Source organism: Croceimicrobium hydrocarbonivorans (genome assembly GCF_014524565.1).
GTDB lineage: Bacteria > Bacteroidota > Bacteroidia > Flavobacteriales > Schleiferiaceae > Croceimicrobium > Croceimicrobium hydrocarbonivorans.
The window spans coordinates 115,343-346,028 of record NZ_CP060139.1 but is presented as its reverse complement, the minus strand read 5'-3'; the positions used below and the strand labels follow the sequence as shown (position 1 = coordinate 346,028).

Below are 230,686 nucleotides of genomic sequence, written 5' to 3'. Positions count from 1 at the left end.
AAATCTTGTTGAAGGAGATTCACCATCGGGTGAAGAACAACCTACAGGTGATTAGCAGTCTCTTGGATTTACAGTCTTCGGCGATTTCCGATCCCAAGGCTTTAATTGCGGTTGAGGATGGACAATCGCGGGTAAAGGCCATGGCCTTAATTCACCAAAAGCTCTATCAGAATGAAGATTTGAGCCTGATTGATATCAAGGACTTTATCCTCAAGCTCATTGAGCAGAATGGAGCTATGCAGGAAAAGCAAGCCCAATGTGAATATGATTTACCGGAAGGGCAATTGATGATGGATATTGACACGGCGGTTCCTTTGGGATTGATCTTGAATGAATTGGTGACCAATGCTTATAAATACGGTCAGGATAATGAGGGAGAGCTTCATCTAATTATTCGTTTAATTCCTCGGGATGATCATTATTATTTAGAATTTTGTGATGGAGGAAATGGCCTACCCGAAGGTATGGACTGGGAGAAGAGTCGTAGCTTGGGCTTACGCTTGATAAAGCGTTTAAGTAGGCAATTGTATGGCAGGGTAGCGTACGAATACCGGGATGGGGCCTGTTTCAAAATTGAGTTTAAGAATACCGATCAAAGGAGAGAAATTGCCTGATGAGCACTTTGAAGATTCAAATTGTGGAAGATGAGATCGTGATTGCAGACAGCATTTACGATACCTTGGAAGAATTGGGATATCAACCTCTGGAGCCGGTAATTAACTATACTGAGGCCCTGGCCCAAGCTCGTGATGAATCGCCGGATTTGGCTTTGTTAGATGTGCAATTAGCAGGTAAAAAGGACGGTATTGATCTGGCTCAGGTCTATCGCGAGGAATTTGATTTCCCCTTTATCTTTCTAACTTCCAATGCAGAGTCGGAAACATTGCGCAGGGCCAAGCCTTTAAAACCAGCGGCCTACCTAATCAAACCCTTTGGTAAGAAAGATCTATTTGCGGCGATTGAAATGGCCTTAGATGCTCCCCAGGAGGAGGGGCAAAATGAGGAGCAGCAATCTTCCGATCCGGATGTATTCTTTGTGAAGGATAAGAACTTCTATCAGAAACTCCGCTATTCGGATTTACTTTATATCAAGAGTGATCATGTTTATCTGGAGCTCTATTTGGTGAATGGATTACGTCATGTAATACGCAAGAGCCTGAGCGAGTTTGAATCGACCTTACCGTCCCAATTTCAGCGGGTACACCGCTCTTATATCGTGAACATCGATTTTATGCAAGGCATTAATTCCCATTGTATTAAGGTAGAGGGCGATGAAATTCCGATTGGACAGTCTTATCGGGATGAGCTCTTTAAAAAGTTCGCTATCGACTAAGGTTCACAAGCTTCTGAACAGAAATCTATGGGTTCAGAACAGCTGAGTACTATTTCGTAACAATTATTTCTAAAGTGTTGAAATCGAGGCTAATTTGCTTCTCGATAATTCCCTTTATCACTACCAATTGAACAGAAATGGGAATAAGCACTATTCTCAGCATGGGAATCAAAACTAATCCAATTCCGGCGAGCATGTTGGTATTTTTTGAATTTGACAGTCATCGTATCCAAACTCTGGAGGCCCAGCGCTTATTTGAGTGGTTGGATGACAATGGAAATCGAAATGCCCAGCTTTATGTTTTGGAGGCGCATGCCGACAATACAGGCCCAACGGAATACAATGATGCCCTGAAGTTAAAAAGGGCAGAAACGGTAAAGGATTTTTTGATGCGCCAGGGGATTAGTGGAAGGAAGATTGTTATTCGCCCCGAAAGCGAGATTCAAGAGCAAACCAAACCTGATTTTCTTTATCGTAGAGTCCGGATTATTCTGCAGTAGAGGATACCGGAGGGGGAAAAAGTCGTCTCGGCTAAGCCGAGACGGCTTTTCGTTTTTTAGGAGCTTTAATCCTTACGCTCAAAGATGAGCAGCATCTGGCCACAATCGGCATCAATGCTAAATTCTAGTTTATTGGAGCCTAATTGGTGGATTTTCAGGAATTCCTCCCGATCTAATTTTTCACCCTCCATATTAAAGTCAAATAATCGTAGTCCTACTGAATCTACTTCATATTTACCTTCCAATAGCATGTCTTGCACATTGAGGCTGGCAGATCCGTCTTCCCTAAAGGTGTAGTTCAAGTTTGGATAATCAGTATCAACTGATTCACAATTAGAATCCACAGGGGTGAATTCGGAATAGGCCCATGTACCAACTATACTATCTTTACTTTCTTCTTTGCAGGCATTTGTGATGCTCATTACTAAGCCTAGGAGCATTAAGGGGAGGTTTTTTATCATATTTAATTTATTGTTTTTTCTAAGGAGCTTTAAGAACTAGGGTTTTTATAATTCAGATTCTGTTAGATATTTTCAAGATTAAGGAAGGTATTAGTACAGCCTAGTGCTTAAGTCCGATTACATCTGCTCTAACTCTTGAGCGCCAAAGATCACCATATTTACTGTCCAAGAGTTTGAATATCTGTTTATTATAATCGATCACACAATCTAAAGCCGGTGGGGTACAGCCAAAATCATAATATTCGATATTAAATGATTTCTCAAAATTCTGATCCGCTTCAGAATTTGCGCGAGGTGCAATTGATCCAATTAGCAATAAGCGCGCTTTTCCTTCTTGCCAATCTTGATGGGCTTTTAAGGAGTCGTAGCTACAATTTGGGTTTAGAATGATGTTAAGACTGTCGTGGGCCTGGGTGATTTGAACTGTTTTTTCGGTAATTGGATAGCCGAATGCTAAAAATTGAAAAGTATAGCTCTTAGCCATTATTAAACTGTCTATGGAATAATAGCCTAGGCTGTCACTTTGAGTGAAGATTTGATTCTCACTATCCTGAATCCAAACGGATTCCATTGTGGGCTTGTTTCCCAGTTTTGAAAGAATTCTACCGGAAAGCTTGCCTACCTGTCCGAAACAACTGCTTAGCAAGGCCGTAAAAAGGAATAGGCTGAAATGATATTTCATATTATTCAAGTCTAAAAAAATCCAATAGCACCGCTTTCCTCATTTCCGAAAAAAGAAAAGCTAAGTTTTCATGCTTCGTTGATCCCATTGGGCTGGAACCATAAATAATAAAGTGTTTGCTATCACTTAGACTCCCTTCGGAAGATTGAATTGAAAGCCAATCTACATTGTTCGCTTGGTACCAATTAAAGATAAGGGTATCCTTTTGGAGCGAACTAGTTATCGTATCCCTAAGGATCCATTGATCAACTTCGGCGTTTTCATTAACTAGCCTAAGGCCTAGATCAAAACTAAAGAACAGGCTGTCATTGTGGTAGATGCGCCCCTGGTCCAGCATAATTTTGTTTACCGGCTTATACACAATTTGATAGGGAGGGCTTAATTTAATTCCAGCACCAATAAAGAGGGTGTCAGACTGCACCATATCCCTTTTCAAATTCATAGGGAGGGGTTCCTGGCAGCTACTAAGTCCGTGGATAATGATTAATAGGATAAGGAGCTTTTTCATTTTGATGCTTATAAACAGATTCAATTCAGATTTGAGTTTTAGAATTAGAATGCCCTTGAGATAGCTTAGACATTTTAGAGGTTAATTAAAATGTCTTTCCCGGCTCAGCATTAAGAATCGCATAAATCATTTAAGGTCGCTCTAAAATACAGCATTGAGGAAGAGTAGTCAAAGTTTGAACCAGATTCACGATTTGATTTTGAGAAGCTTAAGAATAAGGCTAAAAATTAGGCTTAGAGTTTAGGCTGTAAAAACACATCTTCCTTCCAAAAATAGCCCTGTCACCTAAGGTCGCTAGATCGAGTAAGGACTCTGTATCAGTAAGCCGTTTAAAAGATCTAAGAGTCAATTTTAATTAATCTTAAAAAAGAAAGGAATTTTATTTAGGGACATACCGTTTTCAGACCTAAGCTGTAGGCGTCTATAACTGATTAAAAAGTACCATTAATGTAATCGTAATTTCCACTTTGAATTCCTTAAAAAGCCATTTTTGAAAAATGGGGGTTTCCCCTCATTGTATAAAGATGTGAGTTTTTAAAGCTTTGAGATATCGCGTTTTAATCTATTCTAAATCGCGAAACTCGATGGAAGATAGATCAAACAATAAAAGCTCTCTAAATGTTACGGAAATCAGCATTCCCAAAGGGGGAGGAGCGATTCAAAGTATAGGTGATACCTTCCAACCCAATAGGTTCACCGGGACTGGTAGCTTTTCAATTCCAATACCCTTAGCAAAGTCTCGCGGATTTGAACCTGAACTATCCATTAACTACAATTCGGGCTCTGGAAATGGCATTTTTGGTTTGGGTTTTTCTATATCGATTCCCAAAATTAGTATTCGTACTTCATTGGGTATTCCCAAATACGATGGCCATGATAATTATCTGTTCAATGGTCAGGAATTAGTTAAAAGTGATAAGGCAGTTTATCAAGATTCCAATGGCTTTAATGTATGTGAATACTTCCTTCGAGTAGAAGGCCCCTTTTCACTCATCAAACATCATGTTAAGCCGGATAATAGTAGCTCTTATTGGGAAGTAATCAACAGCTCAAACCAAAGTTCCTTGTTTGGAACTTCTCAAGACTGTTGCATCTACAATCCTGACCAGCCCTATCAAATATTCGAATGGCTAATCAGTCAGTCGACCGATGCCAAAGGCAATAAAATACTTTACAGTTACAAAGCCGATAACTTAGATCAAGTACCTCAAGAGATTTGGACGCAAGGACATGTATACAACAACAAATACATTCAAAGCATCCGTTATGGCAATTATCTCGATCCTTCATCACGGAAGGAAAAATTTGCCTTTAATCTTATCTTCAATTACGGAGAGTACGACATTTCTGAGCTTAACAAAAGCAATAAGAATCCTTTTCTACCAAGTAGCAGCTGGAATTATAGGCCAGATTCCTTTTCGTCTTTTTCCAGCGGTTTTGAAATCCGGACCACAAGATTGTGCCAACAAGTACTGGTATTTCATTGCATTGAGGCAGAACTTGGTGATCCGTGCCTGGTAAAGAGCCTTGACTTTGAATATGATGTCATCCAACAATATCAGGGAGTGGCATGCATCGGGCCTTCCATGCTAAAAAAGGTAGTACTTAAAGGGTATAGAAGAGAGGGGCAAAAAGCAGCAGATCATTACGACATACAAGCCATGCCTTCATTGACATTCGGCTTTTCTGAATTTACGGCTCCCGAAGCTCCCAAGTTTAGTGAACTCGAGGCAGATCCCAATTCTATTCCTGGATACATTAATGCACATGATTTTTTGCCGGTTGACTTAGATCGGGAAGGCATTTCAGGCTTGTTGTACAGTAAGGATACATTGATGTACTTATCGCCAGAGGGTGAAGGAAGATACAGTGCACCTCAGGTAGAATCAAGCTTTCCGATAGATAATGCCATCGGAAGTACCGTCAGTTTCCAGGATCTGAACGGTGATGGTTCATTGGAACTGGTTACAGAAAAGGGGAATATAAAGGGCTATTATTCCAGAAACCAAAAGGGTGTTTGGAGCAATTTCCAGCCCTTTGATGCCATGCCCAGCGAAATAGACCTTCCTCTGCTAGAGTCTGTAGGCCTAAGCAATAATGGCAAGACCGATCTCTTGTCGGTGGAAGATAGCGATCTAGTCCTTTTAGAATCAATTGGATTAGAAGGTTTTGAGGCCGCAATAAGAATTCCATTACAGGATGGTTTTCCTTCATCCAAAGGGAACTACCAACATGAGCTAGTAAGTTATAGCAATCTATTTGGCGATGGATCAGCGCATCGTATCCGCATTGCCAACGGTGCGGTAGAGTGCTGGCCGAATTTAGGCTATGGAAATTTTGCCCCTAAAATCACTTTGGGCAATGCCCCTCAATTTGGAAATCAGTTTGATAAGAATCGATTGTTCTTATCAGATATTGATGGCTCTGGAACCACCGATTTAATTTATGCCCATTCGGAATATGTGGAGGTGTTTTTTAATCAAAATGGGAACTCCTTTAGCCAGGGAATCAAAATCACCTTACCGGAAGCATTTACTGATATCGATCAAATCCGCTTTGCCGATATTTTGGGTAATGGTACCAATTGTTTGGTATTCACGAAAATAGATTCGAAGCCGAGGCATTACTATTACAATTTTATTGGTCAAATAGAGATAGATGGGAAAAAGCAAGCTAGCTTAAAACCTTATCTACTCAATACTGTGGAGAATGGTCTTGGGGCAAGAACAGAAATTCAATACACAGCTTCCACCCAATTTTATTTGGAAGATAAAAAAGCCGGAACCCCCTGGATCACAAAGCTTCCATTCCCTGTACAAGTGGTTGAAAAAATCATTGTTAAGGATCAGGTTACCGGAGCTCGATTTACCAGCCGCTTTAAATACCATGATGGTTTTTACGACCCTATCGAGCGCCAATTTAAAGGCTTTGCTTATGTAGAATCTTGGGACTCGGAGGACAATAATGAATTACAAGAGGCCATTCAAACCACTCATGCGAAAGCCATAAGTAAGGAGAATTTTGTTCCGCCAGTATACACTAGAAATTGGTATTACACCGGAGCTTCATTTCAAAATGAATCGGTTTACTCTTACTATCAAAAACAGTTTTATCAGGGTGATAAGGATGCTTATAATTTCCCGGGTCCTGTTTTCGATCCAGAAATCCATCAGCAAAGTGCAGAAACAGTTCGGCAGGCCTATATTGCTTTAAGTGGCCAATCCTTACGGACGGAGGTTTATGGGGAAGATCATGATCAAAATCCCAGCCTTTCCCAAAAGCCTTTTACTGTTAGTCAATCAAACCAATACCTAAGCCTTTACCAGGCATTGGGCGACCATCCTTATGCCGTTTTTTTAGTATCGCCTCATGAAAGCATCAGCTATCATTATGAGCGAAATCCAGAAGATCCGCGCGTACAACAGGAGTTTGCTTTAGAGCTAGACCAATACGGCAATGTGCTTAAAAGTTGCAGCCTTGCTTTAGCCCGAAGAAATCAAAGTGATTCGATAGTATATCCGGAGCAACAAGAGCTTAAAGCAAGCATCACTTTCAGAAGTTATATAAAGCCGGCTTCCGGGTATTTGTATTGTCATCAGCAATGCGAATCCCAGGACTTTCAACTTAATGGTTTATCCCTAAATGGAGCGAGCTACTTCAGCTTCGAAAAGATCAAGGCCCAAACCGCTGCCATTAATCCATCCAATGGAAAGAACATTATTAGCTATAGTGGCCATGCGAGTGGAGGTGTACTGGCACGGCAATTAAGTTGGGAAAAGACCTTCTATTGGGATATGCAACTTAAAGCCCCTCTTAATCTGGGTGAAATTTCACCGCTTGGCTTAGTGCACCATAAAGAGCAAGCGGTGTTCGATAAAGACTTTACGGTAAATGTCTTTGGTGGGCGCTTAATTAGTGAGAAGGAATATTCAGACAAGTCTACCGAAAGTAATCTCCTATATACGCATGGAGGCTATTTCTACGATGACACTACAGAATATTGGTGGAATAAGGGTCTGGTGCAACATTACTTCGACCAAGAGGCCTATTACCTACCCAGGTCTGCAGAAAACACTTTTGCCATCGACAGCTTGGGAGGAAGTCAGCCTCAAGACCAATCGCTTTGCCTTAAAACAACGCTTGAATACGACGCTTACTGTCTGGCTCAGGTAAAAACAATGCAATGGCTAGATGATAGCCACTCAAATACCACCGAAGCCCAAATCGATTACCAGGTCCTTCAACCTTGGCAATTGACCGACATTAATGACAATAAACATCAAGTCTTGTTTGACCCCTTGGGCCAAGTGATTGTGACCTCCATTTTGGGTAAGGAAAATGCTAAGGACACCGGTGGGATGAGTCTTTATGCCAGTGGGGGAACAGGTCCGGAATACCAACTTAATAAGGATGTATCCTTTGCCAAAGTGGTAGATGAAAAGACCTGTAAAGACTACTTACAAGGCGCTACTTCCTATTTCTATTATAATCTCCAAACCTGGGAAAGCCATCAGCAACCGGTTTGTGCCGTTGAATTGCTTGCTTTTAACTATTGGAATTCGCCCAATAAGAACAACAGCCCTTATTGCCAAACTACGGTTGAATATATGGGGGGACTCGGAAAAGTGGTCGAAAGTAAAGTACGGACTAGCGAGGGGATGGCCTTCATTAGAGAAGCAGACGGGACCTTAAAGAGGAATGCCTCAGGAACTCCGATTGAAGTCCTTAGCCAGGACCGTTGGGTTACTACCAGTCGTAGCGTTTTGAACAATAAGGCTAAGGTGTATGAGCAATATTTGCCTTATTTCATTAACTCTCCTTTATACCAGACGGAAACTCAAGTTCCAGGTCCACCACCCACAGTTAGTATTTATGATGCCTTAGGGCGCGTAGTTAGAATCAACCGTCCAAAGGGCTTTTTCTCCAAGGTAGAATTCACTGCTTGGGAAGTATGGCATTTTGATGAAGATGATACTGTTTTAGATTCTCAATACTATCAAAACAATTATAGCAAAGTTGGTGCTGCGGAAAAGGCAGCCCTGGACCAAGCCGCTCAATTTTACAATACCCCAACCAAGCAGGTACAAGACAATTTAGGTCACAAAATATTTGAGATTGAGAACAATCTTGGAAATGTAGCTGAAGATGCCTTTGAAAGCATAGTGAAAGGCAGTTCTGTAAGCTCCCAAGATCTTTGGCAAGCTTTGAAAAGCGCAGCTTATCTGAAAACAGATACCGAGCATCCTACATTAACTTTCCTTACAGAGAAATTCCAGGCCTATCAGCCGGGCTTCAAATTGCAACTACCAACAAAGTATGATAAACTGCTGGAAGCCACCACCGATCTGCTCAAGCAAAATGCTTTATTCTCCTATTATGTTCCAGATATACAAGGACGTGTTCTTCAAAGTATAGATCCGCGCTTGTATTATGCCAATATCAGTCAGGCTAAGTCTTATTACAACTTTAACTATCAATATGCTATGGGAGCCAAGGAGCCCAGCTCTATTGATAGCATTGATGCCGGAACGAAGAATAATGTAAGCAACTTATTTAACCATCAATTATGGTCTTGGAGTCCGCGCTCCTATTGTCAGTTGATCAGCTATGATCAATTGCAACGAAAAACAAGCCTTCATGTAAAGAAGATCCAAAGCCCCGGACTTGTAAGCAATTATGCATCCTTTAATCTGGTTGAAGTATTTAGTTATGGAGACAGTTTGAACAATGCTTCAGATTATAATCTCAAGGGGCAATTAGTAGAGCTGAAAGATCTATCAGGCATCATCAACTACCAGGGCTACACCATGTTTGCTAAGGAGCTTAGTAACTCTCGGCAAATGGCCACGGAGTACAAAACAGCCCTAGATTGGAATAATCCTGTCACTTTAAATCCGGATAAATATACCAGTAGTTTCGAATATAATGCTTTGGGTATGACCCTTAGTGAAACCAAAGCGGATAAGTCAAAAATCAGTTCAAACTACAGTCTTCGGGGACTACTCAAATCCATCAATACCTCCTTTAGCGACCAAACATCTCAATCCATAATCGATAACATTAGCTACGATGCAAAAGGGCAACGCAGCTTGGTGGAGTATGGAAACGGGGTGCAGTCTAGCTATCAATATGAAGTGACAACACTTCGCTTAAGCCAGCTTAAAAGCACTTATATAGGCGATAAGGCTTCGAAAGTATTACAGGATCTAGACTACACTTATGACCCCGTTGGTAACGTAAGCCAGATTGTAGATAATAGCATTGCGGCCGTATTTCATGCCAATCAAAAGGTAAATCCGATTTTAAACTACAGTTATGATGCCTTGTACCGGCTCCTTAAGGCCACAGGGCGGCAGCATATCGGAATTAATGCCAATACGTACAAGAATAATGCTTCTGAGGGGAGCTTCATGGAAAGTATCTATGGCCCTCCGCCCTCCATTAATGACAGTACTAAGTTGGAAAACTATTCCGCCACTTATCAATATGATGATTCCGGGAATCTCATTGCAAAGAAACGTACTGCCAATTCTGGCAATGTTAATCGATTGCTTCCGGTTGAAGAGAACTCCAACCGCCTAAGTGGATATACCTACGATGAATCGGGGAATATGCGGGACATTATCATTAATGGAACGGTTCAATTGTCCTTTAACTGTTGTGAAAACTTGGTAAAAGCGGCCACCATCACCCGTCCGGGTGAATTGGATGATGCCGACTATTACGTTTATGACAGCCGTGAAATGCGCAGCCGTAAAGTAAATGAGCAATGGCAGCATCAAGGTAGCATTTCACAAATTGAGCAAAAGCTTTACCTCGATAACTATGAAGTGAAACAAAACTTCAGCAATAGTATCTCCGCTAACAATCTAAACTTCGAACGCCACAGCTTAAGAGTAATGGATGGTCAACAATGCCTTGCCATCATTTATACGATAACAACAGACAAGAAGGATCCAGGTAAAGAAGGCAGCAGGCAGTTTCGTTTTCAATTGGGTAATCATTTGGGCAGTGTGGCGCTGGAGCTGGATGAACAAGCTCAATTAATTAGCTACGAAGAGTATTTCCCTTATGGAGGAACGGCCCTAATTACCGGCGAAAGCAGCGCTGAAGTTCAGTTGAAAGAATACCGGTATGCCGGAAAAGAAAGAGATCTCAGCACGGGCCTTTACTATTATGGTGCCCGGTATTATGCACCATGGCTGGGACGTTGGATAAAGGCCGATCCCGCAGGAACAGTAGACGGGATGAATGTCTTCGCATTTGTAAAGTCTAATCCTATAAAGTTTCACGACCCAGATGGTAGAATGATCAAGTACGGGTTTGAAGCGGTGGGGATGACAGCTAAATACATTGGGAATTCTCTGATCCGAACATCAGGGCATCAAAGTAGATCACTAATTAGGAAGACGGGCGTACGGCATTATTTTACCGTGATTGGTTCAGGGGGAGCAGATAAAGAAGAGTTACCAGAAGTAATTAAAGCTGACAATCACTTCTTTAAACCTGAAGTAGACGCCCCGGTAATTCATACTCAATTTAAGTGGGAAACAACATCAACCAAGCATGATCCCATAGTTATACGCCAACCTTATGAGATCAAAAAGGGATGGGAAAAACAAATCTATGAGTATACGAGGGACTTTGATGTCACCAAGCTACCACTGTACGAGTCGGATAGAACCCTGGCAAGTATATCGGAAATTACTGGGACCCCTTTCCAAGGGGTGATCTTCACTTTTCCTCGCTCAGAATCAGCAATGAAAGAGGAGGATATGGCACTCATCCGCGAGGTTATGCTTTCCATAAAAGGCATGGAAGATCCGGTGCCCCTCTTTCTTTCAACTACAGATTTCCACCCCACTATACCAACAGGCGTGATTGCCAGAATAGCCGCGGAAGAAGGTTTAGGTTCTGAGATTCTAATTCCCTATCCGGAAGATAAAAGTACCCGAAGAACTTATAGTAACTCAGGAAAAGAATACCTGGATATTAGACGAGAAGTGATTAGAACACTCAGGATTGAAGCTGGCTTTAAGCTCGAAGAGTCTATGTAAGGCTAAGGGAATATTGAACAATAGCATTTAAAAAAATAGGTCCGACCATGAATAACTCTATTAGTCCTCAGAAATTAAATCGCATTCTAAAAGATAATCCGGGATTCGATATTTCCTCTTTCAACTTTTTAAACAAAGAGGAGCTGGCCAAACTGATCATTAAAGACTCTAATAAAGAGGCTACTATAGATGAACTCATGGCCTATCAGCGAATGATCCGCATTTGCCCAGATGAGAATGATGCCTTGATCTTATTGGATAATGGACTCGATTCCTGCATTAAGATTTGCAATCTAAACAGAGGAGTCTTCATTGAGGATTTCAGCAAGCTTTTAGGTACAGACGGAACAAAAAGGGCTGAAACCATATATAGCAATGCTCTGGCTACTAAATCAAAGGTGATGCATTTGGTGGCTTCTGCTAAAAACCTGGCTGGTTCTAGCTTTAAAAATCTGACGGTAAACAATGTCCCAGATTCTGTCAGTCAAACCTTTGAAGATCTAAACAGTTACCAGGATTTTTTTGGTGATCTCGATTATTGCGATTGCTCTGAATGCAAGTCTATTCTAGGTCCAGCGGCTTATCTGGTGGACTTATTGCGCATCATTGACATTGGTATTACCCAGCCCAATTCCAATATTCCTGATGGCCTTCACTTTTTTGATCGTAGACCAGATATTGAAAAAATTGACCTGACCTGTGAAAACACCAATACTATAATTCCCTATCTCAATATTGTCAATGAGATATTAGTTAACACATTAGAAAGTGCTCTGGCCAGCGAAGGTGCTTTGATCGATAATGATCTATTCTTAAGCCTCGCGAACACTTATTTCCCCTTTAATCTTCCTTTTCACCTGCCCCTTGAAAAAATTGTGGCAGCCCTTAAGCAGCAAGGTTCAAGTTTGTACGATGTAGCAAAAGTACTCTCTACCGATAACAAGATCACCATTGATAGCGCCGGCAAAATTCTAGGGCTTTCGGTGGAGCAAGTAGCTAATCTTAAAGCACAAGACCCTGCCAATCTCGCTGAAGTGCTAAGCAAGAACTATGGCCTGACCGTGAAAAGCGGATCACTGAATGGGCTGGATGAGGTGGATACCTTTTTGCAACAGACCGGCCTAAATATTACGGAGCTAAAGAGTTTGTTTACCCAAAATCTTAGCGCCAAGGAAATTTTTGACGTTTCGGGCACCTATAAATTATCTCAGTTTGGTCCTAATATGACCCTAAGCCAGGTGGGTAGCACAATTACCGGGACTTATGGCACCGATGGTAAAATTGTGGCCGCAATTGAGGGGAAAGTCATGAAAGGGCAGTGGAGCAGTGCCACCATGGCTTCCCCGGCCACTGAGGGTGACATCGAATTTACCTTTGAATCAGATGGCTCATCATTTACCGGAAAATGGAGCAAAGGGCTGGGTCAGCCTTGGGAAGCATCAGCCTGGAATGGCAGCCTTAATGGCAGCTCAAACCAAGGAGTAATTCCGCATACGCTATTCATTAATGGAAGCTTGGCAGACAAACAATATTTAAGCATTATAGATGGCGACCCCAGTACCATTGCCAATCAGGATATAAACACCTTAGATCGCCTTAACCGCTTCATTAGGTTATCCCAATTATTGGCTTGGCCTTATAAAATGCTGAACTGGGTTTTAATGACCCTACAGGTAGATGACATTGACGATGCAAATTTTGTGGAGCTTGCTAAGGTCCAATTAGCTGCATCGCAATACGGACTGGATCTAGGCCTATTGAACTGCATGTGGTTCGATATTCAAACCATTGGGGTAGGAGACGGATCAATTTCTCAGGCTCCTTTTGATCAGCTATTTAACACCAAGAATTACCTCAGTCAGGCGGGAGAACCTTATCACCCAAGCATTGCTGCCTCCGCTACCAGCTTTGTAAACCCCTTGTATGGAGATACAGCCTTTCTATACGTTGTCGATCAAGTTAAATACCAAGCGACTAATCCTTCCGATGCAAGCAAAGAACTAGTTAGTAAAGGGGAAATCTTAATTAAAGGAATTCCGGCTAGTGAGGATGATATTCTGAAAGTAGCGAATGCCGTTTTTGGTGATGTAGCAACAATAGAATTAACGGTGCCCAATCTTTCGACGCTATACCGTCATATCATGCTTGCGCAGCACCTAAACATTAGCATAGATCAGTACCTCCTGTTGTTGGCACTAACCGGAAACACGCAAAACAAGCTCATTAAGGCAATATTTGATCGAGACAGCCTGCTGAATGTTTTAGATATCGCTGCCAAAATTCAGAAGTCCGGATTTACCGTTTACGACTTGAATTTTGCGATAAACCAGATTAGTATAGACAACATTAGTCCTTATGTAAATAGTGGTTTCAATGTCAACGCTGTTTCCGCCTTTCAGGATACCGTAAGGAAAGTACTGCAAGGGGCAGTATGCAGCGCTGGCTCATTTGCCTTCAGTAAACTCACCAATATTGAATCGGCCCAAGTATTTGCAGGCTTAAGTGCACGCGGATTTATTGATGCCAATGGACTGATAATTAAAGCTTCATCGAGTTTAAGCAGCGATGATTGGGCTGTGATTTTTATTGGAAAATATGCACAGCCAAGTTCCTTTGCCGTAAATGATTCATCGGTAGTTATAAGTAGTGATGAATCCACACAAATTTTTGAAGCGCTTCAATCACAAAATATTCTGGACGAGAAGGGGCAGATCATTAAGCTCCTGACCAGTATTAATTGGTCAGCCATTAAAATTGGTCCAGCGCCCGGTAAGGCCCTTACTAAGGCGCAACAAACTTATGTAACAGATACACTTCAGGATTTACAAACAACCACTAGTCCTACACAGCGCGAGTTTATTACTTCCAAGCTAGATAGCATCATGACTCATCAAAATGAGTTGTTTGCGAATCAGTTAGGGGCCTTTTTTAATGTCACTGAGGCAATCGCTTCATCGGCAATTGGAGCGGTGAATGAGGGGGATTTAAAGTATTTGGAGATATTCATTGCTCCTTCCAGTCCTCAAAACGATCAGAAGGTCCAAACCTTCTTGTTGAACTGCTCGAAGATTTTAATGCTTCAAAGACTTTTAGTTCTAACAGCAGAGCAGTTTGCTAGTGTTTGTATGAGCCCTAAAGCCTACTCATTAGCAGGCGATAATACCTACACCTTGGGAGCCTTATTGTCCATAGCAGGATTAAAAAACCTGGTAAATGACTTTGGTGATGTTGATAATGACTTGATCGGATACCTGGATTTGGTTTGGTCTACTCCGGCTCCAAGTGCTTCAAGCCTCATCTCTAAAATCTGTGCGCTCACCAATTGGAATGAACAACAATATACCTATATCATTGGTCAGTTGTCTTTAAATGCCAAGGGCTGTAGGACCTTGGAAGACATTGTCAGTGTTCAATCCGTCTTTGGACTGGCAACTAGGCTTAAAACCGATGTTTATTTCCTAACAGAGCTGAATGCCGTAACAAAGCTAAAGGCAGAAAGCGCATACTGGTCAATTTATCAAAGTACTTCATCCAAACTGATTTTAAGCCTTCAATCATCCTCCAGGTCTGATGACCAAACTCTATTGAAGCAGGTAGAATCAGCCATAGAAGAGAAGAAACGCGACGCGCTTTTGTGGATTAGTATCTGGACTCTTAACAAGACCTGGTCTGATTTAAAAACGCCCGAAAACCTTTACGAGTTCTTGATGATTGATCCGGAGAACAGCGGATGCTCCGAAATATCATTGATCAAAGAAGCATTAAATGCGGCGCAAATGTACTTACAGCGTTGTCGCTTGAATCTTGAAAAAGAGGTTGATATAACTAGCGATGATATACCGGAGGAATGGTGGGAGTGGATGATGTCTTACCGTGTTTGGCAAGCTAATCGCGAGATTTTCTTATATCCTGAAAATTACATCGAACCCAGTTTAAGGCAATCAAAAACCTCCTTATTTAAAAGCCTGGAAAGTACCTTAATGCAAGGTGAGGTTAGCAAAGATTTGGTAGAGTCGGCCTATGTGAAATACCTGGACGGATTTGCCCAATATGCAAAACTGAAATACGTAGATGCCTATCAAACTATCGTTGAAGATCAGGAAAGGGGACCGGTAGATACACTTTACACCATAGCCCGTACCCAAGAACAACCTTACCAGTTTTATTACATGACCCGCGAGAAAGTAGGCGACTGCTCTGGCGACAGCTCATTTCTTTGGTCTGAGTGGAAGGAAATAAACATCAAAATTGATTCTGAGCATATAACACCTGTATATGCATTTAATAAGCTATTTGTCTTCTGGCTGGAAATCAGTACCAGCAAAGAAACCAATGGCTTAAGCGGAGAAACGGGCTCATCTACCGATGTGAAAAGTGATACCCGCATAATTACCAATGCCAGCATCAAATACTCCTATTACAATTTTAATGGGAAATGGATCCAGCCTCAAACTTTGGTCTCTAATGTTCCAGTGAATGTGCTTTTAAGCAAGGGGAATATTTATGGTTCCTTCTATTCACAGTTTACGGATGTTGAAGCCCCTTGCTGGAAGAGCGTTTCAGTTATAAATACCAAGTCGGCTAAATACATTGGTGTGGAAAAATCATCTGCTGAAAAGCTGATTGTTTACTTCGGGCCACTGGTGGGGACAGAGGTATTAAGTACTGCCCCTGATATTCCCTCTAACTCTGATTCTGCCGCCGTATTTGCCTTTAAACAAATGCTGGTGAATGCCTACTTCCATTTAGAACAATTGGAATTCTTCAATCTGAACGGAAGCATACCTCTTTGTGGTAGTTATGTTATTGATGAAACCTCAAGCAATGGCATTGTTCTGCGGCAAAACGAATATGTTCTGCTGGAAGAGAATACTTTATCGAATTCAATCAGTCCAACCTTCGGAGTTGAAATCGGTGAAGACAAACTGGCCATTACGTCTGATTACCGGACGGTTCAAACCAATAATAGTAATGGTGTTAGCCAAGCCTATATAAATGTTGAAAAAGGTCCGGTAAAAGTCACGGCTGATAGCTTTATTGTTGATCCTTATATAGATAGCACCGAGTCCTCCAGTCTCTTTGGCGCTATAAAAGCAAATCTCAGTGCTGTTTTAGATGCTAATGATGTAATTACCAAGGCTGCACTTTCAGAAACGGTGCAAAGCATTGGAAATGCCCTTAGTATTTCTGATGAAACCGCTTATCTGATCCAAACAAGATTCTTTGAACTGTATTATGGCTCATTGATTTTGTTCTCCGATATCGCTCCCAGTTCTACCGTAGTTCAGGTCAAGAATCAGCCTAATACCTTCATTTTTAATGATGGTATAGAGTCCTTCTTGCTAACGGCAACCAACCATGTTATCGAGAACATCTTACCAGTTTTACAAACCGACGCATTTGTATCGGCCAGTATCACCAAATCACAGTCGGAAGCTTTCTACAGCATTCTGTCTACCAGCCCAAATAACTACATCAATCCTAATGGTACTGTAAATGCCTCATTAGTAGATAGTGCCACTAAGTTTTCGATGGCCCGACTGCTGAATATTTCGAATGATGAAGCAGACAATGTAATAACTGTCCTGAAGGCGGCTGAAAATGGAAAGCAGAAGATTGCGATAAAAGATTTTGAGAAGATCAGTGATCAGCTATCGATTGGTGGATTTGTCTTAAGTCCGGAATCTTTTGTTTCAAGCGATATCACCCTCGATAAGGCAAATGGGTATTATTCGCTATTGCAGAAGAGTCCTAACAATTATATCAATGGCGATGGCACTACGAATTATGATCTTGTTGATGGCTTAACAATTTCAACACTTGCCAGTCTTTTAGGCCTGGGTGATTCGGATGCCGCAACCATAAGAATATACAATCTTCTAAAACGAGCTTCCTTCTTGTTAACCGAACAGTCCTTCGAATGCTCGGAGATTTCTAGCTCAGAATCCAGTACTTACTATGGTATTCTCTCTACTTCGCCGAATGATTTTATTCTTCCTGATGGTTCCATTAACAATAAACTGGTAGCAAACATTACGACCTTCTCCATTGCGAAGTTGTTGAATTTACAGGGAGATAGTCTTGCCGTTGCGAAAGTCATTAGCGTATTAAAGTCCTATAGCCCGGTTGCTTTAGCCTATGCCTATCCGGAAATTATTGCAGATGATCTAAATACGGTAACCATCTACGAGCATGATAATATCTACTCTCTTCAGTTTGATGTTCAGCGCTTATCTACCGGAGCTATATATCCTATCAGTCAGGCGATGAGTTTTGGGGGCGTAAATTCTGCTTTGGATTTAAGCATGCAACAAGCCCCGGTAAATGTTACTAAGCCCTTTGATGCTTTATCCCCAACCACCGCCCAATTGCAAGCTCCTTTGTCTGGACCGGTGTTAAAGGATCCTAAGTACTACGATAACCAGCAGGTAGAATTTAGCGGACCTTATGGCCTTTATTACTGGGAGCTATTTTTCCATGCTCCATTCTTGGTCGCTTCTATGTTGAATACGAATCAACAGTTTTCCTCTGCTGAAGATTGGTATCAATTCATCTTTAACCCTACACAGCAAACCAAGTATCTAACTAAGAATGAGTTTATAGCAAAAGGGCCGAAGGATCTAAGTACAGAGGATCTTGGTACTTTCTATGGTATTCTTACCCAAGCCCCTAATAACTATATCGACGCTAAGGGGAATGTAAGCTCTTTAATTACCACCAGCAGTCCATTTGCAATTTCAAGCTTGCTAAGCATTTCTTTCGACCAGGGCCAGGAAATATATAATCTGCTTGAAAACTATTATCTCAGTAAGCCCTGGGTTAAAGCCTGGCGATTTAATCCTTTCAGAAACTATAAGCTGCAAACTTTAGTTGAAAACCTTACTAATTGTGCGCAAATAACCGAATACAACGATGATCCATTTGTGCCGGATGCTATTGCTCGATTAAGGATCGGTGCCTATGAAAAAACGATTGTCATGCACTATATCGACAATTTGCTGGATTGGGGCGATTCGGAGTTCAGACAATATTCTTGGGAGTCGATTACCACTGCGAGAATGCTCTACACCTATGCCTTAGATCTTTTAGGTCCTAAACCCTTGGATCTTGGGGCTTGTGAAGCATCCATTCCTGTTACCTTTCAAGACATTGCAGCAAGGTATAAGGATGGTAAAATACCACAGTTCTTGATTGACATGGAGCACCTTTCTGCCATGACTGGTACTTCTTCCCTTAGTCATGTTAGCGCTAATGCCAACAAACCCTTTAATGATTTAGGCTATTACTTCTGCATTCCTGAGAATGATCAGCTAAATGCCTATTGGGATCGGGTAGAGGATCGCATGTACAAAATCAGGCATTGTTTGAATATCGACGGAGAAGCCCAGCCGCTGCCTTTATTCCAAGCACCGATTAACCCAATGGATTTGGTGCGCGCAGCATCTCAGGGGGGCAATGTATTAAGTATTGCCAGTCAGCAGCAGCAAAACATCTCTAACTATCGCTTCACTTACTTGATTCAACAAGCCAAGTCTTTTGTTCAAATCGTAAGTGGATTTGGGACTACTCTCTTGGGAATTCTAGAGAAATCGGATAATGAAGCCCTGGCAATGTTGCACTTGAATCAGTCGAGTCAAATTCTCAATATGACCTTGAGTGTAAAAAGCAAGCAGCTCGAAGGTTTACAAAGTCAATTGGATGGTTTGAATGAGAGTTTACAGAGTGCTCAAAACCAACAAGAATTTTACGCTAGTTTAATTAGTAGCGGTTATAATGCTGCTGAAAACACCTCCTTGGCCTATATGCAGGCCAGCATAGACATTCAGGCTGTAATGGCCGGTATTCAAGGTGTTTCGGTGGCAGCCTATCTAGCCCCCTGCATTTTTGGCTTCTCCGATGGCGGTATGAAATTCGGTGATGCCGTAAATATGGGCTCTCAGATGCTTGCCACTACTGCTCAAATTTTAACGCAGGAAAGTGGTTCATCGCAAACCATTGCTCAATTTCAACGCAGAGCAGAAGAATGGGGCCTACAAAAGCAAAATGCTCAATTCTCCGTAGCTCAAATTCAGGATCAAATTGAAAGCATGCAGGCCAATATTTCTTCCTCAGAGCAAGAAATAGCCATTCAGAAAAAGCAAATTGAACAGAATCAGGATCAACTTGATTTTTACAAGAGCAAGTTTACCAATCAGGAGCTCTATCAATGGATGATTGGACAGGTATCCTCGGTTTACTTCCAGGCTTATAATCTGGCCTTAGGCAGCGCCTTAATGGCTCAGATGGCTTACAACTATGAATTAGACCGCGAAGATTCCTTTGTTGCTTTTGGATATTGGGATTCACTTCACAAAGGTTTACTGGCTGCCGATGGTTTAAACCTGGCCCTTGCCCAATTAGAAAATGCCTACACGCTAAACCACGAGCGCCGAATGGAAATTGAGAAAACAATTTCCCTCAAGTCCATTAACCCTGAAGCCTTCTATGCTTTTAAATCCGGCGCTAATGCTGGAAGCCTCAAATTCTCATTAACAGAAGAGTTGTTTGACCGCGACTTTCCCGGTCATTACTGCCGAAGAATTAAGTCTGTTTCTGTAAGTATTCCAGCGATTGTTGGGCCTTACCAAAACATCCATGCAAGCTTGGTTCAAAATAGCAATATGGTGGTTTTACAAGCCAATAAGGACACGGTAAATTATGCCATTTATGCTACGGCAGCTCAAAAGTCTGGAACAGCACCACAAGAGCCGAGTGCATCAGAACTAAGGCAAAATTGGGCCTCCAGTCAACAAGTGGTTTTATCGAAGGGTAGTGGTGATTCCGGCTTGTTCACAGTAAATATGGATGATCCCAGATATTTGCCATTCGAAGAAACCGGTGCTGTTTCTACCTGGACCTTAAGCATGCCTCCAGCGAATAATCAAATCGATTTTTCGAGCATCTCTGATATTATTCTAAGTGTAAAATATACCGCTAAGGATGGAGGTAGTGCTTTTGCAAATGAGGTCTTAGGATTATATACCCAGCAAAAGCCTCAATATCAAAACATCCGGATCAATAGCATTGCAATAAATCAAGCTTTTGCCTCCACCTGGTATCAGCTATTCCAGAGTGCACCTGATGGTAGTAATCAACAGTTTTTAAGCATTCCTATTTCGGATAATCTGGTACTGCCCAATCTGAGTAATGTGGAGCTGAATCAAATCGTAATTCAGTTCGACACAGCAAGTGGTTCTAGTATCCAGAGTAATACCAGTGGTGTATCCCTTCAAGTAGGTTCGGCAGCGGCCGTGCCTGTTCAAATAGCAAACAATAGGGGAACTATACTAGCCAGTGATTTGCAGAAAATCACCGACTGGCATGGTGTAGACTGGAAGTTCATTTTTACGAATACTGAACTTCCTGAATTATGCAGCGATGGAAAGTTGGATGCTGATAAGCTATTGAACATCACCCTCTTCATTTCTTATACCAGTGCGCTGTAGTGTGCGGGTACCCAATTGTGTAATCAAATTTTAACTTAAATACGTTTACTATGTCTAGTTATCCAGAATGTGACAAAGCGCTGGAAAAAGCGCATGAATCAGGCGATCCTTGGAATTACTGTACCGAAGTACATTGTGATGAAACCGTAAATTACGGTCATCAATTCTGTAATTGTACTGGTCAATTTGAACACATTAAAGTGGGAGGGGTTTGCCCCAATGGTGTTGGTTCTTTGATCCCTATTGCTCAGCCGGGTTGTTATTGTTGCTGTAGCTGTTTTGCCTACGACACTCCCATCTCAACCGGCAAGGACACTTATAAAGTTGTTCAAGATTTTGAGGTTAATGATCCGGTTTGGGTAGCCACCGATGCAAGTTTAAAAAACTGGGTTCAAAAACCGGTTAAGTTCAGCTCTGGTACAGGGGCCCATGGTACAAACCGATTAATTCTCTTGCACTATGGCTTTCAAAAAAGAGGAGTTAAGTTAGATGAGAATTCATTTGAATCTCGGTACACAGGTAAAAGTAAATCGAAGACCTATTTCGAGATCCTATCCACCGCCCCTAATAACTACATCGACCAAGAAGGTTATGTAAACTTAGAATTGGTGAGAAATGCAAATGTGGCGGCATTCACCCATCTGTTAAACTGTACGGAATATGTTGCTCAGCAAATCTATGATCTGCTATCCTCAGATTCCAATTACCTTTTAGTAACCGGTATTCAGCCTTTCTTATTGAAAGATGGTAGCCTGAAGCAAGCGCATAAACTGGTACCAGGAAAGGATGAATTGTTAAGAGAAGATGGTACTGCAGTTCCTATCGTTTCCTTGCAAGTGGGTCAATTTGAAAAGGGAGTGCATCATATTGCTACCTCAAACAAACCTGCTAAATCAGTCGCAGAACATCTTATCCTAGCCAATGGCATTGTTGCAGGAGACTACTCTCTTCAACTTAGCTTAGCTAGTGGCATTGGGGTAAAAGATGACCATGCTGATGCGCCAATTTTTGGGAGTAAGGAGTATGAGGCCTTGCATGACCATCTAAGCCATACCCCTTTTAGTGCTTTCGCTAAAGAAGGTGCAGTCATCCAAAATGTGAAGAACTTCATTGCTGGTAATGTAAATAAGGTAACTGCAATACCCAGTCATGCTTATTCTTTCATTACCAATGAACAGGCGACAGAGTTGATGGAAACCGGTCCCATCTATCCTGCAAGCGAGAATGTTTCGGAGCCCTATGTGAAATACCTCTTTAAGCTGTTTTCGGCTTTTTATCCTGGCATTTCATTCTTCTACGATGCTAATAACATGTTCCCCAATGTATATGCATTTCAAGAATATGATACCAAAGTTGTCATTGTAACTGCTGGGTGGACCTCTGTTAAGGGAGTGAATTTCCAACTCATTGCGCTTAGCCTTGCCGATATTGTAAATCAGTTGCTGGGAATAGGGACTGATGAGAAAGGGACTGACCCGGTAGCGCAAGCTGATTACAACACCTTCCCGGTTTTCTTAACCCTGTATTTCTTTGCCCCTGATGCGGTGAAAAACTACAATCTAGCCCTACCACAATTGGAAAAGGTATTTGGCTATATCAAAGAGAATAGAAAGCCTAAGCATGGAGCAAGTTTAGATTGCAGGCTCGATAGCTTTAAAGCCTCAATAAATGGTACGCCATTACCACATTGTGCAGGTGGTCCTCCAGATCCAGCATTAGAGGTAAAAGGTGCTAAGGCGCAAAAGCTTCTGGGTGGAGAAGACTCAGTGATAAGCATTGCCTTCAATCTGGATCTTGATGTGGAATCAGCTCAAGCCCCCGGAAACTATATGTTAGAGCCAAGTGCTGCGATCAGCTCTGCCCGCATGGATCCTGATAATCCGAATATCATTCATTTACAGGCAAAATTAAATCCGGAAACGGATTATACTGTCATTGTAAATAATGTATTGTCTGTTGATAAACAGCCGCTGATTATTGGCAAGAACTCAGCTGAATTTAAAACAGCCTAGTAATAACCCTTAAAAGAATTAGTAATGATAGCTGAATTGACGACCATTACATCCAGTAATTCTTTTCCAGAAATGTGCACCCGTATGGGTGCCTTTCTGGGAATGAATGAACCAGTTCCAGAAAATGCCATGCGTAGGGCTATTAAGGATGATGAATATGCAAACAACCTCATTACTTGCAGAAATTCAGTAGACTTCCTTCAAGTGCTTCTAAATGATCCTTTAAATGAATCGTTTAGTGAATCTATCGAGGAAAATACGCATAGCAATGGCGATCTGGCACTTAAGGCAGTAAAGGCCATGTTTAAATGGGGAAAGGCCGGTTTTTCGGTGGTAGACGATGAAACCCTCGAAAGAAGGGAAAATGCCTGCCTATCCTGTGAACACCTTGTGAAACCTAATAAGAGTTTGCAAAAACTAGTGGTTTCGCAGGCAGTAGATAAAATTGGGAAAAGAGCGGCCGACTGTACTTGCAAGCTCTGTGGTTGTAGCATCAGTAAGAAAATTAAGATTCCAACAGAGTCTTGTCCAGGAGCACACTTAACACAGCCTGGTTATAACCGATGGGGCGAAAAGATGCCTAGATAATTGAATGGTCGATTAATTTATGCTCTAAGGCAAAGAGAACGGCTCCAACCACATTCTTGGCATTAATTTTCGCGAATAAATTGGTTCGATGGTTTTCAACGGTTTTAAGTGAAATGAAGAGCTTATCAGCTATCTCTTGATTGGTCAATTGCTCACAAATTAACATCAGGATATCCATCTCACGATTGGTTAAGCCATGATTGAATAGCTCTTTTTCATCCTTCTGCCTCAGGGTCTTATTGTAAAAAGATTTAAGCGCAATGTCTTCAAAATAAAAGCCTTGCTCGTAAACATTATTGATGGTTCTTACCAATCGATCGATGCTAACATTTTTAGGGATGTAAGCCGCCGCACCTAATTTGAGCATCTTAAAGATTAGGACTTTAGAATAGTGTGAGCTGAGGCCAATTATTTTAACATCCGGAGATTTTTCAGCCAGCATTTTGGTTAATTCAATGCCATTGATTTTGGGCATTTTAATATCCATTAGCAAGACGTCTGGTCGCAAGGGACTTTGTTGCCACTGCTGCAGCAATTCATCCGGGTGTTTATAAACTTGAAACACCTCAAAATTTTTCTCCCGCTCAAGGATTTCTTTTAATCCATTGGAGAACAAAACCTCGTCGTCTATGATTCCAATTTTGATCATCTTTCTTTTTTTGGAAAAGAAATTTTAAAGCCAAGACCTGGATTTTGATCCTGCATCTCCATGCTTGCATTTAAAAATAACAGTCGGCTCTGAATATTTCGCAAACCCAATCCCGACTTCTCATTCAACTTTGCGACTGCCCCCAAGCCATTGTCCTTCAGCTCCAATTGGATTTGCACTTTATCTCCCCAAAGATGGATATCAATAGCAGAGCATTGAGCATGTTTAATAGAATTATTGACAAGTTCCTGAGTAATTCTGTAGAGGTGAATTGAGTCTTCATCATCAATATCCGCATCGCTCAAATTGGTTTTTAGGGAAATAGATAGAGTTGGGCTAGAGCCCATTTCCTTCATTTCTTCCAAAGCAGTTATCACCCCAAAATTTTCAAGCACCACGGGCATTAATTCATGCGACATCCTTCGGGTATCTTCTATGGTGGTTTTTAATAGCTCATGAATCGGATGAAATGAAATTCCGGATTCCTTTCCTAATTCCATCTCCAGTGATCCCATTTTTAGATTGATAATGTTCAATTTAGAAACTATACCATCATGCAATTCTACCGATAACCTGCTTCTTTCTTTTTCTTGTCCTTTAAGGGAATAGGATAGCAATTCACTTTTGTGCTTGATTATCAGTTCTTGACGTTGAAATTTCTCCTCATTAACTTTCATTTGGGATTGCTTCATGATAATGAGAAGAATGACCACCAGGAATAACATGCCCGATAGGAGCATCAAAATGATATTTATGATCTCTTTATCCTCCATAAGTGGCTTTTTGAGCTTCTTTGGCCATCAGGAGTAGGCTTCCGATAAAAATAAGTCCATTAATTATCCATAGTAATTTTTGCGTATCCGCTTCTAGTGTGGAAAGAATATTCCCAAAAGAGAAAAGTACCAGGTTAATGGTGGTAGTAAATAAAAAGGCCAGATTAATGTAAAGGTAATTGCCATCAGAATATAAATGATATCGGTATAATTCCCTGATACTAAGGCTAAGTATGAATAGTTTAAGGGCAAAGAGACCAATTACATTGTATTCGTAAAAGGAATGAAAGTAAAAGCTTCCCAGGCCTAAAATGAACAATACAAGCAAAGATGCTATAAGCAAAGGTCGGTGGTATTTTTTAGGGCAACAGAAATAATAGAATAAGGAGCAGGCCATCCACTCGAAATACACAAATATGTTCAACATAAAGAGGTTATTCTTTCCTAACTCCCATAATGTCTTGCTTATCAAATCATTGATAGATAAGACGATCAGGAAAAAGGCAATAACCCTTAATGCAGATGGCAACTTGTTAAATAAGCGGACGTAATAAACGGTTAAACATAGTAGGAGAAATAGCCCTACGTATGAGATTATCTTATAGGTAAGCACTTGATTTACCGATCACTAGTCTGGAGAGGTGTCGTTGTTTAAGGGACTGTATTGATCGCACATTGCTGGGCATGGAGTGGTAAAATCATAGATATAATTACCGTTATCATAATTGATCATATCATCTCCATTTGAATCAACTCCCACTAAAAGTAAATTGAACTTATTATTGGGATTGTTGGCATTGTAGCCTAAATAAGCTCTTACAGATGCAACTCCATCCTCACTTAATAGTCCTACTAAATCACTTTTCGGAATATTAAAAGCTCTAATATTCAAGGTTTGACCTAAAAATCCTTCTCTCCAGGCTGTTGTTCTATTTACAGCTTCCTCTTCAGTGATTACTCCTTCTGGTAGTTTGGTATTTTCTTTTGTCATGAAACATGGGGGATTATGGCGTTTCTTAAACAGGTTTATTTCCTAAAAGTAAGGAATTCGGGAGAAAATCACTTCTCCCGAAAGTCAATATCTCTGGCTTAAACAGCATTTATTTCCTTATTAATTAGAAGCCATTAATTTACCCGATACTTGAGTTCAAGCTCCGGTATTTCAGCTTTAGGAACTTTAATGGACAGGCCGAAGATCTTTTTAAGGAAAAGAGGGCTAAACCCAATATGTAATTAATGTGATTGAGCTAGGGCTTTAGGTTTAGGGTCTCGGAAGTTCAAATATGAAAGTGTATGAGGTATGGTGGGTATAAAATGCCCCTTAAGGATTGAGACTAGTACCTAGAATATATTGTAGTTTTAGGGGAGCTAAGACCTGAATTGAATCGCAATCGAGACTTCGGCATTTTCGCACACTAGGTATTGCCATAACTGAATATTGGTCAGCATAAAAACAAGTTCTGCTGGATTTGAAAATAGAAATGAATTTTAGGGACAATATTTTAGAGATTGATGGTCAGGAAATAGAAATGGAATTTCCGATTCGAAGGGCAAAAAGAATCAATGACTTAGCCGTCGTCATTTTCGACCTTACTGATAAAGTACCGAGATCCAGTCAATATCAGAACTGTAGAGCATTTGATTTAAAAGCTAATCACGTATGGACGGCTGAGCATCCTACGAATGGAAATACTGATTATTACATTGACTTCATGGAGAAAAACAAGCTTTGGAACTTTGCTGGTTTCGTTTGTGAAATTGACTTTAGGAATGGGAAATTGATCGATGCTCAATTCACAAAATGAAACGACTAACAATTCTATTAGCTATTATCCTTCAGACTCTTTCTGCCTTTCAAGTAAAAGCAGATAGTTGGAAAGATCCCGAATGGAAAGAAATGATTGACAACTCAGATGTGATCGCTTTGGTGGAATACATTTCTGAAGGAGATTTTAGAGCGAAAGCCAGACCTCTCAGCATTTATAAGGGAAAGCTGAGCACAGATGAAATTTGGATTTCAGGATTCAGCAACAGATATGGACCTATAGACAAAATGAGTCCAGGGGACAAGTACATCGTTTTTCTCAATTTCTACGAAGCAACTGAGAGAGCTCTTGAGTATTGGCAGGAACAAATTATTGAAGATCCCAATTTGACGGAATACTATGAAGCTCTCAGAACAGGAAAGGCTTTTTATGTTTGGACAGCAACTTCTGGTGACCTCAGAGTTAAAGGAGAAACCGTACAATACGACTTATTGCAAACATCATATTACGACAATCAAAAATATTATTCGTTTGCTGAGTTTGAAGCATTTCTGAAATCTACTAGACAAACTGAGAATTCAAATTTTCATGAAGAGATACTAAATAAGCTAAGAAGCAAGGCAAGCGAGGAGATTTCAGCTCAATACTTAATGATGTTGCATTTGACTTCGTTTAAGTCTTACGACCCCGTTTTTCAAAGGATTGCTAACGAAGAACAGTCAAAACCATGCTATGCTTTAGCTCAAATTCTTGGTCAAGTTAAATCCGAAAAATCAAGAGATATTCTGTTACAGCTGCTGGATAATGAGAATAGCCTTGTTCAAGGAGAAGTAGTAAGACAGCTTTCAAATGAAGACCCGGAATTTATTGGTCCAATTCTTCTTGCCCATTTAGACTCAGCAGGTTTAGGTGGTGTTTATCCTTCCAATCTCATGGATCCAGTTAGGAACAGAATTGATGGTGCTAAGATTGAAATAATCAGAACCCTTGGTGAAATAAAATATAAACCTGCTGCTGAATCGCTTTTGCCTTTGCTCGATACAGAAGAAGACTATCTATTCGAATTGCTAATAGATGTACTTATTCAGTTAGATAACAAGGACTTTATACCCTATATCAATAAGCACTTGAAAAAGCGAACCAAGTCCTTGATTATAGAAATCTGCGGAATTATTACGAACAATGACCTAGAGGAATGTAAACCCGCCTTAATGGAGTTCATTTCAAATCATAATCGGAACGATGATCCAAGTTATGAGTATGCCATTTCCACTTATATGGGACTGGCTCACTTTGATGACCAAGAAACAAGAGACTTCCTATTAAAAGATTTCGAAAATCTGCTTAACAATAATGATACAATTGATAGCCACAAACGCATGGTTTGGATAAGAGCGTATATTGAAACATTCAAGAACTTAAAGAGTGAAGAAGCAAGACCTCTTATCTACAGGTCACTTTTTAACTGGTTCGGATATAACTATGACTTTGCTCTTCACCCTGAATTATTTGCCATTAAAAAAAGCCTAGAAGACTCCATAAATCAAAAGGCTCTAAATATCCTTGAAGGTCATGGAGTTGCTGAAATACAAAGCCTAGTTTTCATTAACAACACTTCAGACTATGGTGAAAGCTTTAATCCTTCTTTTGATCAAATAATTTTGATAAAACTTGAGCCCTCAAAAATGAATTTATACGGCTATAACGAAATTTGGAACAAACTAAAAAAGGTGAAAGAAATTCTTAGTGAAGAGTTGAACATTCCAATTGAGCACATTGGTTCAAGAAGTGGGGCTTATGTTTCTAACCTTGATGCTAGGCTTAATGTAGACATTGATTGGTCTCCAATGCAGAAGTTCTACGAATACGCAATTGAATTAGCATCTAAGACAGACCTTTTATTCCTTAAGACACTTGCTCAGAGTGGTTTTGCTAAAGATGATTTTGATAAAAGGCAATTGAATAAGACCATCACCAAAATAGAGGGAAAACTGGAAAAGGATGGATGAGATTAGTATGTTTTACAGTTTAAATCCAGGTTCATCTTGGGGCTTAATTAAGGGCACTTGTGAAAACCAAAATGCTAGTTGGATTTTGATAGCTGATACTTTAGCAATCAGGATTGATCATAATGACATTTTAGTAGGTTTCAGAAAGTCTTCTGTCCCTATTGAAATGAAAAAAAAACAAAAAGATAAAGGGTCCCAAAAACTATAAACAATTCCCTTAGGGACACTATACAGAGCCTAAGTGTTGTAGGGCCTGGAATTAGAAAATAAAGACGGAAACAAAATAACCTAACTAGAAAATGAGAAGAACCCTATTTTTAAACCTATTTGTAATTGCATTACTTTTTACCAGCTGCGAAGGATCTGAGGTATATCGCGGAAAATGGAAAGCTTTAAATGCGGAAGGTCTTAAATCGGAAATCGAATTTACTGCGGATAAAATGACAATCCATAATGAAGATGGAGATTTGGGATCTTGGGAATATTCCCAGAACTCGGTTCATTTGGAAAATGGCAAAAAAGAATACGGCATTCAGTTGGATAACGGCCTGGCGTATAGAATACTATTCCCGATAAGCGATAATCAAGAACGTGGGGTAGTAACTGACCAAAATGGACAGATTATTTTCATAATTGGGAGATCCAAGTATTATTCCTACGAAGAAGTATTCGGTTTAAATTAAAAAAGCCAACAACAACCCAAAGCTAGGTCAATAGCTATGCGACAGTCTCTGAAACAGAAGATAAGGGTGCTCCGGGTTTCGGGGAAGTCGAACAAATTTTAGTCAAAGCGATCTATTGAAATGAGGAGATTCATACTAATAGGCATAATACTGCTGGGAGCATTAAAGTCCTTTGCTCAGGTTACAAATTCGATTGATGATTTTTTTCAGCTCAAGCAGGGAGACACTTTATTTATTGATGTGTATCAAGAATGCAGCCGGGCACTGGGGCATGGCTATAGATGTCTGATTTTCAAAGAGGATGAATCATCGGACACCTTTAGGTTTATTTATTTAAAAGACTTCGGAGCTAGCTATTATGTAGATGGCAAGGAATTATCGCCAAAGGAAAAGCTGGCCCACTTTCTTAGCTACGACTCGGATAGGGTGAGGGAAGGAACAATTTCCCTAGGAAAGCTGAGCGCTATAAAAATGCAACTAAAGGAAATCATTGAGACTAATAATGAAGGAGGTGGCTTTAGTTACCATTGTGCTAATTTCCTGGAACTAAGACTTGATACTAAGTCCTTCAAAAAGGAATTCAAATATGCTATTGAAGACTTAGAATTTTAAACTGAATTCAAAGGATTGCTTATTGACATCCAAAACTTTGAGCTTGCAGCCTTGAGTTTTTGTTCCGCATCGGGGCAAGCCAAGATGAAGCTTGAAAAAATCCTCGGCATAATAAGTCTTAAAAGCCAATAGTGCTTTGGTTTTCAAGGTGGAAATCACGAACTTCAAGCCTGATTAATCGCAATAATTCTGATCTATGGCTTCCTTAGTTTCCTCTGCCCATAGCCAGGGCCTCAGCTCTATTTAAAACCAATATGAGATTTACCTTCGGCATATTGATCTTAGTTCTCACAGGCTGCTCTTTACAAAGACAGCATAACTATCCGATGCCTTATCTCAACTCGATTGAAGAAAGTAAAAGATTTACAGATTCTTTACGATCCAGCGGAATAGACCAGATTATTGTCTATCATAAAAAACATGGAATGTCTCCTCGAGATTACTTCATTTTTTGGTTTGACACCGATCTGCACTTAAGGCAAATTAACGCTACCGGGATTTTCAAGTTAAATTCCTGGGAGATGATTGGCTTTTATCGGGGCGATGGGCTATTCAATTTCTTTAAGGATAATCAAATACGAATGAGCCAAGATTCCATACCTGAAGATACTTGGAGTCATTATCCATATTCTGATATAGAGGTGATCTTGCAAGATTCAGTGACGAGCCTGCATTTACCTAATGGGATTCAGAGCTCCGAAAACTCTGGTCCCTACCAATTTGCCAGACTAATCGAAAGCACCCTTTTTAATATTGAAAGGAAAACAATTTGGGTGCCGGCCGAAAAGAAAATGAAGTATTACCCTAAAAATTACGACCCAAACAAACTGAAATGGCAAGAATGGAGGCTAGAAAAAATAAGCAAGGGAGAAATTTGGGACGATTAGTAGCATTAATAGAAATTAAATCAGCACAATTGAAGTGCCACTATCCAATTAAGGTAAATAGAAAATGAAATCCTTACTTGACCAATTTGGTTCTGCAAAAAACCGAAAGTCTATTCCAGAATTATGGTGTGGACTATGGATTGACAAAAATGGAAAGCAAGTCATAATAGAACCTACGAAACATAATTTCTATGCAGTCACCGTATTGGACTCTCAGGGTGAAGCTTATAAAATCAATTTGCTTGCTGGTAACACAAAAGACACGATAGGACTTTTGGGGCGTTTCGCGACTGACAGCAATGGAATTCCATTTTTACAAGTGGAAGCCGGACGAATGGATCTTGGGCCCACTTACAATTTGTACTTCTTAAATGCTGAAAACAATCAAAAACTACAACTTGCCAATAACTCTGATGATCTGAACAATATCATTATGAGACCCTACGTCGAATCGGGACTATATGATGACTGGGAAGATGATTTAGGAGTGCCATGGGCCTTTCCGCTAGCAGATTTTAAAAGAGAGATGCATTAAACATGATTGGAAATATGAACTGTCTTAGGGTAGGTGATACTTTTTGTAAATGCAGTTTGATTGCTTAAAGTGGGGGTATTATTGCTAAATGAAGGTCGGACTTCTGGATCAAGATTCATTATTCATCCACACTATGCCGAGCTTAAAGCGAAGGACACTGATTTGAAAAATAAATGAAGAGATTCCTATCATACGAAGGATTACCTATTAAGTCAGGTGGGGCTCATAGCGTGAGTAGGGAATCTCCAAAAGTTAATTACGAGAAGACATTGGGTTTCTTGAATTTATTCGCTGATAATATCAAGGCGGAGTCAGTTGAATTGACTTTGTATAAATCAAAAAATAAGGAATACTCAGTCTTGAACTTACTGACTGAATTGACTATTAAATTCGGAATACCAAAAACAAAGAATGATGGTTGGCTAAAATCATGGACTTGGAGTCTGAAGGATGAAAACATTCAAAAGGGATTTGAAATGCTTGAACTAAATAAGGACTTGCCAAAGAACCCTGTTGGACCGATCACTCTGAATTTTTGCTGGAACTTCCTTTTTAAAGACCCAAAAACTAATCAAGTACTCCCCAATCAGGAACTGATTCCGGTATTGGATTTTAGAGTGAAAAACTCCCGAATCTATTTGAGACTATCTCAAGAATCAACCATATCAGTCTGGTTTGCATTTCCTTTTGCAAGGATTGATAAATATGAATCGGCATTTATAGGCGAATTAAAGTCAAAGTTACCCTTTAAGGCATCTGATAAACATTGGCGGATGTGGGAGAAATCGAGCAATGGAAATTGGATTCCAAGAAAAATAGAAATTTAGGATGCCTTCTAATTTTGTTTAAGCTTTATGTGAACGGACATCAGCGAAGCTAAAGCGATATTATCATAGCTATCCCCTTGAACCTTACTCAAACATTTAAGACATGAAAAGAATACTATTACTCATCTTGGTAGCTTTTGGACTAGGCTCTTGTAATGACCCAAAGGGCAGCGGAAAAGAAACTGAAATGGAGCCGATTCGAAATGAGCAGAATGAGCAATCCGTATTAAGTTGGTCAAAAATCAAAGACAAATTCCCAAGCCAGGATATTCTGCAATATGATTTTAAGTCGGACGGAAAGCCCATCAATGATTTGACTAAAGCCGTCAAATTGGACTCCTTAACTTTCAATGAGCTGGTGACTAAAGTTAAACACTATGCTGAATGGAAAGAGTACTTGGAGATTTTCTACTTCTCGAAAATCAAAATTGAAAATCAGGAATTGGGGGTATTCCTGCTTAAAAGGGAGTTTGATGGTACAGAGTATTCCTTTGACTTAATCCAATTGGATTCAAATGGAGATATTAAGAAAGTAGTACGCATGGCTAATTCCTGGTCGGCTGCGGAATGTATGGGCTATACCCGGGCAACCCTTGACTTAAAGTTAAATCAAATACAGCAAGAGGTTATACAAAAATGCTATGATGAGGAAGCTGAATCCTTTAATACCGTAGACAGCATTTTGAGTATTAGCTCTTTGGGAAATTTAGATTTTAAAATTTTGAGGCTTGATACGGTAGCGATCTAAAAATGGCCCCTAATAATCTGAGGACTTATAGCGGATGAAGGGCTATGGGTCAGCCAATAGGCTTATCGCGCTGCTGCCTTTTTTGGGGATCATAGATATAAGGTACAAGCTAGCTGCAGACCATTAAGCTCTATTTAAAAATGAAACTACTTCTAGTACTACTATCATTATTTTCCCTCTTTAGCTCCTTCGGGCAATCAAGAGAGCTGACCCTTGAAATTCAAAATATTGAAATCCAAAATCTGGAGTCAATCGACTCTATTAAGATTGAACTCACAAATCAGGGATTTTTTAGGATGGGGGAAGAATTGAGACTTCCTGTTAAGAAGGTCAATGGTAAAAGTTCAGTGCTTCAAAGACTCAATATTCAATCTGATTCGACCAGCCTTAAGATTTACTTTAACATTCATGATTTTATCGAAATTGACGATCTGGACAATTTGGAAACGGACACTTTGAGAATTTCAAATTTCACGCTTTACCCTTACTGTGAGCAGAAAGGAACTTGGAACACAATGACCATTTTCGAAAATGATGCGGAAGGAGAGACTGACTTTTTAAATTATGAGACAGAAAGTAGTTGCGTATTTGACTTGAGTGAGACTGACTGTGCAGTTCCAGATTCCATGATCTTGACCATTAATGAAAGAGAATATATCAGTGAGCTTAGAAAACACAGAAATCCGGGATTAGTCAGAATGGGACACGGGGACAAAAGGAAGCTTTGGATAGGAGAGAAAAGGTATTTTCACTTTGAAACCGTAGAGCTATTCCTTAATAGAAGAGCGAATATCAAACTGAAAAAAAGGGAGCCTGGCAAAGAATAAATCGTAGTCAGCTGTTATAAATAACTGATTTGGTCCTTTAAAAATGATAACCTGGATTAATAATTCTTCATGTTTGCTTAGCCGGTTCTGATACTTGGCTGTCAACCCTAAGAGGAGTCTATTAATCTCATACGCAAGCCGCTAATAATGGAACACTCAATTTTTTATCACGAAGATGATTACAGGCAAGTAGAGCTTCTGCCATCCGAGAATTTTAATGACTTAATTAAGCAGGCTGAAAACCTTCAAGACTTCGCTGAACAACATTTCGATGCTATGGGATATACAGAACTGATGGTAAGAGAAGATAAGGGACTCAAGCTTAGTCAAAGGGGAATTGGCACTAAGGAACTTGATTCCTGTCTATGCGAATTGGGCCTTGAGAAATATACTGAAGTAAGCACCGGAATTCGGCCCGGAGAAATGGAAAGCAAAAACACCATGGCTTACGGTCAGAATTACAAGGCGATATTCTTTGATTATGAGGTGGATACAGTGCAGGATATTTGGATTGCGGGAACTCCGGATGTCGATAAGACCTTGTATGCGGAAGTTTTGCATAAGCTGGGGATGAAGTGGAATCTACTCTTAATGGATTGGAATTCCCTTGAACTCATAGATTTGAGAAATAAAGCACAGATTGAGAAGTATTTGAATTAATGCTAGCCAAGGCAATGCCCATATTGCAGTGATCCAAAGCTGGGCTAGCCTAAGAGATTTGGGGCCTTGGCAGAAAATCTGAAATGGAATAAAAGACAATAACAATGGGACTATTAAACCTTTTTAAAAGGAGCCATAAATCAAGCGATGCTCAAGCTGATAATGGAATGTTAGGGCCAACTTATCTGCAGGGATTTACGGATACTATTCAAAATCCTAAGGACCTGCAATCTCACGAATGGCGAAGACAATTAAAGACCGCTGCAGGGCAAAGCAAATTTAAAATCAAGTATTACGGTCAGCTGCATGAGAGCTACCAAACCTTAATTGTTGGGACTGACTTTGCCCCTTCATTAGTTTTTGCGGTTGATCCTTCCAACGGAGCGGAAATTTTGCTGTTTGATGCTTGCAAACACGGCTATAATGCTTTGTTCTCTGAGACATTTACAGAGGAGCAAATTAAGAATAGGCCGGTATCACAGGCTTATATCGACCAAGACGGAAATGACACTTTTGAAATTGTAATCTCAACCTATAATGGAATAGACTACGAAAAAGACTTTGCGGAGCATGTTGATGAAAATGGCTTAATAGAGCTAATCGACGGAACAAAACTTGAGTTTGAAGAAGCAAAGCGTAATGGTTTCGATACTATCCAAATTTGGGCGAGCAATGAAAAGGGAAATACTATTGAGCTTCTATCGGAAGAACTTGCTTGACTAAAGCGATGATCTGATTTTTGGTCGGAATAAATATGACTTGACTCTTCAAAGAGTAAGCATAGGTTGATCAAAAAAAGGAAAAGACAATATGGGGTCTGCGTAGCCTAGGGGATACGGAGCAACTAGAAAACCTTAACGAAAATTAAAATGACAGATCGAACTTTAGCGATATTGCTTTTATTCTATTTGACTGTAAAGCCTGCGGTCGGACAGGATATCTCTGTGGCAGGAAGTAACCACCCGATTTATAAGCTTGAATCGCGATTAATGAGTGGAGATAAATCTGCATTATTTGAAATAGCACCCTATTTTGACAGTCAAAAAAAGCTAATTGAGTTTTTGGGCTACCATAAAATTGAAACTGTTGAATCAAAAATTGCAAAAAGAATAGTTAGAGAAAACACTTTATTCACGAAAGCAGAATTTGTCATTACCGATACATCAACGACTGAGCAGTTCAGTACATTTCTTAATTTCAATAAGGATAATATCGTCTTTTCGAAATTTGCTACTTCATTTCTTATTACGCCACTTAATAAGCGTTCGGTAACCTTTGAATTGCGTGAAGTTTCGAATTATAAAAAGCAAGAGCTTCAAGAAATTGAGGGAAAATTATTAAGTCTTAAATGGGTAAAGGAAAATAAAATTGATTCTTTGATTGAGCAACAAAATTCGATTTCATTGTTATTGATAGCTTCGGAGCTTTATAAATTTAGGAGCAGGTTCAGTCGCTATTACTTTTATGAAGAAGAGTTTACGAATCTTCTGCAATATTTGACTGGAACCGAAATAGGTGTGGAGGATGAACAGAAGAAAATATCTTGGCATCTTGATAAAGATTATGACCCAATATCCAAATTAAATCTACTCATTTATTTTTCTAAATACTACTCTGATTATAATTGGGATGTCAATAAGTCCGTATTCTTAAAACCAAATTATCAAGTCAAACCCTTAAGAAAAGAAGATCTACTTTTTCAACTTTTAAGTAGTGAAAGTGATTCGATTGCATTGGATGCATTTATTCAATTGACTATTTGCAACCCGACCAATGTCACTCAGCTTGCCGAGGAATATCAAAGGGCGGGTATTGAAGAAAATTATTCGATTCCATCATTTCCTTACAGATTTTTAAAGCAACTGGTATTGCTTACAGAATATTGCAATGCTAATGACATCGACTTTGTTGGAACTGAGAAACTACGAAATAGTGTTTCCTTACTTCAATCACAATTGTCATTTACCGAGAGAAGGAAATTAGAAGATGAAATTATTAACTCCCTAACACTTGACGATATTACCGCTTTTGAGTATTGGGCAATTATTCATCAGAAATCATGGGGACTAACATACTCAGCAGGAAGAATACTTGATATTTTCTATTCTAAAAACTGGAGTATACTATTGGCTAAGCATAATTATTTATCGTGCCATTTGAAAAAGGCAGCATTATTTGATGAATTAGGGATTATTGGAGTTTGTAATAATTATTTGAATAAGTTCTCAGCTTCATCAGAATCTGATTTGATACATCTAAAAACCATGCAGACTGTCGATAAGGATGTTGAATCACAAATAGTAAAGGTTTTAATACAGATAAATAATTCAGATTTAAATAAAGGTCACGGGGTAGTTTCTTGGGATGGAAATAGAGACTATGAAGTAAAAAATCTAGAAAAGCAATTGGATGATCTGATGACTAATGTTAAGGATTCTTCAGAAACAGATGATAAGATTTCAGAAATACTATCCCAAATCAATTATAATCAGATCTCAATAGCATTAGAAGCAATTGAAGACTATCCCTTTGATACTAAATGGGAAAAGTACTCTTTCATGGAAAGAGATTGGGGTTTTTTTATGGCAGGTGACTTTAAGCTAAAAGAAACACGAGAGGAATTTCTAGAGTTATTTTATCAGTACTCAGAGTATGAGCTATACGCTTATTATCTCAACATAGCGGAAATCGACTACCAAACTGATGCAGAATTAGATTATGATAAAATCTATGAGCTGCTCAAATATGATGTTATTGTAGCTTTTGTTGGTGGTGGCGGTGGAACACAAGACAACGAAGTTTATTCGCTGGTAAAACTGCTTGAATTAACATTTAATACGACTTTGGGGTTTCCAAAAAAACTTTGCAATTCCAACAACATGTTTGGCTGCGATTCGGATGAAAGAGCTAAAGCATGGATGAGCTATCTGTCAGAAAAGAAACTACTTAAACAGAAACATGATGAACCAGTTTCTTTTCATTTTAATTAAAAGAATGCGGCTGCCAACAAAATCTATGTTTTGGCTTTTGTTCTGAAATAAGAGTAAATGACTAGCATTAACTTCACCTAAGATGAACTTTGAAGTGCATTTTTATCTCGCACTATTAAGAGTCAAGACTTTAAGAATAATTGGAAAAATGACAAATTTCAGAGACACACAACATTTGACTCTTTCCTCTGAAAAATGGAAAGTGGATTTGGTTTATGAAAGTGGCTATTCCGCGAAGAAAACTATTGAAGCCAAAGAGGGAGATATCCTAATTGAACTATCTGAACACCGAGAATGGCACTCATGCTTGCAAATTAGCCTTGAAGATGGCAATTCAAAACATATTTGTATCGTGACAGGAATCATAGGTAGCACCCATCTCCAAAAGAGTAGTGTTGATGAGAAGGGGCATACAGTAAAAATCGACTATGACAATTTAGTATTGAGTTTAGGACAGCATTTCATTTCAATTGATCTGAATCAGCTTAAACTGAATTGGAAACTAGAACCCGATCTCGCAGAAGTTTTTGAGTTCTATGATTTGGACAATGACTATCTACTTCGTGGGGAACTTGAAATTCACAGAATTGACAAAGCAGGCAATGTAAAATGGTCCTTTTCAGGTGCTGATATTTGGGTAAACCTCGAAGGAAGACCAGAAGTTGAAATCACTGAAAACTCCATTAAGCTTATAGACTTTAAGTCTGACGAATACGAAATCGACTTTGAGGGAAAAGAGTTGAACACAAGCTACAATAAGGGTGGTTACCAGCATTGAGGTCCCAAAATCTTATCTGAAAATTCAAGAACTAGGATCTCTCTCACAGGGCCCCGCCCGGTCTCACTTCTCACCTCTCAAATCTCTCCCCAAAAGAAAAACCCCAAGCACCACCGGCACCTGAGGTTTCCAAATCGTATCTAAAATTCTTAGGGCTTTAACCCATTGGAACTAATCACTTAATTCCAAAACTAAATACCCCTCTAAAAGGGCTCCGCCCGTTCTAATGTCTATCGTCTAAAGTCTAGAAATCACTTTAGAAACGGAGGCTTACTAACTCTCGCCTTCAACTGCTTATTCCGTACTTCGATATAGATCTCGGTGTCGGCGGCATCATAAGGCTTGTTGAGATAACCTAAGCCAATCGCTTGGTCCAGGCTGGGAGACTGGGTGCCGGAGGTAACCACGCCAATCGCTTCACCTTCGGCATTGAGGATGCGGTAATCTTTACGAGGAATACCACGGTCTTCCATGATAAAGCCGGTTAAGCGTCGACTTAAACCTGCTTCTTTCTGGGCTTGTAAAGCTTCAGAGTTGATGAAGTCTTTGCTAAACTTGGTGATCCAGCCAAGGCCAGCTTCCAGGGGAGAGGTGCTGTCGTCAATATCGTTTCCATAGAGGCAGAAGCCTTTTTCCATGCGTAGGGTATCGCGGGCACCTAGGCCAATAGGCTTGATGTCGAAATCTGCTCCCGCTTTGAAAATGGCATTCCAAACCTGCATGGCATTTTCGTTCTTCACATAGATCTCAAAACCGCCAGCTCCGGTATATCCCGTGGCGGAGATAATTGCCTCCGCACCGTCTATTTTACCCATTTCGAAGGTATAATAGGTCATAGCCGCTAAGTCGGTTTCGGTTAAGGATTGCAGGGCTTCGGCCGCCTTAGGACCTTGTACGGCGAATAATGACCAATCATCACTTTGGTTATCCATTTTCACTCCTTCCGGACGATGGGAGTCTAACCAGGCATAGTCCTTATCAATATTGGAAGCATTTACCACAAGGAGGTATTCACCTTCCGCTATGCAGTACACCAAAAGGTCATCAACAATACCGCCTTTATCATTAGGCATGCAGCTGTACTGAATCTTACCAGGACTTAATTTGGATACATCATTGCTGGTGGTCTTTTGCAGGAAGTCTAATGCTGCCGGGCCACTAACAAAGAATTCGCCCATATGGCTCACATCAAATACGCCCACTTTTTCGCGCACATGGAGATGCTCTACCTTGAGGCCTTCGTATTGAACAGGCATGTGAAAACCAGCAAAATCAACCATTTTGCCACCCAGGTCCTGATGAACCTGATCTAAAACTAATTTTTTCATGAGAGGTGTTTTAGGCTTGCGCCAATGATTATCCGTGAATGTGCTCTTTGGTGCCAAAGTCTTTCATGACTTCAGCTTCGAAGCTTAGCAGCTCGTCCCACATTTGATCTACATTTTCGCGTTCACCAAATTGGCGCGCGAATTTGAGAAACATGGTATAATGATTCGCCTCACTTACCATTAAATCGCGGTAGAATTCTGCTAACTCTTGGTCTTCGATATGATCCGAAAGCACTTTAAAACGTTCGCAACTGCGGGCTTCAATTAAAGCAGCAATAAGCAGGCGATGTACTAAGCGTAAATCGCGATCCGGGGTTTTGGGGAAGAACTGGCTTATCCGCGCTACATATTCATCCTTGCGCTCCCGACCTAAAACCAGGCCGCGCTCGCGAATACGTTTGTGGACCATTTCAAAATGACTCATCTCTTCTTGGGCCAGAGCTGCCATGGCATCTACCAAATCGCTGTGCTCCGGATAGGTAATCAGGAGGGAGATGGCATAAGAGGCGGCTTTCTGTTCACAAAAAGCGTGGTCGGTTAAGATTTCTTCAATGTTCTTTTCGGCGATATTCGCCCACCGGGGATCGGTAGGTAATTTTAGTCGTAAAATGCTCATGGCTTTAATACTTCCGTCAATTGCTCGGCAAAATTAACCATTTGCTTGGTCTCACTCACGGTTGTATGCCTTTCTTTGGCAAAGATCAGCAGAGCCCTGCCATTGCATTCGATATGGTATTGTTTATGGCTTTCGAGAAAGGGAATTAAGGGCCCTTCAAAGAATTTCCGAATCGACTTTTCATCTTCCCCCTTGAGCTTAAAACGCTTGGAGAAATCCGGATGCCTTTCAAAATTGATATCCTTGAAGCCTGCCAAATGCGCTACTCGATCTAAGAGTCGTTCTTGATCCAAAACAAAAGGCGCCGTTTCCGAAGGCAGTGGTAAATAGACCATACTGGCATGTCGTAGAGCATTGCCATAGAAATCAGTGTCCTCATAATGGATATCGGCCCACAGCCAATTTTGATTGCGGCATTCAATCCGATTGCGCAGCAAATGCAGGTATTTATCCTGAAAATATTCAAAACCTTTAAAGCGTCCGTCGTCTTCTACCTCAGAATATTGAAAGCGGAAATTATGCTCCGCAGCATAGAGGCGCAGCATTTTCTGCCGGCGGGTAAGCTTTCCTCTTTTGGAGCTGCCTTTTTTCAGGGGTCGGCGCGTGGCTAAGGGGTGGGAGGAGAGCTGACCTAAATCATCCAGACCAATAGTTTCCAAACTTCCGCCAGCCGCCTCAAAGCGATGACGGTATTGCTGCACATGTTCCAAAACTGAATGGTCCACATATTCTGCCAGACTAAAATCCAGGATAAGCTCCGCCTGAGGTTCCACTGTATCCATTTGCTTTTTAAGGCGAATGAAATTGAGGAAGTTGGACATGGTTTTTACACTCAAGTGGTATTTGTGTTCTTGTTCTTCGAAGAGTAGAACATTGGGCCTAAAGAGGCTGCGCAGGTAATAGCCACGTTTTTTCAAGCTGAAGAGCTGATACACCAAAGTGATAAGCATGCCACTGAGAATGCCAATAATCAGATTGCTGGCCAGGGTAGCGAGATAGGTGAAAATGAAGAGCAGGAGCTCATCCCGACCTAATTCGGCCATAGCCCGGAATTGCGAAGGCGCGGTTAATTTATAGCCGGTATGCACTAAAATAGCGGCCAGAACCGCCAGTGGAATATGCTCCAATTGAATGCTAAACAAAGCCAGGAAAAGCACCAGGAATAAACCGTGAAAAAGATTAGACCAAGCAGAACTGGCGCCATTATTTAAGTTTACCGAAGAGCGGGCGATTACCGCTACTACATTAAGACCGCCAATCAGGCTGGAGCCGATGGTAGCAATTCCCAAGGCCCGCAGATCTTTATTGGCATTGGAGCGCCTTTGCTCAGGATCCAGCTTGTCGATGGCTTTAATGCTAAGTAGTGATTCAACCGCGGCAATAAAGGCCAAGCTTAGGCTGATGGTCCAGAAACTGCCGGTGCCCATGGCTTTAAAAGAAGGGAAGGTGAAGGCATCTAATATTTCGGGTGGCAAGCTGATTAAATGGCTATCCGGCAATTGGGGCCATAGGGCAAAATGTGGGGAGAGGTAGCTATAGCCGATTCCCAGCGCTAAAACCCACATGGGACCCGGAATTTTTTGAAAAGGCCAAAAGCGAATTTTCGGTAGTATAAAGAGCAGTGCTAAACTCACTAAACCCAAAGTCCAGGCAGCTAGGGGAGCGCTACCATTTTGAATAAGACCGATGCTATTTCCTAATTCGGCCAAGAGTCCAAAAGCAGAGCTGGATTGCGGGTCTACCCCTAATAATACATGCAATTGCCGACTCAAAATAATTAGGCCAATGGCGGCCAGCATCCCCCGAATGGCGGCGGCAGGGAAAAGTTCGGCCAATACCCCAAAGCGAAAGAGTCCCATGAGCAGAATAAAGATCCCCGACATTAAGATAGCACCCAGAAGTAGGGAATACCCCAGGGCTGGATTCCCCTGACCCAAGACTCCCACTGCATAGAGACTTAATACCACTAAGCCATTTCCGGGCCCGGCAATGATCAGTCGGGAACTCCCTAATAAGGAAAAGAGAACGGCACCTGCTACCGTGGCAATAATACCCGCCATAGGAGGCACCCCACTAGCTAAAGCTAAACCGAATCCTAGGGGTAAAGCCACCAAAGAGACGATCAGTCCCGATTGAATATTATGGGGAATGTTCTTAGTGTCCTTAAGCATTCATGGGCTTTGGATCGCTGCTATGCACGATTAATAAATCACTGGGAAGCTCGGAAAGGATGTATTCCAAATCATGGGTAAAAACCCGATCCATAAAGCCGAGTTTGGTATCCGGCGAATTCAAGACTAATAATTCGGCTCCACTGCTTTGGGTAAAATGGCCAATGCTGTATCCGGGTTTACCGAAGATCACCTGATTTTCAATTTCCAAATTATGGGGATCTTCTTCTTTCAGGGCTAGCTTAATGCGATGCTGTTCGCGTTCTTCAATTATATGGCGCCAGCGATTGCAGCGGGCTTGTTCTTTTTCATCGGCGGCGCGACTGGTCTTTTTGTCGGGAGCAATTTCTTCTACAATATGCAGAAGCTTGGTTCCCAGGGCATCGGCCACTTCCAGGGTTTTGTGAATGGTATCGCGGGTTTTGGGATGCTTGGCACCACTTACCACAATATGACGATAGGCTTTAGGGAAGCGCATGGGCTGAGTGAGTAGCATAATGCTACAATTGGATTTCCGCACTAATTGTCGGGCTACCGAGCCCATATAATAGCGCAGGAGGCCTTCACGGGGTAGGGCTCCCACCATTAAGAGGTCTGCTTCCTGCTCTTCACATACCTGGAGAATGCGATCTGAAATATCACCTTCCAGCCAAAGGAACTGATGCGGGACTTGAACTGCGCCAATACTTTGAACTTGGCTTTCAATTTCTTCGCGACTAGCCGTTTTACCATCTCCTACATGCACGAAAATAATCTCGTTCGCGAGGTGTTCACAGAGGCGTGCGGCTTCTTTTACATTGGCAATTAAACTGGGGCTGAGGCCAATGCCCATGACCATTTTGTTGAAAGGTTTCAAGACAGAAAATTCAATTTGTATAAAGGTACGAAGTGTTCAGAAAGGCCACTAGTCGATGCGCCTGAAATACTGAATTGAAAGGTGTATTGGTATCCTTTTCTGAGACATGTTAGGACTCATTAGCGTTTTTTAAGCTTTAATCAGCGCCTTTATTTCAACCTAAGGCCCTTTAATGGTTGTATTTCGTGCCAAATCACTATCCATAATTTAAAAAGTTTAAATTTTTTTATCCACCTCATTTGGGACGAAAAGAAGGGCAGGAGGGATGAAAGTTTGGTCTGAGGGATGAGTTTTGATATTCTGATTTAGAGGACTCAAATGGAAGCATTTAGGATAGTTTGATTCGTCGTGAATTTTGTTTTAAGTATCTGTTTATCAGTTACATTAACGGAATAAATTCTGTAACATGAAAACACACACTTTTCAACTTCGGCTCAAAAAGCCCAGCTTGTTTTCCCCCTTTTTATTCTCAGTCCTACTACTGGGCTTTAGCTACTCTTTAAAGTCGCAGGATTATCATGATTGTGGCACTCATTTGCCGGCAAGCACGACCTTAGCGAAAACTTCGGCCGCTGGTGCGGGATGTTCCGCATTAAGTATGGATTATGTGAATTATTATTCGAAGAAGGAGAATCACATTCCCAATGCTAATACTGCTCTTAAAACCGTGCATGTGAATGTGGTAATCTGGCAAGATGATAATGGGCAGAAGAATTTCCAGAATACACCAACTACCTATCAGCGTTTCTTATCCATTATGGATTTGGTAAATAATGTTTGGTACAGCTTTAATCCTGGTCCATCAGATCCGATCACAGGAGTAAATGATTTAAATATTAAGAAGCTCGCGGTGGAATTTCATGAAATCTACTTCATGCAGAATTCGGCGATCAATGCTTCCATGAGTTCTGCGAATATGAATAACCTTCTATTTCAGGCCCATCCCGAGGCAGCGGATTTCCTAAACATACACATTACCTCCGGGCATCCTTCGAAATGGTGGGGATATATGACAACCTATGGAACTGGCCTACCAATGATTGTGACAACTGATGATCCTCAAAATCAAGGCTATGGATGTGTTCCGATTAATGGTAATTCTGCCTGTCCCGTTTCAATTGCAGAACATCCCGCAGGAAGTAATAACTATTATCGAGATTGGAGTTTAGCGGCCCATTTGGCCCATGAAATTGGTCATTGTTTTGGATTAGATCATACCTACGATAGTAGTACCCTTAATCCTGCTGATCCCTATTTCTTATCGGATGTTTTTATCCATAATCCTCCCTATGCACCAGGCTCTGCTTATGCTTTTCAATGCGATAGCGTAATACATTCAAGCAGTGGTCAAAACCCTAATGCGGCTCTGCATGATGGTTGCACCAATAATTTCATGAATGGTCATGAAGGAAATTATATGTCACCTCTGCAATTAGGGATTTGTCATCTGGCAACCAATATTGGAAAGAACCCTTTAAACTCTAGAATCGGGCCTTTTATGAGTGGTTATTCGACTACACCTATGACTATAGCCCACAGTGAAAGCTGGGATTTTGAGCATTGGATTTACAGTGATATTGTAGTAGAAACTGGTGCTACTCTGGAAATCAAGTGCACGGTGTACATGCAGCCCGAAGGCAAAATCATCGTAAAACCCGGTGCTAGATTGTTGATTAATGGCGGTACCATTACCAAAGCAGGGAATTGTGCCTATCCGCAAGAGAATGATCCCTATGCTACCTATATCGGTCGCTACTGGCAAGGAGTCTATCTGCATGGTAATGATAGAGTGAGTCAAACGGTAGTGAATCAACCGGTATTGGAAATGATTAATGGCGGTACTATTGAATACGCTCGCGATGGGGTGACTAATTCCGGGGTGGATTCCAAAGGAGATTGGATTTCTGGAACCACGGGTGGTATCATCATCGCCAAGAATTCACATTTCTACAATAACCGTCGCGATGTGCAATTATTAAGCTACCATAGCTATTATAAAGGGGTAGAATTAGCCTATCAGGCCACTTTTGAGAATACGGATTTTATCCGCGATGATGCTTATCAAATGATCAGTTTAACCGCGAATGTTTCGATTTGGGATGTAGTTGGAGTAAGCTTTCGCGGATGTCGCTTTGATACCGATGTAGATTATTATGACTTAAATCAAGGTACCCAGGCTATTTATTCCTTGGGGGGCTCTTTTAAGGTGGATGGTCTCTATTCGAAGTTTGCCGATCCCCATGGTGGTATTTACAGTGAGTTTTCGGGTTACGAACATGCGATAGAAGCTTGGAATTATCTGTTATCTCCCTATCATAGAGTGACTGTACAATACAGCCATTTCGAAAATAATGATGGCGGAATTTTCCTGGCGGCGATCAACAATGCCAAGATCATAGAGAATTACTTTGATATTCCTCGCACTTACAATTTGCAGTTTATCAATTATGGTTTGTATTTCGATGCCAGCTCTGCTTTTGATTGCTATAATAACCAGTTTGTAGGAACAGTAGGTTCGGCACCAGCCATTGGAGCATTATTTACCAATTGTGGAGAAGCTAATAATTTAGCCTATCGCAACCGGGCTGATAATTTAAGTGTAGGCTTTGAAGCCTATGGTTGGAACCGATCTTCTACAAATAATGATGGCTTGGATTTCCGTTGCAATGACTTTGGCTATGGTGCGGGTAATTATATGGACATCTATGTAAGCGGAACCAGTACTAGCGGTAATCAGGGGATTTCAGAGCATCAAGGTTCTTATGCGGGGAGCGTGAATAATCTGGCTAATAATCTCTTCACTCTAGGGTCTTCGGATTATATCAATACAGCTCGCCATCATTTCTATAACTATGGTGGAGGGGATCCTCGTTATAATCCTAATAATTCCTCAGGCATTACCGAATCCTATTATAGCTTTAATGTGAACTATAATTCTGCCTGTCCCGATTTAACTGCTGGTTCAGGAGGTGGAACAGATCCAGGTGAAGATCCTTCCGGTTCTAAAGGCAAAATGGCGCAGGCTCAGAGTGAGCTCAATTATTATGATGCTTTGCTCGCTCAATATCAATTGGGTGCCGATGAAGAACAATTGGAAGCGCTTTTAGCGGCCACCGAATTACGAGATGCAGCCTTGCGCACCCTTATCAGCCATTATGCAGCCCAGTCTGAAGAGGAAGGAACTACACAATTAAAGAGCTTCTTAAAGAGTCGTTCCGAATTGTATCCTAAGCTTTACCTCCTGGGGCTTTTAAAAGCCGAAGGCAATAGTGCCGAATGGGCCTTATTGATGAACGCTGAGCCCGCTGCCGATTGGTCGGCAGATGAAGTGCAATACTGGAACGAAATCCGTTGGATTGAAAAGGCCGCTGCCCAATATTATGCCAGTGAGTCTACTGCCAGAGATCAGCAATTCTTGGTGGAGTTGAAGCGGAATTATGCCGATAAATTGCCCGTGACTCAAAGGATGATTGATGGTTGGGAGAAATTCCTTTCCGGCAGCACGGCTTATGTAGAACCTACTTTCCTTCCGGATGGAATGGGCTCTAATGGAAGGGCAAATGACAATAGCTTACTAGCAGAGAACTTGGTGTCGCTCTATCCTAATCCTGCTCGTGAATCCTTGCAATTGGAATGGAATTTTGAAAAGGCCAAATGGACCGAAAACCTTCAAGTTGAGGTATTTGGCTTAAACGGCCAATTAATTCAAAGCTTGGAATTGGATTATACCGCCAATCGTTATGAACTGAATTGCGAATCCTGGCCAGCCGGTCATTATAAAATACGGGTATCCGGACCTACCCAAAGCACCTTAAGCTTTGTGAAGCTGGATTAAGCGTATTTCTTTATCCTCTGTAAGAGAAGATGGAAACCCCTCATGAGAAATTGTGAGGGGTTTTTTAGGGTATAAGCAGCATGAAGTCCCAGCTAGAGGATTAATAACTAAACCATTCTCAATTATCCTTTTACCGCCATTCGTTCTTCCCCTTAATACACAAGTGAAAGAGGGAGATACCATCGCTCTGTTTATATTTACTAAATGAAGGCTCTATTTAAAAGTTGTGCCCCTATCCTTGAGAAATTTAAAAGATCGTCAGGTTCTATATGCGTTATTTAGCTCTGCTATTTTTCATTTTTAGTTTGTTGAATCTCCAGGGTCAAGTCATTGATGAATCGGAATATAAATCGATGAATCTAGCGCTTCTGAATCGGAAATTTCAAGACTTTGACACCATAGCTTGCCTGGATACCTCACAATATTGGCAGGAGGCCATCCGTAGCTTTGCCGCTATGGTATACCTCGATGTTATTGAAGATAGCCTATTGGCGGATGCCTTGATTCAAAGATTTGAGCAAATAGCCCAAAAGCACTTTGAAGAAGGAACTCCTATTCAGATATATGCATCCAGTATGAATAGTTTTAGGCATGCCCAAGAGGCAAGCCTAGCCAAGGATTCTGAATTCATTTACCTCTGTTTTGGGAATTCTTGTTTGGGTAATTCGCTGTACATGAGAGAAGGAATTAGGCGAGTAAATCAAAAGGTTCGGGACCTATTGGCTGAAATTGATTGTGGACAAGGGGGAATGGGGAATAAATGAAAAACACACTTTTACTAAGCTTATTCATTTTCCTGCTTTTCGGTGCTCAATCCTGTGATTCCGCAGCTGAAACATCGAGCACTGATTATGAAGTCTGGAGATCAGATTTTATCCAGATTAGTTCAAGTCAGCATAAAAGCACCGATAGTTTGCAAGACCATTCACAATATTTGTATTTATATAATAATGGGAAGGCTCTCTTATTGGATAGTTTAAGTAATGGCTCTATTGGCCGAAAGGAGGCTAATTGGGAAATCAGACAGTATAAAGGTAGAGAAGTATTCTACTTAGAAAATGAAAAGGAATCTCCGGGAATTCTCCCCGTGGTCTATCCAATTCTATTGAAAAATGAGGCAGAGTTTAAAATGGCTTTTGATTCGCTATCTGAAAACCATATTTGGAATTTGAGGAGGGTTTGGTGAAAGTGGCCAAATACACTTTACAGGATAATATGAGATTGAACATAAGCTAATTAAGTCATGATAATTCCATCTTGCTTTGGAGTCTTCGTTGAAATTACCTTACTCAAATTCAAAATAGTTCTTTTCAATAGAAATATCAAAGGTGACTCCTGAACCTTCCTCCGGTTTAATGGAGCCCATACGATTGTAAACTTCCTCTCGCTTTTCTCTATAAACGCTTCTAGCTACAATTGGGAGCTTTCTTAGTTTTAGGATTTGATCAAAGCTTTGAATTTTAGTGGGTTCAATGTTTATTGCCTTGAAAGATAGTTCTTCAGTTGAATCGATGACAAAGATGATTGCACCAGGTAAACCATGTAATTTCCATGGACCGTAGTTGGTTTTAACACTTGGATCATACCAAGCATAATACTTTCGTCCGCGGAAATTACCGACTGCATATTTACATTCATAGCCTTCAATCACTCTGTTTGAATCAATTAAATTCCATTTTATTGGACTTTGCTTTTCGGCAATTATTATCCCACTCGCGTTAATAGATCTCAAGAATCCAAGCTCGTAAATAGAATCCCTTGTTCTATCAAACCTAATATACCGTCTGGTTGTGTCATGAATTATTGTTTCGTCTTGTCTTGCACTATGATGCAAATCCTTCTCTTTAAACACATAAAAAGAACCAAGATCATTGCTGTATAAGATGGAGGAAAAGCCCTTTCCCGCACAAAAACTGCAAAACCAGTCGTACTTGATTTTAAATGACTGTGATTGGATTTGAGGATTTGAAGATGGAGCGGAAAATAGAGTCAAATAAAGTAGGATCGTTGTTAAGCTAAGTTTCATAATGATAAGATTAAGTTAGTAATTCAAAATAAATACGGTCATAATATTATGACCGTATTTGGAAAATAACTACTACAGATCCCCTGCCAGTTCCTTGGCTTGATCAATTAATTCGCCGAGTAATTGTACCGCTTTTGCCTTGACTTCGTCGCAATCACCAGAAACAGTGCCCGAAACTGAAATAATTCCAATGGATACGGTTATAGTTACCTTGCATTGTAGTGCATCATCATCTAAATCAACTTTCATTGAGATTTTGATATCTTCTTGAACCTGATTGGAAACCTCATTTAGATCTCTGGTAACATCTTGATTAATTGTGAGGTATGAAATTTTAGCTAACTCTGCTGGACTCGCAAAACTAGATGAGATAGCTAAAAGCACAAGGCTGGTTGTTAAAATTAACTTTTTCATGATTTATTATATTAAGTAAATTAAATGCTTACTCTTTCGATTTTCAGCAACCTCGATAAATCAATAGGCCATTAGATTTAATAATTTAATTGATGATATCAATTCTCATAAAAGATAACGAATATGTATGTGATTTCTTTCGTGATTTTTGATGAAAATAACTTTAATATTGATGCGTGTGTAATTCGAATATTCATCAAATGAATACATGAAATAATAAATAAGCTTAGATTACTGGTTAAGCATAATTATTATTCTTTTACTGAATAATAATTCGAAAGAATATAATTGTGTTATAAAGCGAAAATTAAAGTCTCATGCATTTTTGCGGGCCCTAGATTCTCTTTTTTAGTAAGAATTGATGGAGAACAGTAGTAAGAGGTATTGCATAAGTGATTGATGTAAAAAACGATTTGCTGTTATTTAGTCGGACTATTCTATGATACTCGTGCCGCTAAAATTTTAGAGTTTACGACCAAAAAGTTCCTGCTGTTCTTTGCAATCGGAACAGCTTTTTTTATTCTCAACGAATCTCCAGTAGGCAGGATTACTTCGTGATCCTTATACCGCTAACATTTTGAAGTCTACGACCAAAAAGTCCAGCTGTTCTCTAGAAGACTTGGATTTCACAATTATGGCCTAGCTAAAATCACAATGTTTCCATTTATGGAAACATTGCTTACATTAGAGAATTCCTAAGAACCAAATGATTAATGGAAGGAATAGATGACAACAAATAACACGGATCTTAAAATGATGTCCCTTAGTGATTTGAAAGATCGAGATTTGGGTAAACCAGGAAATCTGGGGCGTGATCAATATGAGTTTGATTTGAAAATGGAGCTATTGGGGGAAATGATCAAAACTGTTCGAAAGGAACGTGATTTAACCCAAGAGCAACTGGGCGCCTTGGTAGGGGTGAAGAAGGCTCAAATATCCAAGCTCGAACGAAATACCAAGAATGTTACCCTGGAAACAATATTAAAGGTTTTTAATGCTTTAAAAGCCAATATTCGCTTTTCAGTTCAATTAGATAGAAAGGATGTTGAGGTGGTGTAAGTCCCCCAAAAAATCCAACAGTTTAAAAGTGTGTAAATTTAAACTGTTGACTATGAAAAAATCAAGATTTAGTGAAAGCCAGATCAGCCAGGCTTTAAAGGAGCATGAGGCTGGTAAGAAAGTACAGGATATCTGCAAGGAGTTAGGTATAAGCGCCAATACTTTTTATATCTGGCGCAAGAAGTACGGGGGCATGGATTCAGCAATGCTACGCAAGTACAAGGAGTTAGAGCGAGAAAACACGAAGCTAAAGCAGATGTATGCGGATTTGAGCTTAGACCACAGGATCCTTAAGGATGTGGTGGAAAAAAAGCTCTAGGGCTCTGTCAGAAGAGGTTTTTAGCAAAGCAGATTAAAGCGGATTACGCTGTCAGTACTGCCAGGGCCTGTAAAATCATTAGCCTTGAGCGCTCTGGATATTACTATATATCCAAGCGAGACGATAAGGAGGTAGAGGAAAAGCTACGCTGGTACGCGGAGCATTATCCTGCGCGTGGCTGCCCATTTTATACCAAGCGTATTCGTAAAGAGGGTTATGCCTGGAACAAGAAACGTATCCGCAGGGTGTACATCAAACTGGGGATGAACAAGCGCAAGAGGAAATGGAAGCGACGTATTCCTAACCCTGACAAAGAGGTGTTGCTGCAGCCTTTAGCTCCTAACCTATGTTGGAGTGCCGACTTCATGCAGGACCGCTTAGAGAATGGTGTGAAAATGCGTGTGCTCAACATTATTGACGACTACAACCGCGAAGCTTTGGCTTGCAAGGTATCCAGCAGTTTCCCTTCCGAACATGTAGTAGAGCAATTTGAGCAGCTAATAGAGTGGCACGGTAAGCCATTTACCATAAGAACTGATAACGGAACAGAGTTTATGGCAGAAGCCTTTCAAAAGTTTTGCAAACGACATCAGATAAAACACTTAAGAATACAGAAAGGAAAACCTATGCAGAATGGCTTTTGTGAACGCTTTAACCGCACCCTGAGAGAAGACGTGCTCAACGCTTATCTCTTTGAAACGAAGACGCAGATGCAAGAGTTAATCAATCATTGGATGGAAGACTACAATCAAAACCATCCGCATTCTTCTCTTGGAGACATGTCTCCAAGAGAATTTAAACAAAGGCTTATTGCCTAAAATCGATAATTTAGACCTGTTGGAATAATGGGGGACTTACAGTGGTCTAATTGGATTCCACAGGAATTTAAACTAGGTCTCTCGTATTAAGCAGGATTATACCATGATCTGAATGCCGCAGACTTTTGGTTCAGGTGGAACTTAAAAGTTCGAAATTTTTGAAGGAGGACTTATAGTAAATTAAAGATTTAAGTTCAGTTATTTTCTAATAGAAGGTAAACTAGTTGATGCTATAATATCTTACATTGACTTCACAGTTCCTTCAGGCAATGACCAATACCAGATTTGTAATGGAACTACTTTGAACCTGTTACGCCAAAATACATTCATAGCCAAACCCTTGGCCACCATTGGAATGAAGACGATAACAACAATCCTATTGATTTTGACTTTGAATCTTGTTTATGGACAGGACACTCTTCAATTTGACGTGGCCACACCAAATGGATTTAAAGGACAAATTACCGACACGCGAACAATTGTGTATTCGGGAAAATTAGACTTGGATTTTTACAAAAAGCACTTTTTCACTCCATATCATTACCCTCAAAAAATGGTTGACACGAACCATAAAAATGATACAATAACTAAATGGAATGACTCGACTAAAGTGGGGGATTTCAATACTAATTGGAGTTACACAATAACTTACGATTCACTTTCAAGAGTAACTTCCTATAGATATTCAGCTTGTATGATTTGCTCACAGTTACCATATGAGTTCCATTTTATCTACAATCAACTTGGACAAGTAATCAAAATGATAAATAAGCTCAATGACAAGAAAACAATTGAATTCAAATACGACCCTGCTGGGAATATTGTAAATGTCAAAGAATATCACGGATCGGATTTGACGAAAGAAATAGAATTAATAAATAAGAAATAACTGGGTCCATGAACGCATTTAACTTATCGCGATTGAATGGCTGCCAGCAAGCTTGCCTGCCGATAAGCAGGGTTTTCGTTTTGTCGGTGGACCTAATTACCTTTCACTTCGGACAGGCAGGAATAGCTTCGAATTGAAAATCAGCATAGTTAAATCGCCACAAGTCATAATAAGACCCTTAGCTACCATTAAAACACGACATGAAAATAGTTCTAATCATACTTCTAAGTTTTATTACAACAGGCCAGCTTTTTGCGGAATGTGCAATTGATGGACTTTGGGCACTTCCACAGAAAGGAACCATTAAACAAAATTCACTGATTGTGTTAACAGGGTATTTTAGAAGTCAAAAAATAGTAACCTCCTTGAATGAAAATTACCCTATATACCTTGAATCTGAGGGGCATAGAGTAAAACTGAACGTCAAAAATAGATACAAAGGATTATTTGAATTAACCCAAGCTATTCTTGAACCGGAAGAAGAATTAATTGCAGGAAGAACCTACCAATTAAAAATTGATAAGCTTGACGAATTTGAAACTTCCCGTTTAAGAAGGTGGAATTCAGAATTGGGAAAATATGAACCAATAACTTGGAAGGTAGATGGTGGAATAGACACTGAATCTCCTGAACTATTAAACGTGCCTGAATTGGTTGATAAAAGGACAATTCACTACGGTTGCGGACCAGCAATTTATGCGGATTTTAAGATTCAGACAAAAGACGAATCTGAACTGTTGGTTAAAACTGAACTTGTAGACTTGAAGAGCGGTGAATCAACAACTTACTTTTTGAATTTCGAAGGCACAGACACTTTAAGTGTAGGTCGTGGAATGTGTTCAGGTGCTTTTAGCTACAAGGAGAATAGAAGGTATAAAGTGAGATTTAGCTTGATGGATATTTGTGGAAATGAGAACGAAAAATGGACAGCTTGGATTCAGTTTGATAGTCCTTATGAAGGTTTGTAAACAGAAAAATACGGTGGCTAATATAGAATATAGCTTATCTCGGATGAATGGCTATCAGCATACTTGTCTGCAGAAAAGCAGAGTTTACGCTTCGTAGCCAGCTTTGGTTTCGAGTAACAGAAGGGTGTTTCGAATTGAAATTCAGCGTAGCTAATCCATCATAAGCCATTTGCTATCTATTAAGATGAAAAAGACACTTTCTATACTTACATTATTGATTCTACAATTTGGTTGTCAGCCCAAGCAAAACAACATGAATGATTTCATGGATGATATCAGGGAGGATTTTGCTAAGCAAGCTGAACAACAGAACAGGGAGGTATATGCATGGGAAGCTAAAATTGATAAATTATATAAACGAGCGGATAATAATTTGAATGATGGAGCAAGCTATGCCGACTCTTTGATTGAGAATGACAAAAGTCTTGACAAATGGAAAATTTCCAATCTGCACACTATCGTTGGTGAAATCTATTACGACAACGACAGCATTGACCGAGCGCTCGAACGGTTTCGATTAGATGAATCGTTGACTTTTGATTCACCAAGAAATAAGGCGAACAAAGCCGGCTGTTACATAAAACAAGGAGACTTGGAGAAAGCAATGACATTGCTTCAACAAGCAGCTGAGACTAACCATGACTTTAAATGGTATATCGGAAACCTTTATGAGATTCAAGGGGAACGAGAAAAAGCGATTTTAGAATACGATTATGTTTATCAACAAGATACAATTGTTTATGCCTATTATAACGAAAGAATACAGGAATTAGAAAATAACCCTGACCAATTATTGACAGAGCTTCATTACAATGACAGAAGAAAAAGGACTTTGCTCTTACTTAAAGGAGTAGATGCTGAAGCTAGTGACACAGAAATTGGTGGATTTGAAATCGAAAGAAAATAAAAGTAACGTGCCCAACAATGGCTAAAATGCATGCCCAACTAACCTAACCGTTGCGCGAAATTTTAGCCGGGCCGTTAGCAAAACCAGTAAATTCCCTTTACCTCCATCAATAAGTACAAGGTCTATTAGGATACAGTTTCGAACCTAGTAAGTATAATAAACTCTAATATTTAGCATCTTAGGTTTGAAGGCTTTTTGTCGGGGTGACAGGATTACTTCATGATCCTAGTGCCGCTAATATTTTAGAGTTTACGACCAAAATGTTCCTGCTGATCTCTTCGTTCACAGCAGCCTTTTTTATGCCCATCCTATCTCCAGTAGGCAGGATTATTACATGATCCAAATACCGCTAATATTTTAGTGTTTACGACCAAAAAGTTTCTGCTGATCTCTTCGTTCACAGCAGCCTTTTTTTATGCCCATCGAATCTCCATTAAGCAGGATTATTTCATGATCCTAGTGCCACTAACATTTTGAAGTCTACGACCAAAAAGTCCTGTTGCTCTTTGCAATCGCAACAGCTTTTTTTATGCCCACCAAGCCTCAGTCAAGCAAGCTTGCTTCGGTGGTGGGTATAAAAAAAGTCCTGATGAATTCTCATCAGGACTTTTTGGTCGGGGCGGCAGGATTCGAACCTGCGACCTCCTGCTCCCAAAGCAGGCGCGATAACCGGGCTACGCTACGCCCCGTGGCGGTGAGAGCGGGATTCGAACCCGCGGTACGGTTGCCCGTACGGCAGTTTAGCAAACTACTGGTTTCAGCCACTCACCCATCTCACCGGGTTAGTTCTAAAAGAACGAGGAAGCTCTTGGTCTAAGTACTTCCGTTATTGGGGCTGCAAATTTAAACAGACTTTGATTCTACGCAATAGTAAATCGAAAAAAATGGAGAAAAAGAGTCTATAGACCTTAGACGATAGAGTTTAGATTTTAGAGTCTCCGTCTTTGAAATTAAGTTTAGGATGATGAGCCTTGTGAAGCGATTCTAGCTTTGGAAATATGAAGCCTTGATACTTTGCGACTTAAGTTATGGAAGAAAGTATTTAATGAAGAAGCCAATCCTTGCTTTCCGCTTAACTTTGCTTTATGGCTCACGATCACCATCATCATGCACCCGAAGGAAATCTGCGTATGGCCTTTTTCCTCAATCTCTTTTTTACCATTATTGAGATTATTGGAGGTATGGCCGTTAATAGCGTTGCCATTGTTTCGGATGCCATCCATGATTTAGGAGATAGCCTTTCCCTAGGTACCGCCTGGTATTTGCAGCGCAAGTCTAAGCAACAGGCCGATAAACAGTTTTCTTTTGGCTATGCTCGCTTTTCCTTATTAGGAGCCTTACTCAATAGTGTAGTGCTGATAATTGGCTCGGTCTTCGTGCTTAAAGAGGCTGTAGAAAGACTGATTCATCCCGAAGCCTCAGATGCCAATGGAATGCTTTACCTCGCTATTTTAGGCATTGCCGTGAATGGCTATGCGGCTTGGAAAATGACCAGCGGTAAAAGTCTCAATGAAAAAGTGATTTCCTGGCATTTAATGGAAGATGTTTTGGGCTGGGCTGCAGTGCTCATCGTGGCGATTGTCCTCCAATTCAAGCAAATCGATTATTTGGATCCGGCCCTCTCGCTGGCCATTACCCTCTATATCCTCTACGGAGTTTTCAAGCGCCTCAAAGAAACCCTCTTTCTTTTTCTACAAGGGGTGCCAGCCGAATTTGATCTTAAGAAATTGGAATCCGAGCTCCTGGCGGTAAATGGAGTAGAGGCCCTGCATCACACCCATATCTGGTCCTTAGAAGGAGAGCACCATGTATTTAGCAGTCATGTTCGCCTCAAAGGCATTCAAGACCTGGCCCAAATGGAGCAGGTGAAACTGGATTTGAAAAAACAATTAGCGGCCTATCATTTTAATCATATTACCCTCGAACTGGAAACCGAAGGGCAGGAGTGTAGCATGAAATGAGGGGCAATTACCTGCATATTGAGCCAGGCTTTGGTTGGTTCACCGGTAATTTGGAGCAGAACCATTGGCATCAACATTATGCCTTGCAACTGAGCTTTGCCCTGGATGAGTCTCTGAAGATTGAAACCGACAAGGAAATCCAGACTTCGGACAAAGCCATCCTATTACAGCCTCAGCTTAAACACCGTATCCTTTCTCAGGGACAACATTTGCATCTGCTTTTTAATCCTGCTCATCCTATTGGGCATTTTTGGTCGGCATTGGCCCGGTCGCCAATAACTGAAGTTGAGCATAAGGCTATAGAGCTAATCATCCAGTGCGTGGAGAAGTTGGAGGATGGCGCACTTCAATCAGAGAACCTAAACAGCCTCATCCGTACCTATACTTGCTTTTGTGAGGACGCCTTGCATAAGGGAGATCTGCGCATAAATCAGGCTTTAGCCTATCTTGATAAGAAACGGGAACGTATTGTCTCCTTGGAGGAAATAGCCGAACAGGTTCATTTATCTCCCAGTCGGTTTTTACATCTTTTTAAAATTCAAACCGGCATTAGTTATCGTCGTGCCCAAAACTGGAATCGCTTGCAGCTGGCTTTGGAGTCGGGAAGGCAGGGCAACTTAACTCAAATGGCCCATGCGGCGGGCTTTAGCGACAGTGCCCATTTTAGTCGGAGCTTTAAAGAAAACTTTGGCTTTAGTCCCAAAGAGGTTTTAAAGAATAGCCACTTTATTCAAGTTTAGGAAAGGCCGCCAGCGGAGCTTTGTCCTAAAGAAATAAAGATGGAAGATTATCTGGCTTTAAGCCCCCTTTTAGATTTTAAGCATCCCTCTATTCAAGATTTGATTCGGAATAGAGATTGGATGAGACTGGAAGCCTACGATCGCATAGGTGCGATATATGATTTCGTGCGCAATGAAATTGCCTTCGGCTATAACCTTGAAGATGCCATTCCCGCTTCGGAGGTAATGCAAGATGGCTATGGCCAATGCAATACTAAATCAAGCTTGTTTATGGCCCTGCTCAGAGCCTGTGCCATACCTTGTCGTTTGCATGGCTTCACCATTGCCAAGGCCTTGCAAAAGGGTGCGATTTTCGGAATTTGGTACCGATTGGCCCCTGCATCCATTCTCCATACCTGGGTAGAAGTTTATTTTGAGGGGCGCTGGTTAAAGTTAGAAGGCTTTATATTGGATGATCCCTATTTGAAATCCTTGCAAAAACAATTTGCTGATTGTGAAGGTCGCTTTTGCGGATACGGCGTTTATACGAATGACTTTGCCAATCCTCCCATTCTATGGAAAGGAGCGGATACCTTTATTCAGAAAGAGGGCATCAATCAGGATTTTGGCTTATTCGCTACTCCGGATGCCTTTTACAAGGATCATGAGCAGCAATTAAATCCATTGAAAAAGTACCTGTATCAGAATTTCATTCGCCATAGAATAAATCGAAGAGTAGATAAGATCCGCTGCAAAATCTAGTGGCATCTCTGCATTTTTCAGACCTTTGTCTTATGCCGGAATTAGTGATCAAGAATATGGTTTGCCAACGCTGCGTAATGGCGGTGGAAGATCTATTGAAGGAAATGCAGATTGAGGATTTTAATGTGGATTTAGGCTTCGTGCTTTTAACGCAGGATTTAAATGATATCCAAAAAGCGGAGTTAAAGGAGAAATTGGAATCCCGTGGCTTTGAGCTTTTAGATGATCACCGTAAGGTCCTCATTGAACAAATTAAAGTTCAGCTGCTCGATTGGGTTTATTACCAAGCGGATAAGCGTCCTCAAACCAATTTGTCGGTGCACCTGGCTGATCACTTCCATAAAGACTATTCCTCATTAAGTAGAGTTTTCTCCAGTGTAGAAGGGCAAACCATTGAGCGCTACCTCGCCAAATTAAAAATGGAACGGGCCAAGGAATTATTGGTGTACAATGAATTAGACCTAGGGGATATTGCCCATGCCCTGGATTATAGCAATGCCTCCTATTTATCGGCGCAGTTTAAGAAGGAAACCGGTATGACACCCACGGAGTTTCGCCGTAATTTCTCGCATTTGCGGAAGCCTTTGGACGCGATCTAGCAAAATTCCATAAGAAGCCATCAAAATACCATTCGTCATCGGATGGTCGCCTTCGGATCTTTGTATTCGAAAATTAAGCTTATGGCTACAATAGAAAATAAGGCATTTGAAGACACTTTCTTAGTGCAAGGTATGAGCTGTGCTGCCTGCGCCAGCAGTGTTGAATCTATATTACAACATACGGATGGGGTTGCGGAAGCGGAGGTGAATTTCGCTGCACATACTGTTAAAGTGAAGTACGCCGAAAACTTAGCCCCTCAGGTTTTAAAAGAGGCTTTACAAAGTATTGGTTACGACCTCGACCTGGAGGCTAAAGATCGCGAGCAAGACCTGAAGCGTAAGGAGCAGCAAGAACGACGTTACAAACAATTAAAGAAGCAAACTTTAGGCTCCGCCCTTTTAAGCTTACCGGTTTTTATCATCGGGATGTTCTTTGGTAATTGGAGCTGGGGTCCTTGGATTTCAGCTGTTTTGTCGCTACCCGTGCTCTTTGTCTTTGGTGGGCATTTTTACCGCAATGCCTGGAAACAACTCAAACACGGCTTGGCCACCATGGACACCCTCGTAGCCCTAAGTACCGGTATCGCCTATACCTTTAGCTTGTTCAACACTTTTTACCCCGAATTTTGGATTTCTCGTGGTTTAGAAGCGCATGTGTATTTCGAAGCAGCGGTGGTGATTGTGACCTTCGTTAGTTTAGGTAAAACCCTGGAAGAGCGGGCTAAAAGCAGTACTTCTCAGGCTTTGGAGAAATTGCTAAACCTTCAGGCCAAGCAGGTGATTCGCCTTAGAGATGGTGAAGAGGAGGAAGTAGAAATTGAAGACTTGCAAGCAGGAGATCTGGTGCGGGTAAAAGCCGGGCAGAGTATTCCTGTAGATGGAATTTTGCATCAAGGATCGGCTTCGATCGATGAAAGTATGCTTTCCGGCGAATCAATTCCCATTAGCAAGGAAGAGGGAGATAAACTTTATGCCGGAACTCTGGCCCAGAAGGGAAGCTTTGTATTAAAAGTCGACCAAATTGGGGAGGATACCGTTTTGGCCCAAATTATTCGCTTAGTTAAAGAAGCCCAAAGCAGTAAAGCTCCGGTTCAGGATTTAGTCAATAAAATTGCCGGAATTTTTGTGCCGGTAGTAATCGGTATTGCCATTCTCACTTTTGGAGTTTGGATGATCTGGGGTGGGGAGGAAGCCTTTGCTCGTGCTCTATATACGGCAATCGCGGTTCTTGTGATTGCCTGTCCATGTGCCTTGGGCTTAGCCACACCTACCGCCATTATGGTAGGGGTTGGCAAGGGCGCTGAGAATAATATCTTGGTACGCAATGCCGAGAGTTTGGAAAGAGCCCGTGAAGTGGATCTTTTACTTCTGGATAAAACCGGTACCCTCACTCGAGGTAAACCCGAAGTATTGGAAGCCGAATGGAAATTGGATGTGAAGGATTTTGCACCGGTTTTACTAGCCTTGCAGCAACAATCTGAACATCCACTGGCAACTGCCTTGGTACGTCATCTAAGAACCCAAGGCCACAAAGCCACGGAGCAACAGAATTTTGAAGCCATAGAAGGAAGGGGAGTAAAAATCTCAATACCTAGTGGTGAGGAATATGCCAGTGGAAATGCACAATTCCTGGCGGATTGGAATTTAAGCCCAGCGCAAGGCCTTTCGGCGAAAGCCCAAAAATGGGCTCAACAAGGAGCCACCGTATTGTACTTCTTTAACCGTGAGCAGATTATCGCTCAGTTTGCTATAGGGGATCAATTGAAAGAAGGTTCAGCCGAAGCCATAAAAACTTTGCAAAAAGACGGATTGGAGCTTATGATAATTAGTGGTGATAATGCCCAAACCACCGCTTATTGGGCGGAGGAACTTGGAATCTCGAATTTTAGAGCAGAGGTACTTCCACAGGATAAAGGTTCCATAGTACGCGATTTACAGGCTCAGGGCCGAAAGGTCGCAATGGTAGGAGATGGCATTAACGATTCTGAAGCTTTGGCGCAGGCCGATCTGGGTATTGCCATGGGACATGGTTCTGATATTGCTATGGAAGTGGCTCCAATGACCTTAATGAGCTCCGACTTGCGTTTAATTCCAAAAGCCTTTCATCTTTCTAAACTCACCCTTCAGGGTATTCATCAGAATCTCTTTTGGGCCTTCATTTACAACCTCATTGGTATCCCCATTGCGGCGGGAATCCTGTATCCCTTTACAGGCTTTTTACTAGACCCCATGATTGCTGGTGCCGCCATGGCCTTTAGCTCCGTGTCGGTGGTATTGAATAGCTTGAGGTTGAGGGGAAGGAAGCTTTGAGGGAGAGTCTAGAATATAGACCGCTGCGCTGTTAGAGTTTAGACCGCTGCGCTGTTAGAGTATAGATCGCTACGCTGTTAGAGTATAGACCACTGCGCTGTTGGAATTTAGATAGGTTAATGAGTCAAGGTGAAGTTTTTCCCAAAAGCTTATTTATTAGGCCTTGGCTATAGATTACCGTTCATCGAAGAAAAGCGACGGTTTATCGAAATATCCTGAGACAAAGTTTGGGCTTCTGGCAATTGATTACTTTTAAGGAGAACTGTATAAGGGAAAATGCTTCGCAACATTTTAATTATCATCGCCTTAGTCTTACTTCAATCTTGTTCCAAGGAGGAAATACCAGTTAAGGGCAGCCTTCATTTTAAAGGGAAAACCTATGAATTAGCCAGGCATAGGGTCAATTATCGATATGCAGTAAATAGCATTTATAGCTCTGGATATTTGTACGAGCTTTTCTTGTATACCAAAGGCATGGTTCCAATTTATTCAGCGAATGGTACTGAATATAAATTGGCGGGGAGTGGAAGTGTTTTTCGATTTAAGATCGTGGCTCCTAATAAGATGAAGCTTGATAAGGCCCGCTATATGTCCTCTTGGCTTGACGATCAGCCCAGTGAGGCCGAAGAGTATTTTCTTTATGATGTAGATGTAGAAGAATATATAGATGGTAAATTCAAAATCAGACATTATGCAAATTATCAAGGATGGTTGGATTTAGATATTAATTCAAAAATCAGCTTAGAAACGGATTCGATATGGGCCCTAAATCAAGAGAGTGGCCTAAGAGAAAGTTTTATGAGTCTCAGGTATAATTCGGCCTTTGAGGGAATTAATGATTTGAGTTTCCCATGAAAAGAATCACTCTAGTTCTATTTTGTTTATGGGCAATGAGTTCCATCGCTCAGGAGCATCGCTATTATCCGGAAGATATTATGGTCGTTCCTCATTGGGACATTGGAATGACTCATTCGTATTTCCAGAATTTCATTTTTAGAAATGCGAACGACTTTGTGTTTGAAGTATACGGTTCGAATGGCGATGTATATAAAAGCCAGCCTCATGTGTATCCTATAGAAGGTTCCGGCCATGTTCGCAGGGGGAAATTGCAGGGAGAATTGGTTCGAAAGCATACTGATTCCTATCGGGGCTATCCTTCTATTAGACTATCGAGTAATTATGTGGAATATGCTCCCAATTTATTGATAGAGCAAATCACCGGTTCAGGATTTTTGGGTATCGTGTTTTTTAATCCAGAAACCGGTTTGCAAAATGAATTTCCAAAAGACTTGTATGCGAAGTCTCTGGTGGCTTTGAGCCAGGCACCTTTTGTGGTGGATCAGGAAATATATGTTTTGGCCGGAGATTGCGATGGATATAGTACATCCGGAAATTATTTCGATTATAATAAGCTTGATCGAGATAGCCTTTATTTATTGCGCTTTGATTTTGAGAAAGCAGATTTCGTTAAGGAGCACTCATTCAATCTGAAGGGATTAACTGGAAAGGAGTTTCAGCGCTGTATGGGAGAATTTGACTTTGATCCGCAGCTTGGGACACTGCGTTTTCAGCAAGCTGATACCCTATTTTTATTTGAAGTAGGGCGGCCAAATCCTACTCAAGTTTATAAGCCTCCATTTTACAGAAACAGAAATTTAAAGTACCTGGCCGACACAAATTATATTGTAGGACGAACTCTATTTTCTGCCGACTATGATACGAGCTATGGTGAGTACTTAATGCGTACGACCTTTGATTCCAATTATCAGGAATTTCAGGATTCGGTAGCCTACTACTATCCCAGTCCGAACTTAAGATCAGACAGTCTGCAATATAAATATGATGTCATAGGAATAACTGAGGAGCGGGTGTATTTGTCGAGACAAAAGGCTTTTTATGATGAAGTAGGAACTTTTTATGACAATACCTTAATCTGTACCAATTGGCAAGGGGATAAACTCTGGTCCAGAGATATGCTTAGTCGAGATTACCGAGGTCATCTTGAAGAGGTTTTTGAGCTTAATGATACGCTCTTTGTATTAGGTCGAATAAAGTTCCCCAGTCCTTATAAGCCTGAGTATTTTATAGGCCCATCCATTTCATTTATCCGTAGATTAACTAAGGATGGAAAGCTAATCGATTGGCAGCAAATAGATCCGGATATTCAAGTCTATCCTAATCCATTTCAAGTGGACTTCTTCATTGAATTGGATGGCTTACGTTCCATCCAATTGTTTAATCAGACTGGACTTTTAATTCGCGAAGAAAAAGTCTTGCCCGGAGATTATAAATACCAATGCTTCTGGCCAGACCTGGACATCGGCCTGTATATTTTAAGGCTAGAAGATAAGGATGGAAATTACTTTCAAAGAAAGTTGTTGAAGAAGTAAATTGGTAGCTGGTACTTAGTAGTTGGTAGTTGGTAGTTGGTAGTTGGTAGTTGGTAGTTGGAAATGTAATTTCATCTCACATCTCACATCTCACATCTCACATCTCACATCTAGACTCTAAACTCTAGATTCTACACACTACTTAATAATTTTCTTAATCACCCGCAGCTTATGGGTATGTCCACGTTCCTCGGCATTGAAGATGCCACTTTGATCGAGGCGATCGAGGCGAACTTTGCCACTGGCATGGAGGATATAATTATCCTGAAGGATGATGCCCACATGCACAATTCGGCCTTCATTATTATCGAAGAAGGCCAGGTCACCGGGTTCTGATTCTTCAATGAAACTTAGGGTTTCACCCAGTTCGGCTTGCTGCCAGGCATCGCGAGGAATGGAATGTCCTGCCAATCGATATACCATTTGGGTAAAACCTGAACAGTCGATTCCAGCTGGGGTTCTGCCACCCCATAGATAGGGGGCATTGAGGTAAAGGAAAGCCGTTTCAATGAGTTGTTCGCGGCTCTGTTTTTTAGAAAGGGTTGGCCCATTGTAATGAAAAACTTCATCGGCCAAAGTGAAATTATGCTCGGCATCAAGACCGGGCAAATAAGAACCCAAAAAGATGGGGAAGAAGCTCCCCCCATCTTTTCGGGATACTAATTCTATTAGGTCGGAGGCAATAAAGATGGGCGTCTTCTTTTGCGCTTCGGCCTGAGCATCATCCATAAAGCTCGCTTGCTTCCTATCGATCCAGCCTTCATAGCGATCGTGGTGCAAACGAATGCGAATCCACTTTTTACGCTGTTCCAGAACATCGTAGGTTTCTCCAAAGATCAATTGATTCACCATCTCCGAAGCATCGGAGGGATCAGATCGCATGGGGATAGCGCTAAGCTTGGAAATGCCTTTAACCATGGATTTAGGCCATGTTTTCGATTACCATTGCAGAAGCACCACCACCACCATTGCAAATACCGGCAGCACCGTATTTACCTTGGTTTTGCTTCAATACGCTGATCAAGCTAACAATGATACGAGCTCCGGAAGCTCCCAGTGGGTGACCCATAGAAACGGCACCACCGTTTACATTGGTTTTAGCCGCATCAATATCCAATAACTGAATATTAGCCAAGCCTACTACTGAGAAGGCTTCGTTTAATTCGAAGGCATCTACCTGATCTTTATCGATTCCGGCTTTAGCCAAAGCTTTAGGTAAGGCCTTTGCTGGAGCAGTAGTAAACCATTCTGGTTCATGAGCTGCATCCGCATAAGCATTGATCTTAGCGATCGGTGTTAAGCCTAAGCTTGCTGCTTTTTCGGCCGACATAATTACTAATGCGGCAGCGCCATCATTTAAGTTAGAGGCATTAGCAGCAGTTACGGTACCTTCTTTGTCGAATACCGGACGTAGGGTAGGAACCTTGGCGTGATTTACTTTGAATACGTCCTCGTCTCTGTCCACGATAATGGGATCGCCCTTACGTTGAGGAACAGAAACCGGAATTACTTCCTCCGCAAATTTTCCGTTTTCCCAAGAAGCGGCACTACGACGGTAGCTTTCCAATGCAAATTCATCTTGCTGCTCACGGCTAAAGTTCATGTCTTTAGCACAAAGCTCAGCGCAGTTACCCATGTGTGTTTGATTGTAAACATCGATCAAACCATCACGTAATAGGCCGTCTTTAGCTTTAATATCGCCTAATTTCACACCATTACGACCTTCGAGGTAATGTGGAACATTGCTCATGCTTTCCATACCACCGGCAACGATAACATCGGCATCACCAGCTTTAATGGATTGAGCGGCCATCATAATGGCCTTCATGCCTGAGGAGCAAACTTTGTTAATGGTAGTACAAGGAACCTCATTGGAAATTCCCGCACCTAAAGCCGCCTGACGAGCAGGAGCCTGACCAACATTGGCTTGCAAAACATTACCCATTAATACTTCCTGAACTTCGGAGGCATTAAGATTAATTTTGTCCAAAGCACCTTTAATGGCGATGGAGCCCAATTGGGTAGCAGAAAGGGAAGAGAGACTGCCCATAAATCCACCAATGGGGGTACGAACCGCGGATACGATTACTACTTCTTTCATGAGAGGTTATTATTAGAAGGGTTACAGAAAATACCGCCTTCCGTTTGGAATGTGATCTGAAATTTGAAAAACGACTCGTGGTCCGAGATCATGCGGTATTCTAAGATTTATCTTTACTTAGCAACGTGGGCGAAATTACACAAAATAAGCCGTTCAATTAGACCAATCGCCATGCGAAAGCTCCTACTGATCATTCAGAACTATCAAACCCAGATTTCTACTGCCTTACTTTTTCTGGGAGCGATGATTATTGTGGTTTACCTCAGTCCACGCGAAGCCAAATTTAAATACGAATTTCAGAAGGCTAAGCCTTGGCAGCATGAGAATTTACTGGCTCCTTTCGATTTTGCCATACAGAAGAGTGAAACCGAAATTGCCAAGGAGAAAAGGGATTTATCCGAGCAAAAAACCCTCTTCTTAAAATTTAAGGAAGAGGCGGAAGCTTTAGCCCTTTCCAAATATGAAGGGGAGTTTGAACCGGCCTGGGAACAGGCTTTAAAAGCCGGTCGTTTTAGTTTTATTTTAGAGGAAGGCGATACCAGTTTTTGGCATGATAATATGCTGGAAGCGGGCAAGAGCACTTTAATTACGGTATTTAAAAAAGGGGTGCTTCAACCTTTGGAAGATGAGCCCTTAGCCCAATCTTATGGAGAGGTTCTGCTTTTAAGAGGGCAGGTTACCGAGCAGGTAGAATGGGCACAGTTTTACAGTATCAATGAAGCGGATCATGCGGTTCGAGAGCGATTGAAAGATCGCTATCCTGCCGCAGTAAGCAGTTTCCTTGCGGCCCGAGTGGCCTCCAGCTTGCGCTATAATATTGTTTTTGATAAGGAGACCACCGAGAAATATTTAGAGAACCAATTAAATAATATCCTCGCTACCCGTGGCATGGTAGAAGAGGGGGAATTGATTATTGCCAAGGGTAACCTAGTGGATCAAGATCGCTTTAACAAGCTGAAATCCCTGCAAGAAGTGTATGAGGGTAGCCTCAGTGGCGATGATTCTTATTTCGGATTGCTATCCGGGCAAATCCTATTGGCGGGCATTCTGTTTTTTGCCCTCTTCGCTTATTTACGTCAATTTGAGCGTTTGGTGCTGGAAGATATTTCGCGCCTCACTTTTATTTTGCTCAATATCTTGATCATGGTCTTAGCGGCCTACTTCATTGGTCGCTTTCAGGAAGAGTATATTTTTCTAGTGCCTTTTGCCATTTTACCGATGGTAATGCGCTCCTTCTTCGATATCCGTTTGGCTCTCTTTGTACATACGGTTACCATCCTGATTATTGGATTTCAGGTACCCAATAGTTTTCAATTTGTATTCCTGCAATTCATTGCCGGGGTTTTTTCGGTACTACTGGTTAACAACTTGTATAAGCGGCGAGATCTCTTTATTACCGCTGGTAAGATTACCGGGGTTTATGCCATTTCCTATTTCAGTTTGGCCATTTTACAGGAGGGATCAATTTGGGAAATTAATTATCGGGTTTTCAGCTTTTTTATGGTGAATGGCTTGCTTACCCTGGTTTCCTTCCCTTTAATTTATTTTCAGGAACGCCTCTTTGGTTTGGTCTCTGAGATTTCATTACTGGAGCTAAGCGATACCAATAATCCTCTTTTACGCGAATTGGCAGAAACCGCGCCCGGAACCTTTCAGCATGTTTTGCAAGTAGCGAATCTTACCGAGAATGCCTGTTTGGCGATTGGTGGTAATGCCCTTTTAGCGCGTACCGGAGCATTATACCATGATATTGGTAAAATGCAAAGCCCCATGTATTTTATTGAGAATCAAAGTACTGGGATCAATCCTCATGATGAATTGAGTTTTGAGGAAAGTGCAGAGATTATCATCGGGCATGTTTCGGCAGGGATTACCATGGCCAAGCAACATCGTTTACCCGACATTTTAATCGACTTTATCCGCACCCATCACGGCACTTCAACAGTGATGTATTTCTATCGCCAGTACATTAAAGACTTTCCTTCTGATGAAAAGGCCCTGGATAAATTCACTTATCCCGGACCAAAGCCCTTTAGCAAGGAAACCGCGGTATTGATGATGGCTGATACCGTAGAAGCTGCTTCGCGCAGTATCAGCAATCCGGATCATGATAAGATTGATCAATTGGTGGAGCGCTTGATCGACAGTCAAATTCAAAGCGGGCAATTCGAAAATGCCCCTATTACCTTGCGGGAGATTCGTACGGTGAAAAAGATATTCAAGAAAATGCTCATGAATATCTATCATGTGCGTATCAAGTATCCTGATTAGGGAGCGAAAACTTCCAATACGGGTAAGGCTTTGCGGTTAAAATCGAAGAGAGCTTGATTTTCCCAGGGAGAGGCATTTTCACCTTGCGGGCCTTTCCAGGCAATGAGTTCACCTCCCCAATAACAAAAGCCACGACCTCTGTCCTGAGCTTCGATTTGAGCACGAATTTCGGCTAGAAACTGTTTTTGACCAGCTGGACTGGCAGGGATGGTATCAATTAATAGTTCTGGTAGTCCTACAATATTATTGGTCCAATCATTCCAATCCAAAGTAAAAGGGTAGGCCGTTTCAGCAATCATAATTCCTTGCTTTAAGTTGGCATCCAGATTATTGAAAACATTAGTGAGGTCAAAAAAGGATTTCCCATGCCAGATGGGGTAATAGGAAATCCCGATTAGATCGAAGTCTAAATCCTTTAAATCCAAGAAATAAACTGGAGCTACAGTTGGACCAGCGCAATGGAGCATAATTTCACTATCCGGGCTATGCCTTCGAATGGCAGATGAGGCCGTGTCGATTAAGGAGCGAAACTGAGGTAATTGCTCCCATCGTGAGCCAAAGGGCATGAGCAGGCCTGGGTTGATTTCATTCCCGATTTGAATAATTTCCGGCTGAATTTGAGCACTGATTCGAGCAAAATACTGGTAGAGGCTATCTTGAAGTTCGGCGAAGCTTAAATTGGACCAGCGAGCCGGAATCTCTTGATTGGAAGGATCCGCCCAGTGGTCAGTGCAATGCACACTAAGCCAAACTTTAAGACCACGATTATGCAGTACCTCGGCAAAACTATCGACTTCGGAAAAGCTGGAATGAGGTCCCGCCGGATCTACCCATAGTCGTAATCGGACTGTGTTTATTCCGGCATCTTGAAGGATATCCAAGAATTCATCCTCTTCGCCATCGGCTTTAAAGAAACTAAGATTAGCCGCACTAATTTCGGGCCAGGATGAAAGATCCGCGGCGCGATAAAAGTCCTTGGTATTGGATTCGGGAACTTTTGCTGTTCCTTGTCCTTCATTTTTTCGGCAGCCACTTAGAATGAGGCTTGCAAGAAGGAAATAAAAAAAGCCTCCCCAAAGGAAGGCTTTATGTTTAGTCGATATCGGAATCATCCATTTCAGATTCCTCATTTTCATAGTTTTCATCATCATCGTTTTCTACTTCCACTTCTTGATCGAAGCTAACCTTCCCAAAAATGGTTTCGAAGTCGGCACCCACAGAATAATCGTCTCCGTGTTCTGCAACTTCAAATCGTTCTTGGTAGTACTTGGTATAGCGCTTCAAGAAATCTTCATTATCGGTAATTACCAATAAGGAATCTCTTTTATCGCTGGCCAATAATCCTAAGCTAAAGTCCATGCGCTCCCAGAGGTAGCGATTGGGCATTAGGGGGATTTTAGCAATAAAACGATGGTCGGTTTTAATTAAGCTTCGCTTAGGTTTTAGCTCGAGACATTTCATGTTTACGTTCGTGTTCTAAGGTTTAATGTTTTTGATAGCGCCAATACTGGGTTTCTCCCTGGCGGTTCTTCATTTCTAAAAGGATATGCGCTTCTTGCTCAATATGATATAAGGTAAAGCTGTATAATTTCATTTTATGCTCTTTCATGAAATTGCTCAGTAAATCGAAGTCAATCGCTTTAAAAGGCGCATCCAGATGTTCAAATTTATTAGTCTGAATCTGAATATTGCTTCCCTTACTGCAATCACAATTAAGAAGCTCTTTCTTGGTATCGTATTTCAGCTTTAAGCTTCCCTTTTCATTGGAATCGTCGCTGCTGCATCGAAAACTGTAATAAGCCTTTGTATTGGCATACTGACTTTCCCATTCAGCAGAGCTAAGTTCGGTAAATACCGGTTCAGATGAAAAAGTTAAGAGGCCAATAAGGCTTAGCATAAGACTGGTAAGCATACTGTAGATTTATTAGGGTACCCAAGTTAGACTTTTTCCTTAAATCTTCACGACTTTAAACTCCTGTCCATTTACCTTAAGAATGTAATTGCCAGCAGGAAAACGCTCCATTTTGATTTTTAATTCGGCTAAATGCTCATACTTCTCCTGAATACGGGTTCTACCAGCCGGAGTAATCAATTCAATTTGCCAGTCAATAGGACCGCTTTCAGATACTAAGGTTAAACTGTCTTGAACAGGATTGGGGAACAAGCGAATATTCTTGTTTTCGGTGCTTATCACCTCCAAGGCCAGGCTTTCATCACTATTGGCCAAAACATAATCACCGCTCATCAAAGGATTTAAGATAATGCTTCCAATGCGTGAATTAGGGCTACTGGCTTGCTTTTGCTGATGAGGGTATAAGTTCCATTGTTGGGCTCCTTTCGGGCGATAAAGGACCACCAAGCTATCGTTTCCATTTTGCAATAAATCCTGATCCAGACCTCGGGTACTGCCATCAAATCGCAATTCTCCTTTAAGGGTACTTTGTTGGAAATAGAGATTCTGAACCGTGAAATAATGCTTTTGTCCCAAGCGGAAATCAAAGGGATTAGCAGAATCTTTTTCAGCTGCCACCAAATGCTGCATCACCACTACAGAACCGGTATCTACAAAATTCTCGGTGCTTACCGTCATCCCACCATAGCTGGCCGTTTGGCTGCCCGCCTGATCAAAATGTAAGTGATCTCTACCTGTGGCCGTTAATAAAGATCCGCTGTAGGAAGCCAGCACGGCAATCGGTTTGAAGGGGATAAGAATTCCGCTATGCTGACTCTCTTTACCAGAATGGATTAGCCTTTGGGTAAAATGAGTGCCATCCGCTTTAAAGAAGGTGATATCTACTGGCACCTGATTGAAGTAATTAGGTGCAGCATAGGTTCTTTGCTTTAAGCTGAGGTCTACCCTCTGCGTTAAATCCTGATAGGACCAATCCTCTACACTAAACTGCGGATAGCCCGCTTCGAATACCCAATCTTGCCAAAAGTCTTGCAAGTCAGTATTTCCGCTAATACGGATCATTTCATCCCGAAATTCTACACTGTTTAAATTGCCATAGGCGTGATCATTAAAGAGCTGTTGCAGGGAATTGAAAAATACACTGTCGCCCAAATAATGGCGCATATTATGACCTACCATGGCACCTTTTTGATAGACGTGATATCCATACACAAACTCATGGGGCATTCCATAAAGAGAGCGGTGCATATTACCATCACGGCTAGCGGCATTTAGAAGTACATTCCAGGCGTTTTCGCGCACGATGTCTAGGTATTCCTTACGACCATAGACCTGCTCGGTATAAAGATGGGAACTGAACTCCGCCATGCCTTCGTTGATCCACATGTCATCGGCTGTTTCGCAAGTAATGAGGTTTCCAAACCAATGATGCGCTAATTCATGGGCCATGATATCCTCTCCGTTAAGGTTTCCATTGATCAAATTGATGGGATAGGAAATGCTGGTGGCATGCTCCATGGCGCCAACGGTAGTAGCAGCATAACCCACTCGTGGCCATTGGTAGGGACCGAAATAGTGTTCGTAGGCGTGGAGGGTAGGCTTTAAGTTTACAAAGGAGGCTTTCAGATTGCTAGTGTCTGCTGCCTTAGCGGCTAATAGAATGTCTAAAGTTCCATTGGCTCCAGCTACCGTATCGCTTAAGAATTGATAATTGGCCAGGGCAAAACTGATGAGGTAAGTAGGAATAGCTTTGTCTAAGCGAGCGGAGCTTAGAATGCTGTCTCCTTGTGAATTGCGAGTGATTTGATCGCCGCTTAATAAAGGGCGCATAGGGGCCTTGCTTAAAAGGTTCAAGCTGTAGGTAGATTTCTCTACGAAGTTATCATAGCAGGGGAACCAGGCTCGGCCATAGGTATGGGGATTGGATCCGAAGCCTACTCCTAAATTGTAATAATAACCCTGGGCGGCATGAAAGCCCCCCCAATTTAAAGGGTCGCCTTGAGGATAGCCACTGTAGTAAATCCATACCGAAGTAGTATCTCCCAGATTTAAAGCATTGCTGAAATCGATTTGTAGAAGTGAATCATTATAGCTGTAAGTACCGGAAACACCGGGGAATTTTACGGAATCAACCTGAAGCTTCCAGAGGTCGAGATTAAGTCGACTAACATTGACAATTCGAGGTGTAACTCGAATTCGGGCTTCGGCTTTAAATTCTTGCTGGGCAATACCATAAAGGTCCAAAAAGAGCTCATAATCCAGAATGTCAAAGGTGTCGCTCTTCGCATTGTTATTGATATTGGGAGTAGAAAGAGCCTGAACGGCTTGCTTGCTGTCCATACAATTGTACTGGGCCTGCAATAAAAAAGGACCCATGAGAAAAACGATATACCAAAGCTTTCGCATACTAAGAAATTTGAAGCCCGAAGATAAGAAGCTAATCGAGCACCCTAGCGACTCCGTTCAATATTTATAATTTAGGACGCGCTAAGCCTGAAGCCCATGATGAGCAAACGCAATATTCTTTCATTTATCCCTGCTTTCCTCATTATCCTCTTGCCCCCGAGCTTGGTTTTAATGCAGGATGATTCAGCATTGGACTCGGTGCTGCATCCGCGCATGTTTTTACTAGGTATATTCCTCTTATTAATTATCGGCCTCAGCTATCCCAAAGCAAATTGGCTAAAGGCCTTCAAGTCTTTTCCAGCGCTTTTCTTCCTGGGATTTTTATTGATTGAAAGCCTTTCCTGGCTGGGCCATGGCGCCGGAGCTGAAGCTGCAGTACCTTTGATTAAGGATGTAGGATTTTTCCTACTGTTTATTACCGTTTCAAGCTTGGATGGGGATGCCCGCAAAAGAAGCTTTTTGGCTTGGTCGACCCTAATTTCATTGCTCTTAGTAATTGGAATTACGGTATATGAAAACATAGTTCCAAATTGGACTAATACACTCCAAGAATTCCCCTTCACCGAACTACGGGGACCAATGGCGCATCATAATTTATTGGCTTCGTCCTTATTACTCTTACTTCCCTTTAGTTTACTGGCTAAAAGCCAAGAAGGCCGAAATCCTTGGCCCGCGCGAATTCTCGGGATGATAGTGGCCATCGCTACCTTGGCATTAATTTATTTTACACGCTCACGATCAGCATTATTAGGGGCTATGGCCGGAGCGGCTGTAATTAGCCTGACTTATATCTTTCGAAAGTGGATTCCAAAATTTAGCTATGCCAAGACTAGCCTGGGAATTTTGCTCTTGATTCTCCTGGTTCCCATTTTCCTGGTACAATACAAGGTAGTGTTAGCTAAAACAGGGGAGGGTAAGGCGCTTCAAAGTCGAATGATTGAGACTAGTGGTACTGAGAAGAGTTTTACGACGGGCGAGCGCCTGCAAATGTGGGATTATAGCTTGGCCATGATTCAAGATCAAGGTTTATTAGGAGTAGGGCCCGCTAAGTGGCGTATAGAATTTCCCATGTATGGATCTGAGGTTTATCGTGCCCGACAAGGCATCGTACAATTCCAAAGACCTCATAATGACTATCTCTGGATTTGGGCCGAAACCGGACCCTTTGGCCTTCTATTTTATCTGGCATTTGTAATGGCCTTAATTCAGCAAGCCTTTCGGCAGATGCGTATTGGCAATTCCAATTGGAGTCCTTATCTTTTATTAGCAGTTCTTATTGGTTTTTTGGTGGTATCCGTTTTTAGCTTCCCCCGCGAGCGCATTTTTCATCAATCCTTATTTATGATGGCCGCGGGTCTTTTAAATTCAGCTGGATTGAGTTCTGAAGCTCGAAGGCAAAGCAAACTTTGGCAAGTCTTGCTCTTTTCAATCTTAATGCTAATGGCGACTCTTTTCACTTATACCGGCTATGAGCGCTGGCAAGGAGAGAAGATAAACCGGAAGATGATTGTGGCCCATGGTCAGGCTAACTGGTCTGCATTAATTCAATTAAAGGAAGAAACCGTTCCCTTATATTTTTACCAGATTAGTCCGGTTGGAATGCCCATGGAATTCTACAGTGGACTGGCTTATCTTAATCAGCAGAACTTTGCCAAAGCCCTCCAAGAATATAGTATTGCACGACAGCTGCATTCCAATAATTTGCAGGTGATTAATAACCTGGCTAATACCTTTGCTCTAATGGGAGAGGCGGATAGCGCCTTGGTTTATTATCGTAGAGCGACCGAGATTTCCCCTTATTATAAGGAGGGCATTTTAAATCTGGCCTCCGCTTATTTTAATAAGGCTCAGTCGGCGCAAGCCTATGCCGTCCTGCGAGAAAAGGCAGCCGAATTTGATGAAGATCGAGGGATGTATGAAACTTATGTACTTACCATCATCAGAAAGTGGGCGACAGAAGAAGGAAAGGAGCTTAGTGCCTTGGACGATAAGGACTTGATTCGATTGCATTATATTCTGGCTTATGACCTAAGACAAGAGCCGGCTTTGGAATATTTCGCCAGCCAATCAGTAAGTCATTAAAGGTTCAGCTTTGGGCGCTCAAACTGTTAAAGAAGGTTCGAAGTCCTTCTATTTCAAAGAAATCCTTTAATTTTCAGGTCTAACTCTGAAATTTCCCTAAATGCCTAAAACATTACTTCTCTTTGTTGTTTGTTTATTTGGTGGCTCCCTCATGGCGCAGTCTTCCAGTATTCAACCGAATACTGGTAGCCAAGGACAAACTTTGCCCATTATTATATCGGGTCAAAATACCCAGTTTCAATCCGGATCTGCGACGGTACAATTGCAGTACAGTCAAGGTTCCTTTACCATTAGTCAAGGCAGTATTACTGGTTTTTCCAATATTCAGGTAAGCAGCCCAACGCAAATTACCGGAACCTTAGTAGTGCCCCCTAATGCGCCTTCAGGTAGCTATAATTTATTAGTGATGACCGGCGGCAGTAATACTATCAATTTCGATCCATCAGCTTTCACCGTGCAGCCACCTACTAGTAACTTCATTCAAGTGCAGCCCAATGGTGTGAAGCCGGGGAATACCCTCAATGGAATGACGATTTCTGTACCGGCAGGTTCCTTTAAAAATGCCATGACTGGAATTCAGAATGTATGGCTAAGTAAAGGGAATTTGGTGCTCGAGAATTTTAGCAATATCGCGGTACAAAATGCCAGCACTTTCACTGCTGACTTTAGTGCTCCTTCTAGTGTGCCTCAGGGTATGTATGATATGAATGTTTTGGAAAACAGCGGAGCCATGCATGTAACGATTGCTGCTTTTGAGATTTCGGATAATGTGAGCCTGGTGGAGCGTCCGCTTTTCAACTTCAGTTATTTCCCTAATCCTGCTCAGGATTACTTAAAGGTTTCCTATGCTGAAGCAAGCACGCAAACCAGCTTTGAGATCTTAGATTTAAATGGTCGCCTAATTCAGTCTTATACCGCTGAAAGCACAGAAGGTGAAATGAGCTTCTCCATTAGTGATCTAGCCAAAGGCATATATGTATTGCGTGTAAAAGAAGCCGGCACTGTTCTTACGGTTAAGAAGTGGCAGAAGAACTAGCTTATAGTTTTAACACTACAATATTAAAGACCGTCTCGAATTTTATTTGGGACGGTTTTTTTTTGGAAGAAACTTGAGGTTTCTTCAGTATTTAGTAGATAGTAATTAGGTCGGTCGCGAGCTCCCTGTTGGATTACATTTCGACTTCGGTAATAGATTTATTCTTTCAAACAAAGCTGCCACTCGAGTAAAGGTGAAATTCCTGTTTTCGACTAAGTTGATGTTTAGAGATTTCTCTGTCTCACGATTTCATAGAGGACCGCTCCGGCAGCTACAGATACATTGAGCGAGCCTACCTTTCCCAGCATGGGTAATTTCACCACTTCATCTGAGGCCTTTAAGCGTTCAGGAGCTACACCTTTATCTTCGGATCCCATAATTAAGGCCAAGGGTCCGGTGAGATCCGTATCGTAGGATAGTTGATCAGTTTTTTCGCTGCAGGATACCACCCGAATGCCACTCATTTGAAGCCAGGTAACTGTTTCATTGAGGTTACTTTCCTTGCAAACGGGTAAGTGATTGAGAGCACCCGCCGAGGCTTTCATTGCATCCATATTAAAGGCAGCAGAATTGCGCATGGTAGTTACCAGAGCATGGGCGCCCACGGCATCTGCAGTACGAGCAATAGCCCCTAAATTCCGTACATCACTCACGCGGTCCAGAATAACAATCAGTGGGTCTTCACCTTTTTCCCAGGTAGCTTGCACCACTTCTTTAAGGTCTACACTTTGTACCACACTAATCGTGGCAATTACCCCCTGATGATTTTTACGGGTAAACTTATCCAGACGGGTTTTGGGAACTACCGTATAAGGTAACTTATGTTCCTTGATCACACCCCACAATTCCTTGAAGAGCGCCCCTTGTAAGTTTTTCTGAATGTAAATTTTATCGAGTTCCTTTCCTGCTTCAATGGCTTCGAGAAGGGGCCTAATACCACATAGGAGATCGGCTTCGGTATTGGAGTTGGTCATAGTCATCTTGTTCGCGACGAATATCTTTCGAGTTGTAGATATGCCCTCGGCGCCAGGCTTCAATTGCTTGACCCCAGCCATAACGATACTGATTGGATCGTTCCATCGAATAGTCGTTATCGCTGAAAGGATTATCTAAATGCAAGAAATTGAAATAATAGGAGAGGGAAGAGTTCTCATTACCATATACCCAGGCCTCACCAGTGGAGGAACGATATACCGCATTGGGTGGTCCATAGATAATGTAAACAATGCCACGGTCGGTTTTCCAACCTTCTAGATAGGAGCTAAAATGCTTATTAGCTTCTTCCACTCTTTGGTAATATGCTGCTACCAAAGATTTAGCTCTTTCTGAACTACCCCCTTTGCGAATCCAAAAATCATCAATCCACTTTCTCAAGGCTTCCGGCTGATTCATTAAAGCTTGCATCTCAGCATACTCTTTTTGCGTAGTGAGATAGCGCAGGGGTTCGGCCATTTGTTGATGATTTCCAACCAGTGGAAAGCCCGGATAGAAATATTGAACGGTAAAGCCCTGCCACTGACTGGTATCTAAACGGAAATGGTAAAAGCCTGGTTCTCTGAAACTCAACAAATGATTGGTGGGAACCAAAAAAGTAGTGTCAGGTTTAATATCAAAGGATTCATCCTGACTGCTGGAATAAGGCGGCAAGGCCAATGGGAATTCGCGTCGGTAATGGCTTACATAAATCTCCTTATTATCTAATAAGCAATGACGGATTTTAAAAGGCAATCCTGCTGGAATATGGCTTTTAAAAAGCAAGCGATCATTGCTATCCAATAATTCGAAATAGCTGGGAGAATTGTAATTACTATTGTTAATCCACTGGAAATTAGCCTGACTGCTACCGCGATTGAGATCGTAAACCTTTAAATAAAGCATGGCTTTTTCAAGATCCTCCGGCATATGTAAATTGAATTGCCCTTCCAGAATTTCATTTTTCACTTTGGGAACCCGATGATCGATATGCACCCAGCCACTGTCTAAGAGGGTAGTGCTTTCGATAGATGGCAAGAGGCGGTATTCAATTTTTATACGAGCCTCATAATCGGATTCGTCGGTAGGACGAGAGAAAAGGAAGTTGTCGCTTTGTACCTGATAATGCACTTCAAAGAGCGTATCACTAATAGGATGAATATTAAACTTCGGGCGTAAGCCCACTTCCTGTTTATTATAGAGATAGGAAAGATTATTGGTTTGCAAGCCTTCGGGGCCCCGGCATTGCCAGAGTCCTACAAATAGTAAAGCAAACACTAATCTTTTATACATGGTAGCAAAGTTAAGTATTAAGCCTTAGGCTTAGAAACGGTTTACATAGGCGAGGTGAATTTTTCCAGCTCTGAAATCGTAGCTATCCAAATTACTCTGACCCACTGCCAGAAATAACGAGAAAATTCCTCCTTTCGTTTGAAAGTTCAGGCCTAAGCCAATGCCACTGTGTCGATCCCATAATCCTCGGTTCAGAGCCTGTCTTTCGGCAAATCCCAAATCAGCGAAAGCACTAAGATAGTCGTAAGAGCCTAACATATAGCGCAACTCGGAACGAAGAATTCCATAGGCCGGACTAAAAAAGGTCCATTCATTAAAACCTCTTAAGCTTCGCAATCCGCCGAGTCGAAAAACTTCATTGTCTTGCAAATTTGGTCCGCTTAAGCCTGCACTTTGAATTTCCTGATGCCAAACCCAGCGCTTATAGGGGGCAAAATATTGAAAATTGGAATGCCAGGCGAATTGCCGACTTTCCACCCCTTCACTTTGCCTTTGACCACTGCCTAGGCTTAATTCCAAAGCATAGCCTTTACGTGCTACAATAGCATCGTTGCGTCGGTCAATATCAAAGCCCAGGTTAAAACGAAGGGTTTGCACCGATTTGATTAAACGACTGTCATCGGCTATTCCCAAGGGCTCGGAACTAAAATACGTAAGGCCTAAGCTAAAGTGAGCCGCTTGAGCCAATCGATAGGGTAGATTCAGATTAAACTCCTGACGTACAAAACTGCTGTCTTGGCGAAAGATTTCAATTTGGGCCGCTAATCCTAAAGGGCTATTAAATAGGTAGGGATATCGAAAACCCAATTCAAATTCCTGTGCCTGGGCTCCCGGGCTTTGCCAACGCAGTTCAATACCTTCTCCACGATTAAAGAGGTTAAGTAGTTTTAGTTGAAAATCACCGGTTAATTGCGTGTTTCCTTCGTCATCGGTATTGAGGCCTAAAACCCCATTAATAAGATTGGAACTGCGTTTTTTTAAATATAAATAGAGTCGAGCTTTATTGGGGAAAAAGGCTACCGCCGGGGCTCTTTCCATTTGAAGGTAGGCCGTTCGACCGATATAATCCTGTAAGTTTTGAAGGTAGAGATCGCTGTAAGGGCTAGCTTTTTGCCAATTGATTTCCTGATAGAGCAGAGGCAGGTGTATATCATCATAGCCTAAAACAACAATGGAATCGAACTGAATAAAGGGACCGGAATCTAATTGCAATCGAGCGTTTAAATGATCATCAATAACCTGATAATCCATCAGCCGAAAGGCAGCAAAAGGATATCCCAAATTGGATTGTTGTCTTAATTTCCGACTTAGTACAATCCGAAAATTGGAATCGTTTAAGGCCAGTGCATCCGGATGTTTGTAGTCTAAACTATCACTTCCATTTAGGATTTTCAATTCACCAATTTCCAGCTTGTTGCCGCTGTAAAGGCTGTCGCCCTTCCAATAGTGTAGCCAAAATCCCGCTTCTTGAATTTTCCAGCGTAATTGTGTGGGGTTGAGGCTGTCTTGCAGGGTTTGTTCCAGCTCACGCGTCCAACTGGCTTTGGGGCTAATGACGCTATAGTCCTGGGCTTTTAGAACCAAGCTTAGCATAAAAAGCACAAATATGCTTAGAAGTCGACCTGCCATTGAATAGCCTTAGAACCTTGTTTTTCGAGAAATTGATTGGCTTGGGAAAAGGGTTTACTACCAAAAAAGCCTCGGTGGGCCGATAAGGGTGAGGGATGAACGCCCTCCAGAATAAAATGTTTTTCGGCGGGAATGAATTTTTTCTTGCCCTGGGCATATTTACCCCACAGAATAAATACAATCGATTTTTGACTATTGGCTAGGTATTCGATGAGTGCATCGGTAAAGGTTTCCCAACCCCAATTCAGATGCGCTCCGGCCTTGCCATCTTCTACACTTAAACTAGCATTAAGCAATAATACTCCTTGCTTTGCCCATGGACTTAGATCACCACTAAAGGGAGCGGGGATATTAAGGTCAGCATGCAATTCTTTAAAAATATTTCTCAAGGAAGGAGGGAAGGCCATTCCAGTAGGAACCGAGAAGGCTAAACCATGCGCTTGCCCTGGGCCGTGATAAGGGTCTTGGCCTAAAATAACCACCTTACATTCTTCCATTGGGAAAAATTCGAACGCTTTAAACCATAAGCTGCTGGGAGGATAAATAGGAATTGTAGAATTAATGCTATTAATTTTTCGCAAGAGTTCTTGGAAATAATCCTTTTTAAATTCAAACTCCAAAAAAGGACGCCAGGAAGGATGTGCCTGTTGGAGAAGGTCCTGATAGAATACCACAATCGGCATTTTTGAGTTAACAATAGAGGAACTGTGGTTAGCTATATTTGGCTAACTTTGTTGCAATCTATCTTAATTACTCTTTAATCAAAAGAATTATGAAAAAAGTATTGGTAGCAGTGATCTTAGTAGCGGGGGCTTTAGCAATAACTTCCTGTGGTGGAGCTGAAAAGTGTCCTGCTTATACTGCAGTACCAGAGGCTGGGGAGGTGAATGTCTAAGGATGAATATCCGGACATTAACAGATCCCGCACAGTTTGAAGAGATAGATCAGGTTTCTGAGCAGGAATTTGCCATCATCTTTAAGCATTCTACTCGCTGTGTAATCAGTGCCATGGCATGGAACCGCTTACAACGCGACTGGGATGAACATCTTTCCGATTTACCGGTTTATTTTTTAGATTTGATTAAGTATCGGACAACCTCCGATGCCGTGTCTCGTCATTACGGCGTAGACCACGAATCGCCTCAGTTGATTTTACTTAAGGAAGGCCGAGTTCAATACCAAACCTCCCATAATGGAATTAACGTTAAGGATATAAAAGAACTCGTAAATGGCTAAGATCAGAATCCTGACATTCATGCTCCTATTCGCTTTGTCGGCACAGGCACAGCTGGATACGGATGCGGATTTCAAGCGTCAGGTTTATGATCGCGCCTATACCGGAGGAATCAATTTTCACAGTAGAGGATATGGCCTAAATGGTCGTTACCTCAAATTTTTGGATGGCTATAATGCGGCCGGTCTGGAAATTGACTTGGTGAAGCTCAGACATCCAAAAGAGACTATTTCATCGGAAGATATTTTTAATAATTACCGCGGTTTTGTAAAAGGCCGCATTAATTCGTTTTACAGTGTTAGGGTAGGCTATATTCATGAGCATACTCTCTTCGATAAAACGGATCAAGGATCGGTATCTATTTCTTCGATTTTCAGTGGTGGCCTGTCTTTGGGCCTCTTAAAGCCTATCTACTTAAGTGTGGATGAGTTTGGTCCGGATGGTGAATATTACACCAGTATAATTCGCTATACCGGAGAGACAAATCCAGCCAATATTAATGGTGAGGCAAATTTTTTAACTGGAATTGAGGAAACCAAATTAAAACCTGGCGTCTATCTAAAAGGTGGGATAAGTTTTGACTACCAATTACTGGATGATAAAATCACCAGTGTAGAGGCCGGAGTTATCTATGATTACTTCTTTACAGAAGTACCCATCTTCTTTGAGGAAGATCGGGATATCAACTGGAGTGGATTTTTTCAGTTGTACATTACAGTAAACTTTGGTTATAAACTGAACTAAGGAAATGAGTGAAGTTTTAGAAGCAAAATCTCCTGTTCGGGAGAAGGGGGCTATTAGCACGGGCAAACCTAAATGGTTGCGCGTAAAATTGCCCACCGGACAGAATTATAAAAAGGTACGCAGTCTGGTACAGAACTACGATTTGCATACCATCTGCGAAAGCGGAAATTGCCCGAATATGGGCGAATGTTGGGGAGAGGGTACAGCCACCTTTATGATTTTAGGCAATGTTTGTACCCGCAGTTGTGGTTTTTGTGCCGTGGCAACGGGTCGCCCGGATACCGTAGATTGGGATGAGCCCGAAAGAGTGGCGCGCTCCGTAAAATTGATGAAGGTTAAGCATTGCGTGCTTACTTCGGTAGACCGTGATGATTTGCGGGATGGTGGCTCCATTATATGGAAAGAAACCGTGCAAGCGGTACGCCGAATGAGTCCGGGAACTACCATGGAAACCTTGATTCCCGACTTTAAAGGCGAATGGCATAATATCGATCGTATCGTAGAAGCGGCTCCCGAAATTGTGTCTCACAATATGGAAACCGTGCGCCGCTTAACTCGTCAGGTACGTATTCAGGCTCAGTACGATCGCAGTTTGGCTGTACTCCGATATTTGAAAGATCAGGGCTTGCCACGCACTAAATCGGGTATTATGCTCGGCTTAGGCGAAAAAGAAGAAGAAGTTATACAGTCATTAAAAGACTTAAGAGAGGCCAAGGTTGACATCGTTACTCTTGGTCAATATTTGCAACCTACTCCAAAGCATCTCCCTGTACAAGAGTTTGTTAGACCGGAGCAGTTTGAGAAGTACAAAGAAATTGGCCTGGATATGGGCTTCCGTTATGTTGAAAGTGGACCTTTGGTTCGATCTTCCTATCATGCGGAAAGACACATGTTTTAAGCCAAGGTTAAGTATTTAGAAATTATATTTGTCGCACAGCATAAATCAAACGGAAAACGAATGAAAAGAGGATTACTTTTCTCCATCGGTGGCTTAATGCTAGCTGGAGCTTATATCTGGATGAGCCCCGCCGAAAAGAATTATTACGAGCCTCGCGAGCAGAGCCTGAATGAAGCCAGTGCTCAAGGTTACGCGGAGTATATGAGCAGGATTAGAAGAAACCCTGTTACCGGTAAAGTTGAAGAAGCAGATGTAATTGCAGCACGCGAACAATTGCAGCGTATGGCTAAAAACTCTTCTTCCAGCTTGAGCCTGCAGTGGACTGAGATGGGACCTAATGATATGGGTGGTCGTACTCGTTCGCTCCTTTTTGATAAAGATAATCCCAGTAAAATGTGGGCCGGTTCTGTAACCGGAGGTATTTTCCATAGCCCTAATGGCGGTCGTAGCTGGATTCCAGTGGATGATCAAATGGAAAACTTAGTGGTTACTGATTTAGCTCAAGGAGCTGATGGTGCCATTTATGCCAGTACCGGAGAGAATTCTTATTTATTCGTAAATACCTTAGACGGTGCCGGTATCTTTAAATCTACCGACGGCGGCCTAACTTTTAGCCAATTAGCCAGCACCGATCCTTCTCAAAACCCTAATGAGGGTTGGACTGAAGTAGGTAAAATTGCTTGTGACCCTAATAATGCCAATCGCATTTACGTGGCCAGTTCGGATGGTTTGAAAATCTCGAATGATGGCGGGAATAGCTGGACTACTGAAATTAGCTCTGGAACCGGTCAAGACATCGTAGTAACGAAGTCGGGTACTGTTTGGGCGAAAGTGGGACAAAGAATTTGGAAATCTACCGATGGTAGCGCCGGAAGTTTCAATGAAATCACCCAGACGGGTGGAAATACTGCAACTAGTATTGGTCGTACTACCGACCGTATGAAGATTGCCGTTAGCCCTTCCGATGAAAATTATGTATACGTGTTAGTAACTACCGGTCGTATTTTCGATCGTGTATACCAATCTAAAGATGGTGGTACTACTTGGTCAGTTATCGGAACGCGTTCTGCTTTATTAAGCATGGTTGATCAATCACCTTTTGCTGTGATGATTGGTGTGGATCCAAAGGATAAGGAGCGCATCATTGTGGGTGGTTTAACTATGTGGGAATGGTCCAAGGATAATGGTTGGTTCCAAATTGCTAGCCAGAACTCAGGCTCTACAAACTTTTATGTACACGTAGATTTACACGAGATTCAATGGCATCCTACCGATAGCAATACCATATACGTAGGTAATGATGGTGGTATTTTTAAATCAACTAACGACGGCTTTAGCTGGACTGAAGAGAACAAAGGTTATGCGACCATTCAGTTCTACAAAATGGCAGTTGGCTTCGATGGAGTGATGACCGGCGGTACTCAGGATAATGGTACCATTAAAATTGACCCAAATTCCACATTACCTAAAGGAGGCGTGCGTACCATTGGTATTACTCAGCCAGACGGATCTGTATTTGATGGTGATGGTGGCTATACTGCTATTTCTCACTTGGATCAAGAAGTACGTTTCAAAGCCCGTCAGTACGGTCAAATTGGACGTTCTATCAACTCTGGTGATGAATACTCTTATTTCTACAATAGTAGAATGGCTGGTCGTTACAATGCCTTCAGCTTTGCTTTTGCAGACTTCGTAACCCCTTACTTATTATGGGAGAAATTGGAAGATCGCAATAGTATCGACTCTATTGCTTTTATTGCTGATACCATTAAAATGAGCTACGGCTTTGGTAATGGTAATCCCCGCTACTCCAGCCAGTTTACTAAGCCTCAAAGTTCAACTAAGTTTGTACCTGAGTCATTTGTGGTAAAGGCCGGATCTCAAGTAGTAACCTCTGATGCCAGTGGTACCTTAAGTGGTGATGGTACTGGTACTTTTGATGCAGTTACTGGACAGTACACTGTTGAGTTCAATAATGGTACTTCTTTGGAAATTCGCGCTAGCGTTGCTACTTCCTATGATCCAGGTGCAATCATCATCATTCCAAGTGAGACTGGTGATATTCCTATTACAGAAACTATTACAAATGGTTTGAACCCTAGCGATACCTTTATGGTGCAAGATCCGGTTCAATCAATGTTTGCAGTTGGTTTAACTGCCTATACCAATGCTAGTGAGCCTGGAAACTTAGGCGGTGGTGTTTGGTTAACTCGCGATGTATTGAGCAACCGCACTCAAATCCCAGAATGGTGGCACATTGGAGCCTTAGCTAATGGTGAAACTCCATCTTGTATGGCATTCAGCCATGATGGCGACGTATTATTTGTAGGTACTAACTTTGGTCGAGTAGTACGTTATTCGAACCTAACCAATGCTCGTACCAAAGAAACTGCTGATATTGACATCAACTATTTAGTGAATCCTCCAGCCGCAAGCAATGCAGTGATAAACGATCGCGTGATTTTCAGTCAGCCTAACCGTTCTATTACTAGCATTGTAATTGATACTGAAGATCCAGATCGTTTAATTATTACTTGTGGTAATTACGGAACCAACTTGAATCACGTTTTCTACACCGAGAATGCTCGCTCAGCATCTTTGAGTACCTCAGGATTTGTGGCTAAGGATGGTAACCTACCTCCAATGCCGGTAATGGATGCTGTGATCAACTACAATGATCCAACTGGTGGTCAGGTGATCTTAGGAACTGACCTGGGTGTGTTCACCACTGATGATATTACTGCAAGCAATGTTAGCTGGACCGCTGAGAATAATGGTTTAGCCAATGTTCAGGTATTCGACCTCTTGCAAACTCGTACAATTCGTTATGACCTTGTAAGCAATACTGACTTTGAAGGAGCGATCTACGCTGCTACTCATGGTCGTGGTATCTTCCGCACTGGCTCTACTTCCGATTTTGTAGGTATTGATGAACCTAAGCAAGCTGAAGTAGCCGCAGTTGAGAAATTGGAATTATTCCCTAACCCTGCTCAAAACAATGTAAATGTTGTTCTGAATCTTGAGAATCGCAGCGATGTGAAAATCAATGTTCGCGATATGAGCGGTAAATTGGTGAAATCAGTTTCCTACAATAATCTACCTAGCGGAACTGAAAAAGTAAGCTTCTCAATTCAAAGCCTTAAAAACGGTAATTATGTAATTAGCGTAATCAAAGGTCAAGAGGTTAAAACCGGAAAATTGGTGATCGTTCACTAAGCTTTCTGAATAGATATTTAAAAGCCGCCTCGGTACTCGAGGCGGCTTTTTTGTTTTAACAATGGGGCTAATGTTGAAATCTATTTTCGCATTCCGACCGTATTTTTCTGGCTACCTTCGCGGCCTCACCTCTCAACAAAATTCCCTATGGTTCGAATAGCAATTAATGGATTCGGACGCATCGGACGCAGCTTAATGCGGGTTCTGGTGCATGAACCTCAGATTGAGGTTGTGGCAATAAATGATTTGGCTTCGGCCGAGAATCTGGCCCATCTCCTTAAATACGATACTACTCACCGACTTTTCCCAGAGGATATTCAACTGAATGAAGAAATTCTAAACGTTGGTAAGCATAAAATTCAGCTTTCTCATGAAGCTCAGGTCTCCAATTTGAATTGGAAAGATTTAGACTTGGACCTAATCATTGAATCTACTGGTAAGTATAAAACCAGTGCCCATCTTCAAGATCATTTAAAACAGGCATCCAAGGTAATTTTAAGTGCTCCACCCCAGGATGATATGAAGATGATAGTAATGGGGATTAACGAAGAAAGCATTCAGGCTGAGGACCGCTTGCTTTCGAATGCTTCTTGCACCACGAATAGTGCAGCACCTCTAATTCAAGTGGTAGAAGAGCTTTGTGGTATCCAACATGCTTTTATCACCACCGTGCATAGCTATACTACCGATCAACAATTGCAGGACGGCCCGCATAAAGATTTTAGAAGGGGCCGAGCTGCCGCCGAATCTATCGTGCCTACCACCACAGGAGCAGCCAAGGCCATAACCCGCATTTTCCCGCATTTACAAGGCCTTATTGGTGGTGCGGGTATTCGGGTGCCAGTTCCGGATGGAAGTTTAACCGACATCACCTTTACCGTAAAAAAAACCGCCTCAGTTGAGGCGGTTCATAATGCTTTTAAAGCGGCTTCCGAAGGGAGACTTAAAAACTATTTGGGCTATACTAACGAACCGATTGTTTCTCGGGACGTAATCGGGAGTACCTATTCCTCTTGGTATGATGAGGAGCTTACCACTGCCTTAGGCCCTATGTTAAAAGTTGTAGGCTGGTACGATAACGAAATGGGCTATTCGCACCGCCTGCGTGACTTAATTCTTTACTTAAAGGATCGCTTCTAATAAGGCAGGTAATTCAGCTGGATTTACCTCTTTCTTTATGATGTTCCCATCGCGGTCTACTAAAACTGTGTATGGGATGCTTTGGATTGCATAGGTCTGTCCGGCTGAGCTGTTCCAGCCTTGAAGGTCGCTCACATGATTATCCCAAACTAAACCGTCTTGTTCAATAGCGGCTTGCCAGTCTTGAGCTGGGCTTTGTTGGTTGGGTAATCCATCGAAAGACACACTTAAAATAGTAAAGCCACGATCTTTAAATTGATTGTAAACTTTTACCAATTGTGGGTTAGTCATACGACAAGGACGACACCAGGCAGCCCAAAAGTCAACCAAGACTACTTTTCCTCGCAAATCAGAAAGGCTTAGGATTGAACCATCGGCTTTAGGTAATGAAATCTCAGGAGCTGGTCCACCCACGGCAATAGCATCCTGACGAGCTTTCATAGCTTGCGTAGCGGCCATTTGCTCGCGCATTTTTTCCAATTGAGCATGGAATGTGGTAGCATGCGCATTATTAGGATAGGCGGCTTGCAGAGCAGAATCCACGCGATTAAAGTATTCGCTGTGATCTTGAGCCCGTACAAAAGAATTATTGTAAATATTCAATTGGAAAATGAAGAGGTTGGCGATATTGGCAGGATCCTCATCAATTAAGCCCAGATATTTAGCAGTCCCTGCATCAATGATATTTTCAAAGTCTTTCTGAGTACGACGAACAATTTCCTGGCTATTGGCACTATCCTGATATTGTTGACGTAGCATAGATAAGCTATCTACCTGATCAATATAAGCTTGGAAAGAAGTATTAATCAACTGTAAACGCTCACTTTCCTTATTGCCTTTTAGGTTGTAACCGCGATTTACCTCTTGAACCATAGGCTCCAATTCAACCAGAATTTGCTCTGTTCCTTTGGTGAAGAAAGGAATGCGCATGCCATCATCAGTACTAATCAAATAGAAGTTGGCGCTGTCTACCGCAAAAGTGAGTTCGAAATTCCCGTCCTCAGAATTTAAGGTGTCTACAGCAATAGGATCGCTGGTTGCGGGGAGCTCTTCAATAATAATTTGCTTAACTCCGGGGGCGCTAATGCGTAAATCGGTTTTGCCTTCCTCTGTTTGAGAACAGGCACTTAATAAGGTGATGAACAGACTTAGACTAACTAGTTTTTTCATGTTTATTTTTCTAAAGATTCTTGTACCAATTTGCTGGCTAATTTCGGATCAGCTTTACCGCGCGAGAGCTTCATTACTTCTCCCATAAATAAGCCCGTAAGGCCTTTTTTGCCGGCTTTGTATTCGGCAACTTTATCTGGGTATTTGGCTAAAGCTGCATCTACCCAGCCTTGTAGCTCGTCGGTATTGGATTCCTGAATTAAGTTCTTTTCTTCTGCTAATTGTGCAGCCGTTTTTTCGGGCTCCGCTAATAAGGCTTTGAATAATTCACCAGTAGCAGCGGTATTACTCACTTTACCTTCATCAACTAAGGCGATTAACTGTGCAATTTGCTCGGCCTTTAAAGGGAAATCATTGATGTGAGCGGCTTTTTCATTCAACCAGGATTTAATGCTACCCATAATCCAGTTGGCGGCCGACTTATAATTGTCGGTATGCTCAATGATTTGCTCGTAAAACAAGGCTATTTCCTTACTATCAGTAAGTAAGGAGGCATCGTATTCGCTTAAGCCATGCTCACGATACTTAGCAAAAAGTTCTTTGGGAAGGGGAGGCATCTGCTCCTTCATTCCACTCACATATTCTTCACTTACAATTACCGGTTGTAAGTCGGGTTCATTAAAATAGCGGTAATCATGCGCATCTTCTTTGTCCCGCAGTAATTGGGTTTTGGCGCGTGCCGCATCATAGGTAAAGGTTTGCTGAGTAACCTTACCTCCGGATTCGATTAGGGCAATATGGCGGTGCACCTCATAATCGATGGCCTTCTGTACATTCCGGAAGGAGTTCATGTTTTTCACCTCTACGCGGGTACCGAATTTTTCTGCGCCCACTTTGCGTACGGAGATATTTACGTCGCAACGCAAACTACCCTCTTCCATATTACCATCACTAATGTCGAGGTAGCGCACTAAACGCTGCATTTCAGTGAGGTATTGGTAGGCTTCTTCGCCCGAACGGAAATCGGGTTCGGTAACAATCTCCAATAGGGGAACACCGGCCCGGTTCAGGTCAATTAAGGTATTGAAGGGGTCAATATCATGCGAGCTTTTACCCGAATCCTCTTCCATGTGGATACGCGTAAGATTAATGCGCTTGGGATTGCCATCATCATCTTTAACCTCAATAAAGCCACCATTACAAATCGGAGTTTTATCCTGAGTAATCTGATAGCCTTTAGGAAGGTCAGCATAGAAATAGTTTTTACGGGCAAATTCATTCACTTCACGAATTTGCGCACCCACTGCTAAACCTAATTTAACCGCGGCTTTCAATGCCCCTTCATTAAACATGGGCAAAGTTCCCGGATGTCCGAGGGTAATCGGACTAGTTTGGGTATTGGGAGAAGCCCCATATTCGGTAGGATCCGAAGAGTAGGCTTTACTCCGCGTATTAAGCTGAACGTGGATTTCGATACCGATAACCGGTTCGTATTGGGCCCTTAAATCGGCCGATACTTCATTTTTCGCCATGGGTGCAAAGATGCGAAATGAATTTGGCTCTGAAGAAAGGGAAGATTAGGAAAATAGGGACTCTAGGTCACTTAAAAGCAAGCTTTGGTCTGCAGCGCTGAAAATGGGTTCTACCGGAAGGCTGTATAAGGGATAATCAGCTTCAATGCCTGCTAATAATGGACCTAGTTTCACCCGATCTTTATCGGTGCATAATAAGGCGGCTTGGGCTTTTTTGGCTTCCGCCAGATGCGTCTTCAGCTCGGTTTCCGTAAAGGCATGATGATCAGGGTAGGAATTGTTTTTTAAAATGGGATATTCCTTTTCCAAATATTCGATCATTGCTTTGGTATCGGCAATTCCGGTTATCAGATGCAAAGCTTTCCTAGCTTCCAATTCCTTTCCAAATTGATCACGAATCTTGCCGTATTTCAATTCACTGAATAATACCTGAGCCTTGGTATAGCGTGCTGTGGCCTGCACATAACTTTGTTTTAGGGCCTCATTTAATTTCGCCGGGCATTTGGTGAAGATGACAAAGTCGGCCCTTTCGGCCCCCTTGCGAGATTCACGTAAATAGCCAGCCGGCACCACATGATCATTAAAGAAAGGCTGATCAAAGCGGCTGAGCATCAAATATCGATGGGCTTTTACATAGCGATGTTGAAAGGCATCGTCGAGCAAGATAAGTTTCGATCCAGCGGCTTCGGCAGCTTGCACGCCAAACTTACGCTTTTCAGATACCCAAACCCGTACCGGAAACTTTTGGGCAATTTGTAGGGCTTCGTCACCAAAGTCTTCTGCACTTCCCTTTGGTTTTACTTCTAACAAACCTTTAGACTTACGACCATAGCCTCTAGAAACTACTGCTTTGGGTTCTGCACTAAGCTGCTGGATTAAAAATTCTGTAAAGGGAGTTTTACCCGTTCCCCCCATACTTAAATTGCCAATGGCGATAGTGGGCACCGCACTTTGATAGCTTTCCAATCTACCCTCATCAAAGGCTCGGTTACGAGCGGTGGTAACCAGATCGTAAAGCATGCCAAAAGGGCGCAATAGTATTTTCAGGGCTGGATTCAAGCTTTATTCATTAAGATCTTTTCCCAATCCTTGGGATGATACCATTCCATATTTTGCTCTCTGCGAAACCAGGTCATTTGTCGCTTGGCATAACGCCGACTGTTTTTTCGAATTTCATCCAAGGCAAACTCTAAATCGTAGGCTCCTTCAAAGTAAGGGAAGAGCTCCTTATAACCTACGGTTTGTAGTGCATTGAGTTCTTTTAAATCAATAAGAGGACGAGCTTCTTCCAAGAGTCCTTCAGATACCATTAATCCCACCCGTCGGTTGATGCGATCGTAGAGTTCGCTTCTATCGAGTTCCAAACCAATTTTGCGAACTGTATAGGGTAATTGCTTCTTAGCTTGATTGCGAAAGGAACTGTAGGGCTGGCCGCTACTGCGAATCACTTCCAAAGCTCGAATCAAGCGCTGGGGATTTTGAATATCCATTTGTGCATAGTAGTCGGGGTCGCTGGATCGCAGTTCATGCTGCAAGCATTCTAAGCCTTTAGTTTCCAACTCTAATTGGAGTTCTTCACGGATTCCAGCTGCCACCTCAGGCATTTCATCAAAACCTTCAATTAAGGCTTTAAGATAGAGCCCACTGCCACCTACCAAAATAAGGGTATCGTATTTCTGATGTAGTTCAGCAATGCGAATGGCGGCATCTTCCGCGAAAGCGGCCGCATTAAACTCATCTTTTACACTACGGTCTAAAATGAAGTGGTGCTTAACCCGCTTTTGCTCTTCCTCGTTGGGAGCTGCCGTTCCAATGGGAATTTCGCGGTAAAACTGTCGGGAGTCGAAGGAAAGAATTTCCGTTCCAAGTGCTTCAGCCAGATTTATTGCCACCGAGGTTTTTCCCACGGCGGTAGGACCAGCTATGCACCAGATTGATTTTTTAAAGTTCTGCGCCACAGTGCTGACAGTATTTGGCTTGCATAGGGAGGCCCTCTGCATTACAATTGGAACAGCTTTTACTATTGCTGGATTCTTCCTTGCTTTGGCTGCGAGTGATTTCTGAGGTAACAATCCCGGTGGGTACGGCAATCACACCATAGCCCATAATCATAATCACCGAGGCAATGAATTGCCCAAGGGGAGTAGCAGGACTAATATCGCCATAGCCTACAGTAGTAAGGGTTACGATACACCAATAGATGCTTACAGGAATACTCTTAAAGCCATTCTCCGGGCCTTCAACGAGGTACATGACGGTGCCCATGATAAAGTTGATGCAGATTACGGCAATGAGGAAAACCGCAATTTTATGTCGTGATGCCCGCAATGCCGTTCCCAATACATTGGCTTCGCCAATAAAGCGCACCATTTTCAGCACTCGGAAAACCCGCAATAATCGCAAACTGCGTATCACAATGAAATATTGGGCCCCTCCTAAAACCATGGCTAAATAGGAGGGTAGGGTAGAAACCAAATCGATAATGCCATAAAAGCTCCATACATAAGTTATGGGGCGTTTAACGATGGCCAAACGTACTAAGTATTCAATGGAAAAGAGGACGGTGAAAAACCATTCCAGCATCACAAATTGCTCCTGATACTGGGCTCGAAGTTTCGGTACGCTTTCCAGCATAATTACCAGCAGACTGCTTAAAATGGCGATTAAGAGGAGTACATCGAATCGTCGACCTGCGGGGGTGTCGGATTCGAAAATAATGTGATACCATTTCTTTCTCCAGTCTTTTTCTGCGGGTTCCAGCATTAAAGGTCTCTTTTGCGGATCAAGAAATAAGAACTAAACAGAAATACCAAACTGTAAGCCAGAGAAACCCACCACATATGCCAGTTTAAGCTAGGTGCTTCTTGCTGACCAAAGAAATCGAGAATACGACTTATGGGTTCCGGTACCAGGCCCCGAGAAGGTCGGGTAGGGAGGTAATCGAAAAAGGCCTCACCGGGCTCGCTAAGCCAATAGCCTAAAAACTGCTCTACCACGTAGTAATACATAATGAGGATTACAATGGTGATCACACTCTTTTTAGTCAGGAAGCCCAGGAATAAGGCCATACAGAGTATGAAGAAGGTTTCCATGAAATAGCCGATCAAGAAACTGCTTTCAGCCCAAAGATTCGCATCGGCCATATCATTATTGGCATAAGCCAAAACCACAATGGTAATTCCTACAACGATGGTGCTGAGTACAGAGAAGAGCACCAGGGTAAAAACCTTAGATAAGAAAAACTGACCTACGGAAAGGCCGTCAATAATATTTTGACGATAGGTACGGTATTCAAATTCGGAGCTCACAAAAAAGAGCAGCAAGAAAGCCGGAATAAACTTGAAGAAACTGGCCCAGAAGGTGGCATTTTGCCAGATCAATGGTAAACGATAAAAACCCGCTTCTTCGAAAGTTCGAGGGAGCAGCATCATAGCCAAACCGGCATCAGCAGCATCTTCAGCTTTAGGCCCTCCACCTGGAAGGGGAATTTTACCGAAGGTCCAGAGTAAGACCGATAATAATACCAGGAAAAGACCCATGCCCCACCAGAAAAAACGGTGGGTACGCAGCTTATACCATTCAATTGCAATGAGACGCATCATGAGTCGATCAGTTTTAAAAATCCTTCTTCTAAGCCCGCTTGCTTAATCTCCAGATGATTGAGGAAAATCTGGCGTTCAGCTAGCCATTGATTGAGGTCTTCTGCTTTTAATTCGGGATCAATCTCCAAATCGAAGAAATGCCCATCTCTATGAATGTTTTGAATTTGTGGATGCTGGGTCAGTAGTTCTTCCAATTGAGAATCGTCACTGGCTTTAATGCGCAATAAAGCGGCATCCCCTGATAATTCAGAAGCTAATCCTTCGAAGCGTAATACTCCATTTTGCAATACTACTACATGCTCACAAACCTTTTCTACCTCGGCTAAAATGTGACTGGCCATGAGCACGGTAATTCCCCTTGCGGCGATATCCAGAATAAGCTGACGAACTTCAGCGATACCTCTGGGGTCTAAGCCATTAGTAGGCTCATCTAAAACCAAAACTTCAGGATTTCCTAAAAGGGCTGAAGCTATAGCCAGGCGTTGTTTCATGCCCAGGGAATAGGTCTTGAACTTATCATCTGCTCTATCTAAGAGCTTAACTTGTTCGAGTACTTCTTCAATATTGGGTTCTTTGATTTGCTTCACCTTGGCGGCCAGAGTCAGATTTTGACGGGCCGTCATATAAGGATAGAAATTAGGCGTTTCCAACAGGGCGCCTATATGCTTCTTCGCTTCTTGAGGTGATAAATTATCAAACCAAGAAAAGGAGCCGGATAGAGGCTGAATTACCCCTAGAATCATTCCCAAGGTGGTAGTTTTTCCGCTGCCATTAGGACCAAGAATCCCAAAAACACTTCCCTTGGGGACCGCGAAACTAACTTCGTTTACCGCTTTGATGCGGCCATAATGCTTGCTGAGCTTTTCGAGCTTTAAGACGGTATCCAAATTTAGACTGGCTTAAAAATGAGCGGAAAATTTCGTAAATTTAAAAACATCAATAACATAAAAGAGGGGCTATGGGAAACAATACGAACCCGTTTAAACGCATTGAAAAAGAGTTGATCGACAATTTGCGCTTTCCCGCGCAAGAAGTATTATCCCGAGCAGAAGACTTAAACGAACGCAAGTTGGTATTGCATCGTGCAACCAGCCTAGGAAATTTACAAAAGCATAAAGTTTTAATCCGCTTTGAGGATGATGATGGCATTAAGGAGGTATATACCACCATCTGGGCCATCACAGATAATAAAGTGCTACTAAAAGCCGGACGTTTAATTCCCGTACATCGTATACACTCGGTAGAGATCAGCTACTCTTGATAGTCGTCAAAATCGTCAAATTCATCGAGGTCCAGGTCCAGATCAGCAAATAGATCATTAGACCCTTGGGCCTCGGGTCTTTTAGGGGCCTCCTCTGGTCGCATCCCTTGAATTAATACCACTTTGCTACGCTCTGTTTCCGGGCCTTCAGCAGATAATACCTCCAGGAAGAAAGTCCACATCTCCAGAAAATCATATACATAGAGCAATCGATCGCCCTCTTCACCCAATACATGCTGCACCTGCAAGTCTTTCATGCTGGTTTGGCGCTCATCAAAAGGCATTAAGGGGATTTCATGCCCCTGTTCCCAATCTTCGTTACTATGATAGAAACTAGCCATTTCACCCGGACTAAGCTGAAAGCTTTGCAGGATAGCTAAGTGTAGTTGATCTAAATTAAGGTCTGCGGGTACGAGAAGGTCACGTAATACATCTTCTTCCTCCCAGTCGAGGACCACTCGTATTTTAATGCTCATGATCTTGTTTTGGTTCTAGGCCCATAGAACGGGCTTTATCGTATAAAAAGCGCAGGGCTTGTTCGCGATCGTTTTCGATTTCTCCGTCTAAGATAGCATCCTTAACCGCGCTTTTCAAGTTTCCAATTTCCGGACCGGGCTTTAAATCAAAGATTTGCATGATTTCCATGCCATCCACCGGAGGTTGAAACTGACGCAAGCGGTCCTTTTCTTCCACTTCGATTAACTTATCGCGAACCTCTTGATATTTAGCCAAGTAGCGCTTTTTCTTCTTTTCATTGCGAGTGGTTAAATCCGACTCACAAAGAATCATTAATTCATCAATATCTTCTCCGGCATCGAATAAAAGCCGGCGGGCTGCAGAGTCGGTTGCTTGTTCCTCCGCCACTGCCTGGGGACGAGAACTCAACAACACCATTTTCTGCACATATTTCATGGGTTCACCCAATGGCAGTTTTAAACGGCGGAAGATCTTCCTCACCATTTTAGAGCCTACAAACTCATGGCTGTGGAAAGTCCAGCCGGTGCCCTTCACAAATTTCTTGGTGGGTGGTTTGCCAATATCATGGAAGAGGGCTGCATAGCGCAACCAAATGTTTTCACTGCGAGCAGCAACATTATCAACCACAATGGCGGTATGATAAAAATTGTCTTTATGACTCTGTCCTTCCAATTCTTCCACACCTGCCAGGTCTACAACCTCAGGTAGGAAGTGTTGCAATAATCCCGTGCGATAGAGGAGGATTAAACCTTTGGAAGGCTTGGGAGAGGCCATAATTTTATGGAGTTCATCTACAATGCGCTCCATGCTGATGATCTCCAATCGCTGATTTTGATTGTGAATCGCTTGCAAGCACTCATCGGTAATGGTGAAGTCCAATTGGCTAGCAAAGCGAATGGCGCGCATCATCCGTAAGGGATCATCGCTAAAAGTGATTTCGGGATCTAAGGGAGTACGGATAATACCCTCATTCAAATCCTGAATGCCCCCAAAGGGATCGAGGAGTTCACCATAATTTTCTTTGTTGAGGCTTAGCGCCAGGGCATTGATGGTGAAGTCGCGGCGTTTTTGGTCATCTTCACGACTGCCATCTTCCACTATAGGTTTGCGGCTGTCGCGCTGATAGGATTCGCGTCGCGCTCCCACAAATTCCAATTCCAAATCTTCCTTGCTCAGTTTAATTTGAGCCGTACCAAAGTTTTTAAAGACGTTCACCTTTCGGCCCCCGAGCCGCTTAGCTACTTCCTGGGCCAATTCAATCCCGGAGCCTACGGCTACTACATCAATATCTTTGGGTTCTTTCCGCTGCAAGATTAAATCACGAACATAGCCTCCTATCACATAGGCCTCTACACCCAGATGGTCTGCTGCTTCGCCCAGCGTGCGAAATATAGGATGATCCAGTGCTTTTTGCATGGGCTTAGGCCGGGATTACTTTTTCGGATAAAATACCGAGTACAATGAAGAGAATCAAACAAAAATAGATTCCCACATGACTGCGCTTGATCTTTTGCTTTAGTTCCAGGACTTCTCCTTTTTCATCTTCCTCAATAGGAACGGCATAAAGCATGGGGAAAAGTAGAAAAGCCTCGGCACGTAGATTACGCTCCTTGATATCCTTCCAATCAAAAAATAAAAAGCTCTTTAGCGTCCCCACCTTTTTACCAGCTTTAATTTGCAAATACTGCATTTGCAAGGCCATCTTTCGGTGAAATAAGAACAGTAGCCCGAAAATTACCAGGGCAGTGATGCTAAAAAATACTACGGACATGCGCTGAAATGTGCTGCAAAAATAAGGCTTTATTCAAGCTTAAGAAACTGAAACTTCCTGATAATGTTTCAGGGTTTTGGCCGCCATTTTTGATGGGGTAAAATCTTGTAGAATTTCCGTGGCTCTCTTAGTCAATTTGGAAGCCAAAGTAGAGTCATTTAAAACTTGTAAAACTCCTTGAGCCAGAGCGGTAGCATCCTTCACCTTGCATAAAATACCGCTTTTTTGATCCTTTACCATTTCCGGAATTCCTCCAGCATTGGTAGCGACTACTGGAGTGCCGCTGGCAAAGGCATCTAAAACCGAAGTTCCTAATCCTTCCATTTCAGAACTAAAGAGGAAACAATCCAGATCAGCTAATATTTCAGGGACATCCTCACGAAATCCCAAAAACGTCAATTGCTTCTCCAATCCCAGCTTCTGCTGATAGGCTTTTAATTCCGTTTCCAATTCGCCAGTTCCGGCAAGGAAGAAATGCAAATCCTTGCGCTCGGTTAGCAATATTTTAGCCGTATCCATAAAAGTGAATAGATCTTTATGGCCCGTTAAAGCGGCCACATTGCCTATCCATTTTTGTTGAGCGAATTGCGGGAATTCGGCCCGAAGCTTTCCTTTTTTTACGCCTTCAAAGCGAGAGGGTTCAATGGCGCTGTGTACAGTGAATATGCGATTGGGATCCTTAAGGCTCTTTTTGAGTATATCTGCAATAGCCTCACTTACACAGAGGTAGCGAGAAACCGAAGGATGATTGTATTTAAAGGCGCTCATCCGCGATCGGGCCACCGGGAAATCTACCCGGCGAGATACCAGCAAAGGACAAGAGGCAGAGAAAAATTGCTGGGCATAAACCGCAAAACCATGGGCATGGGCATCATGGGCATGCCACAGTCCTATTTGGTTTAGCTTGTGATAGCGACTTAAGCCTGCGGAAAATCGCAAGTCTACAGAACTGGCTTTGGCCAAGGCAAGCACCGGGAATTTATTCTCCAGCGCCCATTGGTGTAGAGGAGCATTGGCAATGCAAGCAATATGCTGTTCAATACCCAATTTTTGCAGTTCGAGGCAGAGGTAGGCTATTTGTTGTTCGCCTCCGCGCCATGACCTTGCGGTTGATATATGTAATATGGGAACCTGCATCAGGACTTCTGCAATTTCATGAGCTTCCGATACTTAAGATAGGTGGCATGAGCACTCCAGCGTGCGATCATCCAGCCTTCCTTACCATCTAAAAAACCTAGACGGAAAACATATGCTCGAATGAATTTCAAGAAAGGGGAGAAGAGCAATTTGAAGTAGCTGGAGCGTTTGCCATTATCAAAAGCAGCTTTGGAGGATATATCCGTGAACTTTCGAATTTGGGCAATATGCTCTTCAAAGCTGTAAATGCTGTAATGAAGTAAATGTCCGGGTAAATCCTGAATTGTAGATCCCTTTTCCATGATAAAGGTATCATGTGGATTTTGCCCACCCCAAGCGCCTTTGCGGCTGTCCCAGAGTCTTAGTTTCCGATCGGGATACCAAAGCCCGTGACGAATCCATTTACCGCAATAATTGGTCAGGCGATTTAAACGATAGCCGTCGGCCTTCCAGTTTTCTTTGATGGTCAAAATAGCCGCTTCCAGTTCTTCGTCCAGGGCTTCATCTGCATCCAGCGAAAGAACATGAGGATATTTAGCTTGGGAAATGGCCCAATTCTTTTGTTGAATATGCCCTTCAAAAGCATGAGGTACAAAGCGAGCACCAGCGGCTTTAACCAATTCTTCGGTGCGATCCGAACTAAAGGAGTCTACTACAACAATATCATCAGCTACCTTTTGCAAAGAAGCCAGACAGCGAGCAATATTCTTTTCCTCGTTGTAGGTGATAATGACCGCCGAAATTTTAATCATGTCCTGCAAGTTCGCGGTAAGTGTCCATCCATTGACGGGCAATTACCTGATCTTTAAACTGGGCTACAAAATTACGGTTCTGCTTAATGGATTTTTGACGAAGGTTTTCGTCCTCCCAGAATTTGCGAATGGCTGCCCCTAATTGTTCAGGAGAATTTTCTTTTACCAATAAGGTTCCGGGGCCGGCCACTTCTTTTAGGGCAGAATTGGCACTGCTTATTAAGGCCGTATTACAGGCCATTGCCTCGACCAAGGGAATACCAAATCCTTCAAAATTGGAGGGATAGGCCATAAAGGTGGCCTTTTGATAGAGCCCCGCTAATTCGGCATTAGGCCCCACTTTAATAGGGCGAATGAGTTTCTTTTCTTCTGCCGAAAGGCTATTGTAAAAATCGGCCCAATATTTTTTAGGACGGCCCACCAGCACCAAGGGTATATTCTCTGCCAAGCAAGCTTGCGCCAAGGCAACCGGATTTTTACGCGGTTCTAAAGTTCCAACAAACAAACCAAAGCGTTCGGGTAAGGTCTCTCTTTTAATGAGGGCCTCTCCTAAGTCTTGATGATCTTCCCAAAATTCAGGCGCACAACCTTGACCAATTACTTTAATCTTACTCGGGCTTATGCCCAAAAGTTTGATGAGGTCTTCTCGAGTTTGATGACTAATGGCTACCACCAAATCGGCTCTTTGGCAAGCCGCGAGGGCCTTACGCTTATAGATCTTACGATCGATGGCCTTGTATAATTCGGGGTAGCGTAGGAAAATCAGATCATGAATACTCACGATGGATTTTATGCCCAGTCGGGATAATCCTTGGGGCAATTCAGCCGAAAGGCCATGAAAAATTTCTACGCCTTCTCTTTGGGCTTGTTTGCTGATAAATCGTCGGCGCCAAAGTTGAGCGTAAAGCTTCGATTTTAAAGCCGGTAATTGTTCAACAACATTGCTGGGCGCTGGAAAGCTTACACTGCCTGGCCAGGGATTGTAAAGGCGAAATTCAGAATCGGGATAATCTGCAGCGAGGGCACGAATTAAGTTGCGGCCATAGTTTCCCAGGCCACTATGGTTGTGGTAAATGCGCTTTGCTTCGTATCCGATGATCATTCTGAAATACTATGCCACTGGCCCTTTTGATAGGTAGCCAGGGCCTTGCCTTTAAAGGTATAATCTGTAAATGGATAGTTTGCTGCTTTGCTTTTTTTGCGATGGTCTTTCCAGTTCCATTCCATTTCCGGATCGAATAGCGTAAGGTCCATGGTGCCGCCTTCCGCAATACTACTATCAATGTGGTAATTGATGATTTCACGGTTTTCGTGACTCAGGCACTGTACTATTTTTTCCAAGCCCAATTCGCTTCCCAACTCTGTGTTAAGAAGGGCAAAACTGGCTTCTAAACTGGCGGCACCAAACTGGGCCAAGTCAAATTCGCAGCGTTTTTCTTCGATGGTGCGAGGACGGTGATCACTAGCAATGCCTTTAAGGGTACCATCTTTTAAAGCGGCAATTAAGGTTTGGCGATCATCCTCCGAACGAAGCGGTGGGTATAACTTAAGATTACTATCGTATTGATCCAAAGCCTCATCAGTCCAAACCAGATTGAAGAGGTTTACATCGCCACTAACTTTGAGTCCTTTGGCTTGGGCCTGACGAATTAAATCTACGCCTATTTTGCTACTTACTCCTTGAAAGTGAATCGCGCTTTCGGTATATTCTGCCAGTGAGATATCACGCGCCATAGTAAGACTTTCCGCTAATTCAGGAATGCCTTTTAAGCCTAACCAAGTGCTTTTGCTTCCTTCATGCATTTGTCCGCCTGCCGTCATGGCCGTATCGTATGATAATACTTGCAAAGCTCCAGGCAACTCGCGATGGTAGAGTAGGGCCAGACGCATTAAGGCGGCATTGCTTACCGCTTTGGTTCCATGACTAAAAGCCAGGGCGCCGGCCTCGCGCATATCGTACATTTCGCTTAGTTCTTCCCCTTTAAGACCCTTACTGAAGGCCGCAATGGGTAAAAACTCTACCGGACTTTTTCGGGAATGGGAGCGTAGGTATTCTACGGCCGATTTAGTGTCAACTACCGGATCGGTTTGCGGAGATAAAGCTACCGCGGTAAATCCTCCCCATTGGGCAGCAGCGGCTCCACTTTTTAGGGTTTCCCGATCTTCATGACCCGGATCATTAAAGTTGGCTCTTAGCTCTACCCAACCCGGACTTAAGTGCAAATTCTTTCCTTCGATTAATTGGGCCCCTTCTGCTTGAAGATTGTTTCCCAGGGCGGCAATTTTCCCCTCTTTTAAAAGTACATCTAGTACTTCCTGATGGTGGGGTGAAGAAGGATCGAGGATCCTTACATTTTTAAGGAGGTAGGTGGCTTGGTTCATCTTCGGCCGGACTTTAAGAATAACATTTCGAGGAATAGAAATAATAAGGTGAGCATCACGAACCAGGGCCACAGGGCCGTATTTTCCATTAGGATGCTGGCTTTGAGCTGGGCTTGTTCTTGATTGGAAGAAGGGTCAATGATTTGCGCTTCAGGCTTGAAAAGTTCATTTAGCTTGAGCTCGGATCCTTGCAATAAGCTTTCCCGCGGATCTAGATTAACAGAGAAGTAGGCGATGTTTTGCTCTTTTCTTTGAACCGGATAATTTCCGGCTTCCAATTTCTGAGCGCCCAAACGCAATTCATAATGATCATTTAGATAGCGCTGGTAGGGAATAAGCTCCCCACCTTGAACCGTAATCTTTAAAGCTTCTTCCATTTGTGGAGCTTCCACAATTTGATAATCCTTAGCATTTCCAGCCTGTACATAAGACTTTGCCTTGCCACCGGCGTAAAAAGAAGCATTGGCTAAAAGCGGAATTAATATAGGGTGTGAAGCTAAATTGCTTTGATCTGGATCAATGCTGCTTAAGGCATAAAACACCTGTCCATTGGCCAAAGGCTTGCGGGCGATTAATGGTCGATTCTTGCCAAAACTCAAAAGGTTGATGGAACTCCGGTCCAAACTTTGAAGATGCGATTTTGAATAGGGAAGAAGGGGGGCTTTTCGATTTTCAACGAAGGTGTTTTCCAGGTAGGGATCCACTTGATTGAGCTCCTGGGCCATCAGGCTATCTACAATCCATTTTCCTTCAAGCTTAATACCTATACTTTGCAATTGCTGTTGATACATCTGGGCATCTGAGCCAGGGAAAAACCAAATATTCTTGCCTTTCTGTAAATGTTCTTCCAGTCTTTGCTTCAAGCTTTCGCTGATGGCTTGATTACCTGCCATAATGATCAGTCGGGATTCTGCTAAATAATCGTAATCCAAATCCTGGCTACTACTCTTTTTAAATTCAAAATAAGGGTCGCGAAAGATGTTTAATGGTAGTGCGGTTTCCTCTTGTTCTGAGAGATAATAAACCTTTTGCTTAGCCAGGGTTTGAAAGCTGAAATAGAATTGATTATCAAAATTAGGTTCGCCCTTAGAAATACTAATTCGACCGCGATAGGCACCTGCTTTTTGTGGAATAAAGCTAATGGGGAAGGCGGTACTTTCTTGGGCAATTAGGTCAACCACGCGCGCATTTTGCAAGGTGTCATTTAACCAAAATTCTAGGCTCACCCCACTGAGCTCCTCTTGAGAATAGTTATGCAGGAAAACTTCCATATCCTGTACCAAGCCCGGTACAAATACCGGTGCTTTAAAGGCCAGGGAATCAATTGCAGCATTATTAGTGCCCACATCGCTGCTTAAGGCCAATAATTTAATTTCTTCATTATCGGTACTTTCCAGAGCTTCGGAATTTAGTATTCCGGCTTGGAAATCACTTAAGAAGAGAATCTGATGATTTGCTTCAGGGTTTTGGGAGCTGAGGTTCCGAATGCGATTGAGAACTTCTTCCAGACTGCGAAACTCGGAACTGTAATCCAATTGCTCGGCTAAATCTTTGGCTTCAGAAGCTGGATAATAGCGTTGATACTTGCTGTCAAAATCATTGCTGAGAACCTGAACCTCGATGTCTTCACCTAAGGAACCTAAGAATTGCGAGGCAAAAAGTCGCGCTTGATTTAAAAGCGGGCCCTGGCTGCCATCCCTTTTCATGCTCAGGGAATTATCTACATAAAGGTGCAGATACTGCTTTTTTTGCTCACCGGTATTTTCCGTGCTATTAAAATAGGGAAGGGTAAATGCACTTACCAGGGCGGCCAATGCTAATCCCCGCATAAGCAGTATTAACCAATATCGTAGACGTTTAACCGATTTTCGTTCTTCTTCTAATTGCTTTAAAAAGCGCGTGTTAGAAAAGAAAACGGTTTTTGGTCTTCGTAAATTGAAGAGGTGGATGAGCAGTGGTATGCTCAGGGCGAAGAGAGCCCAAAAGAATTGAGGAAAGCCAAAATTCATCAAAGCACAAAAGTAGTGGATTGGAGAGAATAGCCGAGCACGAAAACTAATTTTCGCTCAACAGAATTTCATCCAGGAAATCTGAGATGGCTTTTTCGGTTCCCGGAAGGTCTTTAGATTTAACGGGGGAGCCCAATACATGGTTCCCCACCTTATCCAGTTTCACTAATCTCTTTTGATTTTCAGGCGTGCCTAAAAGTTCGTGCATCCATTCAATTTTTGCCACCGAGACTACTGGATCTTGCTCGGTTTCCGACTTATAATAGCAGAGGTTTAATACGGGTTGTTTCACCCTGGCGAAGGTTTCGGGAATTAAAGTGCTTTCTAGTAAATTTTCTAATTCAACCAGGGCGTGCACGGTATATAGGGTATCCCAATAAAGAGCATGACCGGCTGAATCGGATACTACTCGGCGCTGATTTCCTAGGACCAAATGGGCGATTTGCTCGCCCCAAGGATCATCTAATAGGAGGGCATTGGGGTCTTTTACCCTGATATTAGGAGATAAATTAATGAGGGCCTTCACCTTGCTGGGGAATTCGGCAGCCAGGTTTAAAGCATAACTGCAGCCTGTGCTGGTGCCCATAATTAGGACTTTCTGCCCCAGTTTTTCGGCTAAAGCCAGAAATTCTTTCGCATCCTCCCAAGCGCCTAAGGCAGTGTATTCTCCTAATTGCTCCTTTTGGTAACCATGTCCGGCTAAGCGTGCTAAAAGTAAATTGGCACCTAGCTTTTCGGCGATATGCTGATGGAGTGGGGCTCCCTCTCCTTGACTGGCAGAAAAACCATGTAAATAGAGAACTACCCATTCGGTTTGGCGAATACTATCGGCCCATATGATGCGCGCCTCATTGTCTTTTCGCAATTCAAAAGCGGCTTCACGGACCGCTAAATAATGGTCAAGTTCCTCTATGGATGCTTCGATTTCCGGAAGGGAAGTGTCAAGGCTAATAACTTCGGGGCGGGGGCCGGCAAAGTAAAATGCCGTAAGTAAACCTATAATTAGGATACTGATTAGAAGACCTTTTTTCATTTCATCAATTTACAATCTACCAGGATGTAATTGAAATCTTCCGTATCAGTTTTATTGAGTTTTAATGTACCTACGAAATTGAGGTAATCATCCGTTTCCAAGCGTGGTGGTTTTTCTTCGAAATGCAGGCTCATCACGCTTTCGGGCCCGGCACCACCACAGAAAAAGCAGGCGCTGAAGGGATAGGCGGATAAGGCATATTTTCCTCCATCTACATCCAAAGGAATAACATAGCCTTTGATGAGCACCTTTTTTCCATTCAAATTTTCAACTTCATCACTGAAATCCGGAACTAAATACCAGGCTTCAAATTCTTCGAAATATTGATCGACGAAATCCACTTTGGCCAATAATTTCCAATCAATAACCTTAGCTTCATTTTGAGCCATCAGGCCCCAGCCACTTAAAAAGAATGCAAAGAATACTAGCTTTTTCATTATCCGGAGATTTCGGCATTTTCAAGGGTGAAAAAGAGACCCGAACCATTACGGTTGAGTTTGAGGGTTCCTTTTATAGGTAGGTACTTATCGGTGGCAAATCGCCCGGGATCGGCGGTGAATTTTAATTCGATTACCGTTTCGGGTCCGGCATTGCCACAGAAGAAACAGGAGCTAAAAGGATTTTTGCTTAAGGCATAAGTGTTGGCTTCTACATCTACCGGTATTAAGTAGCCCGCAATGATCACTTCCTGACCTTCAAATTGATCTTCTAAAATCTTTGGGAACTGAGGCGTATAAAGTCCGGTAGCAGGATCCTGACTGTAATTGGTCATGGCTAAAACCGGCCAGGCCAGATTTTTTTGAGCCAGAACATTAAATCCAAAAAAGAGGCTAAGCGCCAGAAAGAGATACTTAGGCATGGGCCAGAGTTTTAATAATGTTGATGCGATAAGCATGCCAGGCTGGCAAGACGGATGCGATAATTACCACGCCAATTAAGGCAAGCAGGGTGTAAATACTGTTCCAATTGAAGAGGACTTCAGAAGTAGATAATTGATAGGCCGGGCTTACTAAGGTGCCAATAAATTGGAAGGCAATAATATTGAGGATAAGGGCTATAATAAAGGAGATCAATCCAATGATCAGGCCTTTAACCAAGATGAATTTCAGAATGCGAGAGGGCGGACTGCCAATGGCCCGAAGGAAGGCAAACTGGGGTTCATCATCCTTAAGTCCTTGAAATAAAGCCAAGAACACCGAAAGTGCCGCGATGCCAATGAGGAGGTAAGCCAAAATATTAAGGAATTGCACAAAGGAATCAGCCAGGCTAAAAAGGCGGTTTACCTCAATGGCAGGTAAGGCAGCTTGCATGGGTGTTTTCTCATTAACCATGCGGGGCAACATGATATTGGCCATGGGGCTTTTAAAGCGAATTAAGGCGGCGGTAATTTCTTTGGGTCCGTCGCCATGCTCATGCACATCCCATAAAGATGCGGTGGGGCATAGGATCAATTCATCCAGCACGGTGCCACTGCTTTGGTAAATCCCAACTACTTTAAAGGGATGGTGATGATGTTCTTCAGCTTCTTGATTAAGGCCATGGGAACCTTCAAAAGTATCTCCCACTTGTAATCCGGTGGCATCCGCTACAGCTGATCCTAAGACTACCTCCATGGATTTCTGAAAACCGCGCCCTTCCGCTAATTGCATAGAGTACCATTGGGCATAATTGCTATCGGTACCCACAATGCGCCAGGAACGGAAGTTGTCGCCATAAGACAGGGGAACGGCAGCTTCGATTAAGGGGTGCTTGATTAATTTCTTGTACTCATCTAAGGGAATGTTTCCGGTAGGTGGATCAATATGATAAACACTACTCAAGATAATTTGCAGGGGACTGCCTTTGGCTCCCACTACCATATCAATACCCTTGATATTATTGCGGAAGGAGTCCTCGAAACTATTGCGACTATTAAGCAATAGTAGGATTAATCCCGTACTGATAGCCAGGAGAATAACACTCAGGCTATGATGTAAGCTTCGGTAGCGAATGCTTTTCCAGGCCGCTTTCCATTGATTCATAGCGAATAACTTTTAGGGATTCGGTCCTTAAGCCTTTGATCGTGGGTAACCACTAATAAGGCACTTTCAAAATTTTCTACTACGGATAGTAAGAGTTCACCCACTTTGGAGGCATTATGATCATCAAGAGCCGAGCTGGGTTCGTCGGCTAAGATTAGAGCTGGCTTTTGCAAGAGGGAGCGCGCAATGGAAGCTCTTTGTTGTTCTCCCAGGCTGCAATCAGCGGGTTTCTTGAATTTAAGATGACTGATCTGCAATTGCTCAAAAAGGTGATTGATCCAATCTTGATCGACTTTAGAACCTTGGTAGCGCGCACTGAGTTGAAGGTTTTCTTCCAGATTGAGATAGGGTAAAAAGAAGGGACGTTGAAATACCAAACCAATATGCTGGGCCCGAAATTTTTCCTTCTCCCTTTCTCCCATGCGTTTAAGATCAGTCCCCATGATACTTACAGAACCACTTTGGGCACTTAGCAATCCAGCTAATAAATGCAAGAGGGTAGATTTACCGCTGCCAGAAGGCCCTAGTAGTAGTGCGGCTTCACCTTTGTTGATCCCGATGTCAGGAAAACTAAAGGTCTCCGTTGTAGGGTAGGAGTACTTTAGTTCGGAACTTTGTAGAATCATAAAAGCAAATTTAGCTAAGAAATAGGGTCATGAGAACATTAGTCATCGGCGCAAGCCCCAAACCAGAACGCTATTCGAATCGTGCATTGCTGATGCTTCATGAGCATGGTTTTGAGACGGAAGCCTTGGGTCTACGCGAATGTACTTATGCTTTTGGAAGTATCGATGCCGGATTTCCAAAATATGAGGATATCGATACAGTAAGCCTGTATGTGGGACCTAAAAATCAAGCAGTCTATTATGATTATATCCTGGCTTTAAAACCCCGCAGAGTGATCTTCAATCCGGGAACTGAAAATCCTGAATTCTATGATAAGTTAGATGCGGCCGGGATTGAATATGAGCAAGCCTGTACTTTGGTTTTATTGAGTACGGGGCAGTATGATTCTTAATTAGCTGAAAAATCAGCGCTAAAATCATTCTTGAATTCAAGAATCATGTCATTTGGGTTCGGACCTAAAACTTGGAGATCAAAATGCCATCTTTCCTCAATTAGCATTTCGCAATCACCGGGATTATCAACGTATAGTGCCAATTGATGATTATTAGTATCAGTGCTAATCCATCTCAGATGTGCTTCTGTGCTGGAACAACCACTGTATTGAAATTGGACAACTAAACAGCCATCGAAATTCTTAAGGTCTTGAATAACTACCATTCTCAGATTGCTATCCGAATGCTCGCTTGCTTTCTCTAGTTCCATACATGCTATGGCTACATCACCTTGTATTTCGTAGGGCTCTAAGTCTTGCATTTTAATCTTAGACTGAGGTACTGCGCTGGAGGGAACTGCCTTTTCTTGAGAAGTAGATTTTTTAGAACCGCAAGCACCCAGAAATAAGATACCGATTAGGGCCAAAGAAGAAAAGCCTCGCATAAAATGAAATTTTAGAAGGCTTCGAAGTTAAAAGAATAAAGGGGATGCTGTGACCTTAGGAAAGTAGTTTCTGGCGCAGTAAGAATTCCAATTGCTCATTGGCTCTTTCGAGCTGATCAATAAGGTCTCGGTTTTCTCTTCTCAGACGAAATACTTCATGAGCCGACAAAATAGTGGCCTTCAAATCGTCGTAATGCCAGGGCTTATTAAGGTAGCGATATACTTGTCCGCGGTTAATAGCATCAATTACCGCATTGATATCAGAATAGCCGGTGATCAAAATTCGCATGGGCTCAGGATTGATCTTCTGCACCTCTACCAAAAATTCAATCCCAGTCATATTTGGCATTCTTTGGTCAGTGAGAATAATATTGAGCTCTTCCCTTTTAAAAATCTCTAGACCCTCAGCCCCTGATTCTGCGGTGAATAAGGTGAAATCTCGACGAAAATTGGCTTTAAAAGCCTGCAAGTTGTGGGCTTCATCGTCGACATACAAGATTTTCACATTTTCGTTCATCTCTAAATCAAAAATCTAAGGTAAAAGTAAGGTAAATTTCAATACTATGCCGTAATTTGGCTGATAGATTTCAGGGTGTCCTACACATGGAAAATGCAATAAACTCCAAGCTAAAAAACTCATCTCCAGCAAGTTTGAGTGCGAATAAAAATACATTTATTCCATTTATTTACGACATGTCTAAGGAAGATGATAGAACGAAATTAGAAGTATTTCTAGATAAAAATAATTCACAATTAAATGTTTATAACTCCATTGAAAATCAGATTTTGGAGTTGTATAAAATTGACAATCCGAAGCTTAAGCCAGACGCTAATTCGCTTAAAAATTACTGGTCTGAATGGTGCGCCCAGCAAGACCCTGACTATTATGGGGTATGGGTTTTTTATCCCTGGAGCAATTCGCTGGTTCATTTAGTGCCTAAAGAGGATTTTATTCGTCTTAGGACTTCGAGGAATCAATATAAGATTCATCCCGAAGAGCAAGATTCATTAATGAATAAGAAAGTGGGCGTGATTGGTCTCTCGGTAGGTCAGTCAGTGGCGCTCACCTTAAGTATGGAAAGGGTCTACGGAACTTTGCGGATTGCCGACTTCGATCATCTTGACTTAAGTAATCTCAATCGTATTCGTGCCGGAGTGGCAGAATTGGGCTTGCCTAAAACCACAATTGTGGCTCGGGAAATAGCCGAGATTGATCCCTTTTTAAAAGTGGAAGTCTTTGACGAAGGCATTACTGAAGACAATCTCGATGAATTTTTAGGTGAGGGCGACAATCAATTAGACCTTTTGATTGAGGAATGTGATTCCTTAGCCATTAAGATAAAGGCTAGAGTAAAGGCACGGGCGAAAGGTATTCCAGTTATTATGGATACCAGCGATCGAGGTATGATGGATATTGAACGTTTTGATCTGGAGCCTAGTCGTGCTTTAATGCATGGGATGGTTTCGGAAGAAGGCGCTAAATCGATCGATCAATGGACTGCCAAAGAACGTTTGGCTCTGGTGATGGATATGGTTGGAGCGCAGAATATTTCTTCGCGTTTAAAAGCTTCTTTACTCGAAGTTGAGGAGTCTTTAACCACCTGGCCTCAATTGGCCTCTTCCGTAAGTCTTGGTGGTGCACTGAGCACCATTGTAAGTCGCAATATCCTTTTGGGAAAGCCGGTACAATCGGGGCGCTTCTATTTAGATGCCGATGAGATGTACCTCGAGGCAAAGAAAAATGATGAACAGGCTACTACAAATGTGACTAGTAGTCCTGAAGAATTAAGTTTCGACTATTGTTCTCAATTATTGGCGCAAAGTGGGGTGAAGGCTTCTGCCGATGCAATAGAGCTCAATTCTGAGGAAATTGATGATCTAGTTGAAAAGGCTTGCTTAGCGCCTACCGGTGGAAACGTTCAGCCTTGGAAATGGATTTGGAAGGACTCCATGCTAGCCCTTTGTCATGATAAACACTATTCGGTGAGCTTTTTGGATTACCGTCATAGAGGTAGCTATATAGGTTTGGGTGCGGCTATGGAAAACTTGGAGCAAAGAGCTTTGGCAATGGGCTATCAGGCCCAAGAGCTGTATAGAATGGACACCTTTGGTGCAGACTTAGTTGCTGTTTACTCCTTTTCTAAGATATTAAGTCCCAAAGCTCCTTTCCAAGATTTTGGTGATCGCCTCGATATTCGAATGACCAATCGCTTAAAGGCTCCGGAATACAAGGCAATCCCCGAGGCGGTGAAATCTGAAATTGGCTTAGCCTTAGCCGATAGCTCCTTTGCCATGAATTGGCTAGAGGATCGCAATAAAATTGAGGAGCTGGCCGAGATTATTGGTAAGGTTGAACGTCAGAGGATATTAGATCCCTGGGGTCATCGTGATTTTATTCATGAGGCACGCTGGACTAAAGAGCAAGCAGAAGGAAGCAGAAATGGTGTGGATTTACGCACCCTCGAGCTTTCCGAAGCCGATAAGGTAGGCTTTAAGCTTATTCAAGATGCAGAGGCCATGGCCAATTTAAGAGAATGGGATAAGGGTACTGCCTTAATAAAGATGAGCACGGATGCCATGAAGAACTGCTCCGCCTTAGCCATTTTACATAGTTCAAAGCATGATGCAGCTACCGTATTAGAAGGTGGGAAATGGGTAGAAAGAATATGGTTGTATTTAAATGATCAGGGAATATCCTATCAGCCGGTTTCGCCAGCTACCTTTATGTTTGCTCGCTTATCCGGTGAGGATGTCAGTACCAGTCCTTATCTTAGAGAAAAATTAAAAGAGCTGAGGAAAGCTTATTTAGACCTCTTAGGTCTAGGGGAAGACGTAAATGATTTATTCCTTTGCAGACTTTTTTATGCCAGGGAACCAAGTATTAAATCTTTACGCAAACCTATCACTGAAGTGTTTAAAAATTTAATGGAAAACCGTGCTTAGACTTAGAGCGTTTAAGGCAGTGGACGATCCCGAAAGCTGTCAGAAATTTTTAAAAGGCCATGGTGACATCCTAAGCAGTATTGGGGTTAATAAAGTGACTTCCAATAAAGCTACATGGGTGGAAAATCCAGGTACCTATGTGCTGGTGGTCGAAGACCCCGATAGCTTAGAAGTATTGGGTGGCGCTCGTGTGGATACCTCCTACGGTAATAGCAAATTACCCATTGCCTCTGCCACGGGATATATGGACCCTACTATCCATGATCATATTGCCGATGCCGCTACCGAAGGAACCGGCGAAATTTGTGGTCTTTGGAATTCTCGAAAGGTAGCCGGATTGGGATTTGGAAGCTTATTCCTTACTCGAGCGGCGGTAGCCATTACAACCCAAATTAATGTAAAATCCTTATTTGCCCTGTGTGCACCCTATACCATAGCTACCGCAGAGAGTTTCGGTTATAAGGTGATGCATGAGGTGGGTAATGATGGTACTTTTTATTATCCTAAACTGGATCTACTGGCAACGGCCATGAAATTACCCGATACCTCAATATTGGATGGAGCCTCAGAACTTGAGCTCGATCGGGTGGGATCCTTACGTCAGGAACCTAATCAAAGATTTGAAGAACAATCGCGCCGCCGCATGGTGGATGTACAGTATCAATTGGATTTAAAGCTCTAGGAACTTGAAAAGGATTTTTCTGATAAACCTTTTAATCCTCTTGAGTTGGACGGCCCATGCTCAATTGAGTATTGCGACCTTCAGTGATGGAAAAACGCATACCGAGTCGGAGGTAATTGGTTTAGACTATGTAACCGAGAAAAAGGGAGTAGCAAACTTTGATAATGGCAATGTTGCCTATGTAAAGTTGGTGGTTGATGCCGAATATGCCCATGAGGATCGCCGCATTTTCCTGTCCTACGCCTTATTAGACACCATTCGTTTCTATCGTCGTGAAGCCGACGGCTTGCATTTAATTTTGGAAACCGGTCAGGCTTTTGACTTTAATACACGAGCGTATGAATCTTCGGATTTTGTATTCCCGGTTAAAAATGGAGTGCAAGAGTATTATTTCGAAATTTACAGCCATAAGCCGGTAGTTTTACCCTTTCAATTAGTGGAAAGAGAGTCCTTATCGGCTACTTTAAGTAATAACGACTTTTTCTTTGGGACCTATGTGGGATTAATCGCCGTGATGTTCTTGTACAACTTGGTGATCTTTTTCCTTACCCGCGATCGCAGTTACCTATTTTACATCCTGTATCTCCTCACCTTAGGATTGGCGCAAGCAGCTTTATTTGGATATACCGATCGTTTCCTATTCCAAGCTTTTCCGGCTTTCAACCGAATTTTCGCTGTTCTGTCTGGGGCCCTGGTGGCTATTGCCTCGATATTCTTCATCAATAACTTTTTACGCCTAAAGACCAAAGCTCCCTTCTTTAGGAAGCTGCTCTTTTCGGTAGTTCCTTTAGATGTGCTAGCCATTGTTTTATTGCTGATGGGCTATGAGTCCTTCTCCTATAAAATGGTGAATATGGTGTCTCTGGTGGGATCCATTATTGCCATTGTAGCGGCGGTGAAATTGGCGCAATCAGGCTTTAAGCCAGCTAACTTCTTCCTTTTGGCTTGGTCGGTATTCCTCACTTCGGTGGTGATATTCGCTTTAAAAGACTTTGATATTATTCCTTATAACCCGGTATTCCGTCGTTCTATGCTCTTCGGATCCAGTGTTGAAGTCGTACTCCTCTCGGTCGCCCTGGCTGATAGAATAAACCAATTGCGAAGGGAAAAAGAATATTCCCAAGCCCGTGCTCTGGAAATGGCTCGTGAAAACGAGAGAATTATTAAAGAGCAAAACATAGAGCTGGAGAAAAGGGTAGAGGCTCGCACCATGGAATTGCAAGAGGCCAATGAGGAACTTCAGGTTACCTTGGATAATTTGAAGGAAACCCAAACTCAGCTGGTCGATGCAGAGAAAATGGCATCCCTGGGACAGTTAACCGCGGGTATTGCACATGAGATTAATAATCCGATCAACTTTATTACTTCCAATATCAAGCCTTTGAAATTGGATTTAGATGAGGTATATACCATTGTTGACCGTTTCTCTCAATTGCCGGAGGATTGCAATCCAGAGCAGTTGAAACAAGCCAAAGCAAGCTTGCAGGAGTTTGATTATGATTTCTTAAAAGAGGAAATCGAATCGCTGGTAAGCGGTATTTCCGACGGAGCCGTGCGAACTTCTGAAATCGTGCTGGGGCTGCGGAATTTCTCTAGATTGGATGAGGATGTGGTGAAAAAAGCAAATCTTAATGAAGGTTTGGATAGTACCATGATCCTGCTTCGAAATAAAACAAAAGACCTCATTGAGGTAGTGAGGGACTATGATGATAACCTGATGGACATTGATTGTTTCCCGGGTAAACTGAATCAGGCCTTCATGAATATCCTGAACAATGGAATATATGCGGTGAATGCCAAGCGTTATGAGGAGGGGGAAGAACCTACCTTAACCTTGAAAACCCGCATGGTAGATTCCGAAATGGTAGCCGTGCACTTAATCGATAATGGTATCGGTATGAGTGAGGAAACCAAGAAAAAGTTATACGAGCCTTTCTTTACCACAAAAGAGGTGGGAGAAGGAACAGGGCTAGGTATGAGTATTGTTTTTAAAATTATTGATAAACATGGTGGGCGAATAGAAGTAAATAGCGAACTTGGCAAAGGCACTGAATTTATCTTATTTTTACCCATTCGTCAGCCAAACGAATTTGCATGACACCCAGAAATTCGACTAAATTGATTCGGGTCCTGTACCTGGATGACGAGGATAATAACCTTCGATCTTTTAAAGCTGCTTTTCGCAGGGATTATGAAGTGTATACCGCTAATAATACGGAAGACGCTTTTAGTATCCTGAAAACGCATAAACCTCAGGTTATTTTCTCGGATCAAAGAATGCCCGTGACCAGTGGGGTAGAGTTCTTTAATGCCGTACGCCAAGTATTTCCGGATCCCGTAAGGATATTGATTACCGGCTTTACCGATGTTAATGATATCATCGATGCCATTAACAAAGGCCATGTATATCGCTACATTACTAAGCCCTGGAGTGAGGCAGAGATTAAGGTGGCTATTGAAAATGCCTATGACCTCTACCATACGCGTAAACAATTGCGCACTAAGATTGAGGATTTGGAGAAAACCAATAATGAGCTCAATCGATTTGTTTATAGTGTTTCCCACGATTTAAGAGCACCCATCGCCAGTGTTTTAGGTTTGGTTAAAGTGGCGCATCTTGATGTTAAAGAAGAACAAGCAGTAAGCTTATTCAATAAAGTAGATCAAAGTGTTCACAAGCTTGATTTACTGGTAAATAATATTATCGATTATTATAAAAACTCTAAGGCTGCCGAGGAGTTTGTAGAGGTAAATATTGAAAACCTTGTAGATGATGTTCTCAATCATCTGCATTCAGGAGAGAGTCGCGAGAATGTAAATATTCAGAAGAGCGTAAATCAAAATGCACGTTTCTTCGGCGATTATTTCCGAATTCGGATCGTATTAAGTCACTTGATTGCCAATGCAATTAAGTTTAAGAAACCGGATCAAGATCGTGCTCGGGTGGATCTCAAATTTGCCATTGATGCCGAGGAAATTCATATTCGGGTGAAGGACCATGGTGTTGGAATTCTTCATGAACATGTTGAGCAAATCTTTAAAATGTTCTTCCGAGGAAAAGATCAAATGGCGGGTTCCGGACTGGGACTGTATATCGTAAAAGAGGCCTTGGCCAAAATGGGCGGTTCAATAGACGTGACATCCAGTCCCGGAGAGGGTGCGGAGTTTCACATCTGCATTCCTAATGTAAGCAAAGACTCCGATGAGTGAGTTCCAGGTGGAATATTGCTTACTGATTGACGATAATGTGGTGGATCGTTTTGTTCACCGCAGACTCATACAACACCATAAAATTGCTCGCGAAATTGTTGAAATCGACAGTGGAAAAGAAGCACTGGAGTTTTTAAATGATGCGCTGGAAGGCAAAAAGCCGATGCCCGATTTAATCTTGCTGGATTTGATGATGCCGGAAATGGACGGCTTTCAATTCTTAAAGCACTATGAGATGTGGGTTCAACGCTCCAAAGTGCGTCCCTATCTCTTTATGGTAAGTTCTACAGAGGATGACCGCGATTTAAAAAGGGCCCGCGAAAACCGTCATATTATCCGATTACTTCGCAAGCCCTTAATTCCTTCCTTACTCCGCGAAGGGATCGATCAGAACTCTGATTTAAAGTGAAACTGAATCTTATCGAATTTCTCTCTTGCCATGCTTAGGCTGAAAGAGGAATCGGCTAAGAACACCAAACGATCGAATTTATCGCGAGCTAAATAGCGGTATTTTAATTTGCTGAATTCTTCCAGCTGGGCTTCATCAGAACTTTCAATCCAACAAGCTTTATATGCAGGGTAGTTCTCATAACTACATTTAGCGCCGTATTCGTGCTCTAAACGGTATTGGATTACTTCGTACTGCAGGGCGCCCACCGTACCAATGATCTTACGGTTATTACTTTCCAAGGTAAAGAGCTGTGCAACCCCTTCATCCATTAATTGATCAATTCCCTTATTTAATTGCTTAGCCTTCATAGGATCAGCATTATTGATAAAGCGGAAATGCTCCGGAGAGAAGCTGGGGATTCCTTTAAACTCTAAATCAGGACCCTCACTCACACTATCACCAATGCGGAAGTTGCCCGTATCGTGTAAGCCGATAATATCACCGGGGAAAGCTTGATCTACCACCGATTTTTTTGAGGCCATAAAAGCGGTAGGGTTGCTAAACTTCATGCTCTTGCCTATGCGAGTATGCTTGTAGTTCTTATTGCGCTCAAAGGTCCCGGAAACAATCTTCATAAAGGCCAAACGGTCCCGGTGCTTGGGGTCCATATTGGCGTGAATCTTAAATACAAAACCACTGAAGAAGTCTTCATCGGGTTTTACCATAACCCCATTGGCATCTTTGGGCTGGGGTGGAGGGGCGATTTCAATAAAGCAATCCAGCAATTCCTGAACGCCAAAGTTGTTCAAGGCACTACCGAAGAATACCGGGGAAAGATTTCCGGCCAAATAGGTATCCCGATCAAAATCATCATAAACCCCTTGTAAGAGGCCGAGTTCTTCTACTAGCGTGGCGGCGGCTTCATCACCAACCATTTCCGCCATTTTAGGATCTTCAATATTTTCAATCTCTATACTGTTGGCAATCTTTTGCTTATTGACTTCCGTATAGAGCTTCAATTGCTTTTCCCAGAGGTTGTATACGCCTTTAAAGCGCTGTCCCATGCCGATAGGCCAGCTCAAGGGACAAATATTCAGACCTAATTTGGATTCGATTTCATCCAAAAGATCAAAGGCATCTTTACCCTCGCGATCCAGCTTATTAATGAATACGATGATAGGTGTATTCCGCATCCGACAAACTTCAACCAGTTTTTCGGTTTGGGTTTCTACTCCTTTGGCCACATCAATTACCACAATAACACTATCTACCGCTGTAAGGGTGCGATAGGTGTCTTCGGCAAAATCCTGGTGACCAGGGGTGTCGAGGATATTGATTTTCTTCGACTTATAATCGAATCCCATTACCGAGGTGGCAACGGAAATTCCTCTCTGCCGCTCAATCTCCATAAAGTCGGAGGTGGCGGTTTTCTTAATCTTATTACTCTTTACCGCACCCGCTTCCTGAATGGCTCCACCAAATAGCAGGAGTTTTTCCGTTAGGGTCGTTTTACCCGCATCGGGGTGGGAAATAATGCCGAAAGTTCGGCGCTTGGCAATCTCTTGTTTTAAGCTACTCATAGTCGCCGCAAAAGTAGCCAATCCCGACTTTAAAAAAAGTGTCTATTTTCGTGCAACTTTATTCATCTAAAAGCTAAACAAATAGCCGAGAATAGGGTTTCTTTGGTAATAGACTATACATGGAATCTAAGTATTCGATAAAAGATCTGGAAAAGCTTTCAGGAATTAAGGCGCATACCCTGCGTGCCTGGGAACAGCGTTATCAGCTAATTGAGCCCAAACGCACCGATACCAATATCCGATACTATATAGATGAGCATCTTAAGAAGATCCTCAATATTGCTGTATTGGTAAAGAGTGGTATGCGGATTAGCAAAGTAGCAGAGCTAGGTCCGGAAGAGCTAAGAGCGGCAGTGATTGATGCAGGTCGTTACCAGGGCAACTACGAAAGTCAGATTAATGCTTTCAAGATTGCCATGCTGGAATATGATGAGTATCTCTTCGACAGCATATTTAATAAGTGTCTCATTCAGTTTGGAACCGAAGAAACGCTTTCCCGCATCATGGGGAAGTTTATTCAGGAAGTAGGGCTTCTGTGGCAAGCCGGTGCAATAAGCGTTAGTAATGAGCATTTCATTAGCAATCTGGTAAAGCAGAAGCTTTTTGCGATTATTGATCAAACCATAATTCCTCAAAAATCCGAGAAAAGGAAAAGCTATGTACTGTATTTACCTGCAGACGAATTGCATGAACTGGGCTTGCTTTACCTGTACTATTATCTAAAGAAACTGGGTAATCGGGTTATTTATCTGGGGCAATCTGTTCCTATAGAGTATTTGAAAGAAGTTGCTGAAAAGACTAAGGTGGATCAATTCATTTCCATTTTCACCACCAATCCTCATTTCGAGGAAATCGACGTTTATTTTCAGAAAATCGGGGAAATGTTCAACAAAGACAATTACCGATTCTTCCTTACCGGGATGCAGTTTCGCAATTATGAAACGCAAGATGTCCCAGCCCAAGTGGAGATATCCCCTGATATTGAGTCTTTAAAGAAAACCTTTATACGTTAATCGACGTATATTATATCTCAGAGTTGTAACATCGACTAAATCAGTCCTTTAAGATTTTGTTTAATCAAATTAGTGTTAAGGTTAAACAAAATACTTGTGAAACCGAAGTGATTTGTTTAAGTTTGGGGTGTTATAAGTTGAACAAAAAAAATCAGCACGCATGTCTCAGGCAGAATTCAGTTCTATGATCATTGGTCACCAAGATTTCTTACGTCAACTGGCCTTAAAACTGACCAAGAGCAATAATGACAGTGATGATCTGATGCAAGAAACCTTGTTCAAAGCGCTTAAGAATCGCGAGAAGTTTCAAGAAGGTACCAATATCAAAGGATGGTTGTATACCATTATGAAGAATACCTTTATTAATGCCTACCGCAAGCGCAAAAATCAGAACACATTTATTGATGAATCCGAAAACAAGTATTTCATCAATATGCGCGAAACTGAGAAATCAGTAAGCACAGACAGTATTGTAGATCATAAGTATGTTATGAAGCAGGTAAATTCTATCGACAAGACTTATCTGGAAACCTTCATGATGTATTACAATGGTTATAAGTATGAGGAGATTTCAGAGATCCTCGATATTCCATTAGGTACAGTTAAGAGTCGTATCTTCTTAGCGCGCCGCAAAATGATGGATAAACTCAAAGATTACCGTTAATCTAAAAGCACATGGGCCAAACGGCAATTGTAGTCGGAGCCGGATTTGCAGGATTATCGGCTGCAAGCTCCCTCGCACAGAAGGGTTTTCAAGTAAAAATCCTCGAGAAAAACGAGCAGGCAGGGGGAAGAGCCCGGGCCTTTAAGCACGAAGGTTTTCATTTCGACATGGGGCCCAGTTGGTACTGGATGCCCGATGTTTTTGAAGCCTACTTTCAAACTTTTGGTAAAAAGGTTTCCGACTATTATACCTTGGATCGATTGGATCCCAGTTATCGGGTTTATTTTGGAAGCAATGACTTTATTGATCTTCCAGCCGGAACCGAAGCGGTAATTCAACTCTTCGAAAAAATTGAAAAGGGAAGTGGAGCGAAACTGAAGAAATTTATTCAGGACTCGGCTTATAAATATGAGGTTGGCATTAATGATTTGGTCTATAAGCCGGGTCGCTCTCTACTCGAATTTGCAGATTGGCGGATTGCCAGAGGTCTCATTCAGTTGGATCTTTTAAAGAGTATGCGTCGCTATGTACAGGCGCATTTTAAAAACCCTCGCCTTCAGCAAATTATGGAGTTTCCCATTTTATTCCTGGGTGCTACTCCTCAAAATACCCCCGCGCTTTATTCGCTAATGAACTATGCCGACATCGAAGGCGGAACCTGGTTTCCACGAGGAGGCATGTATGAAATTGTAAAGGCCATGCTGGCTGTGGCCGAAGAGCAAGGAGTAGAAATCCTTACCGATCAGGAAGTGATTTCAGCAAAATTTGATGGTGATCGAATAATTGGCCTGCAAACCAATCAAGCTTATTTTGAGGCTGATGTGATTTTGAATGCAGCGGATTACCATCACTTCGAACAGAGAATTCTTCCTGAGGAATTTCGTCAGTACAGTCCTAAGTATTGGGATAGCCGCGCCATGGCTCCTTCTAGTTTACTCTTTTATTTGGCTGTAGATAAAAAGGTTCCGGGTCTATTGCATCATACCTTATTTTTTGATGAGGATTTTGATCAGCATGCTCGTGAAATCTACGAAAACCCGCAGTGGCCCTCTAAACCTCTCTTTTACGTTTCGGCTACTTCCAAAACTGATCCGGCGGCGGCCCCGGAAGGACAAGAAAATTTATTTTTATTGATGCCCTTAGCTCCAGGCTTGAAAGATGATCCGGAGCAAAGAGAAAAGTATTACCACCTCATGATGGATCGATTAGAAGCGCATATTGGTGCTGAAATCCGACCTCATGTTCATTTCAAACGGTCTTATGCCATGCAGGACTTTAAAAACGATTACCACGCTTTTAAAGGTAATGCCTATGGATTGGCCAATACCTTAAGTCAAACCGCAATCCTCAAACCTTCTCTCAAGAGTAAAAAAGTAGCTAATCTCTATTATGCCGGGCAATTAACCACGCCTGGTCCCGGAGTGCCTCCATCCCTAATCTCAGGCTTGGTAGCAGCTGCTGAAATTGAAAAAGACACCTTAAAAAACCGGAGGCATGAAAGCATTGTTTGATCGAATTTCCTATCGCACTTCCGCGATGGTGACTAAGAAGTACAGCACTTCTTTTTCTTTGGGTATTTTGTTTCTGGATCGCACCCTGCATCAGCATATTTATGCGATCTATGGTTTTGTGCGCTTCGCAGATGAGATCGTAGATACCTTTCATGATTATGATAAAAAGGCCTTATTGGAAGACTTTAAAATACAATGCCATAAGGCCATAGATCAGGGGATTAGCTTAAATCCCATTTTGAATTCCTTTCAGCATACCGTTAATCAGTTTAATATTGATCGAGAGCTGATTGATACTTTTCTGAAGTCGATGGAAATGGATCTCGACCTAAGCAAGGTGCAGTCCGAAGAAGAGTATGAGGAGTACATTTTAGGAAGTGCCGAGGTGGTTGGATTAATGTGCCTAAAGGTATTCTGCTATGGCGATCAAGAACAATACGATCGCTTGCGCTGGAACGCCATGAAATTAGGTTCGGCTTTCCAAAAAATCAATTTCCTTCGCGACCTCAATGCCGATTATCAACAATTAGGAAGGGTGTATTTCCCGGGAGTGAATATGCAGGTTTTTGATGATCAGGTAAAGCGTGAAATTGAGGAAGACATTGAGAAGGATTTCAAAGCCGGTTATGAAGGAATTATTGCCTTGCCCAAGCAAGCCCGATTTGGCGTTTATGTAGCCTATATGTACTATTATCGCTTATTCCTGAAAATCAAGGCGACGCCTAGTAGCACGATATTAAATCAAAGGGTACGTATCCCCAACCACAATAAATATCGTTTATTAGTAAGCTCATATCTTAAACACAGTTTTAACATCTTATAGTCAATGGCAGAAGAAGTTATCCTAGTCGATGCTCAGGATCAAGAGCTCGGACTGATGGAGAAAATGGAAGCCCACCGCAAAGGACTATTGCATCGTGCCTTTTCCGTTTTTGTCCTTAATGCTAAAGGTGAACTCATGTTGCAACAACGTGCTGCAGAGAAGTACCATTCCGGAACCCTCTGGACCAACACTTGTTGCTCGCATCCCCGCAAAGGTGAAACCGCAGAAGAAGCAGCGCATCGTCGCTTAATGGAGGAAATGGGATTTGATTGCCCGGTTGAAAAAGTATTGGAGTTTACCTATCGTGCCGATTTGGATAAGGGCATGATTGAGCATGAATACGATCATCTCTTTATCGGTCACTTTGATGGTGAACCCCAAATTAATCCAGCCGAAGTAATGAGTTGGAAATGGGTTTCCATTGAAGCTTTATCCCAGGACATTGAATTGCATCCGGAAAACTATACCGCGTGGTTCAAGATTATCTGGAAACAATTTGAAGCGCACGTAAATCAGCTCTCGTGAAGGTTACGGTAAGTCGAAAGGCGCATTTTAATGCAGCTCATCGTTTATATCGATCGGATTGGAGCGATGAAAAGAATGAAGCCATTTTTGGGAAATGCAGTAACCCCGAGTATCATGGTCACAATTACGAATTGATTGTGAGCGTGAAGGGAGAGGTGGACCCTGAAACTGGTTATGTGATTGATTTAAAGGTGCTGAAGGATTTAATTCGCAGCAAGGTAGAGGAGCGTTTTGATCATAAAAACCTCAATACCCAGGTAGCTGAGTTTAAAAACCTGAATCCCAGTGCCGAAAATATTGCGGTAGTGATTTACAATCTACTTCGTCCCGAATTAGAGGCGCGCTACCATTTAAAAATAACTCTCTATGAAACTCCGCGAAACTTCGTTGAATATGAAGGCTAATGGCCAGCTGCGACGGGATTTGGAGCAAAACGCGGATGAAATCTTACATAAAGTAGAATCCATTGGAGATGCTCATTTAATGAGTGATCTGGAAACCCCTTTACGCAAGGATGCATTTGAGCTCAGCCCAGAAGAAAAGGTAAATCGCATTGAAGAAAAATTTGCCGATATCCTGCAAATACTAGGCTTAGATCTTAGTGATGATAGCTTAAGTGGTACCCCCAGAAGGGTGGCCAAAATGTATGTGAATGAGATTTTCCAGGGCTTATTACCGGAAAATAAACCGCAGGCTAAGCTCTTTGATAATAAGTACCGCTACGGTCAGATGTTACTGGAAAAGAACATCACTGTGCATACCTATTGCGAGCATCATTTAGTACCTATTATCGGGAAGGCCCATGTGGCTTATATCTCATCCGGTAAAGTAATTGGCTTGAGTAAGATTAATCGCCTAGTGCGTTATTTCGCCAAGCGCCCTCAAGTGCAAGAACGCCTTACCGAGCAGATTGGTGCCGAATTAAAGAATGCCCTTCAAACGGAGGATGTGGCAGTATATATTGATGCTGAGCATATGTGTGTGGCAACGCGGGGAGTGGAAGATGCTTCTTCAAATACCATTACCGTGCATTATTCCGGTAAATTCAAAGAGGAGGCCTATCGCAACGAATTTTTGAAAATGATATCCTAAAATGGCTAAGAATTACTTGATTGTTGGTGGAGGAAGTGGCATTGGAAAAGTAATTGCAGAGCGGCTAGCCGCCGAAGGAAATCAAGTATGGGCTTTCAGTCGCTCGATTGAAGAGTCTGAGCGCCGATTGGGGATAATAAGCCGCAATTTTGATGTACTCAATGATGAGGGCTTACCGGATATAGGGGAAGTCATCGATGGTTTGGTTTATTGTCCGGGTTCCATTCAATTAAAGCCTTTTGAGCGGATTAGCTTAGACGCTTTTCGGGCTGATCTGGAAATTAACTATCTCGGCGCTATAAAGGTCTTACAACAAGCATTGCCCTTATTAAAGAAGAGTGATTCGGCTTCGGTGGTTTTATTCTCAACTGTCGCTGTTCAAAATGGTTTGCCATTTCACAGTTCTATTTCGGGAGCAAAAGGGGCGGTTGAAGGCTTATGCCGAAGCTTAGCGGCAGAATATGCTCCTAAAATTCGCTTTAATGCGATTGCCCCATCATTAACCGATACCCCATTGGCACAAGCCTTATTATCCAATGATCGCAAGCGAGAAGCTAATGCTGATAGGCATCCTCTAAAACGTGTTGGTCAGCCAGAGGATATGGCCGAAATGGCGCTTTTCCTTTTAAGTGAAAAATCGAGCTGGATAAGCGGTCAAGTTCTGAAAGTGGATGGAGGAATGTCGGCTATTCGCTAATGGCTGGAGAAGGCTTACATTTCAAAAGCGCCGATTTTGAGGCTTGGGAATCCCGTTATCGGGCAAATTTTTTTAATAGCCTAGGAGGTTATAAAAGCTTTAATCTGCTGATTAGCCGCAATTCGGAGGGTGTACTCAATGCCGCACCTTTCTTTTCGGTGCAGCATATAGGTTCCAATCCTCCATTATTGAGTTTGATATTCCGTCCTCATACGGTGGAACGCCATAGTTTGGAGAATTTCCGTGCTTCCGGCCTCGCTACGATCAATGCCGTTTCGGCCGAAATTGTGGATCAGGCGCATCAGGCGGCAGCCAAATACCCACGAGAGGTATCCGAGTTAGAGGCAGTAGGTTTAAATGCGGTTCAAAGAGATTTTTCGATTCCCTTTCTTAAGGAAAGCCATCTTGGGATAGGCCTGCAATGGGTTTCTGAACAAAAGATTCATGCAAATAATACCCTTATGGTGGTGGCTTCGATCCTAGAAGTGCATCTTAATAAACCGGAGGCCCTATTAAATGATGGATTTATTGAACAGCATCGCCTGAATACGGTTTCTGTAAATGGACTGGATACGTATTATTTACCCAAGCCTTTAAAACGCCTGGCCTATCCAGAATCCAATTCGAAACCTAAAGAGAAAGCATGGCCCAAAAAGAACTAGCAATTTTTTGGATGCGCAGAGATTTGCGCCTGGAGGATAATCATGGACTGGCAAAGGCCCTGGAAGGGGATTATCCGGTGCTGGTGCTCTTTATTTTTGATCGGGCCATTTTGGATCAATTACCTCCCCGCGATGCCCGGGTGCAATTTATTTGGCAAGAGTTAAAGCAGATCAAAGAACAATTGCAGGCCAAAGGCTCAGATCTCCTAGTGAAGTATGGTGAGGTAACAGAAATTTGGAAGGAAATTTTGAAATCCTATTCCATTAAGGCTGTGTATGCAAATCGCGATTATGAGCCACCAGCAAGGGAAAGGGATAAAAAGATTTATGAAACCTTAAAGGCGCAAGAGATACCTTTCAAAGGTTTTAAAGATCAGGTTTTGTTTGAAAAAGGGGAGGTGCTTAAGGATAATGGCGAGCCCTATGTGGTATACACTCCCTATATGCGAAAGTATAAGCACTTACTTAAGGACTCACATTTGGAGCCCTATGCATCCGCTGATTCCAATCATTATGCGCAGCTCAAAGGCTTGGATTTTCCCGATTTGGAATCCATGGGTTTTGAAGCTTTTGATTTTGAATATCCCAATCGTGATTGGCGTAAATCCTTGATTGAAAATTACCATGAAACCCGCGATATCCCATCCATAAGGGGAACTAGTCGACTAAGTATTCATTTACGTTTTGGAACTATCTCCATCCGAGCTTTAGCTAAAGAGGCGAAGCAATGGAACGACAAGTATTTTAATGAATTGATCTGGCGCGACTTTTACCAGCAGGTATTATATCATTTCCCCCATTCTTTTAAAGATAGCTTTCGTAAGGAATACGATCAAATTAAATGGGAGCACAATGAGGCTCATTTTAAGGCCTGGTGTGAGGGGAAGACCGGTTATCCCTTAGTGGATGCCGGAATGCGTGAGTTAAACGCAACTGGCTTTATGCATAATCGGGTACGCATGGTGGTGGCTAGTTTTTTAAGCAAACACCTTTTACTGGATTGGCGATTGGGGGAAACTTACTTCGCGGAAAAGCTTTTGGATTATGATGCGGCCAGCAATGTTGGAGGTTGGCAATGGGCTGCTGGTTGTGGGGTAGATGCCGTTCCTTATTTCCGAGTATTTAATCCTGCCTTGCAACTGAAGAAGTTTGATCCGGAATTGAAATACGTTAAAAAATGGGTTGAGGAATATGGTACTGATGCCTATCCTCAACCCATTGTAGATCATAAAAATGCTCGGGAGCGAGCTTTGGATCGTTATAAGTCCGCTTTAAAGTCGGATTAAATTCCGGTATCGTCGCCGAAACTTAGTTTCACATCGCTAACGAAGGTCTTGATCAATTGCTCATTCTGCATTTTGCAAATCAGCAAAGCTTCGGGTGTATCCACAATGATATACTCCTTTAAACCTTCGATTACCGCAATTTTGTCTTTGGGCATACGAACGATATTTCCTTCGCTTTCGTAGCTCAAGATCTTGGAGCCAATCAAGGCATTTCCTTTGTTGTCCAGTTCTTTATGCTCATATAAGCTGCCCCAGGTCCCGAGGTCGCTCCAACCAAAATCGGCGGGGATAACAAATACCTTACTTGATTTTTCCATCAAACCGTAGTCGATGGATTCATTTTCGCAAGAAGGGTAAATCTTATTTACAAAGCTGTTTTCTTCTTCGGTTCCAAAAAGCGCACTGCCTTGCTCAAAGTTTTGGAATAAATCAGCCTGATGCAGGGCTAATTCCGTTTTAAAGGTTTTCAAGGACCAGATAAAGATGCCGGCATTCCAAAGAAAATCGCCACTATCCAAAAACTGTTGGGCAATTTCAAGATTCGGTTTCTCAGTAAAGGTTTTCACCTTTTTCACTTCCTGATCTACTTCCGTTTGGCTTTCAAATTGAATATAGCCATATCCAGTATCAGGACGATGAGGCTTAATTCCCAGGGTGAGTAAGAAGTCGCTATTTTCTGCGGTATTCAAAGCTAATTTCGCGATGCGTACAAATTCACTTTCATTGCTGATTAAGTGATCAGAAGGGGCGATTAAGATATTGGCCTCGGGATCTTCGCTCTGAATGCGGTAGGCGGCGTAGGCAATACAAGGAGCTGTATTACGACGAGCGGGTTCGAGGATAATATTGCGATGCGGCATGGCGGGCAATTGCTCCGCAACTTGCGCTTCATATTTACGATGGGTCACAACCAGAATTTTTTCTGGGTCTGTGAGTAGTGATAATCTTCGGAAAGTTTGTTGAAGTAAAGATTCTCCAGTGCCTAAAATGTCGTGGAACTGCTTGGGGTTTTCGGCGGTACTCATCGGCCAAAAGCGACTTCCAATGCCGCCAGCCATGATTACACAATAGGTTGAAGCCATATTCGAATATTTGCCGCAAATCTACGATTATACTTAGCGATCACCTCAGGCCTTAGAGGTTAATAAATTGCTACTTTTGTGGCTTTTCATCTTCTAACCTCATTTAGAATCAAATGCTCAATATTGTACTATTCGGCCCTCCCGGAGCCGGTAAAGGAACTCAGTCTGAAAAACTCATTGAACAATATCAACTAAAGCATCTGAGTACCGGAGATATTTTCCGTGCTAATATTAAAGGTGAAACTGAATTAGGCCTTCTTGCTAAATCCTATATCGATAAAGGCGACCTGGTACCTGATGAGGTAACCATTAATATGTTGAAATCGGAACTAGAGAAAGCTCCCGATGCCAAGGGATTCATCTTCGATGGTTTTCCACGTACTACTCCTCAGGCAGAAGCCTTAGATCAATTATTAGAAAGCCGTGGAACGCAAATTTCCATTATGCTGGCTTTGGAAGTAGAGGAGAATGAACTCAAAGCTCGCTTATTAGAGCGCGGTAAAACTTCCGGTCGTTCGGATGATACTGATCCCGCGATTATTCAAGCCAGAATTGACAATTACAACCGTGAAACTGCTCCGGTTAAAGATTTTTATGCTGCTCAAAATAAACTTCAGGTTATTGATGGTATCGGTAGCATTGAAGAAATTACCCAGCGCTTATTTGCTACGATTGACGCACTTTAATTTATGCAAGAAAATTTCGTCGACTACGTAAAAGTTTACTGCAAATCCGGGAAAGGAGGAGCAGGCTCTGCGCATTTGCACCGCTCCAGGATTACCTCTAAAGGTGGCCCTGATGGTGGTGATGGTGGAGCTGGAGGTTCCGTAATCTTACGTGGCAATAATCAGATGTGGACCCTCTTACATCTGAAATACCGTAAACATATTAAGGCCAAGGCCGGAGAGAACGGCGGGCAAAATCAAAGTTTCGGAGCTAAAGGAGACGACGAAATTATAGATGTGCCACTAGGTACCGTTGCTAAGGATGCCGAAACCGGAGAGGTGCTTTTTGAAATCACTGAAAATGGTGAGGAGCGCGTTTTGCGCCAGGGCGGTCGTGGAGGCTTAGGGAACACCCACTTTAAATCTTCCACTTTTCAAACACCACGCTTTGCCCAACCTGGTGAGCCGGGTGAAGAAGGCTGGAACATTCTGGAACTTAAGGTTCTTGCTGATGTAGGTTTGGTAGGATTCCCCAATGCCGGTAAATCGACCTTGCTTTCTGTGGTTTCGGCTGCCAAGCCGGAGATTGCCGATTATCCATTTACCACCTTAACTCCCAAATTAGGTATTGTTCAATACCGTGATTATCGCTCTTTTGTAATGGCCGATATCCCTGGGATTATTGAAGGCGCAAGTGAGGGGAAAGGTTTAGGACATCGCTTCCTGCGGCATATCGAGCGAAATTCGATGTTGCTCTTTTTAATTCCGGCCGACTGTGCTGATATGCGCAAGGAATATGACATCCTCCTCAAGGAGTTGGAGCGTTTTAATCCCGAATTGCTCGACAAACAAAGGCTTTTGGCGATCAGTAAAAGCGATATGCTGGATGATGAGCTGGAAGTGGAAATGACTGAACAATTAAAGCAGGAATTACCCGAAGATTTGGATTTCCTTTTCTTTTCTTCGGTAAGTGGAAAGAATCTTCAAGGTCTCAAAGACCGCTTATGGCAATTAATGAATAAAGATGCTTGAACAAATCATGCAATGGGATGAGCAGCTTTTTCTGCTCTTGAATCAACAGGGAACTGAATTTTGGGACCCCTTTTGGCTCAGGGTGTCGGAAGTGGCAATTTGGATTCCCTTGTATGCTGCTTTATTGGCCCTGGTATTTTGGCTTTTCCATTGGAAAAGTGGCCTATGGATCAGCTTGTTTTTAGTGCTTAATATTTTTGCAACCGATCAGGGTTCGGTTCAATTATTCAAAGAAAAATTCCAGCGCTCACGACCTTGCCATGAGGAGCATTTGCAGGATCAAATTCGCTTGGTGAAAGGTCACTGCGGCGGTGCCTATGGCTTTGTGAGTTCCCATGCCAGCAATACCTTCGGTTTGGCTTTTTTTCTGGGACTTCTTTTTCGACGTCGCTTTCCTTGGTTGTACTATGCACTAATTGCCTGGGCTTCTATGGTGGCCTATTCACGAGTATATCTGGGGGTTCACTATCCGGGTGATATAATTGGCGGTGCCTTATTTGGTGCTCTCTGTGGTACTGCCCTCTATCTGATTATGGATCGATGGATTCCGCTGGATTATAGAAAGCCGAAAGCATGAACTGGCTCTGGGTCTTTTTAGGAGGAGGTTTGGGCTCTATGGCCCGATATGCCATTAGCAAAGGCAGCTTACATCTTTTTAAAGAGGCTACATTTTTCCCCTGGGCGACCTTAATTTCCAATACTGTGGCTTGTGGTCTCCTGGCCTTTTTTGTTTACAGTATTCCTGATAAACTCACGGAGAATCATCGCTTATTCTGGATAGTTGGGGTTTGTGGTGGCTTTTCAACCTTCTCCACTTTTAGCTTGGAGAATTGGATATTAATAGAGCAAAAAGCCTGGCCTTTTGTAGCTGCTAATATCTTAGTTAGTCTGGGCCTTGGGATTTCGATTATGATGGGGATGAGCAGATTGAGCGCTTAGCGAATCAAACTTACAGTGCCTCTTTTCACTACCGAGGTGAGATCCTCTTTCTGAATCACCTCAATCACATAGGTATATACTCCACCGGGAAGTACATCGCCCATATTATTCATGCGACCATTCCAGAAATAGGAGGGATCACCGGTTTGAAAAACCAATTGTCCCCAGCGATTTAAGATGCGGATTTTAAATTCTTGAACCCCTAAAATCGAATAGCTAAAACGATCATTTAAACCATCACCATTAGGTGTAAAGGCATTGGGGATATAGAGTCGGAAGGGCTGTTGCACATAGGTTTCTACCTGAACCGTATCACTACAGCCAAATTCATTTTCAACGATATGAACAAAGCGCTGTATACCTGTGTCCCGAGCGGTGTAAACCAGATTATTACCTGGATCAATTACTTTACGTCCATCAGGAAATAGCAAGCTGGAAGTGCTGTAATTTTCTGAAGTGAGGGTGATTTCAAATTCCGGATTGAATATGGTGGTTTCCTCTGGCATAATAATCATTCCCGGGAAAGGAGTGGGGTGTATGCGAATGGCGGTGCTAGATTGTTCTTCCAGCGTGTCCTTACAAGCGCTGGTGGTGATTAAACGATGGTAAACAAAGTAATCGCCTGGGTTTTCATACAGGTGCACTGGATTCTGCTGGCTGGATGTAAAACCATCCCCAAAATCCCAAAAATGAATGGCAGTTCCTGCGTATTCCGAACTATCTCGAAAGCTTACGGCATAAGGTACACAGCCTGAATTGGCGTCCAAGCGATGTTTAAGAATGGGCCTGGGATACAAATGCACACTATCGCTATAATTGTCTTTACAATCTCCGTCTTCAATTTCTAAAGTAACTAAATAGGATCCGGATTGGGCATATACAATTCCACTGGGATTTTTCAGCGTGGAGGTATTGCTTCCAGAAGTAGTATTCCCTCCGAAATTCCAGTTAAACTGAGCGTCCGGACCAAAATTTCCGGTAGGCGTGAAATTAAAACTGTGTTGATCAAAACAAGCCTGTCCACCAATATCGAAACCTACATTTAAACCTTCAAATACTTTGAACTCACGAATCATGGTATCAGCACAAGAAGAACCTGGTTCGGCAATAAGCATTACCTGATATACCCCGGTATCCGGAAAGGTATAAACCGGATTGGGCAAATTACTGGTATCCGAATTGGTGAGCGGGACGCCAAAATCCCAGAAGTAGCGACTGGTATTTATACAGTCCTCATTAAACTGGATGGTTTTACCTGAACAAAGAGTATAGGGGTCCAGGTCTTGTTCATCGAAATCGGCAGTAGTGCGCACGCAGGCCGCAGTTACATTAAATTGGAAGTCACGTCTTAAAGTGCTCAATAAAACACCATTACGCCATTCCTGCACGCATACCGCAAATACATATTGCCCAACTTGGTTGGGTTTCCCACTTAGCATTCCGGTTTGGGGATCCAAATTGAAGGCTGGTGAACTGGCAATCGGGTAAGATGTGGAATAAGTATTGGAAAAGGGCACCAAGGCGTAGGGCGGTGCTGAAGCGGTGTCGGGTCGAGGCGAATTGGGACCGGTAGTATTAACCTGATTACCACCTCCATGTAAAGGCGAGCATAGGAAATAGTACAAACTGTCGCCATCCGTTTCAATGGCACCCATATCAATATTAACGGGAACATTTAAACAGAGAGCCACCGGAGGCGCAGCGGAAAATCGGGGACTACTATTACAGGCTGGACTAGCCGGAATATTAATGGTATAGGTGTTTCCCCAAAGTCGGGGATTGGGAATATTGTCAATACTGTTGTTTCTACAGCAACGCTGGTGACTTACAGTATATGGGCCACCGCCAGCAGGTAGGTTTACAGTATCCAAATAAATACCTTCCTGAGTGCACACAAAACTGGGCAGAGCGGTGCAATTGTTGGGGGCATTAATGGGTAAGAAACTACTTTGATGCAGAGGAACCTGGAGATTGTGAACCACCTGATTAGAGCCATTAAAAATGGTGATAATGGCCGGATCATCGAAAGGTGCACCATTGGAGGCGCAGTCGCGATAAATGATTAAACGAAGCTCATAATTGCTACCTCCCAAACAGCGATAGCTCAGCTCCCCACCAACCAAGTGAGCAGCCTGCATCCCAAATCCTAGCAGGAGGAGTAAAAAAAGGCCAATGCGCCGCATAATCCATCAATCGAACAGCAAGTTAACAAAAATGACGGGTGGATTTTTCAGGAATGTGTAAAGGGAACTAATTCTGAAAAAGAGAAGACTTCATTAAGACCTGCAGCCTTTAGTTCTTCAGTTTCTGGCGCTTGGCTGAGCCATAAGAAATCGCCTCCCCAGGCACCTAAGGATTTTGCCTGTCCTTTAAAATTTGGCAAGATTTGCAAAGGCATGGGCTTGCGCCCGATTAATTCTGAGGTATAAGCTTCATGCACCTCCATCCAATTGGCCAAAGAGGGGATATCCGATAGTTTCAGAAGCTCTTCACTTAAGTCGGAAATTTTCTGTACTAAATCAGATGAGCGCTTTTCCTGTAAGTAGCGATCTACCTCGCGCGCTGAATTTTGCTTCTTCCCTAAATAGAGTAGATAGGTGTTTTTAAAGAAGTCCGGAATTTGCACTTCCTCCCAAGTGGGTTTTTGTGATTCTACTAATTGGTACTGAATAGCATGGGCAGCTTCAGCCACCGCTACATCGTAACCACTGCCTTTAAGGTGCTTGAAAAACAGCTTCCAAACATCGGCCTCCAACCATTGCGCCATTAAACTGATGAAGGTGCTGCTGCTGCCCAATCCCCAGGCGCGTGGAAAATCCAAACGACTCTCAATTTTACAATATTCCGGGAGCTGCGATCCACAGGCGTCAAGTAGAATGGCCTCAACTAATTTCTCCTCAGGACTTTGGGCCTTGCCTAATTGAAAATCCAACCAAGGCTCGCCTTTTTCGTCCAGAGCTCGGTATTGCAGGGCTTTCTGATCTTGAGCTTCCACCCTCAGGTGCTGACCCTTAATGGTTGGCACAGCAATAGCCTTGGCGCCTTCAAGAACGCTGTACTCTGCACTGAGAAGTAATTTGCCTGGGGCAAAAAAATGCTTCATCTAGTTTTCCTTCTTAATCTCAGAAGGGCTTTTAATACCACGGATTTCGCAGAACTTATTTACAGCAGCAGAATGTGATACTACTTTATCTTTAAAATAGTTTACGATGCTTTCTTTTTCTGCATCGGTAGCTTCCAATTGATTCAGGATATTCAGGAGATGCATTTTCATATGACCTTTCTGAATTCCGGTAGTAGTTAGCGCGCGCAGGGCAGCGAAGTTTTGGGCCAAGCCTGAACTGGCTACAATTCCCATCAACTCCTCAGCATTGGGCTGTTGTAATAGGTCTAAAGAAAACTTCACCATGGGATGCAAGCGAGTTAAACCACCTACGGTTCCCAGAGCTAAAGGAACTTCAATCCAAAAGCGGAAAATACCATCTTTTACCTCACAATGGGTGAGGGAACTGTATTGACCATTGCGGCTGGCATAGGTATGACAAGCAGCTTCTACGGCTCTAAAGTCATTTCCGGTAGCTATAATCACGGCATCAATACCATTCATAATGCCCTTATTATGGGTCGTGGCCCGATAGGGTTCAACCTCTGCAATACGTACCGCGCGTTGAAATTTTTGAGCGAACTCCTCAGGGCTAATTCCAGCATCGCCATTGAGTTCTTCTACTTTACAGGATACCTCGGAGCGTACCACACATTCGGGAGTGTAATTGGATAAAATACACATCACCACCTGAATGGCCTTCTCGGCTTCATTAAAATGATCCTGAGCTTTAATTTCACGCTGCAGAGTTTGGGAGAATTGCTCCAAACAAGAGTTAATAAAATTGGCCCCCATGGAATCACAGGTTTCGAAAAGGGCTTCAATCTGCCAGTAATCTTCCATGGCCGAACGCTTATCTACCAATTTGAGGTCGATAATACCGCCACCTCGAGCACGCATATTGGCGGTGAGTTCTTCAGTATCCTTTAAAAGAGCAGGCTTTAAATCTTCAAAAAAGCTTTGCAATTTCTGAGCATCTCCTTGATAGATAAAATGCACGTGACCTACTTTCTTAGTAGAGATAATGCTGGTTTTAAAACCACCACGCTCTAACCAATAAGTGGCACTTTTAGCCGCAGCAGCAACTACCGAGCTTTCTTCTATGGCCATAGGAATGGTGTAGAGCTCTCCGTTTATCTTAAAATTCGGAGCCACACCAAAGGGCATATAATAATTGCTTAGGGTGTTTTCAATAAACTCATCATGAAGCTTTTGCACTTTTGGGTCTTCGTGCCAGTAATGCTTTAAAAGATTGATCGCATCTTCTGAATTATCAAAAAACTGATCACTAAGCCATTCAATTTTGGCTTCCTTGCTGAGTTTCGAAAAACCTTTAATCGGTTTGCGCATGCTGCTGGAAATTAATTTTCAAATATACGAGCACAATCCTAACCCCTGTTTCGTTTCTTTGTTGTAAATCTTTTCTTAAAAAAGTGAAAGAAACCAAATGCGAACATTGCAGTGATTGGACAGATGGTCATCAGGAGAACTGCAATAATTGCGGAAAGCGTTTAAATGACCGTCATCTTTCCGAAATCGAAGCGCGCGAAAGCATTGAAATGCGGGGTCTGCCTCTGATTAAAATTGATCCGGATACCCCCTTTATCAAGAAAGGCTTTTTACAAGTGCTTCGTTTTATTCAATTGATATTCTTTAGTATTATTAGCATGGTGGCGGCAATGGCCAGCAGTACCGTTCATTAAAGATGTGGTTTCGCTTTAGCCGATTATTCTGGATTAGCTCCATTCTTTTTAGCCTTCATCAAATTGTGGAGAAATGGTGGTCCATTCCTTGGGTTCATGCCTATTTGGATGATATACTGGCTCCCTGCATAGTATTGGGTTTAGCCCTGGCCTTTTTCCAAAATGTATTTCCGGCCGATCCGGATTTTAAAATTCCGAAGTACTGGATTCTGATTTTCATTATTTGGTATGCCGTGCTTTTTGAGTGGTATTTTCCATCCATAGATGCACGACATTATTCCGATCCTTATGATATCCTCGCTTATACCATAGGCGGAATATTGTTTGCCTGGCTGGGAAATCGACCACTGGGAAATTCTTCAGAGACTAAAGCCACGGCTTAAGTACTATTTTGGTCTAATATCTTGATATTCAGGTCCTATTTATTTCTTTATAGGTGTTTTAGGGATTGGCATTTGATCTAAATTCGCTCGATTTTTATGTCAATCGCAATTCGCGTCAGGCAGGTTCAAAAAGTATTTGGACAGCTTGAAGAGGAGACTAAGGCTTTTCAAAAAGTCAGTGGCCTGGCTTGCTTAAGCGGCTGTGGTCATTGCTGTAATAAAGCGGATATCGAAGCGGCAGTACTGGAGTTTCTGCCCTATGCATTTCATTTGTTTTTAGAGGGACAACATGAGCTGGCGAAACAGCAAATTCAAGCCAATACAACTGGTCTTTGCCATGGCTTTAAGCCGATCATTGCCAATAGTCCTTATTTAAAAGGTCGTTGTACGATTTACGAGGATCGTGGATTAATCTGTCGTTTATTCGGATTTGCCACCATTCGCGATAAAAATGGCGATCGGCAATTATCTACCTGCAAATGGATTAAAGGGAGCCAGGCGGATACCTTATTAGCCAGCCAAGCCTTAATTCAAAAGGGGAGAGCCCCCCATTATATGAGCTATTACCAGAAATTGGCGCAAATTGATTTTCGCTTAGGTCAGGAATATCTGCCCATCAATAAGGCTATTCTGCGAGCTATTGAAGAGGTAGAGAACTACTATCAGTATCGTCCCTTTCCATATCGCCTCAGGAAATCAGCATAAAAAAACCGCTTGCCTTATGGAGACAAGCGGTTCGGGTTAAATCGGGAAATTTCCCTTAATTAAGATCAAAGCGATCGAGCTGCATCACTTTAGTCCAAGCCGCTACAAAGTCCTGAACGAATTTTTCTTTGGCATCATCACTACCATAAACTTCGGCCAGTGCACGTAATTCGGAGTTGGATCCGAAAATTAAATCAGCACGACTAGCGCTGTATTTTACCTCTCCGCTTTGGCGATCCAAGCCATTAAACAATTCCTTGCTTTCGTCGGTAGCCTTCCATTTCACATCCATGCTCAGAAGGTTTTGGAAGAAGTCATTCGATAATTGAGAAGCATCTGAACCGAAAATACCGGTATTGCTCTTATCGTAATTAGCATTTAAGGAACGCATACCACCTACTAATACGGTCATCTCGGGTGGAGTTAAACTCAGTAATTGAGCTTTGTCTACCAATAGTTCCTCGGTAGTATAGGTGTATTGAGTCTTTTTGTAATTGCGGAAACCATCAGCCATCGGTTCTAAAACCGCCATTCCTTCAATATCAGTTTGCTCTTGACTGGCATCCATACGTCCGGGGATAAAAGGAACTTCAATTGGGTTTCCAGAATTTTTAGCCGCTTCTTCGATGGCAGCAGCGCCACCCAATACAATGAGATCGGCCATTGAAATGCGTTTATTTCCCTTGGCTTTTTTGTTAAAGTCCTTTTGAATTTTTTCTAGAACCTTTAAAACTTTATTCAATTGCTCAGGATTGTTGCATTCCCAGCTGCGTTGAGGTTCCAATCGAATGCGCGCTCCATTAGCACCACCGCGACGATCGGAAATCCGATAGGTAGAGGCAGATGCCCAGGCGGTACTTACCAATTCAGAAATGCTTAGTCCTGAATTTAAGATTTGAGATTTCAAGGTCTTAATATCCTCTGCATTTACTACTTCATGGTTTAAGGCTGGGATTGGATCTTGCCAGATGAAATCTTCTTGGGGAATTTCCGGACCTAAATAGGTAGTCTTAGGACCCATATCACGATGGGTAAGTTTAAACCAGGCTTTGGCAAAGGCTATTTCAAACTCCTTCGGGTTTTCCAGGAAACGACGTGAAATTTTTTCATACACCGGATCAAAGCGCAAGGCTAAATCGGTGGTGAGCATAGTAGGATTGTGGAATTTAGTGGTGTCGAATGCATCAGGAGCTACTTTTCCTGCGTCTTTAGCTACCCACTGATGGGCTCCGGCAGGGCTTTTAGTTAATTCCCATTCGAAGTTAAACAGGGCTTTAAAAAAGTCATGACTCCATTGGCTTGGCGTACGGGTCCAAATTACTTCTAATCCTGAGGTAATTGCATCACCGCCCTTACCGCTACCATAGCTACTGGTCCAACCAAATCCTTGCTCTTCAATGCCGGCTGCTTCAGGCTCAGGCCCAACATATTCAGCACTGGCAGCTCCATGGGTTTTACCAAAAGTGTGACCACCGGCAATAAGCGCTACGGTTTCTTCATCATTCATCCCCATGCGGCCAAAGGTTTCGCGAATGTCTTTACCGGCTAATACTGGATCAGGCACCCCATTAGGTCCTTCAGGATTTACATAGATCAATCCCATTTGAACCGCTGCCAAGGGCGATTCTAATTCGCGATCTCCTGAATAGCGTTCATCATCTAACCATTTACTCTCTGGGCCCCAATACACATTACTATTGGGTTCCCAAACATCAGTACGACCACCAGCAAAGCCAATGGTTTCGAAGCCCATATCTTCCAAAGCCACATTACCGGCCAAAATGATCAAGTCAGCCCAAGAGATAGAAGCACCATATTTCTTTTTTACCGGCCAAAGTAGGCGACGTGCCTTATCGAGATTGGCATTATCAGGCCAACTGTTTAAAGGCGCAAAACGTTGTTGCCCTTCACGTGAACCTCCACGACCGTCTCCAGTGCGGTAAGTACCGGCACTGTGCCATGCCATGCGGATAAATAAACCACCATAATGTCCATAATCCGCTGGCCACCAATCCTGGCTATCGGTAAGTACTGCTCGGATATCCGCTTTAAGTGCGTTGTAATCCAAATTGTTAAAGGCTGTCTCATAGTCGAAGTCGGGTCCCATGGGATCAGACTTCATTGAGTTTTGCCTTAAGATGCTTAAGTCTAATTGATTAGGCCACCAGTCGCGGTTGTTGGGTCCATCCTTTTTGGCCTCCATTTTCTCCGGGGTAGAAGTGGCCGCCGCTGCACCACCATGCACCGGACATTGGGAAATGTCGCCCTGCATTTGCACTTGAGCACCGGCACTTCCGACCAGTAAGATCATACTTGCGGTAATGAATTGTTTCATGCTAGTTTAATTAAGATTAGATCCAATTTTCTTAGAGCATAATTAAGAATAATTGCGGCTAAATATCGAGCATGACAATTAGATTGATAATTATATTGCTAAAATCAATCAATATGAAAATGAGAAAGCGAGTCATTGGATCTAAGCCTGACTGTTTCTAAATCAGTAAATAAGCTGGGCTTAAAGGGGCTTAGCCCTGACGATACTTTTCAGCGTATTGATGTAATCGCTTATTGTAGGTCTCTACCATGCGAGCTTTGGATCGCTCAATCAAACCAAAGAAAACAAAACGTCTTTGGAAGTAGGGAAGGGGATCTTCAAAGGATAATAGCTGATCATCCCGGATAATTAAACCATCGATACCTAAATCATCTGTTTCCGCAAATTCGGCCGTAAAAACTTTTTGATCAGGAGAGAGCTTAACACTCTGGAGATCAGCATTGAAAAGCTTTCCTATATAATCACCGCTGCGAATAGCTTCACTGTCTTTAGCATAGAAGAAATAGACCGGGCAAAAGTCGAAGGTCTTTCGGAAGGAGAGCACAATTTCACGGTTTTCGCGTCGCTGTTTTTCGCGAATTTTTTCTGCTTGTTCCATTAGCCCTTCTTCTTCGAGGCGTTTTAAGCTAAGATCTTTATCCTGTAAACGGACCAATAAAACGGCCTGCTGAAAATCCTGTATAAATTCCTTTTTTCCATATTCAGCTTTGGAAGGAGATGCTTCCTGAGCATGGGCTTGTGGAGTGTATATAAAGAGAACACAAAGAAGTAAGCAGACATTAAAGTCTGACCTAAAAAAGCGCTTATTCTTCAAGGGAATCTAGAATCTAGGTTATAACTTGCAGGGAAAAGGTACATACTTTTTCCAAACCAAATTACATGACCGATTTAGATATTGCAAGAGCTTACGAGCCAGCAACCATTGATAAGATAGCCTCGAAATTAGACATCAAAGAAGAGGATCTCGAGTTCTACGGAAAATACAAAGCCAAACTACCACTCCATATTGCCAAAGAAGCCAAACAGGGTAAACTGATTTTGGTTTCGGCTATTTCCCCTACTCCAGCCGGAGAGGGAAAAACTACCATGAGTATTGGTTTGCATGATGCATTATGCAAGCTTAAAAAGCGCTCCTTAGCCGTTCTTCGCGAGCCCTCTTTGGGACCGGTATTTGGTATTAAAGGTGGAGCTACTGGTGGTGGTCACGCCCAAGTGGTACCGATGGAAGATATCAACCTGCATTTTACTGGAGATTTCTCCGCCATCGAATCCGCTCATAATTTACTTTCCGCATTAATTGACAATCACCTTCATTTCAATCAATCACCACAGATAGATCCTCGCTCTGTACTTTGGAAAAGAGCGATGGACTTGAATGATCGCGCCTTACGTCATATCAATGTAGGTTTGGGTGGTCGCAGTCATGGTATGCCCCGTGAAACCGGTTTTGATATTACCGCTGCTTCTGAAATTATGGCTATTCTGTGTATGGCTCTTGATCTTAATGATCTTAAGAAAAGACTGGGAAATATTCTGGTTGCCTACACCTTTGATCGCAAGCCTGTCTTTGCTCGTGACCTGAAAGCCGAAGGTGCAATGGCCGCTTTATTGAAAGATGCCATCAAACCGAATTTAGTGCAAAGTTTAGAAGGCAATCCGGTGCTGATGCACGGTGGTCCATTCGCCAATATTGCTCAGGGAACTAATACTATTATTGCCACTCAAACGGGTTTACGTTTAGCTGATTATGTTGTCACCGAAGCCGGCTTTGGCTTTGATTTAGGCGGGGAGAAGTTCCTCGATCTTAAATGTCGTGCCGCAGCTCTGGCGCCGGAAGTAGTGGTTTTAGTAGCCACGGTGCGAGCATTAAAATATCATGGGGAGCAGCCATTGGCAGAACTGCAAACTGAAAATGTAGATGCCTTGCGCAAGGGGATGTGCAATTTGGAAAAGCATCTCGAAAATGTGAAGCAATTTGGCCTACCCGCAGTGGTAGTGGTAAATCGTTTCCCCACCGACACGGAAGCAGAGATTGCAGCCGTAATTGAAGAATGTGAAAAATTAGGTGTTCGCGCGGTAACTAGCACGGCTTGGGCCAATGGAGGCGAGGGCTCAGTAGATTTAGCCAAAGCCGTTTTGGAGACCATCGACGAAGCTGAAAATGATTTTAGCTTCTTGTACAATCTTGATTTACCCGTGGAGAAAAAAATTGAGAAAATTGCCACTCAGTTTTACGGTGCCGCTAAGGTGAGCTTTACCAGCACGGCACGCCGAGATTTAAAGCGTATTCAAGAATTAGGAATGGATGATGCGCCTATCTGCATTGCGAAAACCCAAAAGTCCTTAAGTGACGATCCGACTTTAAAAGGGCGACCTAAAGATTTTAATTTCCAAGTTCGTGGTATTGAGATCGCTGCCGGTGCAGGCTTTGTAATTCCGCTTTCCGGCGAGATTATGCGTATGCCAGGCTTACCTAAAGCTCCGGCTGCTCAAAACATTGATATTGATAAAGACGGAAATATTAGCGGTCTCTTTTAGTCTTGATTAGTTTATCCGAATTATTGAAGGAGTTAAAGCAACATTTAACTCCCGAGCGAGTGGAGCGCATTGAAAGCGTTGCTGCCCAAAGAACCCGTAAGCTATGTTTGGTGCTGGAGGATATTCGCCAAGAGCATAATATTGGTGCGCTCTTACGTACAGCCGATATACTTGGTATCCAAGATGTGCATTTGGTAAGCCAACGTTATGAAGCTCGCCTGGCCAAAGCTATTGCAAAGGGCTCAACCAAATGGATCAGTCTTCATCGCTATCAAGAGCGTAATCAGAATAATTTAGAGCTCTGCTTGGAGCAATTAAGAAAGGAGAACTATCAATTAGTGGTGGCTGATCCAGATGGCGATGTGGATCTCCCAGACTTTCAATATCAGGGAAATAAATTGGCCTTATTGATGGGCTCCGAATGGGATGGTGTATCAGAACAAGCTCGCACCGCAGCCGCAACTAAGATTCGCATACCTCAATATGGCTTTACCCAAAGCTTTAATGTTTCGGTAGCCTCTGCACTTATTCTACAGCAATTAAGTCAGAGTTTACGCAGCTCTGACTATCCTTGGAAATTAGAAGAGGATGAACGCCAGCAATTGGAATTGGATTGGACGATGGAGCGCCTGGGAGCTTCAGCCTGGCCCCTGCGGGAAAAAATTGAACAAGAATGGGAAGCTCAAAACAAAGCATGAAACGAATATTTTACCTCAGTACCTGCGATACCTGCAAACGATTGATGAAGGATTGGAACCTACCGGAATCTGTGTATCAGCAAGACATTAAGAAAGAAGCCATTACTGCAGATCAATTAGACGCCATGTATAAACTGTCTGGTACTTATGAAGCTTTATTCAGTAAGCGTGCGCGATTGTATAAGGAACGCAATTTGGCTCAGGCCGATCTTACTGAGGCCGATTTGAAGGATTTGATTTTGGAACATTACAGTTTTCTAAAGCGTCCGGTTTTGGTTTGGGACGATCAGATTTTTATTGGTAATTCCAAATCGAATGCAGAAACCGTAAAGGCATTTCTTGAAGCCAATAGCTAAGAATAGTTTCTAATTTACTGGATCAAAAAATAAACAGCCCAAGCTGAACATTCCACCGTGGAATTGTTTTTTGGAATATCTTTCCTCTTTGATTTGAACCCATGACTACCGACTCAAACACCGAAACTAATACTCCAAGTCCTAATCCGGAATCACATCATCCTGAGCATAATCCATTAGCGATTGCTTTTAGATATGTTCGGAAGTTTTTAAATCAAACGCTTCGAATTGAAGGGAATGCGCATCCTCAAGATACCATCGAATCGATTAAAGCGGATATTGATTTCCAAGGCTATAATGTTTGGATTCTGATCTTCAGTATTCTGATTGCCTCCATCGGATTGAACGTAAACTCAGGAGCGGTTGTAATTGGAGCCATGCTTATTTCTCCCTTAATGGGTCCAATCTTGGGGATGGGGCTAAGTATGGGAATTAACGACTGGGCCACCATGAAGCGCTCCTTGCGCAACTTCGCCATTATGTTCTCGGTGAGTATCATTACCAGTACTATTTACTTTAGCCTTACACCGCTGGTAGATGCACAATCGGAATTATTAGCGCGTACACGTCCTACCTTATTAGATGTATTTGTGGCCTTTATCGGTGGTTTAGCGGGTATCTTAGCGGCTAACCGACGTATCAAAACCAATGTGGTACCCGGTGTTGCCATTGCCACCGCTCTGATGCCACCACTCTGTACCGCAGGTTATGGTTTGGCTACCGGACAGTGGTCCTTCTTTATGGGGGCCTTCTACCTCTTCTTAATCAACTCCATTTTTATTAGCCTGGCGACCTTCGTAATTGTGCGTTTCCTCAACTTCCCGGTTAAGGAATTTGTAGATCAAGTAAGAGCAAAACGTGCCCGTCGCTATATCGTAGCGGTTATCTTAATTATCGTAGTTCCCAGTGGCTATACCTTTTACAATGTGGTTACCGAATCTTACTTTAATCGTCGGGTAGAATCCTTTATCGCTGAAAATGTCTTGTACGATGGCGCTGAATTGGTGAAGAAGGAAGTGTTGCATGAGGAAGGAAAAGAGACTCAAATTAACCTGGTCTTTTTTGGTGAACCTATTCCTGCCAAGATCATTGATTCTTGGCGTTCAAAATTGGGAGCCTATAATTTGGAAGGTTCCGTTTTAAAAGTGGTCCAGCCCCAAAGTATGGATCAGATGAATTCGGAAGAGGTCACCAAATTGGTAGATGTATTCTCGAAATCTCAATTGGAAATTCAGGATAAGGATCGCACCATCGCAGAGTTGAAATTAGCCCTAGAAGGGGAGCGACGCCAGCATTTACCCTTGCAGCAAATTCATAAGGAATTGCAGGTGATGTATCCGCGCTTATACAGCGTTTCCATGGCCCGTATGGTTGAGTTTACCGAAGGCGCAACCGATACCCTAATGATGGCCGAATTGAAATGGAATGCTCCGGATACCAATGGTTTAGATGCAGAATGCAAAACCATTGGTCGATGGTTGGAGGCCCGCTTGCAAGTAGATACTATTTCCGTTCAGCGTAAGCTGGTTATGCTAAAACCCATGGAAGTTGAAGTAAAGGGTTTGAAAAACTAATCCTGAACTCCTAATTGTCTTTTTAATTCTGGGTTTAACCAGAGATGGGAAAAGACGCGTAATTCCCTTGGATTGAAAAGGCTGATGCCCTCCAATTCTAAAGGGAAGAAGCTATCATGTCGAATGGCTTTTATGCCAAAGACTTGCTGATTTCCTTCCCAAAGAATTACGCCTTCCTCGTAGGGTCCATCAGGATCTACCTTGAAATAGAGGATATCCCATTCGTAGATATAGCGATTGTTACAGTCACGGATTCCAATAAACTCGTCCACTTCATTGTATTCGGGTTTATAGCCTCGCCACCAAAAACCATCTTTGGAAAAGAGCACCATGCGTTCGCTAAGCTTGCGCATATAGCCCACAATTTCATGATCTTGCCTAAGTCGAAAACGTCGCTCGGGATTTCCCATAGCTACTAAACCCTTAGATGGCTTTATAGTTTATCGATCAGGTATTTTCCGGTATAGGAATCCTTTACCTCTAATAAACCTTCTGGGGCCCCTTGGTAAACCAATTTCCCGCCCTTGTTGCCACCTTCGGGTCCGAGGTCGATAATCCAATCGGCACATTTCATCACATCAGGATGGTGTTCAATAACCACTAGGCTATGTCCGTTTTTAAGCAGGGCATAGAAGCTTTGCAATAGCTTTTGAATATCATGGAAGTGCAATCCAGTGGTAGGTTCATCAAAAATGAAAAGCACCGGCGATTGACTCTGGCCTTTTCCTAAAAAGGTGGCCAACTTAATCCGCTGGGCTTCACCGCCAGAAAGGGTAGAGGAGCTCTGACCCATACTAACATAACCCAGGCCTACATCCTGTAAAGGCTGAATTTTGTCGGCAATCTTTTCCTGGCCGCTTTCGCGGAAGAAGGGAATTGCTTCATCTACGGTTAATTCGAGGATATTGAAAATGGACTTGCCTTCGAATTTCACATCCAGAATTTCTTTCTTAAAGCGCTGTCCCTGGCATTCATCACACTTTAAGTGCACATCGGCCATGAATTGCATTTCAATGGTGATTTCGCCTTCGCCCTGGCATTTCTCACAACGTCCGCCATCAATATTGAAGGAGAAATATCCCGCTTTGTATTTACGGCTTTTCGATAGAGGCTGCGATGCATAAAGGGCACGGATATCGTCGTATGCTTTGAGATAGGTTACCGGATTGGAACGAGAGCTCTTACCAATAGGATTTTGATCTACAAACTCAACATCGCCAATGTCGTTAATGGCGCCACCTATGCGACCAAATTTTCCTGTTTTATCAGCATAAGCGCCTAAGCGTTTTTTAAGGGCCGGGTATAAAATCTTGCGAATTAAGCTCGACTTCCCTGAGCCACTAACACCGGTAACGACCGTAAAGCGATGTAAGGGAATTTGGATGTCGATATTCTTGAGGTTATTCTCTCGAGCACCAAAGATTTCGATGAATTTGCGAGCTTCTTTTTTAGCCGGAACTTCAATCTTAGCGTCACCTCGCAGGTAACGGGCCGTATAAGTATCTTCTTTGGCAATCAATTCTTGAGGAGTACCGGCAAAGAGGATTTCTCCTCCGTGGATACCTGCATCCGGACCAATGTCTACAATATAATCCGCGGCCAGCATCATTTCCTCATCATGCTCAACCACCACAACGGTATTACCGAGATCGCGCAGATTTTTCACCACTCGGATCAATCGTTCTGTATCACGTGGATGCAGGCCAATGCTTGGTTCATCCAGAATATAGGTGGATCCCACCAAAGCACTTCCCAGGCTGGTAGCCAGGTTAATTCGCTGTGATTCACCACCGGATAGGGTATTCGAAACACGGTTTAGCGTTAAATAGGGAAGGCCCACGTCGCAGAGGTAGCGCAAACGATTATTGATCTCAATTAAGAGGCGTTTCGCAATCTGCTGTTCAGACTCGCTAAGTTCCAGCTTTTCGAAATGGCTTTGCAGCTTATCAATGGGCCAGTTTACCAATTCGGTTAAGGCATATCCACCAACTTTAACATAAGTAGCTTCTTTGCGCAGTCGACTGCCTTTACAGGAGGTACAGCGGGTTTTTCCGCGGTATCTGGAGAGCATTACCCGAAACTGAATCTTATAGGATTTGGATTCTAGGTATTCGAAAAATTCATTGAGACCTTTAAAATGCTTGCTGCCATCCCAGAGCATGTCATATTCTTCCGTTTTAAGCTCGAAGATAGGTCGGTGAATGGGGAAGCCGGCTTTCTCTGCACCTTGAATCAATTGCAGTTTCCATTCCTGCATCTTTTCTCCTCGCCAGGGATAAATGGCATCTTCATATACGGAAAGACTGGAATCGGGAATTACCAAATCCTCATCAATTCCCATAATGTTACCAAAACCCTCGCATTTTGGGCAGGCCCCAAAAGGGTTGTTGAAGCTAAAAAGATGGGGACTTGGCTCTTCGAATTCAATTCCATCCAATTCAAATTTATTGGAGAATTCGCGGGTCTCATTCTTAGCAAATAGTTCAATCCGGCATAAGCCTCTTCCTTCAAAGAAGGCGGTTTGCAAGGAGTCGGTCCAACGATTTAATTGCTCATCACTGCTGATATCTGCCGTAAGGCGATCCACAACAATCTCCAAGCTTTCTGGATCTTTTACTTCTTTAGGATCCAGTTCATTAATCAGAACCACTTCACCCTTCCAGGATAATCGGCTAAAGCCCTGCTGTTCTAAAATCTCTAGTTGATCTTTTAAACTGCGATCATGTAAATGCAAAGGAGCCTTTAAGAGAATTCGAGTATCTGGTGCGAGGCTTTTCACAAATTCTAAGGCATCTTCAATATGATGCTTCTTTACTTCTTCACCACTAAGCGGGGAGAAGGTTCTGCCAATACGGGCATAAAGTACTTTGAGGTAATCGTAAATCTCGGTGCTCGTCCCAACGGTAGAGCGGGGATTACGTGAAATCACCTTTTGTTCGATGGCAACGGCCGGACTTATCCCTTTAATTTGATCTACCTCGGGTTTGTCCAATCGACCTAAAAATTGACGGGCATAGGAAGATAGACTTTCTACATAGCGTCGTTGCCCTTCGGCGTAGAGGGTGTCGAAAGCCAATGAAGATTTGCCAGAGCCTGATAATCCGGTAATTACGGTTAGCTTTCCGTGAGGGATGCGCAGGCTAATGTTCTTCAAATTGTGAACGCGCGCACCTTTTATTTCAATCCAATCCTTATGGGAAGGGGAATTTTTTGTCATACTAAACGTTAAAGAAAGCAAAAAGCAAAAGTACCAAACCCACTTGCGTTTGTGGGATTGAAAACAAAAATTATATATTTGTTGACATGGGTAGCCAACCAAACAGAGCTACCAACGTCTATTAACTAAATACCCATTGCTTATAGATACATAGTTACTTGATTGTTTTTTAGGATTGATTTATTAACCCCAATCATGTGAACTATGGATTACACTGCAATGAAAGATGCTGAGCTAATCAAGCTCTACATCGACGGAGACGAGAAAGCCCTTTCTTTTCTGATCAATAAACACGAGCAAAGGATCTTTTCCTATATCCTTAGCAAGATTCAAAACAGAGATCTCGCTAATGATGTATTTCAAGACACTTTCGTGAAGATCATCAAAACATTCCGCAAGGGCAATTACAACGAAGAAGGTAAGTTCCTGAATTGGGCACTGCGAATTGCGCACAATCTGGTGATAGATCATTTCCGGAAGCAAAAGCGCATTCCTACGGTTACTCCCAATGATGAGTACGACATCTTTAAAATTATTAAGGATGGTTCCGAAAATGCGGAGACCGGTATGATTCGCGAGCAAATTGAGAAAGACTTACACAAGCTTATTTTAAAATTACCCCCTGAGCAATTAGAGGTATTACGCCTGCGTCATTTCAGCGGATTAAGCTTTAAAGATATTGCGGATCAAACCGGAGTATCCATTAATACAGCTTTAGGTCGGATGCGCTATGCACTGATCAATCTTCGCAAATTGATGCAGGAACATAATATGAGTTTGAGTCTTTCCTAAAACATGTTTCGGTGTTTCTGCAATTTTTTTTGAAATGAAATACTAATCGTTTTCTCCTTGCCGTTATAGATAGGTCTATTTTCAAACACGGTACATGGATAAAACAACTACTTTACGAAATGATCATCAAGTGAACGCACGGCCAGACCGGCAAACCATTAAAAACATCCTCAATTTTTCGAAGGCTTATCGCTATGAAAAATTGGAAAATGGTCTGGATTTCGAGATGATCCAAAATTAATAAAGAGCTCCTTCGGGGGCTCTTTTTTTTAGACCTTGCAGCCATGAAAGCTTATTGGAATGGAGTGGTCGTTGCCGAAAGCGACGAAACCATAGTTGTAGAGGGAAACCACTATTTCCCAGCAGATTCGATCAAGAAAGAATTCTTTAAAGATTCTGAAACCCATACCTGGTGCCCTTGGAAAGGGGAGGCCAGTTATTATCATTTAACGGTAGATGGGAAAGAAAACCCGGATGCAGCCTGGTATTATCCTCAAACTAAACCTTTGGCTAATCATATTAAATCCTATGTGGCCTTTTGGAATGGTGTAGAAGTAAAGGAGGATTAAAGGGTCTGCCAGCGGTAGGAGTCCAGCTTTATCAGGATAAAAAGCAAAAAGGTAAAACCCCATAGTGAGGATCCGCCATAACTAAAGAAGGGCAGGGGAATGCCTATAACCGGAGCCAGGCCAATGGTCATGGCGATATTAATGCTAAAGTGGAAAAAGAGTATACTCACCACGGCATAGGCATAGGCCCGGGCAAAGCTAGATTTTTGCCTTTCAGCCAGATGAACCAAGCGAAAGAATAAGAGGCTAAAGAGCACTATCAATAAGGCACTGCCTAAAAAGCCCCATTCTTCACCTACCGTACAGAAGATAAAGTCTGTACTCTGTTCCGGTACAAAATCGAATTTAGTTTGGGTTCCCTGCAAATAGCCTTTGCCACTCCAACCTCCAGAACCAATGGCAATCATGGATTGCGTGGTATTATAGCCAATTCCCTTGGGATCATGTGCCTTTCCTAAAAGGATATTGATCCGGTTGCGGTGCCGATCTTCGAGTATATTATTGAAGGCATAATCCACACTATTCACCAAAACCAAAGCCACCGCTAATATGGCGGTTACCCTGAGCCAAAAGCCTCGCACTTTACGCCCTAAGAATATGATGATGAGGGCTACTGCGGCCAAGATTAACTGCAGATAAAGAATAGGGATGAGTAAGCTCAGTAAAAAGAGCACAGCGATGCTTATTCCGGCAATGATATAGGAGCTTGAAAGCCCTTCGCGGTATAGCACCAGGATTAAACTAAAATAAACTAAGCCGGAGCCTGGATCAGGTTGAGGTACAATTAAAATCGCTGGTAGAAGGATAATTCCGAAAGCCACAATTTTAGTACGCCAGGAACTGAGGTTTCGTTCCGGTTTCCCCAGAAAGGCCGCTAAGGCCAAGGCCGTGGCGAATTTGGCAAACTCCGAGGGTTGCAAACTAAAGCCACCAATCACAAACCAGGAACGGGCACCGGCAATCTCTTTTCCAAAAAACAGAACCGCTAAGAGCGAGAGCATACTGAGCCCATAAATGGGATAGGCCAGGGTTTGAAAGACGCTGCCATCCAGAATAAAAAGGAAAATGATAATCAGGACTGAGGTGCCAATCCACAACAATTGCTTGCCATAACGCTGGGTAAAATCGAGGATATTGGAATGCGCCTCATCGTAAACCGCGGCATAGATATTTAGCCAGCCCAAAATAGCCAGGCTGAAATAAAGCAGCACGGTTAGCCAATCAATCTTTTGTATTCCTAAATTACCTTGACGCATTTGCGGTAGTGTCCATGACCTCCAGGCCGTATTTTTCAATTAATTGTTTGGCGTATTCTTCACTTAAGTCACCAGCCAACATGCGTTTTTCCATTTCGGGCCGACTAATCTCGCCAGTTAAGTACTTCTCAATTATTAAGCTGGCAATAGGGGCGGCCCAGCGACTGCCCCAGTAGCCGTTTTCTACAATAATCGAAATGGCAATTTTGGGATTATCCTTGGGGGCAAAAGCCACAAAAATGGAATGGTCTTGTCCGTGAGGGTTCTCCGCTGTTCCGGTTTTTCCGCACATCTGGATGCTTTCCATCCGTGCACCTCGGGCGGTACCACTTTCAAATACATCGAACATACCTTCGATAACCACAGGAAAATGAATACTGTCAATAGTAGTTTGTTTTTTCTCTGTATACTGCTTGTTATCAATAGGTTTACCCCCAATACTCTTAATAATATGAGGCGTATAATAGTATCCTCGATTGGCAATGGCGGCAGTCATATTCGCCATTTGAATAGGAGTCAAAAGCATTTCCCCCTGACCAATAGCCAAAGAAATGGTACTTACCGCTTTCCAACCTTTGTAGCCAAAGGCGCGATCGTAGTAATCAGCATCCGGTACCAGTCCTTTTCTTCCAGTGGGTAAATCATTATTTAAAAACTGGCCAATATTGAAGCTCTTTACATGATTACTCCAAACGTTCATGCCCTCTTGAGCGGTAGGGTATTTTTCGATAATGTTTTTAAAGACCTGGCAGAAGTAATTATTACAACTTTTGGAAATCCCCGTTCTCAGGGCAATTGGGTAATTGGTTCCGCAGTGGCAGGCTACATGCAAGCGACCGTAATGAAAGCCATGATGACAAGTATAACTGGTGCTTGGAGTCAAAGTGCCTTCCTGCAAGCCAATCAAGGCATTTATCACTTTAAAGGGAGATCCCGGAGGATATTCGGCTAATAGTCCACGGTCAAATAAGGGAAGGCTAATACTATCGCGATAGAGGCGGTTGTAATTCACCGAGCGTTGACGACCTACCATTAAGTCGGGCTTATAGGAAGGACTGGTAACCAGAGCCAGAATTTCTCCACTAGAAGGCTCAATGGCTACAATGGAGCCACGTTTACCTTGCATCAGTTTTTCACCATAAGCTTGAATAACAATGTCGATGGTGCTCTGCACATCCAATCCTGGCTCAGGTAAGGTGTCGAAATCACCATTTTGGTAGGGACCCATCACCCGATTATGCACATCCTTCAAGCGGTAGTTTACACCGATTTTCCCCTTAAGAACATCTTCATAGCTTTTTTCAATTCCGGTTTTCCCGATGAGGTCTCCTAATTGATATTCAGGATGGTCTTGGATATAACGCTCATTCGCCTCACCGATAAAGCCCAAAACATTGGCCCCAGCCAGAGTCATATAATCCCGGAGAATCCGCTTTTGCGGATAAAAACCCGGGAATAAGTGTAATTGCTCTTGTATTAGAGCAAAATCCTCTTTGCTAATTTGCTTTACAAAGATGGAGGGCTTTAAATAGGAATAGCGCTTGGCCGCTAGCATTCTATTGCGATACTCCTCTTTGCTCAAACCTACCAGTCTACAAAAGGCTAGGGTGTCCTTCACCTGAACCTGGGCAGGCACCACCATCAAATCGTAGGCACTTTGATTTCCTACCAATAATTTTTGATTGCGATCATAAATAAGACCGCGCCCAGGATACACCTTTTCAATTCGAACCACATTGTTGAGGGCCGATAACTTATACTCTTCCTGTAAAACCTGGATATAGAAAAGCCTCCCGGCAAATACCAGGGCTATGGCAATGAAGAAAAAATAAAAAAGGTATTTGCGCTGCATTTAGCGACGGGCATTCCAAAGTTGATACAGGAGTACAAAAATAAAAGAGAAAAGACTGCTGTACAGACTTCTTTGCAACAAGATACCGAATTGATTCCACTGAAAACTCTCTAGGCCAAATAAAACTAAATGATGCAGGAAGAAACCTACAAAGAGCAGACCTAATCTGCGTTCCAGGCTCATAGTCTTAAATTGTGGTACATCCGGATTATCTTCTCTACCGGTTCCAAAAATTCGGGTAAGGATAGGCATAATGAAGGCTAAGAAGACAGTCGCAGCAGCGTGCACACCTGCACTTTCTTCCAGGATGTCGATAGAGGCTCCTAAGGCAAAGGCAATCACCAATTGCCAAAACCGCGGATAAAAGATTAAGATGCTAAATACAGGATAGATGTATAAATAGGGATTGAGATAATGATTGAAGAGATATTCATTAAGAAAGAATACCTGAACCGCTATCATGAACAGCAAGATCCCTATGTCGCGGAGCGTCTTCATTGCACGGTGGGATTTTGAAGGGTATCTAGTTCCGCGCTAAACAAATCCTTAACAACGTACACTTCGGCGATATTTGCGAAGTCGGTGCTTAAGGCCACTTCCAAGCTGAAAAAGTTCTGATCGGCTTGCAAGGTTTTAGATTGAACGATCCCAATGGAGATCCCCGGAGGGAAATAGCGAGAGCGGCCATCGGTAATCAGCGTATCACCTGCTTCCACCTTGGAATAGCGAGGAATGTCTGTTACCTGACTCATTAAATAATCTTCACCGGGCCATTTTAAAGGACCAAAGTAGCCTTCGTGTTTAAGGGCAGCGCTAATGGATAAGCTATTGTTGATCAGTGGGATAACCCTTGCAAAATTGGCACTTACGGAGGATACCATACCCACTACTCCTAGAGGTCCTATTACCCCCATATGCGGTTTGATTCCGCTGCGAGAGCCTTTATCGATTATCAAGTAATTACTGGCTTTCAAATGGCTACTGTGAATCACTTTGGCCGGAAGATAGGTATAGCGCTGATTAAGCACACTATCATTAATCGTATCGGCGCCATAATTCTGGACCAATAAGGACTCATTTAACTGCTCCCTCAGCCTACGATTCTCCTCGGCCAATTGCTCATTTTCAATGCGCAGATTGAGGTAAGACTGAAAGTCATCCTGAAAATTACTTATGCGACCATTAATCTCCGTGGTAGTGCTGTTGAATTGCGCACGGGGATAGCTTTTGGCAGAGACCACCCAATATACAGCAATGGCCTCCAAAAGAATAAAGAGTAAAAGAATTCGGCTCCTATGCAGCAGTATAAGGAAGTACCGCATAAGGCTTTTAGCTCATCAAGAAATTGTACTTCCCGATATTTTTAAGGGCGATACCCGTACCGCGAACTACTGCACGTAATGGATCTTCGGCCACATATACCGGTAAATCCGTTTTCATGCTAATTCGTTTATCCAAACCGCGAAGCATAGAACCTCCGCCGGCCATGTAAATACCGCTATTGTAAATATCAGCTGCCAGTTCTGGAGGCGTCAAGGAAAGGGCTTCCATAATCGCATCCTCAATTCGGATAATAGACTTATCCAAAGCTTTGGCAATTTCTTTATAGGTAATGATCAATTGCTTGGGCTTACCGGTAAGCAGGTCTCTACCTTGTACCGGCATATCTTCAGGTGGGTTTTCCAACTCATCCAAAGCTGAACCAATCTTAATCTTAATTTCTTCCGAACTGCGCTCTCCAATAAAGAGGTTGTGCTGCGTGCGCATATAGTAGGCAATGTCGTTGGTGAATACGTCACCCGCAACTTTAATACTCTTATCGGCAACAATACCCCCTAAGGCTAATACCGCAATCTCCGTGGTACCGCCACCGATATCGATAATCATGTTTCCTTTAGGTTCCTGCACATCCACACCGGTACCTATTGCAGCGGCCATAGGTTCGTGAATGAGATATACTTCACGAGCACCTGCTTTTTGAGCAGAATCTTTTACCGCCCGTTTTTCTACTTCTGTAATCCCGGAAGGAATACAGATTACCATGCGCAGGGCAGGGGGAATCATTCGCTTTTGTAAAGCCGGAATGCTTTTAATCATCTCCCGAATCATTGACTCAGAAGCTTCAAAGTCGGCAATAACTCCGTCTTTAAGGGGGCGAATAGTTTTAATATCCTCGTGGGTCTTGCCGTGCATTTGCCGTGCAGTTTGACCAACGGCGATGATTTTATTGCTGATGCGATCTTTTGCGACGATCGAAGGAGCGTCTACCACCACCTTATCGTTGTGGATGATCAGGGTATTGGCAGTGCCCAGATCTATCGCAATGTCTTCGCGTAAAAAATCAAAAAGTCCCAATTCTCTTAGTGTTTAAAGTGGCGTATGCCGGTAAATACCATTTTCATTTGCTCCTGATCGCAATAGTCGATCGAAAGCTGATCTTTGATTGATCCGCCAGGTTGAATTACCGATTTGATTCCTTCCTCATTGGCAATCTCAACACAATCAGGGAAAGGGAAGAAGGCATCCGATGCCATAACCGCTCCCTCTAATTCGAAGTGAAAAGCCTTGGCCTTAGTGATGGCTTGTTTTAAAGCATCAACTCTCGAAGTTTGGCCGGTACCCCCCGCGATCAATTGTTTGTTCTTGGCTAAGATAATGGTATTTGACTTGGTATGCTTGCAAATTTTTGAGGCAAAAAGCAGATCTTCAATCTCCTCTGCTGATGGACTTACTTTGGTTACCACTTTTAAGTCTTCCTGGCTGTCGGTATGATGATCTTTTTCTTGAGCCAGAATGCCATTTAAGAGGCTTCTGTATTGCATTTTGGGCGCATCAAAATCCTTCAGAATTAAAATGATGCGGTTTTTCTTTTGCTGCAAGATTTCTAAAGCTTCGGCACTGTAAGAAGGAGCAATAACAATCTCGAAGAAGATTTTATGCATATCCTCCGCGGTGGCTTTGTCAATTTCACGGTTAGAAATCAAAACGCCACCAAAGGCAGATACCGGATCACCAGCAAGGGCATCAGTCCAGCTGTCTAAAACGCTTTCGCGTGATGCGATACCACAGGCATTATTGTGCTTTAATACAGCTACGGTAGTTTCATCAAATTCGCGAATCAGATTTACCGCTGCATCTGCATCCAGCAAGTTATTATAGGAAAGAGCTTTTCCATGTAGTTGCTCGAAAACCTCTTCCATATTACCGTAGAAGCTTCCTTTTTGATGTGGGTTTTCACCATAACGCAAAGGATGTTCCTGACCTAAAATAAGGTTTTGATAATTACCGCTTAAATAGGCTTGAATATGGGTGTCATAGGCTGAAGAAATGCGGAAAGCCGCAGCTGCAAATTGTTTGCGAACTTCCTCATTAAGACTATCAGAAGTTAATACTTCAAGCGCTTGAGCATAATATTCACGCGAGGGAATAATCCAAGTGTCATTATAATTCTTGGCAGCGGCGCGAATTAAGGAAATTCCACCAATGTCAATTTTCTCGATAATATCTTGATGCGAAGCTCCTGAAGCTAGGGTTTCTTCGAAAGGATAGAGATCCACCACCACTACATCGATGGAGGGAATCTCGAATTCATTCATTTCAGCGATATCGCTATCTAAATTGCGACGACCTAAAATGCCCCCAAATACTTTGGGATGTAAGGTTTTTACCCTTCCTCCTAAAATACTAGGGTAACTGGTTAAGTCCTCTACGGCTTCTACTTTATGTCCCAGATCTTCCAGGAATTTGCGAGTTCCTCCAGTAGATAAGAGGGTATAACCCTTATCAACTAAGGCTTGGGCGAGGCTATCTAAGCCATCTTTATAAAATACGGAGATCAAGGCGGTAGGTGCACCGGAAACTGAAGGCATGCTGAAAAATTTTTTAAAGGGCAAAATTAGTGCTTTTTAAAAGCATGGAAAGGCCTTGGACAAAATTCATTTACCTTTGAATTGCAATTCAAGATCATGGTCTTCCTTCGCCTTTTTCAAGAGAGTTTACGCTTTGCTTTGCATGCCTTGCGAGTAAACCGTTTGCGCACTTTTCTCTCCTTGATTGGAGTAACCATTGGTATCCTAACCATTGTTGCTGTTTTTACCATTGTTGATTCTTTAGAGCGAAATATCCGCGAAAGTGTGGAGAGCTTAGGGAGTAATGTGGTTTATGTGCAAAAGTGGCCTTGGGGTGGAGGATCTGGCGAATACAAATGGTGGAAATATTTCCAGCGCCCGGAACCCGATTTTTACGAAATGGAAAAATTGGAGGAGCGCCTTAGCACGGTTGAGTACATCGCTTATGTTTTCGGGGTCAATCAGACCCTTAAATACGGATTGAATTCGGTGGAAAGGGTAAACGTGATGTGTGCCTCACATAATTACAATCGCATTTGGAATTTTGAATTATCCGAGGGTCGTTACTTCTCCGACCTGGAATCTCGAAAAGGAAATCCCATTGCTATCTTAGGACATGATGTGGCAGAAGGGCTTTACGGTGGCGCTGATCCTATTGGTAGAGATTTCAGTGTGCTGGGTCGTAAACTGAGGGTGATCGGTGTTTTAGAAAAACAGGGTCAAAGTTTGGTTGGGCAAAATATGGATGGAGCTATTCTGGTTCCTATAAAATATGTGGGAAACCTGATGAGTCTAAAGAATCAAAATGGGGGGACCATCATGGCTCAAGCCAAGGAAGGGGTGGAGATGAGTGCGATGAAAGATGAAATTACCGGAGCCATGCGGGCCATTCGACGTTTAAAGCCAAAGGCAGATGATAATTTTTCTCTAAATGAAATTTCGGTGATTTCTAATGGACTGGATTCTTTTTTTGCTGCGATAGGATTATCCGGCCTGGTAATTGGTGGTTTTAGTATTCTGGTTGGCGGTTTTGGAATCGCGAATATCATGTTCGTTAGCGTTCGGGAAAGAACCAACCAGATCGGAATCCAAATGAGTTTGGGTGCCAAAAGACATTTTATTCTGAGCCAATTCTTGTTGGAGTCGGTGCTTTTATGCCTCATCGGCGGAAGCCTAGGAATTGCAATGGTTTACGGTGCGCAATTAGCTTTACCCTATATAATGGGTGAAATGGATTTTGAAATCTACGTGAGCCTTAAGAATGTCATCCAAGGCCTAAGTATTTCGATTGTCATTGGCTTGGTATCCGGATTTCTTCCAGCCCTAAGTGCTTCCCGACTAGATCCGGTAGAAGCGATTCGCAGCGGACAGTAGTACCTTTAAATCAGCGTATCAATATAGCGGCTTAGCTCCGAGTATCTTTGGGCTAATAGCTCATTTACAGCTACTAGAAATTGCTCATCCTCTGCTTGAAAGCGATTTATTAAATGGCTGTCAATATCAATTTGGGCGATTAATTCGCCGTTTTGGTAGAGCGGAACTACAATTTCAGATTTCACATCAATGCTGCAGGCGATATAATTAGACTGTGCATTAACATCCTCTACCAGAAAACTATTCCCGCTTTCCGCAACTTGACCACAAATGCCTTTCCCGAAGTCGATAAGGGTATGATCGGTTGGAGCACCTACATAAGGTCCTAAATGTAATTTTCGACTAGGATGATGCATGAAGTAAAAACCCACCCAATCGTAGGCCTCCATTTCGCTGTGAATCAGTTCACATACTTTTAAGAGCCCTTGACTAATATCCTCTATCGATTCTAGCTCTTCTTTGATTTTGCTTAAAAGCAATGGATGCATCTATTAGAATTTGGGTACAAAAATAATCAGGGCGATAATCACACTGCAAATAGCAGCGATTAAAACAGCTGCCGCAGCGATGTCCTTGGCTTTTTTTGCTAAAGGATGTTTTTCAGGATGGCTAAGGTCAATTGCATACTCTATGGCTGAGTTCATCGCTTCGAGACTAAGCACTGCGCCATAACAGAGAATCAGGACGATCCACTCGCTATTACTCACATTTAAATAAATAGCACTTGAGCTAACGAGTACTATGGCCAGTAAATGTATACGTGCATGAGCTGACTCTTTAAATAGGAGTCCAAGTCCCTCAAATGCAACACGGAAGGCAAAAATTCGCTTTTTTAGATACCCCACCTTTTGCTGTTTTTTTACGTATGGGTTTAATGAGCAGTGTACATAAGGCAAAGGTCGTTAACTAAATTGTCAATATCCCTTGTCAATTTCATAAGACCAGTCCTAAAGAATGCTGTAAATTGCCAATATTTTGCAAACAATCCTAATTATGAAGAAGAACCTGTACAAGCTCTCTGGTCTATGGAGCCTGCTTCTGTTATTGCCTGCTTTTAGCTTTGGGCAAGTAGCAGTGGGAGATATCGACCTACAGCTAGTGAGTAACAATCCAGGCAACCCGACAGGGATTTGTCAATGTGATACAATCACAGTCCGGTATGAAATTAAAGCCGGGTCTAGCTTTTCCAGCACATCCGACTTCTTTTACGAGTTAACAAACTCCGTTAGTCCTCCCAACTGGGCAGCACGTATCAATTTAAGTTTAGTGGAGCTTTGGACGAATAACAATCCTGTAACTCAAGCCACTTCGGTTTTAGATACTTTCGGACCGGGTTTGAAATGGGCGGTACTGGCGATTCCTTGTAATTCGAATCTCTTTGGTTCCAGTTTAAGGATTACCAACCGTGATGGAGTAGGCAATATTACTGCAAATGGTGCTAGTGATACTGCCTTTTATAATGTGAACCGTATTCCAACCATCGCCATGATCGATTCGATTGCTTTGATCCGCAATCAATCTCGCATGGACACTTTTGATAATAAATACACTACCTCTGTAGTCGATATCGGTTTCTGTAAGAAAGATTCCGTTTTCTTACGCGTTGCTAATGATGGTAATTCTTATCAGTGGTACAATGGTACGGCTGCTATTCCTGGTGAAACCAATGATTCTATTATCGTAGGTTCTTCGGGAGTTTATAAATGTGAGGTTATTGATGGTCCTTGTTCGATATTCTCGGATGAGGTAATTGTAAACCAATTAAATACACCAACCTCCGTAACTTTTAATGCTTCTAATGCATTAAATGCTTTTGCATATCGTGTAGATAAGCCCTCTAATAATAATTCACCTCGAGATTCGATTGAACTCTGTGAGAATGAAATCGCTTTATTAGATGGTCCTTTGGTTAATCCTGCAACTGGTTTAGTATTCTCTTACCAATGGATCACCGATTCATTTAATTCCGTGACGGGTAAATTTGATTGGTATGATATTACTACTCCTACCGGAACTCAAAGAACCTTACAAATCAATCAGAATAGTTCAAAGCCAGGTTGGAATCACTACCGTATTGTAGTTTCTGATGGCTACTGCCAGGATACTACTCCAATGGGTAATATGTTCTGGGTAAATATTGATACCGTTCCTCAAGCAGATGTAGTAGGTGTGCCTTTCCCAGGATTAGTCGGACCAACTGTATTCAACGAGATATGTATGAAGGATTCGGTACTTCTTACCACCTTACCTTCAGTTCCAGATCCAGGTTGGAAGTACGAATGGCAGTGGTATGATCCAAGCGTACCTCCCGGTGCTAACCCATGGAAATCTGTTTCCGGTGGTCCTTTAAGTTTTGATACTTTACCTGAATTGGTAGTGGATACGAGCTTGAGTGATCCAGGACAACCTTATTTCCAAAATCCGAAACCGGCATTGCGTTATTTCCGAGTTCGGATATCAACGCGTACAACCTTTACCAATATCGAGACTTGTTTCTTTGAGTCGGATAGTGTAGCGGTGCGCTGGTTCCCAGATTACGATCTTTCTATTGTGAATTCACCTAATGCTTTTATCGTAGGACAGGATTCAGTAAACTTCTGCGAAGTTGATTCGGCCATTATTCGGGCCCCTTCAACTCCAACCAGTCTTATTAACTTTGGATATAGCTATAGCTACCAATGGTTAAGTGATTCCTTAGATCAGAATTTAGGAGCTCGCGTAAAATATCCACTTACCGGTGAAATTAACCGAGACTTTATTGTCCATGAAAGTGGTAATTACTGGGTTTCTATCGATGATGGTATTTGTACTGATACCTCTAAAGTTTACAAAGTGTTTGTTGACTCTATCCCATTAACTTCTACTGCGGAGATTGAGTTCCCAGGAACCAGTTCTGGTTTAACCGGCTATAACCTTTGTTTGTATGATTCAGCATTGGTATCAGCCACCGACACGGTATTAGGTTTACGCCCTTGGAACTATCAGTGGCAGCAATGGAATCCACAAACTAATATGTGGGCCAATCTCTTGAATGACACTTTAGTTACTCTTCAAATCGATACAACTTTAAAAAGAGTAAATGAGGATACCGCCTGGTTCCGCTTATCAACTACTTATTTTAACCGTTTCGGTTTACAGACTTGTGATTACTTCACCGACAGTATCGAAGTAATCTTCTACGAATCTCCAGACTTAGCTTTCTTCCCTGGTGATTCTATCGGACTCTGTGAAGGGGATAGTATTCTCTTAATTGCGCAAGGTAATTTCAATAGCGTAAGTTGGGATAATGGAACCGTAATGGGTGCTACCCGCTATGTTAATACTCCTGGATTGTATGCAGCCAGAGCAGTGGGGATAAATGGATGTATCACTCGCGATACGGTTGAGATTTATGCCTTAACGGTTAATGCAGCTGCCGGTCCGGATCAGACTATTAAGTCAGGTGAAGTAGCAACTTTAACTGCCTTCGGTGGATCTTCTTACCGTTGGTTCGCTAATAAGCCGATTGAGTTTAACGACTTCCTCAGTCAGAGTATTCAGGTTTCTAAAGTGCTCGAAAATGGAGTATTGGCAGATACCATTACTATTTACGTAGAGGTTACCAATGCTCGTGGTTGTTCTGGAATCGACTCTCTGGTATTGATCATCAATAGTAATATTCCTGATCAGATTAGTGCGGTAAACCAGTCCTTCAACATCTTTACTCCTAATGGTGACGGTCTGAATGACCTTTGGGATATTCGTGAATTGATGGCGGGAGACGCTTGTGCGATCACCATTATGAACCGTTGGGGTTCTGTTGTATATGATGATGAAAACTTCCCTGGAACCTGGGGTGGTACAGATAATGGAGGCAATGAGCTTCCTGATGGTACTTACTATTATATTCTGGATTGTGGCGGAGATATTCGCATGCAAAACGCCATCACTATAATCCGCAACCAACAATAAGATGAAGATCATGAAGAAATTAATCCTTTTGCTTGGACTGGGACTGATGGCGACTTATACACAAGCGCAACAGATTCCTTTATACAGTAATTATTTCTTTACTCCTTATATCTATAACCCGGCCTTATCCGGAACGGGAGGAGTAACCGAAGCCACTATTTTACACCGTCGTCAGTGGAGCGGAATCCAGGGTTCTCCCGAAACTTCTGCATTAGCTGTAAACGGTGCCATGAATGATGGAAGTGTTGGTTGGAGTGTGTATGGATTCTCCGATAAAACCGATATCCTGAGCCGTTTAGGTGTGTATGGTAATTATGCTTATCACGTACAGTTAACTAAGGATATTAGCCTTTCTGGAGGTTTAGGTGCTGGTTATATCAATCAGACTATTGATCAAAGTGGGGTTAGAGCTCGCGATGCTGGTGATGTATTCACCGTTGTAGCACCTAACCGTGGTACCTTCGATATGAACCTGGGCTTAAGCTTAATGGTTCGCGATTTTACCTTGGGTTTTGCCGCTCCTCAGATTTTTAGTGAGAGCATTGTTTACGCTACTAATCCTAGTGATATCAACTATAATTTGATTCGTCACTATGTAGTATCTGCTCAGTACGATTTCAAATTCGCTGGCGATAAGCAAATTCTTAGCCCCATGGCTATGGTTCGTGCTGCAGAAGGAGTACCCGTACAAATTGATGCAGGATTGCTTTACAATATGGTAGAATACGGTTATGTAGGTGCTATGTATCGTTCTAGCTATGGAGTAACTGCCAATATCGGTTTAAACTTATCTGAGCAATTAACTCTTGGGTATGCTTATGACTTTTCTACTAATACCTACGCTAGTAGCTTTGGTACCAGTCATGAGTTTATGTTGACTTATCGCTTCGGTAGTAATAAGGAGAATGAGCGTTTGGAGAATGAAGTGAAACGCATTAAGCATGATCTTCGTCGTCAGCGTGATGAAACTGAAGAAACTATTGACGAGAAGATTAAAGAGTTTAAAGACAATTACAAAGACGAATTGGCCAAATCTCTGGAAGAAGAGAAAAAGAAAATGGAGGCCGAGTTAGAACGTATGCGTCAGGATGCTCAGAATAATGCTCCTAACAACCAAACCAATAATGGTGGAAACCAAGGTGGTAATCAGGGTGGAAATACCATGCGCGATCTGCAGAATCAGCGTGATCAGAACATGAATAACAACCCGAACAACAATTACCAGCCGGATAACAACAACCCGAATACGGGTAATACCGGCAATACCAATCCACAGGATTATGCTCCTGAGAACAGAGCTTCTAATGTGAGCCCAGGTTCACCAGGATACTATGTTACTGCTGGTGTATTTGGTGAGCAAGGCAATGCCACTCGCTTGAAAAACCGCTTAAACAGTCAAGGAATTGACGCTCAGATCTTCCAAGATCCTAGCAATAATTTCTTCTATGTTTACCTGTATAAGTTTACCAACTATCAGCAAGCAGACCAAGCTAAGTCTAGCCGACTGAATGGTTCTTATACTGGAGATCTTTGGATTAAGATTGTAAAATAAGCCTCGAGCTTTTAGCAAAATAGAAAAGCCGTCTTGGTAGTACCGAGACGGCTTTTTTTATGCCTTTATATTTTGCCTACTAGCCTTGCATTATGCGCTTTGCTTGGGCGATATGTCTAAGTTCATGTTTTAGTAAAATGAAAAGACTATCCGCAGCATTTACTTTTAAAATAGGGAAGAGGGTAGGAACCTTGCTTTTCTCCAGAGCCTTGCCATCTAAAATGTCGATGTATTGCTTGATGGTTTTTAAATCCTCAACAATTTCACGGAAGATCACTTGTTCTACCGCTGCATGGCCACGTTTTTGAGCGGCAATGGGATCACTAAGCGAAGGCGTTTTATACTTCTTTGCTATACTACCATCAGGCTTTAAAGCCATGGACTTCTCCAATTTACGACCTACAAAGCTTCGTTTAAGACTGCGATTGCCATCCGCATCAGCTAAGCTTTCGATATTAGGCATGTTCTTGAGGTAGCTCTCATTTAAGAGGTTGATATGAAATAGCACTTCGGTAACCGACCAGGATTTGGGGTCCAGGCGTTTTTTAAGATCTTCTTCCTCACTGTAATAAAACAGTTCTTCTAATTGCTTTTGGGCCTTTTGCCAAAGCTGATTTAAATGCGCTTGTGCTTCCTGTGCTTTCATGGCTGCAAATTTACATTAGGCATTATCAAAATCGTCGATAGGCTCATATCAAGACTATTGCTTCCAAAGACGGGGATGCTACCTTTGCGGAAATATTTTTAAGCATGACTAATCCCTTATTAAAGGATTTCAATACGCCCTTTGGTACTGCACCTTTTGAAGAAATTAAAACCGAGCATTTTCTTCCAGCACTCAAAGAGGCAATACAAGAAGGTTTAGCTGAGATACAAGCCATTTGTGATCAGTCTGAAGCTCCTAACTTTTCCAATACCATTATCGCCCTAGAGGAGGCAGGGGAAAGAGTTGGCCGTATTGCGGAGATTTTCTTCAATCTTAATTCGGCTGAAACTAATGAGGAAATTCAGATGCTCGCGCGTGATTTCTCTCCTCTCTTGAGTGAATACCGAAACGACATTCTCTTAAACCCGGTGCTTTTCGATCGTGTTAAAACGGTTTATCAAGAAGCGAATCGTGAGCTTTTGGATCAGGAAGATCAAATGCTTTTGGATAAGTCCTATCGTTCTTTTGAGCGAAATGGAGCTAAGCTGGAAGCCAAAGCCCAGAAACGCCTACGTGAGATTGATCAGCAATTAGCCCAACAAAGCCTGCAGTTTGGAGAGAATGTATTGGCAGAAACTAATCGCTACGAACTCTTTTTAAATAAAGAAGAATTAATCGGATTACCAGACTATGCCCTGGAAGCTGCCGCTGAGGAAGCATCAGCTAAAGGTCAGGAAGGTAAGTACTTCATCGGCCTACAAGCCCCCAGTTATATTCCGGTAATGACCTATGCTCAAAATCGGGACTTGCGTAAAAAGCTTCAATTGGCATTCGGCAGCAAAGCCTTTAAAGGCGATGAATACGATAATCAAGAGAGTGTATTGCGCATCGTAAAGCTCCGCCAAGAGCGTGCAGAATTACTGGGTTATAAAAGCCATGCTGATTATATCCTATCCGAACGTATGGCACGCAGCCCGCAAGAGGTAAATGATTTTCTGGCCAAACTGCAAGAGGTAGCTTTACCAGCGGCTCAAAGCGAGCTCAGCGAACTGGAAGCCTATGCCAAGGCTAAAGATGGCATTGATAAACTGGAGCGTTGGGACTTGAACTATTATCAAGAAAAGCTCAAGCAAGAGCGATTTGAGATAGATGATAATAAGCTTAAGCCTTATTTCGAATTAAATAGAGTGATTGAAGGAGCCTTTGCGGTAGCCAATAAACTCTATGGTATTAGCTTCGAAGAACGCAGCGATATTCAGAAATACCATCCGGATGTGGTTACCTATGAGGTAAAGAACTCTGATGGCAGTCATTTAGCCATTTTCTATGCCGATTTCTTCCCTCGTGAAGGCAAGCGTAATGGTGCCTGGATGACATCCTACCGCAGTCAAAAGCTCACCAAAGATGGTGATCAACGCCCGCATGTGAGCATCGTTTGTAATTTCACTAAGCCCGGAAAAACGACTCCCTCCTTATTAACCTTTAATGAGGTTCTTACCTTGTTTCACGAGTTTGGACATAGCTTACATGGCATTCTGGCCAAAGGAAAATATGCCAGCTTAAGTGGAACCAATGTGTATTGGGATTTTGTGGAATTACCTTCCCAGATCATGGAGAATTGGTGCTATGAGAAAGAATGCCTGGATTTGTTCGCACATCACTTTGAAAATGGGAGTGCCTTGCCCGCCGAATGGGTAGATAAATTAAAAGAGTCGGCCACCTTTATGGAAGGCTATGCTACCATCCGTCAGGTTGGTTTTGCTAAGCTGGATATGGCCTGGCACAATGGTTTGCCTGAGCATGATACGGTAGCAGAACTGGAAGAAAGCGTTTTTGCCGAAACTGCGCTTTTCCCTGCTCAGGATGAAACCAATATGTCCTGCAGTTTTAGTCATATCTTTCAAGGTGGATACTCCGCAGGTTATTACAGCTATAAATGGGCTGAGGTGCTGGATGCCGATGCCTTTGAACTTTTCAAAGAAAAAGGCCTCTTTGATACCGAAACGGCCCAAAAGTTCCGCGATTTATTAGCTTCAGGCGGATCCGAACATCCTGCAGTATTATACAAGCGCTTTCGAGGAAAAGATCCCGATCCAGAGGCTTTATTGCGTCGTGCAGGTTTGATAGAATTACATGGTTAGAGCGAAAAAACATCTCGGGCAACATTTCCTTAAGAACCCGGAAACTGCCGGGCGAATAGCCGAAGCCTTAAGTGGGGAAGGCTATTCCAAAGTATTGGAGATTGGTCCGGGTATGGGGGTCTTAACCCAGCACCTTTTAGAGCAAAAGCAGGAAGTTTTTGTAGTGGAGATCGATACCGAATCGGTTCACTATTTAGAAGAACATTTTGCTGCTCTGCAAGGACATATCATTCCCGGTGATTTCCTGCAATTGGATTTGAAAGACTTGATGAAGGAGCCTTTCGCCTTGGCCGGAAATTACCCTTATAATATTAGCAGCCAGATCATTTTTAAAATGCTGGATTATCCTGATTTGATTCCGGAAATGGTAGGCATGTTTCAAAAGGAAGTTGCTGATAGATTAACAGCGGAGCCCGGTTCCAAGACCTATGGAATCCTGTCGGTGCTATCTGCGGTTTTCTACGATCGCGAATATCTCTTTACGGTAGAGCCGGAAGAGTTTAATCCGCCTCCCAAGGTCCGCTCAGGGGTAATCCGCTTTAAACGCAAGGAAAATTGGCAGCCGGAGGTGGCAATTCCATTGCTTACAAAAATTGTGAAAGCAGCCTTTAATCAAAGGCGGAAAACACTGCGCAATGCCTTGAAAAGTCTAAATTTACCGCTGGAAGGGATAGCGCCGGAAACCCTGCAAAAACGGGCCGAGCAGCTTACCTGGCAAGAATTTGTAGCCTTAACACAAAAATTAACGGGATGAGTGTTGATCTGAGCAAGGACTTTTTACAGCAACTGGAACTGGATATTTCCCAGCGTCATTTAAGCGAGTATGAGGAATTGCTCAAAGAGGGTCACCCCGCAGATTTAGCCGAAATAATAGAGAAGATCGACTTCGATCTGGCTCTTATCCTCTACGAAAACCTTAGTGATGAAATCGGGGCCGAAGTCCTGATGGAACTCGATGATGACCTACGGGCAAAGATCCTGGCGGATTATACCGGTAAGGAGATTGCGCAGGAGCTTATCGATAATCTCGATTCTGATGATGCGGCCGACCTTATCAATGAACTGGATGAGGTTCAAAGGCGTGAGGTATTAGAGAATATCGAGGACCAGAAGCAGGCGATGGATATTGCTCGCTTATTGGTATATCCTGAAGGAACCGCTGGTTCGCTGATGGGTACCGAAATGATCAAAGTAAAGGATCATTGGAATGTACTCGAATGTGTGCGTGAAATGCGCAAGCAAGCGGAAGAAGTAGAGCGTGTGCATGCCATTTACGTGGTGAACGGGCAGAATAAATTATTGGGCACCCTTTCCCTTAAAAAGTTACTTACAACTCCTACGCGTACTCCTATTTCGGAGGTTTATTCCCATAAAGTACAATACGTAGAGGTCAATACCGAAGCAGAGGAAGTGGCCAATACCATGCAGAAATACGATCTGGTGGTAATGCCGGTGGTTGACCCACTTGGTCATCTGGTAGGTCGCATTACCATTGATGATGTGGTGGACTTAATTCGTGATGAGGCGAAGGAAGATTACAACCTGGCCAGTGGTCTTACCGATGAGGTAGAAGCAGATGATACCCTCTGGTCAATCACCCGTGCTCGTTTGCCTTGGTTATTGATTGGATTGTTTGGTGGGCTTTTAGCCGCATCGGTGATTGGTCGCTACGAAAGTGATATTGACATCATCCCCAAAATGGCCTTTTTTATTCCGCTAATCGCGGCAATGGGAGGTAATGTGGGCGTACAGTCTTCAGCGATTATAGTGCAAGGTTTAGCCAGCCAGTCTTTGGCCGATAATACCACCCTAAATCGCTTGGTAAAGGAATTGGGAGTGGCTCTGGTTAATGGTTTGATATTGAGTATTCTGGTGATTGGTGCCAGCTTGTTTTTAGGCTATGGAATGAAGTTGGCCCTCACCGTAAGTGTGGCCTTATTCTCGGTAATTGTGGTAGCGGCATTAATAGGAACCTTCGTGCCCTTAGTGCTAAATAAATATAAAATTGATCCGGCCTTAGCCACCGGTCCATTTATTACCACCCTCAACGATATTATTGGACTCTTTTTGTATTTCCAGATTGGACGCCTGATCTTAGGGCTATGAGAAAATGGAAAATAGCCTTAGGATTTATCCTTTTTAGCTTCAGTTTACAGGCTCAGCAAGACTTTAGTAGTGATCGTCCTGGTCAAACTTTTTCAGCGGCCGTATTACCCAAATGGGGGCTACAAGCTCAACAAGGCTTGGAATGGCGAGATTTTTACGATCGCCAGGGAGAGGATCAAATTGTGGTAAATCAAAGGATTCTAAGTTCAAATACTGCTATTCGTCTGGGGCTAGGCCATCAGATTGAAGTGGGTTTAGCCTATCAAATGAATGGTATTAATAATCCAACCTTTGATGATGGTTATCGCTGGGAAGGTCAGGATCCGAATCTCATGCTACGCTTTGGCCTACCTGGAAACGGAACCAGTTTTCAATGGGCCTTCATCGTGCAAAGCTCCTTCAGTAATTTGGATTACCGCCTTTCAGCAGCCCTAAATCAAGGACCATGGTCTGTGAGTGGGAATTTGGGTTTTTACCATGATGAGTTTATTGATTATACCGCACAATGGACGGTTTTATTGGCCTATTCCAAAGAGTATTATTCAGTATTTGCTGAGGTTTATGGTTTAAGCCTGAATTCGGCCAACCGCGATTACCTGGCCTTTGATGCTGGCTTTAGCTTTAAGCTTAGTCCTCGTTTCCAATGGGAGCTATTTGCAGGCAATCAGGTGGGTGTTGGTCCGGCCGTAGGCTTGTTTAGTAACTATTTTGTGAATACCGGTTTTAGCTGGCGCATACGATGAAAGGAAAAGTATTGATATTGGATCGGGTACACGATCGCTTTAAAGAAATCTTACCAGAATTGGGTTTCGACATCGAAGAGGAATATCTCGCTGCAGAAGAGGAAATCAATTGGTCAGCTTATAGTGGATTGGTGCTTCGTAGTCGTATGCCCATGCATGCTCAGCTTTTAGAGAAAGCCAGCCAATTGAAGTTCATCGCCAGGGTAGGAGCCGGATTGGAGAATATTGATCTGGAGAAAGCCCGAGAATTGGGAATTGAGGTATTAGCCGCTCCGGAGGGAAATCGCCATGCAGTGGGGGAACATGCTCTGGGAATGCTTTTAGCTTTAAATAATCGCCTGATCATCGCTGATTCAGAAGTACGCAAAGGCATGTGGCTGCGCGAAGAAAATCGTGGCTTTGAACTAAAAGATAAAACCGTCGGGATAATTGGATATGGTGCCATGGGATCGGCCTTTGCCAGTAAACTACGGGGCTTGGATTGTAGGGTAATTGCCTACGATAAGTATAAACAAGGCTATGCAAATTCTCAAGTCGAAGAATGCAGTCTCGAAGAGTTGCAACAAGAAGCAGACATCATCAGCATACACCTACCCCAAAATCCTGAAACCCTCTTTTATGTAGATCAGGATTTCATAGATGCCTGCCAGAAGCAAATTGTATTGATCAATACCGCTCGTGGTAAAATTGTGCGCATTGCTGCCGTGGTGGAAGCACTTAAGACCGGTAAAATTAGAGGAGCTTGTTTGGATGTATTGGAATACGAAAAAAGCAGTTTCGAGAATCTGGTTCAAGAAGGAAGCACGGATGATTTTGAATACTTACTTCAGAGTAATAAGGTGATTTTAAGTCCGCATATCGCTGGTTGGACTTTTGAGAGTCAAGAGCGAATGGCAGAGGTACTTTTACAAAAAATTGCAAAACTTAATTTATGATCGAGGCAAAGTGGAAGGATAATGGTGAAGGAATCTTCGAATACAAAGAAGGACCTGAAGCAGCAGTTAGTGGCTTTATGGATTTGTTACAAACCGAAAGCGGCAAATTGGTTATTAAGCACACTGAGGTAGATGAGAACATGTCGGGCAGAGGTATCGGGAAACAATTACTCGAGGCCGTTGCGGACTACAGCCGTGCTAATGATCTAAAAATACTTCCGGTCTGTCCTTTTGCTAAAAATATAATGTATCGTTTTCCGGATAAATACAAAGATCTGCTTTAAAGCGAGACTGCATGCTTTTTGAAATTCTCGAGAATGGCTTGCCATCCTTGCTTTTGTAAGTCCAAGCTATTCTGATTTTCTGGCTCAAAGCGCTCAATAAGCTTTACTTGGCCATCGCTTTCAATAAAGGAAATTTCAACCTTACGGCCATCTTCAATATGGTAGCAGATAAATTCTTGGGGACGCACTTCTTGATAGGTGCCCTTGAAATCAAAACCAACACTAGCATCCTTGGATTCCATCCGCCATTGTAAGGCACCACCAGCTTTAAGATCATTTATAACTTCAGGACAATGCCAATCATCACTGGCAAAGTTCCATTTCTGTATATGCTCCGGCTGGGTCCATGCTTCCCAAACTTTATCGAGTTCTTGAGGAACCAGTACTTCAACTACAATGCTTTCCATAGCTATTAGCCTAGCGCTCTCTTAATTTGGAGAGCAAACGTAGGATTTCCAAATAGAGCCAGATAAGGGTTACCATCAGACCAAAAGCACCGTACCATTCCATGTATTTTGGGGCGCCTCGCTCAGCAGATTTTTCGATAAAATCAAAATCCAAAACCAGATTTAAAGCTGCAATGGCAACCACTACTAATGAAAAGATAATTCCAAAGGTGCTGGCTTCATGAATCATAGGGATAGGAAAACCAAAAAAGCTTCCTACAAAAGAAATAAGGTAGATAATGGCAATGCCAAAGGTGGCAGAAATTACCATAGATCTAAATTGCTGTGTTACTTTAATTAGTCCTGAACGGAAGGCAAATAACATCCCAAAAAGCACACCGAAGGTGAGTAGAATAGCCTGCATCGCAATTCCGGGGTAAGAATATTCGAACATAGCAGAAAGGGCTCCTAAGACCAAGCCTTCTAATAAGGCATAAAGAGGGGCCAGATAGGGCGAGCTTTTAGGATTGAAAATGACAATCAGGGCAGTAACCAAACCACCAATGCTTCCACCAATTAAATAGCCTCTAAAACCTTCAAAACTTTCAGCTTCCATAAACTGGTTCCAGCTGAAGATAGCGGTGCAGAAAACTAATAAGCTCAAAATCGCAATCTTGCCTACTGTTCCTTCTACCGTCATGCTATTGCTGGTATCAATAAAAGAACTTTGCTTTTCGAAAGTGGAACTGCGCAGGGCAGGATTGCTGGATTTAAAAAGTGCCATTATACTAATTGCTTTAGGCGGTTAAGGTAAATAAAAGCCGAATAGAGCGAAATAGCAGCGCTTAACAAGTTTTGCACTAAAATTAGAAATGCTAATCTCCCAAATTGCTACCTGCGGGGTCGACCTTGTTTATGAATTTTGTTAAGACTCCTAATTAAGCATTAGTGCGCAATCCTTCTAACAATAGCTTCAGTGCTCTCTGAGATTCTTTCTTCCATTGATCTCCATTATTGGTACCAATGGAGAAGGCCAGCATTCGAATGATGAGCAAGAGATCACTTTCCAAATTGAAATCCATTCGAAGTAAATTTTGCGCTTTTGCTCTTTCAATCGGGCCCGCCATTATATCCAGTACTCTTTGAATTAATGGGGTTTCATCACCCGGAAAAAAAACGATCAAGGCTTGGAAGCGCGCTTGTTGATAGGCAATCATTTCCAAAATTTTAAAACAGGCCTGTTGATCCTCTTCCAGTTTTTGGGCATAACGTTCGAGCAAATCAATATTATACTCGAAAACGGCAACTACCAAAGCCCCCTTGTCTTTAAAATTGCGATAGAGGGTAGGTCGTGAGACTTTCGCTTCTTTAGCGATTTCAGCTAGACTGATATCCGCTCCTTTTTGGGCAAACACTCTCCGGGCCGTATGAATCAAGGTCCGCCGATTGGCCTCCGCATCAATGCGCTTGGGTAAGTCGGAAGATTTTTGATGGGCTGAATATTCTCGCATATCTGAAAAGTGTTACACAATGTATCACTTATTGTGAAATAATGTAAATTGGGGGCAACAAAAGTATCTCAATCATGGAAACAGAATGGTTTGCTCAATACGATGTACTAGTCGTTGGAAGTGGGGCCAGTGGTCTTACGGCTGCTATTACCGCTGAAAATAACGGTTTTAAATCTCTATTGATTGAGAAAATGGATACCTGGGGAGGATCTTCTGCTTATTCGGGAGGTGGTCTATGGATACCCAATAACTTCTTGATGCAAGAGGATGGTGCCTTAGATTCAGAGGAAGAAGCCTTGGAATATATGGAGGCCGTTATTGCAGATGTTGGTCCAGCCAGTTCCCGGGCCCGAAAGGAAGCTTATGTGCGTGAAGCGCCTAAGATGGTTAACTTTTTAAAGAGCTTGGGATTTGAATGGACTCGAGCGCAGTATTATCCGGATTATTATCCCAATGTAAAAGGCGGGAAAACGGGTCGTGTTATAGAAAGCACTGTTTTTAATGGCAAGAAACTAAAGCAATGGCGCAAGACTCAAAATGTGAGTCCGGGTATGCCTCCTATTGCTATCACCTCTGGCGATGCCTATCTCCTTTCTCTGGTGACTCGTACTATGAAGGGTTTTCGTCGTACTATGAAAATTATGGGGCAAACCCTAGGCTGGCTGATAAGCGGTAAGCATCCATTAGGTATAGGCCTTGCTTTAACTGGCCGCTTGATGTACATCCTTCAAAGTAAATATCAAGGAGAAGTATGGCTAAAGGCCGCCTTGCAGGAATTGATCATGGAGGATGGAAAGGTCATTGGACTAAAGGTAGAGAAGGACGGTAAAATCTTAAATATTAAAGCAAACAAAGCAGTTTTATTAGGCGCGGGTGGTTTTCCGCATGGTGGTGAATACCGCCGTAAATACCAGCCAGTTGGTTCTGAGTATAGCTCCGCATCGCCCGGGAATACCGGAGATGCAATCCGCGCCGGTGAAAGGGTTGGAGCTGCTTTGTCTTTGATGGATGAAGCCTGGTGGGGAGGTTCCTTTATTTTAGATGGGAAAGTGAGTTTTTCGGTTACGGAACGCTCCCTGCCGGGCTGCATTATCGTAGATGCACGAGGTAAGCGCTTTGTTAATGAGTCAACCTCCTATGTGGATTTAGGTCGACGTATGCTTGATCATGATGCACAGATGGGCGGAGGAGCAGTGCCTTCCTGGTTGATAATGGACAGCACCTATCGGAAGAAATATCTTTTTGGGATGATGCCTCCGGGCCAAACCCCATCCAAATACTTTAAGAGTGGAGAGTTTGTAAAGGCTTCCAGCATAAAGGAATTAGCCACTCAATGTAAGATTAATGCTGATAATCTGGAGGAAACGGTAAAACGCTTTAACAGCTTTGCTAAAAATGGTAAGGATGAAGATTTTATGCGCGGACAGGATATCTACGATCGTTACTATTCAGACCCTCGTGTTGCTCCAAATTCCAATTTAGCGGCCTTAGAGGAAGCGCCTTATTATGCTACTCGTATTTACCCAGGCGATTTGGGAACTAAAGGAGGTTTAGTAACGGATGAATATGCCAGAGTGCTGCGCGAAGATGGTTCGGTGATTGAAGGATTGTATGCTTCAGGAAATAATACCGCCTCCGTAATGGGAAGAACCTATCCCGGACCCGGGTCCACCATTGGCCCGGCTTGTACTTTCTCCTATATCGCTATGAATCATTTAGCAGGCAAAGCTTAAAAACACCATGAAAAATATCTCATTAATTACCGGTGGAGCTGGCGGTATGGGCCTGGCTTCGGCCAAAATTATTGGCAAAGATCATTACCTGATTTTATGCGATTTGAATCAAGATCGATTAAGGAAGGCCCAACAAGAACTGGCAGAACTAGACATTGAATCTGAAACTCTTATTTGTGATGTATCAGATCAAAGGTCGGTCGAAGAGGCCATAGTTTATGCTGCGGGTAAAGGCCATCTGGCATCTGTAATTCATACCGCCGGTGTTAGTCCGCAAATGGGGAAGGCCGATTTGATTATGAAAATCAATGCCTTGGGAACCATCTATATTACGGAAGCCTTTTTAAAGCTTGCAAAACCCGAATCGGTATTGATCAATATCGCCTCCATGGCAGGCTATTTAATTCCAAGTTTAATTCTTCCCAAAAGAGGCTACAAATACGCCTTTAATGATCAAGCCACTTTTTTCAAGAAAATGATGTCGAGGGTAAATCTCTTTCCCAAAAAGCAAAGGGCGGGATTATCTTATTCCATTAGCAAGAATTTTGTGTCTTGGTATTCAAAAAAAAGTGCGGCTCAATTTGGAGCCAAAGGCGCCCGAATTCTGTCTATTTCGCCGGGAAGTTTTGATACAGATATGGGCCGATTAGAGGAAAAAAGTGGCTCTGCCGCAATGCTGGGTATGGCCGCCATAAAACGTTTTGGAAAACCTGAAGAAATTGCTGAACTTATTGCCTTTATGGCTAGTACCAAACAAGGCTATACCACCGGTATAGACATTCCTTGTGATGGTGGTGTTACGGCTGGATATTCGGCCAAAGCCATGAAGAAAGCCTTGGCGAATAAAAAGCATTAAGTATGAAGGTAAACGGGAAAGTAATTGTGGTAACCGGTGCCGGTAGTGGCATGGGACGGGCCCTGAGCTTACAACTTATTAAAGAAGGCGCTCGGGTGGCAGGTATTGATATTAATGAAGAAGGACTGCGAGAAACTCGTGACTTAACTGGAAAAGCTTCCGCCGCCATGAGCACCCACGTAGTAGATATTACAGATCGCGAAAGGGTAGAAGCCTTACCGGCTGAATTAATAGCCTTGCATGGGGCTGTAGATGGAATTATTAATAATGCGGGTATCATTCAGCCTTTTGTGCCGATTAAGGATTTGGCTTACGATCGCATTGAGCGGATTTTTAATATCAATTTATACGGGACCCTCTACATGGTGAAGTCTTTCTTACCGGCTTTATTGGAAAGACCCGAAGCTCATATTGTGAATATTTCCAGTATGGGTGGTTTTATTCCTTTTCCAGGTCAGAGTTTTTATGGTGCTTCAAAAGCCGCTGTAAAATTGCTCACCGAAGGATTATACGCCGAGCTAAAAGACAGCAACGTAAAAGTTACTGTGGTTCATCCCGGAGCGGTAAATACCAATATCACCAAAAATTCTAATGTGGAGATGCGTTCGGATGTAAGTGCAGAAGAACAGGCCTCCATGACCTTATCTGCCGAGAAGGCTGCCGAGATAATTCTCAATGGAATGAAAGCCGATAAATACCGGGTAATGGTAGGTAAGGATGCCCGTTTTCTCGATTTATTCTATCGCTTTAGTCCTAAGCGGGCGGTAGATTTTATCACAAAGAAAATGGCCCAAATGGCCAAGGCATCTTAATGCCAGCGGGTTCTTATTTAAATAGAAGTACTTGATTACTTTGACCCGCAGATTGAATATTGAGGATTAATGCTCCATGAGGCCAATTTTCAGTATCAATATATTTTTGATGAGCTAAGAATTTACCTGACCATAATTGGTTACCACGTAAATCATACAAACAAAGATCATAACTAAGCTCAGGAGAAGTTTTACTTAGGAAAAGCTTATTTTTCAAGGGGTTGGGATAGGCCTGAATTTCTTTTAAGTCAATTTCCTCGGTACTTAAATTAGTGTAATCACAAGTGCTTTGATTGGGAAATTGATAAAATCCCAAGCTACTATCTTGAAAGCATCGAATTCCAATTGGCCTATTTCCATCACAAGATCCTTCGGACCAGTGACTCCAATTAAAAAGATAACGGATATCTCCGATGCCTTCAATAATTTCGGAAGGAATGCTATAGGTCCTATTTTCTTCTACCATGTGATAAGTAACAAATTGAACTTTGAGCATTTTTCCATTTATTGAAATTTGCGAAATAGAATCAACAGTAATGTTCAAGGTATCTGGATCGCCATATTCATCAGTTATAGTATTGAGCCAGCTATCTCCGGCCACAGCATTAAAATCATATAAGATTTCAAAGCGGTTTAAGTCGAATGACCAATAAAAGACACTGTCATTGCTGTTATACACAAACTCTTGTAAACCTTGTCCTGAACAAAAGGGGACATGCCTTTTTACCAGCTTAATGCAATTTTGACCTTGAAAAAGTGTATCCTTTTTTGCTTCAATGGAGAAATAATCAATGCGATTAGAAAAGGCGAATTGTTCGGTGTAATGCCATTTGGTGCCTACTGAAGGGAAGTCTTGGCATTGAACCTCAAAGAATTGAAATAAAAAATAGCCTAATAGCAGAATCCTAACCATAATTGGATTGTTTATGATATGGAGGAAAGAACAAATCAAACTTAAAGATTTAAAGTCAAATTTTTAATCAGATTATTACGATCAAGCAATGGTTGAATTTTAGATAATTGGAAAGGCTAAATATTTTTGGCGAAGTCAAGCCTAAAACCTGCCAAAAAGGAAAAATTTAATGGGGTAGTCATCATACACTAGGGTTTGAAGCAGATCGATCAAAGACTAGACTAGAAAACATAGAATTTGGACTCTTTAATAACGCTTTCCATTTTCAATTGAAGACTTGGAGATTATACTAACTTAGCGGGGAATCCCCCTTCTTCATGAAAAAAATCGCTTTTCGCTTTTCACTATTAATCCTACTACTTTTAAGCAGCCTTGGTGTTAAAGCCCAACATTCTGTGGCGCGGCAGTGGAATGAAGTGCTTTTGGAAGGGATTCGACATGATCTGGCCCGACCCACCATTCACGCTCGAAATCTTTTTCATTCTTCGGTACTTATGTATGATGCTTGGGCGGTTTACGATCCTGTGGCCGAACCTTATTTTCTGGGGAAACGCCTGCATGATTTTGCCTGTTTGTTTACCGGGATATCGGTGGAGGGGGATCGACAAGCAGCTCAGGAAGAAGCCATTTCCTATGCGGCCTATCGTTTATTGAAACATCGTTTCAGCAATAGTCCTGGAGCCGAAGAAAGCTTATTCCTTTATGATTCCCTAATGGACCACTTGGGCTATGATCGCAGTTTTATAAGTACGAATTATAGCACGGGAAATCCTGCCACTCTAGGCAATTACTTAGCAGAACAAATGATTTTATATGGTTTGCAGGATGGCTCCAATGAGGCGCATGGCTATCGAAATCGACATTATCGGCCAGCGAATGCGCCCCTAATTCCTGTGCTTCCCGGAAACCCTGTTTTATTGGACGTAAATCGCTGGCAGCCATTAGCCTTAGAAACCTTCGTCGATCAAGGGGGTAATTTAATCGCCGCAGATACCATTGATTTTTTAAGTCCGGAATGGGGCGAGGTAGCGGCCTTTGCTCTGAAGGAAGAGGACCTGAGTATTTATCGCCGAAACAACTATAATTATTGGGTTTATCATGATCCGGGAGCACCGCCACACCTGGATACTTCAAAAGGCTTGGAGGATTACTATAAATGGTCCTTTAGCTTGGTCTCAACCTGGTCGTCTCATATGGATACCACAGATGGAGTGATCTGGGATATTTCTCCAGCCTCCATTGGGAATGTGCAGAGCTATCCTCGAACGGAGGCCGAGATGCGACAGTTTTATGATTTGCGAGAAGGTGGTGATCCCGGTAAGGGCTATACGGTAAATCCGGCTACAGGGCTACCTTATCAACCTCAATATGTTCGCCGTGGCGATTATGCTCGCGTCTTGGCCGAATTTTGGGCTGATGGTCCGGATTCAGAAACTCCGCCCGGACATTGGTTTACCCTGCTCAATTATGTGAACGATCATCCACTTTTTGAAAAGCGCTTGCATGGAGAAGGCCCGGTATTAAATGAATTAGAATGGGATGTGAAAGCCTATTTTGCTATGGGAGGTGCCATGCACGATGCTGCCATTGGAGCTTGGGCTTGCAAAGGTTGGTATGACTATCTGCGACCGATCTCTGCTCTTCGATATATGGCAGATCGTGGGCAAAGCTCAGATCCTAATAAACCTCGATTTAATCCTAGAGGACTACCCTTAATTCCGGGATTAATTGAGCAAGTAGATTCCAATGATGTATTAGTTGGCCCCTCTAATGTACATTGGGGTAAAATAAAGGTCAAAGCCTGGATGGGCCCCGATTCCATAACGGATCCAGCCGATGATATGGCAGGGGTAGGTTGGATATTAGCAGAGAATTGGTGGCCCTATCAAAGACCCACCTTTGTAACCCCACCTTTTGCGGGCTATTTATCAGGACATTCGACTTTCTCCAGAGCAGCGGCGGAAATTATGACTCTGCTCACCGGTGATCCATATTTCCCAGGAGGGATGGGAGAATTTTATGCCCCCAAGAATCAATTTTTGGTTTTTGAAGAAGGTCCCAGTGAGGATATCGTTCTGCAATGGGCCAAGTATACTGATGCCTCCGATCAATGCAGTTTATCGCGTATTTGGGGAGGAATCCATCCACCGGTAGATGATATGCCTGGTAGGATTATGGGCGAAGAAATTGCTAAGGATGCTTATAGCTTTGCCTTGTCTTATTTCAGCGGAGAACAAGGCCAGGCCGGTGCTGATCGGAATTTGCTGCAAGTTTATCCTAATCCCGTACCCAATCAACAAGACTGTTTGCTGCAAAATAATTTTTCAGAAGCTCTTAGCATTCAGCTTCTTAATTTGAATGGCGAGGTAGTTTATCAGGAAATGGTTCCGGCCAATACCAATGCCAAGCAGTTTTTAATTCCCATGCAGAATTTGAGTCGAGGCTTGTATCTCTTGCGATTGGACGGAGCTACAAAACAGTGGACTCAATTAATAGTGAAGCAATAGGATAGTTTAGCCTTCCTTCTTTTCCTTCAAAAGTTCATGAATAGCATCCTGAGCGCCAGGCTGAAGATTTTGATCTAATTTGGCCATTAACTGCTCCTCACTTAGGTTTTGAAATTTTTGTTTGAACTGTTCTTGACTGGATAGCCTTTGCTGCGCTTTTTGCTCTGGGCTGCGTCCCTGAATTTTCAACCAAAAGGTTTTAATTTCTTTCCTTTTACTTATTAATAAGCAAAGGGTCATCAAAAAGGGTAGGATATAGAATTTAGGGAAGGTTATGGCACTAATTCCAAATTGAAAATGGGTTTGGAAGAGCGGTGAAAGCGGTATAATATTAAAAGTTGCAAGAATCAGTACGGTAAAAAGTGCTTCGGTAATTTTAAACCAGTTTAATAATTGAGCAAGTCTTAGAATGATCCAAGCAACACAACTCAAATAAAATCCAACTGGTAGATAGAGGCCTTTAATTTCAGCATCCACCAGGTTGAGGAGGCAGGTCAACCCAAAAGTGAAAAGAACAATATTCTCTATGTTCATTTTTAAGCGAATACCAGACATCTCAGATACTTAAATTGAATTAGGCCTCTCTAAGTATTTTCTCCATTTTCTTACCCTTCGCCAATTCATCTACCAGTTTATCCAAATAGCGAACCTTTTGACTGAGCGGGTTTTCAATTTCCTCTACTCGATAACCACATATTACTCCTTTAATAAGATGGGCATTAGGATTAAGACGGGCTTGGTCAAAGAATTCACCAAAGCTTGATTTTTGATCGATATGCATTTGAAGATCAGCTTCCTTGTAGCCCGTTAGCCACTCAATTACCTCAAGTAATTCGGCCTTGCTTCGACCCTTGCGTTCTACCTTGGTGATATAATGCGGGTATACCGATGCAAAGCTTAGTTTGGCGATCTTTTCATCTTGAGCAGTACTATTCATTTGCGGAGCTTTTTGGAATGAGCAAAGTACTAATTTATTAGAGTAGGATAGGCTTAAAGCATAGAAGCCTTCAAGATTTTGAGCAGATAATTCTACCTTTAGTCCATGCAAGAAAAAGCACAAGAATCAATCTGGGTTTTAGGCGCTACCGGATACGTTGGAAAAGCACTTAGTTTGGAATTACTTAAGGATACAAATGAAAAATCCTTAATCACTTGCTTTGGTAATCGGAGGGTAGATCTGGAACTAATGGAAAGATCTAATCTTATTTTAAACCCTTTGGAAGAATTGGAAGAGCATTGGCTGAAACGCTTCCCACCCAAAGTGATTTACCATTGTGCACGTTTAGCCGGTACCAGTCCTAAAAAACGAAAGGAAGCCGCTTTAAAAGGAGAGAAGGCCAACCGACGTTTGATTGCTCTCTTGAAAAAGATGGAAAAACCGCCGGTGATCGTTTATTGCAGCGGAACCTTAATGTACGGTCCACAAAGTGAGGAAATCGATGAAAGTGCTCCCTTAGCACCAACCGCTTATGCTAAGCAATACGCAATTGCAGAACAGCCCTGGATTGAGGCACAGCAGGAAGGCATTTTAGATGTTCGCATGGCCAGACCGGCTTGGATATTTGGTCCGGATTCCTGGTTCTTGCATTTCTTTTTAAAAGTTGCCTGGGAGCATGGTGCAGTGCCTTATTATGGAGATGGGCAACAAATGATGTCGCTCTTGCCTCTAGGAGATTGCGCAGGTCAATTAAAGCATTGCTATCAAGAAGGAGAGCCCGGAAAAGATTACAATCTTTATGGCTTTGCGCCGATATCCCAAAAGGAATTTGCTGAGGCTGTAGCCCGAATAATGGGATTGCCTACCCGCAATATTCCCTTGGAGGAATGTTTGAAAAGCTTTGGAGAAACGGTAACGGAAGCCCTGTGTTCGAATATTCCGGTGCGAACTCAACATCAAGCCTGGAAGGAGAAATACCAGCCTTATTTCCAAGACCTGGATAGCCTATTAAAAACCGTAATTGATAAGGCGGCGGCGCTTAGTCCGACTTCCTAAAATCATAAAGCGCATATTCGCCAAATTCACCCAAGGGGCCTTTGCCAATTTTTCGGTCTATTTTCCAGAGGATTTGCAATAAGGCGGCAGGCATTTTTTTATGTAAACCATGGTAGTACCAGGCGGGGTATAGGATGCTATAGCCTTCTCGTTTATCACAGTTTAAATTTGCTTGGTGAGCATAGGCCTTTATCTGCCGACTGGAATAGCAACGGCTGGCTAAAAACTGAGTAGGAGAGTAGCCACCCCAAACTTTTCGCAATCGGGCAAAAGCCCAACGAGGCTTTAATTTAAGTAGTTCAATTAGCATTCCCGCCAGGAACCATTTATTTACAAAGGTGAGTACCATTCGACCTCCCGGAGCCAATAGTTTTTCCAATTCCTTCAAGGCTAAAAGCAGATCTTCAACCGTATTTAAAGCTCCGAAAAACACGTAGATTAAATCGTATTTCTGCTCGGGAAATAAGTTCTTTAAATCTTCCACACTGCCTTGGGCCACTTGGGCATTGGGTTGGTTTAAACCTGGAATTTTATCGGCGGCTAGGTTCACCATTTCCTGGGAAATATCAATACCAAACAATTGACTCTCCTTAAAAATACGAGCAAAGTGAATAAGGTCGAAGCCCGGTCCAATCCCAACTTCCAAACCATTTTCGAAAGGATGCCTTTTTACTTCTTCCCGAAAGGCCTGACGAATCCGCTGTAAAGCCTGGTTCTTCCAATAGCGATTCTCGAAATCACGAGCATCTTTATCATAATAATTACCTACTTCATCGTAATATGTCATGCTTCTTCCGGCTTGGTTTGAAAATCAATCATTGCCCCAAATGACCAAAACAAAAAGGCAAAGGCAGGTTGATTGAGGAAATTATTAAAGTGCATATGAAAATAATAGGTACTCAATCCTAGTAAAAGAGGGAGGTACAAGGCTTTAGTGGCTGATTTTGAGGTGAATCCCTTAAAGAACCAAAGTCCTAAGATCAGGCAAAAAAGCAAGACTGAGGGCCAACCATTTTCAGCTAATTGCAAGAGTATTTCAGAATGCGCGGTACCTCCACTTCCCTCAGGTGGGGAGTCGGGATTATGCACTGTAAGTCGATTCTCCAATTTTTTCTCCTGAAAGGGGATATAGGTAAATTGATAAGTGCCAGGACCAAAACCCCAATGGGGTCGTTCTTCAAACATCCTTAAGGCAGAAACCCAGCGATTGAGCCTTTCGATATTGCTCACATCGCTTTGCACATTGGTAACCGACATGGATTTTTCTACTATGCTCGCATTAGGGTCATAGCTCTGAAAGCGGTTATAGGTAAACAACTCCTCAAGCTTGGAATAGCCTCCAAGGCCTAAGGCTATTGTCAGTCCAAGTATTGGAAGTGCAAATCGCCAAAGCGGCTTCAATTGCAATAAGGTATAGATTCCCAACATAAAGAGAATGCTCCAAAGGGCGGCTCTGGAACCACTGATCATGGCCAGCACTCCCAATGCTATTGCTATTGGCCACCAGCTTTTATCCTGACTGGCTTTCCCCAAACTGAAGCCGGCAATGATGGCCACCGTCGCTCCGAAATAGGTATGTGAATAGAAGAAGGGTTTATAAATCCCGGCCAGGGTGATGGGATTAAATTCATACTCCGCAAAATGATAAAGACCGATTAAGCTAGCTGGAAGCATGGCCCAGGCGAATAGCTTTACCAGTGAATTGAAATTACCTCCTTCCGCACGCCAAATCAGGATTCCATAATAAAAGGCCAACACATATAGTCCATTAAGAATCCAGAACTTGATAGAAACCAGTGGTAAGTCACTAAAGATCAAGCCGGGAATAAAACTGATCAACCAAAGAGCCGGCCAGGGGAATCGAAATAGAAATCTGTCTTTTTGATGTTCCCAAAGTTTTAGCAAGACGATGGGAGCTAAAATCACAATGATAAACTCTGCCGGTAAAACCATTTTGGCGCTGCTTGAAATAGGCAGGGCTACCGAAATGGGTAGGCAAAAAACTAAAGCTGGAATGAGGTATTTAAAGCCATTTTTTAAATAAACAATCAAGCAAAGAATTCCTGCTCCCAAAGCCATGGCTAACCAATGCCAGTAGCGATCGAAGTAAAATGCCAGACCCAGGCCGATAAAGCCAAAGATCAAAAGCCATAACAATGACTTTGAAGAGGGCATCAGGCTGTTTGCTTACGATAGATTTGCCAGGCATATCCTGCAGAAGCAGAAAGTACTGCGGCAATTAGGCCAATGGCCCAAGCGGGTATTCCTGAAGCTTCTTTTGGGATTTCAGGGGCATAGATAATATAGGATTTGGGCGCTGGAGCCTTGAGGTAGGCGTCCAATTGCTGTCTGCGGATTTTCAGTTGATTTAAGGCTACTACCTCCGAGCCAAAGAGATGCTCGTATTTAAAAACTTCGGATGCCAGAGCGATGGAGTCTTCAATCGCAGCAATGCGCAGCGAATCCAAAATTACTTGCAGGCTATCCATGTCACGGCGTGTCTCTTTCAGGCTTTCATTTACGAATGCATGGGACTGTCCTACATTTTGCAGTAACATAATTTGCTTGAGGGAATCTGTAATGTCCACCACTTTTTGGGCAATCAAGGCAGAAGTTTCTGCATCTGAGGCCCAAACTTCTACTAAAACAGCATTGTTCCGGGTTTTAGAAACTTCAAAGTCAAAATTGCTCTTTGGGAAAATTGATTTCAATTCGCTGCTAATCCGTGGGGAACGCATCAATTCGATATGCGCGTCAATCTCTGCTGGTGCACCAAAGCCAATACCATTTTGTTCAATCTGCTTCTCTAAGAGCGTTAGCGGCACAAAAACCGCGATTTCCGAATTGTACTTAGGGGGTCTGATAAATGCCAGACCGAAAAAAATGAATCCTACCACTAAACTGAGGAGAATAGTAGATCTTGTCATATAAGACTTGCTTTGCTTTGGTAATGATTGAGGATGCGACTTTCCACGCTATCTGGAAAATAGGCAGAAGAATAATCGGTGGTTTCATAATGCGCATTGGGGCTTGCACTTTGATTTTGTACATGGCGATGAAATAAAGCCTGACACCATTTTTCGAAAGCAGAACCCAGAAAAAGGTCCAAAACTCGCTCTACGGCTCTTTTAATTCGAGTAGGGTCTTTGCCACTTTGCTTTATTTGGGCATTGGGGAAGTAGTCATTTAACCAGGGATTCTCTTTGAAAAGCTGAGATAAATATTCAGGATGATTTAAGGGAATTACCGACACTGCTTCGGTGGCGATATAGATATTATGCCTTTTGAAAGCCAGGTGGTTTTCGTCTCGAAGTAAATTGATGCAGAAGTACTTTTTAGAATTCAGCAGAAAGATCTTCTTAAAGACCATCAAGAAGAATTTAGTCGTCCAAACTCGATTTTCGGCGGTGACCAAAAAATAGTCGATATCATCATCTTCTCCAGTAAGGCCTTGTTTCGATAAGGAACCCGAAATATTTACGGCACGAACAAAGGGAAAACTTTGAATAAGCCTTCCCATTTTCTTAGCTATTCCTAACCATTTTTCATTGCGAGCTTTATTCTGAATCCGAATTTCTAGGCTTTGAGGACAGAGGGCATAATAACCCTCATTTTCGAAAATCTCTTTTCGGAAAACGGCTAAATCCAATTCAGTTTGTAAGCTCTCGCGATCCATTTTTTCGCGCAGGTACTTATGAATTTCGTCCAGATTTAAGCCATGTTTAAAGTATTCGAAATACCAGAGTGTATCCCGAATCGACTTGCGTAATTGCGCACTAGTACTGATTTGTAGAATATCGGTTGTCATGCTAAAAATAGGGTGGGCCAATGGCCTCAGGCAACTTGTATCCCTATCCAAGGGATGTAATTGCATTAGTAATTCTCTCCGAATTTACTATTATCCGCTGGTTTTCAGCAAGTGTACACCGCTTGTATACCGATTTAAAGCTTATCAAAGACTTTGTATGATCGATTTAGCAAGGCTTTCTGAGCTTATGACTATTTGTTATTAATTGCGATTCAGGTCCTTAGTCCTGCTACAAACTAATATGGCCATCTTTAATCTTAAAGCTGTATAGTACCATGGTATCGATGGCTTTTCCATGGATAGTTCCGGCTTTCCATTCCTTCAAAGTATTGAAAACGGCTACTATCTGCTCATCTAATTCCGGACTTTGCGTCTCATTGTCAATTTTACAAGACACCATTTTGCCTTTACAATTCACAATAATTCCCACCATGCCTTCATCATTATAGTCAGATTTGCCCTTTAAGAATTCAACCTGGCTATTTAACATTTCCTCGATTTCAGCCTCTGTTTTTGGAGCCACTGCTTCCTCCTGGCCATTACCTTCGAAAGGCATAATCGATAAAACATAATTGAGATTGCATACCCCCGGAACCGGGTCTTTCATTTGGACCACCGCAACCATATCCTTTAAGCCGCCTCCTTGCTGCATAGAGCAGGCATTAAAAAGGAATACGAGACTTAGGAAACTGAGCAGTTTAATAGGCTTAATCATAGCGAAGCATTATTTTTTGGTCCCCGAATATAGGTAGAATCCCTATAGACCTTCAACTAACTACCTACTACCAACTACTAGGATCCAATCTATAGTCTAAACTCTAACGTCTAACTTCTATCAAATCACATTCTCACATTCTCCGTAATCGTAAGTCCATAACCGGTAATACCCACTCGCTTGATAGGATTATTGGTTAGGAGCTTCACTTTGGAGATGCCTAATTGATGTAAGATTTGAGCGCCAATACCAAAGTCGCGGGCGTCTTTTTTAAAGCTTACTTGACGTTCTTGGTCGCCACTTTCTTGCGCCATGCGGTATTCGCGGATACGTTCTAAAAGCTTGCCTTTTTGGCTGTGCTGATTCATATAGACCACCGCGCCTTTACCTTCTTCGCTTACTTTATTGAGGGCTTTACCCAATTGATGACTGCTATCACCGGTAAGAATTTCAAAGATATCGTGGGCAACGCTGGCACTGTGCATACGTACTAATACCGGTTCATTGCGCTCCCAACTGCCTTTGGTTAGGGCAATGTGGATTTGATCATTGGTAGTCTGACGGAAGGCCCACAGACGGAACTCGCCATATTCTGTATCGAGATTAAAATCCTCTTCCAAGCTTATTAAGCTCTCGGCTTCCATGCGATAGGCTACCAAATCTTCAATGCTTACCAGCTTAAGATCATGCTTATCTGCAATTTCTCTAAGCTGAGGAAGACGAGCCATGGTACCATCTTCATTCATGATTTCCACAATCACTCCAGCGGGTTCCTTTCCGGCAAGACGAGCAAGGTCAATGGCCGCTTCGGTATGACCGGTGCGGCGCAATACACCGCCAGGTTTTGCGATTAATGGGAAAATATGCCCGGGACGATTTAAATCAGAAGCTTTGGTCTTAGGATCCACTAAAGCCTGCACTGTTTTAGCGCGATCGCCAGCAGAAATGCCGGTAGTAACCCCGTTTCCATTTAAGTCTACCGATACGGTAAACTGCGTGTGCATGGGATCTGTATTTTGGCGTACCATAGGATCCAACTCCAGTTCCTTACAGCGCTCTTCAATCAGAGGGGTGCAAATTAAACCACGCCCAACAATGGTCATGAAGTTGATCATTTCGGGCGTTACCATTTCGGCAGCGGCCACAAAATCACCTTCATTCTCGCGATCTTCATCATCCACTACAATTACCACCTTGCCCGCCTTAATATCGGCAATGGCTTCATCGATGGTATTGAGTTTAAGCTTGTTTTCTTTGGGTAGGCTGCCAGGCATTTGTCTTTATTCCTTTAATGTAGTTCAAGAACCCTTCAAGAAGTGCCAGGTTCATATTGATAAAATGACCAGGGTACTGAAGTATTCCGGATGAAAATTTCTGCGAAAGTAAGATACCAAACAGTCCCAATCCTATAAAGGCCATATAAATCCCGGCTATGAGGCCGTAGAACCAATGGACAAAAAGAAGCTGTGGAGCACTTATCAGCAGTAAAAGCAGGAAGAAGGGGCTAATCCATCGCAAAACCTTATGGCTGAAATACATCAGGCCTTGAGGCCACAGTCGGCGCCATAAAAAGTGTTTGTAATGCACTAAGTTTTGAAAGTTCCCAATGCTAATGCGAACCTTACGTTTGTATTCTTCGGTGGGAGATACGCTTACATCTTCCCAAACTCTGGCCATGGGTTCCCATAAAATTCGGGCCTTGCGATTTAAAACATGCAAAGTCACAAAGAAATCTTCCATGTAAAAGAGTGGGGGGATTTCCGGGAAATAGTCGCGTTTAATCAGATAACATCCACCCTCTAAGCCTAAAGGAGCCGCTGCTGTTTTCGCTTCTGCATACTTAATGCGATTCTCCAATTTCAGATAGGTATCCTCCTGTCCGCTAATGCCCTTCTTTTCGAAATCACCATAATGGATATCTGCACCAACTGCAGCCACATTTTTCTGGGACAGCATTCGGCGTACTAAGAGTTTTAAAGTCTGAGGCTCAAAAATGATATTGGCATCGGTTAAGAGCAGTAGATCGGCCTCACTATCATCCTTGATAAAATTAAGGATGGGGCTTTTGCCTGAACGGCGTTTAAAAAGATAGGGGATGAGACGTTTGTCTTTCTTTTCCCAATTTTCAAGGATGCTATTAGTCCGATCACTACTGGCATCGGATCCTACACGAATGCGGATTTTATCTTGGGGATAATCCAGATTAAATAAGGATTGCAGTTTCTCTTCTAAAACGGCTTCTTCATTATAAGCAGCAAAGAGGATGTCTACTGTAGGTAAATCCTCTTCATTGAGCAGTCCTAAAGGCTTTTCCGAGCGTAAGCGGGCTAAGAAGAGCATCAGCAGGGGGTAGATGAAATAGGGCGTTCCAATGACCAGGAGGCTAATCCAAAAAGTGTATTGCCAAAAAATTGTCATGCCTGAGTGCTCAGATTAGTGTCTGGTAAAACTGAATGAGGTCTTTACCTAAAATTTGATTGTCGAAGTTTTCTTCAAAGAAATTACGCGCTTGAATTTGCATTTCCTGCCGCGATTCTTTTCCATCGAGCAAATATACCACCGCAGCGGCAAAGCTTTCAGGGTCATTGGCGATTATTCCATGCTTATAATTCTCAATGGCAATTCCTTCTGCTCCTATACCGGTGCTAACCGTTGGCATTCCCCAGGCTAAGAATTCAAGCAGTTTAATACGCATGCCACTGCCTGCTAATAATGGAATTACGGCTACCTGGCCATGACCAATAAAATCACGAGCGCTTTCTACAATTGGGTAGAGCCAGAGGTTTTCGCTACCCATCTCAATAAACTCGGAAGGCATATCCCTGCCGCCAAAGCCCATGGTAGTTTCTGGGCGGGCTTCTAAAATAAGGGGCCAAACTTCTTTTAAGAACCATTCTGCTCCTTGGCGATTGGGCAACCAGTCTAAACTTGCTAAATGCACCAAATCGTATTTGGCTTCATATCCGCTAATTGGTGGATTTTCTTCCGGCGTAAGCCCACAGGGGGAAACCGTGCTAAGACTGCGACCTCCCCATTCGCGGTAAATCTTCTGATCTTCGGAACTAATAAATGCAATACCATCCACCTTTTCCAGGCTTTTCTTTTCGAAGGCCTTAAGACGTTGGGTTTGCAAATTCAGATAGGCCTTGCGTACAGCATTTTCTTCATGCTCTACATGGCGTTCCCAAATTTGATATTCGATATTATGGGCACGTAATACTACCGAAGCCTTGCTGTACTTGCGAATTTCAGGTAGGTAAACCGCCATGGGTAAACCTTCCAATTGAATGATATCAAAATGGGTACTTCGCAGTAATTCGATCAATCGCTTGGTTAATGCCTCCTGCCTAAAGCGGGAAACATGGTAGGCTTGCCCGCTCAGTAAATTTAAGCCTGCTGACCAAAGGTTTACATTGGTATTTACATCGAAATACTCAAGGTTGATTCCTTCGGGTTTGTGCTTCTCTATTTCTGCGGGCTCCCGATAGTGCTTTTGGGTATTTAAGCAGAGTAAATGCAGTTCAATAGCATTGAGCCGAAGGGCCTCTGCCATAGAACGCATAGCTATGCTGCTCCCGTCTTTAGCGGGAAAAGGGACTTTATTACTGAGGAGTAAAATTCTCAAGATCCAAGCTTCTTGAAACGACCAACAAAGATGTCAGAAATTTTCTGAAAGGGCTTCAAGTAAAGCTCGATATTAAAGATTACTGAATCGGTAGCAGATTTATAGGTAAGCCATAAACCGATGGGCAGCAAAATGAAATTGGCGGTCCACATTGCCTGGAAGGGTGTCCAGTACATAAAGCGACCTAATTTTTCGAAGCTGAAGCTGGTAACATGGTACACGATAAAAATAAACACACTTACCACTACCGGCATTCCCATTCCTCCTTTACGGATAATTGCCCCTAAGGGAGCTCCCACAAAGAACAATACGATCACGGCAAAGGAGATGGAAAACTTCTTTTGCCATTCTAATACGTGACGAGCAATCATCATCTTTCGCCAATTGTATTGAGCACTGGCATTGGTGAAATAGGCACGATTACCACGGGCAATACGCAAGGAGTTTTGCAAGATGCGACTGCGCATTTCAGGAGCGAAATTCTCGAGTAAATGTGGACTCATTTTTTCGAGATCGGCCTTAATTATTGGATTTTGATTGCTGTCATTTTCAGCGGCACTTTCCTCCGCTAATTTTTCCTTTTCAACCAAATCGGTATAGGCGTATTTGTCTACCATCTGTCGGGCAAACTCCTGTTGCTGATTGGCCAGCAAATCATTCAAGCTATCAACGGCAACGCCTAATTGCCGAACATTAAGCATATCAAATTCCTTTCGGCCGGTTTTGCGCATATCTCCAGCTTGAAAGTCGCCCAGATTAAAGCGAATAAGACTTTCTTCAAAAGCTGAGCTTACAAAGGGCTTATTATCGCGATCTTTTCGTTTCTTAGGAATAAGGTCTTCGTAACTATGTCCATTGTAGAGAGTGATCTCTAGGAATTGCTCATCGCTGGTCACATTCATTTTTCCGCTATCCGCTACAATTACCTTGGTATTCCCATTGTTCTGGGTATGATCGTAAATCAGAACTTCATCCAGCAAATTTTGATCAGGACCATACTTATCCGCAATCTTAATGGAATAGCCTTCGATACCGGTATAGAAGATACCCGGACGAATACTGAGTGCGGGCTTCTTATTGGTAATGTTGCGTCGTAAATTCTCACTATGCAAGTTTGCGATAGGGATTACATAATTGCCAAAAAGGAAAGCACTTAATGCCAAGAAACAGATAAAAACAAAGAGGGGACGCATCACGCGCATCAGGCTTAAGCCCGATGATTTTAAAGCGGCTAATTCGTAATTCTCGCCAAGGGTACCCAAAACCATAATGGAACTGAGTAGTACCGCTAGGGGCAGCGCCATTGGAACCAGAGTAGCAGAGGTATAAAAAAGAAGTTCGGCGATATAATACCATTCCACGCCACGACCCACCAGATCGTCGATATACTTCCAGACGAACTGCATCAATAAAAAAAGAATCATCACAAAGAATGTGATGATAAAAGGTCGAAAGAAAGACCGTAAAACAAAGCGGTCAAGTATCTTCATTTATTCGGATATGTAGTAACCGGGATAGTCTGCTTTTACAAACTTAAATTGATTGGCCGGCCATTTGGCGTTCTTTACCAATTTGGTAACGATCAATGTGGTAACGGTGCCATTGGTTCCCCATTGTTTCATGGAGTAAACTTCTTTGGTCTGCGCATCAATACCGATCATAATCTTGTCGATCTCCTCACTGGCGGTGGGCTTTAAAATCACATATTGAATGTTACGGCCATTAATACTTTCCTTACCTCCCATTTTATAACTGTAGCCTTTTTCGTAGAAGCTGAGAATGCGAGCAGGGCTTAAACCGGCTTCATCGCTTTCTTCGTAAGTGTTCACCTGTACTTCTTCATCTTCATGATAAATATTGTACAACTTCTTACCTACTCTCAATTGTTCTAGGAGGTCTGTTTTCAAGCGGTAATTTTCACCTTGCAATGCCAGGGTACCTTTTTGCTCTTGCTTAATGGGTGGCTCTACGCGCGTATTTTCAAAAGTGTAAGTGAAGCTGATTTCCAAAGCCGGATAGGCTTTCATGGTTTTGCTAGCTTCTTGCAATAAGGCCTTGGCCTCAGTATGACTCTGCGCTAACAATAGCTGGCCGGCAAAAGCCGCTACAAGTAGGGGAAATAAACGTCGCATCTTTTATTCTTTGTTCTTCTCGTGATTCAATAACTGTTCCAGAGCATATTCATCCGGAATTAAAACTTCCCGGGCTTTGGATCCTTCGAAAGGACCAATAATGCCTGCCGCTTCCAATTGGTCAACAATTCGTCCCGCTCGATTATAGCCCAGCTTTAATTTTCGCTGTAGCATGGAGGTAGAACCCTGTTGGGACTGCACAACCAAGCGCGCTGCATCTTCAAAGAGTGCATCTCTTTCAGAAGGGTCCAGAATATCAATACCGGTATTCCCATCCTCATCAGCGCCTTTGTATTCGGGCAGTTTATAAGCTTCGGGATAGGCTTTTTGGCCCCCGATATAATCCGTTATCTTTTCAACTTCAGGCGTATCTACAAAGGCACATTGCAATCGGATTAAATCCGAGCCCTGACTCAATAGCATATCACCTTTACCAATCAATTGTTCGGCGCCACCGGCATCCAAAATAGTACGAGAGTCAATTTTAGAGGTTACCCTAAAAGCTACCCGCGCGGGGAAGTTCGCTTTAATAATACCGGTAATTACGTTTACTGAAGGCCTTTGTGTAGCCACAATTAAGTGGATGCCAATCGCACGAGCCAGCTGAGCCAAACGAGCAATAGGCGTTTCCACCTCCTTACCAGCCGTCATAATCAGGTCGGCAAATTCGTCAATTACCAAAACGATGTAGGGTAAGTAGCGATGACCTTCTTCCGGATTTAATTTGCGTGCGATAAACTTGGCATTGTACTCCTTGATGTTTCGCACCATGGCATTTTTAAGGAGCTCATAGCGGTCGTCCATCTCAATACAAAGGGAGTTTAGGGTATTAATCACCTTGGTAGTGTCGGTAATAATAGCTTCCTCCGTATCCGGGAGCTTCGCCAAATAATGGCGTTCGATTTTATTAAAGAGGGTCAGTTCTACCTTCTTCGGATCTACCAGAACAAACTTCACTTGCGAAGGATGTTTGCGATAAAGTAGGGAGGTAAGAATCACATTTAAGCCAACCGATTTACCTTGACCAGTAGCACCCGCCATTAGAAGGTGAGGCATCTTAGCCAAATCGGTTACATATGTTTCATTACTAATGGTTTTCCCAAAAACAATGGGCAATTCCATTTTGCTTTCCTGGAATTTTTCACCTGCTACTAAATTCCGCATGGGAACCATTTGCGGATTAGTACTGGGCACCTCAATACCAATGGTGCCGCGACCTGGAATTGGAGCAATAATCCGAATACCTAGGGCACTTAATGAAAGGGCAATATCGTCTTCCAGGTTTTTGATACGTGATATACGTACCCCTGGCGCAGGAACAATTTCATAGAGCGTTACGGTAGGACCAATGGTAGCCTTGATTTTCGAAATCTCAATCTTATAGTTATTGAGGGTTTCTACAATCTTATTTTTATTGCTGGCCAGCTCTTCCTCGTTAATGGTAATATTGGTTGAGCCGTAATCCTTTAATAAATCGAGGGTAGGTAATTTAAACTTCGATAGGTCTAAAGTGGGATCATAAGGACCAAACTCTTTCACCTTGCGGTTTACTTCGCTGGCACTTAATGCTTCTTCCTCTTCCTTTTGTTCAATTTCAAAATAGGTACCATCTTCTTCTTCGCTAGGAGCTTCGGGCTCGGGGGCCGATGGTTTATCGTCTTCGCTGGCTTGAGCTTCTTCCTCTGCTTGCGTTTCGAGTTCGAACTCTAAGGAAGGTTCTTCTTTGGTTTCTTCTTCCAAACTTTCAATGTCTTCCTGATGATCGGGTTCTTCTTCTTGCTTCTTGCTCGCTAGAGATTCGGAATAGTCGTCTTTAACTTCTAAATGAGGCTCAGGGTCTTGCAGCTCTTTTTTCTCAGGTCTTTTAAATTTCCCAAAGAAGCCTTTCACCTTATCGGCTGTCCAGCGGAAGCGAATGGCTAAATAAATCAGCATGCTGGCCAGAAGTACGATCAGAGTTCCAATCGGTCCGGCTAAACTTCCTAACCAGGCGGCATAAAAATGACCGGAGGCTCCGGATAAATAACTGCTTTGAGGGGCTACAAAAGCAAAGAGACTGGGAATCCAAATTAAAAGGAATAAGCTTGAGGCGAAACTTCTGCGCAGAGGTTGCAAGCTTACTCTTAGACTAAGACGCAGTCCGCTGATCAGTAAAAACCAGGGCACTAAGAAGGCTGCAATTCCAAACCAAAGGTGGATGAATTGATGGGCCATTCCCGCACCTAACTTACCCAATGCATTTTGAGCTTGTATTTCCGGGCGGGCTAATACCTCACCATAAGTTTGACCAACTAAACTTTGATCCTGGGTCCAATGCAGAAGATAGGAAAAGAAGGAACCCCCTAGAAAAAGAGCCGTACTCACCAAGAAAATCCCGAACACCATTTGGTAAGTTGGGTTTCGAAAGGCTTCGCCGATTTGAGCGGTGCTCAATTTCGGACGGTTGCTTTTCGCCTTGGTGCGGGATTTACTTTGCTTTTTTGTCGCCATACATTCTTACGCAGAGGCAAAAATAAGAACATTATGCTGCGACCGCGGCCCCCTCGGAGAGGGTAATTAACAATGTTCCTAAAATTGTACTCTCCGCACGCTGGATGCTGAGGTAGCCATAATACCGTAGCCGTTTTCTACATTGGAATAAATCTGCGATGGTTCACTAAAGAAGCCATCGCTGTAATTGTAGGCCGACTTCGTTAATTCGTGGCGATAGTAGCTTGAAGAAATATGGTGCAAGCGCAACTCCACAAATACGGCTGAGGTTTCGCCTTCAATCCGCACTTTTAATTCGCGCGTCTTACCATTAAAATCATCATCCTTAAGGTAGCTTACAAAGCCATACTGGCGGCCATCAAATTCGGAGTCACCAATAAAATCCTGGAATTCGAAAAACTCCAAAGCCAGATCTAAAGAGGAATAAACTAAATCATCGGCCCCCAATTCATTTACGGTAATCATGTAATAATCATCAGTAGCGCCATCATCCTTAAAGCGGAAGGTGAATTCCTTATCCGTGCGGTTATATGTCACCGTATCGATTTCTACCGGGCCGGGAACACGCTCGCTAACTGTTGCTTCCGGGAAACCAGGTCCACGAACCACCAAACGGTAATTTTGACCCGCAATAACCTGATGGGGAGTGCGGTATACAAACTGAGGCTCATAGCCAGGATTGTAAGCTTCTGCTGTTAATTGAAAGGGAGAAGCAGGATCATCGGTATATAACCAAGCTTCAAAGTCATCCCGACTTTTGGGTTCGGCAGAAGAAAGAGAGTAAACCGATTCGCTTAAAAACACTTCCATGCCTTGTCCGCTTTTAAGGCGGGTATCAATTACAATTTGAGGTCCGGGATCAGGTAGTTCATAATCCAGCTCTTTTTCGCAAGACCATAAAGCAAGGAGCGGTAGGAAATAGCTAAGTTTTTTCATGGCTAGAATTTGAATTGATAAGAGAGGGAAGGAATGATAGGGAAGAGGCTCACCTGATTAATGCGGCGCTCCCCATTACTATTTTGATTAAGATATAAGAAGAATGGGTTTTGGCGCGAATAAGCATTGTACACGGAGATATTCCAGGTACTCTGACCCCATTTGGTTTTTACATGCCAGTTAAAGCCCAGGTCTAAACGGTGATAGGCAGGCATCCGCAATCCATTGCGATCACTAAAACGATCGTAGGTAGTAGAGGAACCGTATTCGTTGGTCAACATAAACTGAGAAATAGGAGCGGTAAAGGTGTTTCCGGTTCCATACACCCAAGTAAGGCCTAAATCAAATCGCTCGCTGAATTGATGGTTTAGTACCACACTAATATCATGACGACGATCAAAGCGGTAAGGATACCATTCACCATCATTTAGATTACCGAAACGACGGTTACTCCAAGCCAAGGTATAGCCAATCCAACCCGTAGTTTTGCCTTTTTTCTTGCGGAATAATAATTCCAAACCATAGGCTTCACCTTCGCCATCGGTTTCAACTGTGCTTTGCCAATCGGTATTCGACAGGAAGGATGCCCCTTCTTTGTATTCAATCAAATTGTCCATCACCTTATAATAGGCTTCCGCACTAAATTCGAAGCGCTTATTCCATAAGGAGGTACTGCTACCAACAGCCACCTGCTGTGAGATTTGCGGCTTCACTTTAGCAGTAGAACTTACCCATAAATCGGTGGGCAAACCAATTCCTGAATTGGAAAGCAAATGCACATATTGATTCATCAAGGCATAAGAACCTTTAACAGAAATCTCATCATTAATCAAGTAACGGGCAGAAACCCGGGGCTGAATATTGTGGTAAAAGGCATTGTCATTGGTGAGGTAGGCAGAATAGTGTAAACCATAATTTACTCGCCATTTATTACCTAATTTCCAATCGTCCTCTGCATAAACATAAAGGTCATTGGCAAATACTTTCTTTGAAAGGTCCAGAATAGAGTCGATACCAGCACCATTATAAGTTTCCTCAATTTGGGCAACTCCTGGACGGAATGTATGATTGGTATACGAAGCACCAAATCGTAATTGATGCTGATTGTTGAGGGCATATTCTAAATCATAGCGCAGGCCATAATCGCGAATCAAAGAGAAGTATTCAAAACCACTGCGATTTTCTTCGGTACCATCTTTATAATAACTTTCGAAACCAATCGAAAAGCGGTATTGTGAAAAGGTCGCCGTTAGGTTGCTGAAGAGTTTATCGCTAAAGAGGTGATTCCAACGCAAGGCACCGGTGTGATTTCCCCAGTTTAAACCCGACTCATCATAGCCTTCGCCTCCGCCAAAGAAGGGATCATCCTGGTATTCTTCGCGAAAGCCGAAATCATCAATACCATTGTAATAGCTTAAATATAAACGGTCCTTACGGGAGAAAACATGGTTGATTTTTGCATTGAGATCAGCGAAATAATAACCGAAATCCTGTCCTTCCGGAATAAAGGGCGCTGCCAAAATATCGTAATAGGTGCGGCGGCCACTCACAATAAAAGAGGTATGATCTTTCCAGATGGGTCCTTCTATAGTAAGCTTACTACTAATTAGACCTAAGGAACCTTCACCATGGAATTCTCGTAGGTTACCTTCTTTCATGTCGATTTCCAATACGGAGCTCAAACGACCTCCAAAGCGAGCCGGGAAACCTCCTTTGGTGAGGTTTACGTTCTTAATCGCATCGGCATTAAAAACCGAAAAGAAGCCGAAGAGGTGAGAAGCATTGTACACAGGAACCCCATCTAGTAAAATCAGGTTTTGATCCGGACTACCACCGCGAACGTAAAAACCAGTAGTTCCTTCATTACCACTTTGCACACCGGGTAAAAGTTGAATGGCTCGGATAATGTCCACTTCCCCTAAAAAGGCGGGAATTTTCTTAATTTCAGAAACACTTAATTGAACTTGACTCATTTGCACCTGTTCCACTTGCGCTTCTTCGGCAGTTACGGTCACTTCTTCTAGAGATTCGAAAGCTTCCTTAAGCTCAAAGTCGAGATTAAGGTTCTTGTTGCTGATAACAATCTTCTGACGAATGCTCTCGAAACCGATAAAGGAGACTATTAAATCATACTCACCAGGGGGCAGAGAAAGTGAATAATAGCCAAAAGTATTGGTGGTAGTGCCGATAGTGCTGCCATCGATATAGAGGTTTACACCGATGATTCGCTCACGAGAAAGGGCGTCTTCAACATAGCCACTTACCGTGAAGCTTTTTTGGGCCCATAGGCTGGATTGCAGGGATAGCAAGAGACCCAGAAGAAAGATTCTTTGCATGTTTTAGTTTTCGTTACGACGATGCATAAACGTCAAGAGTTCGTTTGCATTGCAGACGACTGTCCGGGAAAAATAGTTGGAAGGTCGAATGCAAATATTTTAATGATGAATGCGCGCGTCCTTTCAAAAGTTAGGCCGAAAAACTAATTTCACCTAAAAATTATTCATGCGCAGATTGTGCTTAATCCTTATAAGCTTGAGCTTGGGGAAACTAGGAGCTCAAGATTTTCATAGTCATATTGAAGAGTATGATATTCAGGAAAGTCTCTTTAATGGCCAAATAGGAGAATACCCCATTCGCATGTACCTCCAAATTGTAGCTACCGAAGATCGAATGCATCCTTATACGGTGGTTGAAGGCTGGTATTCTTATAATTCGGTGGGTGAGGCCATTCCCATTTTCGGACTGCAATCTGGCCAGCAACTTTTGCTTTTTAGCGGCGAAAGCTATTTGGATAGCATTCGTGAATTGGCTAATCCGGAATTAGACTTTGTCGATGGTTATTATGATCTGATTGATCCCTGGCCTATCCTGAGTAGTGAGGAATTTGATTTTTTCGGAGAACGATTTCATTTCGCCCAAAACAATGCCTATTGGCAAAAGGGATCTAAAAAACTGGATTTACACCTGAGCTTTGATCCTTTTCAGTTGTATCGTTCATTTCGGCATTTGGTCTGGGATGACGGCCGAGCCATGGATCTGGAGGCGATGGGCTTAGTAGGATCAGGGTATTCGGTAATTGCGGAAAATGATCATTCTATACTCCTGCATTATATCTATGACTCCAATCCCTGGAATCCTATGGGGCGCTGTGGGGCTGGCTTTGAGTCGGGTTTATACCTTATGCATTTTTCGGAAGAGGGTTATTTCCTTAAAGCGGATCATTTTCCTTTAGAAAGCTGCAATGCCGGTACCTATGTAGAATTTAGCTTAGAGGAAGATGGTAGATTGAAATTAGAGTCGATGGCTAATGATAAACAAGAAACCTTGTTCATCGACTTAAATGTATTTGATCAAAGTCAAGAGTCTATAGTGGAGGCGCTACAAAATCAAGCCTATTAAAGCCTTTTCACTAGTTCCAAATAAATAAGGCCGGTGGCCATAGCTAGGGCAAAGCTGAGTAGGGTGCCAATTAAAACGTATTCGGTAAGCTTCCGGTCTTTGGCACGTGAAAGATCTCCAAAGCGAAAAACCGACTTCGCCGCAATTAAAAGACCAATGGCCTGCCACTGATTAAGGACAATAAAGCCGAAAACGAATAGTCGTTCCAAAACACCGATATAGAGTCCGGCCTTGGCTAGGGAATTAGCTTTGGGATCTTCATCCAAAACCCATTGCTGCATAACCAAACGCATAATAAGAGAAGAAACAAAGCTCACAAAGGTGAGGGCTAGAATTAGGCTTAGGAAAGAAGCTTCGTTAAGAAAGGATAAATCGGGCCATTGATCATGATAGGCAAAGCAGGCCAGAGCCAGAATTGAGATATGTGCAAATTGATCGGCAATAAAAAGGGGTAGCGCCTTAAACCAATTGCGAAGGTGGTATTTCAGTTGGTCAATTAGGGCATGACTGATAACAATCAAAACCCACCAGGGCCAAAGTTCCCATTGAAAGGCCGTGCATAGAATCAGTAATAAGGCATGCACCAAAATATGGTAATAGAAGGCCGCACTTTTAAAGCCCTTTAAGGCCTTGGCTTCTGCCCATGCATGGCTTTGAAAAACAAAATCACCTAAGAAATGCGCCAATAAGAATTGAAGGAAGAGGCTGATCATAAGGCTTCGATTTGAGCTCTAAAATAAGCTTCGAAATCGGAAAGGGCATCAAAACCACCTCGTTTTAAAGCTTCGGAAACGGTACTTTGAGATTTACCACTTAAGCGCATTAAATCTTTTTGACTGCGTTGAGGATCACGCAGGGATAAATGAATGAGCTCTGCAACGGGGGGCGTCCAATGATCTGCAACTAGCATCGCCAGTTTGGCCATTAGATTGAGAGTGGTATCTAAATCCTGATAATCCGAACGGAAGGCTAGGCTTTGCTTTTTAAGCTCCTTTAATAAACGACCGGAATATTGATAGGCCAGGCCCGTATCTTCATTGATGGGTACAGAGCTTGGTGCATCCGGCCCCAAGCCGATAGCTAAGCGAATATCAGGACCATCTTTTTGCTTTAGGCGAGCCTTTAGAAGCAGAGCTTGCCTTAGGGCATCTTGAGCCGGGCAACGCAATTGAAAACCATCTCCTTGGAAGATGGCCCAATCACCATAGGCCACGCGGCCTTCTGCAACCTCAAGCTTCAGAGGCTCCTGATAGTTTTGAGCCGCATGGGCTGACGACTTGATTATATCACCACTAATTACCGCTAACATATATCGCCTTATTTTACGATATTCAAATATATCGTTTTTTAAGGCGATTTTATCATTCTATTCTTCTTTTTTTCTCCTTAAGAGCATAAACAAGAATTCCTGATGACTATCAAATGGGGTATTGTGGACTTCTCTTTGGTGGCCAATCATTTCAAAATTATCGGCAAAGAGGGTTTCGAGTTCGCTTTCATTATAGCGACTCACTCCTAATCCACTGCATCGCAGCGGACCTTGATCGGAGAAAGTAGCCACTAGCAAATAACCTCCTGGGCGAATGGCTGCTGCGGCCAAATCCTTGTATTGTTGGATTTCGCCTGTTTCACGTAAAAAGTGAAAGGCAGCACGATCATGCCAGAAATCCACATTTTCGGATGGATTATAGTCCAGAATATTTTGGGCCAGCCATTTAACGCTTAGAGCATTATGCCCCAATCGTTTGCGAGCTTTTTCTAGGGCTTTCGCCGATAGGTCTAAAACGGTAATTTTCTTAAAGCCTTTAGAAGTAAGGCTGTCTACCAAGCGGCTATCGCCTCCACCTACATCTAGAATTTTAGCCTCAGGATGCAGGGCGACTTGATTAATCCAATTCATCGAGCTCTCCGGGACTGCTTGATACCAGCTAAGCATGGTGCTGTCTTTTTCGCTGTAAATCTTTTCCCAGTGATTTTGAACATCAACTTTAAGCTCCATAAATCAAATGCTATTTAATGCGAAGCTACATACTTTAAAAGGCCGAAGGGGTGATTTAGCTCTCTTTCTGTAAAATCACTGCAGCGCAATGGAGTTCCGATTGAAATAGAGGGCCTGAGATTAAAGAGCTCAGCACCTTTTCCCTAATTTTGCGGCCTCTCAAAAAGCACAATATGTCTAAGCAATTACAAATAATTGGAGTTACCTCAGAGCTAGGAGCGGGAACGCGTGGTTCATCTCTGGGATTAGACGCCATGCAAATTGCCAGTTTGCAATACGATCGAAGCTTTTTCCTTCGTCATCCCGAAATAAGATTAGAAACCGTAAATCACCACTTATACCAGGAAACCGATTTAAACTACGCTAAGCGATTGGACGGGATCGCTGAAATGTATAATCGTATTGAAAACGTAGTGAATCAAAGTTTACGCGATGATCAGTTTCCTTTAATAGTTGCCGGTGATCACAGTAGTGCCGGTGGTACTATTGCTGGTATTAAAAAGGCATTTCCCAATAAGCGTTTGGGCGTAATTTGGGTTGATGCTCATGCCGATTTGCACAGTCCATATACCAGCCCCAGCGGCAACGTTCATGGTATGCCTTTGGCCACTGCTATTCATGAGGATAATTTGGAATGCCAGAATAATCAACCTGAACAGGAAACCATTTGGCATTGGAATGAAATGAAAGGGCCAAATCAGCGAGTTTTGCCGCAAGACCTGGTGTATATCGGAGTGCGCAGTACCGAAACTCCCGAAGATGTGATTATGGAAAAATATGAGATTCCTAATTACACGGTAGAGGAGGTGCGCGAACAAGGGATTGCCGCTATTTGTAAGGAAAGCCTAGACTATTTAGGGGATTGCGAAATCCTTTACCTTTCATTTGATGTGGACTCTATGGACCCCAGCATTAGCGAAGGTACCGGAACCCCCGTGCCAGGAGGATTTAATGAAGAGGAGGCCAGGGAGATTGTACTCACGCTTTTGAAAGATCCCCGATTTATCTGCTTTGAAATGGTAGAGATCAACCCCTTATTGGATAAAAAAGGAAATTCGATGGCCGAAACGGCCTTCCGCATATTTAAACCCGTTTACGAACAAATCGAAGCGCAAGAACAGAACTAATGCAGCACGATATCCTGAACCGCTTGCAGGCGGAAACCTCAGAGCTTTTAAAAGCACTTTATGGATTAGAGAATGCTCCCATGGATTGGCAGCCTACTCGTAAGGAATTCGAAGGTGATCTTACTTTAGTGGTATTCCCTTATCTGCGATCCAGCAAGAAAAAGCCGGAAGCCACCGCAGAAGAAATTGGAATCGCATTGCAAGAGCGCATGGCGGAGGTTCATTCCTTTAATGTGATAAAGGGCTTTTTGAACGTGGAAATTAGCTCAGACTATTGGTTGGCTTGCTTGCACGGAATTCAGGATTTAGAAAATTACGGTCATCAGCCGAAAGGCAATGAAACCATATTGGTAGAATATTCTTCGCCCAATACCAATAAACCTCTGCACTTAGGACATATCCGTAATATCCTATTAGGTTATTCGGTATCCAATATTCTGGATGCAGCCGGAAAGAATGTAAAGAAGGTTCAGATCATTAATGATCGCGGTATCCATATCTGTAAGAGTATGGTGGCCTGGCAGAAATTTGCCAATGGTGAAAGCCCAGAATCTTCAGCCTTGAAAGGCGATCACTTGGTGGGCAAATACTATGTTGAGTTCGATAAGGCTTACAAAGCCCAGATTGCTGAGCTAATTGCTGCAGGAAAAACCGAAGATGAAGCTAAAGAAGAAGCCCCCATTCTTCAAGAAGCGCGCGAAACCCTGCGCAAATGGGAGCAGGGTGATGAAGAAACGGTAGCACTCTGGCAAAAAATGAATAGCTGGGTTTATGCAGGCTTTAATGAAACCTATCAGCGTATAGGAGTAAACTTCGATAAGAATTATTACGAAAGCGACACCTATATCTTAGGGAAGCAAGTAGTGGATGATGGATTGGCCAACGGACTTTTCTTTCAAAAAGAAGATGGTTCTGTTTGGTGTGATTTAGAAGCCGAAAAACTGGGGCAAAAACTCCTTCTCCGTAAGGATGGCACCAGTGTATATATGACTCAGGATATTGGTACGGCCATCCAACGTTATGATGACTTTGGTATCGATGGCATGATCTATACCGTGGGTAATGAGCAGGATCATCACTTTAAGGTGCTTTTCGCCATCCTCAAGAAATTGGGTTATAAGTGGGCTGAGCAATTGTACCATTTAAGCTATGGTATGGTAGATCTGCCTTCCGGCAAGATGAAGTCTCGAGAGGGAACTGTGGTAGATGCTGATGATCTGATGGATGAGATGAAAGATACTGCCCGTCGGATTTCAGAGGAATTAGGAAAAACGGATGGTATTGATGAGGCTACTAAAGCGGAATTGCATCACATGATTGGTATGGGTGCATTGAAGTACTTCATGCTGAAAGTAGATCCTAAAAAACGCATGCTGTTTAATCCGGAAGAGTCGGTAGATTTCCAGGGCAATACCGGACCATTTATTCAATATACCCATGCACGGATTCAGTCCTTATTGCGCAAAGCAGAGGATATGAATGTGGCTGCTACTGGAAATTATACCGAGCTGATCAGTCAGGAACGCGATTTAATCAAAGCCGTATTAAGCTTCCCAGAAATAGTTTTGGAAGCGGCTAAGGATAAAGCCCCCTCTGTAATTGCCAACTATACTTATGATTTGGTGAAGATGTACAATGCCTTCTACCAACAGGTAAGTATTTTAAATGATGAGGATACTGCAGCGGTAAGCTTCAGAGTGGATTTGTCGCGTAAGACAGCGGCAGTTGTGAAAAATGCAATGGCCCTCCTTGGTATTGAGGTGCCCAATCGAATGTAAAAACCGGCGCATTTAAATTTTTAAATTTGCCACCCTTTTTGAATTAGGATTATGTTTGACAATCTTCAGGATAAATTAGAAAAAGCCTTTCACGTATTAAAAGGTCACGGCCAGGTTTCAGAAGTAAACGTTGCCGAAACTCTTAAAGAAATTCGCCGTGCTTTGGTGGATGCCGACGTGAGCTTTAAAATCGCCAAGGAATTTACCAATACCGTTAAAGAGAAGGCTTTGGGAGCCGATGTACTTACAAGCTTAAAGCCGGGTCAGGTTTTAACCAAAGCGGTACGCGATGAGATGGCGACTTTAATGGGAGGCACCGCTTCTGATTTAGATCTGAGTCAAAAGCCAAGCATTATCCTGATGGCCGGTTTACAGGGTTCGGGTAAAACCACCCATTCTGGTAAACTCGCCAATTACCTTAAGCGCAAGAAAACACGCAAAGTACTCTTAGTTGCTTGTGATGTTTATCGTCCGGCGGCGATTGATCAGCTGCATGTAGTGGGTGAGCAAATTGGTGTTGAGGTATTTTCCGACAAGGAAAACAAAAACCCGGTTGATATTGCCCAAAAGGCACTAGCCCATGCCAAAGCCAACGGCTTCAACGCGGTTATTATCGATACCGCTGGTCGTTTGGCCATTGACGAAGAAATGATGGCCGAGATTCGGGATATCCATCAAGCAGTAAAACCACAGGAAACCCTTTTTGTGGTAGACTCCATGACGGGTCAGGATGCGGTGAATACCGCCAAGGCCTTTAATGATGTGCTGGACTACGAAGGGGTTATCCTTACCAAACTGGATGGTGATACCCGTGGTGGAGCAGCGCTTACCATTCGCTCGGTAGTAAATAAGCCGATTAAGTTTATTGGTACTGGCGAAAAAATGGATGCCTTGGATGTGTTCCATCCCACTCGTATGGCGGATCGTATCCTCGGAATGGGGGATGTGGTGTCTTTGGTAGAGCGCGCTCAAGAGCAGTTCGATGAAGATGAAGCACGTAGGGTTCAGAAGAAAATTGCCAAAAACCAATTTGATTTTGATGATTTCCTAGGTCAGATAAATCAAATCCGGAAAATGGGTAATATGAAGGATTTGATGGGCATGATCCCTGGCATGGGCAAAATGATGAAGAACATCGATTTGGATGATGATGCCTTTAAAGGAGTGGAAGCTATTATTCAATCCATGACTCCAGATGAACGGGCCAATCCAAAATTAATCAATGGCAGTCGTCGCAAACGTATCGCCGCAGGAGCGGGAAAAGACATTCAGGAAGTGAATCAATTAATGAAGCAATTTGCTGAGATGTCGAAAATGATGAAGATGATGCAAGGTGCCGGCGGACGTCGTGGTATGGCGCAAATGATGCGTGGCATGGGCGGTGGCGGCCGTCCTATGTAATCAATAAACCGCATTAAAAGCTGGAATCCAGAACCCTAGTTATCAAGTGACTATTTTCATTTGATTAGTATATTAGCGCTTTCTAATCAAAGAGAATTATGGGGAGGAAGTTTTTAGGTACACTGATCATTATTATTTCCATTGCAATCCTATTGCATTTGGCTTATTTAAGTCCAACAATTTGGGAAGAAGCGCCCTTAATGTGGAAGCATTATCAGAGTGATCCAGACGAATTTATGATGAAGGATGAGATGGATACCCTTTTATATTGGGTACTTCATTTAGTTATTCCAGGAATTTTGATTGGTACCGGACGCGCATTGCGCAGAGAGCGTCGATAGACCTTGCTAAACCGTCGCTTTGCCCTACCTTTGCCGCTTCATTAAAAGGACCATCATGATTCTTATCGACGGCAAGCAAACCTCACAGGATATTCGTAACGAAATCGCAGAGGAAGTTAAAGCAATTACTTCTAAAGGCGGAAAAACACCTCATTTGGCCGCTGTGCTGGTGGGAAACAATGGTGCGAGCATCACCTATGTGAACGCCAAGATTCGCGATTGTGAGGAAGTAGGCTTCAAATCCAGCTTAGTGAAGCTTTCAGAAACTATTTCGGAAAAGGAACTTTTGGAAGAGGTAGATCGCTTGAACACCGACGATGATATCGATGGCTTTATTGTTCAGCTACCTTTGCCCAAGCATATCAACGAGCAAAAGGTTTTAATGGCGATTGATCCTGAGAAGGATGTGGATGGATTTCATCCTACCAATTTGGGTAAAATGGCCCTGAACCTACCTAGCTATGTTCCCGCCACTCCCATGGGGATTATGGATCTTTTAGATCGATACAATATCGAAACCGGTGGTAAGCATTGTGTAGTGGTGGGGCGTTCTCATATTGTTGGCCTGCCCGCGAGCATCTTAATGGGGAGAAATCACTATCCGGGAAATGCAACCGTAACCCTTTGTCATAGCCGCACTACCAATCTTAAGGAAATACTGAAAAGCGCCGATATCATTATCGCAGCCTTAGGTAAACCCGATTTTATCACTGGTGATATGGTGAAAGAAGGGGTGGTAATTATTGATGTGGGCACCACTCGCGTGGTAGACAAGTCTAAAAAGTCAGGCCATCGCTTGGTGGGGGATGTGGAATTTAAAACGGTATCTCCAAAAGCATCTTACATTACACCAGTACCAGGTGGTGTAGGACCAATGACCAGAGTTAGTTTACTTAAAAACACTTTGTTGGCGGTTCGCCATAAACTCTAAGCTTCTTGTATATTTTCTTTGGGCCAGATTGCTTTTAAGCTTATCAGGAAACCGGAGAAAATCAGAATCATAGTCCATTCACTGCGGTACATAGCCGGGTGAAGGAATAGATCTATACAGGCTCTAAATAGCTGAAGATGCTGGCTAAGTATGTCCCAGCTATTGAAGCGTAGAAATCTTCCCAGGTAAATTCCATAGGCAGCTAAAAGCATAAAGCCTGTGGTCCAGATGAAGCTGGAAATACGCGGAAAAAGTTTTTTCAATTCAATAAGGATAAGGTCTAAGCTGTCGAATGCCATTTTGATGCCGGCTATTCCTGCAGCTAAAATGAGTAGGGTATCATACCAGTCAAAACCATGCGAATGATCTAAATGAGTGAGGTCAGTAAGAATGTAGGGAGCATTCGGGAAGAAAAGAAGCCAAAAGAAAAGGCCTAAAACCTGCAATATTGGCTTTTCGCTAAGTCGCATTGTGACTTTTGCGAAAAATAAGGGGAGGTAGGCCAGAAATAAGTTCCAAAGGATAAATAGGTAAGCAGGATGACCAGGATTAAACCAGGGTCGACCTATGCTTAAAACAACTGTAAAAGCGAGAAAGGCAAGGAATTTCTTAGACATTGATGTTGATTGAAAGTGCTCAATATTAATGTTTAATGCAGAGTGAAATTGTATGAGCCTTGTTAAAAATAACTAAAGGTTTTTCCTGAGTTTTCTGAGCTTAATCCTAAGAGGAGCTGCTATTTCTTTTCAGGACTGGGTCCAATGTATAAGCAATTTACCGAGCTTAAAATTCAATAGGTATATTCAAATTATAATTAAATCAATTACTACTAATTAATTTGAACTTTTAGATTAATTAAAAGCCTTCACTTTTTCTACTTTCGGATAGAGTAAAGGGAAGAGTTTGAAAAAGCATGTAAGCTTGCATTACTACAGCGTAAAGGAGGGGAAGGAAGAAGAGTTTATCGCCACCTGGAAGCTATTAAATGATATGTATTTCCGTTATGGAGGATCTTTGTCTTCGCGGATTCATAGGCAGCTTAGTAATTACTATGAATACATTCTTTGGCCAGATCGAAATACTTATCTCAGGGCAAAATCCGCTTTACCAGCAGCGGCATTAGCCTTACGAGCCCGATTGAGGGCCTGCTGTAAAAAGGTAGATGAGAGCCTGGAAATGGAGGTGTTGGAAGACTTAGACAACCAAGATTTGCTTAAAAAAGCAAAATCTTAACGACTCAAGGCACGATCCATATCGCGCTTAACATCGCGTTCCTTAATCGATTCGCGTTTGTCGTAATTTTTCTTACCCTGGGCTAAGGCAATTTTCATTTTGGCTAAACCCCGGTCATTGATGTAGAGGTTTAAAGGAACGATGGTGCGATTTCCTTTTTCTACTTCCGCCTTAATTTTCTGCAATTCACGTTTATGCAATAAAAGCAAGCGTTCGCGAAGAGGATCATGGTTATTAATATTGCCATGACTGTATTCCGCCACGTGCATATTCTTTACCATTAAACGACTTTCATCAGCAAAATAGCAATAGGCCTCTTGTAAGCTGGCTTTGCCTTCGCGGATGGATTTAATCTCCGTTCCTAGCAATTTGATGCCTGCTTCAAAAGTGTCCAGCACTTCATAATTGAAACGTGCCTTTCGATTCTTAATATTTACTTTACTATCTGCCATAGAGCCTGCGAAGATACATCCTTCTTTTGGAGCTCCAATAGCTCTGTCGGAACGGATTTGGGGATGTATCTTTGCAAAAATTTTTGGATGTACCGCCTTCTACTCAAGCCGATCTTCTTTAGCCTCGATCCTGAAAAAGCCCATCATTTTACTTTCAACCTCATTCGTTGGATGCATCGCATACCTGGATTTGGAGCGATTAGTCGGGCTATGTACCGTCCTGCAGATACCGATTCCATTGATCTTTGGGGATTGCATTTCCCAAATCGTATTGGCATGGCGGCAGGATTTGATAAAGACGGTAAACTTTACCGCGAGCTTTACAATTATGGCTTTGGCTTTATCGAAGTAGGTACAGTTACGCCTAAGGCTCAACCCGGAAATCCGAAGCCACGTTTGTTTCGCCTTCCGGCGGATGAAGCCCTGATTAATCGCATGGGCTTTAATAATGGTGGAGTAGAAGAGCTGGCCGAACGCCTAAAAGCCAAACGTCCTAAAGACTTAATCATTGGTGGGAATATTGGCAAGAACAAGCTTACGCCTAATGAGAATGCATTAGATGACTATCGCATCTGCCGTAAGGCCCTGCATCCCTATGTGGATTATTTCGTGGTAAATGTAAGTTCACCCAATACCCCTAATCTGCGCGATTTACAAGAGAAGGAACCTTTAAAGCGCATCTTGAAAGCTTTGAAAGAGGATAATGCGGCGGAAGAAAATCCAAAGCCCATTCTTCTTAAAATCGCTCCGGATTTAAGTGATGCCCAATTAGATGATATCATTGAGATTGTAGAAGAAACTCAAATTGAAGGCTTAATTGCGACCAATACGACCATTAGTCGAGAAGGATTAAAAACACCAACATCGATTGTAGAAGCGATCGGAGCAGGTGGTCTTAGTGGTAAGCCCGTTAAAGCGCGTTCTACAGAAGTGATTCGCTATTTAAAGAAAAACAGCAAAACTGACTTCCCCATTATTGCCGTAGGTGGCGTTCAAACTAAAGCCGATTATCTGGAAAAATTGGAGGCAGGAGCGAGCTTGGTTCAGGTTTACACCGGCTTTATTTATGAAGGTCCGGGTTTGGTTAAGAAACTTTTAGCTTAAGCAGATACTTCTCCAAGGTTTGGTAAAACAAGGTTTTATTTAAAGGCTTGGATAGGTAGTCATTACAGCCTTCCTGTAGAGCCTTTTCTTTATCCTGATGCATGGCATAGGCGGTTTGAGCAATGATCGGCACTTCTTGGTTCATCTGACGAATGATATGAGTAGCTTCAAAGCCATTCATCAGAGGCATTTTTAAATCCATAAGGATTAAATCGAAATCCGGACTTTGTTTATAGAATTCAACTGCTTCCACACCGTTTTTAGCCCGAACGGTTTGAAGGTCGTCAACACTGTCTTTCAAGAATTTATCTAAAAGCTGCAGGTTAATAGGATCGTCATCAACCAATAGCACCTTCGCTTTTTCAAAACGTATTGGCTGGCCAGGAATGTTTTGGGCTCCACGCTCTTCTTCCCGGGCACTGATAAAGGGAATGCTCAAACTTACAGAGGTTCCCTTATCTACTTCTGATTCAATTTTCAAATCACCATTTAAACAGCGGCTGTAAGCTTCGCAAATACTGAGTCCTAAGCCTAGTCCATCGTATTTACGAGTAAGATGTTCCTCAATTTGAACGAAATGCTGGTAAATCAGGTCGATGTCTTCCTTGTTCATCCCAATGCCGCTGTCTTCGACCTTCATGCACAATTGACCTTTCTCTACATGTACATGGATTTTAATGTCACCTTTACTGGTGAATTTCAAGGCATTATTCAATAAATGAATTAGAACGCCTTTTAATTTATTGGCATCGCTCCAAACCTTAAGATGTTCATCCGATATATTGAGATGGTAACTTAAATGCAAACCTTTAGAAGAAGCACGTGGCAGATAGAGCTTATAAATGAAGTCGACCAAGGATTTGATATCGACCGACTCAAATTTCACTTTTAGGTCACCCGCTTCTATTTCCGAAATTTCAATCAGGTCTTGCAAAGTGTTGAGGAGTCGATCACTGCTTACCCGAATGTTTTTAATGAAGCGATCCTTTAAATCGCCTTCGAGCTGCGGATCTTCTAGGTATTCGAGAAAACCCAAAATACCATTCATCGGCGTACGCAGTTCATGCGAGATATTATTGAGGAAGGCCGTTTTTAGGCGATCGCTTTCCTGGGCCTTTAAACTTACCTCTTCCAGAAGCGCATTCTTTTTGTTCTTTTCAAGGCGTAAGCGCTGTAACTCCGAATCTTTTTCCATGCACATTCTACGCCGTTCTAATTGCTTATCTACGGCAAAGCGAATCGCTCTTTTGGAAATGGCATTGCTGCGATAATCTTGAACATCCAGAAATGCAAACTCCTCAAGATTTTCCATTTCACCGGCTGGATCTAGGATAATCACGGGCATGGATTCTCCGGGGTGAAAGCGCTTAATTTCTTGAAGAAATTGGATTTCTGCTTGAATATCAGCACCCGGACAGAATAAAATTAAATGGAAATAGGAAAGAGCCTTTAAGTCAGGAAGATCATTGAGCTTACTACTGCTCATTACATGGTAGCCTTCTTCATTTAAAGTGGTTTCTACCAACTTTTTACATTGGTAGTTTCCCGAATAAAATAAAATGGGTTCTTTCTCTAGATTCACGAAGGCTGGCCTTTACAGCAAGGTAGTTAAAATATTCGTGAATCGAATTTTTAAATTAAAGCAAAGGGTTCTTGCTTTAAATAGTGCAGACTCTTAAGAATACGACTGCCATACCAGGTGAAAAACTCACCGTTTACCAGCCATACTTTGGAGGCATAAGGAGAAAGTTCCTTGCTTTCTCCACTGTTAAAATGATAGGGTTCCGAGCTTAAAAAGATGATATCTACCTTCAGGGCGTCAATTTCATCGAGGCTTAATTGGGGATAGCGTCCTTTGTTTTCAGGTGCAGCATTTACAAATCCGCAGGCCTCAAAAAGAGCAGAACTATAAGTATCTGTGCTGGCCACCATATACGGCTCTTTCCAGATGAAATACAAGAATCGTCTGTTTTCGGAAACTTTCAATTTCTGAAGAAGAGCCTTGGCTTGATCAGCCATAGCTTGGGCTTCTTTAGCTTTTGAAACTACAGTGCCTAAGCTGCTAATCAGTTCTATCGCTTGATCCAGATTGCGAACATCACTAACATAGACCGGAATGCTTTGGGCCAGCTCCTCAATATGTTCTTGAAGATTTTCTTCCTTATTGGCTAGGATTAAATCTGGCTTTAAGCCTTTGATTTGCTCAATATCAGGATTTTTGGTGCCGCCAATTACGGTTTTACGCTCCCGTAAACCAGTAGGATGCACGCACCAGGAGGTTAGCCCGATCAGCTCTGATTCCAGGCCCAAATCCACAATTAGTTCAGTGAGGGAAGGAACCAACGATATGATACGCCGGGGTCTTACTTCAAGAATTAAACTGCGTCCTATTTGATCCCGAAATTCCGGCAAGAAAGAGTCTTAGCTTAAAGCAGAAATTAAATCCTGTTTGGTAATGATATGCAAGGCTCCGCTATTCAGGCGAACCAGAACAGCTGAGTTATCTTTATTGATCAATTTGGCAACGCTTTTCACATCGGCATCAGGGGCAACTTCGGGGAAGGGCGCTTCCATAATGCTTTCCACAAATTTTTCTGCCAAACCTGGATCTTCAATCATGGCCTGGAAAAGTCGGCTATCATCCAAGGATCCTACTTGTTTGCCATCCTTCATCACTGGGATCTGGGAAATGCTGTGTTTCTGCATTTTCTGAATGGCCTGAGCGATAACTTCATCCGGTTGAACCGATACCAGGGGTAAATGCTCATGTGCTCTTACCAGGTCGCCAGCGGTGCTGTTTTCGGTGGTTAAGAATCCACGGTCACGCATCCAATCGTCATTAAAGACTTTACCAACATAGCGACTGCCATGGTCATGGAAAAGAACCACTACCACGTCTTCGGGTTTCAAACGATCTTTCAATTGACGTAGACCTTGAAAGGCAGATCCGCAGGAATAGCCCAGGAATAATCCTTCTTTCTTGGCTAATTCGCGAGTGGCTAGGGCGCCATCTTTATCACTTACCTTTTCGAAGTAGTCAATTACATCAAAATCAACGTTTTTAGGTAAGATATCTTCACCAATACCTTCGGTGATATAGCTGTAAATTTCCTTTTCATCGAATTCACCGGTTTCATGGTATTTCTTGAATACCGAACCATAGCTATCGATTCCCCAAATCTGAATATCTGGATTCTTTTCCTTCAAATATTTACCCACTCCAGAAATGGTTCCACCGGTACCCACACCCACTACAAAATGGGTAATGCGACCTTCGGTTTGTTCCCAAATTTCGGGACCAGTACTGTCGTAATGCGCCTGAGCATTGCCAGGATTATCGTACTGATAGGGGTAGTAAGAATTGGGAATTTCTTTATGCAAACGATCTGCTACTGAATAGTAAGAATCGGGATGCTCGGGTGGTACATTGGTAGGACATACATAGAGCTCCGCGCCCATGGCCCGTAAAACATCCATTTTTTCTTTACTCTGCTTATCGCTGAGGGTACAAATCAATTTATAGCCTTTCACAATGGCGGCCAGGGCCAGACCCATGCCGGTATTCCCTGAAGTACATTCGATAATGGTGCCTCCGGGTTTTAATTTCCCTTCTTTCTCGGCATTTTCAATCATCTGCAGCGCCATACGATCCTTCACCGAGTTACCTGGATTAAAGTATTCTACCTTAGCCAATACCTCGCAAGGGAAATCTTTTACAATTTCATTCAAGCGAATCATAGGCGTATGGCCGATGGTTTCAAGGATATTATCGTATACTTTTTTTATTGGACGCATGTCTCGTTTTTTTGGGAATTCAGGGCCGCAAAGCTAATCAAATCGGATGGCTTTATTAGGTCGAATGCGACTGATCAAATAGGCTGGAATTAACAAACAAATCAGGCAAATTGCCAGAGTAATTAAGTTGATGCCGATCAAATGCCAGGGGTTCAAATCGATGCTAACTACACTTACATAATAGGTGCTGGGATCGAGCTTTATAAAGCCATATCGATCTTGCAACCAGGCCAGGCTTATGCCGATGAGATTCCCCCAGAATAAACCTTTGCCCATTAAGTAGGCGGCATTAATAATAAAGATGCTTTGGATGCTTTGATTCTTACTGCCCATTGCTTTGAGAAGACCAATCATGGTGGTGCGCTCCATAATAAGGATTAAGAGGGCAATGGACATATTAATGGTGGCCACTATGATAATGATGCCTAGAATCAACATGATGTTTAAATCAAAGAGATCCAACCACTGGAAGAGCTGTAAATTGAGGCTACGCGCATCCATAGCATCGTATTCAAAGGGGAGCTTGAGCCGCAGTTCCGCTAAGAATGCTTGGGGATCGTCAATATTTTGAAGATGGATTTCGTAGGCGCCAACTTCATGCGGGTCCCATTTAGCCAGTCGCTGCACATGGTCTAAATCGCCCACCAGAAAGGATTGGTCCAGCTTATCGAAGTCGGTACGAAAAATACCTGCCACTGTAAATTTCCTTCGCAGCGGTGCTTTATTCGGACGCAAGAAATACATCTCGCAATCGGAAAATAAATCGAGCTTTAATTTCTGAGCCAAATTGGCACTGATCAAAATACTATCATCAAAGGTCCCGTCTTTGAATTTGGGAATATGCCCTTCGGTGATATAGTCTTGGATAAAATGCAAATCATAATTTTCGCCAACGCCCTTAAGAACAGCTCCTTCAAAGAGATCATCAGCTTTTAGTATGCCGGCATTCTGACCATAGGCTTGAAGCTTTTTGATGCGGGGATCATGCTTTAAACTATCAATGAGAGCAGCATCCAGAACAATGGGAACCTGTTCATAACCGGGGTTTGGTCGATAATTCAGGATTTGAATATCTCCCCCAAATCCGGTTACTTTGTCTTTAATCGCTTTACGCAGTCCATTTCCCGTAGAAATGGCTAAGATCATGATGATCAAACCTAAGGCGATGGCCCAAACGGTAATGTTCAAGACCGGTTTGGCCACCTTGCGGGTGGCGGATCGGTTTTTTAGAATACGACGGGCTATAAAAAACTCAAAGGACACTCAATGAAGCTTCAGAAAATTCGGCTCAAATATACCACAATGCTCTTGCTGCTGGCAGCAATTTTACCAGCACAAAGCCTGCGATTAAAAAGTCCGGATAGTTTGGTGGTAGCAGCCGATCGCCCGGGAGCCTATCTCGCTTCTTTATACGATAAAAACGTGGGCATGGTGGTAAACCATAGCTCTGCCTTAAAGGATGGTAAACACTTGGTTGACTTTCTTTTAGAGAATAAAATTAAGGTTAAGAAAATCTTTAGCCCGGAGCATGGTTTTCGTGGTACTGCATCGGCTGGAGCCAAAGTAGAAAGTGGTAAAGATGCTAAAACCGGCTTGCCAGTAATCTCACTATATGGAAATCACAAGAAACCTACGGCTGCCGATTTGGAAGGATTGGATATTCTGATCTTCGATATTCAAGATGTAGGGGCACGTTTTTACACCTATATCAGTACCCTAAGCTATGTTATGGAGGCCGCGGCTGAGCATAAGGTGAAAGTGATGGTCTTAGATCGACCCAATCCCCATGGTTATTATATTGATGGTCCCGTCCTCGAATTGAAGCATAAGTCTTTTGTAGGCATGCATCCGGTGCCCATAATTCATGGAATGACAGTAGGGGAGTATGCCCGTATGGTGAATGGTGAAGGCTGGTTGCAAGGATCTGTGCAATGCGATTTGGAGGTAATCCCTTGTCGAAATTACGATCATAATACCGCCTATGAATTACCAATTAAGCCTTCTCCCAATTTACCTAATCGATTGGCGGTGAACTTATATCCTTCACTTTGCCTCTTTGAAGGCACCCCGGTAAGCATTGGTCGTGGTACTGACTATCCTTTCCAGTTAATTGGAGCCCCCTGGTTTAAGGAATTTGGTTTCAGCTTTACCCCGGAAGACCGCCCCGGCGCTGCCAACCCACCCTACGAAGGAGTGGAGTGTAAGGGCTTTGTACTTCAGGATTTTGCGGATTCCTATATGGATGGATTAGGGGAGATTTACCTTTATTGGTTAGTAGAGAGCTACAGAATGGCTCCGGATAAGTCGAAATTTTTCAAGCCCTTTTTTACCTTATTGGCTGGCACCACTAAGCTTCAGGAACAAATTGTACAAGGCCTTACGGCGGAAGAAATTCGTGCTTCCTGGCAAGATGATTTACGGGCTTTTCAGCAGATACGCCGGAAATATCTGATTTACAGCGATTACTAATCTACTCTAACCAGGTCTTGGTAAAAGGCTTCATAGCCATCAATACTGCGTTCTGAACTGAAGCGAGTACGGATTCTTTCCTTGGCAGCGGCACCCATTTTAGCCGGCGCATCAGGATCGTTATACATTTTTAAGAGTGCATCAGCCATCGCTTGAGGATTTTTCTTAGGCACTACATAACCCGATACTCCATCTTCAATCATTTCGCGATTTCCTGGGATATCGGTAATAATTGCCGCTGTGCCTAAAGACATACCTTCCAAAACCGATTTAGTAATGGATTCACCATAAAGAGAAGAAAGCAAAAAGGTCTGTGCCATTTTAACAATCCTCAGACTATCGCCACGCCAGCCCATAATATGGATACGATCGGGACGGGGTAAACTGTTTATGATCTTGAGGTTTTCTTCATTGTCCATATCCTTACCCAAAATCAGGAGGTGGATATTGGCCTCTTCCGGAATATGAGCAAAGGCTTTTAGTAGATAAGGCATGCCTTTCATCCTCCGATTATTGGCAGCGCAAACGGCATAAAATGCATTGGAATCCAAACCTAATTCGGCATGGGGCATACTTTCCACATCTTCATACCATTCTAAGCGATGCCCTTTGTTTACCGTGACCAATTTGGGTTTTACAAAAACACTGGCTCTTTCGATATGCTCTTTAACGCCTTCTGAATTGCAGAGCACGGCATCAACCCTGGGGTGCAAGAATTTATAGTAGCAGGAGGGATCGTACCAATGGATATGCCCTTCAAAACCACGGTATAAAACTACCTTAACCGGAGTGCCTTTAGCGGCCTGAATACCATTTACCATCGATACCCCATTAAAGAGATGCATCACATCATAGGCGCCATCTAAAATCTCACGGCGGATCAAGGCAATTTCCTCCTTATCGAACTTTTTCTGAGGATGAAAATCAATCAGGCGAATGCCAGCCTCACGGAAATTTTCGCAATAGGCACTATCGCCGTAGGTCATTATAGTTACCGAATGCCCTTTCTTCTGCAAGCCGATAAAAATCTCAGCTTCAGGGCGAACGGTAATGGTGGTACGGTAATTACTTATGACCAATATTTTGAGGGGCATTCCTGAAATTTTGGGCGAAGGTACATAATCAGTTATAGCTTAAAACTGTAGGGAAAATATGGGCATTTATCAGGGTTTAACAAGAGGCTCGCTGTAATTTTGCGGCATGAATTGGAAACACATGACCAAGCCCGAAATTAAAGATCGGGTTTACAAAGCTTTAGCGGAAAACCGCAATTACGATAGCGATTATATTTTAGGTATTCCCGGAACTTATCTCGATACGGCTCAGTTTCACCGCGATGCCGATTTTTTAGAAGACGCCCCCTTTTTACGCACCTTCATTAATAATCCCAATCATATTGGTTGTCATACCCTTACCGGGGATGAGGGTGAGGATCTTTTCCGCGGTACCCAGAAAATTGAGGTTGAATTAATCCGGATGATTTCCGAAGAAATTATGCGAGCTGATGCACGTTCCATCGATGGTTATGTAGCGCCTGGCGGTACCGAAGCCAATATTCAGGCCTTATGGATTTACCGAAATTACTACCAGAAGGAATTCGGCGCAAAGCCCTCCGAAGTAGCGGTAGTATTTAGTGATGATAGCCATTATAGCTTTTACAAAGGAGCCAATTTATTAGGTATTAGGGCCCTTAATGTTCCGGTTGGGGAGCAAGATCGGATGATTAAATCCGAAGCTTTGCAAGCTGTACTCGAGCAAGCTAAAGCGGATGGAATTAAGTACTTCATAGCCATTGCCAATATGAGTACTACCATGTTTGGCTCGGTAGACGATCCCGATCAAATTGCGGATGTATTTGAGTCGATGGAGCTACCTTATAAATTACATGTCGATGGAGCTTTCGGAGGCTTCATTTATCCCTTTACCAATCCCAATTCCAAGCTCCACTTTGGCAATCCACGCATTAATTCCATGACGGTAGATGCGCATAAAATGCTGATGGCGCCTTATGGTACCGGGGTATTTATGATTCGCAAGGATTGGATTCATTATGCCGCTACCAGCGAAGCCTCTTATGTACAAGGCTTAGACTATACCATGGTAGGCAGCCGTTCGGGGGCCCAAGCCGTTTCCATTTGGATGATTTTAATGACTCACGGTCCCAAAGGCTGGAAGAATACCATGGAGCGATTGATCATCGAAACCGATAAACTTTGCGCGGCATTGGATGATATGGGAATCAGTTATTTCCGTGATCCTCATCTAAACATCGTGACTATGCATGCCCCTCAAGTTCCAGCTGAAATTCCCGGTAAATACCGTTTGGTAAGCGACAATTTTGGCGCCGAACCTAAGTGGTGGAAGATCGTGGTTATGCAACACACTATCGGCAAAGTGGTAGACCAGTTTATTGCCGATATGCGATCTGCTTTAGCTTAGTCTTTCCACAGCGGAAGTCGGATATCGAATACCGCTCCATTATCATTAAAAGCGTGGATGTTCCCTCCGTGGGCATCCACGTATTGTTTTACGATGGTTAATCCTAAACCAGTTCCATCCGCTTTCCCTTCAGTGGTAAAGGGTTGGAAGATTTTAGATAAGACGGTAGGAGGGATACCCGGACCATTATCGCGAATGGTAATGCGGTGGAAATTCCCATCATTGGAGCATTCGATTTTAATGGTAGGATTCGGAATATTAAAATCCAGCAAGGCATCACCTGCATTGCTCAAAATATTCATTATCATCCTTTTAATCTTACTGGCATCTCCTTGCAGATACACCGCTTCTTTCTCTTGTAAGTCAAAATGGATTTTGCTTAAATCCCTGCGATTATTGGTGAGCTTAATGGCCTCCTTAATCAGGTTATCCAGCAATACCTTTTCTTTTTTAATCGGTGCTTCCCGCACAAAATCAAGGAAATCATCTAAAATTTCAGAAGCCTGACGAGAGCTTTGATCCAGCAATCCTAATAGCTCTTCATTGGCGCCATCGGCTCTGAGCATATCGGTAATTTGGGGGATGTTCTTGATGGGGGTGCGTAAATCATGCATTAGCATACCCAAAGCATTTCCCGCTGCACTAAGTTTTTCCTTACGCAGAAGCTCTTCTTGTAAATGAGCGTTCTGAATGGCATGAGTGGCATTCTGAATAAAGAGCTGCAATAAGTAGATCTTTTCAGTCTTGAGTGTTTCATTCGGTTTTAAGAGCGCGAAAACTGGATAGTCCTGTAATAGGGCTAATACCACATTATCATTCTGGACGATGGATTCGGAATTGTGACGAGCTACCCGAATCATTTTTAATAAGGCCTCACGGTTTAGGGAATCCTCTACATTACCTACTTCAAAAAGAAGATCCAATTCTTCTTCCTCGCGCATCATGCCCATCACCGCATTCTCAGTTCCGATATAACGAGCTAATTGATCGAAAATATTCTGTAGGAGGCTGTTTAATTGGGTTTCCCCGATGGTAATTCTACCGGTGGTGGCAATTAAATCTTCAAGGTTTCGAAGTTTGTTGTAATCATTAACGGCTTTGGTTGCCAATTGCAGAATCTCCTCCGAATTATAAGGCTTTACATGGTAGCCTACATTTCTTCCAGCTTCCTTTACAATCTGATCGATCGAATGGTCCGAATAAGCTGTAACAATGATGATTTCTACTTTTCCGTCTACCAAACGAATACGCTTGGCTGTTTCCAAACCATCCCAACCTGGCATACGCATATCCAGGAAAATCACTGCATAAGGATCTCCGTTTTCTACGGCTTCACTAACCTTCTCCAGACCAATCTGCCCATTATAGGCTTTGTCTACTCTAAAGTCAGGGAACTGCTTATTATCTACAACTGGTTTTTCAGGTTTTTCTTCTTCATCAAAAAGGAGGTCGAGGGCATCATCCACCTTTTTGTTTTTCTCCTTGCGTTGAGGAATGAGGATTTCCTCAATATTATCACGTACCATTTCCTCATCATCGATGATAAGGACTCTTGTGTTTAATTTTTCCATGAAGTTTTAGTCTTGTTGTAGAGGGATTGTAACTTGGACGGTAGCACCTTTGCCAGGTCCATCACTATGGATAGATAAGGTACCGGAATGACTTTCGATTATAGCGCGACTGGTAGCCATTCCAATTCCACTGCCTTGGGCTTTGGTGGTAAAGCCTCTTTCGAATAATTTATCAGTTTGCTTGGGCTCAAAGCCAATTCCACTGTCTTGAATGGTGATTTCCAGCTGATCCCCCATTTCTTTAAGATCAATAGATAGTTGATGATCTTCACCTCCGGCATCATCAATCGCATCCAATGCATTCTTGATTAGATTAATGAAAACCTGAATTAATTTCGTGCGGTCGCCGGTAAATTTGGAGCAGTCCTCCGGAATATTTGCCTCTAGTTTGATGCGACGTTTTTCAATGCTGGCCATTAGTATAGACAAGGCATCGTAAAGCACACTCTTAATGTGAACCGGATCTCTTTTGGTGTCACCGTTTTGATATACGTATTGGCGTTGAATATTGAGAATATCACTGATATGACTAGTGATTCCCATTTGCTCCTTGAGGTTTTGACTGAGCTCTTCCTCCAATTTTCTCTGATTTTCCTCCAGCCCAGTAACTAAATTTACCAAGGCTTGAAATTTGCCTTCACCTAAGGCCTCAGTTAATTCAGCCTGCTTAACTTCAAAAAACTTGAGCAGCTTTTTGAGAGTATCCAAATCGCTGCTTTCTAAACTGCGACGTGCTTTCGTGAGGTGAGAACCAATGCCCACTACTGCATTTCCAATATCGTGTAAAACGCCTGCCGCCATTTCGAATTTAGAACGGTCAATTGCCATTTTCTGATTCAAATCAGCAAGCTCTTCTTGGGCTGTATGGTAATTGGTGATATCATCGAAACTATAAACAATGGACTCCTCTGATACTTTGTTGATGGAATAAAAGAAGTGCCGAATAATCTTTTCTCCCTTGTATTCCATTTCCACCGTTTGCTTTTGTTGGGTAATCACAAAGCCGGTAGGATCGGGGAAGTTTTCTACTTTTTCTGCTATTCCGGGGGCAATCATCTCCAGTAGATTCAAAATATTCGTGGGTGCTTGTCCCGCTTGTTGAAACAAGGGCAAAACCATTTGTTCTGCCATTTGATTCATATGTCGAATATTTCCGGGTTTATCCGCTACAATGAGGCCAATTGCAGCTTGGTCCAGGATGGTTAACAAGTCCTGACCAGAGGGTCCTGAGTGGGGCGTTTTCATGTCTCTAAAATTCATAAAAAAATCCGTAACCATTGCTGGATACGGATCTTGAGTTTATAAATTTTTCTAATGATTATTTGGAAACCATCAGCTCTTCTTCAATTACCTTTTGAAGATTGTGTTTAGGCATGGCACCACGCGACATCATTGGGGTTCCTTCCATTGGAATAAAGAGAATCGAAGGAATGCTTTGGATTCCGAAAGCGCCTGCTAGCTCTTGCTCTACTTCGGTATCAACCTTATAAATGATGATGTCGTCTTTGTATTCATCACTCAGTTCTTCGAAAATTGGCGCTACCATTTGACAAGGTCCACACCAATCGGCATAAAAGTCGATAATGGCGGGTTTGTTACCCTGGTATTTCCATTCTTTATATTGAGTGTAATCAAACACGTCTTTTTTAAATTGCTCGGTACTAAGTTTTACTGTAGGCATTTTTCTCGTTTTACGCTGCAAAGGTAGAAGGAGCATTCCTACCTTAGCGTGTCATAAGTTACTCCCACCCATTATATAATGAATAATGATCGCTGGGTCAGGATTTTAGTCTCTGATCGTTTTTTTGGGATAAGCGCTTCTCTTTTTCTGGCGCTCTTTTTAGGACTCTACCGTTCCTTTGGTATTTGGCAGGAATATTCAGCTAGCGGTCATTCTCTTAGCTTTCGCGTGATAAGCTTCAGTTTGGTGCTCTGGGGCTCCACTGCAATTTGGGAGCAATTATTAAAAGCTAAAGCCCGTTGGTTTCGCCGATTTATTCAATTTTTAAGTGGAAACCTTTTTCTATTTCTCTTACTCAACATTTTTTGGCTGGGGCAAGATTGGCAATGGAACAGTTTTTTTAGTCTCAGCAGCGATTTTGCCCTTACCTGGATTTGGCCTATCCTGGTTCAAGAAATGGCATTAGCATTTCGCCAGTCTCCAGCTAGAGAAGAGCCCGAATTGAATATTCAAGATGAGGGTGGTCGCCTAGAACTAAGTCTTCCGCTAAGCCAATTTAGATATGCCGCTTCCGAAGGAAATTACATCGAAGTCTACTGCGATCGGGGAGAAGGGCTGGAGTCCATTTTAATTCGCCAAACCTTAAAGAAGCTACTAGAGCAATATCCGGAGCATCTCATACGGGTTCATCGTAAGTATGTGGTAAATCCCAATTTGATTGCCGAGGTCTATTGGCATTCCAAAGATTCGTATCTCAAATTGCCAGGAGGAATTCAATTGAAAGTAGGGAATAGCTATCGCGAGGTTTTGCAAAAGGCCTGGCAGAAATCTTAGTTTCTAAGTCTGTATTCTTCTTCATCCCAGAAATGGCGATTTTATCCCAAAGTCTTGATATTCTTGCCCAAATAAGAGAAATGGCGGATTTTTGAACCATGTCATTTCAGAAAATACTGCTCCTAATTACGGGCATTGGCCTGGCCTTATGTCCTACTATCCCGGATGAGGAACCTTATTTTTCCGGTCAAATATTCCTGAAATCCCAATTGCTGGAACAGCCGATTTATTTGGCTCAGGGAATAGCTAATCGAGATCATTCTGTTTCGGTAGATAGCAATACCGTTTTTGATATTGCTTCCGTAAACAAGTCTTTTATCGCCAATTTGGTATTGCAGGCTGTGGCTGAGGGCCGATGGGATTTGAATACGGAATTGAATAGTTTATTAGCACTTTATGGTTTTGATGCCCGCTTTAAACCAGGTATTACATTGCATTTAATGCTTTGCCATCGCTCTGGTTTAGGGGATTATGATGATTTGCCAGAAGATTATCATCAAGATGAATTTCGACCTTTTAAGCGACTCCATTTTAATAATGATGAATACCTCAGCTTTCTGGCTCAAGTGAAACAGGCAGAAGCCGGTCAGGATTTCCATTATTCCAATTTTGCTTATCATATCCTTCCCATTTTATTGGAGGCCGAGTATGGTTTGTCCTTTCAGGAAATCTTGCATCAAAAGATTGCTAAACCGCTAGGAATGAAGGTTGCTTACGCGCCTTCCAGTCATCGGGAAATCATTCCTCATTTAGCTGTAGGCTATCGCATGGAGAATGGACAGTTCAGGGCTAATGATTATATCGATTTAAGTTTAGGGCGCCGGATTTTCTGCCGTGCTCAAGAGCTGATGCTTTGGCTGGAATCGGGTGGAGGTCGGTCCTTACTACCGGATAGTTTAGCAGCCTTAGTGATGCAAAATCACCTCCAGGATATTACTTCGGATAAGTCTTATGGTTATGGCTGGGTGTATTATCCTAAAGGGGCTCATTATGAGATGGGGGACCTCGATCTGGATCCATCCTATTTTATCCACGGCGGCAGTACCGAAGGCTTTCAATCCCTAGCCATTTCTGTTAATGATGGCGAAAGTAATTTAGTGCTTTTGGCCAATAATGGAGATGGCAAAGCGCTCTTTGAAAGGGCTAAATCAATACTTAAAAATTTATATGAAAAGGACTAAGTTTTACCTCGCTTTATTAATTGGATTAGTAGCTGGTCCAATTCTCCCTGCACAAAACATTTTGGGTTTATGGCAGGTGAGCAAGGTGATGGTTGGAGATAGGGAAATGACCCCACAAGAAAAGTGGATTCGCTTTTCGGAACAAGGTTTCGAAGGGGGGAATGGTCTTTTACAAAATGGTGCTGGCACCTATCAATGGGATAGGGAAAATCTAAAGCTTTCTATGGACGATAGTTTGGGCTTTGAAGATCCCAATAATGCCTTTAGCGTAGAAGTTTCGGATTCTACTATGCAGTGGTCTCGAGAGGAAGAAGGTATGCAGGTAAATGTTTTCCTAAAGTGGATTTCAGATTTACCCTTGCGCTTGGCAGATAAATTAGTGGGGGTTTGGGAAGCGGATAATCAAGATAGTTTGGCCTATGTCTTTTTCCGTTGGGATCGAGTTTATATAGCTGTTTCCAAGGATGGGAAACGAGAATCCGGACTCTGGTATGCCCATGCGCATCGCCCTGAGCTAAGCCTTCATCCTTGGGATAAAAATAAAAAGTCCCGCCATTTTAAAATTATAGCGGGACCGTGGAGAATACTTCAATTGAAAGCCACGGATCAAAGTGGCCTCGAGTGGATTTTTTCTCGGAGAAGGAGTTTTCCGAACTAAGCTTCTTGGGCTGCCCAAGATTTGCAATAGCCTCCGGGTTCTACACCTCCGTTTACAAATAGCATGCATCCGGCACAACTGCCTTCAAATTTATCAGGTTGGAAGAAGCGACAGTTTTTACAAATCTTATCGGCTTCGGTGCTTTTAGATACATAGGCAACGCTTTCGCGTACTTCTAAATCGGAATCACTCAAATTGGCATTTTGGCTAGCGCAAGCACCGGCATCAGTGGATGGCTTAGCGCTGGTATTGGATGATGCGGAAGGAGAGCTGTTCCCACTATCGGAATTCTCACTGGCACCGCCACCACAGGCTTGTAATAGAGCTGCGCCGGAAAATGCGGTGAGGGAAAGTAATCCGGCTTTGGCTAAAAATGTTCTGCGATCTGTCTTGCTCATTGTCCTCTGTTTTTAGACTATCAATATTAGTGAGAAAGGCTCGAAATTCCTCAGAATCAGATTATTTGGACTTAATCCAACTTAAGGGCTAAAACGAAAAAACCCTCCGTATTTCGGAGGGTCTATTCAATTCTGGAAGAGCAATTTAACTTAGATATATTGTTCCATAAAGAGTGGTTCTTTCAATAAACCCACTCGGATAGGTTTCACTTCTTCATACCAAACTTCTACTTCTTCGATACGGATCAGATCATCTTCAATACGCACTTTAGAATTACTGTCATAGTCCTTAAAAACGTCTTCTTCATCTGAATTTTTCCAGCGCTCCTCAATGCGTTCCGTCTCCGGACAATCGGTGCAGAGCAAACCATGATCTGTCATGGTCCAATAATGTCCAACCATATCAGGGTCCCAATAGTTTTGGACATTGGCGATATCATCAATAATACTCTCCGTGCCAGGCCCCAGGAATACGGTATCCCCTTCAGCGAGATAAAGTACCAAGCGGATTTTTTGAGCACGGTATAATTTCCCTTCCGGGATGGTGTAATAGATGCCTGATACCACTAAGCCACTATCTACTTTCAAAAAGTGCTCGGGACTGCGGGCATTGAGTCTAGCTTCATCTCGGCTGGAACCGCGACCATCTACCTTTTTCAGCAAATAGCTATGGGCCGAATTAGATCGCTTGATATCAAATTCAATATCTGAGAAATAGCTTTTACCATTGTAGATATACCACTGATCTCCATTGCGATAACCACTCATCTGTTCGTAGAGGCTGTCTTTGTTCACCTCCATATAGATCATACCATTATTGGTCACCAAATTGTATTCCTGACTTTGAGTTGCATGATCCTCGAATTCATGGGCCACTTTTACGCCACTAATGGCTAATAGGATAACTCCAGCCAGAGAGGTTAAAGCTAAGCCACGACGAACACCGGAGTTTAAAGGTTCAATACCGAATACGATACGCAAGCCGTAATAAACCAGCAATAACAAGGGCCCTAAGAGCAAGAGGGTAGCACCAATCATCATGCTGTTGTAGGAGCTGCTGTCTATGGCTAAGAGTTGAAAAATATTACTGAGTTCACTGATATTGTAGTGGTAATCGTTGATTTCAATCCCAATGAAAAGTGTAATGGCCAGGGTGGCGAGAATTACGATTCCTATGCCTAAAAAGACAAAGCCAATGGCTTTAAAGATGAACTTTAGGATTAGTCGGATTAATTCAAAAATCCCACTAAAGAGTTGAGCAAATAGACTCTGACCACTGCGACCTACATTACGTGCTTTTCCCCCCAGCTCAGACATTCTTGCACCAACGGCGGCACCTTCTTCTTTTACGAAGTTCTCAATATTGCTGAGGGTAACTGGCTTTCCCCGCATTTGCAATTTCTCGGTGGTGGTGCGAGCGGCAGGAATAATGGCCCATAAAATCAGGTAGAGTAAAAATCCAAATCCAGCAAAGAAAGAAGCCAGAAATAGAATTCGAATCCAAAGGGCATCCATATTGAAATAGGCTGCCAAACCCGAGGCAACACCACCAACAATGCGATTATCTACATCACGGTGTATTTTCTTGCCATTACTACTATAGCTCTCTTCATAAGTGTACTTAGTACTAGAGGCCATTTCTTCATCCAAATAATCCTCAGGGCGACCCATAATAGCAATTACTTCATCTACATCCTGAATATTAATTACCTGCTTACTTTCACTGGTTCTTTCACGGAAGAGCTCAGCCATGCGGGTTTCAACGTCGTTAAGGATTTCAGAACCGCCATTGGTTTGGATAAATTGCTGGCGCAGAGCACCTAAGTAGGCTTCCAGCTTATTGAAGGCATCTTCATCAATATGAAAGATCATGCCTCCTAAATTGATATTTAGTGTCTTTTTCATGATGTTTTATTTTCGTTGGTTTCGTTCATACTGTGATTGACAGCCTCCTGTAATCGTTCCCAGGTTAGGCGTAATTCTTTGAGGGCAGATTTTCCCAATTCAGTCAGGCTATAATACTTCCGAGGCGGACCGCTGGTCGATTCTTCCCAGCGATAAGCGAGAAGACCCCCGTTTTTAAGGCGAGTTAGTAAGGGGTACAAGGTTCCTTCTACCACTATTAGTTCGGCCTTTTTTAGTTCTTCGATAATCTCGTTGGCATAGGCATCACGCTCTTGCAACATGTTTAGGATGCAGAGCTCCAAAACGCCTTTGCGCATTTGGGCTTTGGTGTTTTCCAGATTCATGATGCAGTGCTTTTAAATTCGATGGAGCCGGAGAGCAGAATGATATTCGCTTTGCGCTCTTCGCGATCATTAATGATGATGATCAAATGCGGACTAAGCCTTTGCCCCTTCTTTTTGAAGATCAGCATTTGACTGTTTTCATCTTCATATTCGCTGGGTACGATGGCTAGTTCATAGCCAATTTGTAAGAGCTCCTCCACGATTTCCTTTTCCGAGCGTAAACCGGGTCGGTATTCATCAAATCCGATGAAACGCAAACGACGGATGGTGCCACTAATGCGCTGCTCCAGGTCATCGGTGTCGATATCAATATCAAAATCCTGGAAAATGCCAGCATCCAAATTAACGGCGATGCTAAACTTATCTCCAGAGTAGCGCTCGTAGATCGCATCCACCGGATCGGTGTTTTGGGCAAATCCTCCAAAATAACAGAGGCTAAGTATTGCCAGGGTGAGACGTTTTTTCATTGTTCTATGTTTTGTTAAGCAAAGATATGTTGAAATATCAGTACTATGCAAAACAAAGTACTGTAATATTTTTTAAAATAATGTAAATGAGTTAATTACAAATTGGCTCCAATTGCATTTGTGATTCCTTGCTCGAAATTGCGGAGGTGAATTGAGGAGAATAGTCGCTGAATTGTTCAGCGGATTGGCCAATTAATTTGATCCGATAATCCCTTCAATAGGTAATCATATTGAAATTGAATTTCAGAACCTTGATGATTTACCTGGCAGAAGCTTACGGTTTTAAGGGGGAAATTGGGCCCCAAGAGTAATCCGCCTTCGCGAGGACTGCGTTGCGGGTCTAAATGAAATTGACGCAGATCGGAAGCCTTAGCTAGCTTTTGCTGATGGAGCCACTGCTCAAAGCGATACTTTCGGGCCTCTCTGATATTGGAGTGGTAGAGTTTGGTGCTACTCCAGAAATGAGATTGAGTAGGGTCAAGGCGATTCCAGATATCACCATCCGGATTATGTTCCAATTGCCAAAGCTCGCCGGCTTTGCTTAGAATAAGGGTGAATGGTTCTACGCCCTGATAATCTATTCTCTGAAAGGCATCGATATTGGGATCTTCCAGGAAGTCAATTAATACCTTACCGCGGCTGTGGCGATAAGGTAGCTTGCGCAGATAGGGAACACTGCCGCCATTAAGCAGGCAGGCAGACCAACCTGATTCATGGGCACCCATCCAAGTACCACCGGCTTTTAAATCTTGGGGGAAATGAAATTTACCCCTCAAGCCATCTTCATCAATGATACGAGATGAACTTTCGCGATTGGGAAGCTCATCTCGATTATGACTAAGGATATAACCTTCCGCTTGAGGGATATAGCTTAAGCTACACATGATTAGCTTTTACCATGCCCTTTCCAGGGACGGATGATCAAGCGAATTTTACGATCGTAACTAAAGTAGTTTACCAACCAATTAAAGAACACCACCATGCGGTTGCGGAATCCTACCAGGCTAATTAGGTGCACGGCCATCCAAACCGCCCAACCCGGGAATCCTTTGAGCATCAGTTTACCATACAATTCGGCCACCGCTTTATTGCGACCTACGGTTGCCATGGTGCCCTTATCTTTATAAGTGAAGTTTTTCCATTTGGCTGTATCGGAGCTGTTATTGAGGTTTTTTGCGAGGTTTTGACCTTGCTGAATGGCCACCTGAGCCAACATGGGATGCCCTTTGGGATTTTGCTCATCGGCCATAGAGGCCACATCGCCAATGGCATAAATAGTGCTATGCTCTCCAATTTGATTGAGTCCGTTCACCTGATAGCGTCCGTGGTGAAAGTCTTTGCCTTCTTCCAAGCCCGGAATAATATTTCCGGTTACGCCAGCCGCCCAAATAAGGGTAGAAGCAGGTAAATCCTTTTTATTGGTTTTAACCGTTTCGCCATCATAAGATTTAACCGCGGTATTGAGCCAAACTTGAACACCAAGGGTTTCCAGATATTTTAGGGCATTACGCGATGAAAAATCCTGCATGGGAGGTAATACCTTACCCGCCATCTCGATTAGGTGAATCGACATCCGACGAAAGTCGAGATCCGGATAATCATTCGGTAAAACGTGGTTTTTCAATTCTGCCAAAGCACCGGCTAATTCGGTACCGGTAGGGCCTGCGCCCACAATGGCGAAATTCATCAGCCTTTCTCGGGCTTTCAAATCTTGGGTTAAGGAAGCCGCTTCGAAATTCTGGAGGATTAAGCTGCGCAGGTTTAAGGCTTCTGGCACCGTTTTCATGGGCATACCCAATTCTTCCACGGTTTTCATGCCGAAATAATTGGTGCCACTACCTGTAGCGATCACCAAATGGTCAAAATCCAATTTTCCGATATCGCATTGCAGAATCTTATTCTCGGTATCAATGCTTTCGGCCTTAGCCAAGCGGAAATAGAAATTAGGCAGCTTACGAAAGATATGCCGGATGGGATAGGCGATGGAGTCGGGCTCCAATCCAGCTGTAGCTACCTGATATAGAAGAGGTTGAAAAGTGTGATAATTATGCTTGTCAATCATCACCACTTGATAGCGTTGATGATTGAGCTTTTTAGCCAGATTCAAACCACCGAAGCCGCAGCCGATAATTACGACTCGCTCGAGGTTTGTATCCGGAATATTTAGTCCGTTCATGGTGTTTTATTGCAATCCGCTCAATATATAATCGTATAAACCATGTCCCGGTTCATATTTGGGTGCAGTAAAGCTATGAGTCTTGTAAAGGGGTGGTTTAACGATTTCACGATCGATCATTTCTACCAGCGTATCGTAAAAGTCGGTAGAGGTTTTTCCTACTAGGAGAGGACTAAGATCGATGTCATTAAGGTACATCCGTAAAATCTTAACGAAGCCGCTAAGGTACAGGTAATCTTTAGTGAAACCACCGCCACGGAAAATTCGTGTACAAAGGCTAAAGGCATCGTTTGGATTCATGCCCTCATCTTGATGCAGGTAACGGAAGCATTGATTGAAATCGGCACCATTGCACATCATATCTACCACCTTTACTCGAGTGGCTAATTTCTTCAATCGCTTGAGCGTGATATTTCCGCTGAGCAATTCAGCCAGAATCGCTAAACCTTCTTGAGTACGGGTATTTACCGGTAAACCTAAATTGAAGATTTTAAGATCCTGAAGATTCGAGTTTTGGGTAGTAACCATATGTACGCCCAATTCATGCTCAATGAGTGCTCCTAATTCTCTTTCTGTAAAATGGGCATCCGGACGAATGAGTACCGTTTTACGGGAGTTAAGCACCATTACCTGAGAGATAACCCGCTTGCTCAATTCAATTTTTCCTTTCATTTCGTAGCGATCCATGGCTTCTTCAAAGCGCTGAATCACTTGCTCCATTTCTAAATAGGGCATGCGCTTAGGTTCGCTAGGAATCGCGGGTAGGAGGGAGAGGTACTGAGCGTTTTGCAAGTCATTATGACTTGGGCGCCCAAAGTATCTCAGGGAATTATAAAGGAATTTCTTGGAGTTTAAACTGGCCAGCAGATCTACCTTATCAAAGTAACTGTTAATTACCGCCTCATAGAGGTAGCGAATGGATACATCGCTAATTTCCTGAGTCTTAAGATTACTTAAGGATTGTTTAAGCTCGAAGGGATGAATCTTAATGGGGCTATAGCGGAAATGTGGCACCTCATTATACTTCTTCTTAAAAAAGCGCTTGCGCTCCGTATCAATATTGATTGGGTTTACATAGGCCAGCAACTCGAAATTACGTAGGAGCTTATGCAGTTGTCGGTCAATTTTAAGCAAAGAAGGGTCAATGCCATTATGTAAGAGTACGCCGGGCGCCTGACTATTATAAGATGTTTCTTTATCAATAAAATGACGGGCACTATTAAGGATAGCAGTTTTAAGGTGTCTTTGCAAATTGCGGATCACATCCGGATAATCAATCCCATTGGATTCGTCGCAGTAGACCTTTTTAACCTCAGTGGCTAAAACCAGGGTATTGCTAAAATTAGTGCTTAGAAATTCCAGGTTATAACCTAAACCTTCGAACACATCATTGATGGCGCAAACACTATTTTCATTGGGTACTTGAATCTTTTCCAATTCTTGCTGCCAATGATTGATATATGGACCAAAGCGTTCTTGATCAACCCTAACCGTACCAATGTTAAATAAAGGTACCTCACGATCCCAGCGTTTCCAGTTATAGGAGTGCATATCGAAGACTATGCATGCTTCAAAACGCTCTTCTAATCGGGCTACCAAAGCCCTCAGAATGCGGTAATAATTATGATGCTTGCGCAGACTTTGACTTTGCTCTCTGGGACTGAGTTTTTTCTTCCATACATCTTTGCCCCAGGCTGTTTCGTAAATGGCAGCAACCGGGCGACGATTCAGATCATACTCATAGCGTGAATCACAGCCTACCAGAGTGATGGGCATAGACGATATAAAAGCGTCGGTATGGGGGTCTTCCTCATACCATCGTTGATAATCGTCCAAGGCAATGCGAGTTTTTAAAGATTCGCGCAGTTTGGAACCGGCGTGAATGGCGGTACAGACATAAGGAACGTAACGTTCAATTTTAATCTTTAAACCACCATCGCGGGTTTGGGCATCAAAACACTCGCCTTTGCGAATTAGCCTAATGATCTCATCAGGACTCAGAACTTGCGTCGTCATACAAAATCTCAGGACGAAAATCGTCTTTAAGTTCACGGCGGGTTTCCACCACCTTCTCGAGATAATCGATTATTTTTTCCTGTAAGCGAACCTTATAAAGGCGATTGATGTCCTTTAAGGTTCCAGGGCTTAATACATTGATTTCGATCAATTTGCCATTGATTAAATCCAATCCGGCATAATAAATACCATCCTTAACCAGCTTTTCACCAATCTTTTTGCAGAGGATCTTATCTTGTTTGGTGAGTCGGTATTTCTCCACCGATCCACCTGCTGAAATATTGGAACGAACGTCTCCGGCAGTTGGTCTTCGGCGTAAAGCCCCAATCGGTTCACCATTGAGCATGATTACCCGCACGTCACCTTCTTCAGCCCCTTCTATATAATCCTGAAGGATTACATAATTCGATTTTCCTTTTTCGCGATGAATGTAGAAATCGAGGAGGGAGCGAATATTGTGCATCGCTGATTTCTCAATCACAATTACACCACTGCCACCAAAGCCATCCAGAGGCTTCATGATCATTTTTTCCTGCTCCGAATCCTGAATAATACGCAGTAAATAATCCAAGTTTTTAGATACGTGGGTAGTGGGAATCAAAGCCCGATCTGGATCGTGATAAGCGGCGGTATAAATCTTATTGTTGGCTTCCCGTAAACCATTCACATTATTGATGATAAATACTTCATCCTTAATGGAGTCGAGGAAATTGAGCACCAAATTGTCTAATGGCGGATTATCGCGCATAAAGATCACATCGAAGCTATTTAAAGGGCTCATTTCGGTTTGGAAATTTACCTCCCGATAAAAGGCCTTAATGCTATTGGTGGTTTTCTCTTCGGGCTTAATCCACTTGCATAAACTTAGGGTTACGCTATCGCGGATAGTAAGATTGGCGGCATGGGTAATGGCTACCTCATGCTTGCGTTTTACACATTCGTGAATAATGCGGATGGTGGAATCCTGAGCGGGATCTACCCGTTCCCAAGGATACATGATGAAACAAATTTTCATTGGAGTATTATCGTTTAAATGGGATTTTCTGGCCGCCTTGTTCAAATACCATCGATCCTTGTTCAGGGTCAAAGGTCACTTTAATAGTTGCGGCTTTAAATTCGAATACGTGATTTCCGCGCGCTTCCATGGGGAAGGAGGGTTGGCCAGTAGCCTGACCTTTTAAAACACCATCTTCAACAAAGAATTTAATATCCAGCGGAAAGTGATCTGATTTATAGTTACCAGTGTATTGCTTTAGATCATCTACGGCTACATCCACAACTTCAAAGCTGGGAAGCTGATAATCTTCTTGTTCAAAATAGATCGAGAGGAGGTCAATTAGCAATTGGTTAAGCGGATACTGTGTGCCATTCAAGCACACGGCAATGGCTAGGTCATCGGCCGCCATATAAGAAGCATGACTTACAAATCCATCAATCCCTCCATTATGGCCATAAGCAGAATGGCTGTAAAAAGGGTAGAAGAAGAGGCCTAATCCGGGAGCCTGCCCGTTTTTCATTTGGGCTACACTATTCTTTTCCAGAATCTTGCCTTGCTGTAATCCTCGCATAAACTGGCAAAGATCACCGGTGCTGCTAACGATACCGCCTGCGCCCAATGGAACCGTGGGATGCGTATTGGAGGCTTTGGTCCACTCGCCGGTCCAATAAAAACTTTCTTGTTCTCCCTTCTTCTTGGTATCAGCGGTATAGAAATAAGTATTCTTAAGCTTTAAGGGATTGGCAATTTTTGCTTGCAATAAGCTGGCAATTGGCTGCTTGTAAATATCCTCTAGGATATAACTTAGTAAAACATAATTGGTATTGGAATAAGAGAAGTCCGAGTCGGGGCTGAAGTCGGATTCTAAACTGGCAATCCGTGTAAGCATTGCTTCACGACTTTGTTCCTTTTCCATGATTTGCAGATAGCTTTCGTCGTCGGTAAAATTGTGAATACCACTGCGATGGCCAAGCATCATTTTGATGGTGATCTTATCGGCATTAGCCACTTGAGGAAACCACTCTGATAATTTACGATCCAAGCTTAATTCACCTTCTTCCACTGCCTTCATTACCATAGTGGCGGTAAAGGTTTTGGAAATCGAGCCAATGCGATAGAGCTTGGTGCCTTCATCTTTAGCTGGGCTGGATTGAGCAAAGCTTCCTTCGTAAAAAACTTCACCTTTATGATAGATACTAAAGCTGCCAATGACTTGATTTTCATTGCTAAGTATCTCAACCAGAGAGTCGAGTCGCAAAATTCTATTATCGGATTGACCGTATAATGTGACTGAAGAAAAAACTAAAGAAAGGAGGAGCAATTTCGTGAAGCGCATAGGCGATGATACTTTTTAATGATCATAACGAAATTACAGTATAGGCCGCACATTTCAAGGGGTAAAAAATAGAGGACTTCACTTTTTTTTATGGAATGTGAAGTCCTCGTAATAAGAATTAACCTCTAGTTTAAATTTTAAATTTTTAGAATTGAATTGGTCTTGATACATTTGGGAAATACCAAACTCCCCCAATGCGAATTGATATCGTATTTCTAATTTTTCTGGGCTTTGCTGTGCTTATGTGGCTAGTGGCACTAATCACCAAGCTCTTTCCTGCTCGTAAACCCAATAGCCTTTATGGATATCGGACCGATCGATCCATGCGAAATAGGCGTAATTGGAATTATGCACAATCCTTATTACCTAAAATGTTTTTTCGTGTTGGATTGTATCATATTCTCTTAGCCGCACTATGGTCAGTTTTACCCCCATTAAATGATAGTATGGGGATCATGCTTTTCGGATTAGTGCTTATTGCTGCTTTCGGCTTAGAGCTCTATCGCAGCGAGTATAAGCTTAAGAAATACTCTAAAGAACGTTTTTAAGATTTGCTGAAGGGATCACTAAATTTCTCGTCATTAGAAATCACCGGATCACTTAAGGTTTTTAGGAAGGCCACCAAGGCACTCTTTTCCGCCTCACTTAGATTTAATAAACGCACGCCACCATTTGGTAATCGTAAGGGAATACTAAGGTTGGGGTTGTTTTGCACACCACTGCTATAGTGTTCAATTACCTCCTCTAAAGTATTAAAGCGACCATCGTGCATATAGGGCGCGGTTAATTCAATATTTTTTAAGGAACCCACCTTAAACTGACCTACTTGATTGGGATTGCCATTCTGGCCACCAATCCCCTGATCGTCAGCATTAGTAAGGTCCAGGCCATTATTACGTGGTCCAGGAGCAATAAAAGCATCGGTACCATGGCAGGCAGCACAACCAATAGCTGGACTGAAAAAGAGGCTTTTGCCTAAATTCTCTTCTGCACTAAAATTGGGGAAGTCTAAGTTTCGATTGTTCACCTCTTGCAAGCCCAAATCGTACTTGCTGTTAAAGCTCACCATGCTCCGGATAAATTGGGCTAGGGCTTTACTGATACGGTCAGAGTTTATCTCATCGCTACCAAAAGCCGCCACAAAAAGCTCTGGATAGTAATCGAGACCTTCAATACGGGCAATTAAACTATCTAGGGTCATCCCCATTTCTACCCCATCTTGAATGGGCATTAATACCTGTTCTTCGAGACTATTAGCTCTTTCATCCCAAAAGAAATGTCCATTAGCATAAAAACGACTATTGGCCAGGGACATGGAATGACGACCTGTTTCACCATTCTCAAAACCGAAGCTTAAGGTAGCAGGATCACTAAAACCATTCTCAATTTGATGACAGGAGGCACAAGCGATGGTGGCATTGGCACTCATTTGCTTATCATAAAATAATACACGTCCTAAAGTTGCACCAGCATTGCTAATGGCATTATCAGCGGGAGTGTTGTCGGCATTGGCCACCGGACCTGCTAAGAGATAATTTGGCAAGTTCTGTTGAGCATAATTGAATGGGCTTTCGGGAAGTTCAGGGCGGAGGAGGGAGGATGAATTAGGTCCGGAACTTGATATACCGGAGCTACTGCGGTCTTTTTGGCAACTGCATAGAAAAAGAATTGCAATTGCTATGGTGAAAATGGGCTTGATCATAATGGCTTATTTGCTAAATGGATAGATGTTTTAGGAATTGGTTTAAACAGAAGTCCTAAGAATTTTTAATCAGCCTGCGATTTTCTACTTTGCAAGCCCCTCACTCTATGAAAATATGCGCAAAATAATTTGGCCATTTGGACTCCTATCGGGTTTAATAATTGGCTCCGGTTTTTTTATAAACGTCGGAAATTCAGACCTTAATTCGGGAAGTTCTGAGATACTCCGCTACTTAT

Annotated in this window: 211 protein-coding genes and 2 tRNA genes (2 of these 213 cut by a window edge); 105 read left to right on the top strand and 108 right to left on the bottom strand. The window is 42.6% G+C overall.

The genetic code is table 11. The features are described 5' to 3' along the window. A protein-coding gene (locus tag H4K34_RS01600; protein WP_210759089.1) for a histidine kinase dimerization/phosphoacceptor domain -containing protein crosses the window boundary here: on the top strand, window positions 1-614 show its 3' portion. 1,300 nt of this gene lie to the left of the window's left edge; only the last 614 of its 1,914 coding nucleotides appear in the window; its start codon lies beyond the left edge, outside the window; its stop codon occupies window positions 612-614. Then, window positions 614-1,333 (top strand): response regulator, encoded by a 720-nt coding sequence (locus H4K34_RS01595; RefSeq protein ID WP_210759088.1) that lies wholly within the window; start codon window positions 614-616, stop codon window positions 1,331-1,333. Before H4K34_RS01600 ends, H4K34_RS01595 begins: the two co-directional genes overlap by 1 nt. A gap of 49 nt (window positions 1,334-1,382) precedes the next feature. Here the strand turns inward: H4K34_RS01595 and H4K34_RS01590 are convergent, their stop codons facing one another. Next, window positions 1,383-1,529 (bottom strand): hypothetical protein, encoded by a 147-nt coding sequence (locus H4K34_RS01590; RefSeq protein ID WP_210759087.1) that lies wholly within the window; start codon window positions 1,527-1,529, stop codon window positions 1,383-1,385. On the opposite strand from H4K34_RS01590, the gene H4K34_RS01585 reads away from it, so the two are divergent. Next, window positions 1,528-1,833 (top strand): OmpA family protein, encoded by a 306-nt coding sequence (locus tag H4K34_RS01585; protein WP_210759086.1) that lies wholly within the window; start codon window positions 1,528-1,530, stop codon window positions 1,831-1,833. The two genes, H4K34_RS01590 and H4K34_RS01585, sit on opposite strands and share 2 nt — an antisense overlap. A 65-nt stretch (window positions 1,834-1,898) precedes the next feature. Here the strand turns inward: H4K34_RS01585 and H4K34_RS01580 are convergent, their stop codons facing one another. The 3 genes from H4K34_RS01580 to H4K34_RS01570 form a co-directional block, all read right to left on the bottom strand. Then, window positions 1,899-2,294: a hypothetical protein gene (locus H4K34_RS01580; protein ID WP_210759085.1), complete on the bottom strand. Its 396-nt coding sequence runs from the start codon at window positions 2,292-2,294 to the stop codon at window positions 1,899-1,901. Between the two features lie 100 nt (window positions 2,295-2,394). Beyond that, entirely contained in the window at window positions 2,395-2,976 is a 582-nt protein-coding gene (locus H4K34_RS01575) for an FEKKY domain-containing protein (protein ID WP_210759084.1), read from the bottom strand. Window position 2,977: 1 nt separating this feature from the next. Continuing rightward, a complete protein-coding gene (locus H4K34_RS01570) occupies window positions 2,978-3,484 on the bottom strand; it encodes a hypothetical protein (protein ID WP_210759083.1) in 507 nt (168 codons plus the stop codon). A 584-nt stretch (window positions 3,485-4,068) separates the two neighbouring features. Between H4K34_RS01570 and H4K34_RS01565 the strand changes: the two genes are divergently transcribed. The 4 genes from H4K34_RS01565 to H4K34_RS01550 are packed head-to-tail and all read left to right on the top strand — an operon-like array spanning window position 4,069 to window position 23,626. Continuing rightward, window positions 4,069-11,541, top strand: coding sequence for a SpvB/TcaC N-terminal domain-containing protein (locus H4K34_RS01565; RefSeq protein ID WP_210759082.1), 7,473 nt, complete (start codon window positions 4,069-4,071; stop codon window positions 11,539-11,541). A gap of 47 nt (window positions 11,542-11,588) precedes the next feature. Then, window positions 11,589-21,026 (top strand): Tc toxin subunit A-related protein, encoded by a 9,438-nt coding sequence (locus H4K34_RS01560; protein WP_210759081.1) that lies wholly within the window; start codon window positions 11,589-11,591, stop codon window positions 21,024-21,026. A gap of 50 nt (window positions 21,027-21,076) precedes the next feature. After that, on the top strand, window positions 21,077-23,038 hold the full coding sequence (locus tag H4K34_RS01555; protein ID WP_210759080.1) for a hypothetical protein: 1,962 nt from the start codon (window positions 21,077-21,079) through the stop codon (window positions 23,036-23,038). A gap of 24 nt (window positions 23,039-23,062) precedes the next feature. Then, on the top strand, window positions 23,063-23,626 hold the full coding sequence (locus tag H4K34_RS01550) for a hypothetical protein (protein WP_210759079.1): 564 nt from the start codon (window positions 23,063-23,065) through the stop codon (window positions 23,624-23,626). Here H4K34_RS01550 and H4K34_RS01545 read toward each other — a convergent pair. The 4 genes from H4K34_RS01545 to H4K34_RS01530 all read right to left on the bottom strand — a co-directional run bounded on the left by H4K34_RS01545 (window position 23,619) and on the right by H4K34_RS01530 (window position 26,039). Further along, window positions 23,619-24,275, bottom strand: a complete 657-nt coding sequence (locus tag H4K34_RS01545; RefSeq protein WP_210759078.1) for a response regulator transcription factor — start codon at window positions 24,273-24,275, stop codon at window positions 23,619-23,621. The two genes, H4K34_RS01550 and H4K34_RS01545, sit on opposite strands and share 8 nt — an antisense overlap. After that, a complete protein-coding gene (locus tag H4K34_RS01540) occupies window positions 24,272-25,048 on the bottom strand; it encodes a sensor histidine kinase (RefSeq protein WP_210759077.1) in 777 nt (258 codons plus the stop codon). The genes H4K34_RS01545 and H4K34_RS01540 overlap by 4 nt, the downstream gene beginning before the upstream one ends. Next, a complete protein-coding gene (locus H4K34_RS01535) occupies window positions 25,038-25,475 on the bottom strand; it encodes a hypothetical protein (protein WP_210759076.1) in 438 nt (145 codons plus the stop codon). Before H4K34_RS01535 ends, H4K34_RS01540 begins: the two co-directional genes overlap by 11 nt. A 201-nt stretch (window positions 25,476-25,676) precedes the next feature. After that, window positions 25,677-26,039, bottom strand: a complete 363-nt coding sequence (locus tag H4K34_RS01530) for a hypothetical protein (protein ID WP_210759075.1) — start codon at window positions 26,037-26,039, stop codon at window positions 25,677-25,679. Between the two features lie 490 nt (window positions 26,040-26,529). Between H4K34_RS01530 and H4K34_RS01525 the strand changes: the two genes are divergently transcribed. From H4K34_RS01525 to H4K34_RS01460, 14 genes are all read left to right on the top strand, one after another. Beyond that, window positions 26,530-26,853, top strand: coding sequence for a hypothetical protein (locus H4K34_RS01525; RefSeq protein WP_210759074.1), 324 nt, complete (start codon window positions 26,530-26,532; stop codon window positions 26,851-26,853). Continuing rightward, entirely contained in the window at window positions 26,850-28,823 is a 1,974-nt protein-coding gene (locus tag H4K34_RS01520; protein WP_210759073.1) for a HEAT repeat domain-containing protein, read from the top strand. Before H4K34_RS01525 ends, H4K34_RS01520 begins: the two co-directional genes overlap by 4 nt. After that, the gene (locus tag H4K34_RS01515; protein WP_210759072.1) at window positions 28,816-29,031 is read left to right on the top strand and encodes a hypothetical protein; all 216 of its coding nucleotides are present in this window, start codon (window positions 28,816-28,818) and stop codon (window positions 29,029-29,031) included. Before H4K34_RS01520 ends, H4K34_RS01515 begins: the two co-directional genes overlap by 8 nt. 91 nt (window positions 29,032-29,122) lie before the next feature. Next, the gene (locus tag H4K34_RS01510) at window positions 29,123-29,506 is read left to right on the top strand and encodes a hypothetical protein (protein WP_210759071.1); all 384 of its coding nucleotides are present in this window, start codon (window positions 29,123-29,125) and stop codon (window positions 29,504-29,506) included. A 120-nt stretch (window positions 29,507-29,626) separates the two neighbouring features. Beyond that, window positions 29,627-30,118: a hypothetical protein gene (locus tag H4K34_RS01505; protein ID WP_210759070.1), complete on the top strand. Its 492-nt coding sequence runs from the start codon at window positions 29,627-29,629 to the stop codon at window positions 30,116-30,118. A 254-nt stretch (window positions 30,119-30,372) separates the two neighbouring features. Then, complete coding sequence (locus tag H4K34_RS01500; protein ID WP_210759069.1) at window positions 30,373-31,005, top strand: hypothetical protein; 633 nt, start codon at window positions 30,373-30,375, stop codon at window positions 31,003-31,005. Between the two features lie 64 nt (window positions 31,006-31,069). After that, a complete protein-coding gene (locus H4K34_RS01495) occupies window positions 31,070-31,540 on the top strand; it encodes a hypothetical protein (RefSeq protein WP_210759068.1) in 471 nt (156 codons plus the stop codon). 173 nt (window positions 31,541-31,713) lie between these two features. Next, window positions 31,714-32,367, top strand: a complete 654-nt coding sequence (locus tag H4K34_RS01490; RefSeq protein ID WP_210759067.1) for a hypothetical protein — start codon at window positions 31,714-31,716, stop codon at window positions 32,365-32,367. A gap of 103 nt (window positions 32,368-32,470) precedes the next feature. Beyond that, window positions 32,471-33,115 carry a hypothetical protein gene (locus H4K34_RS01485; protein WP_210759066.1) on the top strand — a complete coding sequence of 215 codons (645 nt, stop codon included), beginning with the start codon at window positions 32,471-32,473 and terminating at the stop codon, window positions 33,113-33,115. A gap of 140 nt (window positions 33,116-33,255) precedes the next feature. Continuing rightward, window positions 33,256-33,942 (top strand): hypothetical protein, encoded by a 687-nt coding sequence (locus H4K34_RS01480; protein ID WP_210759065.1) that lies wholly within the window; start codon window positions 33,256-33,258, stop codon window positions 33,940-33,942. A 147-nt stretch (window positions 33,943-34,089) separates the two neighbouring features. Beyond that, complete coding sequence (locus tag H4K34_RS01475; protein ID WP_210759064.1) at window positions 34,090-34,602, top strand: hypothetical protein; 513 nt, start codon at window positions 34,090-34,092, stop codon at window positions 34,600-34,602. 104 nt (window positions 34,603-34,706) lie between these two features. Beyond that, window positions 34,707-35,321, top strand: a complete 615-nt coding sequence (locus H4K34_RS01470) for a hypothetical protein (RefSeq protein ID WP_210759063.1) — start codon at window positions 34,707-34,709, stop codon at window positions 35,319-35,321. 150 nt (window positions 35,322-35,471) lie between these two features. Beyond that, window positions 35,472-37,592, top strand: coding sequence for a hypothetical protein (locus H4K34_RS01465; protein ID WP_210759062.1), 2,121 nt, complete (start codon window positions 35,472-35,474; stop codon window positions 37,590-37,592). An 82-nt stretch (window positions 37,593-37,674) separates the two neighbouring features. Next, window positions 37,675-38,370 (top strand): hypothetical protein, encoded by a 696-nt coding sequence (locus H4K34_RS01460; protein WP_210759061.1) that lies wholly within the window; start codon window positions 37,675-37,677, stop codon window positions 38,368-38,370. A gap of 251 nt (window positions 38,371-38,621) precedes the next feature. Here H4K34_RS01460 and gcvT read toward each other — a convergent pair whose 3' ends face one another. From gcvT to H4K34_RS01440, 4 genes are read right to left on the bottom strand one after another with little or no spacing between them, the layout of a single operon-like run. Then, window positions 38,622-39,698 (bottom strand): glycine cleavage system aminomethyltransferase GcvT, encoded by a 1,077-nt coding sequence (gene gcvT / locus H4K34_RS01455; RefSeq protein WP_210759060.1) that lies wholly within the window; start codon window positions 39,696-39,698, stop codon window positions 38,622-38,624. A gap of 28 nt (window positions 39,699-39,726) precedes the next feature. Further along, on the bottom strand, window positions 39,727-40,308 hold the full coding sequence (gene miaE, locus H4K34_RS01450) for a tRNA-(ms[2]io[6]A)-hydroxylase (protein WP_210760515.1): 582 nt from the start codon (window positions 40,306-40,308) through the stop codon (window positions 39,727-39,729). A gap of 2 nt (window positions 40,309-40,310) precedes the next feature. Beyond that, window positions 40,311-42,485: a SulP family inorganic anion transporter gene (locus H4K34_RS01445; protein WP_210759059.1), complete on the bottom strand. Its 2,175-nt coding sequence runs from the start codon at window positions 42,483-42,485 to the stop codon at window positions 40,311-40,313. Continuing rightward, complete coding sequence (locus H4K34_RS01440; protein WP_210759058.1) at window positions 42,478-43,341, bottom strand: universal stress protein; 864 nt, start codon at window positions 43,339-43,341, stop codon at window positions 42,478-42,480. The genes H4K34_RS01445 and H4K34_RS01440 overlap by 8 nt, the downstream gene beginning before the upstream one ends. A 406-nt stretch (window positions 43,342-43,747) precedes the next feature. Here H4K34_RS01440 and H4K34_RS01435 point away from each other — a divergent pair, with 406 nt between their 5' ends. From H4K34_RS01435 to H4K34_RS01425, 3 genes are all read left to right on the top strand, one after another. Then, window positions 43,748-47,176, top strand: a complete 3,429-nt coding sequence (locus tag H4K34_RS01435) for a T9SS type A sorting domain-containing protein (RefSeq protein ID WP_210759057.1) — start codon at window positions 43,748-43,750, stop codon at window positions 47,174-47,176. Between the two features lie 353 nt (window positions 47,177-47,529). Beyond that, complete coding sequence (locus H4K34_RS01430) at window positions 47,530-47,940, top strand: hypothetical protein (RefSeq protein ID WP_210759056.1); 411 nt, start codon at window positions 47,530-47,532, stop codon at window positions 47,938-47,940. After that, complete coding sequence (locus H4K34_RS01425) at window positions 47,937-48,362, top strand: hypothetical protein (RefSeq protein ID WP_210759055.1); 426 nt, start codon at window positions 47,937-47,939, stop codon at window positions 48,360-48,362. Before H4K34_RS01430 ends, H4K34_RS01425 begins: the two co-directional genes overlap by 4 nt. Before the next feature lie 99 nt (window positions 48,363-48,461). Here H4K34_RS01425 and H4K34_RS01420 read toward each other — a convergent pair whose 3' ends face one another. After that, window positions 48,462-49,202, bottom strand: a complete 741-nt coding sequence (locus H4K34_RS01420; RefSeq protein ID WP_210759054.1) for a GLPGLI family protein — start codon at window positions 49,200-49,202, stop codon at window positions 48,462-48,464. A 72-nt stretch (window positions 49,203-49,274) separates the two neighbouring features. After that, window positions 49,275-49,616, bottom strand: a complete 342-nt coding sequence (locus H4K34_RS01415; RefSeq protein WP_210759053.1) for a hypothetical protein — start codon at window positions 49,614-49,616, stop codon at window positions 49,275-49,277. Window positions 49,617-50,342: 726 nt separating this feature from the next. Between H4K34_RS01415 and H4K34_RS01410 the strand changes: the two genes are divergently transcribed. The 6 genes from H4K34_RS01410 to H4K34_RS01385 all read left to right on the top strand — a co-directional run bounded on the left by H4K34_RS01410 (window position 50,343) and on the right by H4K34_RS01385 (window position 54,576). After that, window positions 50,343-50,675, top strand: a complete 333-nt coding sequence (locus H4K34_RS01410; protein WP_246452170.1) for a helix-turn-helix domain-containing protein — start codon at window positions 50,343-50,345, stop codon at window positions 50,673-50,675. Window positions 50,676-50,727: 52 nt separating this feature from the next. Continuing rightward, complete coding sequence (locus H4K34_RS01405) at window positions 50,728-50,994, top strand: transposase (RefSeq protein WP_210757338.1); 267 nt, start codon at window positions 50,728-50,730, stop codon at window positions 50,992-50,994. Window positions 50,995-51,026: 32 nt separating this feature from the next. Then, the gene (locus tag H4K34_RS01400) at window positions 51,027-51,812 is read left to right on the top strand and encodes an IS3 family transposase (RefSeq protein WP_210760513.1); all 786 of its coding nucleotides are present in this window, start codon (window positions 51,027-51,029) and stop codon (window positions 51,810-51,812) included. Window positions 51,813-52,152: 340 nt separating this feature from the next. Further along, window positions 52,153-52,701, top strand: a complete 549-nt coding sequence (locus H4K34_RS01395; protein ID WP_210759052.1) for a hypothetical protein — start codon at window positions 52,153-52,155, stop codon at window positions 52,699-52,701. 200 nt (window positions 52,702-52,901) lie between these two features. Continuing rightward, entirely contained in the window at window positions 52,902-53,669 is a 768-nt protein-coding gene (locus H4K34_RS01390; RefSeq protein ID WP_210759051.1) for a hypothetical protein, read from the top strand. Between the two features lie 184 nt (window positions 53,670-53,853). After that, on the top strand, window positions 53,854-54,576 hold the full coding sequence (locus tag H4K34_RS01385) for a tetratricopeptide repeat protein (protein WP_210759050.1): 723 nt from the start codon (window positions 53,854-53,856) through the stop codon (window positions 54,574-54,576). A gap of 611 nt (window positions 54,577-55,187) precedes the next feature. On the opposite strand, the gene H4K34_RS01380 is transcribed toward H4K34_RS01385, so the two are convergent. Together H4K34_RS01380 and H4K34_RS01375 are read right to left on the bottom strand one after the other, a co-directional pair. Beyond that, a tRNA-Pro gene (locus H4K34_RS01380) sits at window positions 55,188-55,265 on the bottom strand. Continuing rightward, window positions 55,266-55,355: transfer RNA gene (locus tag H4K34_RS01375), tRNA-Ser, on the bottom strand. 306 nt (window positions 55,356-55,661) lie between these two features. Here H4K34_RS01375 and H4K34_RS01370 point away from each other — a divergent pair. The 7 genes from H4K34_RS01370 (at window position 55,662) to H4K34_RS01340 (ending at window position 63,317) form a co-directional block, all read left to right on the top strand. After that, window positions 55,662-56,537 (top strand): cation diffusion facilitator family transporter, encoded by an 876-nt coding sequence (locus H4K34_RS01370; RefSeq protein ID WP_210759049.1) that lies wholly within the window; start codon window positions 55,662-55,664, stop codon window positions 56,535-56,537. Next, complete coding sequence (locus H4K34_RS01365; protein WP_210759048.1) at window positions 56,534-57,277, top strand: helix-turn-helix transcriptional regulator; 744 nt, start codon at window positions 56,534-56,536, stop codon at window positions 57,275-57,277. The genes H4K34_RS01370 and H4K34_RS01365 overlap by 4 nt, the downstream gene beginning before the upstream one ends. Window positions 57,278-57,316: 39 nt before the next feature. Then, a complete protein-coding gene (locus H4K34_RS01360; RefSeq protein WP_210759047.1) occupies window positions 57,317-58,018 on the top strand; it encodes a transglutaminase-like domain-containing protein in 702 nt (233 codons plus the stop codon). A gap of 32 nt (window positions 58,019-58,050) precedes the next feature. Further along, on the top strand, window positions 58,051-58,617 hold the full coding sequence (locus tag H4K34_RS01355; protein ID WP_210759046.1) for an AraC family transcriptional regulator: 567 nt from the start codon (window positions 58,051-58,053) through the stop codon (window positions 58,615-58,617). A gap of 81 nt (window positions 58,618-58,698) precedes the next feature. Then, entirely contained in the window at window positions 58,699-60,927 is a 2,229-nt protein-coding gene (locus H4K34_RS01350; protein WP_210759045.1) for a heavy metal translocating P-type ATPase, read from the top strand. Window positions 60,928-61,203: 276 nt separating this feature from the next. Continuing rightward, window positions 61,204-61,782 (top strand): hypothetical protein, encoded by a 579-nt coding sequence (locus tag H4K34_RS01345; RefSeq protein ID WP_210759044.1) that lies wholly within the window; start codon window positions 61,204-61,206, stop codon window positions 61,780-61,782. Continuing rightward, complete coding sequence (locus H4K34_RS01340; RefSeq protein ID WP_210759043.1) at window positions 61,779-63,317, top strand: T9SS type A sorting domain-containing protein; 1,539 nt, start codon at window positions 61,779-61,781, stop codon at window positions 63,315-63,317. Before H4K34_RS01345 ends, H4K34_RS01340 begins: the two co-directional genes overlap by 4 nt. Window positions 63,318-63,455: 138 nt before the next feature. On the opposite strand, the gene H4K34_RS01335 is transcribed toward H4K34_RS01340, so the two are convergent. Together H4K34_RS01335 and H4K34_RS01330 are read right to left on the bottom strand one after the other, a co-directional pair. Then, a complete protein-coding gene (locus tag H4K34_RS01335) occupies window positions 63,456-64,235 on the bottom strand; it encodes a C40 family peptidase (RefSeq protein WP_210759042.1) in 780 nt (259 codons plus the stop codon). Between the two features lie 4 nt (window positions 64,236-64,239). Beyond that, a complete protein-coding gene (locus H4K34_RS01330; RefSeq protein WP_210759041.1) occupies window positions 64,240-65,418 on the bottom strand; it encodes an acetyl-CoA C-acyltransferase in 1,179 nt (392 codons plus the stop codon). 171 nt (window positions 65,419-65,589) lie between these two features. Between H4K34_RS01330 and H4K34_RS01325 the strand changes: the two genes are divergently transcribed. Beyond that, on the top strand, window positions 65,590-67,689 hold the full coding sequence (locus tag H4K34_RS01325) for an HD family phosphohydrolase (protein ID WP_210759040.1): 2,100 nt from the start codon (window positions 65,590-65,592) through the stop codon (window positions 67,687-67,689). Here H4K34_RS01325 and H4K34_RS01320 read toward each other — a convergent pair. From H4K34_RS01320 to H4K34_RS01305, 4 genes are read right to left on the bottom strand one after another with little or no spacing between them, the layout of a single operon-like run. Beyond that, window positions 67,686-68,819 carry a glycosyl hydrolase 53 family protein gene (locus tag H4K34_RS01320; protein ID WP_210759039.1) on the bottom strand — a complete coding sequence of 378 codons (1,134 nt, stop codon included), beginning with the start codon at window positions 68,817-68,819 and terminating at the stop codon, window positions 67,686-67,688. The genes H4K34_RS01325 and H4K34_RS01320 overlap by 4 nt on opposite strands. After that, on the bottom strand, window positions 68,782-69,150 hold the full coding sequence (locus tag H4K34_RS01315) for a hypothetical protein (protein ID WP_210759038.1): 369 nt from the start codon (window positions 69,148-69,150) through the stop codon (window positions 68,782-68,784). The genes H4K34_RS01320 and H4K34_RS01315 overlap by 38 nt, the downstream gene beginning before the upstream one ends. Before the next feature lie 22 nt (window positions 69,151-69,172). Then, window positions 69,173-69,601 (bottom strand): hypothetical protein, encoded by a 429-nt coding sequence (locus H4K34_RS01310; RefSeq protein ID WP_210759037.1) that lies wholly within the window; start codon window positions 69,599-69,601, stop codon window positions 69,173-69,175. Window positions 69,602-69,640: 39 nt separating this feature from the next. Further along, window positions 69,641-72,007, bottom strand: a complete 2,367-nt coding sequence (locus H4K34_RS01305) for a M1 family aminopeptidase (RefSeq protein ID WP_210759036.1) — start codon at window positions 72,005-72,007, stop codon at window positions 69,641-69,643. A gap of 96 nt (window positions 72,008-72,103) precedes the next feature. On the opposite strand from H4K34_RS01305, the gene H4K34_RS01300 reads away from it, so the two are divergent. Continuing rightward, window positions 72,104-74,089 carry an O-antigen ligase family protein gene (locus H4K34_RS01300; protein ID WP_210759035.1) on the top strand — a complete coding sequence of 662 codons (1,986 nt, stop codon included), beginning with the start codon at window positions 72,104-72,106 and terminating at the stop codon, window positions 74,087-74,089. A 100-nt stretch (window positions 74,090-74,189) separates the two neighbouring features. Next, the gene (locus tag H4K34_RS01295) at window positions 74,190-75,125 is read left to right on the top strand and encodes a T9SS type A sorting domain-containing protein (RefSeq protein WP_210759034.1); all 936 of its coding nucleotides are present in this window, start codon (window positions 74,190-74,192) and stop codon (window positions 75,123-75,125) included. Window positions 75,126-75,349: 224 nt separating this feature from the next. Here H4K34_RS01295 and rlmB read toward each other — a convergent pair whose 3' ends face one another. From rlmB to H4K34_RS01275, 4 genes are read right to left on the bottom strand one after another with little or no spacing between them, the layout of a single operon-like run. Continuing rightward, entirely contained in the window at window positions 75,350-76,099 is a 750-nt protein-coding gene (gene rlmB / locus H4K34_RS01290; RefSeq protein WP_246452169.1) for a 23S rRNA (guanosine(2251)-2'-O)-methyltransferase RlmB, read from the bottom strand. Next, window positions 76,056-77,390, bottom strand: a complete 1,335-nt coding sequence (locus tag H4K34_RS01285; protein ID WP_210759032.1) for a GWxTD domain-containing protein — start codon at window positions 77,388-77,390, stop codon at window positions 76,056-76,058. Before H4K34_RS01285 ends, rlmB begins: the two co-directional genes overlap by 44 nt. Window positions 77,391-77,420: 30 nt before the next feature. Beyond that, complete coding sequence (locus H4K34_RS01280; RefSeq protein WP_210759031.1) at window positions 77,421-79,019, bottom strand: BamA/TamA family outer membrane protein; 1,599 nt, start codon at window positions 79,017-79,019, stop codon at window positions 77,421-77,423. Beyond that, window positions 79,001-79,702, bottom strand: coding sequence for a uracil-DNA glycosylase (locus tag H4K34_RS01275; RefSeq protein WP_210759030.1), 702 nt, complete (start codon window positions 79,700-79,702; stop codon window positions 79,001-79,003). Before H4K34_RS01275 ends, H4K34_RS01280 begins: the two co-directional genes overlap by 19 nt. A gap of 214 nt (window positions 79,703-79,916) precedes the next feature. On the opposite strand from H4K34_RS01275, the gene ytxJ reads away from it, so the two are divergent. From ytxJ to gap, 5 genes are all read left to right on the top strand, one after another. After that, the gene (gene ytxJ / locus H4K34_RS01270) at window positions 79,917-80,255 is read left to right on the top strand and encodes a bacillithiol system redox-active protein YtxJ (RefSeq protein ID WP_210759029.1); all 339 of its coding nucleotides are present in this window, start codon (window positions 79,917-79,919) and stop codon (window positions 80,253-80,255) included. Continuing rightward, window positions 80,248-80,997: a hypothetical protein gene (locus tag H4K34_RS01265; RefSeq protein WP_210759028.1), complete on the top strand. Its 750-nt coding sequence runs from the start codon at window positions 80,248-80,250 to the stop codon at window positions 80,995-80,997. The genes ytxJ and H4K34_RS01265 overlap by 8 nt, the downstream gene beginning before the upstream one ends. Window positions 80,998-81,001: 4 nt before the next feature. After that, window positions 81,002-81,895, top strand: coding sequence for a lipoyl synthase (gene lipA, locus H4K34_RS01260; protein ID WP_210759027.1), 894 nt, complete (start codon window positions 81,002-81,004; stop codon window positions 81,893-81,895). Window positions 81,896-81,955: 60 nt separating this feature from the next. Further along, window positions 81,956-85,111: a T9SS type A sorting domain-containing protein gene (locus tag H4K34_RS01255; protein ID WP_210759026.1), complete on the top strand. Its 3,156-nt coding sequence runs from the start codon at window positions 81,956-81,958 to the stop codon at window positions 85,109-85,111. Between the two features lie 147 nt (window positions 85,112-85,258). After that, complete coding sequence (gene gap / locus H4K34_RS01250) at window positions 85,259-86,251, top strand: type I glyceraldehyde-3-phosphate dehydrogenase (protein WP_210759025.1); 993 nt, start codon at window positions 85,259-85,261, stop codon at window positions 86,249-86,251. Here gap and H4K34_RS01245 read toward each other — a convergent pair. The 7 genes from H4K34_RS01245 to H4K34_RS01215 are packed head-to-tail and all read right to left on the bottom strand — an operon-like array spanning window position 86,234 to window position 93,382. Next, entirely contained in the window at window positions 86,234-87,421 is a 1,188-nt protein-coding gene (locus tag H4K34_RS01245) for a TlpA family protein disulfide reductase (RefSeq protein WP_210759024.1), read from the bottom strand. The genes gap and H4K34_RS01245 overlap by 18 nt on opposite strands. A 2-nt stretch (window positions 87,422-87,423) precedes the next feature. Continuing rightward, window positions 87,424-88,893: an Asp-tRNA(Asn)/Glu-tRNA(Gln) amidotransferase subunit GatB gene (gene gatB / locus H4K34_RS01240; RefSeq protein WP_210759023.1), complete on the bottom strand. Its 1,470-nt coding sequence runs from the start codon at window positions 88,891-88,893 to the stop codon at window positions 87,424-87,426. 45 nt (window positions 88,894-88,938) lie between these two features. Next, window positions 88,939-89,952, bottom strand: coding sequence for a tetraacyldisaccharide 4'-kinase (lpxK, locus tag H4K34_RS01235; RefSeq protein WP_210759022.1), 1,014 nt, complete (start codon window positions 89,950-89,952; stop codon window positions 88,939-88,941). Continuing rightward, window positions 89,949-90,851, bottom strand: coding sequence for a tRNA (adenosine(37)-N6)-dimethylallyltransferase MiaA (miaA, locus tag H4K34_RS01230; protein ID WP_246452168.1), 903 nt, complete (start codon window positions 90,849-90,851; stop codon window positions 89,949-89,951). Before miaA ends, lpxK begins: the two co-directional genes overlap by 4 nt. Further along, window positions 90,835-91,656 (bottom strand): ion transporter, encoded by an 822-nt coding sequence (locus H4K34_RS01225; protein WP_210759020.1) that lies wholly within the window; start codon window positions 91,654-91,656, stop codon window positions 90,835-90,837. Before H4K34_RS01225 ends, miaA begins: the two co-directional genes overlap by 17 nt. Further along, the gene (locus H4K34_RS01220; RefSeq protein WP_210759019.1) at window positions 91,656-92,495 is read right to left on the bottom strand and encodes an ABC transporter permease; all 840 of its coding nucleotides are present in this window, start codon (window positions 92,493-92,495) and stop codon (window positions 91,656-91,658) included. Before H4K34_RS01220 ends, H4K34_RS01225 begins: the two co-directional genes overlap by 1 nt. Then, window positions 92,492-93,382, bottom strand: a complete 891-nt coding sequence (locus tag H4K34_RS01215; protein WP_210759018.1) for an ABC transporter ATP-binding protein — start codon at window positions 93,380-93,382, stop codon at window positions 92,492-92,494. The genes H4K34_RS01220 and H4K34_RS01215 overlap by 4 nt, the downstream gene beginning before the upstream one ends. Before the next feature lie 71 nt (window positions 93,383-93,453). On the opposite strand from H4K34_RS01215, the gene H4K34_RS01210 reads away from it, so the two are divergent. Beyond that, window positions 93,454-93,756, top strand: a complete 303-nt coding sequence (locus H4K34_RS01210; RefSeq protein ID WP_210759017.1) for a hypothetical protein — start codon at window positions 93,454-93,456, stop codon at window positions 93,754-93,756. Here H4K34_RS01210 and H4K34_RS01205 read toward each other — a convergent pair. Genes H4K34_RS01205 through H4K34_RS01145 form a run of 13 tightly spaced genes read right to left on the bottom strand, consistent with a single transcriptional unit; the run spans window position 93,747 to window position 105,964 of the window. Continuing rightward, window positions 93,747-94,232 carry an IS1096 element passenger TnpR family protein gene (locus H4K34_RS01205; RefSeq protein ID WP_210759016.1) on the bottom strand — a complete coding sequence of 162 codons (486 nt, stop codon included), beginning with the start codon at window positions 94,230-94,232 and terminating at the stop codon, window positions 93,747-93,749. The two genes, H4K34_RS01210 and H4K34_RS01205, sit on opposite strands and share 10 nt — an antisense overlap. Further along, entirely contained in the window at window positions 94,222-95,649 is a 1,428-nt protein-coding gene (locus H4K34_RS01200; protein WP_210759015.1) for a CCA tRNA nucleotidyltransferase, read from the bottom strand. The genes H4K34_RS01205 and H4K34_RS01200 overlap by 11 nt, the downstream gene beginning before the upstream one ends. Before the next feature lie 4 nt (window positions 95,650-95,653). After that, a complete protein-coding gene (locus H4K34_RS01195; RefSeq protein ID WP_210759014.1) occupies window positions 95,654-96,004 on the bottom strand; it encodes a hypothetical protein in 351 nt (116 codons plus the stop codon). Window positions 96,005-96,043: 39 nt separating this feature from the next. Next, on the bottom strand, window positions 96,044-97,141 hold the full coding sequence (locus H4K34_RS01190; protein WP_210759013.1) for a glycosyltransferase family 4 protein: 1,098 nt from the start codon (window positions 97,139-97,141) through the stop codon (window positions 96,044-96,046). Then, on the bottom strand, window positions 97,141-97,893 hold the full coding sequence (locus H4K34_RS01185; protein WP_210759012.1) for a glycosyltransferase family 2 protein: 753 nt from the start codon (window positions 97,891-97,893) through the stop codon (window positions 97,141-97,143). The genes H4K34_RS01190 and H4K34_RS01185 overlap by 1 nt, the downstream gene beginning before the upstream one ends. Beyond that, window positions 97,886-98,995: a glycosyltransferase family 4 protein gene (locus H4K34_RS01180; protein WP_210759011.1), complete on the bottom strand. Its 1,110-nt coding sequence runs from the start codon at window positions 98,993-98,995 to the stop codon at window positions 97,886-97,888. Before H4K34_RS01180 ends, H4K34_RS01185 begins: the two co-directional genes overlap by 8 nt. Continuing rightward, window positions 98,992-100,275, bottom strand: coding sequence for a dihydroorotase (locus tag H4K34_RS01175; RefSeq protein WP_210759010.1), 1,284 nt, complete (start codon window positions 100,273-100,275; stop codon window positions 98,992-98,994). Before H4K34_RS01175 ends, H4K34_RS01180 begins: the two co-directional genes overlap by 4 nt. Further along, the gene (locus H4K34_RS01170; protein ID WP_210759009.1) at window positions 100,272-102,284 is read right to left on the bottom strand and encodes a vWA domain-containing protein; all 2,013 of its coding nucleotides are present in this window, start codon (window positions 102,282-102,284) and stop codon (window positions 100,272-100,274) included. Before H4K34_RS01170 ends, H4K34_RS01175 begins: the two co-directional genes overlap by 4 nt. Before the next feature lie 46 nt (window positions 102,285-102,330). Further along, entirely contained in the window at window positions 102,331-103,317 is a 987-nt protein-coding gene (locus H4K34_RS01165; RefSeq protein WP_210759008.1) for an alpha/beta hydrolase, read from the bottom strand. Further along, window positions 103,314-103,754 carry a DUF3299 domain-containing protein gene (locus H4K34_RS01160; protein WP_210759007.1) on the bottom strand — a complete coding sequence of 147 codons (441 nt, stop codon included), beginning with the start codon at window positions 103,752-103,754 and terminating at the stop codon, window positions 103,314-103,316. Before H4K34_RS01160 ends, H4K34_RS01165 begins: the two co-directional genes overlap by 4 nt. Next, window positions 103,754-104,176, bottom strand: a complete 423-nt coding sequence (locus H4K34_RS01155; RefSeq protein WP_210759006.1) for a DUF3299 domain-containing protein — start codon at window positions 104,174-104,176, stop codon at window positions 103,754-103,756. Before H4K34_RS01155 ends, H4K34_RS01160 begins: the two co-directional genes overlap by 1 nt. Further along, window positions 104,169-105,338, bottom strand: a complete 1,170-nt coding sequence (locus H4K34_RS01150; protein WP_210759005.1) for an ABC transporter permease — start codon at window positions 105,336-105,338, stop codon at window positions 104,169-104,171. Before H4K34_RS01150 ends, H4K34_RS01155 begins: the two co-directional genes overlap by 8 nt. Continuing rightward, window positions 105,335-105,964 carry an ATP-binding cassette domain-containing protein gene (locus H4K34_RS01145; protein WP_210759004.1) on the bottom strand — a complete coding sequence of 210 codons (630 nt, stop codon included), beginning with the start codon at window positions 105,962-105,964 and terminating at the stop codon, window positions 105,335-105,337. The genes H4K34_RS01150 and H4K34_RS01145 overlap by 4 nt, the downstream gene beginning before the upstream one ends. A gap of 29 nt (window positions 105,965-105,993) precedes the next feature. Here H4K34_RS01145 and H4K34_RS01140 point away from each other — a divergent pair, with 29 nt between their 5' ends. Then, on the top strand, window positions 105,994-106,356 hold the full coding sequence (locus tag H4K34_RS01140; RefSeq protein ID WP_210759003.1) for a CoA-binding protein: 363 nt from the start codon (window positions 105,994-105,996) through the stop codon (window positions 106,354-106,356). Here the strand turns inward: H4K34_RS01140 and H4K34_RS01135 are convergent. Beyond that, window positions 106,353-106,841, bottom strand: coding sequence for a hypothetical protein (locus H4K34_RS01135; protein ID WP_210759002.1), 489 nt, complete (start codon window positions 106,839-106,841; stop codon window positions 106,353-106,355). The genes H4K34_RS01140 and H4K34_RS01135 overlap by 4 nt on opposite strands. 55 nt (window positions 106,842-106,896) lie before the next feature. Further along, window positions 106,897-107,358 carry a response regulator gene (locus H4K34_RS01130; protein WP_210759001.1) on the bottom strand — a complete coding sequence of 154 codons (462 nt, stop codon included), beginning with the start codon at window positions 107,356-107,358 and terminating at the stop codon, window positions 106,897-106,899. Between the two features lie 86 nt (window positions 107,359-107,444). Between H4K34_RS01130 and H4K34_RS01125 the strand changes: the two genes are divergently transcribed. The 5 genes from H4K34_RS01125 to H4K34_RS01105 are packed head-to-tail and all read left to right on the top strand — an operon-like array spanning window position 107,445 to window position 114,085. Then, window positions 107,445-109,784: an Rv1355c family protein gene (locus tag H4K34_RS01125; protein WP_281384685.1), complete on the top strand. Its 2,340-nt coding sequence runs from the start codon at window positions 107,445-107,447 to the stop codon at window positions 109,782-109,784. Then, window positions 109,777-110,466, top strand: coding sequence for a hypothetical protein (locus tag H4K34_RS01120; protein ID WP_210758999.1), 690 nt, complete (start codon window positions 109,777-109,779; stop codon window positions 110,464-110,466). The genes H4K34_RS01125 and H4K34_RS01120 overlap by 8 nt, the downstream gene beginning before the upstream one ends. 4 nt (window positions 110,467-110,470) lie before the next feature. Further along, window positions 110,471-112,564: a sensor histidine kinase gene (locus H4K34_RS01115; RefSeq protein ID WP_210758998.1), complete on the top strand. Its 2,094-nt coding sequence runs from the start codon at window positions 110,471-110,473 to the stop codon at window positions 112,562-112,564. Next, on the top strand, window positions 112,561-113,676 hold the full coding sequence (locus tag H4K34_RS01110; RefSeq protein ID WP_210758997.1) for a sensor histidine kinase: 1,116 nt from the start codon (window positions 112,561-112,563) through the stop codon (window positions 113,674-113,676). The genes H4K34_RS01115 and H4K34_RS01110 overlap by 4 nt, the downstream gene beginning before the upstream one ends. Next, window positions 113,669-114,085 (top strand): response regulator, encoded by a 417-nt coding sequence (locus H4K34_RS01105; protein WP_210758996.1) that lies wholly within the window; start codon window positions 113,669-113,671, stop codon window positions 114,083-114,085. The genes H4K34_RS01110 and H4K34_RS01105 overlap by 8 nt, the downstream gene beginning before the upstream one ends. Here H4K34_RS01105 and H4K34_RS01100 read toward each other — a convergent pair. After that, complete coding sequence (locus H4K34_RS01100; RefSeq protein ID WP_210758995.1) at window positions 114,064-115,647, bottom strand: peptide chain release factor 3; 1,584 nt, start codon at window positions 115,645-115,647, stop codon at window positions 114,064-114,066. The genes H4K34_RS01105 and H4K34_RS01100 overlap by 22 nt on opposite strands. 119 nt (window positions 115,648-115,766) lie before the next feature. Here H4K34_RS01100 and H4K34_RS01095 point away from each other — a divergent pair, with 119 nt between their 5' ends. The 10 genes from H4K34_RS01095 to H4K34_RS01050 all read left to right on the top strand — a co-directional run bounded on the left by H4K34_RS01095 (window position 115,767) and on the right by H4K34_RS01050 (window position 123,920). Further along, window positions 115,767-116,660 (top strand): MerR family transcriptional regulator, encoded by an 894-nt coding sequence (locus H4K34_RS01095; protein WP_210758994.1) that lies wholly within the window; start codon window positions 115,767-115,769, stop codon window positions 116,658-116,660. A 160-nt stretch (window positions 116,661-116,820) separates the two neighbouring features. Then, the gene (locus H4K34_RS01090; protein WP_210758993.1) at window positions 116,821-117,324 is read left to right on the top strand and encodes an RNA polymerase sigma factor; all 504 of its coding nucleotides are present in this window, start codon (window positions 116,821-116,823) and stop codon (window positions 117,322-117,324) included. 11 nt (window positions 117,325-117,335) lie between these two features. Next, window positions 117,336-118,835 carry a phytoene desaturase family protein gene (locus H4K34_RS01085; RefSeq protein ID WP_210758992.1) on the top strand — a complete coding sequence of 500 codons (1,500 nt, stop codon included), beginning with the start codon at window positions 117,336-117,338 and terminating at the stop codon, window positions 118,833-118,835. After that, entirely contained in the window at window positions 118,819-119,658 is an 840-nt protein-coding gene (locus tag H4K34_RS01080) for a phytoene/squalene synthase family protein (RefSeq protein ID WP_210758991.1), read from the top strand. Before H4K34_RS01085 ends, H4K34_RS01080 begins: the two co-directional genes overlap by 17 nt. A gap of 3 nt (window positions 119,659-119,661) precedes the next feature. Continuing rightward, on the top strand, window positions 119,662-120,183 hold the full coding sequence (gene idi / locus H4K34_RS01075; protein WP_210758990.1) for an isopentenyl-diphosphate Delta-isomerase: 522 nt from the start codon (window positions 119,662-119,664) through the stop codon (window positions 120,181-120,183). Further along, window positions 120,180-120,587, top strand: a complete 408-nt coding sequence (locus H4K34_RS01070) for a 6-pyruvoyl trahydropterin synthase family protein (RefSeq protein WP_210758989.1) — start codon at window positions 120,180-120,182, stop codon at window positions 120,585-120,587. The genes idi and H4K34_RS01070 overlap by 4 nt, the downstream gene beginning before the upstream one ends. Beyond that, window positions 120,550-121,275, top strand: a complete 726-nt coding sequence (gene folE / locus H4K34_RS01065) for a GTP cyclohydrolase I FolE (RefSeq protein WP_281384681.1) — start codon at window positions 120,550-120,552, stop codon at window positions 121,273-121,275. The genes H4K34_RS01070 and folE overlap by 38 nt, the downstream gene beginning before the upstream one ends. Before the next feature lies 1 nt (window position 121,276). Beyond that, window positions 121,277-121,972 carry an SDR family NAD(P)-dependent oxidoreductase gene (locus H4K34_RS01060; RefSeq protein WP_210758988.1) on the top strand — a complete coding sequence of 232 codons (696 nt, stop codon included), beginning with the start codon at window positions 121,277-121,279 and terminating at the stop codon, window positions 121,970-121,972. Continuing rightward, window positions 121,972-122,634: a flavin reductase family protein gene (locus H4K34_RS01055; RefSeq protein ID WP_210758987.1), complete on the top strand. Its 663-nt coding sequence runs from the start codon at window positions 121,972-121,974 to the stop codon at window positions 122,632-122,634. Before H4K34_RS01060 ends, H4K34_RS01055 begins: the two co-directional genes overlap by 1 nt. 11 nt (window positions 122,635-122,645) lie before the next feature. Then, window positions 122,646-123,920, top strand: coding sequence for a cryptochrome/photolyase family protein (locus H4K34_RS01050; RefSeq protein WP_246452167.1), 1,275 nt, complete (start codon window positions 122,646-122,648; stop codon window positions 123,918-123,920). On the opposite strand, the gene H4K34_RS01045 is transcribed toward H4K34_RS01050, so the two are convergent. Then, a complete protein-coding gene (locus tag H4K34_RS01045) occupies window positions 123,917-125,002 on the bottom strand; it encodes a mannose-1-phosphate guanylyltransferase (protein ID WP_210758985.1) in 1,086 nt (361 codons plus the stop codon). The two genes, H4K34_RS01050 and H4K34_RS01045, sit on opposite strands and share 4 nt — an antisense overlap. A 113-nt stretch (window positions 125,003-125,115) precedes the next feature. Between H4K34_RS01045 and H4K34_RS01040 the strand changes: the two genes are divergently transcribed. The 4 genes from H4K34_RS01040 to H4K34_RS01025 are packed head-to-tail and all read left to right on the top strand — an operon-like array spanning window position 125,116 to window position 127,638. Next, on the top strand, window positions 125,116-125,688 hold the full coding sequence (locus tag H4K34_RS01040; RefSeq protein WP_210758984.1) for an adenylate kinase: 573 nt from the start codon (window positions 125,116-125,118) through the stop codon (window positions 125,686-125,688). Window positions 125,689-125,691: 3 nt separating this feature from the next. Next, on the top strand, window positions 125,692-126,699 hold the full coding sequence (obgE, locus tag H4K34_RS01035) for a GTPase ObgE (protein WP_210758983.1): 1,008 nt from the start codon (window positions 125,692-125,694) through the stop codon (window positions 126,697-126,699). Continuing rightward, complete coding sequence (locus H4K34_RS01030) at window positions 126,692-127,276, top strand: phosphatase PAP2 family protein (protein WP_210758982.1); 585 nt, start codon at window positions 126,692-126,694, stop codon at window positions 127,274-127,276. The genes obgE and H4K34_RS01030 overlap by 8 nt, the downstream gene beginning before the upstream one ends. Further along, entirely contained in the window at window positions 127,273-127,638 is a 366-nt protein-coding gene (locus tag H4K34_RS01025) for a fluoride efflux transporter FluC (RefSeq protein ID WP_210758981.1), read from the top strand. The genes H4K34_RS01030 and H4K34_RS01025 overlap by 4 nt, the downstream gene beginning before the upstream one ends. Here the strand turns inward: H4K34_RS01025 and H4K34_RS01020 are convergent. Genes H4K34_RS01020 through H4K34_RS01010 form a run of 3 tightly spaced genes read right to left on the bottom strand, consistent with a single transcriptional unit; the run spans window position 127,635 to window position 132,091 of the window. After that, the gene (locus H4K34_RS01020) at window positions 127,635-129,821 is read right to left on the bottom strand and encodes a PKD domain-containing protein (protein WP_210758980.1); all 2,187 of its coding nucleotides are present in this window, start codon (window positions 129,819-129,821) and stop codon (window positions 127,635-127,637) included. The genes H4K34_RS01025 and H4K34_RS01020 overlap by 4 nt on opposite strands. A 47-nt stretch (window positions 129,822-129,868) precedes the next feature. Beyond that, window positions 129,869-130,741, bottom strand: coding sequence for a GYDIA family GHMP kinase (locus H4K34_RS01015; protein ID WP_210758979.1), 873 nt, complete (start codon window positions 130,739-130,741; stop codon window positions 129,869-129,871). Beyond that, complete coding sequence (locus H4K34_RS01010) at window positions 130,742-132,091, bottom strand: hydroxymethylglutaryl-CoA reductase, degradative (RefSeq protein ID WP_210758978.1); 1,350 nt, start codon at window positions 132,089-132,091, stop codon at window positions 130,742-130,744. 83 nt (window positions 132,092-132,174) lie between these two features. Here H4K34_RS01010 and H4K34_RS01005 point away from each other — a divergent pair, with 83 nt between their 5' ends. The 3 genes from H4K34_RS01005 to H4K34_RS00995 all read left to right on the top strand — a co-directional run bounded on the left by H4K34_RS01005 (window position 132,175) and on the right by H4K34_RS00995 (window position 133,532). Next, window positions 132,175-132,444, top strand: a complete 270-nt coding sequence (locus tag H4K34_RS01005) for a hypothetical protein (RefSeq protein ID WP_210758977.1) — start codon at window positions 132,175-132,177, stop codon at window positions 132,442-132,444. Between the two features lie 2 nt (window positions 132,445-132,446). Further along, window positions 132,447-132,827, top strand: coding sequence for a hypothetical protein (locus H4K34_RS01000; protein ID WP_210758976.1), 381 nt, complete (start codon window positions 132,447-132,449; stop codon window positions 132,825-132,827). A gap of 96 nt (window positions 132,828-132,923) precedes the next feature. Next, window positions 132,924-133,532, top strand: a complete 609-nt coding sequence (locus H4K34_RS00995; protein WP_210758975.1) for a YkgJ family cysteine cluster protein — start codon at window positions 132,924-132,926, stop codon at window positions 133,530-133,532. A 55-nt stretch (window positions 133,533-133,587) separates the two neighbouring features. On the opposite strand, the gene katG is transcribed toward H4K34_RS00995, so the two are convergent. Together katG and H4K34_RS00985 are read right to left on the bottom strand one after the other, a co-directional pair. Next, a complete protein-coding gene (katG, locus tag H4K34_RS00990; protein ID WP_407644584.1) occupies window positions 133,588-135,843 on the bottom strand; it encodes a catalase/peroxidase HPI in 2,256 nt (751 codons plus the stop codon). A gap of 214 nt (window positions 135,844-136,057) precedes the next feature. After that, on the bottom strand, window positions 136,058-136,681 hold the full coding sequence (locus tag H4K34_RS00985; RefSeq protein WP_210758973.1) for a hypothetical protein: 624 nt from the start codon (window positions 136,679-136,681) through the stop codon (window positions 136,058-136,060). 65 nt (window positions 136,682-136,746) lie between these two features. On the opposite strand from H4K34_RS00985, the gene H4K34_RS00980 reads away from it, so the two are divergent. From H4K34_RS00980 to H4K34_RS00965, 4 genes are all read left to right on the top strand, one after another. Continuing rightward, window positions 136,747-138,405, top strand: coding sequence for a formate--tetrahydrofolate ligase (locus H4K34_RS00980; RefSeq protein ID WP_210758972.1), 1,659 nt, complete (start codon window positions 136,747-136,749; stop codon window positions 138,403-138,405). 2 nt (window positions 138,406-138,407) lie between these two features. Further along, a complete protein-coding gene (locus tag H4K34_RS00975; protein WP_210758971.1) occupies window positions 138,408-139,103 on the top strand; it encodes a TrmH family RNA methyltransferase in 696 nt (231 codons plus the stop codon). After that, complete coding sequence (locus H4K34_RS00970; RefSeq protein ID WP_210758970.1) at window positions 139,100-139,459, top strand: arsenate reductase family protein; 360 nt, start codon at window positions 139,100-139,102, stop codon at window positions 139,457-139,459. The genes H4K34_RS00975 and H4K34_RS00970 overlap by 4 nt, the downstream gene beginning before the upstream one ends. A gap of 101 nt (window positions 139,460-139,560) precedes the next feature. Next, a complete protein-coding gene (locus H4K34_RS00965; RefSeq protein WP_210758969.1) occupies window positions 139,561-141,033 on the top strand; it encodes a DUF389 domain-containing protein in 1,473 nt (490 codons plus the stop codon). Here H4K34_RS00965 and H4K34_RS00960 read toward each other — a convergent pair. Both H4K34_RS00960 and uvrA read right to left on the bottom strand, forming a co-directional pair. Then, window positions 141,030-141,443, bottom strand: coding sequence for a hypothetical protein (locus tag H4K34_RS00960; protein ID WP_210758968.1), 414 nt, complete (start codon window positions 141,441-141,443; stop codon window positions 141,030-141,032). The two genes, H4K34_RS00965 and H4K34_RS00960, sit on opposite strands and share 4 nt — an antisense overlap. Window positions 141,444-141,466: 23 nt before the next feature. Continuing rightward, the gene (uvrA, locus tag H4K34_RS00955; RefSeq protein WP_210758967.1) at window positions 141,467-144,250 is read right to left on the bottom strand and encodes an excinuclease ABC subunit UvrA; all 2,784 of its coding nucleotides are present in this window, start codon (window positions 144,248-144,250) and stop codon (window positions 141,467-141,469) included. Window positions 144,251-144,454: 204 nt separating this feature from the next. Between uvrA and H4K34_RS00950 the strand changes: the two genes are divergently transcribed. The 3 genes from H4K34_RS00950 to H4K34_RS00940 all read left to right on the top strand — a co-directional run bounded on the left by H4K34_RS00950 (window position 144,455) and on the right by H4K34_RS00940 (window position 145,611). Further along, the gene (locus H4K34_RS00950) at window positions 144,455-145,042 is read left to right on the top strand and encodes an RNA polymerase sigma factor (RefSeq protein ID WP_210758966.1); all 588 of its coding nucleotides are present in this window, start codon (window positions 144,455-144,457) and stop codon (window positions 145,040-145,042) included. 94 nt (window positions 145,043-145,136) lie between these two features. Further along, the gene (locus H4K34_RS00945; RefSeq protein WP_210758965.1) at window positions 145,137-145,283 is read left to right on the top strand and encodes a hypothetical protein; all 147 of its coding nucleotides are present in this window, start codon (window positions 145,137-145,139) and stop codon (window positions 145,281-145,283) included. 43 nt (window positions 145,284-145,326) lie between these two features. Then, complete coding sequence (locus H4K34_RS00940; protein WP_210758964.1) at window positions 145,327-145,611, top strand: DUF427 domain-containing protein; 285 nt, start codon at window positions 145,327-145,329, stop codon at window positions 145,609-145,611. Here the strand turns inward: H4K34_RS00940 and rodA are convergent. The 6 genes from rodA to purH are packed head-to-tail and all read right to left on the bottom strand — an operon-like array spanning window position 145,608 to window position 152,588. Further along, a complete protein-coding gene (gene rodA / locus H4K34_RS00935; protein ID WP_210758963.1) occupies window positions 145,608-146,867 on the bottom strand; it encodes a rod shape-determining protein RodA in 1,260 nt (419 codons plus the stop codon). The two genes, H4K34_RS00940 and rodA, sit on opposite strands and share 4 nt — an antisense overlap. After that, entirely contained in the window at window positions 146,854-148,719 is a 1,866-nt protein-coding gene (gene mrdA, locus H4K34_RS00930; protein WP_210758962.1) for a penicillin-binding protein 2, read from the bottom strand. The genes rodA and mrdA overlap by 14 nt, the downstream gene beginning before the upstream one ends. Further along, window positions 148,720-149,217, bottom strand: coding sequence for a hypothetical protein (locus H4K34_RS00925; protein WP_210758961.1), 498 nt, complete (start codon window positions 149,215-149,217; stop codon window positions 148,720-148,722). Beyond that, the gene (gene mreC / locus H4K34_RS00920) at window positions 149,214-150,041 is read right to left on the bottom strand and encodes a rod shape-determining protein MreC (protein WP_210758960.1); all 828 of its coding nucleotides are present in this window, start codon (window positions 150,039-150,041) and stop codon (window positions 149,214-149,216) included. The genes H4K34_RS00925 and mreC overlap by 4 nt, the downstream gene beginning before the upstream one ends. A 7-nt stretch (window positions 150,042-150,048) precedes the next feature. Next, window positions 150,049-151,074, bottom strand: a complete 1,026-nt coding sequence (locus tag H4K34_RS00915; RefSeq protein WP_210758959.1) for a rod shape-determining protein — start codon at window positions 151,072-151,074, stop codon at window positions 150,049-150,051. A 5-nt stretch (window positions 151,075-151,079) separates the two neighbouring features. Continuing rightward, window positions 151,080-152,588 carry a bifunctional phosphoribosylaminoimidazolecarboxamide formyltransferase/IMP cyclohydrolase gene (gene purH, locus H4K34_RS00910; RefSeq protein WP_210758958.1) on the bottom strand — a complete coding sequence of 503 codons (1,509 nt, stop codon included), beginning with the start codon at window positions 152,586-152,588 and terminating at the stop codon, window positions 151,080-151,082. A gap of 96 nt (window positions 152,589-152,684) precedes the next feature. Between purH and H4K34_RS00905 the strand changes: the two genes are divergently transcribed. Then, complete coding sequence (locus tag H4K34_RS00905) at window positions 152,685-153,941, top strand: ABC transporter permease (protein WP_210758957.1); 1,257 nt, start codon at window positions 152,685-152,687, stop codon at window positions 153,939-153,941. Between the two features lie 5 nt (window positions 153,942-153,946). Here H4K34_RS00905 and H4K34_RS00900 read toward each other — a convergent pair whose 3' ends face one another. Beyond that, window positions 153,947-154,429, bottom strand: a complete 483-nt coding sequence (locus H4K34_RS00900; RefSeq protein ID WP_210758956.1) for a GAF domain-containing protein — start codon at window positions 154,427-154,429, stop codon at window positions 153,947-153,949. 3 nt (window positions 154,430-154,432) lie between these two features. Further along, entirely contained in the window at window positions 154,433-154,786 is a 354-nt protein-coding gene (locus H4K34_RS00895; protein WP_210758955.1) for a diacylglycerol kinase family protein, read from the bottom strand. A gap of 148 nt (window positions 154,787-154,934) precedes the next feature. Here H4K34_RS00895 and H4K34_RS00890 point away from each other — a divergent pair, with 148 nt between their 5' ends. Beyond that, window positions 154,935-157,892 (top strand): gliding motility-associated C-terminal domain-containing protein, encoded by a 2,958-nt coding sequence (locus H4K34_RS00890; RefSeq protein WP_210758954.1) that lies wholly within the window; start codon window positions 154,935-154,937, stop codon window positions 157,890-157,892. A gap of 10 nt (window positions 157,893-157,902) precedes the next feature. Next, on the top strand, window positions 157,903-159,444 hold the full coding sequence (locus H4K34_RS00885; protein ID WP_210758953.1) for a PorP/SprF family type IX secretion system membrane protein: 1,542 nt from the start codon (window positions 157,903-157,905) through the stop codon (window positions 159,442-159,444). A 79-nt stretch (window positions 159,445-159,523) separates the two neighbouring features. Here the strand turns inward: H4K34_RS00885 and H4K34_RS00880 are convergent, their stop codons facing one another. Next, window positions 159,524-160,090 (bottom strand): DinB family protein, encoded by a 567-nt coding sequence (locus H4K34_RS00880; RefSeq protein ID WP_210758952.1) that lies wholly within the window; start codon window positions 160,088-160,090, stop codon window positions 159,524-159,526. Between the two features lie 104 nt (window positions 160,091-160,194). Here H4K34_RS00880 and H4K34_RS00875 point away from each other — a divergent pair, with 104 nt between their 5' ends. From H4K34_RS00875 to H4K34_RS00850, 6 genes are read left to right on the top strand one after another with little or no spacing between them, the layout of a single operon-like run. Beyond that, window positions 160,195-162,231, top strand: a complete 2,037-nt coding sequence (locus H4K34_RS00875; RefSeq protein WP_210758951.1) for a M3 family metallopeptidase — start codon at window positions 160,195-160,197, stop codon at window positions 162,229-162,231. After that, window positions 162,224-162,985, top strand: coding sequence for a 16S rRNA (adenine(1518)-N(6)/adenine(1519)-N(6))-dimethyltransferase RsmA (gene rsmA / locus H4K34_RS00870; protein ID WP_210758950.1), 762 nt, complete (start codon window positions 162,224-162,226; stop codon window positions 162,983-162,985). The genes H4K34_RS00875 and rsmA overlap by 8 nt, the downstream gene beginning before the upstream one ends. Next, the gene (gene mgtE / locus H4K34_RS00865; RefSeq protein WP_210758949.1) at window positions 162,982-164,337 is read left to right on the top strand and encodes a magnesium transporter; all 1,356 of its coding nucleotides are present in this window, start codon (window positions 162,982-162,984) and stop codon (window positions 164,335-164,337) included. The genes rsmA and mgtE overlap by 4 nt, the downstream gene beginning before the upstream one ends. Continuing rightward, the gene (locus H4K34_RS00860) at window positions 164,334-165,080 is read left to right on the top strand and encodes a transporter family protein (protein ID WP_210758948.1); all 747 of its coding nucleotides are present in this window, start codon (window positions 164,334-164,336) and stop codon (window positions 165,078-165,080) included. Before mgtE ends, H4K34_RS00860 begins: the two co-directional genes overlap by 4 nt. Continuing rightward, window positions 165,077-166,015: an NAD(P)-dependent oxidoreductase gene (locus H4K34_RS00855; RefSeq protein ID WP_210758947.1), complete on the top strand. Its 939-nt coding sequence runs from the start codon at window positions 165,077-165,079 to the stop codon at window positions 166,013-166,015. The genes H4K34_RS00860 and H4K34_RS00855 overlap by 4 nt, the downstream gene beginning before the upstream one ends. Further along, window positions 166,012-166,299, top strand: coding sequence for a GNAT family N-acetyltransferase (locus H4K34_RS00850; RefSeq protein ID WP_210758946.1), 288 nt, complete (start codon window positions 166,012-166,014; stop codon window positions 166,297-166,299). Before H4K34_RS00855 ends, H4K34_RS00850 begins: the two co-directional genes overlap by 4 nt. Here the strand turns inward: H4K34_RS00850 and H4K34_RS00845 are convergent. The 3 genes from H4K34_RS00845 to H4K34_RS00835 form a co-directional block, all read right to left on the bottom strand. After that, window positions 166,296-166,706 (bottom strand): SRPBCC domain-containing protein, encoded by a 411-nt coding sequence (locus H4K34_RS00845; RefSeq protein WP_210758945.1) that lies wholly within the window; start codon window positions 166,704-166,706, stop codon window positions 166,296-166,298. The genes H4K34_RS00850 and H4K34_RS00845 overlap by 4 nt on opposite strands. Before the next feature lie 10 nt (window positions 166,707-166,716). After that, complete coding sequence (locus H4K34_RS00840; RefSeq protein ID WP_210758944.1) at window positions 166,717-167,469, bottom strand: Bax inhibitor-1/YccA family protein; 753 nt, start codon at window positions 167,467-167,469, stop codon at window positions 166,717-166,719. 154 nt (window positions 167,470-167,623) lie between these two features. Continuing rightward, window positions 167,624-168,196 carry a TetR/AcrR family transcriptional regulator gene (locus tag H4K34_RS00835; RefSeq protein WP_210758943.1) on the bottom strand — a complete coding sequence of 191 codons (573 nt, stop codon included), beginning with the start codon at window positions 168,194-168,196 and terminating at the stop codon, window positions 167,624-167,626. Window positions 168,197-168,270: 74 nt separating this feature from the next. On the opposite strand from H4K34_RS00835, the gene H4K34_RS00830 reads away from it, so the two are divergent. From H4K34_RS00830 to H4K34_RS00820, 3 genes are read left to right on the top strand one after another with little or no spacing between them, the layout of a single operon-like run. Continuing rightward, window positions 168,271-169,929 (top strand): FAD-binding protein, encoded by a 1,659-nt coding sequence (locus tag H4K34_RS00830; protein ID WP_210758942.1) that lies wholly within the window; start codon window positions 168,271-168,273, stop codon window positions 169,927-169,929. A 7-nt stretch (window positions 169,930-169,936) separates the two neighbouring features. Continuing rightward, window positions 169,937-170,785, top strand: a complete 849-nt coding sequence (locus H4K34_RS00825) for an SDR family oxidoreductase (RefSeq protein ID WP_210758941.1) — start codon at window positions 169,937-169,939, stop codon at window positions 170,783-170,785. A 2-nt stretch (window positions 170,786-170,787) separates the two neighbouring features. After that, the gene (locus H4K34_RS00820) at window positions 170,788-171,597 is read left to right on the top strand and encodes an SDR family NAD(P)-dependent oxidoreductase (RefSeq protein WP_210758940.1); all 810 of its coding nucleotides are present in this window, start codon (window positions 170,788-170,790) and stop codon (window positions 171,595-171,597) included. A 13-nt stretch (window positions 171,598-171,610) separates the two neighbouring features. On the opposite strand, the gene H4K34_RS00815 is transcribed toward H4K34_RS00820, so the two are convergent. Then, the gene (locus H4K34_RS00815; protein WP_210758939.1) at window positions 171,611-172,510 is read right to left on the bottom strand and encodes a T9SS type A sorting domain-containing protein; all 900 of its coding nucleotides are present in this window, start codon (window positions 172,508-172,510) and stop codon (window positions 171,611-171,613) included. A 317-nt stretch (window positions 172,511-172,827) separates the two neighbouring features. Between H4K34_RS00815 and H4K34_RS00810 the strand changes: the two genes are divergently transcribed. After that, window positions 172,828-175,017 (top strand): DUF6851 domain-containing protein, encoded by a 2,190-nt coding sequence (locus H4K34_RS00810; protein ID WP_210758938.1) that lies wholly within the window; start codon window positions 172,828-172,830, stop codon window positions 175,015-175,017. Between the two features lie 6 nt (window positions 175,018-175,023). Here the strand turns inward: H4K34_RS00810 and H4K34_RS00805 are convergent, their stop codons facing one another. Then, window positions 175,024-175,572 carry a hypothetical protein gene (locus H4K34_RS00805; RefSeq protein WP_210758937.1) on the bottom strand — a complete coding sequence of 183 codons (549 nt, stop codon included), beginning with the start codon at window positions 175,570-175,572 and terminating at the stop codon, window positions 175,024-175,026. Between the two features lie 19 nt (window positions 175,573-175,591). Continuing rightward, the gene (locus H4K34_RS00800; RefSeq protein ID WP_210758936.1) at window positions 175,592-175,954 is read right to left on the bottom strand and encodes a DUF2200 domain-containing protein; all 363 of its coding nucleotides are present in this window, start codon (window positions 175,952-175,954) and stop codon (window positions 175,592-175,594) included. 105 nt (window positions 175,955-176,059) lie between these two features. Between H4K34_RS00800 and H4K34_RS00795 the strand changes: the two genes are divergently transcribed. Then, on the top strand, window positions 176,060-177,010 hold the full coding sequence (locus tag H4K34_RS00795) for an NAD-dependent epimerase/dehydratase family protein (RefSeq protein WP_210758935.1): 951 nt from the start codon (window positions 176,060-176,062) through the stop codon (window positions 177,008-177,010). Here the strand turns inward: H4K34_RS00795 and H4K34_RS00790 are convergent. The 13 genes from H4K34_RS00790 to H4K34_RS00730 all read right to left on the bottom strand — a co-directional run bounded on the left by H4K34_RS00790 (window position 176,994) and on the right by H4K34_RS00730 (window position 193,052). After that, window positions 176,994-177,797, bottom strand: a complete 804-nt coding sequence (locus H4K34_RS00790) for a class I SAM-dependent methyltransferase (protein WP_210758934.1) — start codon at window positions 177,795-177,797, stop codon at window positions 176,994-176,996. The two genes, H4K34_RS00795 and H4K34_RS00790, sit on opposite strands and share 17 nt — an antisense overlap. Continuing rightward, the gene (locus tag H4K34_RS00785) at window positions 177,794-179,185 is read right to left on the bottom strand and encodes an O-antigen ligase family protein (protein WP_210758933.1); all 1,392 of its coding nucleotides are present in this window, start codon (window positions 179,183-179,185) and stop codon (window positions 177,794-177,796) included. Before H4K34_RS00785 ends, H4K34_RS00790 begins: the two co-directional genes overlap by 4 nt. Then, a complete protein-coding gene (locus H4K34_RS00780) occupies window positions 179,185-179,937 on the bottom strand; it encodes a GumC domain-containing protein (protein ID WP_210758932.1) in 753 nt (250 codons plus the stop codon). Before H4K34_RS00780 ends, H4K34_RS00785 begins: the two co-directional genes overlap by 1 nt. Then, window positions 179,934-180,818 (bottom strand): hypothetical protein, encoded by an 885-nt coding sequence (locus H4K34_RS00775; protein WP_210758931.1) that lies wholly within the window; start codon window positions 180,816-180,818, stop codon window positions 179,934-179,936. Before H4K34_RS00775 ends, H4K34_RS00780 begins: the two co-directional genes overlap by 4 nt. Before the next feature lie 229 nt (window positions 180,819-181,047). Then, window positions 181,048-181,533: a hypothetical protein gene (locus H4K34_RS00770; RefSeq protein ID WP_210758930.1), complete on the bottom strand. Its 486-nt coding sequence runs from the start codon at window positions 181,531-181,533 to the stop codon at window positions 181,048-181,050. Between the two features lie 125 nt (window positions 181,534-181,658). Then, the gene (gene ribB / locus H4K34_RS00765; RefSeq protein WP_210758929.1) at window positions 181,659-182,807 is read right to left on the bottom strand and encodes a 3,4-dihydroxy-2-butanone-4-phosphate synthase; all 1,149 of its coding nucleotides are present in this window, start codon (window positions 182,805-182,807) and stop codon (window positions 181,659-181,661) included. Further along, window positions 182,773-183,951: a glycosyltransferase gene (locus tag H4K34_RS00760; RefSeq protein ID WP_210758928.1), complete on the bottom strand. Its 1,179-nt coding sequence runs from the start codon at window positions 183,949-183,951 to the stop codon at window positions 182,773-182,775. Before H4K34_RS00760 ends, ribB begins: the two co-directional genes overlap by 35 nt. Before the next feature lie 10 nt (window positions 183,952-183,961). After that, window positions 183,962-185,158, bottom strand: coding sequence for a glycosyltransferase family 4 protein (locus tag H4K34_RS00755; RefSeq protein WP_210758927.1), 1,197 nt, complete (start codon window positions 185,156-185,158; stop codon window positions 183,962-183,964). Then, a complete protein-coding gene (locus tag H4K34_RS00750; RefSeq protein ID WP_210758926.1) occupies window positions 185,155-186,648 on the bottom strand; it encodes an LptF/LptG family permease in 1,494 nt (497 codons plus the stop codon). Before H4K34_RS00750 ends, H4K34_RS00755 begins: the two co-directional genes overlap by 4 nt. Continuing rightward, on the bottom strand, window positions 186,649-187,290 hold the full coding sequence (locus H4K34_RS00745) for a LolA family protein (protein WP_210758925.1): 642 nt from the start codon (window positions 187,288-187,290) through the stop codon (window positions 186,649-186,651). A gap of 3 nt (window positions 187,291-187,293) precedes the next feature. Then, window positions 187,294-189,780 carry a DNA translocase FtsK gene (locus H4K34_RS00740; RefSeq protein ID WP_210758924.1) on the bottom strand — a complete coding sequence of 829 codons (2,487 nt, stop codon included), beginning with the start codon at window positions 189,778-189,780 and terminating at the stop codon, window positions 187,294-187,296. Between the two features lie 78 nt (window positions 189,781-189,858). Further along, on the bottom strand, window positions 189,859-190,716 hold the full coding sequence (locus H4K34_RS00735; RefSeq protein ID WP_210758923.1) for a DUF4249 domain-containing protein: 858 nt from the start codon (window positions 190,714-190,716) through the stop codon (window positions 189,859-189,861). 2 nt (window positions 190,717-190,718) lie between these two features. Further along, entirely contained in the window at window positions 190,719-193,052 is a 2,334-nt protein-coding gene (locus tag H4K34_RS00730) for a TonB-dependent receptor (RefSeq protein ID WP_210758922.1), read from the bottom strand. A gap of 166 nt (window positions 193,053-193,218) precedes the next feature. Here H4K34_RS00730 and H4K34_RS00725 point away from each other — a divergent pair, with 166 nt between their 5' ends. After that, the gene (locus H4K34_RS00725; protein ID WP_210758921.1) at window positions 193,219-194,115 is read left to right on the top strand and encodes a hypothetical protein; all 897 of its coding nucleotides are present in this window, start codon (window positions 193,219-193,221) and stop codon (window positions 194,113-194,115) included. Here the strand turns inward: H4K34_RS00725 and H4K34_RS00720 are convergent. Genes H4K34_RS00720 through H4K34_RS00710 form a run of 3 tightly spaced genes read right to left on the bottom strand, consistent with a single transcriptional unit; the run spans window position 194,112 to window position 196,114 of the window. Further along, a complete protein-coding gene (locus H4K34_RS00720) occupies window positions 194,112-194,828 on the bottom strand; it encodes a DUF3307 domain-containing protein (protein WP_210758920.1) in 717 nt (238 codons plus the stop codon). The genes H4K34_RS00725 and H4K34_RS00720 overlap by 4 nt on opposite strands. Further along, window positions 194,825-195,424 carry a transcriptional regulator gene (locus H4K34_RS00715; protein WP_210758919.1) on the bottom strand — a complete coding sequence of 200 codons (600 nt, stop codon included), beginning with the start codon at window positions 195,422-195,424 and terminating at the stop codon, window positions 194,825-194,827. The genes H4K34_RS00720 and H4K34_RS00715 overlap by 4 nt, the downstream gene beginning before the upstream one ends. Window positions 195,425-195,481: 57 nt before the next feature. Further along, window positions 195,482-196,114 carry a class I SAM-dependent methyltransferase gene (locus tag H4K34_RS00710; protein ID WP_210758918.1) on the bottom strand — a complete coding sequence of 211 codons (633 nt, stop codon included), beginning with the start codon at window positions 196,112-196,114 and terminating at the stop codon, window positions 195,482-195,484. Between the two features lie 173 nt (window positions 196,115-196,287). Here H4K34_RS00710 and rocF point away from each other — a divergent pair, with 173 nt between their 5' ends. From rocF to H4K34_RS00685, 5 genes are all read left to right on the top strand, one after another. After that, window positions 196,288-197,241: an arginase gene (gene rocF / locus H4K34_RS00705; protein WP_210758917.1), complete on the top strand. Its 954-nt coding sequence runs from the start codon at window positions 196,288-196,290 to the stop codon at window positions 197,239-197,241. Beyond that, entirely contained in the window at window positions 197,241-199,019 is a 1,779-nt protein-coding gene (gene argS / locus H4K34_RS00700; RefSeq protein WP_210758916.1) for an arginine--tRNA ligase, read from the top strand. The genes rocF and argS overlap by 1 nt, the downstream gene beginning before the upstream one ends. Before the next feature lie 51 nt (window positions 199,020-199,070). Continuing rightward, complete coding sequence (gene ffh, locus H4K34_RS00695) at window positions 199,071-200,420, top strand: signal recognition particle protein (protein ID WP_210758915.1); 1,350 nt, start codon at window positions 199,071-199,073, stop codon at window positions 200,418-200,420. 98 nt (window positions 200,421-200,518) lie between these two features. Then, a complete protein-coding gene (locus H4K34_RS00690) occupies window positions 200,519-200,761 on the top strand; it encodes a hypothetical protein (protein ID WP_210758914.1) in 243 nt (80 codons plus the stop codon). 55 nt (window positions 200,762-200,816) lie between these two features. Continuing rightward, window positions 200,817-201,692, top strand: a complete 876-nt coding sequence (locus H4K34_RS00685) for a bifunctional 5,10-methylenetetrahydrofolate dehydrogenase/5,10-methenyltetrahydrofolate cyclohydrolase (protein WP_210758913.1) — start codon at window positions 200,817-200,819, stop codon at window positions 201,690-201,692. Here H4K34_RS00685 and H4K34_RS00680 read toward each other — a convergent pair. Next, window positions 201,689-202,309, bottom strand: a complete 621-nt coding sequence (locus tag H4K34_RS00680; RefSeq protein ID WP_210758912.1) for a DUF1361 domain-containing protein — start codon at window positions 202,307-202,309, stop codon at window positions 201,689-201,691. The genes H4K34_RS00685 and H4K34_RS00680 overlap by 4 nt on opposite strands. 286 nt (window positions 202,310-202,595) lie before the next feature. On the opposite strand from H4K34_RS00680, the gene H4K34_RS00675 reads away from it, so the two are divergent. Further along, window positions 202,596-202,925, top strand: a complete 330-nt coding sequence (locus H4K34_RS00675; protein ID WP_210758911.1) for a hypothetical protein — start codon at window positions 202,596-202,598, stop codon at window positions 202,923-202,925. Here the strand turns inward: H4K34_RS00675 and smpB are convergent. Next, a complete protein-coding gene (gene smpB, locus H4K34_RS00670; RefSeq protein ID WP_210758910.1) occupies window positions 202,922-203,377 on the bottom strand; it encodes an SsrA-binding protein SmpB in 456 nt (151 codons plus the stop codon). The genes H4K34_RS00675 and smpB overlap by 4 nt on opposite strands. 87 nt (window positions 203,378-203,464) lie before the next feature. On the opposite strand from smpB, the gene H4K34_RS00665 reads away from it, so the two are divergent. Then, on the top strand, window positions 203,465-204,481 hold the full coding sequence (locus H4K34_RS00665) for a quinone-dependent dihydroorotate dehydrogenase (RefSeq protein ID WP_210758909.1): 1,017 nt from the start codon (window positions 203,465-203,467) through the stop codon (window positions 204,479-204,481). Here the strand turns inward: H4K34_RS00665 and H4K34_RS00660 are convergent. From H4K34_RS00660 to H4K34_RS00645, 4 genes are read right to left on the bottom strand one after another with little or no spacing between them, the layout of a single operon-like run. Continuing rightward, window positions 204,462-206,063, bottom strand: a complete 1,602-nt coding sequence (locus H4K34_RS00660; RefSeq protein ID WP_210758908.1) for a hybrid sensor histidine kinase/response regulator — start codon at window positions 206,061-206,063, stop codon at window positions 204,462-204,464. The genes H4K34_RS00665 and H4K34_RS00660 overlap by 20 nt on opposite strands. Before the next feature lie 50 nt (window positions 206,064-206,113). After that, window positions 206,114-206,893: an ABC transporter substrate-binding protein gene (locus H4K34_RS00655; RefSeq protein WP_210758907.1), complete on the bottom strand. Its 780-nt coding sequence runs from the start codon at window positions 206,891-206,893 to the stop codon at window positions 206,114-206,116. A 9-nt stretch (window positions 206,894-206,902) separates the two neighbouring features. After that, window positions 206,903-208,276, bottom strand: coding sequence for a pyridoxal-phosphate dependent enzyme (locus tag H4K34_RS00650; protein WP_210758906.1), 1,374 nt, complete (start codon window positions 208,274-208,276; stop codon window positions 206,903-206,905). Window positions 208,277-208,309: 33 nt separating this feature from the next. Continuing rightward, on the bottom strand, window positions 208,310-209,539 hold the full coding sequence (locus H4K34_RS00645) for an ABC transporter permease (RefSeq protein WP_210758905.1): 1,230 nt from the start codon (window positions 209,537-209,539) through the stop codon (window positions 208,310-208,312). A gap of 39 nt (window positions 209,540-209,578) precedes the next feature. On the opposite strand from H4K34_RS00645, the gene H4K34_RS00640 reads away from it, so the two are divergent. Further along, a complete protein-coding gene (locus tag H4K34_RS00640) occupies window positions 209,579-210,745 on the top strand; it encodes an exo-beta-N-acetylmuramidase NamZ family protein (RefSeq protein WP_246452166.1) in 1,167 nt (388 codons plus the stop codon). Here H4K34_RS00640 and H4K34_RS00635 read toward each other — a convergent pair. After that, window positions 210,742-211,839, bottom strand: a complete 1,098-nt coding sequence (locus tag H4K34_RS00635; RefSeq protein WP_210758903.1) for a glycosyltransferase family 4 protein — start codon at window positions 211,837-211,839, stop codon at window positions 210,742-210,744. The two genes, H4K34_RS00640 and H4K34_RS00635, sit on opposite strands and share 4 nt — an antisense overlap. A gap of 106 nt (window positions 211,840-211,945) precedes the next feature. Between H4K34_RS00635 and H4K34_RS00630 the strand changes: the two genes are divergently transcribed. Next, the gene (locus tag H4K34_RS00630; RefSeq protein ID WP_210758902.1) at window positions 211,946-213,184 is read left to right on the top strand and encodes a pyridoxal phosphate-dependent decarboxylase family protein; all 1,239 of its coding nucleotides are present in this window, start codon (window positions 211,946-211,948) and stop codon (window positions 213,182-213,184) included. Here H4K34_RS00630 and H4K34_RS00625 read toward each other — a convergent pair. The 3 genes from H4K34_RS00625 to trxA form a co-directional block, all read right to left on the bottom strand. Further along, complete coding sequence (locus H4K34_RS00625) at window positions 213,181-214,755, bottom strand: hybrid sensor histidine kinase/response regulator (protein ID WP_210758901.1); 1,575 nt, start codon at window positions 214,753-214,755, stop codon at window positions 213,181-213,183. The two genes, H4K34_RS00630 and H4K34_RS00625, sit on opposite strands and share 4 nt — an antisense overlap. Window positions 214,756-214,761: 6 nt before the next feature. Next, on the bottom strand, window positions 214,762-216,000 hold the full coding sequence (locus tag H4K34_RS00620) for a sensor histidine kinase (RefSeq protein ID WP_210758900.1): 1,239 nt from the start codon (window positions 215,998-216,000) through the stop codon (window positions 214,762-214,764). Window positions 216,001-216,073: 73 nt separating this feature from the next. Further along, window positions 216,074-216,472: a thioredoxin gene (trxA, locus tag H4K34_RS00615; RefSeq protein ID WP_281384664.1), complete on the bottom strand. Its 399-nt coding sequence runs from the start codon at window positions 216,470-216,472 to the stop codon at window positions 216,074-216,076. A 42-nt stretch (window positions 216,473-216,514) separates the two neighbouring features. On the opposite strand from trxA, the gene H4K34_RS00610 reads away from it, so the two are divergent. From H4K34_RS00610 to H4K34_RS00600, 3 genes are all read left to right on the top strand, one after another. Next, window positions 216,515-217,270, top strand: a complete 756-nt coding sequence (locus tag H4K34_RS00610; RefSeq protein ID WP_210758898.1) for a LytTR family DNA-binding domain-containing protein — start codon at window positions 216,515-216,517, stop codon at window positions 217,268-217,270. Between the two features lie 98 nt (window positions 217,271-217,368). Further along, on the top strand, window positions 217,369-218,451 hold the full coding sequence (locus H4K34_RS00605) for a serine hydrolase domain-containing protein (protein WP_210758897.1): 1,083 nt from the start codon (window positions 217,369-217,371) through the stop codon (window positions 218,449-218,451). Continuing rightward, window positions 218,438-219,109, top strand: a complete 672-nt coding sequence (locus H4K34_RS00600) for a hypothetical protein (RefSeq protein WP_210758896.1) — start codon at window positions 218,438-218,440, stop codon at window positions 219,107-219,109. Before H4K34_RS00605 ends, H4K34_RS00600 begins: the two co-directional genes overlap by 14 nt. On the opposite strand, the gene H4K34_RS00595 is transcribed toward H4K34_RS00600, so the two are convergent. From H4K34_RS00595 to H4K34_RS00555, 9 genes are all read right to left on the bottom strand, one after another. Continuing rightward, window positions 219,106-219,507, bottom strand: a complete 402-nt coding sequence (locus tag H4K34_RS00595; protein ID WP_210758895.1) for a high-potential iron-sulfur protein — start codon at window positions 219,505-219,507, stop codon at window positions 219,106-219,108. The two genes, H4K34_RS00600 and H4K34_RS00595, sit on opposite strands and share 4 nt — an antisense overlap. 150 nt (window positions 219,508-219,657) lie before the next feature. Next, window positions 219,658-221,412 carry a PspC domain-containing protein gene (locus tag H4K34_RS00590; RefSeq protein WP_210758894.1) on the bottom strand — a complete coding sequence of 585 codons (1,755 nt, stop codon included), beginning with the start codon at window positions 221,410-221,412 and terminating at the stop codon, window positions 219,658-219,660. After that, window positions 221,409-221,756, bottom strand: a complete 348-nt coding sequence (locus H4K34_RS00585) for a PadR family transcriptional regulator (protein WP_210758893.1) — start codon at window positions 221,754-221,756, stop codon at window positions 221,409-221,411. Before H4K34_RS00585 ends, H4K34_RS00590 begins: the two co-directional genes overlap by 4 nt. Then, window positions 221,753-222,223 carry a DUF4252 domain-containing protein gene (locus tag H4K34_RS00580; protein WP_210758892.1) on the bottom strand — a complete coding sequence of 157 codons (471 nt, stop codon included), beginning with the start codon at window positions 222,221-222,223 and terminating at the stop codon, window positions 221,753-221,755. The genes H4K34_RS00585 and H4K34_RS00580 overlap by 4 nt, the downstream gene beginning before the upstream one ends. A 176-nt stretch (window positions 222,224-222,399) precedes the next feature. After that, window positions 222,400-223,107, bottom strand: a complete 708-nt coding sequence (locus tag H4K34_RS00575; protein WP_210758891.1) for an NRDE family protein — start codon at window positions 223,105-223,107, stop codon at window positions 222,400-222,402. Window positions 223,108-223,109: 2 nt separating this feature from the next. After that, window positions 223,110-224,399 (bottom strand): NAD(P)/FAD-dependent oxidoreductase, encoded by a 1,290-nt coding sequence (locus tag H4K34_RS00570; protein WP_210758890.1) that lies wholly within the window; start codon window positions 224,397-224,399, stop codon window positions 223,110-223,112. A 6-nt stretch (window positions 224,400-224,405) separates the two neighbouring features. Further along, window positions 224,406-226,415 (bottom strand): flavohemoglobin expression-modulating QEGLA motif protein, encoded by a 2,010-nt coding sequence (locus H4K34_RS00565; protein WP_210758889.1) that lies wholly within the window; start codon window positions 226,413-226,415, stop codon window positions 224,406-224,408. Then, the gene (gshB, locus tag H4K34_RS00560) at window positions 226,390-227,430 is read right to left on the bottom strand and encodes a glutathione synthase (protein ID WP_210758888.1); all 1,041 of its coding nucleotides are present in this window, start codon (window positions 227,428-227,430) and stop codon (window positions 226,390-226,392) included. Before gshB ends, H4K34_RS00565 begins: the two co-directional genes overlap by 26 nt. Window positions 227,431-227,437: 7 nt before the next feature. Then, window positions 227,438-228,748 carry a serine hydrolase domain-containing protein gene (locus H4K34_RS00555; RefSeq protein ID WP_210758887.1) on the bottom strand — a complete coding sequence of 437 codons (1,311 nt, stop codon included), beginning with the start codon at window positions 228,746-228,748 and terminating at the stop codon, window positions 227,438-227,440. Between the two features lie 194 nt (window positions 228,749-228,942). On the opposite strand from H4K34_RS00555, the gene H4K34_RS00550 reads away from it, so the two are divergent. Then, on the top strand, window positions 228,943-229,296 hold the full coding sequence (locus H4K34_RS00550) for an SdpI family protein (RefSeq protein ID WP_210758886.1): 354 nt from the start codon (window positions 228,943-228,945) through the stop codon (window positions 229,294-229,296). Here H4K34_RS00550 and H4K34_RS00545 read toward each other — a convergent pair. Further along, complete coding sequence (locus H4K34_RS00545; RefSeq protein ID WP_210758885.1) at window positions 229,293-230,450, bottom strand: cytochrome-c peroxidase; 1,158 nt, start codon at window positions 230,448-230,450, stop codon at window positions 229,293-229,295. The genes H4K34_RS00550 and H4K34_RS00545 overlap by 4 nt on opposite strands. A gap of 115 nt (window positions 230,451-230,565) precedes the next feature. Between H4K34_RS00545 and H4K34_RS00540 the strand changes: the two genes are divergently transcribed. After that, window positions 230,566-230,686: the 5' end (the start) of a DUF4199 domain-containing protein gene (locus H4K34_RS00540; protein WP_210758884.1), read on the top strand. 419 nt of this gene lie beyond the right edge of the window; 121 of the gene's 540 nt are visible here — the first part of the coding sequence; its start codon is at window positions 230,566-230,568; the stop codon falls past the right edge of the window.

Coding starts and splice junctions, on each gene's coding strand:
- H4K34_RS01485 (WP_210759066.1), top strand. CDS start 32,471: ATGAAAAGAATACTATTACTCATCTTGGTAGCTTTTGGACTAGGCTCT.
- H4K34_RS00905 (WP_210758957.1), top strand. CDS start 152,685: ATGGTCTTCCTTCGCCTTTTTCAAGAGAGTTTACGCTTTGCTTTGCAT.
- H4K34_RS01345 (WP_210759044.1), top strand. CDS start 61,204: ATGCTTCGCAACATTTTAATTATCATCGCCTTAGTCTTACTTCAATCT.
- H4K34_RS01130 (WP_210759001.1), bottom strand. CDS start 107,358: ATGAACGAAAATGTGAAAATCTTGTATGTCGACGATGAAGCCCACAAC.
- H4K34_RS01410 (WP_246452170.1), top strand. CDS start 50,343: ATGACAACAAATAACACGGATCTTAAAATGATGTCCCTTAGTGATTTG.
- H4K34_RS00545 (WP_210758885.1), bottom strand. CDS start 230,450: ATGATCAAGCCCATTTTCACCATAGCAATTGCAATTCTTTTTCTATGC.
- H4K34_RS01055 (WP_210758987.1), top strand. CDS start 121,972: ATGGCTGGAGAAGGCTTACATTTCAAAAGCGCCGATTTTGAGGCTTGG.
- H4K34_RS01530 (WP_210759075.1), bottom strand. CDS start 26,039: ATGACAAAAGAAAATACCAAACTACCAGAAGGAGTAATCACTGAAGAG.
- mrdA (WP_210758962.1), bottom strand. CDS start 148,719: ATGCAGCGCAAATACCTTTTTTATTTTTTCTTCATTGCCATAGCCCTG.
- ribB (WP_210758929.1), bottom strand. CDS start 182,807: ATGCCTGGCAGCCTACCCAAAGAAAACAAGCTTAAACTCAATACCATC.
- H4K34_RS01460 (WP_210759061.1), top strand. CDS start 37,675: ATGAACTTTGAAGTGCATTTTTATCTCGCACTATTAAGAGTCAAGACT.
- H4K34_RS01265 (WP_210759028.1), top strand. CDS start 80,248: ATGGCTAAGATCAGAATCCTGACATTCATGCTCCTATTCGCTTTGTCG.
- H4K34_RS01170 (WP_210759009.1), bottom strand. CDS start 102,284: ATGAATTTTGGCTTTCCTCAATTCTTTTGGGCTCTCTTCGCCCTGAGC.
- H4K34_RS00630 (WP_210758902.1), top strand. CDS start 211,946: ATGAATTGGAAACACATGACCAAGCCCGAAATTAAAGATCGGGTTTAC.
- H4K34_RS00810 (WP_210758938.1), top strand. CDS start 172,828: ATGAAAAAAATCGCTTTTCGCTTTTCACTATTAATCCTACTACTTTTA.
- H4K34_RS00925 (WP_210758961.1), bottom strand. CDS start 149,217: ATGAAGACGCTCCGCGACATAGGGATCTTGCTGTTCATGATAGCGGTT.
- H4K34_RS01435 (WP_210759057.1), top strand. CDS start 43,748: ATGAAAACACACACTTTTCAACTTCGGCTCAAAAAGCCCAGCTTGTTT.
- H4K34_RS00880 (WP_210758952.1), bottom strand. CDS start 160,090: ATGAAAGCACAGGAAGCACAAGCGCATTTAAATCAGCTTTGGCAAAAG.
- H4K34_RS00575 (WP_210758891.1), bottom strand. CDS start 223,107: ATGTGTAGCTTAAGCTATATCCCTCAAGCGGAAGGTTATATCCTTAGT.
- H4K34_RS01040 (WP_210758984.1), top strand. CDS start 125,116: ATGCTCAATATTGTACTATTCGGCCCTCCCGGAGCCGGTAAAGGAACT.
- H4K34_RS01505 (WP_210759070.1), top strand. CDS start 29,627: ATGAGGAGATTCATACTAATAGGCATAATACTGCTGGGAGCATTAAAG.
- H4K34_RS01085 (WP_210758992.1), top strand. CDS start 117,336: ATGGGCCAAACGGCAATTGTAGTCGGAGCCGGATTTGCAGGATTATCG.
- H4K34_RS01185 (WP_210759012.1), bottom strand. CDS start 97,893: ATGATTAAAATTTCGGCGGTCATTATCACCTACAACGAGGAAAAGAAT.
- H4K34_RS01135 (WP_210759002.1), bottom strand. CDS start 106,841: ATGCGAGGCTTTTCTTCTTTGGCCCTAATCGGTATCTTATTTCTGGGT.
- H4K34_RS01080 (WP_210758991.1), top strand. CDS start 118,819: ATGAAAGCATTGTTTGATCGAATTTCCTATCGCACTTCCGCGATGGTG.
- H4K34_RS00790 (WP_210758934.1), bottom strand. CDS start 177,797: ATGACATATTACGATGAAGTAGGTAATTATTATGATAAAGATGCTCGT.
- H4K34_RS01415 (WP_210759053.1), bottom strand. CDS start 49,616: ATGAAAAAGTTAATTTTAACAACCAGCCTTGTGCTTTTAGCTATCTCA.
- H4K34_RS01580 (WP_210759085.1), bottom strand. CDS start 2,294: ATGATAAAAAACCTCCCCTTAATGCTCCTAGGCTTAGTAATGAGCATC.
- H4K34_RS01100 (WP_210758995.1), bottom strand. CDS start 115,647: ATGAGTAGCTTAAAACAAGAGATTGCCAAGCGCCGAACTTTCGGCATT.
- H4K34_RS00965 (WP_210758969.1), top strand. CDS start 139,561: ATGACTACCGACTCAAACACCGAAACTAATACTCCAAGTCCTAATCCG.
- H4K34_RS00620 (WP_210758900.1), bottom strand. CDS start 216,000: ATGAAAACGCCCCACTCAGGACCCTCTGGTCAGGACTTGTTAACCATC.
- lipA (WP_210759027.1), top strand. CDS start 81,002: ATGAGTGAAGTTTTAGAAGCAAAATCTCCTGTTCGGGAGAAGGGGGCT.
- H4K34_RS00735 (WP_210758923.1), bottom strand. CDS start 190,716: ATGAAAAAACTTAGCTATTTCCTACCGCTCCTTGCTTTATGGTCTTGC.
- H4K34_RS00550 (WP_210758886.1), top strand. CDS start 228,943: ATGCGAATTGATATCGTATTTCTAATTTTTCTGGGCTTTGCTGTGCTT.
- H4K34_RS01510 (WP_210759071.1), top strand. CDS start 29,123: ATGAGAAGAACCCTATTTTTAAACCTATTTGTAATTGCATTACTTTTT.
- H4K34_RS00950 (WP_210758966.1), top strand. CDS start 144,455: ATGGATTACACTGCAATGAAAGATGCTGAGCTAATCAAGCTCTACATC.
- H4K34_RS00685 (WP_210758913.1), top strand. CDS start 200,817: ATGATTCTTATCGACGGCAAGCAAACCTCACAGGATATTCGTAACGAA.
- H4K34_RS00795 (WP_210758935.1), top strand. CDS start 176,060: ATGCAAGAAAAAGCACAAGAATCAATCTGGGTTTTAGGCGCTACCGGA.
- H4K34_RS00725 (WP_210758921.1), top strand. CDS start 193,219: ATGCGCAGATTGTGCTTAATCCTTATAAGCTTGAGCTTGGGGAAACTA.
- H4K34_RS01595 (WP_210759088.1), top strand. CDS start 614: ATGAGCACTTTGAAGATTCAAATTGTGGAAGATGAGATCGTGATTGCA.
- H4K34_RS00745 (WP_210758925.1), bottom strand. CDS start 187,290: ATGCGACGTTTATTTCCCCTACTTGTAGCGGCTTTTGCCGGCCAGCTA.
- H4K34_RS01365 (WP_210759048.1), top strand. CDS start 56,534: ATGAGGGGCAATTACCTGCATATTGAGCCAGGCTTTGGTTGGTTCACC.
- H4K34_RS00980 (WP_210758972.1), top strand. CDS start 136,747: ATGACCGATTTAGATATTGCAAGAGCTTACGAGCCAGCAACCATTGAT.
- gatB (WP_210759023.1), bottom strand. CDS start 88,893: ATGGCGAAAAATGAAGTATCGGCCGATTTAAGGGCCCAATACGAACCG.
- H4K34_RS00775 (WP_210758931.1), bottom strand. CDS start 180,818: ATGACAACCGATATTCTACAAATCAGTACTAGTGCGCAATTACGCAAG.
- H4K34_RS00995 (WP_210758975.1), top strand. CDS start 132,924: ATGTCAATCGCAATTCGCGTCAGGCAGGTTCAAAAAGTATTTGGACAG.
- gshB (WP_210758888.1), bottom strand. CDS start 227,430: ATGAAAATTTGTTTCATCATGTATCCTTGGGAACGGGTAGATCCCGCT.
- H4K34_RS00885 (WP_210758953.1), top strand. CDS start 157,903: ATGAAGAAATTAATCCTTTTGCTTGGACTGGGACTGATGGCGACTTAT.
- folE (WP_281384681.1), top strand. CDS start 120,550: ATGAAACTCCGCGAAACTTCGTTGAATATGAAGGCTAATGGCCAGCTG.
- H4K34_RS01090 (WP_210758993.1), top strand. CDS start 116,821: ATGTCTCAGGCAGAATTCAGTTCTATGATCATTGGTCACCAAGATTTC.
- H4K34_RS01225 (WP_210759020.1), bottom strand. CDS start 91,656: ATGCTGGAACCCGCAGAAAAAGACTGGAGAAAGAAATGGTATCACATT.
- H4K34_RS01370 (WP_210759049.1), top strand. CDS start 55,662: ATGGCTCACGATCACCATCATCATGCACCCGAAGGAAATCTGCGTATG.
- H4K34_RS01515 (WP_210759072.1), top strand. CDS start 28,816: ATGGATGAGATTAGTATGTTTTACAGTTTAAATCCAGGTTCATCTTGG.
- H4K34_RS01045 (WP_210758985.1), bottom strand. CDS start 125,002: ATGGCTTCAACCTATTGTGTAATCATGGCTGGCGGCATTGGAAGTCGC.
- H4K34_RS00600 (WP_210758896.1), top strand. CDS start 218,438: ATGAAAAGGACTAAGTTTTACCTCGCTTTATTAATTGGATTAGTAGCT.
- H4K34_RS01095 (WP_210758994.1), top strand. CDS start 115,767: ATGGAATCTAAGTATTCGATAAAAGATCTGGAAAAGCTTTCAGGAATT.
- H4K34_RS00590 (WP_210758894.1), bottom strand. CDS start 221,412: ATGAAAAAGACACTAAATATCAATTTAGGAGGCATGATCTTTCATATT.
- H4K34_RS00835 (WP_210758943.1), bottom strand. CDS start 168,196: ATGCGAGAATATTCAGCCCATCAAAAATCTTCCGACTTACCCAAGCGC.
- H4K34_RS00570 (WP_210758890.1), bottom strand. CDS start 224,399: ATGAACGGACTAAATATTCCGGATACAAACCTCGAGCGAGTCGTAATT.
- H4K34_RS01000 (WP_210758976.1), top strand. CDS start 132,447: ATGTGGTTTCGCTTTAGCCGATTATTCTGGATTAGCTCCATTCTTTTT.
- H4K34_RS01160 (WP_210759007.1), bottom strand. CDS start 103,754: ATGAAAAAGCTAGTATTCTTTGCATTCTTTTTAAGTGGCTGGGGCCTG.
- H4K34_RS01550 (WP_210759079.1), top strand. CDS start 23,063: ATGATAGCTGAATTGACGACCATTACATCCAGTAATTCTTTTCCAGAA.
- H4K34_RS01445 (WP_210759059.1), bottom strand. CDS start 42,485: ATGCTTAAGGACACTAAGAACATTCCCCATAATATTCAATCGGGACTG.
- H4K34_RS00665 (WP_210758909.1), top strand. CDS start 203,465: ATGTACCGCCTTCTACTCAAGCCGATCTTCTTTAGCCTCGATCCTGAA.
- H4K34_RS01155 (WP_210759006.1), bottom strand. CDS start 104,176: ATGCCTAAGTATCTCTTTCTGGCGCTTAGCCTCTTTTTTGGATTTAAT.
- H4K34_RS00840 (WP_210758944.1), bottom strand. CDS start 167,469: ATGGCACTTTTTAAATCCAGCAATCCTGCCCTGCGCAGTTCCACTTTC.
- H4K34_RS00825 (WP_210758941.1), top strand. CDS start 169,937: ATGAAAAATATCTCATTAATTACCGGTGGAGCTGGCGGTATGGGCCTG.
- H4K34_RS00940 (WP_210758964.1), top strand. CDS start 145,327: ATGAAAGCTTATTGGAATGGAGTGGTCGTTGCCGAAAGCGACGAAACC.
- H4K34_RS01275 (WP_210759030.1), bottom strand. CDS start 79,702: ATGCCGATTGTGGTATTCTATCAGGACCTTCTCCAACAGGCACATCCT.
- H4K34_RS01125 (WP_281384685.1), top strand. CDS start 107,445: ATGGAAAATGCAATAAACTCCAAGCTAAAAAACTCATCTCCAGCAAGT.
- H4K34_RS01335 (WP_210759042.1), bottom strand. CDS start 64,235: ATGGTTAAAGGCATTTCCAAGCTTAGCGCTATCCCCATGCGATCTGAT.
- H4K34_RS00960 (WP_210758968.1), bottom strand. CDS start 141,443: ATGGGAAATCCCGAGCGACGTTTTCGACTTAGGCAAGATCATGAAATT.
- gap (WP_210759025.1), top strand. CDS start 85,259: ATGGTTCGAATAGCAATTAATGGATTCGGACGCATCGGACGCAGCTTA.
- H4K34_RS00770 (WP_210758930.1), bottom strand. CDS start 181,533: ATGATTAAGCCTATTAAACTGCTCAGTTTCCTAAGTCTCGTATTCCTT.
- H4K34_RS00800 (WP_210758936.1), bottom strand. CDS start 175,954: ATGAATAGTACTGCTCAAGATGAAAAGATCGCCAAACTAAGCTTTGCA.
- gcvT (WP_210759060.1), bottom strand. CDS start 39,698: ATGAAAAAATTAGTTTTAGATCAGGTTCATCAGGACCTGGGTGGCAAA.
- H4K34_RS00760 (WP_210758928.1), bottom strand. CDS start 183,951: ATGACAATTTTTTGGCAATACACTTTTTGGATTAGCCTCCTGGTCATT.
- ffh (WP_210758915.1), top strand. CDS start 199,071: ATGTTTGACAATCTTCAGGATAAATTAGAAAAAGCCTTTCACGTATTA.
- H4K34_RS01325 (WP_210759040.1), top strand. CDS start 65,590: ATGCGAAAGCTCCTACTGATCATTCAGAACTATCAAACCCAGATTTCT.
- smpB (WP_210758910.1), bottom strand. CDS start 203,377: ATGGCAGATAGTAAAGTAAATATTAAGAATCGAAAGGCACGTTTCAAT.
- H4K34_RS01030 (WP_210758982.1), top strand. CDS start 126,692: ATGCTTGAACAAATCATGCAATGGGATGAGCAGCTTTTTCTGCTCTTG.
- H4K34_RS01310 (WP_210759037.1), bottom strand. CDS start 69,601: ATGCTTACCAGTCTTATGCTAAGCCTTATTGGCCTCTTAACTTTTTCA.
- H4K34_RS01315 (WP_210759038.1), bottom strand. CDS start 69,150: ATGAAATGTCTCGAGCTAAAACCTAAGCGAAGCTTAATTAAAACCGAC.
- H4K34_RS01050 (WP_246452167.1), top strand. CDS start 122,646: ATGCGCAGAGATTTGCGCCTGGAGGATAATCATGGACTGGCAAAGGCC.
- H4K34_RS01475 (WP_210759064.1), top strand. CDS start 34,090: ATGGAACACTCAATTTTTTATCACGAAGATGATTACAGGCAAGTAGAG.
- H4K34_RS01205 (WP_210759016.1), bottom strand. CDS start 94,232: ATGAGCATTAAAATACGAGTGGTCCTCGACTGGGAGGAAGAAGATGTA.
- H4K34_RS01330 (WP_210759041.1), bottom strand. CDS start 65,418: ATGAAAGAAGTAGTAATCGTATCCGCGGTTCGTACCCCCATTGGTGGA.
- H4K34_RS01560 (WP_210759081.1), top strand. CDS start 11,589: ATGAATAACTCTATTAGTCCTCAGAAATTAAATCGCATTCTAAAAGAT.
- H4K34_RS00750 (WP_210758926.1), bottom strand. CDS start 186,648: ATGAAGATACTTGACCGCTTTGTTTTACGGTCTTTCTTTCGACCTTTT.
- H4K34_RS00845 (WP_210758945.1), bottom strand. CDS start 166,706: ATGGAAAGCATTGTAGTTGAAGTACTGGTTCCTCAAGAACTCGATAAA.
- H4K34_RS00785 (WP_210758933.1), bottom strand. CDS start 179,185: ATGCCCTCTTCAAAGTCATTGTTATGGCTTTTGATCTTTGGCTTTATC.
- H4K34_RS00855 (WP_210758947.1), top strand. CDS start 165,077: ATGAAAGGAAAAGTATTGATATTGGATCGGGTACACGATCGCTTTAAA.
- H4K34_RS01490 (WP_210759067.1), top strand. CDS start 31,714: ATGAAGAGATTCCTATCATACGAAGGATTACCTATTAAGTCAGGTGGG.
- H4K34_RS01535 (WP_210759076.1), bottom strand. CDS start 25,475: ATGTTGAACATATTTGTGTATTTCGAGTGGATGGCCTGCTCCTTATTC.
- H4K34_RS01555 (WP_210759080.1), top strand. CDS start 21,077: ATGTCTAGTTATCCAGAATGTGACAAAGCGCTGGAAAAAGCGCATGAA.
- uvrA (WP_210758967.1), bottom strand. CDS start 144,250: ATGACAAAAAATTCCCCTTCCCATAAGGATTGGATTGAAATAAAAGGT.
- H4K34_RS01145 (WP_210759004.1), bottom strand. CDS start 105,964: ATGATTCTACAAAGTTCCGAACTAAAGTACTCCTACCCTACAACGGAG.
- H4K34_RS00780 (WP_210758932.1), bottom strand. CDS start 179,937: ATGACAAGATCTACTATTCTCCTCAGTTTAGTGGTAGGATTCATTTTT.
- H4K34_RS01110 (WP_210758997.1), top strand. CDS start 112,561: ATGACACCCAGAAATTCGACTAAATTGATTCGGGTCCTGTACCTGGAT.
- H4K34_RS01060 (WP_210758988.1), top strand. CDS start 121,277: ATGGCTAAGAATTACTTGATTGTTGGTGGAGGAAGTGGCATTGGAAAA.
- H4K34_RS01255 (WP_210759026.1), top strand. CDS start 81,956: ATGAAAAGAGGATTACTTTTCTCCATCGGTGGCTTAATGCTAGCTGGA.
- H4K34_RS01150 (WP_210759005.1), bottom strand. CDS start 105,338: ATGAATCAATGGAAAGCGGCCTGGAAAAGCATTCGCTACCGAAGCTTA.
- H4K34_RS01285 (WP_210759032.1), bottom strand. CDS start 77,390: ATGTATAAAAGATTAGTGTTTGCTTTACTATTTGTAGGACTCTGGCAA.
- H4K34_RS01300 (WP_210759035.1), top strand. CDS start 72,104: ATGATGAGCAAACGCAATATTCTTTCATTTATCCCTGCTTTCCTCATT.
- H4K34_RS01405 (WP_210757338.1), top strand. CDS start 50,728: ATGAAAAAATCAAGATTTAGTGAAAGCCAGATCAGCCAGGCTTTAAAG.
- H4K34_RS00680 (WP_210758912.1), bottom strand. CDS start 202,309: ATGTCTAAGAAATTCCTTGCCTTTCTCGCTTTTACAGTTGTTTTAAGC.
- H4K34_RS00740 (WP_210758924.1), bottom strand. CDS start 189,780: ATGGCGACAAAAAAGCAAAGTAAATCCCGCACCAAGGCGAAAAGCAAC.
- H4K34_RS00970 (WP_210758970.1), top strand. CDS start 139,100: ATGAAACGAATATTTTACCTCAGTACCTGCGATACCTGCAAACGATTG.
- H4K34_RS00850 (WP_210758946.1), top strand. CDS start 166,012: ATGATCGAGGCAAAGTGGAAGGATAATGGTGAAGGAATCTTCGAATAC.
- H4K34_RS01320 (WP_210759039.1), bottom strand. CDS start 68,819: ATGAGGAATCTGAAATGGATGATTCCGATATCGACTAAACATAAAGCC.
- rlmB (WP_246452169.1), bottom strand. CDS start 76,099: ATGACCAACTCCAATACCGAAGCCGATCTCCTATGTGGTATTAGGCCC.
- mreC (WP_210758960.1), bottom strand. CDS start 150,041: ATGCGGTACTTCCTTATACTGCTGCATAGGAGCCGAATTCTTTTACTC.
- H4K34_RS00900 (WP_210758956.1), bottom strand. CDS start 154,429: ATGCATCCATTGCTTTTAAGCAAAATCAAAGAAGAGCTAGAATCGATA.
- H4K34_RS01520 (WP_210759073.1), top strand. CDS start 26,850: ATGAAACGACTAACAATTCTATTAGCTATTATCCTTCAGACTCTTTCT.
- H4K34_RS00610 (WP_210758898.1), top strand. CDS start 216,515: ATGAATAATGATCGCTGGGTCAGGATTTTAGTCTCTGATCGTTTTTTT.
- H4K34_RS01010 (WP_210758978.1), bottom strand. CDS start 132,091: ATGCGCAAACCGATTAAAGGTTTTTCGAAACTCAGCAAGGAAGCCAAA.
- ytxJ (WP_210759029.1), top strand. CDS start 79,917: ATGAATATCCGGACATTAACAGATCCCGCACAGTTTGAAGAGATAGAT.
- H4K34_RS01140 (WP_210759003.1), top strand. CDS start 105,994: ATGAGAACATTAGTCATCGGCGCAAGCCCCAAACCAGAACGCTATTCG.
- H4K34_RS01470 (WP_210759063.1), top strand. CDS start 34,707: ATGGGACTATTAAACCTTTTTAAAAGGAGCCATAAATCAAGCGATGCT.
- H4K34_RS01390 (WP_210759051.1), top strand. CDS start 52,902: ATGAAAATAGTTCTAATCATACTTCTAAGTTTTATTACAACAGGCCAG.
- H4K34_RS00820 (WP_210758940.1), top strand. CDS start 170,788: ATGAAGGTAAACGGGAAAGTAATTGTGGTAACCGGTGCCGGTAGTGGC.
- H4K34_RS01190 (WP_210759013.1), bottom strand. CDS start 97,141: ATGCAGGTTCCCATATTACATATATCAACCGCAAGGTCATGGCGCGGA.
- idi (WP_210758990.1), top strand. CDS start 119,662: ATGGCAGAAGAAGTTATCCTAGTCGATGCTCAGGATCAAGAGCTCGGA.
- H4K34_RS01425 (WP_210759055.1), top strand. CDS start 47,937: ATGAAAAACACACTTTTACTAAGCTTATTCATTTTCCTGCTTTTCGGT.
- H4K34_RS00805 (WP_210758937.1), bottom strand. CDS start 175,572: ATGTCTGGTATTCGCTTAAAAATGAACATAGAGAATATTGTTCTTTTC.
- mgtE (WP_210758949.1), top strand. CDS start 162,982: ATGAGTGTTGATCTGAGCAAGGACTTTTTACAGCAACTGGAACTGGAT.
- rocF (WP_210758917.1), top strand. CDS start 196,288: ATGTCTAAGCAATTACAAATAATTGGAGTTACCTCAGAGCTAGGAGCG.
- H4K34_RS00715 (WP_210758919.1), bottom strand. CDS start 195,424: ATGTTAGCGGTAATTAGTGGTGATATAATCAAGTCGTCAGCCCATGCG.
- rodA (WP_210758963.1), bottom strand. CDS start 146,867: ATGCGTCAAGGTAATTTAGGAATACAAAAGATTGATTGGCTAACCGTG.
- H4K34_RS00830 (WP_210758942.1), top strand. CDS start 168,271: ATGGAAACAGAATGGTTTGCTCAATACGATGTACTAGTCGTTGGAAGT.
- H4K34_RS01340 (WP_210759043.1), top strand. CDS start 61,779: ATGAAAAGAATCACTCTAGTTCTATTTTGTTTATGGGCAATGAGTTCC.
- H4K34_RS01590 (WP_210759087.1), bottom strand. CDS start 1,529: ATGCTCGCCGGAATTGGATTAGTTTTGATTCCCATGCTGAGAATAGTG.
- H4K34_RS01385 (WP_210759050.1), top strand. CDS start 53,854: ATGAAAAAGACACTTTCTATACTTACATTATTGATTCTACAATTTGGT.
- katG (WP_407644584.1), bottom strand. CDS start 135,843: ATGATCTTACTGGTCGGAAGTGCCGGTGCTCAAGTGCAAATGCAGGGC.
- H4K34_RS00585 (WP_210758893.1), bottom strand. CDS start 221,756: ATGAATCTGGAAAACACCAAAGCCCAAATGCGCAAAGGCGTTTTGGAG.
- H4K34_RS00875 (WP_210758951.1), top strand. CDS start 160,195: ATGACTAATCCCTTATTAAAGGATTTCAATACGCCCTTTGGTACTGCA.
- argS (WP_210758916.1), top strand. CDS start 197,241: ATGCAGCACGATATCCTGAACCGCTTGCAGGCGGAAACCTCAGAGCTT.
- H4K34_RS01525 (WP_210759074.1), top strand. CDS start 26,530: ATGAATTTTAGGGACAATATTTTAGAGATTGATGGTCAGGAAATAGAA.
- H4K34_RS00595 (WP_210758895.1), bottom strand. CDS start 219,507: ATGAGCAAGACAGATCGCAGAACATTTTTAGCCAAAGCCGGATTACTT.
- H4K34_RS00565 (WP_210758889.1), bottom strand. CDS start 226,415: ATGACGACGCAAGTTCTGAGTCCTGATGAGATCATTAGGCTAATTCGC.
- H4K34_RS01295 (WP_210759034.1), top strand. CDS start 74,190: ATGCCTAAAACATTACTTCTCTTTGTTGTTTGTTTATTTGGTGGCTCC.
- H4K34_RS01570 (WP_210759083.1), bottom strand. CDS start 3,484: ATGAAAAAGCTCCTTATCCTATTAATCATTATCCACGGACTTAGTAGC.
- H4K34_RS01200 (WP_210759015.1), bottom strand. CDS start 95,649: ATGCAAAAAGCACTGGATCATCCTATATTTCGCACGCTGGGCGAAGCA.
- trxA (WP_281384664.1), bottom strand. CDS start 216,472: ATGCTCCTTCTACCTTTGCAGCGTAAAACGAGAAAAATGCCTACAGTA.
- purH (WP_210758958.1), bottom strand. CDS start 152,588: ATGCCTTCAGTTTCCGGTGCACCTACCGCCTTGATCTCCGTATTTTAT.
- H4K34_RS01495 (WP_210759068.1), top strand. CDS start 31,070: ATGAAATCCTTACTTGACCAATTTGGTTCTGCAAAAAACCGAAAGTCT.
- obgE (WP_210758983.1), top strand. CDS start 125,692: ATGCAAGAAAATTTCGTCGACTACGTAAAAGTTTACTGCAAATCCGGG.
- H4K34_RS00555 (WP_210758887.1), bottom strand. CDS start 228,748: ATGCGCTTCACGAAATTGCTCCTCCTTTCTTTAGTTTTTTCTTCAGTC.
- H4K34_RS01350 (WP_210759045.1), top strand. CDS start 58,699: ATGGCTACAATAGAAAATAAGGCATTTGAAGACACTTTCTTAGTGCAA.
- H4K34_RS01245 (WP_210759024.1), bottom strand. CDS start 87,421: ATGAAAAAACTAGTTAGTCTAAGTCTGTTCATCACCTTATTAAGTGCC.
- H4K34_RS01025 (WP_210758981.1), top strand. CDS start 127,273: ATGAACTGGCTCTGGGTCTTTTTAGGAGGAGGTTTGGGCTCTATGGCC.
- H4K34_RS00815 (WP_210758939.1), bottom strand. CDS start 172,510: ATGGTTAGGATTCTGCTATTAGGCTATTTTTTATTTCAATTCTTTGAG.
- H4K34_RS01420 (WP_210759054.1), bottom strand. CDS start 49,202: ATGAAACTTAGCTTAACAACGATCCTACTTTATTTGACTCTATTTTCC.
- H4K34_RS01540 (WP_210759077.1), bottom strand. CDS start 25,048: ATGGAGGATAAAGAGATCATAAATATCATTTTGATGCTCCTATCGGGC.
- H4K34_RS01565 (WP_210759082.1), top strand. CDS start 4,069: ATGGAAGATAGATCAAACAATAAAAGCTCTCTAAATGTTACGGAAATC.
- H4K34_RS01545 (WP_210759078.1), bottom strand. CDS start 24,275: ATGATCAAAATTGGAATCATAGACGACGAGGTTTTGTTCTCCAATGGA.
- H4K34_RS01305 (WP_210759036.1), bottom strand. CDS start 72,007: ATGCGAAAGCTTTGGTATATCGTTTTTCTCATGGGTCCTTTTTTATTG.
- H4K34_RS00860 (WP_210758948.1), top strand. CDS start 164,334: ATGAGAAAATGGAAAATAGCCTTAGGATTTATCCTTTTTAGCTTCAGT.
- H4K34_RS01180 (WP_210759011.1), bottom strand. CDS start 98,995: ATGATCATCGGATACGAAGCAAAGCGCATTTACCACAACCATAGTGGC.
- H4K34_RS01280 (WP_210759031.1), bottom strand. CDS start 79,019: ATGGCAGGTCGACTTCTAAGCATATTTGTGCTTTTTATGCTAAGCTTG.
- H4K34_RS01220 (WP_210759019.1), bottom strand. CDS start 92,495: ATGATGCGTCTCATTGCAATTGAATGGTATAAGCTGCGTACCCACCGT.
- H4K34_RS00890 (WP_210758954.1), top strand. CDS start 154,935: ATGAAGAAGAACCTGTACAAGCTCTCTGGTCTATGGAGCCTGCTTCTG.
- H4K34_RS01105 (WP_210758996.1), top strand. CDS start 113,669: ATGAGTGAGTTCCAGGTGGAATATTGCTTACTGATTGACGATAATGTG.
- H4K34_RS01480 (WP_210759065.1), top strand. CDS start 33,256: ATGAAACTACTTCTAGTACTACTATCATTATTTTCCCTCTTTAGCTCC.
- H4K34_RS01015 (WP_210758979.1), bottom strand. CDS start 130,741: ATGAAGCATTTTTTTGCCCCAGGCAAATTACTTCTCAGTGCAGAGTAC.
- H4K34_RS01355 (WP_210759046.1), top strand. CDS start 58,051: ATGCCGGAATTAGTGATCAAGAATATGGTTTGCCAACGCTGCGTAATG.
- H4K34_RS00580 (WP_210758892.1), bottom strand. CDS start 222,223: ATGAAAAAACGTCTCACCCTGGCAATACTTAGCCTCTGTTATTTTGGA.
- H4K34_RS00640 (WP_246452166.1), top strand. CDS start 209,579: ATGCTCTTGCTGCTGGCAGCAATTTTACCAGCACAAAGCCTGCGATTA.
- H4K34_RS00605 (WP_210758897.1), top strand. CDS start 217,369: ATGTCATTTCAGAAAATACTGCTCCTAATTACGGGCATTGGCCTGGCC.
- H4K34_RS01195 (WP_210759014.1), bottom strand. CDS start 96,004: ATGTCCGTAGTATTTTTTAGCATCACTGCCCTGGTAATTTTCGGGCTA.
- H4K34_RS00720 (WP_210758920.1), bottom strand. CDS start 194,828: ATGATCAGCCTCTTCCTTCAATTCTTATTGGCGCATTTCTTAGGTGAT.
- H4K34_RS01210 (WP_210759017.1), top strand. CDS start 93,454: ATGGGAAACAATACGAACCCGTTTAAACGCATTGAAAAAGAGTTGATC.
- H4K34_RS00635 (WP_210758903.1), bottom strand. CDS start 211,839: ATGCCCCTCAAAATATTGGTCATAAGTAATTACCGTACCACCATTACC.
- H4K34_RS00650 (WP_210758906.1), bottom strand. CDS start 208,276: ATGCGTCCAATAAAAAAAGTATACGATAATATCCTTGAAACCATCGGC.
- H4K34_RS01430 (WP_210759056.1), top strand. CDS start 47,530: ATGAATCTAGCGCTTCTGAATCGGAAATTTCAAGACTTTGACACCATA.
- H4K34_RS00625 (WP_210758901.1), bottom strand. CDS start 214,755: ATGGAAAAATTAAACACAAGAGTCCTTATCATCGATGATGAGGAAATG.
- H4K34_RS01175 (WP_210759010.1), bottom strand. CDS start 100,275: ATGAACCAAGCCACCTACCTCCTTAAAAATGTAAGGATCCTCGATCCT.
- rsmA (WP_210758950.1), top strand. CDS start 162,224: ATGGTTAGAGCGAAAAAACATCTCGGGCAACATTTCCTTAAGAACCCG.
- H4K34_RS01165 (WP_210759008.1), bottom strand. CDS start 103,317: ATGAAAAAAGGTCTTCTAATCAGTATCCTAATTATAGGTTTACTTACG.
- H4K34_RS01020 (WP_210758980.1), bottom strand. CDS start 129,821: ATGCGGCGCATTGGCCTTTTTTTACTCCTCCTGCTAGGATTTGGGATG.
- H4K34_RS00690 (WP_210758914.1), top strand. CDS start 200,519: ATGGGGAGGAAGTTTTTAGGTACACTGATCATTATTATTTCCATTGCA.
- H4K34_RS01360 (WP_210759047.1), top strand. CDS start 57,317: ATGGAAGATTATCTGGCTTTAAGCCCCCTTTTAGATTTTAAGCATCCC.
- H4K34_RS01500 (WP_210759069.1), top strand. CDS start 30,373: ATGAGATTTACCTTCGGCATATTGATCTTAGTTCTCACAGGCTGCTCT.
- H4K34_RS01465 (WP_210759062.1), top strand. CDS start 35,472: ATGACAGATCGAACTTTAGCGATATTGCTTTTATTCTATTTGACTGTA.
- H4K34_RS01575 (WP_210759084.1), bottom strand. CDS start 2,976: ATGAAATATCATTTCAGCCTATTCCTTTTTACGGCCTTGCTAAGCAGT.
- H4K34_RS00945 (WP_210758965.1), top strand. CDS start 145,137: ATGGATAAAACAACTACTTTACGAAATGATCATCAAGTGAACGCACGG.
- H4K34_RS00710 (WP_210758918.1), bottom strand. CDS start 196,114: ATGGAGCTTAAAGTTGATGTTCAAAATCACTGGGAAAAGATTTACAGC.
- H4K34_RS01585 (WP_210759086.1), top strand. CDS start 1,528: ATGTTGGTATTTTTTGAATTTGACAGTCATCGTATCCAAACTCTGGAG.
- H4K34_RS00730 (WP_210758922.1), bottom strand. CDS start 193,052: ATGCAAAGAATCTTTCTTCTGGGTCTCTTGCTATCCCTGCAATCCAGC.